Annotated in this window: 214 protein-coding genes, 21 pseudogenes and 1 riboswitch (2 of these 236 only partly in view); of the genes and pseudogenes, 42 read left to right on the plus strand and 193 right to left on the minus strand. The window is 48.9% G+C overall.

Annotated elements, in window-relative coordinates; translation table 11 throughout:
* The 3 genes and pseudogenes from PVOR_RS19950 to uxaC form a co-directional block, all read right to left on the minus strand.
* A protein-coding gene (locus PVOR_RS19950; protein ID WP_006211266.1) for a UxaA family hydrolase crosses the window boundary here: on the minus strand, positions 1–1,082 show its 5' portion. The gene continues 433 nt to the left of window position 1, outside the view; 1,082 of the gene's 1,515 nt are visible here — the first part of the coding sequence; its start codon is at positions 1,080–1,082; the stop codon falls past the left edge of the window.
* The gene (locus PVOR_RS19955) at positions 1,079–2,596 is read right to left on the minus strand and encodes a tagaturonate reductase (RefSeq protein ID WP_006211267.1); all 1,518 of its coding nucleotides are present in this window, start codon (positions 2,594–2,596) and stop codon (positions 1,079–1,081) included. The genes PVOR_RS19950 and PVOR_RS19955 overlap by 4 nt, the downstream gene beginning before the upstream one ends.
* A gap of 4 nt (positions 2,597–2,600) precedes the next feature.
* Positions 2,601–4,026 (minus strand): annotated as a pseudogene (uxaC, locus tag PVOR_RS19960) (glucuronate isomerase).
* A gap of 194 nt (positions 4,027–4,220) precedes the next feature.
* Between uxaC and PVOR_RS19965 the strand changes: the two are divergent.
* Positions 4,221–5,084 (plus strand): helix-turn-helix transcriptional regulator, encoded by an 864-nt coding sequence (locus PVOR_RS19965; RefSeq protein WP_100086516.1) that lies wholly within the window; start codon positions 4,221–4,223, stop codon positions 5,082–5,084.
* A gap of 85 nt (positions 5,085–5,169) precedes the next feature.
* On the opposite strand, the gene PVOR_RS19970 is transcribed toward PVOR_RS19965, so the two are convergent.
* The 83 genes and pseudogenes from PVOR_RS19970 to PVOR_RS30740 all read right to left on the minus strand — a co-directional run bounded on the left by PVOR_RS19970 (position 5,170) and on the right by PVOR_RS30740 (position 87,572).
* On the minus strand, positions 5,170–7,512 hold the full coding sequence (locus PVOR_RS19970; protein ID WP_419144518.1) for an FtsK/SpoIIIE family DNA translocase: 2,343 nt from the start codon (positions 7,510–7,512) through the stop codon (positions 5,170–5,172).
* Positions 7,448–7,816 (minus strand): hypothetical protein, encoded by a 369-nt coding sequence (locus tag PVOR_RS33090; protein ID WP_234973027.1) that lies wholly within the window; start codon positions 7,814–7,816, stop codon positions 7,448–7,450. The genes PVOR_RS19970 and PVOR_RS33090 overlap by 65 nt, the downstream gene beginning before the upstream one ends.
* Positions 7,817–7,877: 61 nt before the next feature.
* Positions 7,878–8,120, minus strand: coding sequence for a YlzJ-like family protein (locus PVOR_RS19975; RefSeq protein ID WP_006211269.1), 243 nt, complete (start codon positions 8,118–8,120; stop codon positions 7,878–7,880).
* Positions 8,117–8,893: a ClpP family protease gene (locus tag PVOR_RS19980; protein ID WP_006211270.1), complete on the minus strand. Its 777-nt coding sequence runs from the start codon at positions 8,891–8,893 to the stop codon at positions 8,117–8,119. The genes PVOR_RS19975 and PVOR_RS19980 overlap by 4 nt, the downstream gene beginning before the upstream one ends.
* A 275-nt stretch (positions 8,894–9,168) precedes the next feature.
* Positions 9,169–10,848, minus strand: coding sequence for a ribonuclease J (locus PVOR_RS19985; RefSeq protein WP_006211271.1), 1,680 nt, complete (start codon positions 10,846–10,848; stop codon positions 9,169–9,171).
* Between the two features lie 222 nt (positions 10,849–11,070).
* Positions 11,071–11,952, minus strand: a complete 882-nt coding sequence (gene dapA, locus PVOR_RS19990) for a 4-hydroxy-tetrahydrodipicolinate synthase (protein WP_006211272.1) — start codon at positions 11,950–11,952, stop codon at positions 11,071–11,073.
* A gap of 110 nt (positions 11,953–12,062) precedes the next feature.
* Entirely contained in the window at positions 12,063–13,277 is a 1,215-nt protein-coding gene (dapG, locus tag PVOR_RS19995; protein ID WP_006211273.1) for an aspartate kinase, read from the minus strand.
* A gap of 70 nt (positions 13,278–13,347) precedes the next feature.
* Positions 13,348–13,861, minus strand: a pseudogene (locus PVOR_RS31085) (aspartate-semialdehyde dehydrogenase); the annotation flags it as partial.
* 111 nt (positions 13,862–13,972) lie between these two features.
* Complete coding sequence (locus tag PVOR_RS20005) at positions 13,973–14,560, minus strand: dipicolinate synthase subunit B (protein WP_006211276.1); 588 nt, start codon at positions 14,558–14,560, stop codon at positions 13,973–13,975.
* Positions 14,561–15,457, minus strand: coding sequence for a dipicolinate synthase subunit DpsA (dpsA, locus tag PVOR_RS20010; RefSeq protein ID WP_006211277.1), 897 nt, complete (start codon positions 15,455–15,457; stop codon positions 14,561–14,563).
* Positions 15,458–15,706: 249 nt separating this feature from the next.
* The gene (gene dut, locus PVOR_RS20015) at positions 15,707–16,153 is read right to left on the minus strand and encodes a dUTP diphosphatase (protein WP_200860838.1); all 447 of its coding nucleotides are present in this window, start codon (positions 16,151–16,153) and stop codon (positions 15,707–15,709) included.
* Positions 16,128–17,396, minus strand: coding sequence for a M16 family metallopeptidase (locus tag PVOR_RS20020; RefSeq protein ID WP_006211279.1), 1,269 nt, complete (start codon positions 17,394–17,396; stop codon positions 16,128–16,130). The genes dut and PVOR_RS20020 overlap by 26 nt, the downstream gene beginning before the upstream one ends.
* 91 nt (positions 17,397–17,487) lie before the next feature.
* Positions 17,488–18,476: pseudogene (locus PVOR_RS20025) on the minus strand (polysaccharide deacetylase family protein).
* 285 nt (positions 18,477–18,761) lie between these two features.
* Positions 18,762–20,867, minus strand: a complete 2,106-nt coding sequence (gene pnp, locus PVOR_RS20030; RefSeq protein WP_006211280.1) for a polyribonucleotide nucleotidyltransferase — start codon at positions 20,865–20,867, stop codon at positions 18,762–18,764.
* A 405-nt stretch (positions 20,868–21,272) separates the two neighbouring features.
* Complete coding sequence (rpsO, locus tag PVOR_RS20035) at positions 21,273–21,542, minus strand: 30S ribosomal protein S15 (protein WP_006211281.1); 270 nt, start codon at positions 21,540–21,542, stop codon at positions 21,273–21,275.
* Between the two features lie 164 nt (positions 21,543–21,706).
* A complete protein-coding gene (locus PVOR_RS20040) occupies positions 21,707–22,660 on the minus strand; it encodes a bifunctional riboflavin kinase/FAD synthetase (RefSeq protein ID WP_006211282.1) in 954 nt (317 codons plus the stop codon).
* Positions 22,661–22,695: 35 nt separating this feature from the next.
* On the minus strand, positions 22,696–23,607 hold the full coding sequence (gene truB, locus PVOR_RS20045; protein ID WP_006211283.1) for a tRNA pseudouridine(55) synthase TruB: 912 nt from the start codon (positions 23,605–23,607) through the stop codon (positions 22,696–22,698).
* Positions 23,604–24,581, minus strand: a complete 978-nt coding sequence (locus PVOR_RS20050; RefSeq protein ID WP_006211284.1) for a DHH family phosphoesterase — start codon at positions 24,579–24,581, stop codon at positions 23,604–23,606. The genes truB and PVOR_RS20050 overlap by 4 nt, the downstream gene beginning before the upstream one ends.
* An 83-nt stretch (positions 24,582–24,664) precedes the next feature.
* Entirely contained in the window at positions 24,665–25,018 is a 354-nt protein-coding gene (gene rbfA, locus PVOR_RS20055; protein ID WP_006211285.1) for a 30S ribosome-binding factor RbfA, read from the minus strand.
* Between the two features lie 18 nt (positions 25,019–25,036).
* Complete coding sequence (locus PVOR_RS33095) at positions 25,037–25,312, minus strand: EF-Tu/IF-2/RF-3 family GTPase (protein ID WP_419144519.1); 276 nt, start codon at positions 25,310–25,312, stop codon at positions 25,037–25,039.
* Positions 25,287–27,707 carry a translation initiation factor IF-2 gene (infB, locus tag PVOR_RS20060; RefSeq protein WP_006211287.1) on the minus strand — a complete coding sequence of 807 codons (2,421 nt, stop codon included), beginning with the start codon at positions 27,705–27,707 and terminating at the stop codon, positions 25,287–25,289. The genes PVOR_RS33095 and infB overlap by 26 nt, the downstream gene beginning before the upstream one ends.
* Complete coding sequence (locus PVOR_RS20065) at positions 27,700–28,023, minus strand: L7Ae/L30e/S12e/Gadd45 family ribosomal protein (RefSeq protein WP_172964039.1); 324 nt, start codon at positions 28,021–28,023, stop codon at positions 27,700–27,702. The genes infB and PVOR_RS20065 overlap by 8 nt, the downstream gene beginning before the upstream one ends.
* Positions 28,016–28,327 (minus strand): RNase P modulator RnpM, encoded by a 312-nt coding sequence (gene rnpM / locus PVOR_RS20070; RefSeq protein WP_006211289.1) that lies wholly within the window; start codon positions 28,325–28,327, stop codon positions 28,016–28,018. The genes PVOR_RS20065 and rnpM overlap by 8 nt, the downstream gene beginning before the upstream one ends.
* A gap of 25 nt (positions 28,328–28,352) precedes the next feature.
* Positions 28,353–29,450 (minus strand): transcription termination factor NusA, encoded by a 1,098-nt coding sequence (nusA, locus tag PVOR_RS20075; RefSeq protein ID WP_006211290.1) that lies wholly within the window; start codon positions 29,448–29,450, stop codon positions 28,353–28,355.
* A gap of 32 nt (positions 29,451–29,482) precedes the next feature.
* Positions 29,483–29,944, minus strand: coding sequence for a ribosome maturation factor RimP (rimP, locus tag PVOR_RS20080; RefSeq protein WP_006211291.1), 462 nt, complete (start codon positions 29,942–29,944; stop codon positions 29,483–29,485).
* A 179-nt stretch (positions 29,945–30,123) separates the two neighbouring features.
* Positions 30,124–34,444, minus strand: a pseudogene (locus PVOR_RS20085) (PolC-type DNA polymerase III).
* Positions 34,445–34,673: 229 nt separating this feature from the next.
* Complete coding sequence (gene proS / locus PVOR_RS20090) at positions 34,674–36,131, minus strand: proline--tRNA ligase (protein ID WP_006211292.1); 1,458 nt, start codon at positions 36,129–36,131, stop codon at positions 34,674–34,676.
* Between the two features lie 210 nt (positions 36,132–36,341).
* Positions 36,342–37,610 (minus strand): RIP metalloprotease RseP, encoded by a 1,269-nt coding sequence (gene rseP, locus PVOR_RS20095; RefSeq protein WP_370511098.1) that lies wholly within the window; start codon positions 37,608–37,610, stop codon positions 36,342–36,344.
* 137 nt (positions 37,611–37,747) lie between these two features.
* The gene (locus tag PVOR_RS20100; RefSeq protein WP_006211294.1) at positions 37,748–38,887 is read right to left on the minus strand and encodes a 1-deoxy-D-xylulose-5-phosphate reductoisomerase; all 1,140 of its coding nucleotides are present in this window, start codon (positions 38,885–38,887) and stop codon (positions 37,748–37,750) included.
* A 17-nt stretch (positions 38,888–38,904) separates the two neighbouring features.
* Complete coding sequence (locus PVOR_RS20105) at positions 38,905–39,705, minus strand: phosphatidate cytidylyltransferase (RefSeq protein ID WP_006211295.1); 801 nt, start codon at positions 39,703–39,705, stop codon at positions 38,905–38,907.
* A gap of 20 nt (positions 39,706–39,725) precedes the next feature.
* A pseudogene (locus tag PVOR_RS20110) lies at positions 39,726–40,494 on the minus strand (isoprenyl transferase).
* Between the two features lie 74 nt (positions 40,495–40,568).
* Positions 40,569–41,123 (minus strand): ribosome recycling factor, encoded by a 555-nt coding sequence (gene frr / locus PVOR_RS20115; protein WP_006211296.1) that lies wholly within the window; start codon positions 41,121–41,123, stop codon positions 40,569–40,571.
* Complete coding sequence (pyrH, locus tag PVOR_RS20120) at positions 41,123–41,851, minus strand: UMP kinase (RefSeq protein ID WP_006211297.1); 729 nt, start codon at positions 41,849–41,851, stop codon at positions 41,123–41,125. The genes frr and pyrH overlap by 1 nt, the downstream gene beginning before the upstream one ends.
* Positions 41,852–42,148: 297 nt before the next feature.
* A complete protein-coding gene (gene tsf / locus PVOR_RS20125; RefSeq protein WP_006211298.1) occupies positions 42,149–42,799 on the minus strand; it encodes a translation elongation factor Ts in 651 nt (216 codons plus the stop codon).
* A gap of 234 nt (positions 42,800–43,033) precedes the next feature.
* Positions 43,034–43,733 (minus strand): annotated as a pseudogene (gene rpsB, locus PVOR_RS20130) (30S ribosomal protein S2).
* A 237-nt stretch (positions 43,734–43,970) separates the two neighbouring features.
* Positions 43,971–44,570 carry an endolytic transglycosylase MltG gene (locus tag PVOR_RS20135; RefSeq protein WP_006211299.1) on the minus strand — a complete coding sequence of 200 codons (600 nt, stop codon included), beginning with the start codon at positions 44,568–44,570 and terminating at the stop codon, positions 43,971–43,973.
* Positions 44,567–45,103, minus strand: a complete 537-nt coding sequence (locus tag PVOR_RS20140; protein WP_040680748.1) for a hypothetical protein — start codon at positions 45,101–45,103, stop codon at positions 44,567–44,569. Before PVOR_RS20140 ends, PVOR_RS20135 begins: the two co-directional genes overlap by 4 nt.
* A 25-nt stretch (positions 45,104–45,128) precedes the next feature.
* Positions 45,129–45,437: a hypothetical protein gene (locus tag PVOR_RS20145; protein ID WP_006211301.1), complete on the minus strand. Its 309-nt coding sequence runs from the start codon at positions 45,435–45,437 to the stop codon at positions 45,129–45,131.
* 57 nt (positions 45,438–45,494) lie between these two features.
* Positions 45,495–46,904 (minus strand): DUF342 domain-containing protein, encoded by a 1,410-nt coding sequence (locus tag PVOR_RS20150; protein ID WP_006211302.1) that lies wholly within the window; start codon positions 46,902–46,904, stop codon positions 45,495–45,497.
* A 30-nt stretch (positions 46,905–46,934) separates the two neighbouring features.
* A complete protein-coding gene (locus PVOR_RS20155) occupies positions 46,935–47,723 on the minus strand; it encodes a FliA/WhiG family RNA polymerase sigma factor (RefSeq protein WP_006211303.1) in 789 nt (262 codons plus the stop codon).
* A 15-nt stretch (positions 47,724–47,738) separates the two neighbouring features.
* Positions 47,739–48,149, minus strand: a complete 411-nt coding sequence (locus PVOR_RS20160; protein WP_040680750.1) for a hypothetical protein — start codon at positions 48,147–48,149, stop codon at positions 47,739–47,741.
* Between the two features lie 2 nt (positions 48,150–48,151).
* The gene (locus PVOR_RS20165; RefSeq protein ID WP_006211305.1) at positions 48,152–48,649 is read right to left on the minus strand and encodes a chemotaxis protein CheD; all 498 of its coding nucleotides are present in this window, start codon (positions 48,647–48,649) and stop codon (positions 48,152–48,154) included.
* The gene (locus tag PVOR_RS20170; protein WP_152826462.1) at positions 48,642–49,235 is read right to left on the minus strand and encodes a chemotaxis protein CheC; all 594 of its coding nucleotides are present in this window, start codon (positions 49,233–49,235) and stop codon (positions 48,642–48,644) included. The genes PVOR_RS20165 and PVOR_RS20170 overlap by 8 nt, the downstream gene beginning before the upstream one ends.
* 36 nt (positions 49,236–49,271) lie before the next feature.
* A complete protein-coding gene (locus PVOR_RS20175; protein ID WP_006211307.1) occupies positions 49,272–49,733 on the minus strand; it encodes a chemotaxis protein CheW in 462 nt (153 codons plus the stop codon).
* Between the two features lie 51 nt (positions 49,734–49,784).
* Positions 49,785–51,855: pseudogene (locus tag PVOR_RS20180) on the minus strand (chemotaxis protein CheW).
* A gap of 23 nt (positions 51,856–51,878) precedes the next feature.
* Positions 51,879–53,214, minus strand: a pseudogene (locus PVOR_RS20185) (protein-glutamate methylesterase/protein-glutamine glutaminase).
* A 37-nt stretch (positions 53,215–53,251) separates the two neighbouring features.
* Positions 53,252–54,142: a MinD/ParA family protein gene (locus PVOR_RS20190; RefSeq protein WP_006211309.1), complete on the minus strand. Its 891-nt coding sequence runs from the start codon at positions 54,140–54,142 to the stop codon at positions 53,252–53,254.
* The gene (gene flhF / locus PVOR_RS20195) at positions 54,139–55,578 is read right to left on the minus strand and encodes a flagellar biosynthesis protein FlhF (protein WP_006211310.1); all 1,440 of its coding nucleotides are present in this window, start codon (positions 55,576–55,578) and stop codon (positions 54,139–54,141) included. Before flhF ends, PVOR_RS20190 begins: the two co-directional genes overlap by 4 nt.
* Positions 55,575–57,608 (minus strand): flagellar biosynthesis protein FlhA, encoded by a 2,034-nt coding sequence (gene flhA, locus PVOR_RS20200; protein WP_006211311.1) that lies wholly within the window; start codon positions 57,606–57,608, stop codon positions 55,575–55,577. Before flhA ends, flhF begins: the two co-directional genes overlap by 4 nt.
* A 24-nt stretch (positions 57,609–57,632) precedes the next feature.
* Positions 57,633–58,725, minus strand: a pseudogene (flhB, locus tag PVOR_RS20205) (flagellar biosynthesis protein FlhB).
* A 20-nt stretch (positions 58,726–58,745) separates the two neighbouring features.
* Positions 58,746–59,534 (minus strand): flagellar biosynthetic protein FliR, encoded by a 789-nt coding sequence (fliR, locus tag PVOR_RS20210; protein ID WP_006211313.1) that lies wholly within the window; start codon positions 59,532–59,534, stop codon positions 58,746–58,748.
* Positions 59,535–59,545: 11 nt separating this feature from the next.
* Positions 59,546–59,815 (minus strand): flagellar biosynthesis protein FliQ, encoded by a 270-nt coding sequence (gene fliQ, locus PVOR_RS20215; RefSeq protein WP_006211314.1) that lies wholly within the window; start codon positions 59,813–59,815, stop codon positions 59,546–59,548.
* Positions 59,816–59,855: 40 nt separating this feature from the next.
* Positions 59,856–60,608, minus strand: a complete 753-nt coding sequence (gene fliP, locus PVOR_RS20220; protein ID WP_006211315.1) for a flagellar type III secretion system pore protein FliP — start codon at positions 60,606–60,608, stop codon at positions 59,856–59,858.
* Positions 60,605–61,129, minus strand: a complete 525-nt coding sequence (locus tag PVOR_RS20225; protein WP_006211316.1) for a FliO/MopB family protein — start codon at positions 61,127–61,129, stop codon at positions 60,605–60,607. The genes fliP and PVOR_RS20225 overlap by 4 nt, the downstream gene beginning before the upstream one ends.
* 11 nt (positions 61,130–61,140) lie before the next feature.
* Complete coding sequence (locus PVOR_RS20230) at positions 61,141–61,506, minus strand: response regulator (protein ID WP_006211317.1); 366 nt, start codon at positions 61,504–61,506, stop codon at positions 61,141–61,143.
* A gap of 29 nt (positions 61,507–61,535) precedes the next feature.
* The gene (gene fliY / locus PVOR_RS20235) at positions 61,536–62,795 is read right to left on the minus strand and encodes a flagellar motor switch phosphatase FliY (protein WP_006211318.1); all 1,260 of its coding nucleotides are present in this window, start codon (positions 62,793–62,795) and stop codon (positions 61,536–61,538) included.
* Positions 62,785–63,785: pseudogene (gene fliM, locus PVOR_RS20240) on the minus strand (flagellar motor switch protein FliM). Before fliM ends, fliY begins: the two are co-directional and overlap by 11 nt.
* Positions 63,786–63,820: 35 nt before the next feature.
* A complete protein-coding gene (locus PVOR_RS20245) occupies positions 63,821–64,285 on the minus strand; it encodes a flagellar basal body-associated FliL family protein (protein ID WP_006211319.1) in 465 nt (154 codons plus the stop codon).
* Complete coding sequence (locus PVOR_RS20250) at positions 64,282–64,506, minus strand: flagellar FlbD family protein (RefSeq protein ID WP_006211320.1); 225 nt, start codon at positions 64,504–64,506, stop codon at positions 64,282–64,284. Before PVOR_RS20250 ends, PVOR_RS20245 begins: the two co-directional genes overlap by 4 nt.
* Positions 64,507–64,557: 51 nt before the next feature.
* Complete coding sequence (locus PVOR_RS20255) at positions 64,558–65,382, minus strand: flagellar hook-basal body complex protein (protein ID WP_006211321.1); 825 nt, start codon at positions 65,380–65,382, stop codon at positions 64,558–64,560.
* A gap of 78 nt (positions 65,383–65,460) precedes the next feature.
* Positions 65,461–65,850, minus strand: a complete 390-nt coding sequence (locus tag PVOR_RS20260) for a TIGR02530 family flagellar biosynthesis protein (protein WP_006211322.1) — start codon at positions 65,848–65,850, stop codon at positions 65,461–65,463.
* The gene (locus PVOR_RS20265) at positions 65,847–66,413 is read right to left on the minus strand and encodes a flagellar hook capping FlgD N-terminal domain-containing protein (protein ID WP_006211323.1); all 567 of its coding nucleotides are present in this window, start codon (positions 66,411–66,413) and stop codon (positions 65,847–65,849) included. Before PVOR_RS20265 ends, PVOR_RS20260 begins: the two co-directional genes overlap by 4 nt.
* A gap of 20 nt (positions 66,414–66,433) precedes the next feature.
* Positions 66,434–67,777, minus strand: coding sequence for a flagellar hook-length control protein FliK (locus PVOR_RS20270; RefSeq protein ID WP_006211324.1), 1,344 nt, complete (start codon positions 67,775–67,777; stop codon positions 66,434–66,436).
* Between the two features lie 47 nt (positions 67,778–67,824).
* Entirely contained in the window at positions 67,825–68,757 is a 933-nt protein-coding gene (locus PVOR_RS20275) for a kinesin (RefSeq protein ID WP_040680752.1), read from the minus strand.
* 39 nt (positions 68,758–68,796) lie between these two features.
* Positions 68,797–69,240 carry a flagellar export protein FliJ gene (gene fliJ, locus PVOR_RS20280; RefSeq protein WP_006211326.1) on the minus strand — a complete coding sequence of 148 codons (444 nt, stop codon included), beginning with the start codon at positions 69,238–69,240 and terminating at the stop codon, positions 68,797–68,799.
* A gap of 9 nt (positions 69,241–69,249) precedes the next feature.
* Positions 69,250–70,569 (minus strand): flagellar protein export ATPase FliI, encoded by a 1,320-nt coding sequence (gene fliI / locus PVOR_RS20285; RefSeq protein ID WP_006211327.1) that lies wholly within the window; start codon positions 70,567–70,569, stop codon positions 69,250–69,252.
* A complete protein-coding gene (locus PVOR_RS20290; protein ID WP_006211328.1) occupies positions 70,553–71,407 on the minus strand; it encodes a FliH/SctL family protein in 855 nt (284 codons plus the stop codon). The genes fliI and PVOR_RS20290 overlap by 17 nt, the downstream gene beginning before the upstream one ends.
* The gene (gene fliG / locus PVOR_RS20295; RefSeq protein ID WP_036642439.1) at positions 71,400–72,416 is read right to left on the minus strand and encodes a flagellar motor switch protein FliG; all 1,017 of its coding nucleotides are present in this window, start codon (positions 72,414–72,416) and stop codon (positions 71,400–71,402) included. Before fliG ends, PVOR_RS20290 begins: the two co-directional genes overlap by 8 nt.
* 11 nt (positions 72,417–72,427) lie before the next feature.
* Positions 72,428–74,009, minus strand: a pseudogene (gene fliF, locus PVOR_RS20300) (flagellar basal-body MS-ring/collar protein FliF).
* A gap of 34 nt (positions 74,010–74,043) precedes the next feature.
* Positions 74,044–74,352: a flagellar hook-basal body complex protein FliE gene (fliE, locus tag PVOR_RS20305; RefSeq protein ID WP_006211330.1), complete on the minus strand. Its 309-nt coding sequence runs from the start codon at positions 74,350–74,352 to the stop codon at positions 74,044–74,046.
* A gap of 42 nt (positions 74,353–74,394) precedes the next feature.
* On the minus strand, positions 74,395–74,844 hold the full coding sequence (gene flgC, locus PVOR_RS20310; RefSeq protein ID WP_006211331.1) for a flagellar basal body rod protein FlgC: 450 nt from the start codon (positions 74,842–74,844) through the stop codon (positions 74,395–74,397).
* A 5-nt stretch (positions 74,845–74,849) separates the two neighbouring features.
* A complete protein-coding gene (flgB, locus tag PVOR_RS20315) occupies positions 74,850–75,257 on the minus strand; it encodes a flagellar basal body rod protein FlgB (RefSeq protein WP_006211332.1) in 408 nt (135 codons plus the stop codon).
* A 458-nt stretch (positions 75,258–75,715) separates the two neighbouring features.
* Entirely contained in the window at positions 75,716–77,122 is a 1,407-nt protein-coding gene (gene hslU, locus PVOR_RS20320) for an ATP-dependent protease ATPase subunit HslU (protein ID WP_006211333.1), read from the minus strand.
* A gap of 48 nt (positions 77,123–77,170) precedes the next feature.
* Positions 77,171–77,713: an ATP-dependent protease subunit HslV gene (gene hslV, locus PVOR_RS20325; protein ID WP_006211334.1), complete on the minus strand. Its 543-nt coding sequence runs from the start codon at positions 77,711–77,713 to the stop codon at positions 77,171–77,173.
* A gap of 27 nt (positions 77,714–77,740) precedes the next feature.
* Positions 77,741–79,075 (minus strand): FADH(2)-oxidizing methylenetetrahydrofolate--tRNA-(uracil(54)-C(5))-methyltransferase TrmFO, encoded by a 1,335-nt coding sequence (trmFO, locus tag PVOR_RS20330; RefSeq protein WP_370511096.1) that lies wholly within the window; start codon positions 79,073–79,075, stop codon positions 77,741–77,743.
* Between the two features lie 15 nt (positions 79,076–79,090).
* A pseudogene (gene topA / locus PVOR_RS20335) lies at positions 79,091–81,192 on the minus strand (type I DNA topoisomerase).
* Positions 81,193–81,228: 36 nt separating this feature from the next.
* A complete protein-coding gene (dprA, locus tag PVOR_RS20340; RefSeq protein ID WP_006211337.1) occupies positions 81,229–82,404 on the minus strand; it encodes a DNA-processing protein DprA in 1,176 nt (391 codons plus the stop codon).
* Positions 82,405–82,534: 130 nt separating this feature from the next.
* Positions 82,535–83,464 carry a succinate--CoA ligase subunit alpha gene (gene sucD, locus PVOR_RS20345; protein ID WP_006211338.1) on the minus strand — a complete coding sequence of 310 codons (930 nt, stop codon included), beginning with the start codon at positions 83,462–83,464 and terminating at the stop codon, positions 82,535–82,537.
* A 96-nt stretch (positions 83,465–83,560) separates the two neighbouring features.
* Positions 83,561–84,721 (minus strand): ADP-forming succinate--CoA ligase subunit beta, encoded by a 1,161-nt coding sequence (gene sucC / locus PVOR_RS20350; protein WP_006211339.1) that lies wholly within the window; start codon positions 84,719–84,721, stop codon positions 83,561–83,563.
* A gap of 1,343 nt (positions 84,722–86,064) precedes the next feature.
* The gene (locus tag PVOR_RS20360; RefSeq protein ID WP_006211342.1) at positions 86,065–86,571 is read right to left on the minus strand and encodes an SMI1/KNR4 family protein; all 507 of its coding nucleotides are present in this window, start codon (positions 86,569–86,571) and stop codon (positions 86,065–86,067) included.
* Between the two features lie 7 nt (positions 86,572–86,578).
* Positions 86,579–86,881: an HNH endonuclease signature motif containing protein gene (locus PVOR_RS30735; RefSeq protein WP_160164019.1), complete on the minus strand. Its 303-nt coding sequence runs from the start codon at positions 86,879–86,881 to the stop codon at positions 86,579–86,581.
* A 165-nt stretch (positions 86,882–87,046) separates the two neighbouring features.
* Entirely contained in the window at positions 87,047–87,391 is a 345-nt protein-coding gene (locus PVOR_RS20365; protein WP_006211343.1) for a hypothetical protein, read from the minus strand.
* Positions 87,378–87,572 carry a hypothetical protein gene (locus PVOR_RS30740; RefSeq protein WP_040680754.1) on the minus strand — a complete coding sequence of 65 codons (195 nt, stop codon included), beginning with the start codon at positions 87,570–87,572 and terminating at the stop codon, positions 87,378–87,380. Before PVOR_RS30740 ends, PVOR_RS20365 begins: the two co-directional genes overlap by 14 nt.
* A gap of 587 nt (positions 87,573–88,159) precedes the next feature.
* Here PVOR_RS30740 and PVOR_RS20375 point away from each other — a divergent pair.
* The 3 genes from PVOR_RS20375 to PVOR_RS20385 are packed head-to-tail and all read left to right on the plus strand — an operon-like array spanning position 88,160 to position 90,593.
* Positions 88,160–89,758 carry a YifB family Mg chelatase-like AAA ATPase gene (locus tag PVOR_RS20375; RefSeq protein ID WP_006211345.1) on the plus strand — a complete coding sequence of 533 codons (1,599 nt, stop codon included), beginning with the start codon at positions 88,160–88,162 and terminating at the stop codon, positions 89,756–89,758.
* A 26-nt stretch (positions 89,759–89,784) separates the two neighbouring features.
* Entirely contained in the window at positions 89,785–90,219 is a 435-nt protein-coding gene (locus PVOR_RS20380; RefSeq protein WP_006211346.1) for a GNAT family N-acetyltransferase, read from the plus strand.
* A gap of 17 nt (positions 90,220–90,236) precedes the next feature.
* Positions 90,237–90,593: a VOC family protein gene (locus tag PVOR_RS20385; RefSeq protein ID WP_006211347.1), complete on the plus strand. Its 357-nt coding sequence runs from the start codon at positions 90,237–90,239 to the stop codon at positions 90,591–90,593.
* Positions 90,594–90,692: 99 nt separating this feature from the next.
* On the opposite strand, the gene PVOR_RS20390 is transcribed toward PVOR_RS20385, so the two are convergent.
* The 18 genes from PVOR_RS20390 to wecB all read right to left on the minus strand — a co-directional run bounded on the left by PVOR_RS20390 (position 90,693) and on the right by wecB (position 104,862).
* Positions 90,693–91,076, minus strand: coding sequence for a YraN family protein (locus tag PVOR_RS20390; RefSeq protein WP_006211348.1), 384 nt, complete (start codon positions 91,074–91,076; stop codon positions 90,693–90,695).
* Complete coding sequence (locus tag PVOR_RS20395; RefSeq protein WP_006211349.1) at positions 91,076–91,387, minus strand: EscU/YscU/HrcU family type III secretion system export apparatus switch protein; 312 nt, start codon at positions 91,385–91,387, stop codon at positions 91,076–91,078. Before PVOR_RS20395 ends, PVOR_RS20390 begins: the two co-directional genes overlap by 1 nt.
* Complete coding sequence (locus PVOR_RS20400; RefSeq protein ID WP_006211350.1) at positions 91,384–93,390, minus strand: hypothetical protein; 2,007 nt, start codon at positions 93,388–93,390, stop codon at positions 91,384–91,386. The genes PVOR_RS20395 and PVOR_RS20400 overlap by 4 nt, the downstream gene beginning before the upstream one ends.
* Before the next feature lie 80 nt (positions 93,391–93,470).
* Entirely contained in the window at positions 93,471–94,088 is a 618-nt protein-coding gene (locus tag PVOR_RS20405; RefSeq protein ID WP_006211351.1) for a ribonuclease HII, read from the minus strand.
* Between the two features lie 309 nt (positions 94,089–94,397).
* The gene (ylqF, locus tag PVOR_RS20410) at positions 94,398–95,264 is read right to left on the minus strand and encodes a ribosome biogenesis GTPase YlqF (protein WP_006211352.1); all 867 of its coding nucleotides are present in this window, start codon (positions 95,262–95,264) and stop codon (positions 94,398–94,400) included.
* 54 nt (positions 95,265–95,318) lie between these two features.
* Positions 95,319–95,933, minus strand: a complete 615-nt coding sequence (gene lepB, locus PVOR_RS20415; protein WP_006211353.1) for a signal peptidase I — start codon at positions 95,931–95,933, stop codon at positions 95,319–95,321.
* Positions 95,934–96,035: 102 nt separating this feature from the next.
* On the minus strand, positions 96,036–96,380 hold the full coding sequence (rplS, locus tag PVOR_RS20420; RefSeq protein ID WP_036642425.1) for a 50S ribosomal protein L19: 345 nt from the start codon (positions 96,378–96,380) through the stop codon (positions 96,036–96,038).
* Between the two features lie 241 nt (positions 96,381–96,621).
* Complete coding sequence (locus PVOR_RS30745) at positions 96,622–96,762, minus strand: hypothetical protein (RefSeq protein WP_006211355.1); 141 nt, start codon at positions 96,760–96,762, stop codon at positions 96,622–96,624.
* A 101-nt stretch (positions 96,763–96,863) separates the two neighbouring features.
* Positions 96,864–97,916 (minus strand): collagen-like protein, encoded by a 1,053-nt coding sequence (locus tag PVOR_RS29340; RefSeq protein WP_160164020.1) that lies wholly within the window; start codon positions 97,914–97,916, stop codon positions 96,864–96,866.
* On the minus strand, positions 97,822–98,844 hold the full coding sequence (locus tag PVOR_RS29345) for a collagen-like repeat preface domain-containing protein (protein ID WP_160164021.1): 1,023 nt from the start codon (positions 98,842–98,844) through the stop codon (positions 97,822–97,824). Before PVOR_RS29345 ends, PVOR_RS29340 begins: the two co-directional genes overlap by 95 nt.
* Before the next feature lie 252 nt (positions 98,845–99,096).
* Entirely contained in the window at positions 99,097–99,912 is an 816-nt protein-coding gene (trmD, locus tag PVOR_RS20435; protein WP_006211358.1) for a tRNA (guanosine(37)-N1)-methyltransferase TrmD, read from the minus strand.
* Between the two features lie 3 nt (positions 99,913–99,915).
* Positions 99,916–100,437: a ribosome maturation factor RimM gene (gene rimM / locus PVOR_RS20440; RefSeq protein ID WP_006211359.1), complete on the minus strand. Its 522-nt coding sequence runs from the start codon at positions 100,435–100,437 to the stop codon at positions 99,916–99,918.
* A gap of 111 nt (positions 100,438–100,548) precedes the next feature.
* Entirely contained in the window at positions 100,549–100,779 is a 231-nt protein-coding gene (locus PVOR_RS20445) for a KH domain-containing protein (protein WP_006211360.1), read from the minus strand.
* A gap of 21 nt (positions 100,780–100,800) precedes the next feature.
* Positions 100,801–101,073 (minus strand): 30S ribosomal protein S16, encoded by a 273-nt coding sequence (gene rpsP / locus PVOR_RS20450; RefSeq protein WP_006211361.1) that lies wholly within the window; start codon positions 101,071–101,073, stop codon positions 100,801–100,803.
* Between the two features lie 48 nt (positions 101,074–101,121).
* On the minus strand, positions 101,122–102,504 hold the full coding sequence (ffh, locus tag PVOR_RS20455; protein ID WP_006211362.1) for a signal recognition particle protein: 1,383 nt from the start codon (positions 102,502–102,504) through the stop codon (positions 101,122–101,124).
* 21 nt (positions 102,505–102,525) lie between these two features.
* Positions 102,526–102,882, minus strand: coding sequence for a putative DNA-binding protein (locus PVOR_RS20460; RefSeq protein ID WP_006211363.1), 357 nt, complete (start codon positions 102,880–102,882; stop codon positions 102,526–102,528).
* Between the two features lie 139 nt (positions 102,883–103,021).
* Entirely contained in the window at positions 103,022–103,669 is a 648-nt protein-coding gene (gene trhA, locus PVOR_RS20465) for a PAQR family membrane homeostasis protein TrhA (RefSeq protein WP_036642034.1), read from the minus strand.
* A 77-nt stretch (positions 103,670–103,746) separates the two neighbouring features.
* Entirely contained in the window at positions 103,747–104,862 is a 1,116-nt protein-coding gene (wecB, locus tag PVOR_RS20470) for a non-hydrolyzing UDP-N-acetylglucosamine 2-epimerase (protein ID WP_040680800.1), read from the minus strand.
* 213 nt (positions 104,863–105,075) lie between these two features.
* Between wecB and PVOR_RS20475 the strand changes: the two genes are divergently transcribed.
* From PVOR_RS20475 to PVOR_RS20495, 5 genes are all read left to right on the plus strand, one after another.
* Positions 105,076–106,104, plus strand: a complete 1,029-nt coding sequence (locus PVOR_RS20475; RefSeq protein WP_006211366.1) for a hypothetical protein — start codon at positions 105,076–105,078, stop codon at positions 106,102–106,104.
* 137 nt (positions 106,105–106,241) lie between these two features.
* Positions 106,242–107,276 (plus strand): glycosyltransferase family 2 protein, encoded by a 1,035-nt coding sequence (locus tag PVOR_RS20480; RefSeq protein WP_006211367.1) that lies wholly within the window; start codon positions 106,242–106,244, stop codon positions 107,274–107,276.
* A 27-nt stretch (positions 107,277–107,303) separates the two neighbouring features.
* Entirely contained in the window at positions 107,304–108,314 is a 1,011-nt protein-coding gene (locus tag PVOR_RS20485) for a polysaccharide pyruvyl transferase family protein (protein ID WP_006211368.1), read from the plus strand.
* A 64-nt stretch (positions 108,315–108,378) separates the two neighbouring features.
* The gene (locus PVOR_RS20490) at positions 108,379–108,654 is read left to right on the plus strand and encodes a hypothetical protein (RefSeq protein WP_228030025.1); all 276 of its coding nucleotides are present in this window, start codon (positions 108,379–108,381) and stop codon (positions 108,652–108,654) included.
* A gap of 64 nt (positions 108,655–108,718) precedes the next feature.
* Positions 108,719–108,922, plus strand: a complete 204-nt coding sequence (locus PVOR_RS20495; RefSeq protein ID WP_006211370.1) for a hypothetical protein — start codon at positions 108,719–108,721, stop codon at positions 108,920–108,922.
* 90 nt (positions 108,923–109,012) lie between these two features.
* Here the strand turns inward: PVOR_RS20495 and ftsY are convergent, their stop codons facing one another.
* From ftsY to PVOR_RS20555, 12 genes are all read right to left on the minus strand, one after another.
* A complete protein-coding gene (ftsY, locus tag PVOR_RS20500; RefSeq protein WP_006211371.1) occupies positions 109,013–110,014 on the minus strand; it encodes a signal recognition particle-docking protein FtsY in 1,002 nt (333 codons plus the stop codon).
* Positions 110,015–110,045: 31 nt separating this feature from the next.
* Positions 110,046–113,615: a chromosome segregation protein SMC gene (gene smc, locus PVOR_RS20505; RefSeq protein ID WP_006211372.1), complete on the minus strand. Its 3,570-nt coding sequence runs from the start codon at positions 113,613–113,615 to the stop codon at positions 110,046–110,048.
* Positions 113,616–113,813: 198 nt separating this feature from the next.
* Positions 113,814–114,512 carry a ribonuclease III gene (gene rnc, locus PVOR_RS20510; protein WP_006211373.1) on the minus strand — a complete coding sequence of 233 codons (699 nt, stop codon included), beginning with the start codon at positions 114,510–114,512 and terminating at the stop codon, positions 113,814–113,816.
* A gap of 12 nt (positions 114,513–114,524) precedes the next feature.
* Positions 114,525–115,763: a beta-ketoacyl-ACP synthase II gene (gene fabF, locus PVOR_RS20515; RefSeq protein WP_006211374.1), complete on the minus strand. Its 1,239-nt coding sequence runs from the start codon at positions 115,761–115,763 to the stop codon at positions 114,525–114,527.
* A gap of 162 nt (positions 115,764–115,925) precedes the next feature.
* Positions 115,926–116,159, minus strand: coding sequence for an acyl carrier protein (gene acpP, locus PVOR_RS20520; RefSeq protein WP_006211375.1), 234 nt, complete (start codon positions 116,157–116,159; stop codon positions 115,926–115,928).
* 109 nt (positions 116,160–116,268) lie between these two features.
* Complete coding sequence (fabG, locus tag PVOR_RS20525) at positions 116,269–117,018, minus strand: 3-oxoacyl-[acyl-carrier-protein] reductase (protein WP_006211376.1); 750 nt, start codon at positions 117,016–117,018, stop codon at positions 116,269–116,271.
* Positions 117,019–117,065: 47 nt separating this feature from the next.
* A complete protein-coding gene (fabD, locus tag PVOR_RS20530) occupies positions 117,066–117,998 on the minus strand; it encodes an ACP S-malonyltransferase (protein ID WP_006211377.1) in 933 nt (310 codons plus the stop codon).
* 49 nt (positions 117,999–118,047) lie between these two features.
* Positions 118,048–119,037, minus strand: a complete 990-nt coding sequence (locus PVOR_RS20535; protein WP_006211378.1) for a beta-ketoacyl-ACP synthase III — start codon at positions 119,035–119,037, stop codon at positions 118,048–118,050.
* A gap of 8 nt (positions 119,038–119,045) precedes the next feature.
* A complete protein-coding gene (gene plsX / locus PVOR_RS20540; protein WP_006211379.1) occupies positions 119,046–120,032 on the minus strand; it encodes a phosphate acyltransferase PlsX in 987 nt (328 codons plus the stop codon).
* 25 nt (positions 120,033–120,057) lie between these two features.
* Entirely contained in the window at positions 120,058–120,624 is a 567-nt protein-coding gene (gene fapR / locus PVOR_RS20545; RefSeq protein WP_036642423.1) for a transcription factor FapR, read from the minus strand.
* A gap of 183 nt (positions 120,625–120,807) precedes the next feature.
* Entirely contained in the window at positions 120,808–120,981 is a 174-nt protein-coding gene (rpmF, locus tag PVOR_RS20550) for a 50S ribosomal protein L32 (RefSeq protein ID WP_006211382.1), read from the minus strand.
* Positions 120,982–121,034: 53 nt separating this feature from the next.
* The gene (locus PVOR_RS20555; RefSeq protein WP_006211383.1) at positions 121,035–121,544 is read right to left on the minus strand and encodes a YceD family protein; all 510 of its coding nucleotides are present in this window, start codon (positions 121,542–121,544) and stop codon (positions 121,035–121,037) included.
* Positions 121,545–121,742: 198 nt separating this feature from the next.
* Here PVOR_RS20555 and PVOR_RS20560 point away from each other — a divergent pair, with 198 nt between their 5' ends.
* Positions 121,743–122,978, plus strand: a complete 1,236-nt coding sequence (locus tag PVOR_RS20560) for a nucleotidyltransferase (protein ID WP_006211384.1) — start codon at positions 121,743–121,745, stop codon at positions 122,976–122,978.
* On the opposite strand, the pseudogene PVOR_RS20565 reads toward PVOR_RS20560, so the two are convergent.
* Positions 122,968–124,009: pseudogene (locus tag PVOR_RS20565) on the minus strand (SepM family pheromone-processing serine protease). The gene PVOR_RS20560 and the pseudogene PVOR_RS20565 overlap by 11 nt on opposite strands.
* Before the next feature lie 113 nt (positions 124,010–124,122).
* Here PVOR_RS20565 and PVOR_RS20570 point away from each other — a divergent pair.
* Positions 124,123–125,355, plus strand: a complete 1,233-nt coding sequence (locus PVOR_RS20570; protein ID WP_006211387.1) for a nucleoside recognition domain-containing protein — start codon at positions 124,123–124,125, stop codon at positions 125,353–125,355.
* Here the strand turns inward: PVOR_RS20570 and coaD are convergent.
* The 3 genes from coaD to PVOR_RS20590 all read right to left on the minus strand — a co-directional run bounded on the left by coaD (position 125,333) and on the right by PVOR_RS20590 (position 128,749).
* Entirely contained in the window at positions 125,333–125,848 is a 516-nt protein-coding gene (gene coaD / locus PVOR_RS20575; protein WP_006211388.1) for a pantetheine-phosphate adenylyltransferase, read from the minus strand. The two genes, PVOR_RS20570 and coaD, sit on opposite strands and share 23 nt — an antisense overlap.
* On the minus strand, positions 125,838–126,443 hold the full coding sequence (gene rsmD, locus PVOR_RS20580) for a 16S rRNA (guanine(966)-N(2))-methyltransferase RsmD (RefSeq protein ID WP_040680801.1): 606 nt from the start codon (positions 126,441–126,443) through the stop codon (positions 125,838–125,840). The genes coaD and rsmD overlap by 11 nt, the downstream gene beginning before the upstream one ends.
* A gap of 1,049 nt (positions 126,444–127,492) precedes the next feature.
* The gene (locus tag PVOR_RS20590; protein WP_006211390.1) at positions 127,493–128,749 is read right to left on the minus strand and encodes a Kelch repeat-containing protein; all 1,257 of its coding nucleotides are present in this window, start codon (positions 128,747–128,749) and stop codon (positions 127,493–127,495) included.
* A gap of 570 nt (positions 128,750–129,319) precedes the next feature.
* Here PVOR_RS20590 and PVOR_RS32090 point away from each other — a divergent pair.
* Entirely contained in the window at positions 129,320–130,099 is a 780-nt protein-coding gene (locus PVOR_RS32090; RefSeq protein ID WP_234973028.1) for a hypothetical protein, read from the plus strand.
* Complete coding sequence (locus tag PVOR_RS32095) at positions 130,050–131,291, plus strand: stalk domain-containing protein (RefSeq protein ID WP_234973029.1); 1,242 nt, start codon at positions 130,050–130,052, stop codon at positions 131,289–131,291. Before PVOR_RS32090 ends, PVOR_RS32095 begins: the two co-directional genes overlap by 50 nt.
* Before the next feature lie 114 nt (positions 131,292–131,405).
* Here the strand turns inward: PVOR_RS32095 and PVOR_RS32640 are convergent, their stop codons facing one another.
* The 5 genes from PVOR_RS32640 to PVOR_RS20610 all read right to left on the minus strand — a co-directional run bounded on the left by PVOR_RS32640 (position 131,406) and on the right by PVOR_RS20610 (position 133,558).
* Positions 131,406–131,534, minus strand: a complete 129-nt coding sequence (locus tag PVOR_RS32640) for a hypothetical protein (protein ID WP_006211391.1) — start codon at positions 131,532–131,534, stop codon at positions 131,406–131,408.
* A complete protein-coding gene (locus PVOR_RS20600) occupies positions 131,531–132,064 on the minus strand; it encodes an accessory gene regulator B family protein (RefSeq protein ID WP_006211392.1) in 534 nt (177 codons plus the stop codon). The genes PVOR_RS32640 and PVOR_RS20600 overlap by 4 nt, the downstream gene beginning before the upstream one ends.
* On the minus strand, positions 132,012–132,722 hold the full coding sequence (locus PVOR_RS20605) for a hypothetical protein (RefSeq protein ID WP_006211393.1): 711 nt from the start codon (positions 132,720–132,722) through the stop codon (positions 132,012–132,014). Before PVOR_RS20605 ends, PVOR_RS20600 begins: the two co-directional genes overlap by 53 nt.
* Positions 132,723–132,983: 261 nt before the next feature.
* Positions 132,984–133,091 (minus strand): YjcZ family sporulation protein, encoded by a 108-nt coding sequence (locus PVOR_RS29805; RefSeq protein ID WP_006211394.1) that lies wholly within the window; start codon positions 133,089–133,091, stop codon positions 132,984–132,986.
* A gap of 212 nt (positions 133,092–133,303) precedes the next feature.
* A complete protein-coding gene (locus tag PVOR_RS20610) occupies positions 133,304–133,558 on the minus strand; it encodes a helix-turn-helix domain-containing protein (protein WP_006211395.1) in 255 nt (84 codons plus the stop codon).
* Positions 133,559–133,735: 177 nt separating this feature from the next.
* Between PVOR_RS20610 and PVOR_RS20615 the strand changes: the two genes are divergently transcribed.
* A complete protein-coding gene (locus PVOR_RS20615) occupies positions 133,736–134,407 on the plus strand; it encodes a tetratricopeptide repeat protein (RefSeq protein WP_006211396.1) in 672 nt (223 codons plus the stop codon).
* Between the two features lie 70 nt (positions 134,408–134,477).
* On the opposite strand, the gene PVOR_RS20620 is transcribed toward PVOR_RS20615, so the two are convergent.
* The 4 genes from PVOR_RS20620 to rpiA all read right to left on the minus strand — a co-directional run bounded on the left by PVOR_RS20620 (position 134,478) and on the right by rpiA (position 136,919).
* Complete coding sequence (locus PVOR_RS20620; protein WP_006211397.1) at positions 134,478–135,056, minus strand: GDSL-type esterase/lipase family protein; 579 nt, start codon at positions 135,054–135,056, stop codon at positions 134,478–134,480.
* 187 nt (positions 135,057–135,243) lie between these two features.
* A complete protein-coding gene (locus tag PVOR_RS20625) occupies positions 135,244–135,675 on the minus strand; it encodes a GNAT family N-acetyltransferase (RefSeq protein WP_006211398.1) in 432 nt (143 codons plus the stop codon).
* A 28-nt stretch (positions 135,676–135,703) separates the two neighbouring features.
* Entirely contained in the window at positions 135,704–136,153 is a 450-nt protein-coding gene (locus tag PVOR_RS20630; protein ID WP_006211399.1) for a MarR family winged helix-turn-helix transcriptional regulator, read from the minus strand.
* 49 nt (positions 136,154–136,202) lie between these two features.
* Positions 136,203–136,919, minus strand: coding sequence for a ribose-5-phosphate isomerase RpiA (gene rpiA, locus PVOR_RS20635; RefSeq protein ID WP_006211400.1), 717 nt, complete (start codon positions 136,917–136,919; stop codon positions 136,203–136,205).
* 90 nt (positions 136,920–137,009) lie between these two features.
* Between rpiA and PVOR_RS20640 the strand changes: the two genes are divergently transcribed.
* The gene (locus PVOR_RS20640) at positions 137,010–137,207 is read left to right on the plus strand and encodes a hypothetical protein (RefSeq protein WP_006211401.1); all 198 of its coding nucleotides are present in this window, start codon (positions 137,010–137,012) and stop codon (positions 137,205–137,207) included.
* Between the two features lie 45 nt (positions 137,208–137,252).
* Here the strand turns inward: PVOR_RS20640 and PVOR_RS20645 are convergent, their stop codons facing one another.
* The 3 genes from PVOR_RS20645 to PVOR_RS20655 all read right to left on the minus strand — a co-directional run bounded on the left by PVOR_RS20645 (position 137,253) and on the right by PVOR_RS20655 (position 139,010).
* Positions 137,253–137,828: an O-acetyl-ADP-ribose deacetylase gene (locus tag PVOR_RS20645; RefSeq protein ID WP_006211402.1), complete on the minus strand. Its 576-nt coding sequence runs from the start codon at positions 137,826–137,828 to the stop codon at positions 137,253–137,255.
* A gap of 69 nt (positions 137,829–137,897) precedes the next feature.
* Positions 137,898–138,329: a hypothetical protein gene (locus tag PVOR_RS20650; RefSeq protein WP_006211403.1), complete on the minus strand. Its 432-nt coding sequence runs from the start codon at positions 138,327–138,329 to the stop codon at positions 137,898–137,900.
* Positions 138,330–138,386: 57 nt separating this feature from the next.
* Positions 138,387–139,010: a TraX family protein gene (locus PVOR_RS20655; protein ID WP_006211404.1), complete on the minus strand. Its 624-nt coding sequence runs from the start codon at positions 139,008–139,010 to the stop codon at positions 138,387–138,389.
* Between the two features lie 217 nt (positions 139,011–139,227).
* Here PVOR_RS20655 and PVOR_RS31090 point away from each other — a divergent pair, with 217 nt between their 5' ends.
* Positions 139,228–139,401, plus strand: coding sequence for a hypothetical protein (locus PVOR_RS31090; RefSeq protein WP_006211405.1), 174 nt, complete (start codon positions 139,228–139,230; stop codon positions 139,399–139,401).
* A gap of 71 nt (positions 139,402–139,472) precedes the next feature.
* Here the strand turns inward: PVOR_RS31090 and PVOR_RS20660 are convergent, their stop codons facing one another.
* The 5 genes from PVOR_RS20660 to PVOR_RS20675 form a co-directional block, all read right to left on the minus strand.
* A complete protein-coding gene (locus PVOR_RS20660) occupies positions 139,473–141,701 on the minus strand; it encodes a hypothetical protein (protein WP_327196571.1) in 2,229 nt (742 codons plus the stop codon).
* Positions 141,664–142,698, minus strand: a complete 1,035-nt coding sequence (locus PVOR_RS32865; RefSeq protein WP_327196572.1) for a hypothetical protein — start codon at positions 142,696–142,698, stop codon at positions 141,664–141,666. The genes PVOR_RS20660 and PVOR_RS32865 overlap by 38 nt, the downstream gene beginning before the upstream one ends.
* A 76-nt stretch (positions 142,699–142,774) precedes the next feature.
* A complete protein-coding gene (locus tag PVOR_RS20665; RefSeq protein WP_006211406.1) occupies positions 142,775–143,785 on the minus strand; it encodes a LacI family DNA-binding transcriptional regulator in 1,011 nt (336 codons plus the stop codon).
* A 147-nt stretch (positions 143,786–143,932) separates the two neighbouring features.
* Positions 143,933–145,141: an SLC45 family MFS transporter gene (locus tag PVOR_RS20670; RefSeq protein WP_006211407.1), complete on the minus strand. Its 1,209-nt coding sequence runs from the start codon at positions 145,139–145,141 to the stop codon at positions 143,933–143,935.
* 4 nt (positions 145,142–145,145) lie between these two features.
* Positions 145,146–145,883, minus strand: coding sequence for a glycerophosphodiester phosphodiesterase (locus PVOR_RS20675; RefSeq protein WP_006211408.1), 738 nt, complete (start codon positions 145,881–145,883; stop codon positions 145,146–145,148).
* Between the two features lie 227 nt (positions 145,884–146,110).
* Between PVOR_RS20675 and PVOR_RS20680 the strand changes: the two genes are divergently transcribed.
* The 5 genes from PVOR_RS20680 to PVOR_RS20700 all read left to right on the plus strand — a co-directional run bounded on the left by PVOR_RS20680 (position 146,111) and on the right by PVOR_RS20700 (position 150,724).
* On the plus strand, positions 146,111–146,575 hold the full coding sequence (locus PVOR_RS20680) for a MarR family winged helix-turn-helix transcriptional regulator (RefSeq protein ID WP_006211409.1): 465 nt from the start codon (positions 146,111–146,113) through the stop codon (positions 146,573–146,575).
* Entirely contained in the window at positions 146,568–147,812 is a 1,245-nt protein-coding gene (locus PVOR_RS20685; protein WP_006211410.1) for an MFS transporter, read from the plus strand. The genes PVOR_RS20680 and PVOR_RS20685 overlap by 8 nt, the downstream gene beginning before the upstream one ends.
* 215 nt (positions 147,813–148,027) lie before the next feature.
* Positions 148,028–149,158: an ABC transporter ATP-binding protein gene (locus PVOR_RS20690; protein ID WP_006211411.1), complete on the plus strand. Its 1,131-nt coding sequence runs from the start codon at positions 148,028–148,030 to the stop codon at positions 149,156–149,158.
* A complete protein-coding gene (locus PVOR_RS20695; RefSeq protein WP_006211412.1) occupies positions 149,155–149,811 on the plus strand; it encodes an ABC transporter permease in 657 nt (218 codons plus the stop codon). The genes PVOR_RS20690 and PVOR_RS20695 overlap by 4 nt, the downstream gene beginning before the upstream one ends.
* 22 nt (positions 149,812–149,833) lie before the next feature.
* Complete coding sequence (locus PVOR_RS20700) at positions 149,834–150,724, plus strand: glycine betaine ABC transporter substrate-binding protein (protein WP_006211413.1); 891 nt, start codon at positions 149,834–149,836, stop codon at positions 150,722–150,724.
* Between the two features lie 189 nt (positions 150,725–150,913).
* On the opposite strand, the gene PVOR_RS20705 is transcribed toward PVOR_RS20700, so the two are convergent.
* From PVOR_RS20705 to PVOR_RS32100, 6 genes are all read right to left on the minus strand, one after another.
* The gene (locus tag PVOR_RS20705) at positions 150,914–152,203 is read right to left on the minus strand and encodes an MFS transporter (RefSeq protein ID WP_006211414.1); all 1,290 of its coding nucleotides are present in this window, start codon (positions 152,201–152,203) and stop codon (positions 150,914–150,916) included.
* Positions 152,204–152,310: 107 nt separating this feature from the next.
* On the minus strand, positions 152,311–154,014 hold the full coding sequence (locus PVOR_RS20710) for a methyl-accepting chemotaxis protein (protein ID WP_006211415.1): 1,704 nt from the start codon (positions 154,012–154,014) through the stop codon (positions 152,311–152,313).
* Between the two features lie 308 nt (positions 154,015–154,322).
* Entirely contained in the window at positions 154,323–156,650 is a 2,328-nt protein-coding gene (gene helD, locus PVOR_RS20715; protein ID WP_006211417.1) for an RNA polymerase recycling motor HelD, read from the minus strand.
* A gap of 311 nt (positions 156,651–156,961) precedes the next feature.
* A complete protein-coding gene (locus PVOR_RS20720) occupies positions 156,962–158,020 on the minus strand; it encodes an FUSC family protein (RefSeq protein ID WP_006211418.1) in 1,059 nt (352 codons plus the stop codon).
* 128 nt (positions 158,021–158,148) lie between these two features.
* Positions 158,149–158,592 (minus strand): phosphatase PAP2 family protein, encoded by a 444-nt coding sequence (locus tag PVOR_RS20725; RefSeq protein WP_234973030.1) that lies wholly within the window; start codon positions 158,590–158,592, stop codon positions 158,149–158,151.
* Positions 158,549–158,818 carry a hypothetical protein gene (locus PVOR_RS32100; protein ID WP_006211420.1) on the minus strand — a complete coding sequence of 90 codons (270 nt, stop codon included), beginning with the start codon at positions 158,816–158,818 and terminating at the stop codon, positions 158,549–158,551. The genes PVOR_RS20725 and PVOR_RS32100 overlap by 44 nt, the downstream gene beginning before the upstream one ends.
* Positions 158,819–158,999: 181 nt before the next feature.
* Between PVOR_RS32100 and PVOR_RS20730 the strand changes: the two are divergent.
* Positions 159,000–159,643: pseudogene (locus PVOR_RS20730) on the plus strand (SDR family oxidoreductase).
* 86 nt (positions 159,644–159,729) lie between these two features.
* Here PVOR_RS20730 and PVOR_RS20735 read toward each other — a convergent pair.
* From PVOR_RS20735 to selD, 3 genes and pseudogenes are all read right to left on the minus strand, one after another.
* Positions 159,730–159,924, minus strand: coding sequence for a hypothetical protein (locus tag PVOR_RS20735; protein WP_006211422.1), 195 nt, complete (start codon positions 159,922–159,924; stop codon positions 159,730–159,732).
* A gap of 37 nt (positions 159,925–159,961) precedes the next feature.
* A complete protein-coding gene (gene mnmH, locus PVOR_RS20740) occupies positions 159,962–161,014 on the minus strand; it encodes a tRNA 2-selenouridine(34) synthase MnmH (RefSeq protein ID WP_006211423.1) in 1,053 nt (350 codons plus the stop codon).
* A 40-nt stretch (positions 161,015–161,054) separates the two neighbouring features.
* Positions 161,055–162,108, minus strand: a pseudogene (gene selD, locus PVOR_RS20745) (selenide, water dikinase SelD).
* Positions 162,109–162,407: 299 nt separating this feature from the next.
* On the opposite strand from selD, the gene PVOR_RS20750 reads away from it, so the two are divergent.
* From PVOR_RS20750 to PVOR_RS20760, 3 genes are all read left to right on the plus strand, one after another.
* Complete coding sequence (locus tag PVOR_RS20750; protein WP_006211425.1) at positions 162,408–163,475, plus strand: permease; 1,068 nt, start codon at positions 162,408–162,410, stop codon at positions 163,473–163,475.
* 179 nt (positions 163,476–163,654) lie between these two features.
* Positions 163,655–164,854 (plus strand): peptidylprolyl isomerase, encoded by a 1,200-nt coding sequence (locus tag PVOR_RS20755; RefSeq protein WP_006211426.1) that lies wholly within the window; start codon positions 163,655–163,657, stop codon positions 164,852–164,854.
* 134 nt (positions 164,855–164,988) lie between these two features.
* The gene (locus PVOR_RS20760) at positions 164,989–165,333 is read left to right on the plus strand and encodes a hypothetical protein (RefSeq protein ID WP_006211427.1); all 345 of its coding nucleotides are present in this window, start codon (positions 164,989–164,991) and stop codon (positions 165,331–165,333) included.
* Positions 165,334–165,430: 97 nt separating this feature from the next.
* On the opposite strand, the gene PVOR_RS20765 is transcribed toward PVOR_RS20760, so the two are convergent.
* On the minus strand, positions 165,431–166,345 hold the full coding sequence (locus tag PVOR_RS20765; RefSeq protein WP_197477164.1) for a hypothetical protein: 915 nt from the start codon (positions 166,343–166,345) through the stop codon (positions 165,431–165,433).
* Positions 166,346–166,666: 321 nt separating this feature from the next.
* Here PVOR_RS20765 and PVOR_RS20770 point away from each other — a divergent pair, with 321 nt between their 5' ends.
* On the plus strand, positions 166,667–167,317 hold the full coding sequence (locus PVOR_RS20770; RefSeq protein WP_234973039.1) for a YwaF family protein: 651 nt from the start codon (positions 166,667–166,669) through the stop codon (positions 167,315–167,317).
* 103 nt (positions 167,318–167,420) lie between these two features.
* On the opposite strand, the pseudogene PVOR_RS20775 reads toward PVOR_RS20770, so the two are convergent.
* The 4 genes and pseudogenes from PVOR_RS20775 to PVOR_RS20790 form a co-directional block, all read right to left on the minus strand.
* Positions 167,421–168,416: pseudogene (locus tag PVOR_RS20775) on the minus strand (aldose 1-epimerase).
* A 135-nt stretch (positions 168,417–168,551) separates the two neighbouring features.
* Positions 168,552–170,279 carry a glycerol-3-phosphate dehydrogenase/oxidase gene (locus tag PVOR_RS20780; RefSeq protein ID WP_006211434.1) on the minus strand — a complete coding sequence of 576 codons (1,728 nt, stop codon included), beginning with the start codon at positions 170,277–170,279 and terminating at the stop codon, positions 168,552–168,554.
* A gap of 188 nt (positions 170,280–170,467) precedes the next feature.
* Positions 170,468–171,958 (minus strand): glycerol kinase GlpK, encoded by a 1,491-nt coding sequence (gene glpK / locus PVOR_RS20785; protein ID WP_006211435.1) that lies wholly within the window; start codon positions 171,956–171,958, stop codon positions 170,468–170,470.
* A 70-nt stretch (positions 171,959–172,028) separates the two neighbouring features.
* Positions 172,029–172,925, minus strand: a complete 897-nt coding sequence (locus PVOR_RS20790; protein WP_006211436.1) for an ROK family protein — start codon at positions 172,923–172,925, stop codon at positions 172,029–172,031.
* Between the two features lie 748 nt (positions 172,926–173,673).
* Between PVOR_RS20790 and PVOR_RS20795 the strand changes: the two genes are divergently transcribed.
* The 4 genes from PVOR_RS20795 to PVOR_RS20810 all read left to right on the plus strand — a co-directional run bounded on the left by PVOR_RS20795 (position 173,674) and on the right by PVOR_RS20810 (position 178,048).
* Positions 173,674–174,933: an ABC transporter substrate-binding protein gene (locus PVOR_RS20795; RefSeq protein ID WP_006211438.1), complete on the plus strand. Its 1,260-nt coding sequence runs from the start codon at positions 173,674–173,676 to the stop codon at positions 174,931–174,933.
* A gap of 48 nt (positions 174,934–174,981) precedes the next feature.
* Positions 174,982–175,920, plus strand: coding sequence for a carbohydrate ABC transporter permease (locus PVOR_RS20800; RefSeq protein ID WP_006211439.1), 939 nt, complete (start codon positions 174,982–174,984; stop codon positions 175,918–175,920).
* 16 nt (positions 175,921–175,936) lie between these two features.
* Positions 175,937–176,773: a carbohydrate ABC transporter permease gene (locus PVOR_RS20805; RefSeq protein WP_006211440.1), complete on the plus strand. Its 837-nt coding sequence runs from the start codon at positions 175,937–175,939 to the stop codon at positions 176,771–176,773.
* Positions 176,774–177,085: 312 nt separating this feature from the next.
* On the plus strand, positions 177,086–178,048 hold the full coding sequence (locus PVOR_RS20810; protein WP_006211441.1) for a Gfo/Idh/MocA family protein: 963 nt from the start codon (positions 177,086–177,088) through the stop codon (positions 178,046–178,048).
* Positions 178,049–178,186: 138 nt separating this feature from the next.
* Here PVOR_RS20810 and PVOR_RS20815 read toward each other — a convergent pair whose 3' ends face one another.
* The 5 genes from PVOR_RS20815 to PVOR_RS20835 all read right to left on the minus strand — a co-directional run bounded on the left by PVOR_RS20815 (position 178,187) and on the right by PVOR_RS20835 (position 183,639).
* A complete protein-coding gene (locus PVOR_RS20815; RefSeq protein ID WP_006211442.1) occupies positions 178,187–179,611 on the minus strand; it encodes an NAD-dependent succinate-semialdehyde dehydrogenase in 1,425 nt (474 codons plus the stop codon).
* A gap of 198 nt (positions 179,612–179,809) precedes the next feature.
* The gene (locus PVOR_RS20820) at positions 179,810–180,784 is read right to left on the minus strand and encodes a siderophore ABC transporter substrate-binding protein (RefSeq protein ID WP_006211443.1); all 975 of its coding nucleotides are present in this window, start codon (positions 180,782–180,784) and stop codon (positions 179,810–179,812) included.
* A gap of 209 nt (positions 180,785–180,993) precedes the next feature.
* Positions 180,994–181,752, minus strand: a complete 759-nt coding sequence (locus PVOR_RS20825) for an iron ABC transporter ATP-binding protein (protein WP_006211444.1) — start codon at positions 181,750–181,752, stop codon at positions 180,994–180,996.
* The gene (locus PVOR_RS20830) at positions 181,749–182,696 is read right to left on the minus strand and encodes an iron chelate uptake ABC transporter family permease subunit (protein ID WP_006211445.1); all 948 of its coding nucleotides are present in this window, start codon (positions 182,694–182,696) and stop codon (positions 181,749–181,751) included. The genes PVOR_RS20825 and PVOR_RS20830 overlap by 4 nt, the downstream gene beginning before the upstream one ends.
* Positions 182,686–183,639, minus strand: coding sequence for an ABC transporter permease (locus PVOR_RS20835; protein WP_006211446.1), 954 nt, complete (start codon positions 183,637–183,639; stop codon positions 182,686–182,688). The genes PVOR_RS20830 and PVOR_RS20835 overlap by 11 nt, the downstream gene beginning before the upstream one ends.
* Before the next feature lie 493 nt (positions 183,640–184,132).
* On the opposite strand from PVOR_RS20835, the gene PVOR_RS20840 reads away from it, so the two are divergent.
* Positions 184,133–184,735 carry a nitroreductase family protein gene (locus tag PVOR_RS20840; protein WP_006211447.1) on the plus strand — a complete coding sequence of 201 codons (603 nt, stop codon included), beginning with the start codon at positions 184,133–184,135 and terminating at the stop codon, positions 184,733–184,735.
* A 246-nt stretch (positions 184,736–184,981) separates the two neighbouring features.
* On the opposite strand, the gene PVOR_RS20845 is transcribed toward PVOR_RS20840, so the two are convergent.
* Genes PVOR_RS20845 through PVOR_RS20855 form a run of 3 tightly spaced genes read right to left on the minus strand, consistent with a single transcriptional unit; the run spans position 184,982 to position 187,950 of the window.
* Positions 184,982–187,084 (minus strand): carboxypeptidase-like regulatory domain-containing protein, encoded by a 2,103-nt coding sequence (locus tag PVOR_RS20845; protein ID WP_006211449.1) that lies wholly within the window; start codon positions 187,082–187,084, stop codon positions 184,982–184,984.
* Complete coding sequence (locus PVOR_RS20850; RefSeq protein WP_006211450.1) at positions 187,062–187,415, minus strand: hypothetical protein; 354 nt, start codon at positions 187,413–187,415, stop codon at positions 187,062–187,064. The genes PVOR_RS20845 and PVOR_RS20850 overlap by 23 nt, the downstream gene beginning before the upstream one ends.
* Positions 187,408–187,950, minus strand: coding sequence for an RNA polymerase sigma factor (locus PVOR_RS20855; RefSeq protein ID WP_040680759.1), 543 nt, complete (start codon positions 187,948–187,950; stop codon positions 187,408–187,410). Before PVOR_RS20855 ends, PVOR_RS20850 begins: the two co-directional genes overlap by 8 nt.
* A gap of 183 nt (positions 187,951–188,133) precedes the next feature.
* Positions 188,134–188,236, plus strand: a riboswitch (TPP riboswitch).
* An 88-nt stretch (positions 188,237–188,324) separates the two neighbouring features.
* Here PVOR_RS20855 and PVOR_RS20860 point away from each other — a divergent pair.
* A complete protein-coding gene (locus tag PVOR_RS20860) occupies positions 188,325–188,927 on the plus strand; it encodes a YkoF family thiamine/hydroxymethylpyrimidine-binding protein (protein WP_006211452.1) in 603 nt (200 codons plus the stop codon).
* 71 nt (positions 188,928–188,998) lie between these two features.
* Here PVOR_RS20860 and PVOR_RS29810 read toward each other — a convergent pair whose 3' ends face one another.
* Positions 188,999–189,094, minus strand: coding sequence for a YjcZ family sporulation protein (locus PVOR_RS29810; protein ID WP_006211454.1), 96 nt, complete (start codon positions 189,092–189,094; stop codon positions 188,999–189,001).
* Positions 189,095–189,209: 115 nt separating this feature from the next.
* A complete protein-coding gene (locus tag PVOR_RS20865) occupies positions 189,210–189,908 on the minus strand; it encodes a nucleotidyltransferase domain-containing protein (protein WP_006211455.1) in 699 nt (232 codons plus the stop codon).
* 143 nt (positions 189,909–190,051) lie between these two features.
* On the opposite strand from PVOR_RS20865, the gene PVOR_RS20870 reads away from it, so the two are divergent.
* Positions 190,052–190,774: a class I SAM-dependent methyltransferase gene (locus PVOR_RS20870; protein WP_006211456.1), complete on the plus strand. Its 723-nt coding sequence runs from the start codon at positions 190,052–190,054 to the stop codon at positions 190,772–190,774.
* A 192-nt stretch (positions 190,775–190,966) separates the two neighbouring features.
* A pseudogene (locus PVOR_RS20875) lies at positions 190,967–192,221 on the plus strand (methyl-accepting chemotaxis protein).
* Between the two features lie 286 nt (positions 192,222–192,507).
* On the opposite strand, the gene PVOR_RS20880 reads toward PVOR_RS20875, so the two are convergent.
* The 20 genes and pseudogenes from PVOR_RS20880 to PVOR_RS32110 all read right to left on the minus strand — a co-directional run bounded on the left by PVOR_RS20880 (position 192,508) and on the right by PVOR_RS32110 (position 209,711).
* A complete protein-coding gene (locus PVOR_RS20880) occupies positions 192,508–193,068 on the minus strand; it encodes a histidine phosphatase family protein (protein WP_006211459.1) in 561 nt (186 codons plus the stop codon).
* Positions 193,065–193,517, minus strand: coding sequence for an NUDIX hydrolase (locus PVOR_RS20885; RefSeq protein ID WP_006211460.1), 453 nt, complete (start codon positions 193,515–193,517; stop codon positions 193,065–193,067). The genes PVOR_RS20880 and PVOR_RS20885 overlap by 4 nt, the downstream gene beginning before the upstream one ends.
* A gap of 2 nt (positions 193,518–193,519) precedes the next feature.
* A complete protein-coding gene (locus PVOR_RS20890; protein ID WP_006211461.1) occupies positions 193,520–194,227 on the minus strand; it encodes a class I SAM-dependent methyltransferase in 708 nt (235 codons plus the stop codon).
* A 35-nt stretch (positions 194,228–194,262) separates the two neighbouring features.
* A pseudogene (locus PVOR_RS29815) lies at positions 194,263–194,421 on the minus strand (GNAT family N-acetyltransferase); the annotation flags it as partial.
* A gap of 55 nt (positions 194,422–194,476) precedes the next feature.
* Positions 194,477–194,683: a hypothetical protein gene (locus tag PVOR_RS20895; protein ID WP_006211463.1), complete on the minus strand. Its 207-nt coding sequence runs from the start codon at positions 194,681–194,683 to the stop codon at positions 194,477–194,479.
* A gap of 15 nt (positions 194,684–194,698) precedes the next feature.
* Entirely contained in the window at positions 194,699–195,247 is a 549-nt protein-coding gene (locus tag PVOR_RS20900; protein WP_006211464.1) for a nucleotidyltransferase family protein, read from the minus strand.
* A 365-nt stretch (positions 195,248–195,612) separates the two neighbouring features.
* A complete protein-coding gene (locus tag PVOR_RS32105) occupies positions 195,613–195,798 on the minus strand; it encodes a hypothetical protein (RefSeq protein WP_076150397.1) in 186 nt (61 codons plus the stop codon).
* A 301-nt stretch (positions 195,799–196,099) separates the two neighbouring features.
* A complete protein-coding gene (rbsK, locus tag PVOR_RS20905; RefSeq protein ID WP_006211465.1) occupies positions 196,100–197,011 on the minus strand; it encodes a ribokinase in 912 nt (303 codons plus the stop codon).
* Between the two features lie 20 nt (positions 197,012–197,031).
* Positions 197,032–199,157, minus strand: a pseudogene (locus PVOR_RS20910) (ADP-ribosylglycohydrolase family protein).
* A gap of 207 nt (positions 199,158–199,364) precedes the next feature.
* Positions 199,365–200,525, minus strand: a complete 1,161-nt coding sequence (locus PVOR_RS20915) for an ADP-ribosylglycohydrolase family protein (protein ID WP_006211468.1) — start codon at positions 200,523–200,525, stop codon at positions 199,365–199,367.
* Positions 200,526–200,538: 13 nt separating this feature from the next.
* Positions 200,539–202,032, minus strand: coding sequence for an extracellular solute-binding protein (locus PVOR_RS20920; RefSeq protein ID WP_006211469.1), 1,494 nt, complete (start codon positions 202,030–202,032; stop codon positions 200,539–200,541).
* Positions 202,033–202,096: 64 nt separating this feature from the next.
* Positions 202,097–202,969, minus strand: coding sequence for a carbohydrate ABC transporter permease (locus tag PVOR_RS20925; RefSeq protein WP_006211470.1), 873 nt, complete (start codon positions 202,967–202,969; stop codon positions 202,097–202,099).
* Between the two features lie 14 nt (positions 202,970–202,983).
* Positions 202,984–203,877, minus strand: coding sequence for an ABC transporter permease (locus PVOR_RS20930; protein WP_006211471.1), 894 nt, complete (start codon positions 203,875–203,877; stop codon positions 202,984–202,986).
* Positions 203,878–203,880: 3 nt separating this feature from the next.
* Positions 203,881–204,207, minus strand: coding sequence for a DUF4387 domain-containing protein (locus tag PVOR_RS20935; RefSeq protein ID WP_006211472.1), 327 nt, complete (start codon positions 204,205–204,207; stop codon positions 203,881–203,883).
* A gap of 13 nt (positions 204,208–204,220) precedes the next feature.
* On the minus strand, positions 204,221–205,570 hold the full coding sequence (locus PVOR_RS20940) for an acyclic terpene utilization AtuA family protein (protein ID WP_036641907.1): 1,350 nt from the start codon (positions 205,568–205,570) through the stop codon (positions 204,221–204,223).
* A gap of 91 nt (positions 205,571–205,661) precedes the next feature.
* Positions 205,662–206,360, minus strand: coding sequence for a FadR/GntR family transcriptional regulator (locus PVOR_RS20945; protein ID WP_006211474.1), 699 nt, complete (start codon positions 206,358–206,360; stop codon positions 205,662–205,664).
* A 352-nt stretch (positions 206,361–206,712) separates the two neighbouring features.
* Positions 206,713–207,003 (minus strand): hypothetical protein, encoded by a 291-nt coding sequence (locus PVOR_RS20955; protein ID WP_006211476.1) that lies wholly within the window; start codon positions 207,001–207,003, stop codon positions 206,713–206,715.
* A 40-nt stretch (positions 207,004–207,043) separates the two neighbouring features.
* Positions 207,044–207,835, minus strand: a complete 792-nt coding sequence (locus tag PVOR_RS20960; protein WP_006211477.1) for a lipid II flippase Amj family protein — start codon at positions 207,833–207,835, stop codon at positions 207,044–207,046.
* A gap of 248 nt (positions 207,836–208,083) precedes the next feature.
* On the minus strand, positions 208,084–209,151 hold the full coding sequence (locus PVOR_RS20965) for a Gfo/Idh/MocA family protein (protein ID WP_006211478.1): 1,068 nt from the start codon (positions 209,149–209,151) through the stop codon (positions 208,084–208,086).
* Positions 209,152–209,567: 416 nt separating this feature from the next.
* Positions 209,568–209,711 (minus strand): hypothetical protein, encoded by a 144-nt coding sequence (locus PVOR_RS32110; protein ID WP_197477166.1) that lies wholly within the window; start codon positions 209,709–209,711, stop codon positions 209,568–209,570.
* A 184-nt stretch (positions 209,712–209,895) separates the two neighbouring features.
* On the opposite strand from PVOR_RS32110, the gene PVOR_RS20970 reads away from it, so the two are divergent.
* Positions 209,896–210,189, plus strand: coding sequence for a hypothetical protein (locus PVOR_RS20970; protein ID WP_040680761.1), 294 nt, complete (start codon positions 209,896–209,898; stop codon positions 210,187–210,189).
* Positions 210,190–210,285: 96 nt separating this feature from the next.
* Here PVOR_RS20970 and PVOR_RS20975 read toward each other — a convergent pair whose 3' ends face one another.
* Complete coding sequence (locus PVOR_RS20975; protein ID WP_006211480.1) at positions 210,286–210,660, minus strand: sensory rhodopsin transducer; 375 nt, start codon at positions 210,658–210,660, stop codon at positions 210,286–210,288.
* 95 nt (positions 210,661–210,755) lie between these two features.
* A complete protein-coding gene (locus PVOR_RS20980) occupies positions 210,756–211,853 on the minus strand; it encodes a rhamnogalacturonan acetylesterase (RefSeq protein WP_006211481.1) in 1,098 nt (365 codons plus the stop codon).
* Between the two features lie 220 nt (positions 211,854–212,073).
* On the opposite strand from PVOR_RS20980, the gene PVOR_RS20985 reads away from it, so the two are divergent.
* The 6 genes from PVOR_RS20985 to PVOR_RS21010 all read left to right on the plus strand — a co-directional run bounded on the left by PVOR_RS20985 (position 212,074) and on the right by PVOR_RS21010 (position 219,818).
* Entirely contained in the window at positions 212,074–213,807 is a 1,734-nt protein-coding gene (locus PVOR_RS20985) for a cache domain-containing sensor histidine kinase (protein WP_006211482.1), read from the plus strand.
* Between the two features lie 15 nt (positions 213,808–213,822).
* Positions 213,823–215,361 (plus strand): response regulator transcription factor, encoded by a 1,539-nt coding sequence (locus PVOR_RS20990; RefSeq protein WP_006211483.1) that lies wholly within the window; start codon positions 213,823–213,825, stop codon positions 215,359–215,361.
* A gap of 146 nt (positions 215,362–215,507) precedes the next feature.
* Positions 215,508–216,848, plus strand: a complete 1,341-nt coding sequence (locus PVOR_RS20995) for an ABC transporter substrate-binding protein (RefSeq protein WP_006211484.1) — start codon at positions 215,508–215,510, stop codon at positions 216,846–216,848.
* 123 nt (positions 216,849–216,971) lie between these two features.
* A complete protein-coding gene (locus PVOR_RS21000) occupies positions 216,972–217,871 on the plus strand; it encodes a carbohydrate ABC transporter permease (RefSeq protein WP_006211485.1) in 900 nt (299 codons plus the stop codon).
* A 5-nt stretch (positions 217,872–217,876) separates the two neighbouring features.
* Positions 217,877–218,710, plus strand: coding sequence for a carbohydrate ABC transporter permease (locus tag PVOR_RS21005; protein WP_006211486.1), 834 nt, complete (start codon positions 217,877–217,879; stop codon positions 218,708–218,710).
* Positions 218,711–218,786: 76 nt separating this feature from the next.
* Positions 218,787–219,818, plus strand: coding sequence for a glycoside hydrolase family 88/105 protein (locus PVOR_RS21010; RefSeq protein ID WP_040680805.1), 1,032 nt, complete (start codon positions 218,787–218,789; stop codon positions 219,816–219,818).
* 110 nt (positions 219,819–219,928) lie between these two features.
* Here the strand turns inward: PVOR_RS21010 and PVOR_RS21015 are convergent.
* A pseudogene (locus PVOR_RS21015) lies at positions 219,929–221,996 on the minus strand (peptidoglycan D,D-transpeptidase FtsI family protein).
* A gap of 27 nt (positions 221,997–222,023) precedes the next feature.
* Positions 222,024–222,641, minus strand: a complete 618-nt coding sequence (locus PVOR_RS21020) for an NUDIX hydrolase (RefSeq protein ID WP_006211488.1) — start codon at positions 222,639–222,641, stop codon at positions 222,024–222,026.
* A 188-nt stretch (positions 222,642–222,829) separates the two neighbouring features.
* Here PVOR_RS21020 and PVOR_RS29825 point away from each other — a divergent pair, with 188 nt between their 5' ends.
* On the plus strand, positions 222,830–223,132 hold the full coding sequence (locus PVOR_RS29825) for a hypothetical protein (protein ID WP_234973031.1): 303 nt from the start codon (positions 222,830–222,832) through the stop codon (positions 223,130–223,132).
* A 133-nt stretch (positions 223,133–223,265) separates the two neighbouring features.
* Here the strand turns inward: PVOR_RS29825 and PVOR_RS21025 are convergent, their stop codons facing one another.
* The 8 genes and pseudogenes from PVOR_RS21025 to PVOR_RS21050 form a co-directional block, all read right to left on the minus strand.
* Complete coding sequence (locus tag PVOR_RS21025; protein ID WP_006211489.1) at positions 223,266–223,616, minus strand: potassium channel family protein; 351 nt, start codon at positions 223,614–223,616, stop codon at positions 223,266–223,268.
* Between the two features lie 90 nt (positions 223,617–223,706).
* Positions 223,707–224,282, minus strand: a complete 576-nt coding sequence (locus PVOR_RS21030) for a hypothetical protein (protein ID WP_234973032.1) — start codon at positions 224,280–224,282, stop codon at positions 223,707–223,709.
* A 48-nt stretch (positions 224,283–224,330) separates the two neighbouring features.
* Entirely contained in the window at positions 224,331–227,660 is a 3,330-nt protein-coding gene (locus PVOR_RS21035; RefSeq protein ID WP_006211491.1) for a DEAD/DEAH box helicase, read from the minus strand.
* A gap of 355 nt (positions 227,661–228,015) precedes the next feature.
* A pseudogene (locus PVOR_RS21040) lies at positions 228,016–228,904 on the minus strand (TIGR01777 family oxidoreductase).
* A gap of 163 nt (positions 228,905–229,067) precedes the next feature.
* Positions 229,068–229,442, minus strand: a complete 375-nt coding sequence (locus PVOR_RS21045; protein ID WP_234973033.1) for a hypothetical protein — start codon at positions 229,440–229,442, stop codon at positions 229,068–229,070.
* 24 nt (positions 229,443–229,466) lie between these two features.
* The gene (locus PVOR_RS32115; RefSeq protein ID WP_234973034.1) at positions 229,467–229,637 is read right to left on the minus strand and encodes a hypothetical protein; all 171 of its coding nucleotides are present in this window, start codon (positions 229,635–229,637) and stop codon (positions 229,467–229,469) included.
* A 24-nt stretch (positions 229,638–229,661) separates the two neighbouring features.
* On the minus strand, positions 229,662–229,835 hold the full coding sequence (locus PVOR_RS30750) for a hypothetical protein (RefSeq protein ID WP_006211492.1): 174 nt from the start codon (positions 229,833–229,835) through the stop codon (positions 229,662–229,664).
* 25 nt (positions 229,836–229,860) lie between these two features.
* Positions 229,861–230,686, minus strand: partial view of a glycosyltransferase family 4 protein gene (locus PVOR_RS21050; RefSeq protein WP_138917805.1) — the 3' portion only. It continues 395 nt past the right edge of the window; 826 of the gene's 1,221 nt are visible here — the last part of the coding sequence; its start codon lies off the right edge, out of view; it ends in the stop codon at positions 229,861–229,863.

Consider the following 230,686-nt stretch of genomic DNA (forward strand, 5'->3'; position numbering starts at 1 on the left):
GTGATGCCCCCTTCTTTATTCCCGGGTGAAGGATTTTCATAGATTTCCTGTCCATGCGATACAAAATATTGCTTGAAATTGTTAATAAGTTTCGTCATTTCGTGAAATACCTGTTCGTTGGCCGCCCGTTCCATCAGGATTGTTTCCGCCCCGAACATTTCCGGCACCTCCGTAAGCAGCGCGGTTCCGCCATGGTCCGTAATGGTGTCCGCGATGCGTCCTGCGAGCGGATTGGCGGTGATACCCGAAAGACCGTCCGATCCCCCGCATTTCAGTCCGACTTTCAGCTTGGATAGCGGAACTTCCGTCCGCTTGAAGCCTTCGGCATAATCCACAAGCTCCGATATGAGGGAAAGGCCTTCCTCCAATTCGTCCTCCATATCCTGAGCCCGCATATATTTAATGCGATCCCTATTCTTATCCCCAATCATGGCCTGCATCTGATCGATCTGATTGTTCTCGCAGCCAAGCCCTATAACAAGCACGCCTGCCGCATTGCCATGCTGTGCCAGCGATGAGAGCAGGCGCTGAGTGTGGTTCAAGTCGTCTCCCAGCTGCGAGCAGCCGTAAGGGTGCGGGAAGTGGTACACCCCATCAATGCCTCTTCCTTGAAACTGCTGATCTGCCAGACGCGCCAACAACTCGCAGGTTTTGTTAATGCAACCGACGGTATTGATAATCCAGATTTCGTTACGAATCCCAACCTCGCCATTTGCTCTGATATAACCTTGAAATGTTGGTGAATCAAGCACAGCGGAAGAAACTTCCGCCGAAGATTTAGCGTTGGGTTTATATTCATACTGGACTTCACCGGCAAGACCCGTCTTTAAGTTGTGGGTATGAATCCATGTCCCCGGCAAAATAACTTTCTTGGCAACCCCGATCGAATACCCGAATTTGTGTACATGGCTGCCCGGCTCAATCATGCGAAGAGCAACCTTATGGCCTTTGGGCACATCCTCAGTCAACTCAATTGCGTGTTCCTTCCCGTTCAGCAGGCCGATAGCATGTTCCCCAGCCGTCAGAGGACGAAGCGCGATACCGACATCATCCTTGGTGTGAAGTATAACGATATCGCTCATGTCACTTTCAACTCCATTTCCTCTATATATCTGCTCACTGATTCATGAAGATTTGGCACCTCGTTCAAGTCAGCTTCCCATAATTCCGGGTTACCAAGTATGGAGGTTACAAGGTCAGGTATCGTCCATTCCTTGCCATCCACCTTACGCCATGCCTGGTGGAACAGCTCAAGGCTGGCAGGATCATCTCTTAACACAACCTGCTCGCCGTGAAGTCGCTTTCCATACCACTGACCGTTTATTTTCTCAGCATCATACAGCATGATTAAGGAAGCCAATCCCACTGTCATGACTTCGGGCAGTTGGTTGTACGTGCGAACGTATCCCATTAAACTCGGTAGAAGTCTTACCTTAAACTTGGAAATACTGTTCATGGCAATATCCTGGAGCTTGTGCTGAATATAAGGATTGCGGAATCGCTCCCACACCGTTTCCGCATACGCACCGACTTCCTCTAGCGGGAGAGGCACCAGGGGGACGATCTCCTGCAGCATGGCGCTGTGGATTCGCTCTCCCCATTCCTTGTTCTCTGCCATCTCCCTGACTTCATGAAAGCCCTGCAGCAGACCTATGGAAGCCATCAAGGTATGCGTACCATTCAGAATCCGTACTTTTCTTACCTGATACGGGGTCAGATCGGGGACCCAGCTTACCTGAAGTCCCGCCTTCTGCAAGGGCAGCCTGGACTCCAATGCCGGATCCCCCTCGATGGCCCAGAAGTAATAGGGCTCTGCCGTGTTCAGCAATCGATCCTCGCAGCCCCATTTGTCAAAATACGTCTGTGCCTCGGCCGGATATCCGGTTACGATACGATCCACAAGCGAGTTCAGGAACACATTATGCTCCACGACCCAGCTGCGAAAAGCCGACGGCAGCCCCCAGTCCTGCGCATGTCGGAGGACAATGGACTTCAATATGTCCCCGTTGCGCTCCAGAAGCTCACAAGGCAGCAACATCAATCCCTTGTCCGGCGAGCCCTCAAAATGCGCATAGCGGCGATATAACAGCATAGTCAACTTACCGGGATAGGACATGACAGGTTCGAACGGATTCCAGTCACTCTGCTGGTAGTCGAGACCTGCTTCCGTTGTGTTGGAGACTACGATATCCAGGGAATCCAGCTCCGCTAATTTCAGAAAATCCGCCCATTCGGTATAGGGGTCAATCAGTTCCGAGAATACAGGAATCCATTGTTCCTTCTCGATCTTCCGGCCATTCTGCAAACCTCGGGTCAGCAATCCGTAGATGCCTTCCTGTTCACGAAGCTGCTCCAGCTTGTGCCGCCCTCCCGGTCTTGGCTGACTCACGGCAATACTCCCCTGGAACAAGCCCTGGCGATTGCACTCATATATCATCCAGTCGAAAAAACCGCGCAGAAAGTTGCCTTCCCCGATCTGAAGCACTTTCACAGGATAGTTCATCATTGCCATATCTTGATGTACCCTTTCTTGATGTTTGAAGGAATCCCGTCCAATCCGTTTCCAAGAACGGTTTTCTCCTGTTTTTGTTTCCATCGCTCTAGCCCCCTTCCGGCTGCTCAAATCGGAAATAACTCTCTGCGTTGTTATAGCAAATATCCTGAACAATGCTTCCGAGCCAAGGAATATCCTGCGGTGCTTCGCCCCGCGTAACCCAATCGCCAAGAAGATTACAGAGAATCCGCCGGAAATACTCATGACGGGTGTAGGACAGGAAGCTTCGGGAATCGGTCAACATGCCGACAAATCGACTTAACAGGCCCATATTGGCGAGTTTGCTCATCTGATCCATCATGCCGTCTTTGGTATCATTGAACCACCATGCCGAACCAAACTGGATTTTTCCAGGGATACCGTCACCTTGAAAGCTGCCGATCAGAGCGGCAAGAATGTCGTTATCTCGCGGATTGAGCGAATACAGAATCGTTCGGGGAAGCGACCGCTCCTGGTCAAGCCGATCCAGCAGCTTCACGAGAGGTACAGCAATAAGACTGTCATGAATCGAATCATATCCGGTATCCGGACCCAACTCACGGAACATCCGGGTATTGTTATTGCGATGGGCATTAATGTGAAATTGCATGACCCAGCCCAGTCTGGAATAGATGCGTCCCAGATGCAGCAGCGTATACGTCTTGAATTGTTCTTCTTCTGCACGAGAGACACCGTCTCCCTTAAGCGCTTTACAGGAATATTTCGGATGCATCGGATTCCGTAACCTCATGATAAGGCACATAATCCAGCGCGTGATCGGATACCCGTCCGCCAACCGAATGGAAGAATTCTGCACGCTGCTCAAGCGCAGCCAGGAATGCCGAATAATCTTCAATCTCCATCCCGCTTCGCTCGGCCAATAATCTAACCCAAGGCACAAACGTCTCTCGATTGATCTCCAGTCCCTTATCCGGCCGGAAGGATGGCAGCATTTGAAATCCCGTATTCTCTTCCTCTGCCAGCTTGATATGATATTCCAGCGTATCGACCGGATCATCGGTGGTACAAACGACCTTAACCTGGCTACCCGTTATCAATCCCCGGGTTGTAAAATCAGGCTCCAGCAAACGCTTATTCGCCGCCTCCCAGATGCGTGGTGCATTCGTTTCATTAATCATGTCATGGATGCCGAACAATCTTTGAAGCTCCAGGTGAGACCAATGGTATAACGGATTGCCAATTGTCATCGGAACCGTGCGCGACCAAGCCAAGAAGCGGTCATAGTCTTTAACACCCTGGGCTCCCGTAATGTAAGCCTCTTCCACCCCACCGGCACGCATAGCCCGCCATTTATAGTGATCTCCGTTAATCCAGGCTTCAGTCAAGTTCTCAAACCGATGATTGTCGTATATCATTTGTGGACTCAAATGACAGTGATAGTCAATGATTGGCATGTCTTTTGCATAGTCGTGATATAAAGCACGAGCCGTCTCGTTATGAAGCAAAAAGTGTTCATCCATAAAAGCTCTCATGATCTCACCGTCCATTTCTGTATATTCATCTACTATGTTACGGCATCATCAGTTGGATTTCTTCACTTTTATTGCGCTATTAACAGATAATTCAACATATCTTGCTTTGTTTTCTGAAGGAGAAGTTGATACAATATAAGCTGATCCATTCGAGGATTGTTTCATCCTATATGATATGAACGAAGCGGGGGCAAATGATGATGTCCAGTGATACCCGTACCGTCGCCTACGGAGAAGAAGAAGGGGAATTTTACTACCACCGCATTCATCGCACCAAACCCTTTGAACGAAATAACCATTACCATGGAACCTACGAAATTTACTATTTGGTATCAGGCGAACGCCATTATTTTATAAAAGAAAAGCTGTACTCCATTCGAGCCGGCGATTTAATTCTCATCAACAAATTTGACGTACATAAAACCTCCGGGCAAGGAGACCCGGAGCATGAACGTATCGTCATTAATTTTAGCGATTCTTTTCTGGGAAAAGGCCATCCGTTGCTGGCATCCGGATTGCTTGGCATGTTCAGCCAGGATACACCTTTGCTGCGGTTAACCATTCCAGAGCAGGACACCGTTCTGCAAATTTTGAACAAAATGGCTGATGAAATTACAGAACGCTCGGATTCCTATGAGTACATGCTTCGTGTATTACTCATGGAATTATTGATCAAGACCCATCGGCTAATCCGATCAGCTTCCTTGCCTGCACCCGCCTCCATGAACCCGCTCCATCAGAAAATCACCGACGTGGTAAAACATATCCACGCCCATCATGCTGAAAAAATAACGCTGCAGCAATTATCCGAGACCTTCTTCATCAGTCCGTTCTATCTGTCCCGGATATTCAAAGAAATCACGGGTTTTACCATCATCAACTACCTGAATCTCACCCGCATTCGCGAAGCGCAGCGACTTCTGACGGATACGGATCTGAAGATCGTGGATATCGCTGAAGCGATTGGATTTGAGAGTTTAACCCATTTTGATCGGACCTTTAAGAAAATTATGAAAATGACCGCAAGCAAATACCGTAAATTCAACAGCATCTCTTGAAAAATCCAAAAAGGAAACGAGCCAGACCAAGCACCTCTTGGTTCGACTCGTTTCCTTTTATTCTAGCGTGATGAATTCATTCAGCTCAACTGATACGATTCTGCTGCTGTTGGTACTGCTCCATCGACATGAGTACTTCCCGTGGCTTGCTGCCCTCATAAGGACCGATCACGCCTCGAGCTTCCATCGAGTCAATGAGACGGGCTGCACGGGTGTAGCCCACTCGCATTCTCCGTTGAAGCAGCGATACCGATGCCTGTTTCGCTTCCAGCACAATCGTCACCGCCTGCTCATACAGCTCATCCAATTCTTCATCATCGGAATTCGAAGATTCATCAATTTCAGGAACCAACGATTCGTCATACTCTGCCTGTGCTTGATCACGGACAAAATCCACAATGTTCTCTACTTCCTGATCAGTCATAAAAGCACCCTGCACCCGAATTGGCTTGGAAGAGCCCATCGGCATAAACAGCATATCCCCGCGGCCAAGCAGCTTCTCAGCCCCCGCCATATCCAGAATGGTCCGGGAATCGACTTGAGAAGATACTCCAAAGGCAATACGGGACGGAATATTCGCTTTAATGACCCCGGTAATCACGTCCACCGATGGACGCTGGGTGGCGATAATCAGATGAATTCCGGCAGCACGTGCCATCTGGGCAAGACGGGTAATCGCGTCTTCTACGTCGTTTGCGGCAACCATCATCAGATCGGCCAACTCGTCCACAATCACGACGATGTAGGGCAGTACCGCGGGCAAATTATCCTTCATCAGATTATTGTAACCCTCAATATTCCGTGTTCCGGACTTTGAGAATAACTCGTAACGCTTCTCCATCTCAACAACGATTTTCTTAAGCGCCAGCGAAGCCCGCTTCGGATCGGTTACGACCGGTGCCATCAAATGCGGAATCCCGTTGTAAACGTTAAGCTCAACCATTTTCGGATCGACCATCAGGAATTTAACCTCATCCGGCTTCGCTTTATACAGAATGCTGGTAATAATGCCGTTGATACATACCGACTTCCCTGAGCCGGTTGCACCTGCTACCAGAAGATGGGGCATTCGCGCCAGATTCCCAACAATCGTCTGACCGGATATATCGCGACCGAACGCGATCGACAGCTTCGATTCCGCTTCTTGGAAGGTCGGTGTCTCCATGACCTCCCTCATCGTAACGAGAGAGACTTCATTGTTCGGCACCTCAATGCCGATGGCCGATTTGCCTGGGATCGGTGCCTCCATGCGGATATCCTTGGCTGCAAGCGCCAATGCAATATCATCGGTCAGATTTACGATGCGGCTTACCTTGACCCCGATGTCAGGCTGAATTTCGTAACGGGTGACAGAGGGTCCTCTTACAACCTCCAATACCTTAGCCCGTACGCCGAAGCTTTCCAAGGTTGCCTCCAGCTTGCGAGCCGTTTGCATATAATCATTCTGGTCGCCACCCTTACCGCCATTGTTCGGTTTGGATAGCAGGCGGAATGGCGGCAGCTTGTACGGCTTGGGTGGTGGTGCAGGAGGTGCTGACGGTGCCGTACCAGCTTGGACGCCATCGCCCGCAACAGCTGTTGCATCCAGATCACCGCCGCCCGGCAGCTCATTGCCATCAATCGAGTTGGTACCGGCCGCTTTCCCTCCCGGCTCATCCTGAGCCAGAGGAGGCATCACGGCTTCCTGATCATCGTACTCGTCATCCAATCGTTCTTCTTGTTTCACCTGCTCGAAGAAATCACGAATAATCGGAGATGACGGAACCGAATCGACAGGAGGAGTCGCAGCATCCATAACTCCTTCAGGCTGATCCGAACTGTTAAACAGGACAACCTCGCCTTTCTCGTTAGTACCGTGCCCATTCCCCACTGTAAATACCGGCGCACTGTCATCAACAGCTTCCACTGCCTCTTCCGGTACTTCATTCCGCTTGTTGCCTTTGGAACTAAACAGCTGGAAGAACTGCGGCGCTTTGCGGCGCGGCAGCCTCATGCTCTCCATATCATCCAGATCATCATCATCCAGATCTTCCGGAAGCTGCATCCGTTGTTCCTTGGCATTTGATTTCGCTGCTGCTCTCGATTTCGTCTGCTGGCTGTTCACTTTCTTCTGAATCCGTTCTCCAGCTTTCACTACCCTCACACGGAACATGCGCATCAGATCAACATAGGACAAATTCGTTATCAGCATGAAGCTGATAAATAACATGACAATCATAATAAGTCTTGCCCCTATGCTGCCAAACAGCATCAACAAAAAAGCAAACTGCAGGGCTCCAACGTAGCCCCCGCTGATATCTCTGCCCATCACGGGATGATGTCCATCATCGACCCCGCCATCAAGCAGTTCGCCTTGCAAATCACTATGTATCTGGCTCATCGCATTCGATGCATTCAATTGTCCGATTGGGGCCAACTTGGACTCCAAGCCTGCGATGCTGCTCATTAAAGTGAGCGACAATATCAGAAGAAGGACTACCGGTACGTCTGCTGTTCCACCGCTTGGGCCATTTCCGGTGAATCATTACCATTAACCCGTAATAAATGCCGATCAAGGGGATGATAAAGTAGTACTTGCCCAGCAAATATCCCGACATCTTGGATAGGGAGCGCCCGACCGGTGCTTCTCCGGATAAAGCGATGACCGAGAGTGTCATCAATACAATTCCATATATTTCATATTTCAATACTGCTGCAAAGGCTGCCTTCTTCTTCCTTTTCCGTTTTGCCAAAAGTGTCACCCCCGAATCCATATTATAGCATAATATTCGGTGGCGTACCTATGTTCTGTTTTTAGCCTTTTGCCTCATTTTTTACCGTCGGAATATAGCGAATGATAGACCCCGGAGTGTAGCGAGGGTTCAGATAATCCTGAAGTCCGCATTCCAGTAAACGGACAATCTTCGCTTGATCCTCCGCCAGAGGTTCAACTTCCATCAGTATTCCCTCAACACGGATCTCCCTGGATGTGACAGCAGTCTGATCCTCTTGGAACATTCCGATCGGGTCGAACGGCATTACACTGTACCATATCATTGCGTAATCCCCCCGGGACTGATCGGTTTACGCTCTGCGATCATGCTGTTTAAACGACTCAATGCCTGTCCGATCCCGCCTACTTCGTCCATTAACCCGTATTTGACCGCATCAACTCCCGACACTGCGGTTCCGATATCCCGGTTCAGCTCACCTGTTGCAAACATGAGATTCTTAAACCGCTCCTCCGTGATGCCGGAATGGCTCGTCACGAAGCGCACAACGCGTTCCTGCATCTTTTCCATGTATTCAAAAGTTTGCGGGACACCAATGACCAGCCCACTCATGCGAATCGGGTGAATGGTCATGGTTGCACTCTCCGCAATAATGGAATGGTCCGCTGCTACGGCAATCGGTACGCCGATACTGTGCCCTCCCCCTATAACCACCGTCACCGTCGGCTTGCTTAGCGAAGCAATCATCTCTGCAATGGCAAGACCTGCTTCAACATCTCCTCCTACTGTATTTAGAATGATCAAGAGTCCTTCGATCCGGGGATTTTGCTCAGCGGCGACAAGCTGTGGAATCATATGCTCGTATTTCGTTGTCTTGTTCTGTGGGGGAAGCACGAGATGGCCCTCGATTTGACCAATAATGGTCATGCAAAATACGTTGGATTCCCCACCATTCGGAAGTCCTGTCTGCCCCAGCTGCTGTATGGCTTCCGTAACAGCCGCCTTCTTGCCATCCTCCGTGGGAATGGTCGGAGGAGCTTCTGTCTCACCCGTTAAACCTGTTCTTCTCTTGCCCGTGGTCCATTGATCCTTGTCCATCGTGCATCCCTGCCTTTATCTTAATGTCTAGCTGCAGCAGCAATCACACAGCTAACGTTTAGTATGGCAAATGACGGGACTCTTTTATGCTTGCAGTGACAAAAGGACATCCTCATTACTCATACAGGCCAAGTCGAATAAACTCCTATCGAATTGCAAGTCCGAAAGCAGTTTCAAGGAAAAGAATATAAAAAGCCCCTCTTTCGCGGGAACCGTCCAATTATTACCTGCGAAAGAGGGGCGACTGTGTGCCTGATTTATTTTATTGTCTTGTATCAGACTTCCATAATGATCGGCAAGATCATCGGTCTGCGACGTGTTTGCTCATACAAGAAGCGTCCCAAAGCGTCTTTTACGCTGGTCTTAAGTGACGCCCATTCATTCACGTTTTCACTCATCAGCTTCTGAAGGGTGCTGGAAACGATACGGTTGGCTTCATCCAGAAGCCCTTCGGACTCCCGAACGTATACGAATCCACGCGAAATAATATCAGGACCGGATACGATGGAACCGTTTTGCTTGCTCAAGGTAACAACGACGACCAAGATACCGTCCTGAGACAGCAGCTTGCGATCACGCAGTACGATGTTACCCACGTCACCGACACCAAGTCCATCAATCAGAACGTTGCCTGCTGTCACTTTGCCGGCCTTGCGGGCCGAGCCACCTTGAATTTCAACAATTTCACCGATATCGGTAATAAAAATGTTGTCCGGATCGACACCAACGGACTCTGCAAGCAGAGCATGACGGCGCTGCATCCGATACTCGCCATGGACAGGGATGAAAAATTGCGGTTTCATCAGATTCAGCATAAGCTTGAGCTCTTCCTGACTGCCGTGTCCCGAAACGTGGACACCGGAATTGGATCCGCTATAGATAACGTCTGCTCCAAGACGGAACAACTCGTCAATCGTACGTCCTACATATTTTTCATTCCCTGGTACCGGAGTTGCTGCGATGATGACCGTATCTCCCGGCAGGATGTCCACCTTACGGTGAGTAGACCGGGCCATACGTGTCAGCGCTGACATCGGTTCACCCTGACTGCCTGTACACAGAACAACTACACGGTCCGCTGCCATTTTGTTAACCTCTTCAGGTTCAATCAGCATACCCTCGGGAATGTGCAGATATCCAAGCTCTGCTGCAATGGATACCACATTCACCATACTTCTGCCGATTACGGTTATTTTACGGCCTGTGGATTCAGCTGCGTTGACCACCTGCTGAATACGATGCACATTGGATGCAAACGTTGCAACAACCACGCGCTGCTCCGCTTTACGGAAGATATCTTCCAGAACGATGCCCACATTTTTCTCAGAAGGCGTGAAGCCTGGTCTTTCTGCGTTCGTACTGTCCGACAGCAGAGCCAAAACTCCCTTGCTTCCGATCTCAGCCATACGCTGCAGATCTGCATATTGGTCATTTACCGGAGTATGGTCAAACTTAAAGTCCCCCGTATGCACGACATTGCCTTCAGGTGTTTCAATGGAGATTCCCACGGAATCCGGAATGCTGTGATTCGTCTTGAAGAAGGTTGCTTTCAACGTGTTTCCGAGTTGAACTTCAGAATCTGCGTTGATCAGAATCCGTTTCGTCTCACCAAGCAAATTCGCTTCTCTGAGCTTGTTCTCAACCAATCCGAGCGTCAATTTCGTTCCATATACTGGAACATTCAAGTGTTTCAATACGTAAGGGAGGCCGCCGATATGGTCCTCGTGACCGTGAGTCAGCAAAATCCCTCTCACTTTGTCGCGATTTTCCGTTAAATAGCTAATATCAGGAATAACAATATCAATCCCAAGCATATCTTCTTCTGGGAACTTCAATCCCGCATCCACGACAACGATGTCATTGGCATACTGGATGACATACATGTTTTTCCCGATCTCACCGACGCCGCCCAAGGCAAAAATCGATAGTTTATCGCTGCTTATTTTCTTAGACAAATGTATCTAACCCTCCTATAGTTTTGGACGTCGTACCATTGTTATATTAAATTTCAAAAAAATACCGCACCCAGTCACTTGAATTCATTATACATGATGAAAAAGTGAAAACACAAGTCAACCACCTTCGTGAGCCTTAGGATGCCCCGAAACAGAGGGGTTTAAAACGAAGAAGCCACTGCCTTCAATGAAGGCAGTGGCTGTTCTGTATCAGCAATTATGTTACAGGGAAGAGAGTATACGGCGGATAAAAGCAGCCTCATTCTCGCTTGGAGAAACAAGCGGCAGACGAACATCGCCGACCTGATATCCGCGCTCCGTCAAGGCGAATTTGACCGCCGAGGGATTCGGAAGCGGCTCAGGGCATTCAAATAGACCTTTAAACAGCGGGAACAGTGATTGATGAAGCTTTGCGGCTTCCTTCACATCGCCCTCCACATAAGCATGAATCATATCCTTCATTTGGGCTCCGGCAATATGGCTGGCCACACTTACGATCCCATAGGCACCAACCGACAGCGCAGGCAGCGCAGCAGAGTCGTCACCGGAATATACGATAAACCCGTCCGGAGCTCCTGCCACAATGCTGGTGACCTGGTCGATCGAAGCGCATTCCTTGGTTGCCACGATGTTCGGAAGTTGAGCCAGGCGCAAGGTCGTAGCCGTACTCAGGCTAATGCCCGTGCGTCCAGGCACATTGTACAGCATGACAGGCAGTGATGTCGCCGCGGCAATGGCCTCGAAGTGCCTGTAGAGTCCTTCCTGGTTCGGCTTATTATAGTACGGAGCGACAAGTAAAATGCCGTCGACACCGCAGTCCTCTGCTTTTTTCGTCAATTCTGCAGAATGTACCGTATCGTTGCTGCCGGTACCCGCGATAATCTTGCTTCTTCCAGCTGCCTGCTTCACAGCAAAAGAAAACAATTCGAGCTTCTCGGTTTCACTTAGCGTAGGTGATTCACCCGTTGTTCCTGCGATGACTAACGAGTCCGACTTCTGATCAACAATCAGATGCTCAATAAGCCTCGCAGTCTCGTCCCAATTGATCTGACCATTCCGATCAAAAGGGGTAACCATGGCAGTAATCAATCTTCCGAAATCCACAATGACTCCTCCTTAAAGCTCTCTCGAGCGGAGAGCTTCCTTCGTAAGTAATCTATATTTGATGTTTCCTTTCAACATACCTCAGCCCTTCGCGCGCTCTGAAATACAGCTTATACATGTAGTTCGAATTTATGATGCAGTGCGCGCAGCGCTTGAGCCATATCTTCCTTCTTCACGAGTACCCATATCGTTGTGTTCGAATCGGCCGATTGCAGAATCGATATATCATGCTCACTTAAGGATTCTACGATTTTGGCCATAATGCCCGGAACGCCATTTATACCGCCGCCGATAACGGATACCTTCGCACAGCCGGACAAGCTTTTGGGTTTCAAATCCAGACCCTGCAGCACTTCGATCGCTTTCTCCGAATCGCTGTCAAATACGGTATAAAGGACTCCCGTAGGGGTAACATTAATAAAATCTACACTGATGGAATGTTCAGCCATCGATTTGAACACCTTCAGTTGAAGACCTTCCGTACGGTCACATTCCACTGAAATTTGCGTGATATTACTTACATATGCAACTCCCGTCACAAAGCGGTCTACAATGCCAGACTGAATATCTCTGAAACCTTCCGGCTGGGTAACCAGCGTTCCCTCATTATCCGAGAAGGTTGACCGCACTCTGACCGGAATTTGGGATTGCATGGCAATCTCAACCGCTCTGGGATGTATGACCTTAGCACCCTGATGAGCCATATTACAGATCTCTGTATAACTCACATAACTGAGCGGCTTCGCATCCTCAACAATTCGGGGATCCGCTGTAAGGATACCGTTAACATCCGTATAGATGTCCACCATCTCCGCACGAAGTGCCGCACCGAGTGCAGTAGCCGAAGTATCACTGCCTCCCCTACCCAGCGTTGTAAAGTCTCCAGAATCCGTCTGGCCCTGGAAGCCTGTCACAATAACCACTTGATGATACTCCAATTCCTTTAATACTCGTTCAGGTTTTACGTCCTTAATGCGTGCATTTCCGAAGTGATCGTCTGTAAGAAATCCGGCTTGAGCACCTGTCAGCACCGTTGCGGTTATCCCTTCATGCTGAAGCAGACTGCACAGTGTCGTTGCTGAGATAATCTCTCCGCAGCAGAGAAGCAAATCCCGCTCTCTGCTAGGCAGGGCGTTGCCATTATGCCCGATCCAATCCAGAAGGGTATCTGTAGCATAAGGCTCTCCGCGGCGTCCCATAGCCGATACAACCACCACTAATTGGTATTGGTTGGCCAGTTCGCGCTGAATGTGCCCGATAACATGGGTTCTTGCTTGCGGTGTAGACAATGATGTTCCGCCGAATTTTTGAACTAAGATGCGCATTGAATATTCCTCCGTTTATATATGCCCAGGAGACGTAAATTGCGGGCCTACCGACTGAAACGGCCGGCTGTTAAGCCTGGCCGTTCCGTTTGTTCACAATGAGTTCTGCGATTTCCACGGCATTCCATGCCGCACCCTTTAGAAGGTTATCTGAAACGATCCACATGTTGAGCCTGCGCTTATGCGCCAGACCGCGGCGAAGCCGACCTACGAATACATCCGGTTTCCCTTGGCATCCGTATCCAGCGGGTCCGATTGAAAGCTTGGATCCTCAACCAGCGTAACTCCGGGTGCATTCGACAGAAGCCGTTGAACATCTTCCAGATCATCGTCATTCTTGAATTCCCACATACACGGATTCATAATGCCTTCACAACCGGGATACGTACACAGATAGCCGTCACTTCGATGGATTCGTCGCCCTTAATTTTTCTGGTCTCGTGGACCATCTTCATTTCTTCTAATGGATAACCATTCTCTGTACATTTATCGATCTGCGGAATCGCATTAAAGGCAGTTTGATGTTTCACGGGCAGCGATCCGACAGGTAAAATGTCAAGCCTCATCTCTTGACCAGCAAGAACTTCTGGCTCTAGCACAGTATGCTTGCTGATCTGCCTGATCTCTCCGTCAAGAATAAAACGATGGCTGCAGTTGTTTCTAGAGTGCGTATCGGGCTACAAGACCTTAACGCATTAAGAATATTCCACAATCATCGGCTGCAGCTGTTTCCCTTCAAGAGCCGCATAACACGCTTCCGGAATGAGATTCATTTTGGCGACAAGCGAGTTTGGTTTCTGCTGGGGATTATCCTGCCCATACGGAACAAAATAGATGTTCTTCGTAATCAGCAGTTTAGCGATATTCGCCGCATTTAGCCCAAGGCCATCGTTCGTTGAGATCGCCAGCACAAGCGGCCTTCCATTTCTCATCTGCGCCTTGGCTGCCATTAAGACAGGACTGTCAGTCATCGCATTGGCCAGCTTGCTGGTCGTATTTCCCGTGCAAGGAGCAATGACCAAAACGTCAAGAAGCTTCGATGGGCCTAGTGGTTCCGCGTCAACAATTGTAGAAATAATATCATTACCCGTAATATCTTTCAACTGTTTCTGCCAATTTTCCGACGTGCCGAATCGGGTATCCGTTGTCATGATCGTGCTGGATACAATCGGCACCACGTTGGCTCCCCCGTCCTTAAACCGCTGGATCTGCGGCATCACTTCTTCAAGCGTGCAGTGTGATCCTGTCAGGGCATAACCCACTGTCTTTCCATTCCAATTCATCTACGCATCCCCCCGAATCTTGATTTCTTCAGAAATCAGCTCCACCAGCGTATTGGCCATAATGATGCCAGCTGTTTTTGGAGCCACGATTCCGGGTAGTCCGGGTGCGAGCATGGCTTTGATACCCCGTTTCTCGGCATAGCGAAAATCGCATCCGCCGGGTGCGGAGGCGAGATCAATGATAACTGCCTCCCGAGGCATTTTCGAGATGATTTGTGCTGTGACTATCATAGTTGGAATCGTGTTAAAAAGCAAGTCAATAGAAGGCACATAAGACCCTAAATCCCTTACCAGGAAAGGTTTCCAGCCCATTTCCTCAGCTCTGGCATAATGCTCCGATTTGCGTACGCCCATCAGAATTTTGGCACCCAAACCTTGCAAGCTGCGAGCCATTGTAAAGCCTGTTCGTCCCATGCCAAGCACCATGCTGGTTGAACCGTGAATCGTAAAATCCGTATTCTGGATCGCCATCATCAGCGCACCTTCCGCTGTCGGAATTGAATTATAGATGGCAACATCGTCCCTCTCCAATATCTCTACCAGCTTGATCTTATATTTGTCACATAGCGAGCGCAAATACGGTTTCGCCATGCCTGTATAGATCACTCCATGACCGGGCATTGCTGCGATATGCTCCTCCTGCAGTCGCAATGGCCCTTCTGAGAACAGCGCACTGACACGTCCCTCATCATCACATCCAACCACAGGCAGGATCAGAGCATCTGCGTCCGATAACAGCTCCGGTGTGAACTGCTCACGAGTCACTCCCTGAAACGAATCCTGCAGCTTCTCAAACCCGGCGATCATGACGGAGGCATCCATCTCAGCGCATTTGCGAATCACTTCAATTTGCCTTGCGTCTCCTCCAACAAAGACGGTCCGGACTCCTGTTAGCATGGAAGGCCTCGCTCCTTTCTTCAAACCAACGTATAAACCATCTTATGCTGCCGCCTATGGGGTGGTGAGCGCATTTCAATTAAACTACCGCCTTAACGCATTAAATAAAGCCGCAAACCCGACATGGCCCGTTCAGGTCGTTTGCTGCAGTACATCAGCAAATTGAAAAAACACCGCCCGGTACAAACCCTGGCGGTGTTAGCGTGTGCTGTATGATGTTGATGATATCAGAAGCATTCTTGCTTGAATTTACTTGCCGGTATGTCCGAATCCACCCGCACCCCGTACGGTGTCGGACAATTCCTCTACCTCTATGAATTCCACGGTAGGGACGGTTTTAAACACCATTTGAGCGATGCGCTCATGACGTTCTATCGCAAAAGGCTCCTGCCCCAGATTGACCAGCAGCACCTTAACCTCCCCGCGATAATCGGCATCAATGGTGCCGGGGGAGTTCAGGCAGGTGATGCCGTGTTTGAATGCAAGTCCACTGCGAGGGCGGATCTGCGCTTCAAGCTCAGCCGGCATCGCGATTGCAAAGCCGGTCGGGATTAATTTGCGCTCGCCCGGATTTAAAACCACGGGCTCCGCAACCGCTGCATGCAGGTCGAAGCCTGCAGCAAGCTCGGACATTTTCACGGGCAATTTAACATCTTCATTACCAGGCAATCTATTGATTTGAACGTAGTGCAACAAATTCATTCCTCCTAAGTACATTCAATGCTTTATCTGAAGTTCCTACCATCGCTAGTGCATATGGAGTCCCAAACATGCGGTCAAGAACCGCATCTACATCCTTCATGCTGACCTGCTCGATCCGCTTAATGATTTCGTTGAGGCTGAAATGATGGCCCAGCATCAATTCGTTCTTGCCCAAGCGATTCATGCGGCTGCTCGTGCTCTCCAGACCAAGAATGAGGCTGCCCTTAAGTTGTTCCTTCCCCTTGCGTAGCTCCTCCTCGGTCATCCCATTGGTCGCCACATCATGCAGCATTTCCGTGGTCAGTTGAAGTACTTCCTTCGTCTGCTTGGGAGCTGTACCCGCATAAATGGTAAACATGCCATTGTCGGCGTGGGAACTGTGGTAGGAATATACCGAATACGCCAATCCACGCTTTTCCCTGATCTCCTGGAACAGCCGTGAACTCATGCCGCCACCTATAGCATTATTAAGCAGCACCATCGCGTACTGAAGCTCGTCGCCGATGGAGCAGCCTGGAAACGACAGGCAGATATGATTTTGCTCTGTTTTTTTCTTGCGGAATTGCACGCCGTCCAGAAAAGCAGGCACAGCCAGCGGCTCGGCAGTTCCATGGTTTGTAAAACCGCCAAAATGGCGCTCCAACAGCTCGATCACTTCATCATTGATGTTGCCTGCAAGGGCAATCACCGTATTCTCAATCGTATAGTGTGTGTCCATGTAGGATTTAAGCGCCTGTGAATCCATCGATTCAAGCCGTTCCTTCGTGCCGAGAATCGGATAGGCGAGCGGATGATCCCCATAAACGGATAACGACATCAGATCATGAACCAAGTCATCGGGCGTATCCTCATACATCGCGATTTCTTCCAAAATCACATTTTTCTCTTTCGCCAGCTCACCCGCATCCAGCTTCGAGTTGAAGAACATGTCGGACAATACATCAACCGCAATCGGAAAATGCTCATCCAGCACCTTGGCGTAATAACAAGTGTATTCCTTGGAAGTGAAGGCATTAACGTTGCCGCCTATAGCATCAAATTCCTCTGCGATAGCCCTGGCATCAAAACGCTCCGTCCCTTTGAACATCATATGCTCTATAAAATGCGTAATCCCGTTGATCTCAAGCGATTCATTGCGGGATCCAGTCTTTACCCAAATGCCGAATGAAACCGAGCGACTCGTCGGGATTTGCTCCATTACCACTCTCAGGCCGTTAGACAATTGTATTTTTTTCACGATAGGGCCCCCTAACTGTTCCATCCAGGTTCACTTTAGCTGATCAACAGCCTCATGCCATCCATCATTCTATCAAACTTTACCATCCGGCTCAACTTTCCTTAGGCATGATTCGTTCAGGGGAAAGCGTCTGACTGACCGTCCCAATCTCCAGCCCTTTGGCCCTTATTCCGTCAATCATTCCTTTTAACGCTTGTGACGAGGAATCCGTAGGGTGCATCAGAATCAGGAAGCCCGGCTCCACCTTCGTGGATATCTTTTGAACGACCGCTTCCGGTGCAGGATGCTTCCAATCGATCGTATCGAGTGTCCACAGTACTGTTTTTAGCCCCCGTGCATGGGCGATGGATACAGTCTGCTGATTAAAGTCGCCGGAAGGCGGGGCAAACCATTTGTTCTCCACACCCAAACTTTCTTTCTAGCAGATCCTGAGTTTTCGCGATTTCCATCTCTGCCCGCTCCCTGCTGAGACGACTCATGTTAGGATGCGTATACGCGTGATTTTCCACCTCATGACCTCTCTTCAAAATTTCGCCGGCCAGCTCCGGGTTCTTCTTCAGCCAGCTCCCATCCAGAAAAAAGGTCGTCTTCACGTTTTCCTTATCCAGCGTATTCAGCATCGGCACCAGGAATTCATTCCCCCACGCCACATTAATCATGAGCGACACCATCGGCTTATTCGGGTTCCCTCGATAGATCGGCTGTTCACCCAGATCATTAAGAGTTACTTTAGCCGGTATTTGCCGGTAAACGTAAGGTATGGCATCCCCGGGTTTTCGCTTTTTGGTAAGATGCCGCTTTATATGTAGCTTCTACGTCAATCTCGATCCCGTTATAACCGGGAACCGCTTTCCATACCGAGTCAACCCTTGCATCAACGGGCTCGATTCGTGATTTCGCTGATGCGGCTTCAATCTGATTCAATAGATCCAGATCTACTGCCGTCTGTGTTCCATTTACGAAGTGCGCTTCCGGTTTCACCTGCAGCCCCGACACATATTCCCAAGCCCCGCTGAACACAGCGACAGCCGACACCATCGCGGCACCGGTTAGCAGCACGGCCATTTTTTTACCATTCATGGGCAATCCACCCTCCCCTTGAGAAGCTTTGTCCCATTTTATGAGAGGATAGGCGGAATTATGTGCTGCTAGAAACGACACCGCATATTCAAGGCAGGATACGCCTACGTATCTATTCATAAAACAACCCCACAACGTGGGGCATATGCTGCAAAGCTTATCTAATATAGGTACGGGACCGAGAGAAACCGTGTTTCTTATGATCAAAAAAGAGCCAGAATGATAGGTTCTGCCTCTTTTTTCTTCATCCATATCCTGTTCACAAACCAACAAGCGCGAAAGCGCTTAAGAGCCGCTCTTGCTCGCTTCTGTAGTTAAAACCGCTTTGCGAGACAGGTTAATCCGTCCCTGCTGGTCGATTTCGGTAACCTTCACCGTAATGACATCACCAATCGCAACCACGTCCTCCACCTTCGCTACGCGCTCTGTAGAGAGCTGCGAGATGTGAACAAGCCCGTCTTTGTTCGGCAGAATTTCAACAAAAGCACCGAATTTCTCGATCCGTTTTACCGTACCTGTGTAAATTTCACCTACAGCTACTTCACGCACAATGCCTTCGATAATCGAAAGTGCTTTTTTGTTCATCTCATCATTGGCAGAAGCGATAAACACACGACCGTCTTGCTCGATATCGATCTTCACGCCGGTTTCCTCAATGATTTTGTTGATGATTTTGCCGCCAGCACCGATTACATCGCGAATTTTGTCCGGATTGATCTGCATGGTAATAATTTTAGGCGCATATTGGGACAAGCTCGTTCTTGGCTGCTGAATGGCTTCTGCCATTTTCCCAAGAATGTGCATGCGTCCTTCTTTTGCCTGCTGCAGAGCTTCCTGCAAAATCGCACGGTCGATTCCATCGATTTTGATATCCATTTGAATGGCGGTAACCCCTTCAGGCGTACCTGCAACTTTAAAGTCCATATCGCCAAGATGGTCTTCCATGCCTTGAATATCCGTTAGAATGGAGACATGATCCCCGTCCTTGATCAAGCCCATCGCTACGCCGGCTACAGGAGCTTTGATGGGTACCCCTGCATCCATCATAGCCAGTGTGCTTGCGCATATGCTGGCTTGGGAAGTCGAACCGTTCGATTCAATAACTTCTGACACCAGGCGAATCGTGTACGGGAACTCAACTTCGTTCGGAATGACTTTGGACAAGGCACGCTCGCCGAGCGCTCCATGCCCGATTTCACGACGGCCTGGAGCACGAAGTGGACGAGCTTCCCCTACGCTGAATGGCGGGAAGTTGTAGTGATGCATGAAACGCTTAGTCTCTTCCAGATCGATACCATCGAGAATCTGCACATCGCCAAGGGCACCTAGAGTACATACGCTGAGAGCTTGGGTTTGTCCACGCGTAAACAGACCGGAACCATGCGTTCTAGGAAGCAGGCTAGTATCACAATCGATAGGACGGATCTCAGACAGACCACGGCCATCCGGACGAACCTTGTCATGCGTAATCAGACGTCGGACTTCTTCCTTCACGATATCGTGAAGCACCTCTTTAACATCCTTCAACAATTCAGGAGTCTCGATATACTTCTCTTCAAACACGGTATACGCTTCTTCGTTGATGGCGTCAATTGCATCCTGGCGGGCATGTTTCTCCTCGATGCGAACGGCTTCAACCAGACGAGCTGCGGCGAAATCACGCACTTCACGATTCACCGCTTCATTGACAGCATGGAGCTTAACTGCCATTTTCTCTTTACCGCAAGCAGCCACGAGCTCTTCGATCTTAGCTACAATTTTCTTGATTTCCTCATGTCCGAACATGATGGCTTCCAGCATGACTTCCTCAGGAACTTCGTTTGCTTCAGCTTCAACCATCATGATGGCGTCTTTAGTACCTGATACAACTAGATAGATATCACTTGCTTCCTGCTGTGCAATATCCGGATTCACGACAAAATTGCCATCCACACGACCTACGGCTACGCCGCCAATCGGACCGTTGAAAGGCACATCCGAGATACTCAGAGCTGCGGAAGTACCGATCATAGCCGCGATTTCCGGCTCACAATCCTGATCCACACTCATAACCAGGTTCAGAACCTGAACATCATTACGGAATCCTTCCGGGAACAGCGGACGAATCGGACGGTCTGTCAGACGGCTGGCAAGAATCGCTTTCTCGCTCGGTCTGCCTTCCCGTTTAATAAATCCACCCGGAATTTTACCGACTGCGTACAATCTCTCCTCGTAGTTGACCGTTAATGGAAAGAAATCCAAATCCTTCGGTTCACTGGAAGCTGTCACTGTACACAGGACTGCTGTTTCGCCGTAACGAACCATAACAGCCGCATTTGCCTGCTTCGCAAGGCGCCCTGTTTCGAACACGAGGGGTCTTCCGCCAAGCTGCATTTCAACACGTGTTTCCATATATTCCCTCCTCATGGGGATAAATTTTTTGAAATCTTCTAACATCAATGTTTTTTTGCAAAACGCTGTCCACATTTCCAAACCAGAGCCATCCATCGGTCCAACATCACTAACCTATGTACAGGAACAACCCGAACCGTATAGAACATTCTCCGCATAGACCATCCCTGGTTATAACCGTCAAACGAAACTCAAGCGAACAGACACGCCTACAATCTAAAAAAAGAATATATATTAAGATAACCCCACAAAGTGGAGTTTAGGCTATGAAGCGTACGCAGTACTTTGTGGGGGAGCACGAAAACAGTAAATTGTACAATACTTAGAAAAGAGCCCGGCTGCGCCGCTGTCGTTCCAAGAAGGACAGTGGACAACCAGGCTGTTTTCGGCACATCTTATGGATGATTAGCGACGCAATCCAAGCTTCTCGATCAAAGCACTGTAACGTTTAACATCCTTGTTTTTCAAGTATGCAAGCAACTTACGGCGTTGACCGACCATTTTCAACAATCCACGACGGGAATGATGATCCTTCTTGTGCGTACGCAAGTGGTCAGTCAAGTTCGTAATGTTTTCCGTTAGGATAGCGATTTGCACTTCTGGGGATCCTGTATCGGACTCATGAGTTTTGTGCTCGTCAATCAGTTGTTGTTTACGTTCTTGAGTCAATGCCATCCTGTTCACCTCCCTCATTATAATCGCCATTGGCCCAGGTACCGACGGTGAGATCGAACATCCAAGCCAAGGTTAATATTGCCCACACTCCGGGCAACCTCTAAGAGTATAGCATACTTTACCTGAAAAAGAAAATCAGTTCAGTACAATTTGTCCCAAATCGTTTATTCGCTGACATTCAATATTCTTCGGGCTTCAACCGCATCCCTCTGAATCCATTCTACAAGCTCTTGAACCGATTCGAATTTATGCTCCTTGCGGATATATTGAACAATATCCACCGTCATGATTTGATCATATAGATCCCCTTCAAAATCAAACAGATGCACCTCGAAGATGGGCTCCGTGATTCCTTCATGGAAGGTTGGCTTCACACCGATGTTCATCACGCCCGGAATCCAGTTGTCATGCTTATTGGTCCGCGCCCGGACTGCGTAAACGCCTAACGCCGGTACAACGTAAGGATCCGTCAATTCCAGGTTAGCAGTTGGAAAACCGATCTTTCTTCCCCGCTTTTCCCCATGAATGACACTGCCCCGGATCCGGTAATTCCGTCCGAACCAACGGTTAGCATCCGACAGCTGTCCCGTTTTCAGTGCGATCCGAATAGATGAACTTCCGACCTTCTCCCCATCGACCAAAAATGGCGGAACCGTAACGACAGTCATTCTGCCTTCACCAAGCTCCTGAAGTTTGACTGCGTCGCCAGCGCCTTTATGACCAAAACGGAAATCAAATCCGACAACCGCCGTTTGAAGATTTAAGGGCAATAACATCTCTTCAACAAAGGTTTCCGGACTCACTTGGGAAAATTCTTTATTGAACTCAACAATGTACAGAATATCAATGCCCATCTCTTCAAGCAGCTGCTGCTTATCGGGCTGGGGCGTAAGATACCCCTCGTAGCTCCCCTTACCAATCACGTCTTTTGGATGAGGGTAAAAGGTAATGAGTGCAGCTGGTACTCCATTGTCCCGCGCAATATTCACAGCGGTTGAAAGCACGCTGGCATGCCCCAGATGAAGACCGTCAAACTGACCAATTGCGGCAACCTTCGGCTCGGCTGCTTCATGCGCTATTTCAGCAGATACAGGATAAGATAAAGAAACAATTCTCATGATTTCTCACCTCCACTCACTAAATCCAGTCATACTTAGGAGAATACTTTCACCGGAACGATAGCCCCTGTTTCCTCCTGGCGCTTATAGATTCCCAGAAAGTTTCCCTTTATATCGTACAAGCGAATAGGCTCCGAACTGTCGACAGCCGGCTCCACCGCTCTCGAAGACAATCGTTGTCCCTGCAATGCAGCTTCCGTTTTCTCTTCAGACACGGTATGCTCCGGCAGATTGTGAATCGCTTGGTCCACGGGAATAAGCCTCGTATGCAGCGTTCCTTCCTTCATGAACTGCTCAATCTGCTCCAGAGTCAAGCACTGCTGCTCCGTGATTCCTGCCGATACCGTACGTTCCAGCTTGACCATGACCGAAGGCAGGCCGAGCTTTCGTCCAATATCTACGCAAAGCGTACGGATGTATGTACCTTTGGAGCACAGCACTCGAAATGAAATGTCCGTGTACTCGCCCTCAGCATCAAAATCCGTCATTTCGATTTCATGAATCGTTACGGTACGACTCTTGCGTTCCACGGTCTTTCCTTCTCTGGCAAGTTCGTATAACCGTTTGCCATTGATCTTGACAGCCGAATACATAGGGGGGACTTGAGAGATCGGGCCCATAAAAGATTGCAGCGCTTCAATGGCTTCATTCTTCGTTACATGAACTTCATCTGCCGTTTCTGTCACACTGCCGGTAATATCCTCTGTGTCCGTCGAATATCCCAGCCGGAGAACCGCATGGTACTCCTTAGGCAGTTCCTGCAAGTATTCCACAACCCGTGTTGCTCTGCCAAGACATAACGGAAGCACCCCCGTTACTTCGGGGTCCAGCGTACCTGTATGTCCAATCCGCTTCATCCGGAGGATTCCCCGGACTTTGGCTACCACATCATGAGATGTCCAGCCTGCGGGTTTATGAACGGCCAAAATGCCTTCTAATTGCGTCATAACTTTAATTTCACCTGCTCTACCACTCTTGGAATGATGTCATGAAGTTCGCCCTCGATGCTGCAGCCTGCTGCCCGTACGTGGCCGCCTCCGCCGAAAACCTGCGCCAATGCAGCTACATCAACTTTTCCGGCTGAACGCAAGCTTACCTTGACCACTCCGGACTTCAGAGATTTAAACAGGATTCCAACTTCGACTCCCTGAATGTTTCGGGGATAATTGACGATGCCCTCAAGGTCTTCGCTGACAGCACCGCATATTTCCATATGCTCAGGGGTTACGTTTACCCATGCTATTTTGCCATCATCCGATAAACTTAACGTATTTAACGCCTGAACCAAAACCTTCATCTGCGGAAGCGTCATTTCTTCCAATAAAGTTTTCGCAATTTCCGGTCCATTCACCCCATAGGACAACAGATCAGACGCAATACTCATTACCTTGGGCGATGTATTGGAATAACGGAACCCGCCTGTATCCGTCAACAAACCCGTATAAATGGCCGTTGCAATCTCGGCATCCCAATTCACATCAAACAAATTCAGCAGATCATACAGGATTTCCGCGGTTGCAGCAGCCTCTGGCGCCACAAGGTTGATTGCCCCATAACGATCATTGGTTGGATGATGGTCGATATTTACGATGCTTGCATGATCAGCAAATACCTTTTGAGTATAGCCTACTCTAGCAAAATCCGCACAGTCCACACAAATGACATGCGAGAATGTTCTTCCTGGCTGTTGTTCGGACAGATTCAGGATGTCTTCCGCGTGCCACAGGGCTCTCATGCGCTTCGGAATGGGTCCCTCGTTGATCATGGTGAATTTCTTGCCCAGACATGAGAGAAGCCAGCCCACCGCAAGGGTGGAACTGACTGCATCTCCGTCGGGCTGAACATGCGACACAACCAAATAATCATCGTGCTCCAGCAGGTATGACTTCACCTGCTGCAGCTCTTGTTCATAGGTCTGCATTCGCCCTCTCCTTTATAAAAACCACGTGTATCGACGAACTTTCCATAACCAGACCGCGATTAGTGATCGTAAATCAAATCACTCTATTTCTCTTCACGATCAACAATTTCGGTAAGCAGCTTCTCAATGTGGCTGCCATACGCGATGGAATCATCGAATTTGAAGATCAGCTCTGGCACATGCCGGAGACGAATTCGCTTGCCTAGCTCTGAACGGAGAAAGCCGCTTGCCTTCTCCAGACCTTTCAAGGAAGCTGCCTTCTGTTCATCGTCGCCGAGTACGCTCAGGTAGATCTTCGCTTGAGACAGGTCATTTGTTACATCAACACCGGTCACTGTGATAAAACCGATTCTTGGGTCTTTCATTTCCGTTTGGATCAGTTGGCTGAGCTCTTTTTTAATCTGCTCGCCTACGCGCCCAGTTCTGATTTTTGCCATCTCTGATCACCTCATTCGTTAGCGCTCTACCGTCTCCATGATGAAGGCTTCGATGATGTCCCCTTCTTTGACGTCGCTATAGCTTACCAAGGTAATACCACACTCATAACCCTGTGCCACTTCTTTAGCGTCATCTTTAAAACGCTTGAGGGAATCGATCTTGCCTTCATGAACGACAATACCGTCACGGATCAAGCGAGCTTCTGCATTACGTGCAATTTTACCGGATGTCACCATACATCCAGCAATCGTACCCACTTTACTCACTTTAAACGGTGCTGCGGACTTCCGCATGACCGATCACGGTTTCTTTGTACTCCGGATCGAGCATCCCCTTCATAGCTTGCTCAATTTCCTCGATTACATTATATATTACACGGTGCAGACGAATATCAACCTTCTCCTGCTCTGCGGTTTGCTTCGCTTGAACGTCCGGACGAACGTTGAAGCCGATAACAATCGCATTGGAGGCAGCTGCCAAAATAATATCGGATTCCGTGATCGCACCGGCACCGCTGTGGAGGATTTTGACGCGAACGCCTTCCACTTCGATTTTGTTCAAGGAACCTTTCAGTGCCTCAACAGAGCCTTGTACGTCACCTTTGATGATCACGTTAAGATCTTTGATCTCGCCGTCTTTAATGTGCTGGAATAGATCATCCAGCGTAACGCGGGTGTTCGTGTTCAGCTCGGATTGACGATGGGTAATCGAACGTTTATCAGCGATGTTACGAGCTTTACGCTCATCTTCAAACACCATAAACGGATCGCCGGCACCCGGAACTTCAGTCAAACCGGTAATTTCAACCGGCGTTGAAGGACCCGCTTCTTTTAAGCGACGGCCTTTGTCATTAACCATTGCACGAATACGTCCGAAGCAGTTGCCCGCTACAAACGCGTCTCCCACTTTAAGCGTACCATGCTGAACGAGAATACGTGCTACCGGGCCTCTGCCTTTATCCAGCTCAGCTTCAATAACGGTACCGCGCGCACGCTTGTCAGGATTTGCTTTGTATTCATTGACTTCCGCTACCAGAAGGATCATTTCAAGCAAGTCTTCCATACCCATGCGCTGTTTCGCCGAGACGTTAACAAAGATGGTATCTCCGCCCCACTCTTCAGGCACTAACTCATATTCCGTCAGCTCTTGTTTCACTTTATCCGGGTTGGCATCCGGCTTATCAATTTTGTTCACGGCAACGATGATTGGCAGTCCAGCTGCTTTCGCATGGTTAATAGCTTCCACCGTTTGAGGCATTACGCCGTCGTCCGCTGCCACCACAATAATGGTCATATCCGTTACTTGCGCACCACGTGCACGCATAGCTGTAAAGGCTTCGTGACCCGGTGTATCCAGGAACGTAATCTTCTTGTTGTTAATTTCAACTTGATAAGCACCGATATGCTGGGTAATGCCGCCAGCTTCGCCACCCGTTACGTTAGTTGAGCGGATTGCATCAAGCAGCGTTGTTTTACCGTGATCGACGTGACCCATGATCGTAACGACCGGTGGACGCTCTTTCAATTCTTCAGGAGTATCATTTTCTTCAACGGTCTCAAAACGATCTTCCTCAACCGGAATTTTCACTTCGACTTCAACACCAAACTCCCCAGCAAGCAGCAGAATGGTATCGATATCCAGCTCCTGGTTGATGGTGGCCATCACGCCGAGGAAAATCAGCTTCTTGATGACTTCGGAAGCGTCCTTATGAAGCAGCTTCGCCGTTTCACCGACGGTCATGTTGCCACGGACGATAATTTTCTTCGGCGTGTTGTCGATTTTTTCACGAGGCGGCTGCTGATTATACTGATTCCGGCCACGGTTGTTCTTCCCACCGCGATTGTTGCCACGGAATCCTCCCTGACGATTGTTGTCATCAAATCGCTTGGAATCTTGACGGTTGTTATTGTTGTTGTTGTTGGTTCTGGAACCGCGGTTCTGGCTGTTATTGCTATTGTTGTTGGAGCTGGAAAAACCGCCACCGGTTCCACCCGGTTTGCTCTGTGGACGTGCTCCGCCTTGGTTGTTGCTTCCCTGCGGACGCGATCCAGTCTGATTACTGCCTTGCGGACGTGCACCCCCCTGACCTCCGCCCTGTGGACGTGAACCGGTCTGTGTACTGCCTGCCGGTCTGGATGCTTGGCTACGATTGTTTTGCTGGACTCCTTGAGTGGAGCCAGACTGACTTCTTCGGGTATCCTGTCCTCCTTGGGGACGCTGGGAACCTGAAGCACTCTGGTTGTTTTGATTAGTTCTACTATTCATACCTACCTGCTTTTCCTGTTGTTTTTTGGGCTGGCTTTGACCTTGTTGTCCTGGTGCTCGCTGTCCTGAATTACGCATACCGTCCTGCCCATTACGGCTGCCTTCGGTACTTACATTAGAGATGGTACCCTCTGATTTAATATTGGATACCGCTGCAGCCGGACTGGCTCCGGAAACCGAAGGTTTACGGTTCTCGTTTCGGGAAGATTCTGAACTATCCCGCTTGGCAGCAGCGTTGGATTTGATATCTTTGAAGAATTGTTCAACCTTGGACACCGTATCGTTCTCCATTACGCTCATATGATTATTGACCGGAATGTTTAAACGCTTAAGTATCGTAATAATTTCTTTACTGCTCATGTTTAACGATTTAGCATATTCGTACACTCGAAGTTTATTGTCTTTGTTTTCTTGTTTACTCAATATACTCCACCTCCGACATTGTCTCCATTTTCTTGGAGATCATTTCTGCGAATCCTTGATCCGTAACTGCCAGCACAACCCGCTCGGGTTTACCTACACTTGTGCCCAGACTTTCCCGGTCAAATCCGATTACCAGAGGGATTTTATAAGAACCGCATTTATCGCGGAACTTCTTTTTTGTATTATCTGAGGCGTCACCCGCCAGAATAACCAATTTTGCTTCAGAAGACCGGATGCCTTTGAGCACGATCTCATCTCCGGTAACCACCTTACCTGCCCTCATGGCCAGGCCGAGCTGAGAAAGCGCCCTATTCATCATCGGCAGCACTCTCTTTTGCAGCCAGGAATTCATCTTCAACCTTGATAAAATCCTGTGCCAACTGTTCATAGATCTCAGGTTTCACATGCTGTTTCAACGCTCGATCTAACGACTTATTTTTGTGTGCCAGCTTGAAGCAGGAAACTTTACCGCATAAATAAGCTCCCCGTCCCGACTTTTTGCCGGTGAGATCGATCAGGACGGCATCCTCAGGTGTCCTTACAATCCGGATAAGCTCTTTCTTCGGCATCATTTCCTGGCACGCTACACATTTGCGCAGTGGTATCTTTCTCTGTTTCAAGACGACAACCCCCCGTCACTTGGAATTAATCGACAGAGACGGAATCCTGGTGCATTTCACCAGATTGGGATTTCGGTCTGCCAAATTCCTGTTCCGCTTGACTTTCACTCTTAATGTCAATCTTCCAGCCTGTCAGTTTCGCCGCAAGACGAGCATTCTGACCTTTGATTCCAATTGCAAGCGAAAGCTGATAATCCGGAACGATTACGCGTGCCATCTTCTCATCTTCAAATACCTGGACTTCAAGTACTTTGGATGGGCTGAGTGCATTGGCCACGTACTCTTCAACTTCTTCGGAATAGCGTACGATGTCAATTTTTTCGCCGCGAAGCTCATTAACAATCGTCTGTACGCGCATACCTTTCGGTCCTACGCATGAGCCTACCGGATCGACTTCGTCGTTACGGGAATACACCGCAATTTTGGATCGGAATCCAGCTTCACGTGCAACCGAGCGAATTTCAACCACGCCATCAAAGATTTCAGGCACTTCAAGCTCAAACAGGCGCTTCAACAGACCTGGATGCGTACGGGACAGCATAATCTGCGGACCCTTCGTTGTGTTCTCAACCTTGGTAATGTACGCCTTGATCCGGTCGCCATGCTTAAACTTCTCGTTCGGCATGAGCTCGGTCAGCGGCAGCGCAGCTTCAATCTTGCCAAGATCAATGTAGATGTTGCGCATATCCTGACGCTGCAGCGTACCGGTTACAATGTCGTCTTCCTTGTCAATAAAAGCGCTGTAGATCAGGCCGCGTTCGGCTTCTCTAATGCGCTGGGTGACAACTTGCTTTGCCGTTTGAGCTGCGATCCGTCCGAAATCGCGAGGCGTAACCTCGATTTCCGCTATATCTTCAATCTGAAAATGCGGATTGATTTCCCGGGCTGCATGCAGTGAAATTTCTGTCCGCGGATCCAGAACCTCGTCCACAATCAGCTTCCGTGCAAACACCTTGATGACGCCCGTGTTACGATTCATGTCAACGCGGACATTCTGTGCTGTGTTGAAATTGCGTTTGTAACTTGAGATCAGTGCCGCTTCAATGGCTTCAAACAGCACATCTTTGCTGATGCCCTTTTCTCTCTCCAACTCGTTCATCGCTTCAATAAAATCCATACTCATTGAAAATCGGTTCCCCCTTTCAAAACTTCCGTTTAAAAAATGATGGCCAATCTGGCACTGGCTACTTTTGCATATGGAATGACGTACTGCTTCTTGACGGTTTGAATGACAAGCTCCTCGTTATCAAAGGATTCCAGTTTGCCTTCAAACTCTTTCAATCCGTTAATCGGCTCGTATACGGTAACAAACACGTTCTTGCCAACAGACTTCGCAACATCCTCTTTCTTCTTCAGAGGACGTTCCGCGCCAGGAGAAGAGACTTCAAGAAAATAAGCTGTCGGAATCGGATCGTTCTCGTCCAGCTTCTGGCTCAAGTATTCACTGATCAAACCGCAATCGTCAATGTCAATGCCGCCGTCTTTGTCAACAAACACGCGCAGGAACCAGTTGCTTCCTTCCTTAACGTATTCCACATCTACCAGTTCAAAGCCGTGTTCATTCAAATACGGCTGCACCATTTCTTCCACAGTCGTTTTAATCTTTGATGTGCTCAAAGAACATAACCTCCAACTTCATTTCCTATATACCAAAGAGTAAAGAGTGGGTTGCCCCACTCTTTACACAACGGTTTTATCTCCATGATTACCAAAAAAATTATAACATAGTCTGGTAATAGTGACAAGTATGACTCCTTGACTGTCAAGGCGTCATGGCAATTAAAGAATGACAAGAATTAGAACAATGATAACTGATTACTCTCCGGCAGACCACGGAAGCAGCCCATCTGGGTTAACAGCTCCACCGCGGTTTTACTCGCCTTCGATTTTTGCTGGAAATCCTCAATGGAGAGGAACTCGCCGAATTCCCTCGCGGCGGCAATGTTGCGGGCCGCGTTATCCCCGATCCCCTGCAAGGCCGAGAATGGCGGAATGAGTGAATTTCCATCCACCTTGAATCTTAGCGCATCCGACTGATAGAGGTCGATATTCTTAAAGCTGAATCCCCTTGCGGTCATTTCCAGCGCCATCTCCAAAATCGGCAGCATTCCTTTTTCCTTCGGACTCGCTCCAAAACCCAGCTGCTCGATCTCTTCAATGCGCCGGTATATCGCTTCATAGCCCTGACAGCATAATTCAATGTCAAAATCCTCGGCACGTACCGAGAAGTACGTTGCGTAATATTCAATCGGATAATACAGCTTGAAGTAAGCCGTTCGCACCGCTGAAATAACATATGCGGCGGCGTGGGCTTTGGGGAACATGTACTGGATTTTGAGACAGGAATCAATGTACCACTGCGGCACTTTACATCTCTTCATCTCGTCGATCCATTCCTGCGACAGCCCCCGACCTTTACGCACGCTTTCCGTGATCTTAAATGCGAGGCTTGCGTCCATACCGGCCTTATAGATCAGAAATAACATGATATCGTCACGACAGCCGATTACGGTTTTGATGTTGCATGTGCCATTCTTGATTAACTCCTGGGCATTGCCAAGCCAAACGCCGGTCCCGTGGGACAGGCCCGAAATTTGCAATAAGTCGGCAAAACTCGATGGCTGGGATTCAACCAGCATCTGGCGAACGAATTTTGTCCCCATCTCCGGAACACCGAATGTAGCCACAGGCGAGCGTATTTGCTCTGGCCTTACACCCAGGGATTCCGTGGAGTTGAACATACTCATGACCTTCGGATCATTCATCGGAATGGTGGTTGGATCCACCCCGGTCAAATCCTGAAGCATTCTCATCATGGTCGGATCATCGTGACCGAGTATATCCAGCTTGAGAAGATTCGCCTCAAAGGCATGATAGTCAAAATGCGTTGTTTTCCACTCGGCGTTGACGTCATCCGCCGGAAACTGCACAGGCGTTATCTCTTCCACCTCGATATAATCCGGTACAACAACAATCCCGCCGGGATGCTGACCTGTGCTCCGCTTAACGCCGGTACAGCCTGACGCAAGCCGGTTCAATTCCGCACCGCGCCAGCGCTTGTTGTTGTGCTCCTCATACTTCTTGGCAAAACCAAAAGCCGTCTTTTCTGCCACGGTACCGATGGTGCCGGCACGGAATACATTCTTCTCACCAAACATCTCCTTGGTGAAATTATGGGCAAGCGGCTGATATTCACCGGAGAAGTTCAAGTCAATATCGGGAACCTTGTCCCCTTTGAAACCGAGGAACGTTTCGAAAGGTATATCCTGTCCCTCGCCTTTCATCATGTTTCCGCACTCCGGACATGCTTTGTCGGGCAAATCGAAACCGCTCGGCACGCTGCCGTCCAGGAACCATTCGCTATGCTTGCAATCACTATTGATGCAAATATAATGAGCAGGGAGCGGGTTAACCTCGGATATGCCAAGGAATGTGGCAACAACGGAAGAGCCTACCGATCCCCGCGAGCCTACCAAATAGCCGTCCCGGTTCGATTTTTTAACCAGTTTCTCGGAAATCAGATAGTTCGCTGAGAAACCGTATTTGATAATCGGCTCCAGTTCTTTCTCCAGCCGCGCGACCACGACTTCAGGCAAGTTCTCCCCATAGATCGACTTGGCCGTATCGTAGCAAGTGTTACGAATCTCTTCATCCGCACCCTCAAGGATTGGAGTAAACAGTTTATCCGGGAATAACTCTAATTCTTCAAAGCGGTCCGCGAGCTCGTTCGTGTTAGTCACAACAACCTCATAACATTTGCTCTGACCCAAGAACTCGAATTCCTCCAGCATCTCTTCCGTGGTCCGGAAATGGGCATCCGGCTTGCGCAAATCCTTGAGCGGGCTGAAACCGGTAATGCCATGAATGGTAATATCCCGAAACAGCTTGTCCCGTGGTTCGAGATAATGCACATTCCCTGTAGCAATGACCGGCTTGTTCAGCTTCTCCCCGATGCGTACGATTTTGGAAATCGCCGTTTTAATCTCTTCGGGGCTGCCGACCAGTCCCTTATCCACGAGGTGCATGTACATCGTCAAAGGCTGAATCTCCAGAACATCGTAGAAATCTGCGATTTCTTCGGCCTCCTCCTCCGTCTTGTTCAGCACCGTTTCGAAGAACTCTCCCTTTTCACAGCCGGACAGCACGAGCAACCCATCCCGCATCTCTTGAAGTTTGGATTTAGGGATGCAGGGCACGCGCTTGAAATATTGGGTATGGGACATGGAGACCAGCTTGTACAGGTTTTTCTTGCCAGTCATGTTCAGTGCATAAATACCGCAGTGGAATGGACGCGTGTTGGACAGATCTGTCCCAACATAATCGTTAAGGCGGTCCAGCATTTTGACGCCTTTTGTTTTTTCCACATCGCCAAGCAGTCCGTTCAGAATTCCTGCCAGCGCAACTGTATCATCAATCGCACGGTGATGGCTCTCCAGTAGAACCTTATACTTGTCAGCCATGGTGTTAAGACGGTGATTCTTGAGTCCCGGATGCACAAGACGGGCCAGCTCCAGCGTATCCAGATACGGATTGTCCAGGGTATCCATGCCTGCATTCTTCAATGCAGCCTGAATGAAGCCCATATCAAATCGCGCATTATGCGCCACGAGCACGGCATCGCCTACGAAATCCACAAACTCTTTGAGCACCGGCTCCAGCTCGGGGGCATTCTTAACCATATCGTCATTGATGTTGGTCAATTGCTGGATGTGATACGGAATTCTCTCGTGCGGGTTCACAAAGGTAGCGTACCGGTCAATCTCTTTACCTTCGTTCATTTTAACGGCTGCAAGCTCGATGATTTTATTTGCGGTGATGGACAAACCAGTAGTCTCAATATCAAACACCACATAAGTCGCACTGCTGAGCTCAATCGGCTGTGCCTGTTCCACGATGTTGACGGCATCATTCACGACATTGGCCTCGATGCCGTACATCATTTTGATCCCGTGTTTCTTGGCATTCTTGGCTGCATCGGGATAACACTGAACACCGCCGTGATCGCTTACGGCAATGGCTTTATGGCCCCAACTGGCCGCTGTCTTGATATACCGGTCGATCGGCGTGACGGCATCCATGGTGCTCATCGTTGTGTGAAGGTGGAATTCCACCCGCTTCTCGGCTGCATTATCCTTCCGGCTCGGGGGAGAAGGCACCTCTCCCAGATCCGACGGAATCATAACAAGTTCCGGTACCTGCATGAAGCGGTCATATTCCACACGTCCGCGCGCCTTCACCCACTTGCCGTTTTCAAGCAGGCTCAATACCTTAAGTTCGTCCTTCGTCTTGCCAAACATTTTCATCTGCAAGGAATCGCTGAAATCTGTCAGATAGAATAGTGAATAACGTACTGCCGTTGACGAAGCTCCTTACGATCCAATCCGAAGATGGTCCCCTGAATCGTAATTTTCTTCTCTTCGTTACTTGGATCTCCTGGAGCGGAACCGGTTGATCCTTGATATCATACCCGACCTGCAGCCGAACCGCGCCCTCTTCCTCATCCTCCGCATCCAGCTCAGCTTCCATGCTGCTCATGATCTGCTCGATGACCTCGCGCTCTTCCTCACGCTTCTTCTGCTCGAACTCCTCATAAGCCGCCTGTCCATTATCTCCAACCTGCATTTTCACACGCAGCGTCAGATCAAAGTATTGTCCGAAGAAACGGGTAATGGCTGAATCGATCTGCTTCTTGCGGGCAAGCTCAAGTGACATGCCGTCCGACATGGAGAGAAGGACTTGTCCATCCTCCACCTCATGTTTGGCCCTTGTCATCCATCCATTCACCGAAGGGATTTCCCGATGGGCCCATTCCAAAAACAAACTCCAGTATTCTTGCACGATATCTGCTTCAGGAACGCTGCTCCCATACCGGAATACAAATTTGATCTTGGCGATATGGCTCATCTTCTCCTGAATCCTCAGACAGAATGTACGGTAGACCTCGGACGGAACCAAGGTGTCCTTAAGAACGGTTATTCTCCAGTCCTTGCTCGCCCGGCTTGTCTCTACTTGCTCAATCACGCCATCCAAAAAATAGGGTTCCACCAGATTGGCCGGAACTTCTCCCTGCTTCATCAGCAGTTCAAATCGCTTCCTTTTATCTTCTGTTGTGCCCATGGTTCCCTCCCCCTGCAATGCACAAAACTATAAAAATTCTTCTCCCAGCATACATTCTCAGAAAAAACAGAATAAAGCCTCCGCCGGCAGCACCCATTCGTCCTGCTCCAATAAAGAGAGCGTCCGCCATACTGCCATCCGGAAGCTTACTCCAGATGATGAACTCCGGGACTTGACGAAGGCCCTGCCTTCGCCGAACCTATCCCGCTGAATTCATAATATCGATATACTAGTACGCTCTGGCAAACAAAACAGTATGCTTCGCAGCTTCACCACATACGAGGCACTTGGTTTTCTTCTCAGCCGGTTCAAAAGGAATATTTCGGCTTGTAGCACCGGTTTCTTGTTTCACCGTATCTTCACAAGCTTCCGATCCGCACCAACCTGCCAATGTAAAGCCGCGTTTCTCTTCCATGCTGTCTTTCATTTCATCCAGTGTCTCTACCGAATAGAAATGGTCTTCACGGAACTGCTTCGCACGCTCAAACATTTCTTGGTGCACCTGCTCCAGCATGTTCTGCACTTCCTGTGTCAGGTTTGCCTGCTCTACTATTTTCTTCTCACCCGTAATGCGTGAGACCAGCACGCAGACACCATTCTCCATGTCACGCGGTCCAATCTCCAAACGTACCGGTACTCCGCGCATTTCATATTCATTAAATTTCCAGCCTGGACGCACATCCGGATTGTCATCAACCCGCACACGAATACCGGCAGACTTCAGTTCACGGAACAGCTCGTCCGTACGTCCTACAACAGCCTCTCTTGTCTTCGGAGGACCAATCGGGATCATGATCACTTGAGTCGGTGCGACTTTAGGAGGAAGCACCAAGCCCCGGTCATCCCCATGGACCATAATGAGGGAACCGATCAGACGTGTGCTGACACCCCAGGAAGTGGTATGTGCATATTCCAATGTATTTTCACGGTTCAAATATTGAATTTCAAAGGCTTGCGAGAAATTGGTGCCCATGTAGTGAGAGGTACCCGCTTGAACAGCCCGTCCGTCCTTCATCATCGCTTCGATGGAGAACGTATCAACAGCTCCTGCAAATTTCTCCGAAGGAGTCTTCTGCCCTTTAATGACCGGAATCGCAAGATAATCCTCCACAAACTGCTGGTAGATATCGAGCATTTGCATAGTTTCCCCTCTAGCTTCCACTTCCGTCTCGTGAGCGGTGTGGCCTTCCTGCCATAAAAACTCACTTGTACGCAGGAACGGCAATGTGCGTTTTTCCCAGCGTACCACGTTCGCCCACTGGTTAATCAGCACAGGGAGATCACGATAGGATTGAATCCATTTGGAGTACATATGCCCAAACATCGTCTCCGAAGTCGGACGGATAGCCAGACGTTCTTCAAGCTTCTCGCCAGCTGCTTCCGTTACCCAAGGCAGCTCAGGGTTAAAGCCTTCGACATGCTCCTTTTCCTTCTGGAAAAAGCTCTCGGGAATAAAAAGAGGGAAGTAGGCGTTCCGGTGTCCCGTTGCCTTAAAGCGACGGTCCAACTCTGCTTGAATATGCTCCCAAATTTCATAACCGTCCGGTTTGAAAACGATACATCCTCTGACTGGAGAATAATCCATCAAGTCGGCTTTTTTGATGACATCGATATACCAGCGCGAGAAATCTTCCCCTTGCGGCGTGATCTCTGTCACGAATTGTTTATCCTTCGATTCCTTAGACATATAAATCGTGTTCCTCCCATTAATAAAAACGCGTGGTCTTTCGCTCCTGATTCAGGGGCTTGACTTACGTTATTTTGGCAATATGTGTGAGCAAGCCGACATTGAAGTCAGCCTTGTTTAATTGTAAAAATATGTCCTGCACTAGGATTCTCCCCGAAATAGAAAAGGTACGGCTCTGATGCGGCTGGCGCACCGAGCCGTACCTGGGGTCTATCCGTTAATCAATCGTAGTATATCATTATAGGTTACTGCAATCATGAGCAGGAACAGCATTGCAAACCCGACAAAGTGAACCATGCCTTCCCTGTTCGGATCAACAGGTTTACCCCGTAAAGCTTCGATGCCTAAGAATACAAGCCGGCTTCCATCCAGTGCCGGAATCGGCAGCAGGTTGAATATACCTAGATACAAGCTTAATATTGCCGCCCAGTAGGTCAGCTGTTCAATGCCCTGTTTTGCAATTTGGCCTGTGACCTCAAACGTTCGTACAGGACCGCCAAGGTCGTCCATCGAGAACTTCTGAATCAACTGCCTGAATCCTTGGAAGATGATATTGGTTGTGTCTACCATCGCTGTCCCGGAGCCGGTAATCGTCTCACCTAGACCGGCGGATCGAGTAGGAAGTTCAGGAACAATCCCGACCTTACCGCCTTCCTGTCCCTCCATCGTGCGAGGGGTTAACGTCAGATCGAAGGATTCCTCTCCCCGTCGTACCGTCCATTCCATCGGCTTGTCCTGGGAAGCCGCAATCAATTCGATCATCTTCTGATAATCGGCACCAATGGCGGTTCCGTTAATACTCTCGATGATGTCGCCTTCCTTGAGGTCGGCTTCGTCTGCAGGCATGCCTTTGGTGATCTCGCCAATCTGCACATAAGTTGGATTATCCACCGGAATTCCGGCCATTTGAATGTGCAGGGCAAAGAGGATGAAGGCCAGGATGAAGTTCATGACAGGGCCTGCAAATATCGCAAGCGCTCTTTGACCAACGGTCTTGCTGCCGAACTGACGGTCTCTTGGTGCGATCTGCGTCTCAACACCTTTGGCAACCGTCAGCGCCTGTGGATGGATTTCATATTGCTGGAATTCACCATCGACATCAAGCCTTACCGATAAACGATCGACCATATCCATGAACTGAACTTCACCGCGAATGACATTTTTACGGTTGTCGAGTTGATCCAGGTAAATCTTCTTCACTTGATTCTCTGCATTCAATCGAACCGCAATCGTCTGACCAGCCTGAATCTCGACAAGTTCCGGATCTTCTCCCGCCATGCGGGCATATCCCCCGAATGGAAGAAGACGAAGCGTGAACTGGGTTTCATGGCGTTTATATGAGAACAGCTTTGGACCAAATCCAATCGCGAACTCCCGAACCAATATTCCGGCACGCCGGGCAAAATAATAGTGCCCCCATTCGTGCACGGTAACAATAACAAAAAACATGAGCACCGTTAAAAAAACGACCCGAACCATTTCCAATTCTTTACATCCCCCTTTTCCTCTGAGAACGCAGTATGTCCCTATAGATTATCATTATTCTCCTATCGTCCACAAGAGAATCACAAATCGTCAGCTTTTTTCAAGGGAGATTTCAAAAACAGCTTCAATTCCTATAGTCGGGAAGCTAATTCACGTGCTAGCCGATCACTCTCTTCAATCGTCTCCAGTGCCGGCTCCGGTGTGTTGTCATGACCATGCAGCACTTCTTCTATAATCTCTTCGATCCGCAGAAAAGAGATTTCACTGCGCAGAAACCGGGCAACGGCGATTTCATTGGCTGCATTAAATACCGTTGGTGCTGTCCCACCCATTTTACCACATTCATAAGCAAGCCTTAAACAAGGAAAACGTTCAAGGTCCATTTCCCGGAAGTGAAGCTTGCCCGCCTCCGCCAGAGATAGCCTTGGAGCAGGCGAAGACCAACGTTCCGGATAGGTCAGCGCGTATTGAATCGGTACCCGCATATCCGGATTGCCAAGCTGTGCGATGATGCTGGAATCGCGGAATTCTACAAAGGAATGGATAATGCTCTCCGGATGAAGAAGAACGGAAATGTTGTCATAAGGAATCTGATAAAGCCAATGGGCTTCCATCACCTCTAACCCCTTGTTCACCATGGTGGCTGAATCTATCGTGATTTTCGCCCCCATAGACCAGTTGGGATGTTTAAGCGCGTCCTCCACTGTGACATGGACCAGCTGCTCACGCGTATAATCCCGAAAAGAGCCTCCGGATGCCGTCAAGGTAATCCTTTCAATATCCTCCTGCCGTTCTCCATTCAAGCATTGGAAGATAGCGGAATGCTCACTGTCGATAGGCAGGAGTTTTACCCCTTTGGCCGCCGCACGAGCAGTAACCAGGTGACCTGCAGTCACGAGGGTTTCCTTATTGGCAAGTCCGATCGTTTTCCCCTCTTCAATCGCTGCAAGCGTAGAAGGGAGGCCCATGCTTCCAACAACGGCTGTAACGACCAACTCCGCGTCCGTCCCTGCCGCTATCTCTACCAGCCCTTCACGGCCGTAGTAGATTTCTGTTCCAGCGGGAAGCTCGTGTCTGATTTTGTCGGCAAGCTCTTTCGAAGCAACCGACACTTTTCGCGGAGCAAATTCCTTAACCTGCTGAAGCAGCAAATCCGAATTGCTTCCTGCAGCCAGACCCTCCACCTGAAATTCTTCCCGATGCATTCTCACCACGTCCAAGGTCTGCGTACCAATGGAACCGGTGGAGCCGAGTATGCTGATTTTCTTCATGCACATCTTTCCTTTCATCAGTAAGGCAGGAGACTCAATATATGTACGAACGGAAATACAACGATCCAACTGTCACATCGGTCCAGTATTCCTCCATGTCCGGGCAGCAATTTGCCTGAATCCTTGATGCCATACACCCGTTTATATGCGGATTGTACCAAATCTCCAAGCTGACCGATTACGGCGCAGGACAACCCGATTAGAATCGCTTGTCCAGCTGCCAGGAATCCGTCAGAGAAGAATGAAAAGAGCAAAGAAGTGAACACGGCGATGACAACTCCGCCTACCGCACCTTCAATGGTTTTGTTCGGACTGATAGAAGGCCATAATTTGTGGCGACCCATTGCACGGCCGACAAAATAGGCTCCTGCATCACTTGCCCAGATGGAGGCCAACAGCAGGAAAGTCCAGAATATTCCATGACCGTCAGGAGCATGTCGCGATTCGGCAATGAAGGAAAAACCGATTCCGATATAAGCTGACGCCAAAAACAATAATGAGACCCGCTTAATATCAATCACATTTTTTGTGAACACTGTCGCCAGCAGAAACAAGAGCAGCAGGAGCCACAGAACATGCTCCCACGGGATCTGAAAATCCAACTTAAGCGGACCCCATGGGAATACAAACAACAGCACCCCCGCGTACCCTATCCATGCCGTTCCTCCGAACGGTGCCGTATTGGTCATGCGCAGAAACTCATAATAACCGATTAGTGCCATCGCCAGAATAAGAAGATGGTACCACAGACCGCCTATGAAACATAATCCTAAAAAGACCGCTCCCGCTATAATTCCGGTAATCAATCGCTGTTTCAAAACGTTCCATCCTCCATCGGCTACGACAGTCCACCGTAGCGTCTTGTTCTTTGTTGGTATTCGGCTATTGCCTCCACCAAGTGATCCTTGGTGAATTCCGGCCAATATGCGTCAGTAAACCATAACTCACTATACGCCAGCTGCCATAACATAAAATTGCTCAGACGCAGCTCGCCGCTTGTACGGATCAGTAAATCCGGATCTGGCAATTCGCCTGTGAGGAGCCGCCTGCCAATCAGTTCCTCTGTAATATCCTCAGGACGAAGGATTCCGTCACTTATTTCTTGTCCAAGCGCTTTAAAACTTTCCGTGATCTCTTTACGGCTGCCGTAATTGAGCGCAAAGTTAAGCACAAGACCGTTATTGCCGGCTGTCTTCGCAACAGCTTCTTCCATCGCGGACACGGTATGGGACGGAAGTTCTTCCGGATGCCCCATCATTCTGACCTGAACATTTTTCTCAATCAGCTCTTCAAGCTCAATAGCCAGGAACTCTTGCGGAAGCTTCATAAGAAAATCGACCTCATCCTTCGGACGTGTCCAGTTTTCTGTAGAAAAAGCATACATCGTCAATATTTTAATTCCCAAATCATCTGCAGCAATGGCTGCTCTTTTAACAGCCTTCATGCCGTTCTGTATGGCCAACGATCCGCGGCATACCGCGCCGTTTCGCCCAACGTCCATTACCATCCATGATGATAGCTACATGATGAGGGATGTTGTCCGGAGAGAGCTGATGCGTCTGCTGACTGTCCTCCTGATTCAACCACGATCGAACCCGTTTGATCATTCCATTTCCTCCAGGCATCTTTCTGACAAAAAAAGAGACAAACCCCACCATAAACCGGAGGGGCCACAAGTCTCTTAAACTTCCATGATTTCTTTTTCTTTGGCAACGAGGACTTTGTCGACTTCTGCGATAAATTTATCCGTCGCTTTTTGGATATCTTCCTGATGTCTCCGGGACTCGTCCTCGGAAATATCCGTTTTCTCCAATTTTTTGATGTCATCATTGGCATCGCGGCGAATGTTGCGGATGGCCACTTTCGCTTCTTCGCCGAATTTCTTCGTCATTTTTACCAGTTCGGTTCTGCGCTCTTCCGTCAGAGCAGGAACGACGAGACGAATTTGATTGCCATCGTTCGCCGGTGTCAATCCAATATCCGATTTCATGATCGCTTTCTCGATATCGGCCAAGGACGACTTGTCCCAGGGCTGAATCATAAGCGTTCTGGAATCCGGCGTACTGATGTTCGCCAACTGATTGAGCGGAGTTGGTGCTCCGTAGTATTCAACCGTGATCCGGTCCAGCAGCGCCGGCGCTGCCCGCCCTGCGCGCAGAGTTGCCAGGTCACGTTTCAAAGACAGGATCGCTTTTTCCATGCGTTCTTCTGCATTCTTTTTCACCGATTGCGGCATTAATCTACACTCCCTTTAACGATCGTTCCGATCTTCTCGCCCAGAACGACGCGCTTGATATTACCTTGCTCCGTGATAGCGAAGACGATGAGCGGGATGTTGTTGTCCATACATAACGATGAAGCTGTAGAGTCCATTACCCCAAGGTTTTTGTTCAATACGTCTAGATACGTCAGCTGCTCGTACTTCTCGGCAGTTTCATCCTTAAATGGATCAGCAGAGTACACTCCGTCCACCTTATTCTTCGCCATGAGAATCACTTCTGCTTCGATTTCCGCTGCGCGAAGCGCTGCAGTCGTATCGGTGGAGAAGTAAGGGTTACCTGTTCCTGCCGCAAAAATGACGACACGGCCTTTTTCCAAATGCCGAATGGCTCTGCGGCGGATATATGGCTCGGCAATTTGCTGCATTGAGATAGAGGTTTGTACCCGAGTCGGCACATCGATCTGCTCCAGGGCATCCTGAAGAGCCAAAGAGTTCATCACCGTGGCGAGCATTCCCATATAATCCGCCGTTGCACGGTCAATTCCGTTCGCGCTGCCGGCGATACCGCGCCAGATGTTTCCGCCGCCGCATACGATAGCGACCTCAACACCAAGCTCGACCACCTCTCGAACCTGCTCAGCGATCGATGAGATCGTCTCAGCATCAATACCATATCCATTCTGCCCTGAAAGGGATTCCCCACTGACTTTCAATATCACTCGTTTATATACAGGCTGTTCCAAATGATAACCCTCCACTTTAAGACGGCGCCTAAGAATACGACGCCCGTTTGAAAAACGACAGACAGACACACCGGCACTGCTTGACGGTTTATAAAAATCGGGTAAAAACATCCGTCTCAAGTAGAAACTTCTGGTCGTCTAATTAAGACTTGATTCCATTCTTTCTAGTGAGATAAGGGTAGCCTTCACTCCGAGTTTATAACAATCTTATCTCTCTTTATGCCTTTTATATCTCTTAAAAAAGAAGGAACACAGGTGTGTTCCACTCTTTTCTATACTTATATTAGCCTATTCGGCTTATTTATTCACCTGGGCCATAACTTCCTCAACGAAGTTGTCTTGTTTCTTCTCTAGGCCCTCGCCCAGCTCAAAGCGAGCAAAACGACGAATGGAGATGTTCTCACCGATCGTGCTGATTTTTTCGTTAAGCAGCGTGTTGATCGTTTTGTCCGGATCCTTGATGAAGGATTGCTCAAGCAAGCAATACTCTTCATAGTACTTGTTGATACGGCCTTCAACCATTTTTTCAACGATTTTCTCAGGCTTGCCTTCGTTCAAAGCTTGGTTCTTCAAGATTTCTTTTTCTTTCTCAAGCTCTTCCGTTGGAACTTCTTCACGACGAACAAATTTAGGATTTGCAGCAGCAATATGCATTGCGATATCGCGAGCAAACTCTTTAAATTGATCTGTTTTGCCTACGAAGTCGGTTTCACAGTTGATTTCAACGAGAACGCCAATACGTCCGCCGCCGTGAATATAGGATTCTACAACGCCTTCAGTTGCAACGCGTCCAGCTTTGTTAGCTGCTGCTGACAAGCCTTTCTCACGAAGTACCGCGATCGCTTTGTCGATATCACCATTTGTTTCATCCAGCGCTTTTTTACAATCCAGCATGCCTGCGCCTGTTCTTTCGCGAAGTTCTTTTACCGCACTAGCTGATACTGCCATTAGAATTCCCTCCAAATTGGTATGATGAAGTGTGCTTTCTGACCTGAAGACAAAATGTCTGCACACCTGCTCTTCAAGAAGCCAGACTGCTTTAAGTATTCGTTTCCTTGCGAAATCAGGAGCGCAACTGATGAGCGTTGTTGGCTCTGACATCTTAAAAAAAGGGCAGTGAGAGGTTATCCACCTACCAACCACCCTTTTCATTTAATTCATTCTTTATACGTTTAATCCCGATTAAGCTGTTGTTTCTTCACCTTGGTGAGCTTCAACAACGGCATCAGCCATCTTACCAGTCAACAATTTAACCGCGCGAATCGCGTCATCGTTACCTGGGATTACATAGTCGATTTCATCCGGATCACAGTTCGTATCAACGATACCTACGATTGGGATACCCAATTTGCGAGCTTCCGCTACTGCGATGCGCTCTTTACGAGGATCGATAACGAACAATGCGCTTGGAAGACCCTTCATGTTCTTGATACCGCCCAGGAATTTCTCAAGACGATCTTTCTCTTTGCGGAGAAGGATGACTTCTTTCTTAGGCAATACTTGGAACGTGCCGTCTTCTTCCCAAGCTTCGAGTTGCTTCAAGCGATTGATACGCTTTTGGATCGTTTCGAAGTTGGTCAAAGTTCCGCCGAGCCAACGTTGGTTGATGTAGTACATACCGCAACGCTCTGCTTCTTCTTTCACGGAATCTTGAGCTTGTTTTTTCGTGCCGACGAACAGGATTGTACCGTTCTCTCCAGCTACGTTTTTCACGAAGTTGAATGCCTCTTCAACTTTCTTGACCGTTTTTTGTCAGGTCAATAATGTAGATACCGTTTCTTTCAGTGAAGATAAATTTATCCATTTTCGGGTTCCAGCGACGAGTCTGGTGACCGAAGTGAACGCCAGCTTCCAAAAGCTGTTTCATGGAGATTACTGCCATCTTCACGCACCTCCTAAGTTTGGTTTTTGTGTGTCCCTCCGCCAAGATCATTTTTCATTAAGACTCCCAATCCTGGAAGCACCCTCAACGAAATCACTCTGGCGTGTGTTTTAACACCGTCAATTACTATAACATAACCATGGGCAGGTTGCAATTCTTTTGTGTTCTAAACGAGGTTCAGAGGATCAACGGTCGGACAGGGCCCTATAAAGAAAAAAACCACTCTCAACCAGGATGCTAGTTGGAGGGTTTTGCTGTGATTTTTGTAATAATCGAATTGTAACTCTCACCTGCTGTAAACGAATAGGTCCCGCTCTGGATCGATGTGTTGATTTTTTTCTCCGTTGCTTTATTGATGAATGCCTGTTTGTTGTCAATCACGCCGGCGCTCAAAAGGTGACTTGCCACATCACTAAGGTTATTTCCAGCTCGAATATTGACTTTGATGGGGGCACTTGCCTTAACAGGTGTCTTCGGCTCCGCCGGCTTGTTTATCTCTTTGGGTTTCTGGTCTTTGCCATCCGCTTCAGGTTTTTCCGGCTGTTCCGGTATATCCGGCTGCTTCGTTCCTATTTCCTTGGCCTTATCCGATCCTTCGGTGTCTGAAGAACGCTCACTGAGCTTTTTCTCTTCCCACTGGTCCGCGGTCAACAGTTCTTCCGAGGGTTCAATCACTTGCATGTCCAGAGCTTCCGCAGCAGCCATCAGCTGCTCCTTCGTTAAATCCTTTGTATCCGATGCGGTTGATCCTTGACCGATCCACATCAGCTGGAGCAGTATCGCGCCGACAACAAGACCGCTGCCAAGGCCCATCATAAATGTACGGTTCTTGATCACGCGGACTCCTCCTGTTTGGCTAATTGAATAATAAGCTGAACCTCGCCTCGCTGAAGCCCCGTCGCCTTGGCAATCATATCGATAGATTTCCCTTGCCCATGCAGATCAAACAGCTCCGCGTACCTGGATTTGATGGAGTCGACCGGAGGAGACACCTCTGCCTCTGAAGAAGCGGCAGCCCGATCTGCAGACAAGGAAGCGGCATGAACCAACTTGTCCTCCGTCGTTCGAAGACGGGTTTCGGATTCAATCATTTTCTGCTCCATTACAAGCATGCGTTGACGCAAATCACTCACCTGCTCTTGCTGTTCCTGTTGCTTTGCACGAAGCTCTTGCTTCATTTGACTTACCAGCTCTACAAGCTGCTCGTTCTCGTTCTGGATTTCCGCCATGTACCCTTCAAGCGTGTTCTCCACTTCTTTTACAACCCGCTCGCTGGATACACTCTCTTCACGGCGTTTCGGCAGCATAAAAGCATACAGCACCGCCGCTACGCCAAGCAGCACGATATATATCCACGGTCCCAAATCCATTAACTCCTTTGTGCCAATAAATTATCTAGAGAGAAACATCAAAATTCCTGCCTTTATAGGGATGCTCCGCCGGCTGCTCCACAGATTCGCCCGACTCGGATGATCCCCGTTCTTGCTGTCCTGGAGACTGACGGCTCCCGTCATCACGAACAGCTGTCTCCGCTGTCTCGCTAACTTCCGTGCTTCGCTGTGCTTCCGCGCGGCTGTTCTTGATCTGTTCCCCGGCAAGCAATGTCTGATCGTTCATGGGGCGCTGCTGGAACTCATTATGGATTTTGCCCGCTTCGTTGGTTCTTGGTACTGCGATTTGCATTTCTACCGATTTTAAACTCAATGGAATCACCTCATAGCCAGGATCATATCCACAAGCATTTAATATGTCTGTTCTACCCTACAATAACGGCACCATGGTGATATCTCCTTCATGATAGTAAAAAGAAACCCGCTGTGTGGGGTCCTTAACAAATCGGGTATACCTCCCGATGACAATTTTGGCGCCGCCGTAGATCGTCTTTACCACATTAACTCTCGCTTTGCCAGTATCCTCAAGCATCTTCTCGATTTCGAGCATACGGTCTTTAATATCCGCTTGTTCGGCCACATTCGATTTCTTGGTAGCATTCAGCTTAATGCGCAGCGCGAGTTTGTCTGGCGACAACTGGCCTGACGAAGCCAACTGATTCAGTAGATAAAGTGCTTTATCCGTTTTATCCATACTCTCAATCGACAGCTTCAGCTGCGCTCTCAGATCCGCCAGTTCATTCCGCAGTTCGGGAAGAACCCCAACCTCGATGACGGTAGCAGTCGACATGGTATTTCCGATCGTCCGGGCTACTACTTTCTCCCCGGCCTGCAGGACGCCGCCTACGACGAGACCCTTCATGCCGTTGCACTCGATGTTCTGAACCGCACGGATATTGGAGTGCATAATGCTCTGCGAGACAAATACGCTAGCACCGGCTATAACATTTCCATCCTGGATAAACGAGCTCTTGACATCCTGTCCAGCCTTTACAAACCCCTTATTATATCCGATTATTCCCCCGGAAATATCGATGGAGCCCTCTGCGTCGAGCTCTGCGCCTTCCACAAAGCCGGTAACACGAATGTCCCCTGCTGCCTTGATTCTGAATCCGGTAAGAACGTTCCCGCGAATGACCACCGTACCGACAAAGTCAATGTTGCCAATACTGTAGTCAACATCGCCATTGATTTCATATACCGGAAACACATTGATTTTTCCCTTTTCCGTTTTGGTCAGCAGCCCGTCCAGCGCCGCATACATTGCGCTTTTCTCAGCATTGACCACAACGTTCTTCCCCACTTTGAAATGAGCTTCCTTGCCTGGTTTACTCGGTATTTCCTCACCGGTAACCGCAGTGCCAGGAACTCCTTTCGTTGGCGGGATTCGTGTTGCAATCAATTGGCCCTTCTTCACATTATTTAAACGAATCACTTCTTTATAATCGACTTTGCCATCTTCGATCTCCAGCGGCTTCAGATTCGTCTGATTCCCCAAATTAACGGTGAACTCTATTTTGCCGTTCTGTCCGTGCATAGGCTCCGTTCCCATTGCAATCGGCGTTCTACTATATTGATATTCCTCCGAATGATCTGCGATTCGTCGCAACGTATCATGTTGAAGTCCATATCGTACCTGGTGGCTTCTCAGAAATTGTTCAAGAGCTTCTACAGAGCAGGAGAAATCCTTCTCCCAGTTGGTGAACTGTATATAGGCGACGACTTTGTCATCCGATAGCGTAACGCTAAAGTACTGATCCAATGCATAATCTACAGACAATCCAGGAACCCCCTTCATAAATGGCAAGCGTCAGTCGTTTTGCATCAGCAAATCCCGATCTTTATCGAGCGCGCCCCGAAGTCTCAAAATCGCCTTGGAATGAAGCTGTGATATTCGTGAAGGTGATAGCGACATCACTTCAGCAATTTCACTGAGTGATAAATCCTCATAATATAATAAGGAAACTACAGTTCGCTCTTTCGGGGTCAATTTACCGATTCCCTTCATCAGGGCTTCTCGCAGATAAAATTCATGGACCTTGTGATCCGGATTCTTCGCTTTCTCATCAACCAGGAGCGACATTCGGGTCTCAGACTCCTCCTCGCGGATCGGATCCTCCAAAGATGTCAGTGTCATGACCGCCACTTCCTGCAGCATGTGCCGGAACTCCTTCTCGGTCACGTCAAGGTAATCACTCATCTCAGAGTCACTGACGCTGCGTAAATACTTCTGTTCCAACTGCTGATATGCAGTTTCAATTCTCTTCGCCTTCTCACGAACCGAACGCGGCACCCAGTCCCCTTGGCGCAGCGAATCCAGAATAGCACCTCGCACACGCCAGGAGGCATAGGTTTCGAATTGCAAGCCTCGTTTATAATCAAACTTCTCAATGGCGTCAATCAAACCCATTACCCCATTGCTGGCCAAATCTCCCTTGGAAACGTTCTTCGGAAGACCGATGGCCAAACGGCTTGAAACATAATCAACGATGTGCAGATGATATTCGATAAGTTTCTTCTTCGCTTCATGGTCTCCGTCTTCCTTCCATGCGCTCCATAATTCCATATGGTTCAGCACAGAAGCTTTTCGTTCGTCCAATTGCCTTCACCCTCCTTATTTATCCGTAAGGTGACGAACGGCCTTGGCCAGTTCTTCAGGATCTTTCGTTGAAACCAGCTTGGGAGGATTCAGCGGAACAAAGTCACCGTTCTCTTTGCTGCCGGATTCGGAATGAATAAGATCCATCAATTCCCGATCCTCATCAGGTGTGGATAAATCAAGAACGGTTCCTCTCTCCTGCTCGCTCTGCGCCTTTGAGTTCCCAGATCCATTCTTATCAGCTCTCGGTGCAATGATGACAGCAAATATCCATTTCAGCGCGAACGCCAGAAGAAACCAGATCGCAAATGCAAGGAGAGCCCGATACATGCTGGTCATCCACAGATTGTTACGTATGGTAAAAATAAAAGTAAACACAAAACCGGCAATTCCAGTCATTATATAAAAACCGAGTTTTCCCATCATGGCTACAATTCCTTTATGCCCTTTTGTACACTGCGTATTGTAAATTTACCCGTTGCACAGTCCAGTTCAACGGTTCTTCCATAATTTCCTCCGGTATCCTCCGCGATCAGCGTAATGCCCATCTGCTCCAGGCCTGCTTTGCACGACTCCACATTGCGAGGTCCGATGCGCATGGTATCACCGGAACCGGCAAAAGCAAACATCTGGGCTCCGCCGGCCATTTTGGCTACCATGCGTGCTGGCGAAGCTCCCAAATTCCTCATCTTGTTCAGCAGAATAGGAAGAGCCGTATCCGCGTACTTCGCCAGGTTTAGCTGCCCTTCTCTGGCAATCGCTGAAGAGGGGAGCATCACATGCGCCATGCCACCGATCTTCGTCACCGGATCATACAACGTAAGTCCGACACATGACCCCAGACCGGTTGTACGCAAAATACCGTTTGGACCTGCGACGTTCAGATCCGCCATCGCTACTTTCACTATGCTTTGTTCTTCAATCATGCTCTAAAGGCACTCCTAAAGCTTCGAATATTTGAGCAAATGATTGTGGATCGGGAATCAGGAAGAATTGACCTTCCACCTCGTTCTGCCCTTCTAGAAACGTCGTGTTGATTAAGAGGGCATCGTCTCCCATCTCACCAAACTGTATCAATCCATAACTTAAGATCGCACCCGCCATGTCCATCGCTAACGCAGGAACGGTAGGCGTCATGGACAGATTGGTGAAATCGGCCAGCGAGGATAAATACGATCCCGACAAAATATTTCCGATCTCGCACAGCGCAGACTGCTCCATCTCAGAGAATTGTTCCTCCTCCGACACTTCGATGCCTGCCAGATTCTGCAGCAGGTTCTTCCCCGCTTCCGGACTCATGATAAAAAAGAGATTTCCCGGCGCGCTTCCCTCCACCCGCAAGAATACGGCAAGAACAAGTTGTTCACTACCGCCTACACTTTCCGCGATCTGTTCAAACGGCAGCAGCTGAACTTGGGGAACTGCCATATCAATAGGTTTGTTAAGCAAGCGGGAGAGGGCAGTTGCCGCATTGCCCGCTCCGATGTTTCCGACTTCCTTCAGAACATCCATTTTAATTTCCTTGCTATGCTTAAACAGCTCCACTGTCTATTCCTCAAGACCTTCCAGCTGAATGATCTCCGTTTTGTTTAACACTTCGGACAAATTCAGCATAACGAGAAGGCGCTCCTCTCCTACCTTCGCGACACCCCGAAGATATTTCGCTTTGATTCCGCCCACAACCTCAGGCGGCGAATCAATGCTGTCCGTATTCAAATCGATAACATCGCTTGCCGAATCTACAATAAAACCGACCTGCATGTCATTGACCGCTACGATAATAACCCGTGTCTGATCGGTAGCCTCGATTTCCCCCAGACCAAATCTGCCACGCAGATTGATAACCGGAATGACGACGCCGCGCAGATTGATAACCCCTTTTACAAAAGCATAGGTTTTGGGAACACGCGTAATCGGCATCATGCGTTCAATGGTCTGAACCTTGTCCACCTCAATGCCGTATTCTTCCTCGCCAAGTTTAAAGACGATAACCTTGATTTCTTCTCCCATGAGTAAGTCCTCCTTCAAAATGTGTGGCCTGCCGAGTTAGATGACATCCCGTTATTTGATAAATGCATTTGCATCAATGATGAGCGCGACTTGTCCATCTCCAAGGATGGTTGCGCCGGATATCCCTTGAATGGCGGGAAGATATTTGCCCAGATTTTTAATGACGATTTCGCTCTGACCGATAAAGTCATCAATGGTGAGTGCCGCCAGTCGGTCTCCTTTGCGGATCACCACAATTTCAGTTTCTTCTTCCAGCTCTTCATCAAAATCCGGAACTTCAAACAATCGGCTGAGCGAGATGACCGGAATCAGCGATTCGCGGAACTGGATCATCCGGCTGCCGTGTACTTGCTTGATCTGCCCTCGTTTGATAATGGCCGTTTCAACTATTGAGGATAACGGAATCGCATATTTTTCGGATCCCATCCGAATCAGCATGGCGGCGATGATCGACAGCGTTAATGGAAGCTGTACGGAAAAATTAGTGCCTTTTCCTGGCGTCGAATAGATTGTGACGTTTCCGCCCAAGGCAACGATTTTGGATTTAACGACATCCAATCCTACCCCACGGCCGGATACATCGGATATTTTCTCAGCCGTACTGAATCCTGGTGCGAACAGCAGCTGATTGACCTCATCATCCGACATGGACGCAGCTTCGGCTTCGGTGACAACCCCTTTTTTCAGCGCGTTCTTCAGAATGTTCTCCCGATAGATTCCGCGACCGTCATCCTCGATCTCGATGAAGACATTGTTGCCGCTATGGAATGCTCGCAGATGAACGGTACCGGTTTCCGGCTTGCCCGCCGCGATGCGGTCTGCTACAGGTTCGACACCATGGTCAGCCGAGTTGCGCAGCAAATGAACCAGTGGATCTCCGATTTCATCAATGACCGTTCGATCCAGCTCCGTGTCGGCTCCCGTAATAATCAGGTCAATCTTCTTATCCAATGTTTTGGCAAGGTCGCGAACCATCCTTGGAAAACGGTTGAACACCGTATCTACGGGTACCATGCGAAGTTTCAGAACAATATTCTGCAAGTCGCTGCTGACTCGGCTCATATGCTCAACCGTATCCGTCAGCTCCTGATTCTTCGATTCGGTGGCCAGCTGTTCCAGCCGAACCCGGTCGATAAGGAGTTCGCTGAACAGGTTCATTAATACGTCCAGCCGCTCGATATCAACCCTTATCGTTCTGGACGGGTTCGCCCCCCCCAGCATTTCGGGTGGATGCCTTGGACTCTTTGGCCGGAGACGGGGCACTCTTGGTTTCCGCTAGCTTTGTTGCCGCCGGAGCCGTTTCCGCATCTACGGATTTAACAGCTTCCGCTGTAGCGGCACTTTCCTGAACCATCTGCTGCAAGGTTTCATGATCCAGCGCAACAACGGAGGTTATCTCAATCTCTGAAACGCCCAGAATCTGGCTTTCAATTTCTTCTGTATCTCTTTGCGTTATGTAATACAACGAAAATACGCGATCGAATTCACCCTGTTCAATCTCTTGAACATCCGGATAGGTCTTAACGATTTCCCCGGATCTTTCAAGCGTTTCGAATACCATATAGGCCCGAACCGCCTTGAGCTGGCAATCCTCTCGCAATGTCACTTGTATATAGAGAACCTTATGTCCTTCTGAAATCGACTGATCGAGAACGGAAAATTGAAACTCATCCAATTCAATCCCCTGCACAGCTGCTGCGGAATGGCTCTCATCAGCAATTCCACCGTTAGGCAATGCTCCTTCTCCACGTACAATCGATTGCAAGGAAGCCACAATAGCGGATACGTCCGCCTTGCCGTCTCCGCCTTCTGTAATATCCTGCACCATCGATTCCAGGGCGTCCAAGCTTTTGAAGAGCGTGTCAAAGATAAAATCCTGCATTTTCAACTTTTCGTTCCGGACAAGATCCAGCACATTTTCCATCTGATGGGTGAGGGAAGCCAGATCTTCGTATCCCATCGTTGCCGCCATGCCCTTCAACGTATGCGCTGATCGGAAAATAATCTGTACGATCCCGATATCGTCCGGGTTACTTTCTAATTGAAGCATGTTTTCATTTAATGATTGCAGATGATCATTTGACTCATCAATAAACATTGTCAAATATTGATTCATGTCCATTGAGAGACACCTCCTCCTCAAGTTCACTTTCCGTTATTTACAGCTCGAACCAATCTAGGTGCAATATCATGGAGTGGCAGTACATGGTTTACGCATCCAAGCTCAACAGCCGATCTCGGCATACCGTATACGACACAGGTTTGCTCACTCTCTGCAAAGGTGGAATTCACCCCCGTATCGTACAGTTTCTTCATCATTCTCGCTCCATCGCTCCCCATACCGGTCATCAGCACCGCATGACGCTTAACCATGGTGAGCGGCAGCAGAGATTCGAACAACACATCAACGGATGGACGATGACCATTGCGGGTTTCATCCTGACTTACCCTGATCTGGAACGCACCGCTTTCCGAGCGAAACACCCTCATGTGGCTGCCACCCGGGGCAATATAGGCTTTGCCGGGTTCCAGTACCATGCCTTGTTCTGCTTCCATCACCTCCAGCGGACTGAATGAATTCAGACGCTGCGCAAGCGACTTGGTAAAATTCGGCGGCATATGTTGAACGATGACAATCGGAGCGCAGAAGTCACCGGGAATTTGCTCGAGAAATGCTTTTAATGCCCTCGGACCGCCCGTTGAGCAGCCAACCGCAACCAGATCCGTCAGTTCGTTGGACGGCTGAAGCTTCACTTCGCGCGGTGGGTGAATCTCGTGTTCCGGCAGTGCTGCTGAAGAACTGTCCGCCACAGGTTTACGATCAACCTTTTTGCGTCTCGGTTTGGAAGCATCCGATGCCTCCGCACGTGCCAGTTTATCCTCCTCAGGGCGAGGAACCCGGGTTCGGGGCAGCTCCGCAAGCTTAACGCGCTCCTCGGCTCCGCCGATCGTTTGTCTCGTTTCCTTCATCTGCGGCTTCTTATTCAGCGTTTTGTCAGAAGGCTTTGGCGAAAGAGGAACCGATATGTCCGCACCCTGTCGTCTCTGCTCTTCTTCTTCCCACAATGCCCTCCGCTGTTTTGCCTGCATCGCCGCATTCAGTTGCTTCATTAATTCTGAACGCACCTGTTCAATGTCAAGCGCATTAGAAATGGAAGGCTTTCGTATAAAATCAAATGCACCCGCCTCAAGGGCAAGAATGGTTTCCCTCATGCCTTGCTCATTAATGCCGGATAGCATGATTACCGGACGAGGACCTGTCTCCATAATCAGCCTCAAAGCATCAAGCCCGTTCATTTCCGGCATTTCTACATCCAGCGTGATGACATCCGGATCCAATGCCTTTACTTTCGTCAACGGCATCCCGCCCATTGTCGGCTGTTCCGACAACCTGAAAGGATGGGTCTCGTTCGATGAAATCGGAGAAGATTCTCCTCATAAATGCGGAATCGTCCACCACCAGCACACGAAAGGGCTTCATAGATGTCCACCTCAGTTTCCATTATTCCAAATAAGAATCATTTCGTACGTTTGAGCCAACGATGCATAAATCCTTTGATTCCCTTCGGAGCTTCAGGCTCCGTGGCAGCAGGAGCGGTCATGTAACGAAGTGCGATGCGCCTGATATCACTGGAGGCGTTGCATCGTGGATATGCTGCTGTAAAAGGGATCTGCCGCTTAACAGCCTGCACAACATGCGTGTCGTCTGCTATCGAACCAAGCAGCTTGATATCCAGATCCAGAAATCGCTGGGCAGTCAAAATGATTTTGCCCGCTGCTTCACGAGCCTCAATCTCATCCCCCGCCCGATTGACTATCAGGCTGAACGGAACCTTGGATTCCGTTCCGTGCACCACCTTGATCAGCGCGTAAGCATCGGTGATTGAAGTAGGTTCCGGCGTTGTTACGACGAGGCATTGATCCGCCGAGGTTATAAATTTCATATTTTCCTTCGACAATCCGGCTCCGGTATCAAAGATGATGTAATCCATCTCTGATGAAATACGCTCAATCTGGGAAATAAAATAATCCATTTCCTCTTCGGACAGCGAGAGCATGTCCGCAAGACCGGATCCGCCCGCTATGTAAGGAAGTTTGTTCGGCCCGTACTGAATCACTTCCTCGATGCTCTTCTCCCGGCGTATGAGATGATACAGACTATACCGCGAGCTGACACCCATCAGAACATCGATATTCGCCATCCCGATATCGGCATCAAACACCAATACTTTTTTGCCCATGGATTGCAAAGTCAGAGCGAAATTCAACGTGAAATTGGATTTTCCTACCCCGCCTTTACCACTGCTGACCGTAATAATATTGGCGGTTCTTGTTGATGGTACCTTGGAGCTGTCCCCCGTCTGCTGGGCCGAAACGAGCTGTCTAAGCGAATGAGCCTGATCCGTCATGTACGAATCTCTCCCAGCAGGAGATTGCATAATCGTTCACTGTCGGCCATAAGCAGATCGTCCGGTACGTTTTGACCATTGGTCATATAGGACAATCGAAGGTCATGAGCATCGATGAGATTAAACATGGAACCATAACTTCCGGTTTCATCCATCTTCGTGAAGATCACCTTATCCAGTGCATATTTGTTGAAATGATCCGCAATTTCAATCATATCGCTGCTCTTGGAGGTCAAGCTGAGAACAAGATAGGTTTCACTTTGATCGGAATGGGAGAACAGGCTCTGAAGCTCCGAGACGAGCAATTCATTCCGATAGTTACGGCCGGCTGTATCCATTAATATCAAATCGCAGTCCTGCAGCTTCTGAAGCGCACGCTGCATGTCCCCGGGAGATTGCACAACTTCCATCGGCACATTAAGAATCGATGCGTAAGTTCGGAGCTGTTCAACGGCAGAGATTCGATACGTATCCGAAGTAATGAAGCCAACCTTGCGCTGATGACGAAACAGCTGCTCCGCTGCAATCTTCGCAATCGTTGTTGTCTTGCCAACACCGGTCGGGCCGGCAATGTATACAATCCTGGTCTCAGGCTGCACGCCGCCGCCGATGCGTCCCTCAATGAACGCCGCCGCCTGCTTGTAGATCACATCCTGGAGCTCGGCATCACTTAACTGCATATGGTTCGCTGTCCATGCCTCTTCTGCAGCCATAAGCCACTCTTCCGTCAGCTTGGCCGAGAGATCCTGCTTCAGCAGCAGATCGCGTAAGGAATGCAAAGGTTCCGGGAGATGCTGCGCCTCGAGATTTTGCCTCGACAATCTCGCAATCCATTCTTTCATTTCCTTAAGCTCCTCAAGGACTCTTTGCTCCGATTCGCTTATACCGAGGCGGGAGCTTAAGGATTCCTTGTGCTCTGGGCGGGATGAATCAGTGCTCTGAACAGAGTCAGCGATTATCACCGTATCATCGTTTCGAACGCTCACCGGTGCAGCTGTCAGCTGCTGCCCCAAACTGTCCTCGCTCTTTGGCTGAGCGGCAATTTCCTGTGAAGCCGCAGCTTGGCTTAGCAATTCGGCGAAACGATTAGAGTCAGCCTGTTGTGATACAACGGAATCTACGGTCGTATTGTTCACCTGAAGAGATTCAGTCTGCGAACCGGATCTCGAAATTTCGGCTGTTCGCTGATAGGCCTTAGGTACAGCTGCTGTCGGTAGAGAATGCTTCATTTTGTATTCGGCCGGGGCAGAGCCTTTGGATTTCTCCGCCTGCTCTACCGCAGCGATAACCTCAATTTTCTTTCGGGTAAACATTCCCAGGAATCCGCCTACTTTTGTCTCTTTAGTGCTCAGTATGACGGCATCCGCACCCAAATCAGTGCGAATATGCTGCATCGCCTCAGGCATCGTGTCGACGATATACCTTTTTACTCTCATAAGTTCACCACTCCGACACTTTGAATTTCGACGTTTGGCTCGAGCTCACTGTAGGACAATACCGGGATATCCTGCATGCTGCGTTCAATGACCTGACGCAAATACATCCTTATGGCTGGAGATGTAAGCAGCACAGGCTGCTGTCCCATCTGGATGATCCGGTTCACCTGTTCACTGAGCTTCTGAAATACGCTCTGCGTTGATACCGGGTCCATCGCGAGATAACTCCCCTGGTCGCTTTGCTGAACGCTTTCGGCAATCTTCTTCTCCAGCTGAGGTCCAACCGTAATGACCCGCATGGCCTCGCCTTCCTGAGCGTACTGCTGAGTAATCTGCCGCGAGAGGGCCTGCCTTACATATTCAGTCAGAACATCAGGATCTTTGGAATAATGACCGTAATCCGCAAGGGTTTCGAGAATTGTGACCATGTCCCGGATTGAAATTTTCTCGCGAAGGAGTTTCGCCAATACTTTCTGCACCTCCCCAATCGTCAGAACGGAAGGAATGAGCTCGTCCACAAGCACCGGATAGCTTTCTCGGATGTTGTCCACCAGCGCCTTGGTTTCCTGGCGTCCAATCAGCTCATGGGCATGTCTCTTAATCAATTCGGTAAGGTGTGTTGCAACAACGGAAGGTGGATCCACTACGGTGTAGCCAGCGAGATCCGCCCGTTCTTTCATGGCCTCGTCTATCCAGAGTGCAGGCAGTCCAAATGCCGGTTCCGTTGTTTCGATTCCCGTCACAGAATCGTCTTCGTATCCAGGACTCATCGCGAGATAGTGATTTAATAATAATTCACCGCCGCCGACAGCATTCCCTTTTATTTTTATGACATATTCGTTCGGTTTTAGTTGAATATTGTCGCGAATTCGGATAACCGGCACCACAAGACCCAGCTCCAGTGCGCATTGTCTCCGAATCATAATGATTCGATCCAGTAAATCCCCGCCTTGCTGCGCATCGGCGAGCGGGATCAATCCATAACCGAATTCGAATTCGATCGGATCGACCTGAAGCAGGTTGATCACACTTTCCGGACTTCGAACTTCTTCGATCTGCTGTTCCTCCTCAAGCTGCTCCACTTCGACCTGCTTGCGGTCCAGATTGTTTTGCATCGTTCTGGCTGCAATAAACAATATAATGGCGATCGGAGCGGTTGTAATCAGATGAATCGGAGTGAAGAGCCCCAGAAACATCACGGTTCCCGCTACGATATATAGCAGATGTGGATAGGAGAAGAGCTGTCCTGTGAGATCCTCGGCCAAATTCCCTTCCGATGATGCTCTTGTTACAATCAGACCGGCTGCAGTCGAGATGAGAAGCGCCGGAATCTGACTGACCAGTCCATCCCCAATCGTCAGGATCGAGTAAGTACTCATCGCATCACCGAAGGACATGCCGTGAATCGAGATCCCGATGATAAAGCCACCAATCAGGTTGATCAGCATGATGACAATCGTTGCAATCGCATCACCTTTGACGAATTTGCTCGCACCATCCATGGCTCCGTAGAAATCCGCCTCGCGCTCGATTTTACTTCTTCGCTCCCTGGCTTGCTGCTCATTGATTAAACCTGCATTCAGATCCGCGTCAATGCTCATCTGTTTACCTGGCATCGCATCGAGTGTAAACCTTGCCGCAACCTCAGCCACCCGCTCCGAACCTTTGGTAATGACGATGAACTGTACAACGACGAGGATCAGGAAGACGATAAATCCAATCGCGATTTCGCCGTTTGCTATCCATTTACCGAATGTGGCAACAACTTCCCCTGCATTTGCTTCCGACAGAATCAGCTTGGTTGTCGAAATGTTCAGCGCTACTCGGAAGAGTGTCGTGATGAGCAATAAGGAAGGAAAAATCGAAAAGTCCAGTGCTTCCTTGGTATTCATGGCCACCAGCAGAATAATAAGCGCCAGCGAAATATTGATGATAAGCAGTACATCGAGCAGCCATATCGGGATCGGAAGAATCATCATGAGTACGATGCCAATGACACCCGCAAGGACAGATAGATCTTTTATTTTCACTGCACTGACGCCTCCGGTCCCTAGTTATTTCGCTTTACCTTTTAGTTTATATACATAGGCCAGCACTTCAGCTACGGCCTGGAACAGGTCTCCCGGAATCGAATCCCCGATTTCCGACCGTTGGTACAAAGCTCGTGCCAGCGGCTTATTTTCCATCGTTATAATTCCGTGTTCCTTCGCTATCTCTTTAATCCGCAAGGCCATGAAATCCTGGCCCTTCGCAATGATCTGCGGAGCTTCCATCATGGAACCGTCATACTTGATAGCCACTGCAAAGTGGGTCGGGTTCGTGATGATAACGTCGGCATTCGGAACTTCCTGCATCATCCGCTGAAGTGCCATCCGACGCTGGCGCTCCCTGATCTTTCCTTTAATGAGCGGATCGCCTTCCATTTTTTTGTACTCATCTTTAATATCTTGCTTGGACATTCGAATGTTTTTTTCATAATCATACCTTTGGTACATGTAATCCAGAACGGCCAGGATTATGAGGCCAATCGCAATCTTAAATCCCAGAGACATGGTGATATCCGCAACGAAATGAAATATGGCATCGGGACCCATGGTTGACAAGGAGGATAATCCCTCTCTGGCAGCCCATAAGGTGCTGTAAACCAGATAACCGATGATGGTCAATTTAATGACCGACTTCAAAAATTCAACCAAAGAACGCATGGAGAATATGTTTTTGAAGCCTTTGATTGGGTCTAATTTTTCAAACTTCATTTTCAGAGGCTCACCGGTCAACATAAATCCGACTTGCAAATAATTGGAGATCAGCGCAATCACAAAAATCGAAATAAATAATGGAGCCAGCAGAAGCAAGATTTGAATGCCATATTCTCCAAACAGCTGCATCACATTGTCTTTTGTAACGTCCATGGAGAGCCGATTAATATAGACATCGGTGAATAATCGAACGGTATGGTCTCTCATATAACCGCCGAAGATTAACAGGACAAAAAAAAGCCGCAAGCAAAACCGATGCACCCGATACCTCCATGCTCTTGGCAACTTGGCCTTTCTTACGCGTATCCTGACGTTTCTTCGGTGTCGCTTTCTCCGTCTTTTCGTCCACGCGAACAATTAGTAAGTCGACCGGATACCGGTATGACATCCGCTTCATCTCCATCCTCCTTATGTCGGCCCGTCGCCAACAACACCGAGCAGCTGCCGGAGCGCTTCAAACATTTTGGCAAACAGATGATCAAACAGTGATACAAGCATGGGCATGAGCAGCATCAACAGCACGAGTCCAACGATGATTTTGATAATGATGCCGATAACAAAAACATTGAACTGCGGAGCCGTTCTTGCCAGAAAGCCAAGTCCTACATCGGTCAGGAACAGGGCTGCTACCAGCGGAGCTGCCATTTGAAGTGCCAGCACAAAAGAGTGCGAGAACGTTCGAACGAGAAAATCCGTTACATTGCCGTCATGAATCTTTCCAAACACATCGCCTGTAATCGGAATCCAGTCATAACTGTACATGATGGCGTCGAGCAGATAATGGTGGCCGTTCATGCTTAAGAACACCAATAAAGCCAGATAGTACTTGAAGTTACCGATCAAAGGTGTTGAGGCACCTGTGAATGGATCAATGACATTCGCCATACTGAATCCGATCTGAATATCAATTAATGCCCCAGCTGTCTGAACAACGGCCATAATTAGATAAGCAGTAAAACCAAGAAGCAGTCCCACCAATACTTCCTGGACAATCAATATGACGTAGGACAGATCCTGCGGAACCACTTCGCCAAGCCCGAATGAAAAATAGACGATCAGGGCGATGATAGCCGAAAGGGCTATCTTGTACGAAGTAGGAACACTCCGAGAAGTAAACACAGGCGAAATTACAAAAAAAGATGTTATTCGACAAAAAATAAGCATAAAAACAGGTAAACTTTGCTGCAACCATTCCATGGACACTCAGCCTATCCGATATATTTGTAGAGATTGTCCAAAATACCGTGGGTAAAATCCACTAACGTCGTTAATATCCAAGGACCAAACAGCAATAATGATACGAGAACGATAACAATTTTCGGCACAAAAGCCAGCGTCTGTTCCTGGATTTGCGTTGTTGCTTGAAAAATACTGATGATAAGTCCGACAACAAGTGCGAGAACCATCATCGGTGCGCTCACCTGGAGCACAATATAGACCGCTTGTCCTGCCAGACCGATAATAAATTCAGAGCTCACGGCTTAGTCCCCCTGTATTCGAATTACTTGCCGCTTATTGCTATGGGTTAAAGCTCATCAGCATGGATTTAACCACCAGATACCAGCCGTCTACCAGAACAAAGAGCAAAATCTTGAATGGCAGCGAGATCATGACCGGCGGCAGCATCATCATCCCCATCGCCATCAGCACGCTGGCAACAACGATATCGATGACCAAAAAAGGGATAAATATCATAAAGCCCATTTGAAAGCCTGTCTTCAGCTCACTAATGGCAAATGCCGGTACCAAAACCGTTAATGGGATATCCTCGTAGGTTTCGGGCTTCTCCGCACCTGTGTAATTCATAAACAAAAGAAGATCCTTTTCCCGCGTATGGGAGAACATAAACTTCTTCATTGGATCCTGAGCCTTATCCAGTGCCTCCGTCTGGCTAATCTCACCTTTAAGATAAGGCTGCAGCGCAACGTCATTTATGGATGACAACGTCGGTGCCATAACAAATAAGGTAAGGAAGAGCGCCAGGCCGATCAACACTTGGTTCGGCGGGGTTTGCATGGTTCCGAGTGAAGTACGGACAAAACCAAGCACGATCACAATCCGTGTGAAACTTGTCATCAGAACCAGAATTGCTGGTGCAATACTAAGAATCGTGATCAGGAGTATCAAAGACAAGGAGCTTGTCCCCGGCGTGTCTCCTTCATTGCCGATTTGAATATCAATGTTCGGAATGGGATCCGCAAATGCCGTATGAGAAAACAAAAATCCAAACAATATAAAAATCGCGATAGTGTAAGAGATCTTTTTATTCATGAATCCTTATGATCCTCCCGCAGCAATTCTTCGACCTTTTCTTTCCGGTTCGGTACGCTGCGCAGCTTGGATTCAAACACTTCATGAAATGAAGATGTATCGTCCAATTCAATTTCTTCCGGTGGTTTTTCTTTACGGAGTTTTGCCGCCAGTTTCGAAATAAAAGGCGGCAGCGCCCCATTATGTATTCCAGAATCCTGTTCAAATGCTGCTAGGATAAGAGCAACCTCTGCTGGATCAGAAATTTTGTCCACCAACCGGACGTCTTCGCCAACTCCGATCACATAGATGCTGCCCCCAATCTCAACGATCTGAAGGGATTTGTTAGGGCCCATCCCAACCGCACCCAATGTGCGAATAGAACGGCCCTGCATCCAGCTCTGATTCTTTTTACTCAGAAAGCGAATCAGGAACACGATCAACGCAACGATGATGGCAAGAACGATAAAGACATAAAACAACTGTAAATAATACCCGGTAGTACTACTTGAGCTTAATCCATCAGAAGCTGCCATCATCATAAGAGATACCCTTATACGCCAAGCGTCTTATTGATGGCTTCAATTACTCTATCCGATTGGAACGGTTTAACGATAAAGTCTTTCGCTCCTGCCTGAATCGCATCGATCACCATTGCCTGCTGACCCATGGCGGAGCACATAATCACTTTTGCGTTCGCATCAACTTTTTTAATTTCTTTAAGTGCCGCGATACCATCCATTTCAGGCATCGTAATATCCATCGTGATCAGATCTGGACGGAGTTCTTTAAATTTCTCGATTGCTTGTGCACCGTCCTGTGCTTCCCCCACAACCTCGAATCCGTTCTTGACCAATATGTCACGGATCATCATTCTCATAAATGCAGCGTCGTCCACAATCAGAATTCGGTTAGCCATTGATAAAAATCCTCCCTAAAATGTTTGTGCTATTGTAATTTTTGAATCCGGTCCCATTGGCTTACGATATCCGTCACACGCACACCAAAGTTCTCATCGATAACGACGACCTCACCTTTGGCAATCAATTTATGATTGACAAGGATGTCTACAGGCTCACCGGCCAGCTTGTCCAGCTCGATAATCGAACCTTGCGACATTTCCAAGATATCCTTAATTTGCTTTTGAGTCCTTCCTAATTCTACGGTGACTTTAAGGGGAATGTCCATCAGTAAGTTCAGATTGTTTTCATCCACCTGGGTGTACGGTGCAGATTGCAGGTTAGCGAACTGCACAGGCTGCACATTTACATTACGATTTGGCATTCCGCCATACTGCTGTGGATGCCCTTGATAAGGCATCTGAGGCTGGCCATACGGCATGGATTGCGGAATGGGTCCTCCATGACCTTGTGCAGGCTGCTGGTAGCCTTGTCCATAATCATATCCATGCCCCGTTTCATTCGCATACCCTGGATCGACTGGTGATTGAGCCGGTTCCTGCGTGTTAACCGGTGCTTCCACTGTTGGTGCGGCTTCTTGCTTCGCCGGCTGAGGCTCTTCTGTTCCGTTGATAAGCATATGGACCATGTCCTTGGAAAAATGAACGGGAAGCAGCTGCATGATGGTTGAATCAATAAGTTCACCGATAATTAATCGGAATGAAATCTTAATCAGTGTTTCATCCTGCGGAAGGTTATTTACTCCTTCCCCATTCGCCATATCCAGAATGTCAATGCCCGGTGGAGATATATTGACAAACCGGTTGAAAATCGTCGACATGCTCGTTGCGGAAGACCCCATCATCTGGTTCATGGCTTCCTGAACGGCACTGATATGAATTTCGTTCAGTTCCTCTTCCACGGGGTTTCCTTCCCCGCCTAACATCAGGTCTGCAATGACTTGAGCATCGCGTGTTTTAATGACAAGGGAATTAATCCCTTCGAATCCATCTACATAAGTAACATGTACTGCTACATGTGGCTTCGGAAATTCTTCTTCGAACTGGCTTCGTTTAATGATCGACACTTTAGGTGTCGTGATATCTACTTTTTTGCCCAGCAGGGTGGACAGAGCCGTTGCAGCACTGCCGAAGGTAATATTGCCTATCTCACCCAGTGCATCCTGCTCTAGAGGTGTTAATACATCATCGACAGTCGCCGCCGAAGGAATTGATGCTGGTGATGCCATTTCCGACTGTTTTAACAAAGCGTCGATTTCTTCCTGGGATAAATAATCTTTACTCGTCAAATTCTTCAGCTCCTTCGATGACAATTTCATCGATTTGTACAGCAACCCGATCTTTTATCGTTCCGGGACTGCCAATATACTTTAATTTGTCGCCAACCTTGATGGATAGTCCATCATGCATCGGTTTGTTCAATGAAATGACATCTCCGACACTCAGACCCAAAAATTCGGATACCGTCAGCTGTGACACGCCTAAGCTCGGCAACAATGGAAAGCTGGGCTTTGTCTTACACGCTGTTTGAGAGCATCCACTTCCTCCGGCACACTCGCCTTTTTCTCCGAGATGAACCATTGGTGCGCGGATAACTTCGACATAATCGGCTCCAGTACAACATGCGGAATACACAGATTAATCATTCCCGTGGTGTCGCCGATTTTGGTACTAAGCGATATCAGTGCAATGGTTTCGTTCGGAGAAACGATCTGCATAAACTGCGGGTTCGTTTCCAGCGCTTCAAGACGCGGCGATATGTCCAGCACCGTTTTCCACGCTTCTTGCAGGCTGTCAAATGCCCGGCTGAATATCCGCTCCATAATAATCGTTTCGATCTCGGTCATCGAGCTGATCGAAGACGGAGCAATTCCCGTTCCTCCCAGCAAGCGGTCCAACATCGCGTAGGCAATGTTCGGATGTACTTCGAGCACCATGCGGCCTACCAGAGGTTCTGCCTCAAATATATTAAGAACTGTCATTTTAGGTATAGAACGGATAAATTCATCATATGGTAGCTGTTCAACCTGTACCACATTGATTTGCACAAAAGTACGTAACTGCGCCGAGAAGTAGGTTGTTAAATATCGTGCAAAATTCTCGTGAATCCGGGTCAAACTTCGAATATGATCCTTCGAAAACCGGAGAGCCCTCTTAAAGTCATAAGAGCGAATCTTCTTCTGTGTTTCCTCTTTTTTCAGTTCTTCAGCATCCATTTCCCCTGAAGAGAGAGCGGCCAATAAGGCATCGATCTCATTCTGCGATAAAACATCAACCATCTACTCACCCCCTTACAGGTTGTCCGACGAACCGATTAGATTTCAACGATCATTACATCTGTCATTTCGATTTGAATTAAGCGCCCGGATGTTAACGACTTATTGATCAGATTCTGCAGCTTAGCGATAAACTGCTCTCGTCCCTTGGAATCGTTAAGCAATTCGGGTTTCGTGTCGACTAACGTCTTGATAATAATCGGTTTGATCTTGATTTCCTTGATTTTGTCGAATTCTTCCTTTGCTTTCTTGTCACTCAGCTGAAAAGCAAAGGCCATCTGAGCAATATATCCAGGATCAGCGATATTTGTCTTGATGCCGGTAATTTCCGATGTCATCTTCACGATCTCATCAGCCGACATTTTCGACAGGGCAGATCCGTTCCCGGAGGCAGTATCCTTTTCGTTATCTCCAACCAGCTTGTTCGACAACAAGAATATCGCCAGAACAATCAACGTGATGGACAACAGAATCGTAATTAACCAGGGGAGCATCTTTTTCATGAAGGTTCCTCCAATTGCTGCACTTTAATGGTGGCTTGGTGAATGCCTACCTCGTGATGGTACGCTTTAATGGAAGAGATGATTTCATTTGCACTTTCAAGCACAATCATTCGCTTTCCATTAATTAATGTAATGTAGGTGTCCGGAGTCTCCTCAACCATTTCTATCAACAGAGCGTTAAGCCACAACTGCGAACCGTTTAACCTCGTTACCGATATCATGGACAGCCTCCTTGTTTAATTAGGGAGGGGGTTGCCCCTCCCTACCCATCCTTATCGTTTCAGATTGACAACCTCTTGAAGCACTTCATCCGAGGTTGTAATAATCCGGGAGTTGGCTTGGAAACCACGCTGAGCGACAATCATTTCTGAGAATTCACTTGTCAGATCAACGTTGGACATTTCAAGCTGGCCGGCAATAATCGCACCCGTTCCTTCTTCAGCGTCGTTCCCTTCAAACATAACGGCAGCCACATCGCCATCAGGTACTGCATTCAGGGTCACGCGATACATATTGCCTCCGATTTTCTCCAGACCTTCCGGATTCGGAATTTTTGCAACGCCGATAATAGCTCCCGCTTCAGTAGTCCCGTCACTCAGCTTCTGTATAATAGCGCCATTCTGAGCAATCGTGAATGCCGTAACGTCATCACCCAGCTGAATAGGATCACCCGCTGAATCGAGAACGAGCATTCCGTCTGAAGTAACCAGGTTACGCGCTACATCGACATGGAAGTCGCCTGCACGAGTCAAGAAAGGTACTTCTTGATCCTCGCTAAGCTTCACCATGAAAAATCCGTCTCCGTCAATTCTCAGGTCCGTCGGGTTATGGGTTGTCATGGCACTGCCTGGCGTATGCATGGTATCGATCGATCCGATCGACACACCAAGACCGATCTGCTTCGCATTTACACCACCGGATGGATCGTCGGTTCCCGGTGTAACACCGGACATCGTTTGGCTAAGGATATCTTTAAACATTACACGTCCCGCTTTAAACCCAACCGTGTTTACGTTGGCAATGTTATTACCAATGACATCAAGCTTGGTTTGGAAACCTCTCATTCCGGAAATGCCGGAATACATGGATCTTAACATCGATTTTCCTCCTTCTGTTGTGGACCGCCTCTGTCGATCAGCGGCCGCCTGGCTTCCTCACGGGCCAGCCAGATTTATTTATGAAATAATGACCGCGCTATCGATTTTCGTGAACACATTATCCTTCATCGCCTTACCATCCATCGCAGTGACCACGGTCCGATTCGGAATATTTACAATAAGTGCCATATCCTTCATGAGGATGAGTGATTCCTTGCTGCCCTTGGCTGCAGCTTTTTCCACTGCGCTCTGGATCTGTTCGAGCTGATCTCCCTTTAATTCAATTCCGCGCTGCTCAAGCCTCTTGGCAGCATGGTTACTGATTTTAAGAAGGTTCTCATTCAGCAGCTCCTGAAACGTACCCGCTGGTGGACTGGACTGAGCCTGCACTTGCTTTCGATCATTATGAAGCGCGGCGGGATGTATCTTCCCAGGATATAGCTGTCCAATCATCATACGGTCGCTCATGGCGTTGTCCCCCCGGACTCAATCTCATCTTGTGCGGGTGACTCGGCTTCAGGTTCTGTCGGATCAGGATTGCTTGTTCCCGGTTCCGATGGACCTGGATTCGGCATTTCCGGATCATTCCCGGCTGGAGCGTTCTCGATTTTCAAAATCTGATCAAGGGCTACTTCGCTTTCCCCGATCTTTGCATAATGAATACCGTCACGAACAATGATCGAATCAACGATACCGCTCTTCATGACCGTATTCTCCGATCCATCCTCCGGTTTAAACATCCAGCTGATCTGTTTGCCGATCAAACTTGAAGCTGCGCCCAAAGACTGGCTCATTGCAGTCAATTGCGTATTGATATTCATCAATTGCTCCAGGGAAGTAAACTGGGCCATTTGGGCGATAAACTCCCGGTCCTGCATCGGTTGAAGCGGGTCCTGATGCCGCAGCTGTGTAATCAAAATGCTCAAGAACTGATCTTTTCCAAGCTCCTGACCATTTCCGTTTTTGTTACTGACATTCCCTTTGGCGTAGTTAGGCCACATATTTTTAGTAGATACCGGCTCTGTTGCCATCCAAGCTCACCTCCTCACTGTTAGGCTTTAGCGGTAAATGTTCCCGTTTGCACGCCTTCTACTTCCGCTTGATGCTCTGCTATCCATTCGTTCAGTTCTTCCGTCAGGTTTGCTGCTAATACGGCATCATCGGAAGGCCCGTCCTTCTCCTTCGAGCGATGCTGTGACTGCTGCTGTCCTGATCCAGGCTGGCGGCCGTCCTGATAAAGATTCGACGTCGAAGGCTGGCTGCTCTGTGTGACTTCTATTTTTTCTACCTGAAGTCCCTGTGCCAGCAACGCGCTCCGAAGCTGTGCCATTTGCTGGTCAATCAACTCCTTCGCATCCGTTGATTTGGTCATGAACTGTGCAATCAATTGCCCGTTCTGCATCGTAAGCTTAATATCGACTTGTCCCAGATGCTCTGGATTCAAGGAGATCCTTGCTTCCGTGAACCCGGTTTGCTTCACGATTTCCATCTTATTAATGATGAAGGAGGTCATTTCGCTCGAGAAATGCTCTACAGGCACCGGCGGTGCTGCAGGTTTCACTGCAACTTGTGTTCCGGAACGCAGGGCTAGTTGACCCGCAGTAACCGGTCCTTGCTCCAACAGTGAATCTCCTTCGGTCATAACGAACTCCGTTCCTGTGCCGTCAGAGCTGGCCTTGGTTGTCAAGGAAGCCCAATTGGCATTAGCTGACCCTGTCGTTTGGGACAAAGTCGACTGACCGGCTGTGTTCGTGGATGCATTAGGTAAAATTGCATCCGGCTGCTTCTGGTTTAAAATGCTGTTAAAATTCCCGTTGGCCTTGCTCTCTGCCGTTCCCGTTCCTTGACCCAGTAGACTATGGAAGGATTGGACCAGCTGTTTTACGGCTGCCTCGGTGTTCAAATCCAGCTTGCCGGATTTAGAGAGCATGGATGCCAGCTGGCTAATCGTATCCTGTACAACAAATCGAATCGTATCCGGACTCGAAGCCAATGGGGACATTTCATTTCCATCCGTGTTTCCTTGTGCTTGAGAAGCAGCTCCGCTTAACAACTGATTAGCTTGTGTCAGCCAGTTCTGAAGCTCCTGGAGCAAGGAAGGGTCCTCGTTTAATGCCTGGTCCATGGAGTCAAGCTCCTGAAGCAGGCCTTGAAGCAGTTCCATCAAGCCTTCCAGCGATTCATCCGTTTCCGATGAATAATTCGCGAGCAGGGATTCCAGCTTTGCAGCGACTTCAGTTGAAGCGGTCGAAGCGCTGTTACCACTGCTGTTCATCTGGTAAGCCAGGGTTGAATCGAAGGAAACGCCCGCTGCCGCTTGGCCAGCCGCACTTGCCTTCCCGCTGCCAGAAGAGCTGCTTACGGATGTAGACATGTTCTGTACCATGATTGTCATCGTCTTATTTCACCTCCTTTCCCAAGGATGGAGATTCATTTCAGAGCTTATTTAGAGCCCATCAGGCGATTCAATATCTTAGCTGCCAGCTCCGCGTCTTTTGAAGACATTGCATTTAAAATTCGTGAACGTGTAGCATCATCCACCGTATTCAGAATGGTCATTGTCTTGGCGGGGCTGATCTTGTACGTTTGCATCAACAGCTCGGCAGCATTGGCAGGTGTCATTCCGGCAAACGTCTGATTCAACTGGTTTTTGTCCAGATTATCGGATGTCTTCTTCTGCGCAGCTTCCGTTTCATTCTTCTTGACCCTGGATTGCAGAGCCGCAATGGCCATATCCTCGGATGTCTCTGCGTCTTTCAGCATCATGGTTGCATCCGCTGCTGTTTTTGGATCCATCTTTTGAAGAATAGCGACCCGGTTGCTGCTCTTCATCTGGCTGAGCATCAGCACCATTTCTTCCAGCGTTAAGTTCTGCATGATCGGTGCCGCTTTGCTCGGGCTCATATCGGCGTAAAGCTTGGACAACTCGCGAATCTGCATCGTGTACGCATCTTCCTCTGGCGCCTCGCCGCTAGCCGCCGTGCTTTGCATTGAATCAATCTGGGTTTCCAGCTCTTTTACCTTGTTTTCCTGTGTTGCTTTTTGCTCGGTTACTTCATTTAATGTCTCTTCGCGTTCAGCAAGCTGCTTCTTAAGCTCTACAATCGTTGCTTCCGCACTTTCTTCCTGCTGCTTCGCTTCCTTAAGTTTCTGTTCTTCCGGAGTAAGTACCGGATCAGGAACCCAATTCTTCACAATTGGAATTTTGTTAGCTACATCAATGAGTCCATCCCGGACATCGGCTCTGAAAAATACCGCAAGAGCCCCCAGCAGGACGATTGTGAATATAGCCGGCACTAAAATCAATAATATCCGTTCAAATCCTCCACTTGATTCTTCTTTGTCAAGCGGCATATCTTTTCGTGACACTCTCATTCCTCCTTCGCGGTCATTACCCAGCGGTATTTGCAGACCTTAACGGGCTTTGATCGCAAAACGTACCGTCGCCATTTCGTCCAGCTCGTTTTGTTCCCGAAGGAGACTTTCATGCCGGAACTTTTCTTGGGATTTGTCTCTTGCCTTCAGCCACACTTTCTCATCAAGCATCTTGTCGGATAACACCTTCTGTTTCTTCGTTACATTGACATGAGCGAGCCGTATATCATCCCGTTTCCGCTCAATGCATTCTTCCAGATGCTCTGCATAAACCTGAATATTTCGAATTTCAGCTACAGGTACGCAGCGCGATGCTGCTTCTTGTTGAGCGTGATACATTTGATCCCGCATCGCATACAGCTCATTCAGACTATTCTCTTCCGCCTGAAGTTTTCCGATGGCACTTGACAGCATCCATTCGGCTTGTGTTTTCTCGTTGCTTTTCAGGTCTACGATTTTCTGGAATGCATAATGAAATTTCATTCTTCAAAGTCATCTCCTTGAAAACTCGGAAATCAAACGTTCCTGAACCTCATTCAATGTTGTTTTCTCATTCACTTTTTGCTTCGTAAAATCCCATATTCGCCCGATATATTCGATGGACTCATCGATATCGGCATTCGAGCCTTCTTGATAGGCTCCGATATTGATCAAATCCTCGGAATCCTTGTACACCGCCATCAGTCGTTTTACATTCTCGGAAGCGTCAATTTGCTCCTCAGGCGAGATATCTTTCATCACCCGGCTGATACTTGCCAACACGTCGATAGCCGGAAAATGTCCTTTATTTGCTATATTCCGGTTTAACACGATATGGCCGTCCAATATGCCCCTAACCGCATCAGCAATCGGTTCGTTCATATCGTCGCCATCTACAAGCACCGTGTAAAAGGCAGTAATGGAGCCTGTCGGCCCAGTTCCTGCACGTTCCAGCAGCTTAGGCAGACTTGCAAATACCGAGGGAGTGTAACCACGCATCGCGGGCGGTTCCCCTACGGCAAGCCCCACTTCGCGCTGTGCCATTGCATACCGGGTAACGGAATCCATCATCAGCATCACATTCAGCCCACGATCCCTGAAATATTCGGCAATCGTTGTGGCGATTAAAGCTCCTTTAATGCGGATGAGGGCTGGCTGATCTGAAGTCGCAACGATCACGACGGATCGCTTTAGCCCCTCAGGTCCCAGGTCCCGCTCGATGAAGTCAAGCACCTCTCGACCGCGTTCTCCGATCAAGGCAATGACATTAACATCGGCAGAGGTGTTTCTTGCAATCATCCCCATCAAGGTACTCTTCCCGACACCCGACCCGGCAAAAATACCGACCCGCTGCCCTTTGCCGATGGAGAGCAGTCCGTCAATCGCTCGAACACCGATGCTGATCGGTTCCTGAACTCTCGGCCGATTGAGCGGATTCTGTGGAACGTTATGGGTTGAATAATGAGGCATGCGAGCTGGAATGATGGAACCGTCCAGCGGCTGTCCTAATCCATCCAGCACCTTGCCAAGCAGTTCAGAGCCTACCTGCACACTCAGTGGCTTCCCGGTGCCGACCACATCACAGCCAGGTCCGATGGAATGAAGCTCGCCCAGCGGCATCAGCAGCACTTTATTATCCCTGAAGCCAACGACCTCAGCCTTGAGCGGCTTGGATTGCTTCGTGGGATAGATGTAGCACACATCGCCAATGCTTGCGTCCGGGCCTTCGGATTCCACCATCAGTCCGATAACCTGAGTTACTTTGCCGTTGATTCGAACGGGATCTAAATGCCTTAAATGATCCATATATCGTGCGCTATTCAGCTTCTTCATCTTGATTTCTCCGTTCCTCGTCATCAAGAGCGAACCGCACCAGTTCTTTTTTAATCTCGGACAGCTGCGTATCGATGCGGGCATCCACACTTCCGAATGAGGAGCGGATCACACAGCCGCGATCCTTCACCGTAGAATCCGGCAGAATTTGAAGCTCTGCCTGGGAATCGATTGATAATCCGAGTTCTTCCCGTGCCGCATAGACAAATTCAAACTGTTCGGGAGCCACACAGAGCGAGATGATTCCTTTTTCCCGTTTGCGGGCCAGATTCTTCCGAATGAGCTCCAGGGTAAAGTCAGGCTCGATTGTTAACTGATGATCCAGCACCTTCTCGGCAATGCTGCAGCTGAGCTCCACCAGGAACGGCTCCGCCTCCTGAATTAAATCGTCCTTGGCCTGGTGAGCCAGTTGGAGCAATTCGCTAGCTTGAACCGTCGCCTGCTCCATCAGTTCCTTCATCTCAAGCTCTGCCTTGGCGGAGCCCTCAGCATATCCCTGATTAAAGCCTTCCATCTTCAGCGTCTCAGACAAATCATCATCCTGAAGCCTGCGTTCAGTCCACCATGCTTCAATCTGCTGCTGCGCTTCGGTCAATAACCGTTCCGCTTCTTCCGAAGCCTCCCGTATTTGCCTTTCGGCAAACTCTTGGGCATCCTTCAGCATCTCATGCTTCAAACGTTCGGCTTCAGCCAGCGTCTGCACAACTGCCGGCTCGGCAGTCGGAGGAGCATACTCCTCGACCGTTTCCTCGGTTGGTGAAGCGTAACGACGAGCAAGATCCAACTCTTTCAACACATCCATCGGTTTATAGTGGGACGATTTGATCAAGTTAGACAATGATGTCATCTCCTCCGCCACGGGCTATAATGACCTCGCCCGCCTCTTCGAGTCTTCGGATCGTGCTTACAATCCGAGTTTGAGCTTCCTCAACATCACGCAGCCGCACCGGACCCATGTATTCCATTTCTTCGCGGAAGGTTTCGGCCATACGCTTGGACATGTTCCGGAAAATAACATCGCGCACCTCTTCGCTTGCCACCTTGAGCGCAAGCTGCAAATCCGCATTCTCGACATCGCGGATAATACGCTGTATAGAGCGATTGTCCACATTGACGATATCCTCGAAAACAAACATCCGCTTCTTGATTTCTTCTGCAAGCTCGGGATCCTGGATTTCCAAGGAATCGAGGATCGTTCTTTCCGTTCCGCGGTCAACCCCGTTCAGGATTTGAACGATGGACTCAATGCCGCCGGCACTTGTATAATCCTGAGTCACCGTCGCTGAAAGTTTCTGTTCAAGCACACGCTCGACCTGGGAGATGACTTCAGGAGAAGTACTGTCCATCACAGCTACCCTGCGGGCAACTTCTGCCTGCTTCTCTTGCGGAAGCGAGGACAAAATCGCAGAGGCCTGCTCGTACTGGAGATAAGACAATACGAGAGCAATCGTTTGTGCATTTTCGTTCTGGATAAAGTTCAGGATTTGGCTTGGGTCCGCTTTGCGGGCGAAGTCAAACGGTCTTACCTGAAGCGTTGCGGTCAACCTGTTGATCACTTCCATCGCTTTTTGTTGACCAAGCGCCTTCTCCAAAATTTCTTTAGCGTAATTAATGCCGCCTTGGGAAATGTACTCCTGGGCCAAACAAATCTGATGGAATTCTTGAATGATGCTATCTTTCTCGACACTGTCGACTTTGCGAACGTTCGCGATCTCTAGTGTTAATTGTTCAATTTCATCATCTCGAAGATGCTTAAATATTTGAGCAGACACTTCCGGGCCAAGTGTAATGAGCAGTATAGCTGCTTTTTGACGTCCGCTTAACATTTGGTTATTTCCCTTAGCCAATGCTTCCACCTCTATTCCTCAGCTAGCCATGTGCGAAGTAAATTCACGAATTCATCTGGCTTCTTCTTCGCCAAGGTTTCGAGCTGCTTACGAACCTGGCTTTCATTGGTTATACTTTCGAGATTTATTGATGGGAATTCTGTAACTGGCGGAAGCTGAACGTCATCTTCAAGCTCTTCCTGCTGTTGTCTGCGTCGGCGGATAAAGAAGTAGGCTCCCCCCGCAATCAATGCTAACGCAGCAATACCAATTCCCCATAATACAGGCTGAGAAAAAACAGTTTTCGTATTTTCATCCGGATTTACATTAAATACCTGTGAATTAACCGAAACTTTTTTGGACAGATCAGCGTCTGTATAAGTAGAACCCGAATCTGCAAGCGATGCTCTTACAATGTTGACCAGAATGTTTTGAATAGCCGTTCTTGTAGGATCGTCTAAAGCTTGTTGTCCCGCAGGTGGTTCAACCGAGACATTAATGGTTAAATCTTTAACAGTATATGGGCTTGCAATGATATCCTTGGTAATCCGGTTAACTTCGTAGTTAACCGTTTTGGAGAGCTCTTCCGAGTTCGTTTCACCGCTTCCAGAGTCGCTTGGATATCCTGGAACAGCCTCTTGGCCTACACCGGCCACTCCGCCGGTCGGACTGCTGGTTCCCGAATAGTTCTTCTGGATTTCCTGAACACTGAGCTCAATCCCCTTCATTTCTTCTTCATCCACAGGGGTTACGATGTTTTCCTTGCTCTGCACCTGATCGAAATTCAGTTTGGAAGCGACGAGAACATTCACTTTATTCGAACCCATGTACTGCGATAGAAATTGCTGGACATTTTGCCTAACTTCGCTTTCGAATTTTTTCTGAAGAGCAAAGTTCTCTTCCACCTTGCCAATCAATCCGCCTTGACCGCCCTTAGCTGTTGCGAGCAGCTCGACTTCGTCATTGGTGATTGTAATATTCTCAACCGGCAAGTTTGGAATCGCAGTCTTCACGAGGTTGTAATAGCCGTCGATGACTTCCTGATTAGGACGATAGCCCGGCTTAAATTGCACAACTACGGAAGCACTGGCTTTATCTTCGTTCCCGTTTTTCGCAAATACACTTTCCTTGGGAAGGTTTAATAGCACGGTTGCATCTTGAACGCCCTGCATCTTCTCAAGCAACCGTTCTACTTCGCCGTTCAGTGCATTTACATATTTCACTTCGAACTCGTTATCGGTCATTCCGATGGCTGACGCATTCTTCTCGAAGGTTTCGAATCCGATCGTACCATTCTGCACAAGTCCGTTGTGAGCCTACATCAATCTGGACTTTAGCTGCACTCGTGCTAGGTACCAGGATGCTTCTGCCATCCTCACTCAGCTTATAAGAAATTCCTTGGGTCTCCAGGTGGCTGATGATTCCCGCGGCATCGCTGGAATTCAAATCCCGGAATGCTACTTCGTATTTCGTCTTAGAGAACTGCATCGTTAGTACGATCAGAGCAATCAGAACAAATGCTATTGTAGCGATTAACATTATTTTTTGTTTGTTGCTGAATTGGTTCCAATATTGGGTCATTCTTTCCCGATACTGGGCGATTCTCTCGTTCACATTGTCACCCCATCCGAAACTTTGCTAGAAACATTTAGATTTGCGTGCGCATGATCTCTTGATAGGCTTCTACCACTTTGTTTCGGACCTGTGTTGTGAGCTGAATGCTCAACAGAGCCTGTTGGGCGGATATCATCGCCTGATCTACGTTTACTTGTCCAATCATTAATTTATCGGTCATCATATGTGCATTCTGTTCCTGTGCTGACACAGAGTTCAGTGCTTCATTCAGGTAAGAACCAAAATCGCGGATCGATTCAGAAGGAGTCGCTCCATTTTTCACTTGCTCTTGTAGTTGAAGTGGCTGTACGCCCTGAACACTGAACATTGCGTTTTGAATCATAATTCTGTCCTCCTACTATGTGTGCTTATGTATTTTATCTTCTTATCTTCCAATCTCTAATGCCTTCATGATCATGGCTTTCGAAGCATTTATCGCTGTTACGTTAGCTTCGTAAGAACGGGTGGCTGCAAGCATATCCACCATCTCCTTCGTTATATCCACGTTAGGCATAAAGACATAACCTTCTGTATTTGCATCGGGATGAGTAGGGTTATATACCCGTTTCAGCGGCGCTTGATCTTCCTGCACTGCCGCAACCTTTACTCCTTGTCCCGCGTCCTGACCACTCATCTGAGCTCTGAGAAGTCCTTCAAACGATTCTTGCTGCGGCTGAAACACAACAGTCTTTCGGCGATACGGAACGGCTTGTCCATTCTCGATTCGCGCGCGAGTGGTTTCCGCATTGGCTATGTTGGAGGAGATGACATCCATTCGAAGCCGTTGTGCTGTAAGAGCTGATGCATTAATCCCAAAGCTATTGCTAATATTCATGAACCCTATCTCCCTTCAATAGCTGTACGCATCATTCGAATCTGCTCATTTACAGCTTGTATGTATGAATTATAACGAAGCTGATTCTCTGCAAGCAGCGACATTTCTCTGTCTGCATCGACATTATTCTGGTTGTTGTTCATAGAGCTGCTTCCATCCTTCATGACTGAAGCGTCGGGAATCCCCCCTGTAGGACCAATAACAAAATGTCGGGGATCCGTTCTTCTGCCCTGAAGCGATAAATCGGCTCCATCCATTTCCTTTTTCAGAAGACTCTCAAAGGATACCTCGGATCGCTTAAAATGAGGAGTATCCACGTTCGCGATGTTGTTCGCAATCACATTGTTTCTGAGATTTGCCGCATCCAAACCGCTTTGAAGCCGTTGAAAAGAACTATTGTTCAACAGTTTCACTAGCTCATTCCTCCTGACTGGACTTTGCAAGAAGATATTCCACTCTTCCCAGCTAAATCCTCTTTTTTCGACAAAGAATATAATCCGTACGCACTAACCTAGGTCTTAAGTAGAAAAAGACAACATGATGTCACATAAACTAAGTTTCTTAAAGATTGGGACTTTTTACAATAAGAAAAAAGCCCTATCTTTTACCAAAAAGAAGGGCTTTGTATTCATTTTTATTCGGTTTTTTTCTATATTATTGCAAATCGTACCACTAATTCTGTAAATTTTAATCGTTTTTCCCCAAACGATAGGTCCCGGAACATTTAGAGAAATTCACAAAAAATTGCGAAAACCGTCCCGGCACCTTCCAACATGCGAAAGCTCTTCGACAACTTGCTGCGAGGTTTCACGATGAATATCGACAATTATCTCCGTGCGTTTACTCGGCTAATAGGCCTATATGGCTGCAACTACAGGATATATTGGCTTAAATCCCGATCCTGGGCGATACCTGCGAGCTTTTCCCGGACATATTCCGGCGTAATCACCATACGGTCCAGCGTAAGCTCAGGTGCCTCAAACGAGAGGTCTTCAAGCAGTTTCTCCAATATGGTATGAAGTCTGCGTGCACCGATATTCTCCGTGTTCTGATTCACTGATGCAGCAATCTGGGCAATTTCCCGAATCGCCTCAGGAGAAAACTCCACTTCAAGATCCTCCGTTCGCAGCAGATTGACATATTGTTTCGTTAACGCATTTTTCGGTTCTGTCAAAATCGACACAAAATCGTCCAAAGTCAAACTGCTCAGCTCTACCCGGATCGGAAAACGTCCCTGTAGCTCCGGAATCAAATCCGATGGTTTGGCAATGTGAAATGCGCCTGCAGCGATAAACAGCACGAAATCCGTTTTTACCGGACCGTACTTCGTCATGATCGTTGAACCCTCTACAATCGGCAAAATATCGCGCTGAACGCCTTCTCTGGAGACATCCGGTCCCGATTGTCTGCCTTGACTCGCAACCTTATCGATCTCATCAATAAAGATAATACCCGATTGTTCAGCCCGGCGTATTGATTCCTGGATAACGTCATCCATATCAATCAATTTACCTGCTTCCTCTTGTGTGAGTACTTTCCTTGCTTCCTTGACGGATAGTTTGCGTCGCTTGGTCCGCTTCGGCATGAGGTTGCCAAACATCTCCTGCATGTTCATGCCCATCTGGTCATTCCCTTGGCCGGCAAACATATCAAACATGTTGGGAGCAGCATCCTCCACATCAATCTCTACCGTGTCATCCTCAAGTTTGCCCGACAGGAGATTAAACCGGACCTGCCTGCGTTTCTCCTTGAGACTTACGTCCTTATCTGCCGAATCCTCTTCTTCCGCCTGTGTATCATTATTGTTTCCGCCAAACAGCATTTCGAATGGATTACGCTGACTCTTCTGCCCCTTGGTTGATGGCGCCAGCAGCTCTACGATTCGCTCATTTGCCAATTCTTCGGCTTTGTCCTTCACCTGCTCCGTGCGCTCCAGCTTCACCATGCGTATGGCAGTTTCCACAAGGTCCCGTACCATTGACTCCACGTCACGGCCAACATAGCCAACCTCCGTGAACTTTGTGGCCTCGACCTTCACAAAAGGCGCATGGACGAGCTTCGCGAGTCTTCTCGCAATCTCCGTTTTACCCACGCCGGTAGGTCCGATCATCAGAATGTTTTTCGGTACGATCTCGTCCCGCTCGTCATCGGTAAGCAAACTGCGGCGATAACGATTGCGAAGTGCAACGGCGACTGATTTTTTAGCTTCCTTCTGGCCTACGATGTATTTATCCAGTTCGGATACAATCTGTCTAGGCGTCATCGATTCTTTACTCATCGCGAATACCTCCACCCTGATATGGCTATTTGTTGCTATATGGCATTCTTACAGCTCTTCGACAATAATATTGCTGTTAGTATAGACACACACCTCTGAAGCGATTTGAAGCGCTTCTCTGGCTATGTCTTTTGCTTCCATATGCCCCGCATGGCGCTTAAGCGCACGTCCCGCCGACAATGCAAAATTGCCCCCTGAGCCAATGGCCAGCACATCATCATCCGGCTCGATAATTTCTCCGCCGCCAGAGATCAGCAGCATCCCCGTTTTATCCATAACAATCATCAAAGCTTCAAGCTTGCGAAGCACTCGGTCTTGACGCCAATCCTTCGCAAGTTCGACAGCGGCACGCTGCAAGTTGCCATGATGCTCCTCCAGCTTGCCCTCGAATTTCTCAAACAACGTAATAGCATCCGCCACAGAACCGGCAAAACCGGCGACAACTTGTCCCCGGTAAAGACGGCGCACTTTCTTGGCGGTCTGCTTCATGACTACACTTTCACCAAATGTGACTTGACCATCGCCGGCAATGGCAGCTGTGCCATTATGCCGAACAGCACAAATCGTTGTGGCGTGAAAAGTCATTTCCATGATGGCAGGACCTCCCTAAGAAATAAGTTACATCGTATTTAGTTCTTTAGCATTAATAAACACACGAATTCCGTCAAGAGCACGGTTAGCAAGAGCGTCATTTTTTTCCTTTTTGTTACGTATGCGTTTCTCTAGATTCGGAAGAAGACCGAAGTTCGCATTCATCGGTTGGAAATTATCAGGATCTGCATGGGTTATGTAGTATGCCATGCTGCCGATAGCTGATTCCTGAGGGAAAACGACACCCTCCTGCCCCTGTGCTGCTCTTGCTGCATTAATTCCTGCAATCAAGCCGGATGCTGCTGATTCCACATAGCCCTCAACGCCTGTCATTTGCCCTGCCAGATACAGATTAGGTCTGGTCTTTACCTGATAGGTCTGTTCGAGCAGCTTAGGCGAATTAACAAACGTATTCCGGTGCATAACGCCATATCGTACGATTTCAGCGTTCTCTAGTCCCGGAATCATGGAAAGGACCCGCTTCTGCTCGCCCCACTTCAGATGGGTCTGGAAGCCAACAAGATTATACAGAGTTCCCGCTGCATTATCCTGACGCAGCTGCACAACCGCGTGCGGCAGCTCGCCCGTATGCGGGTTTACCAGTCCCACGGGCTTCATCGGGCCGAATAAGGCCGTTTGTTTGCCGCGTTTCATCATAACCTCGATCGGCATACAGCCCTCAAAATAAATCTCCTTCTCAAACTCTTTCAATTGGGCAACCTCGGCATTGATAAGGGCATCATAGAAGGCATCAAACTCTTCTTCCGTCATCGGGCAATTGAGATAAGCTGCCTCACCTTTATCATAGCGGGATGCCAGATACACTTTGCTCATATCGATGGAATCCTTCTCCACAATCGGAGCAGCCGCATCGTAAAAATAGAAATAGTCTTCGCCCATCAGCTCTCGGATTTGCGATGACAGTGCGGGAGAAGTGAGCGGTCCTGTTGCGATAACAACAATGCCTTCTTCAGGTATATGCTGAATTTCTTCATTTACGACCTCAATCAACGGATGGTTATGCAGCGTTTCCGTAATTTCGCCTGAGAATCCATCACGGTCAACGGCCAGTGCGCCGCCTGCCGGTACGGAATTGCGATCTGCCGAGCCGATAACAAGCGAGTTCAGCATCCGCATTTCTTCCTTCAGTACGCCTACCGCATTAGTCAAGCCGTTCGCCCGAAGTGAATTGCTGCACACAAGCTCAGCGAACTTGTCCGTATGATGCGCCGGTGTCTTTACGACCGGCCGCATCTCATATAGTGTAACGGGTACGCCACGGCTCGCGATCTGCCAGGCAGCCTCACTGCCTGCAAGTCCCGCACCGATAACCGTAACCCTCTGTGAATCTGTCAACGTCATTACCCCCTGTATGCCTTACAAATCTGCCGCTTCATCCGGTTCCTCAACCATTTCGGAATAATCACAAGAGGTACACTGAAGCTTGACCCCTTGCTTGCTCTTCTTCTCCACCATTAAACTGCTGCAGCTCGGACACGGCTTCGTTGAAGGTTTATCCCAGGATACAAAATCACATTCAGGATAACGATCACATCCAAAGAAGACGCGCCCCTTCTTGCTTCGCCGTTCCACCACGTGACCTTCCTTGCATTTCGGACACGCCACACCGATATCTTTCACAATCGGCTTCGTGTTACGGCAATCCGGAAAGCCCGAACACGCAAGAAACTTGCCGAAACGGCCAAGCTTATAAACCAGGGGCTTGCCGCACTTCTCGCATATTTCATCGGAAACCTCATCTTCGATTTCGATTTCCTTCATTTCTTCCTCTGCTACTTCAAGACGCTTTTCGAAGGATTCGTAGAACTCAGCCAACACCTTTACCCAGTCCTCGGAACCTTCCTCCACATGGTCAAGGTCCTCCTCCATGTTCGCGGTAAACTCCACATTGAGGATTTCAGGGAAGAACTGCTCCATCTGTTCGATGACAAGCTCACCGAGCTCGGTTGGCATGAATTTTTTCTCTTCGATTGCAACGTAGCCCCTCTTCTGGATCGTCTCCAGTGTCGGCGCATACGTACTAGGACGCCCTATGCCGAGTTCCTCAAGCGTCTTGACCAGCCTTGCCTCTGTATAGCGTGGCGGCGGCTGTGTGAAATGCTGCTTCGGCTCAATATCCTGTTTCTCCAGCACGTCACCCGTGTGAAGCTCCGGCAAATACTTATCTTCCTCTGTCGTCCCGTCGTCGTTACCTTCGACGTAGACCTTCATGAATCCAGGGAAACGAACCTTGGAACCGGTCGCGCGGAAGACCGTATTGTTTGCAGCGATATCTACAGAAAGCGTATCCAGTACTGCTGAAGCCATTTGACTCGCCACAAAACGCTCCCAAACGAGTTTATACAAGCGAAGCTGATCCCGGCTCATAAACGGTTTCATGGATTCCGGATCCCGAAGTATGGAAGTGGGACGTATCGCTTCATGCGCATCCTGAGCGTTGGCTGCTTTTTTCGAATATTGTCTCGGGCTCTCCGGTACGAACGAATCACCATACTTCTCGGTGATATATTCCTTCGCTTCTTCTTGAGCTGTCCCGGAAATACGGGTCGAGTCTGTACGCATATAGGTAATCAAACCGACAGTGCCTTCTTTGCCCAGCTCGACACCCTCGTAAAGCTGCTGGGCAACCGACATCGTCTTGGCAGCCCGGAAACCAAGTTTGCGTGCAGCTTCCTGCTGCAGTGAACTGGTCGTAAATGGTGGTGACGGGTGACGCTGGCGCTCCCGCTCTTTCACTTCACCCACTTGGAAGGAAGCATCCCGAATGGCTTCGAGAATTTCATTCACTTCCTGTTCGTTGGTCAATTCCTTCTTCGCACCGTTAAGCTGTGTAAATTTCGCTTCGAATGCAGATCCGTTCACGGCCAGCTTGGCCGTAATGGTCCAGTATTCTTCCGGAACGAATGCACTGATTTCGTTCTCGCGATCCAGGATGATTTTGACGGCTACGGATTGAACACGACCAGCCGAGAGACCCTTTTTCACTTTCTTCCATAGAATAGGGCTGATCTTATAACCAACCAAACGATCCAGGATGCGTCTTGCCTGCTGCGCGTTAACCAAATCCATGTTAATTTTGCGCGGCGTCTTAAAGGCATCCTTCACGGCCGTTTTCGTTATTTCATTAAATACAACCCGCAGGCTTTGGGTATCATCCAGCTCCAATGCATGCGCAAGATGCCATGCAATGGCTTCCCCTTCGCGATCGGGGTCAGCTGCGAGGTATACTTTCTTCACCTTTTTGCTAGCATCCTTAAGTTCCTTTAAGACAGAACCTTTTCCGCGGATCGTAATGTATTTCGGATTGAAGTCATTTTCCACCTCAACCCCGATCTGGCTCTTCGGCAAATCGCGAACATGACCCATTGAAGCCTTCACGATATACTTGCTGCCGAGTATATTTGCCAACTCGTTTTCGCCTTAGCAGGCGACTCTACGATGACGAGTGAATCCGCCACAGGTTCATCCTCCTCTCCAACATTCAAACTTTCCCATTATATGATCTTATATATAGCACCGGGTAATTGGGTAATCTGCTTTTTTATGATTAAAGATAACAGAACTGAATGCAAATGTCCAAAATCCCACTGGGTTCGCTCGATCATCTCATCCAGCGACCCGGGCCCCTGTTCGAGCATATGGTATATGTGTCGTTCATCATTTGTCAACCCGGCTTGTAAATCCGGCTGCTCCTGACGATGGGCCTGCCGCTCCTTATTGTATGTATCCGAAGCCTCTTTTGGCAACCAGGAATCATATTCTTCTATTATATCCCGGGCATCCGTGACCATCTTGGCCCCTTGCTTGATCAAATCCAGCGTCCCTCTGCTCTTAGATGAAGTAAGAGGTCCCGGAACGGAAAACACATCCCTTCCTGCCTCCAGCGCATAATCTGCCGTAATTAATGACCCGCTGCGAGCATCCGCCTCAACAACCACGGTACCCAGCGTTAATCCGGCGATAATCCGGTTTCTCTGCGGGAAAAATCCTGGTAACGCCTTCGTTCCCGGCGGATATTCAGAAATGACAAGTCCCTTGGCCGCAATCTCTTCGTAAAGCGAACGGTTCTCCGGTGGATAGATGACGTCAATGCCCGCTCCTAGAACCGCCACCGTCATTCCGCCGCTTCTCAATGCGGTTTCGTGGACAACGCTATCGATGCCTCTGGCCATACCGCTAACAACCATTAATCCCGCCCTTGTCAGCTCTTCGGATAGCATCGATGCAATCTTGCGCCCATAGGCTGTCGGCATTCTTGTACCCACCATAGCGATCCCCGGTTTAGACAGCAGACGATAATCACCCATGCAATACAATACCCACGGGGCCTGGGGTGAAGATTTCAATGATTCCGGATAAAAGTCATCAAGGGCTGTTATAATACGTATTTTTGAGCGGTTTGTCAAATTCCATACCTCAGCTTGATTCTGTCGAAATTCGCCGTCGCCAACATTCGACATGTCGCTGCGTTTTCTTTCGACGGTGAGTGGGAATTCCTTAGTCAATTTATTCGCTCTTTCGACAGATAGCCCGCATGCTCTCCAATCGTTTGCATCGTAGGATAGCATCCCTTCATGCAGTTCCCCTCTAGTTATAATCCGGTTAATCGTCTTCCATCCAATACCGTCACTTTCATGCAACGCGACCAGCAGCACGCTTTCCAGCTTCATTATGTGACCTCCTTAAAATATAAAATCGAAAACAAAAAAGCAACCCTTCATTTCCTGTTCAGGAAATAAAAGGTTGCTTACCTTACATTATGAACACAGACTTAACCTGTTATCTGGAAAAAATCATGCCTTAGTGAGTCTTGCAAGACTCCAAAAGGCCTTGCTCCTCAAGAACGCTAACCAGAGTTGAGCCCATTTCGGCAGGCGTTGGAGCTACCTTGACACCACAAGCTTCAAGCACGGCAATTTTCTCCTTAGCCGTTCCTTTACCGCCAGAAATAATCGCGCCAGCATGGCCCATGCGTTTTCCTGGAGGCGCTGTGGCTCCACCGATGAAGCCAACAACAGGTTTGTTCATGTTCGCTTTGATCCATTCAGCCGCTTCTTCTTCAGCTGTACCACCGATCTCACCGATCATAATTACCGCTTTGGTGTTAGGATCTTCATTAAACAGTCTCAAGACATCGATAAACTCAGTTCCTTTAACCGGGTCACCACCGATACCAACGGCTGAGGATTGTCCAATGCCGCGAGCGGTCAGCTGATGAACAGCTTCATAAGTCAGGGTACCACTGCGCGATACAACCCCTACATGTCCCGGCGTGTGGATGTAGCCCGGCATAATACCGATCTTACATTCGCCCGGTGTAATGACACCTGGACAGTTAGGTCCGATCAGACGAGTCTTCTTGCCTTCCAGATAGCGGGATACTTTCACCATATCGAGCACTGGAATACCTTCCGTGATACAGATAACCAGGTCCATCTCAGCATCAACAGCTTCCAGAATGGAATCTGCTGCAAAAGCTGGCGGTACATAGATTACGCTTGCGGTCGCGCCAGTTTTGGCTTTGGCTTCCTCAACGGTGTTGTAAACCGGCAATTTGACGGTTTCACCGTTCTCCAGCGTGATTTCGACTTCAGTTCCACCTTTACCAGGTGAAGTTCCGCCGACCATCTGGGTACCGTAATCCAGGGCACCTTTTGCATGGAAAAGGGCCGTCTTGCCTGTAATCCCTTGTGTGATAACTTTTGTATTTTTATCGATCAAAATACTCACGATTGATTCACATCCCCTATTGTTATTTGAAAATGAAAGCAACCGCACGGCAGAGCCCTAAAGCTCATCGTGCCATGCCCCTTCAGGAATGAATTATTACTGAACGAGGGAGACGATCTTCTGTGCTCCGTCGGCCATGGAATCAGCAGGCACGATGTTCAGACCGGACTCAGCCAAAATTTGCTTGCCGAGGTCAACATTCGTTCCTTCCAAGCGGACAACAAGCGGACGAGTTAAGCCCAGCTGTTTCGCTGCTTCAACAACACCGGTAGCGATAACGTCGCAACGCATAATACCACCGAAAATGTTGACAAAGATTCCTTTTACTTGAGGATCGGACAAAATAATCTTGAAGGCTTCCGTTACCTTCTCCGTTGTTGCACCGCCCCCAACATCAAGGAAGTTAGCAGGGTCGCCGCCATAATACTTGATGATGTCCATAGTAGCCATCGCAAGACCGGCTCCGTTAACCATGCAGCCGATATTGCCATCAAGAGCTATGTAACTCAAGTCGTATTTGGATGCTTCGATTTCCTTCTCGTCTTCTTCGTCCAGGTCGCGCAGTTCAAGAATGTCCTTATGACGGAACAGCGCATTGGAGTCAAAATTGAGTTTGGCATCAAGAGCCATGACGTTTCCGTCACCTGTTACGACAAGCGGATTGATCTCAGCGATAGAGCAATCCTTCTCAACAAATGCCTTATACAGGGCCAGCATGAACTGAACGGCTTTACCAACCAGTTCATTCGGGATATTAATGGAATACGCTAATTTCCGTGCTTGGAACGTTTGAAGTCCGATCGCTGGATCCACGACTTCTTTAAAAATCTTCTCAGGAGTTGCTGCTGCAACCTCTTCGATTTCAGTACCGCCTTCTTCAGACGCCATCAAGACGACACGGCCAGTAGCACGGTCAACTACAACACCGATATAATACTCTTTGCGAATATCGCAGCCCTCTTCAATGAGGAGACGCTTAACTTCCTTGCCTTCTGGACCCGTTTGGTGAGTTACCAACACCTTGCCCAGAATTTCTTCAGCATAAGCACGAACCTCATCCAGGTTCTTCGCCACTTTAACGCCGCCGGCTTTACCCCGGCCACCTGCGTGGATCTGTGCTTTGACAACGGTTACGGGACTGCCCAAAGACTGTGCAGCTTCCACTGCTTCTTCCACCGTAAACGCTACCTTGCCGTTCGGAACAGCTACTCCATATTGCTTCAGTACTTGTTTTCCTTGATATTCATGGATATTCATTCTCGAATCCTCCTATCAACATGACTGGAACAAGGCTGGTTAACATGAGACTAATCTATGAAAGAAAGTTATTCTCGTGTCAACCTTTATATATTAAACCCAAGCTATTGTAACATGTTTTTAAAACGCTTACCTTAAAAAGTTCACCGTTTATCCACTCTATTTAGCATGGGTTTGATTCCTTCCAGATATAAATTGGAAAAGTATGTAAAATAAAATCTACTTTTTCTTCACATAGTGCAATAATCCGACAATCCCTAAAACCACGACGGCAACTCCGATGAATCCCGCAACGAGCGTAATGATGATATTCCCCCATAATATTGTCATTTCGTCCCCTCCCCAACCTGTTTTAATTAGCATATACTGTAATATTATACCATTAAATCCCTTATTCAATATACTAAACTATGGCATAAATTAAAACTTTTTATCCTTTTTATGCTATTCACTAGAATGGTACTGGTTTATTTTCTCATCGTGATGTCGTATTATTTTCCTACAATATTAGGGTCGTTCTGCATCAGCATGATGAGTTTGTGGATATCAGCTGGCAGGCGGATGGTATTAGCAAAATGGACGATCGCTTGTTAAAAAAATGACCGGCCGACACCTGTCGATTACTTAAAGACTCACTGGCTCCGGAAATAACAGGTGTGCGGCCTGCCGCTTTAACCTTTAATGGAGCCATTCAAGGCTCCTTTTTAATCCTACCGAGGATGTAAATCCACATCCCTTTTTCAAATGATCTTTATTTGTATTCAGATAAATCATAGTAAATTTTACCCACTTTTGATATACTAAAATCATTACTTTAGTCATAGGTGCGTGATCAATCAAATGTGGGAAAAAGAACTGAAGATAGCCATACAGAAGAAGCAAAGCGTGACGATATATCTTATCGATGGCGCAGTATTACAAGGCATCCCTGATGCTTGTACAGATTGTTTAAAGATGCGGAGCGTTTATGGACCCGTTTGGGTACCATTAGAGGAAATAAAGCATGTGAGTCGATTAATACGACTAGACGCAAAAAAGAACCTGCTGGCATATAGCTAGTAGGTTCTTTGCTTAAAGAACTGAGAATCCCATGGGATGAACAACCAAAAATGAATCCACATCCCTTTCCTTTTTATGAGCCTTTAAAAGCCGGAAACAAGTGGCCCATATCTCGACGATTGTGCAAGGTTTGACAAATGGAAAAGCGAGAAAAGGTACGCCGCACTCATGCAGCCGTGCGTGTCTTTCCCCTTTTTCATGCTTACTATTCTATTACGAGAAAAAATTCTTGAATAATGTAAATAACCCGCAGGAAAATCCCGCGGGTTATTTACTTGGCAATATTAATTTTTCCATTCCCAGAAAGGTGAGCCTTGGGCAATTATTAATCTTTCAAGCCAAGTATTAAAATCAATTTCAAACCTGATAGTTGGTGGATCCTCAAAATATTGTTCGTGGTTGTGCCACATCAAATATCCTTTTCCAGTATCCACTCTATCTGAGTCGATGAATAAATAATCTCCAACATAATAACAAATAGGAATCCAGTTTTTAGGCATGTAATTTAAGTGGTATTCATCCATTTGTTTATGGCTTAACAAGTCAAAACCTGTCCCGAACTGGTCTCTAAACAAATAGCATCCGTTACAATACAACAAAAATTCAACATACTGATCTGGAAGTGTCCAGCCTTTTTTCTGGCATAAATTTTGAATGTCACTTAGTGATGCAGGGGAATTAAATGCTGATTTAGTCTCATTCAGATTACCGCTGCTGTAATGTTGAATATATTTATCATTATTTAAACATTTTCTATATGCTTCTAAGTTGTTAACTACATCTGATGCCAATTTTTAATCACCCTTTATTGTAGCTGTTCCACCAAGCTGTTATAAGTTGTTGATGAATTGATCGAGGAACAGGTATTAAATTAGATTTTTCGTTTCCACCACCATATTCACGTGGTTTTATATGATGTATATCGTATGATGCCCAATCCCATCCAGGATTTCCATAAGTATTAATGTAATAAGTAATGTATGCACCTCTATCCTTACTGCTATCCCACGGAGTTGGATTTGGAACCTTTTTCCATGTTGTAGAAGACGGCTCATAATTGACCAATCCAGAGCGTGAATCTACATATTTAAAATAAGTCATTGCCGCGTTGTTATACAGTATTCGATCAGTGTCACCGGTTTGAAGTCCGACCGGTACTCCTTTTTCAAAGACTTTTACTTCAGTCGATCCAATCCAATACTTCGTTTGATATCTTAAAGTTGAAGTAAATGATTGATTTCTTGTTAAGTGTTTTGAATCTCTTCCTTACTCTGCGTAGTATCCTTTGTTACTGGTTTGTACATCACTGGCAAGAAATTTATTGGTAAAACTTACACTGTCGGGTTTACTTCCTACATAACTAACGTATTTTGTTGTGATTTCGATATTTCTAGTATTTAAATTACCATTAATTGAGTTTACCCAAACAATTCCACCAGTAGCAAGTGGTTTAATCTCTTCGTCTTTAAGACTTGTTTTAAAGGAGGCTTGCTCTTCGAGTTCTTCAATATAATTGTCGAGCGATAAAGTCGCTCCACTATCATTGAACAGTAAAACATTTACACTGAAATCACTGATGATTTGCCCATCAGAAAGTTCAGGTTTTTTCATTCAAGTATTGTTTTACTTCCTGTAATACTTCATCTTCTGGAAACTTGTTAAGTGTATCTACAATCTCGTTTTTTTTCGCTTCTAATGAATGTATAAAGGATTCATTATGTTCTGTTATGGCGTCTTGTAACTCAGCAACATTCAAATCACTTGCTTCGGAAGCATAAACTCCAGATACCATGGAAAGTGTCAAAATGGGCGGAGGACATGAGACCCTCACTATTTTTTAAAGACTCGACGCCTGCACTTCTTCCTTCTTTCTTTCGGAGGACAAACCACTTCGGTTTTCTTTTTACGGTTAATTCCATGTTCAAGGCAACTCAATCATGACACCTCCCCATAAAGATGGTTTAGGGTACTTGAGTGTTTTGCTTTAAGGTTGGACTAATATCCAGATTGGGCTAGATTAGAACCCATCTTTATAAAAAATGGGTTCATGCGCTTACTTATTGTCTTGGTTTTACTAATAATGTTCATACTCTTTCAAATGCAGACAACTCATATTTCTCTCGAGCCTCTCCTAATATGATTTGATTTTCTAACCAGTTACGCCGTGGTGGGGTGTGATTAAAATCGAGGGCAACCCATTTGCTGTCGATATCGAGGAAACTGTAAAACAGAGAGAACGCATATGAATTGACATAAGCTGGATAAGCTTTTACAATACGGACTATAATCACCAGCGAAAGGAGGAAGCACCCTTTTCGAAATCACGGATGTTCTATAACGAATACAATCCACTGATATCTGAAAAAGAGGTGCTTTTTTATGTATGGAAAACTTCATAGCGCGTGCTTGCACGGCATTGATGGCGTTGTCATTCAGGTAGAGGTGGACCTTGCCAATGGTCTGCCGCAAACCGCCATTATCGGGCTGCCCGATTCCTCTATCCGGGAATCCGTGGAGCGGGTACGGGCAGCGATCAAAAACTGCGGATTTACCTACCCGCTTAAACGGGTAACCATCAATCTCGCCCCGGCAGATCTTCGCAAGGTGGGATCCTCCTTCGATCTGGCGATCGCTGTTGGCATATTGCTGACAAGCGAGCAATGGACCTTTACGGATGCAGGACGAATGCTAATCGTTGGCGAACTTGCACTGGATGGTGCGCTCAGACCCGTAACGGGTGTTCTGCCCATGGTGGAGCAAGCCAAAAAAGAGGGTTTTACTGGGGTTGTCCTGCCGCTCGAGAATGCTCCTGAAGCAGCATTAATTGGGGGAATCGAGGTTTACGGGCTGCAGCACCTGAAAGAGCTCGTTCAGGATGGGAATGATCCCAATGGAGCCATGGGAAATTTAATGGCTGACGTTTCGCTGTCAAAGCTCCGCTATGATAAATCATCGCAGTCTGGTGGAACACAACATGAAAGCCCGCAGGACACACAGCTTGAAGATTATCAAGATGTGATCGGACAGCAGCATATCAAGCGGGCCCTCACGATTGCTGCTGCCGGGATGCACAACATCTTGCTTATCGGCCCTCCCGGTACCGGAAAAACGATGCTCATGAAGCGTCTTCCCACCATCCTTCCGCCGCTGGCAGACCAAGAAGCGTTGACAACTACGAAAATATTCAGCGCTGCCGGCAAATTAAAATCGTCCGACGGCTTGATGACCAAACGCCCCTTCAGGTCTCCGCATCATACCATCTCGGCCGGCGGGCTCATCGGAGGGGGAACCATTCCGAAGCCGGGGGAGGTCAGCCTGGCCCACAAGGGCATTCTGTTCCTTGATGAACTCCCTGAGTTCTCCAGGCATGTGCTTGAGGTGCTGCGCCAGCCCCTGGAGGACCGCGAAGTAACCATCAGCCGGGCACGGGCGGTATTTACCTTCCCGGCGCATTTCATGCTGGCTTGTTCGATGAACCCTTGTCCGTGCGGTTATTACGGCAGCGATCATCCCCATCAGCGATGCACTTGCAGCGTTACTCGAATTGCTCAATACCGCGCTAAGATCTCGGGTCCCTTAATGGACCGGATCGACCTGCAGGTGGACGTGCCCAGGCCTAAGGAATGGCCGGGAAGCTCCACGCCTATATCCTCACAGCAAATGCGGGATCAAGTCTACGCGGCGCAAGCCATTCAGTTAGAGCGCTACCACAGGCTTCCATTTTGCTGGAACAGTGAACTCTTTGGAAGCTTCCTGAGGAAACATGTGCTGCTGGACAAGGACTCGGCAGAACTTCTGCAAGCGACAATCGACACACTTGGTCTCAGCATGCGCGCCTATGACAGGATTCTGAAGCTGGCTAGAACCATTGCAGACTTGGAAGCATCCCAAGAGATTCATAGCCGTCACGTTGCTGAAGCGATTCAATACCGGCAGCTGGATCGACAGCATATCGCGACCGAAGAAACATCCCGCTAAATGACAGCGATTGGAGTGAATACATCATGGAAATCAGACCGATGACCCCTGCTGATATGGATGATCTCATCAAAATCTGGCTTGATGCATCCAAGGAAGCCCATCATTTTGTCCCAGCCGATTATTGGGAGTCCCGGCAAGCGGAAATGCGGAATGTCTATCTCCCGATGTCAGAAACCTACTTGCTTGAAGACGCAGGACGCATTCAAGGGTTCGTCTCCATGGTTGAAAATGATCTTGCCGCATTATTTGTTAACACAGGCCAACAAAATCAGGGATACGGAAAAGCACTTCTTCACTGCGCGATGAACCTTAGAGATGTTTTGAAGCTCCGGGTGTATGAGGAGAACCAGAGGGCATTCCGCTTTTATATAAAAAACGGTTTTGAAGTTCTTGATGTTTCGGTGGACAGCGACACGGGGCAGAAAGAACAAGTCTTGATCTGGAGCAGCAGCAAATAAAACCAAGGAGTGATACCATGACTACTTCTATTTTTCAGCATATTGACACTGTCTTTGTACCCACCCGGAATATGAAAGCTGCAAAGGAGTGGTACACAAATGTTTTGGGAGGCCGAGTCGGTTGGGAGAGCGAGCAAGGCGAATACCAATGCATCCTGTTCGGGCAGACATCCCTCACCCTGTTCTCTACAGAAGAGGGTAAGTATTTTGAGCCCCGTCACGCTATGTTTAATTTTTTTGTCTCCAATGCCGAGGAGGCTTATCAACACCTGAAGGACCATGGCGTACGCGTCGATACCATTCTGGAATACGGCGCAACCTACTTTACCTTCTATGATCTGGATGACAACTGTCTGGAAGTCTGCCAATACTAATGGAAACTCACCGTTTAAGTAAAAGAAGGTGAAGGAGTTTATCACTCCGCCACCTTCTTTTTTTAATTCGAGTTATGCGGGGTAGCATTCACTTTCAATCTAAAAAGCATTCTCGATATGCTCCATCGAGACAGCCGACAGATCAGCGCCAAGAATTATCGAGATGACATCGAAGCGAATCGACCGTTCATGGTAACGCTTATGATGCACGTACTGCTGTGCCGTATTCCGAACCTGTATCATTTTGCGGGCATTGACGGATTCCGAAGGCGTACCGAAGCTAGTCGTCCCGCTCCGGCTTCTTACTTCAATGATCACGAGGGTCGCCCCGATCTCGGCAACGATATCCAGTTCTCCAAAGCGGCAGCGCCAATTGCGGTCCAGTATGCGGTAACCTTTCTCAACCAAGGCTGCTGCCGCCAATTCCTCAGCAGCCGCACCTTTTTGCTTGCGGCTGTCTTTCTTCCCGAATCGAGAGGGCATTACGGCATCATTCCCTCCTGCTTCGCCTGACCATCCGCGCGATAAACGTATGTCAGCACTTCGGCTACGAGCTGATAAAGCTCTGCAGGGATCTGCTGGTCCAGGTCCAGCTTGGAGAGAATCTCCACCAATGCGGCGTCCTCCTGAACAGGAACCCCATGCTCTTTGGCTTTATCCAGAATAGATTCCGCCAGCTTGCCCTGTCCTTTGGCAACAACCATCGGCGCTTCACTCTCGCCAGGCGTATATTTAAGAGCAACGGCCTTTTTCATGGCCGTCATCGATCCTTGTTCTTGCTCTTGCTTGGTCATATCCGCATATCCACCCCTTTATAGGTCTGAGGGGCGTATTCTGCGGCCGTTCCCTGCACCGACATATCCGAAGACGGCTGTGGATCAACGGGCAGCGGTTCTGTTTTTACGCTTAACAACTGATAACCAATGGACGCAACAGCCGTCGCCAGCTCTTGCTTTTTTCCTTCAAACAGTTCCGCGGCAAAGCTCTGGTCATTCCGGAAGCTGAGGCTGACAATCCGGTCGACGACCTGCACATCAATGAGGGTCGGTCCCAGAAATCTCATATCCAGATCAAACAACAGCCGGCAGTTGGTGGCATCGAGCTCGCCTTTGCGCCCTCTGCGCGACTGAATATGTACGGAGGCGGTCTGTTCTCCGTCCGCGCCATGCAGAGGGATAAACATGGTAACCTGGGCGAACGGTGCTGTTCTATCCGTGTTCAGCAGGAGCTGCTGCCCCGTTAAATGCTGCACGATTTGCTGAGCGGCTTCCTTCAGTGCCGACGGTGTTTCCTGGCTGGACAGAACTTGAAGGAGCACCCCCTTCAAGGTGTCCTGAAGGGCTTGTGACGAGTCGCCTGCCTGCGTTGAGGCGATGACTGAATGCTGCTGCATGCCCTGGGCCATACTCTGCAGTGCAGAAGGCACAGAGGGTTGTGCCACGCCCGGCTGATTCGTTGTGCCCGCTTGGGCAACCGGAGCTTGATGATTTATGCTTGCTGCGTTACCAGTCGTAACAGGGGCGCTCGCTACGGCCCCTGAGCCGGTACCGGCAGCATTGGCGGCTGGCGGCTGGGAAGCGGCGACTCCCCCAGCTGCCGCCTGCTGCTGTGCCGCAGCAGCAGGCGATAAAGCAGCACCCGCTGTCGGAGCGGGTGCTGGAGCAGGAGCAGGTGCGGGCACTGCCGCACTCGCTCCTGCCGCGCCGCCGCCGGGCAGCGCGGTCGCCTGCTGCCCGCCCGGCAAAGCGGCGCTACCCGTGCGCGCCGCTTCACCCGCGGGGCCGCTGACGGCCCCGCGCAGGCTTTGCTGCTCGTGCTCTGCACCGAGCAGCTTCAAGAGCCGCCCCACCCACGGCTCCGCGCCGCCAGGGGTGGGCGGCTTTGGCGAAGGGCCTGCGGCCCCTTCGCCCGGGGCTGCCGCCGGCCCAGCGGGCACGGCGGCTTGTCCGGCGGCAGGCGTTGCCGTGCCGCCGCCAGCCCATGGCTGCGCGAGCTCGCCGCGCAGCTGCTGCAGCAGGCCTTGCAGCTTGGTCAGCAGTGCCTGCTGACCTGTCGCGGCCTGCGCTGCGCTGCCAGCGCCTCCTGCTGGAGGGCTGGCCTGCTGCGGTACGGTTTCAGCTGCTGCGCCGCTCGCAGCACCGGCTAGAGGAGAAGATGCAGGCGCGGCGCCTTTTCCCCCATCTACAGCAGTTCCGGCGCCGACACTTATAACAGAAGCCAGCTGCTGCTCAAGAGACTGCAGTAATTGATGGAGCTGAGGTCCGAATACTGCCTGATGCAGCCCCTTCACACTTTCGGGAGTAATCGGCAGTCCGCGATGAAACGCGATAGCAGCCGACTCCGCCCATTCTGCCGCAGGAACCATTGGTGGTTTCACAGCCAACGCCTCACGAAACATAGCTATATTTTCCTTCGTTAACGAAACTCCTGCCGTCTGCATGCCCTTAATCATTTCCCGGTTTTCCTTCGTATCCGGGAGACCGGCAAAATCCAGCACCTCCGCCATGGAGGATGGGGACAACGGCTGGCCCGGCGTTGGACTAAGCGGCTTGAGTACGGCTGTCCCTCCCTCTCCCGGTGGCTGAACCTGCAGAAGCGCGGTTTCTCCGGCTCGAAGCGGCGTTTCCAGTTTTGCCTTCACTTGAACGCCCTGGATCTGCACTAACGCTTCCTGCCCATCTTCCGATACGTTCATAACCACACCGCGAACGACCTGACCCGGCTTTAATTCCAACGTCTTGGCGTCTCCCGGCTTTTGCTCTCCCAGGAGTCCGCGAATCAACGATCCGATGTTCACGATTTATCCTCCCACGCCTTCTATTTACCTTATATATCGGCAGCAGCCCGCCTTTTGACGAGGGCGGGCTGCATCGAATTCTAGAATAAGGACAATTGCTCAATCTCCATGTTTTTCAAAAAACTTCTCCGGTGCATGGACGTAGGTCCGTGCAATTGCAGCTGTTCCCGGTGAAATTTGGTTGCGTAGCCTTTATGTACTGCAATTCCGTATTCCGGATATCGCGCCTCCCATTCCCTTTCACACAATCTGTCACGGGTGACCTTCGCAATAATGGAAGCCGCGGCAATGGACTGGCTGTTGGCATCGCCTTTGATAATCGCACGCTGCGGGATATCGCAATCCACCTTCTCAGCATCAACAAGCAGAAATTGAGGGGTGACCGCCAATTGCTCAACAGCCATCTTCATCGCAAGCCTTGCCGCTTGTTTAATGTTGATCCTGTCGATCGTTTCCGCATCCACCAACCCCACACCGACAGCGAGCGCATCTTCCATGATGAGATCATATAGTGTCTCCCGCTTCTTGGCACTGAGTTTCTTCGAATCATCAATCCCTTCGATTACTAACCCTTCCGGTAAAATAACCGCCGCCGCAACCACATCTCCGAACAAACAGCCCCGGCCAACTTCGTCAATGCCTGCAATATGTATATAATGATTCCAATAGTCACGCTCGTACATTAATAAATCCGTCATAGCTTTAACCCCTTTGGTTCCGAATTACCGCTTGTTTCAAGTCCGTACATACGGTCTGTCAACTACACTCTCAATCTAGTAACTCTTCTAGATTATCATACAAGACACAGGGCGTCACCCTCTCGCAGCAAACGCCGATTCCAGAACAGGTAGGATCATACCATTTCAACAAAAAGAGCTGCCATCACCGGCAGCTCTTACCTTGTCTTACATTCACTTTTTTATCACGTGCCAAAAACAAAACCTTTATGCTGTATCATCCTCATGGCGGACATGAGCAGAGATGTTATCGCATTATCCCCAAGCTAATCAATAAGGGGACTCCATCGAATAGCGGCCCAGCTTGCCTGCACGGAGCTCACGCAGGAATATGCTCGAGGCTTTTTCCAGATCGACTCTGCCGCCGCTTACGATACAGCCGCGTTTTCTTCCGACCGCTTCCATGACGGCAACGATTTCATCCGGATTGTCCAGATCCGTCGGACGTTCCTTGAGATCAAATCGCTCACTCATCGTCTCCCAATAATAGTTGGAGAAATATTTGATCGCAAAATAGGCAATATCCTCTACGTTCAATATTTCTTCCTTGATCGCGCCGGTTACCGCAAGTCGATACCCTACATTCTGATCCTCAAACTTCGGCCACAAGATACCTGGTGTATCCAGCAGCTCCATCTCCCCGCCAGCAACCTTAATCCACTGCTGCCCTTTCGTTACACCTGGACGATCCCCCGTCTCCGCGATGTTACGGCCAGCAAGCCGGTTAATCAGAGTGGACTTGCCCACATTCGGTATACCTACAATCAACACACGCATCGCACGCGGATTCATTCCCTTGGCGATTTGTTTGTCGATTTTTTCCTTCAACAGCAATTTAATCTGGTTTGGAATATCCTTGATGCCTGTTCCTGTTGATGCATCTACAGGAAAGGCCGTTAGGCTATTTTCTTTAAAATAAGCCTGCCATTGCCTTGTAACCTCAGGATCGGCCAAATCGGCTTTATTCATGATGATCAGCCGCGGCTTGCCCTGCAAAATCTCGTCAATCATCGGATTTCGGCTTGAGAGCGGAAGCCTCGCATCGATCAGCTCAATTACAGCATCGATCAGCTTCAGCTTCTCCTGAATTTGGCGGCGCGCTTTGGTCATATGTCCAGGAAACCATTGTATTGTCAAACGTCGTCACCTCTACTTTGCTCTGCAAACTTTCATCGTTCTATAGCGTCGTGGCTAATGGTTGATGAGCCCTACGTCTTTAATCGGCCAGAAAATCAAGTCTGCTCGACCGATAATATCCCCCAAAGGAACATATCCTATCATTCGGCTGTCTGTGCTGTTGGAACGGTTATCCCCCATCACAAACACATGGCCTTCTGGAACAACGCCTTCCGGAACGAAGGAGTTCGGAAAATCTGTGTTATTGTATAATCTGTCCTCAGCATGGGCCTTATCAATTGCTTCCTGTATGTAGGTTTCATTCACAGGCTCTCCGTTGACAAGCACTTTATCGCCTTCAACTTTAACCGTATCACCAGCAACAGCGATCACGCGTTTAATGAAATCCCTACCCTCATCAGGAACATGGAATACGATGACTTCTCCACGCTCTGGCTTGCGGATATCATATAGAATCTCGTTAACAATCAACTTTTGATTGGATACAAAATTAGGTTCCATAGACGGACCTTGCACAATAAACGGTTTAAAGAGAAGCCAGCGAATGAGAACGACGAGAACCAGAGCAATAAGAAGAGCCTTTAGCCATTCTACCAGCTCGTTTTTGGCCTTCTTGGCCGGTTTCCCCACGTTTGTGTCCAATGCCTCATGTTGTTGATCTTTCTCCATAACCCACCGTCCTTCTCTATAGATCGCTTTCCATAATAGCGATTTTTGGATATACAAAAGGGGCTTGTATATACGCACAAGCCCCTTTTTACCGCCTTGTAATTAACGACGAATTTCTTTAATTCTCGCTGCTTTACCGCGCAGTTCACGAAGATAATAAAGCTTCGCACGACGCACTTTACCACGGCGAGCCACTTCGATTTTATCGATTTTAGGCGAGTTGATTGGGAAAGTTCTTTCCACACCAACACCGTAAGAAATTTTACGAACGGTAAAAGTCTCACTGATTCCGCCACCGCGACGTTTAATTACAACACCTTCGAACAACTGGATACGCTCACGAGTTCCCTCGATAACCTTTACGTGTACTTTCAAAGTATCACCAGGACGAAAGCTCGGAATATCCTTGCGAAGTTGTTCTTCAGTAATCGCTTGAACGATATTCATCATCTATGACTCCCTCCTCTCACACAGGCGTTCTTGCATCTTCCGGAAATTCTATGTATTTCCTTCATTATCCGCAGCGGACCACCGTATTCACAACAAAAGAAATAGTATCACATTTTGCGGTTAGAATCAAGTATTTCATCTTTACACCCATCCAGATGATCCATAATTATAGTACACTCACCTTTAAAAAACCACTTTTGGCATGTAAGATAACATGTCAAAAGTGGTTAGACTAAGATTAATTTACGGATTCTTTCGAATCGCTTGCCTCTTTATGGCGCTTGCCGTAATATTCCAGAATATCATCGACGGTTTGAAAGGATACTTCTGTATGATCTTTTTCCATTTGATTGTTATACGTTACATTATTATCTGACACGATTAAGGGCCTCCTCAACAATGCTTATGTCTTGTTTCCAATAATGTATTAACCACAAACATTTCGGCTGTAACATGTAAAATCTTGCAGCTGTTCTTATTTTAATAACCCATTCTGGTGATATTGAGCCTGGCGGCGGTCTGTGTAGATGTAACGGTTTGGGTCTGTGCAGACAAATTATATAGCTGTACGGTATCGCCAACCTTCATGTTGATAACGGCAGAGCCGGATACCCGATCGTCATTTGCACTAGATGCCATGTTGGCCGGAGAAGTCGTATTGCTATTAACCACAATTCCGAAGATGCCTGGTGAATTTTGCTGGTTGGAAAGTGCAACTTGCCAGTTGATGAAATAAAAACCTGCGGTGTTGATCGCGAGTGTCGTGGTTCCATTAAAAGTCACGCCTTGCAGTTCATTTTGCGAGAAGATGATGGGCGACATCGCTGGAACCGATTGAGTCCTTCCCGCCGCGTTATAAAGTACAGCTCCCCCAACCCATGGCCCGGCCCCCGTTGAACCAGCAGCATCGGTTACTTCAGACGCTCCTGCGGCTCCTGCTGTTCCCGTACGGCGAATTACCGCTGTAACCTCAACTCCGCCCGTTGGCCCCGTAGAACCGATTACTCCAGTCACTCCTGTGGTCTCTATTGGGCCTGTTAACCCCGTGATGGTTACTGCACCTGTCACTCCTGCGGCTCCTGTAACACCCGTAAATCCTATGGAGACAGTTGTTCCCGCCATGCCTGCTGGACTTGCCGCTTCGGTTGCGGTTGCTTCAGCTGAACCCGCGATTCCTGCTTCGCCCGTAGTTCCCGTAACCCCAACCACACGCGCTGCTCCGCTTGGAACGGTTACTGCCCTTCCACTTACAGCACCCTTCGGTCTCGTCATCCCAGTTCCCCCGGTGGTACCCGTAACTCCATTACATCCGGGCGCTCCCAATAGACCTCTATCACCCGTGACCCCAACTACACCTGTTGGCGCGGTCGGACCCGCTGTTCTAGCTGTGCCTGCTGGACTTGCCGCTCCCATTCTACCTGTCGGCCCTCTCGATCCCTTAAGGCTCGCTCTGCCTGTCGCTCCGATGGATCCAAACGCTCCTGTTGCTCCCGTATTTCCTGTCGCCCCGGTTGAACCTCTTACTCCTGTCATTCCAGTAATGCCCCCCGGAGTCATTACTCTTGTCAGTACCTGTAGCCCGATTCTTTCCCGTCGCACCTGCAGCCACCGTCAGGCCCGTTAGTCCCGCGACCCTGATTCGACCTGATTCCAAGGAATCTCCTGCTTCAGCAGTTTCTCTTGAGCTCGGAGAACCGTGTCCTTGAGCGGTTTTAGCTTCTACATGATGCTGAACATGATCAGCACTGGAGTTCTTTAAGATAGACAATAATGACTGCAATGCAGCTTCCCGGACCGCTTTCGGAAGGTTCAGACCCGAAACAACACCTGACAGGGCATTGGTATAGTTGGCCAGTTGAACGCTCAAGTCACCTGAAGATGCACCGTTCCCCAAGAGCCTATCCATTCCTTCTGTAAGAGCTTGCATCCCGTCAAGCTCCTGCTTCGAAACACCCAATACACTGCTCTGCTGATGGATACCTTGAAGAACATCTCCAAGGCGCTGTCTGGATCGTTCACCCGGGTTCTTGACAGCATCCATAACATATCGCGGCAAATTGATCACCAGATTTGCTAACGGAATCGGATCAGAACGCTGTGCCGGATCATTCATCACGGTTTGAATGCCATTCTGAACTTCCGCAAGCACTGGATTAATGACACTGCCTACGCCAATGCGTTCCCCAAACGTTTGCAGCAAGGTTACGACCCCATTCAGTCTTGAGGCAATATTCTGCAGGTAATCTGCATTCGGAATCGTCACAACTTGCTGGACCGCTTCCTTCATACTGCGGCGTTCTCTTCGTGCAAACCTCATGCCGGACACCAGCTCGTTCAGACTCTGTAATTGTATTTTGATTCGAGTGAAGTTATCATTCTCTGGCAACTCCACAAATGCACTTGTCAGCGAAGCCAATTGGGAAATCCGCGCAACAAACCTCGCGGCTTCGGTCCTCCTCACTCGTATTCGTCCAGAAGCCAGCCCACGGATCACGGCTTTATTGCCCTTACGCCTCCTCTTCTCTTGCATCTAACCTACTCACCCCTAACAATTCTCATTCATCCGCAAACGCCTATGTAGGCACATTATTCAATGGATATGGATTATGTTCTCGTCAGCCTCTCTTATTATTGTTATTGATTTTGGCAGTAATCTATACGAAAAAAAGGAAAGATCGGCATACGCAGATCTTTCCTTTGTCTATGGCATTCATTATGAACGTTTCGATTCTTGCTGAAGCTTTGCGATATAAATCCGATCCTGTTTGGACAATTCCAGCTTGTCCAACAATTCAGGGCGACGCTCCCAAGTCCGTCTGAGCGCTTGTTCACGGCGCCACACTTCGATGTTCGCGTGATGTCCGCTGAGCAGAATATCCGGCACCTTCCATCCCCTGAATTCAGCCGGACGGGTATAGTGAGGGTATTCCAGCAGCCCTGTACTGAATGAATCCGTCACCGCCGATGTCTCATTGCCAAGAACACCCGGCAGCAATCGAACCACGGAGTCAATAACAACCATTGCGGGCAGCTCTCCGCCTGTAAGCACATAATCCCCGATGGATAATTCATCAGTAACCAAATACTCGCGGATGCGTTCATCATAGCCCTCGTAATGACCGCATATGAACACAAGATGCTCTTCCTGAGACAGTTCTTCCGCTTTCTTCTGTGTAAACGTCTCGCCTTGCGGGCACATCAGAATAACGCGTGGAGGCTTAACGCCTTCTGATGATTCCGATGAGCCCTCCGCCAGCCCAGCCTCTTCCTCGTTGTTCGAAATCTGATCATAAGAACGTGGAGTTAGAATATCCTCCACTGCGGCAAATATCGGATCCGGCTTCAGCACCATCCCGCCCCCACCGCCATATGGCGTATCATCCACCTGACTATGCTTGTTTCCGGCGTACTGGCGGAAGTTGATAGCATTTAAATGCACAATTTGTTTCTCGGCCGCTTTACCTAAAATGCTCGAATGGAACACACCGTCGAACATTTCCGGGAACAGCGTCAGCACATCAATCCGCATGGACTATAACAACCCTTCCATAAGATGCACGCGGACAAGCTTGGCTTCCTTATCTACGTCAAGAACGACATCCGGGATGGCTGGCAGCAGAACTTCCTTGCCTTGAGGGGTCTTCACAACCCATACATCATTAGCTCCGGGCGTTAAAATTTCTGAAATCGTGCCAAGCTCCTCTGCCGGTTCATCATCTGTCAGCACCTTGCAGCCAATGATCTCATGGAAGTAATACTCGTTGTCCGGAAGCTCCTCCTGAAGGTCCGCTTTGATCTTCAGCAGAGAGCCTTTATACTTCTCAGCATCGTTAATTCCATGCAGCTCTTTGAATTTAAGGACATACATATTTTTATGAAAACGGGATGTATCCACCGTTGCTTCAATCATGCTCCCTTTGTCCGGGACAATAAACAGCTTGCTCTTAACAGCAAATCGCTGGTCAGCAAAATCCGTATGCGGCATCACTTTGACTTCTCCGCGGATTCCATGCGTATTCACGATTTTGCCTACGGTAAACAACTTTTCAGACATGGTCTTCCTCCTGCATCACTTAATGAACGTTCGCTCATGTATGACCGACTGATTTCTTCAGCATGTACGAAAAAGGGCTAGGACATGCATCCTAACCCCCTTTCGTATATTTTAAGAAATGATATCAACGGTCACCCGTTTATCCATTTTAACTGCCGCCGATGTTACGACTGTACGCAATGATTTGGCGATACGCCCCTGTTTGCCTATGACCTTCCCGACATCGTCAGGATGCACGTACAGCTCATATACAATCAAGTGCTCCTTCTCAACGGTCTTCACAGTCACATCTTCTGGATGATCCACTAAAGCCTTAGCAATAACGCGAACTAATTCTTCCATAGATAACCCTCGCGATCAGTCTTATTTCTGATGCTTCAGCTCATGAAACTTCTTCATTACGCCCGCTTTGCTCAGCAAGTTGCGAACAGTATCAGATGCTTGCGCACCATTTTGAAGCCAGTTCAGTGCTTTCTCTTCATCGATCTTAACTTCAGCCGGTTGAGCAACCGGATTGTAATAACCGATTTCCTCGATAAAGCGGCCGTCACGTGGGGAACGGGAATCAGAAACCACCACGCGGTAGAAAGGAGCCTTGTGAGCACCCATGCGTTTCAGACGAATACGTACTGCCATTTTGAAAATTCACCTCCTTCAAAAAATGTCCATGCTTTATGTCCAAACTTAACGGAATGGGAACTTCATGCCTTTTCCACCAGTCAAGCCTTTTAACTGTTTCATTGCTTTATTTTTACCGCCTTTGGGACCCATCATATCCGAGAATTGTTTCATGACGCGGCGCATTTCATCAAACTGCTTGATCAGCCGGTTCACTTCAGCCAGCGAGGTTCCGCTGCCGGCCGCAATCCGTTTGCGGCGGTTGTGATTGATAATATCAGGCTGCTGCTTCTCCGCTGTAGTCATGGAGTGGACAATGGCCTCAATGCGTCCCATCTGCTTCTCGTCAACTTTGAGATCCTTGGTCTGCTTCATCTTGCCCATGCCGGGAATCATATCCATCAGCTGATCCAACGGACCGAGCTTCTTCACTTGGTCCATCTGTTCCAGGAAATCCTCAAACGTAAATTCAGCATTACGCATTTTACGTTCCATTTCCTTGGCTTTGTCTGCATCAATATTCGATTGGGCTTTCTCAATTAGGGACAGCATATCGCCCATACCGAGAATCCGGGATGCCATCCGTTCCGGATGGAACGGCTCCAGGGCATCAATCTTCTCACCCAGCGCCGCGAACTTAATCGGGCATCCGGTAACAGCTTTGACCGAAAGGGCAGCACCGCCTCGGGTATCACCGTCCAGCTTGGTCAATACAACGCCTGTAAGCGTCAATTGCTGATTGAAGCTTTCCGCAACATTCACCGCATCCTGACCTGTCATCGCATCAACAACAAGCAGCACTTCATCGGGATTTACAACACTGTGGATTTGCTTCAGTTCTTCCATCAGTTCTTCATCGACATGCAAACGGCCCGCAGTATCGATAATAACATAATCGTGACCGTTATCCTTGGCATGCTGCAAGCCTTGCTTCGCAATCTCAACCGGGCTTGTCTTGTCTCCAAGAGAGAATACAGGCACATTAATCTGTTCTCCAAGGACCTCAAGCTGTTTGATCGCTGCCGGACGATAAATGTCACCGGCTACGAGCAGCGGTCGGCTGTTCTGCTTCTGCAGCAGCTTGGCCAGCTTACCGGATGTCGTCGTCTTACCTGCACCTTGCAGACCGGCCATCATAATGACCGTAGGCGGTTTATTGCTCTTAACCAGTTTGGCCTGGCTGCCACCCATCAGCTCCGTCATTTCTTTATTAACGATGTCGATGATCACCATGCCGGGCGTAAAGCTGTCCATCACTTCCTTGCCGATGGCCTTCTCTTTCACTTTGGATACAAAATCCTTAACCACTTTGAAGTTAACGTCGGCTTCAAGAAGCGCGAGTCTTACTTCACGCATGGCGGCTGTTACATCTTCTTCGGACACCTTGCCTTTACCACGAAGCTTGCTGAACACATTCTGTAGTCTGCTGGTCAATCCTTCAAAAGCCATATCCGCCACCTCCGTTCATACTTAATCCCATACCTTTAATCGTTCAACCATATCGGTCATTACATTCTTATCATGTTCATCCAGGTCGCTAATCTCCACCCATTTCCGAAACTTATCCAGCTCACGGACACGCGTTTCATGCTTGCTCAGCAGCCCAAGCTTCTCTTCGTAAGACTCAAGCACCTGCTCTGCACGCTTAATATGTTCATAGACGGCCTGACGACTAATCTCAAATTCACCAGCGATTTCTCCCAAGGAAAAATCGTCATGGAAATAATATTTCAAAAAGGTCTGCTGCTTCTCTGTCAGCAGCTGCTCATAAAAATCGAACAGCAGATTGATCCGGTTCGTCTTCTCGAGCCGATTCTCCTGACTCATTTAAGGGCACCCCCCTCGTCAAGGAAAAACACTTTACAGTTCGCTTAACGAACCTTATCATACATAAAACAAAGAAGGATGTCAAGCAATTTCCCTTGTCATCCTTCTTCATGTGCAGCAAGCCTTTTTCCTACCCTGTTTACCCGACAGGAAGAAGGTAGATCAGTATCGCAAAAAAGTGAAGAATCGATCCCGCAAGTACAAACAAATGCCAGATCGCATGATGGTACGGGAAGCCCCGCCATACGTAAAAGATGGTGCCTAGGGTGTACAGCACGCCGCCAAGAGCGAGCAAATTCATACCCTGCGGTGCCACAACGGCGGTTAAAGGGTTCCAGGCAATAACGATCAGCCAGCCCATCGCAATGTAGAATATCGTGGAGAGAAACAGAAACTTCTTCACGAAGAAGGCTTTGAAGATGACGCCGAACAGTGCAACTCCCCAGACGATTCCGAAGAGGCTCCATCCAAGCGTTCCACGAATAGCCACCAGCAGGAAGGGAGTGTACGTTCCTGCGATAAACAAGTAAATGGAGGAATGATCCATAAACTCAAAGAAATCCTTGGCTTTACCGTCCCTCAAGCCGTGAACCAGCGTTGAACTCAAATACAGCAGCAGCATCGTCGAGCCGTAGATCGTAAAGCTGACAATATGCCATGCAGTGCCCTTCAAACTTGAAAATACAATCAAGAGCACCAGCGCAGCAACACTTAGCGCCGCTCCTATGCCATGTGTTATTGCATTCGCTATCTCTTCTCGGCGTGGATAAGTGTAAGTATTGGCCATAACAGGTATCCTTTCGCTTGAAATCTTATACTTCATTATAAGCCCTGCCAGCATACAAAATCCAGCAAGCATCCAGATCAACGCCCTTTTGAACGGAAAAATTGCAAAATGGCGTTGACGATTTGACGCGAGGCAGTGCCATCACCAAAGGGATTGCTGGCTCTTGCCATGTTGCGGTAGGTCTCCTCATCCGTTAACAGCTTCTCTATTCCTGCCACTACCTCATCGCAATTCGTGCCAACACACTTTAAGGTGCCCGCTGTAACCCCTTCAGGACGCTCTGTCTTGTCTCTCAATACCAGAACCGGTTTCCCCAGCGACGGCGCTTCCTCCTGAATACCCCCGGAATCCGTCAAGACGAGATATGCGCGCTGCATGATATGGTGAAGATCAACAACACCCAGCGGTCCTGTCAGATGAATTCGCTCATGTCCCTCCAGAGCTTGCGCTACCGCCTGCTGCAGAACGGGGTTCGGATGAACCGGATACACCACTTCGACATCCGGGTGGTTCTGGACGGTTCGCTTTACAGCCTCAAGCACGCCCTTCATAGGTTCACCCCAATTCTCCCGGCGATGCATCGTCATGAGAATTAAGCGGGCATTTTCCCGTAACTTGCTCTGTATAGGGTGCTTAAAGGGAGCCTGCAGCGTCCATTTCATGGCATCGATCCCCGTATTCCCCGTTACATACACATGATCCGTACGATGCTCGGCTCTGAGATTGGAAGCTGACAGCGCTGTAGGAGCGAAATGCATATCGGCTATTCGGCCAATCCATTCCCGGTTCATCTCCTCCGGAAATGGCGCGTATTTGTCATAGGTCCGCAATCCCGCCTCCACATGCCCAACCGGCACTTTCGCATAATAGGCCGCCAAGGCGCCTATGAATGCCGTTGTTGTATCCCCGTGAACCAGGACCAGATCGTACCTTGTCGACTGGAATACATTTTCCATCCCTTTTAACAGGTCGGCACTCAGGCTGTACAGCGACTGTCCTTCCTTCATCATATTTAAATCCATCTGAGCCTCGATCTCAAAAAATTGGAGAACCTGATCCAGCATTTCCCGATGCTGGGCGGTGACACAGACGATTGGGGTCAATCCCGGAGTACGTTCCAATTCCTTGACCAACGGTGCCATTTTGATCGCTTCTGGACGCGTTCCGAAGATAACAAGAACATTTTTTTGTATCCACGAATCTTCACACTCCCCCTCGCTTTTATATGAAAAGATATATCTGGGATGACACATCTTAAGCATTATATGGAAATTTGATAGATTCGTTCTGGTCATACGCACGCTTGAGAAAAACCATCCATTTTTCAATCACTCGGCTCATTCGTCCAATTCTATAAAGCTAGCATTGCATATATTATTGCGAGAACAAAGAAAGGAGGAAACCTCTTGGCTGTCATCATTTATCCCAGAACAATGAACTGGTCGTACATGAAACAGAGACCTCAGCAGCTAATGACACAATTGGGCTCGCTTGGTCATCAGGTTTTCTTCGAAAACCTGGCACCGCTGGATAAGGAGTTTAAAGAGATTGAACCGAATGTGTATCTGTTTACGGATACCAAGGCATTTCTGCACAAAAAGCTGCCTGCATTGCGAAAGGAGCATCCCGTTGCCGTCTGGACGACCTGGTCCAAGCTCCGGACGCGCATTTCCACGCTCTTTGACCCTGATATTACAATCTACGACTGCTGTGATGAATTCCCGCATTGGGCTAAATACGAACCCAAAATGATTGACGAGGCGGATCATGTCGTATGTACGGCAGAGGTCATTCGCACCCGATTGTCACTGGCATACCCCGACAAACCACTGACCTTGATTCCGAATGGCGCTGATGCTTCGTTTTTTCATATTCCATCCAGTGATAGACCCGCTGATCTGCCTCCGGGTCCTGTTGTTGCTTATATCGGTGCTTGGGCCTATTGGGTAGATCATGAACTGTTCGCTAAAGCCGCCATTCAATTTCCGAACGTCCAGTTTGTATCCATTGGAGCTCCTTACGGCAGCTCAGGCGACTATTCGAAGCTGCCTAACGTGCTTATACTCGGGGAAAAGCCGCACCACGAGCTCAAGCGTTACCTCACTCATATCGACGTTGCGTTGATTCCATTCCAATACCATCCGATTACGCTCGCAACCAATCCCGTTAAAGCCTATGAATACTTGGCATCGGGTGTCCGGGTGCTATCAACAGCCTTGCCGGAATGCATCGCCATGGAGCCGCATGTAACCACTGCGACAACCCATGACGATTTCCTTGTTAAGCTGGCCTCCATGCTTCATCACCCTGACACTGCAGAGCATAAGCTGGCCCGGATTGCGTACGCCCGAGAGAACCGCTGGATTGAGCGCGGACTGAAAGCCGATCAGATCATCCGGCAAGTCCTCCATGATAAAGGCTTGACATCGAATTGATCCCGTACAACTTACTTCGCACGCAAGCATTCGGCTATGGATTGACCAATACGTCAGCGTACCGCGATCGTATCCTTCAGGAAGTCACACATGCGGACAGAGAATGGGTTCTCTGGAGCCTCAGCAGGTCTTTTCCCATGAGAAGAACACTCATTTCCTTCCCTATGCCTGCACATATCCCGGACGCTGTAGTCTGTATATGTGTTCATGGTCTTCCTCTCTATTGGAAAAAAACCTGGCTGCTCGCAAGGCTCACCCATTGGAACGCCAGGCTCCCCGCTGCCCGATTTCTGCCTTATGATCTGCTGCCAACGGACTCAAGACTTGTTCTGCATCTGGATGCATCACAGAACGATTCGTTTCAAAAGGAACTGCCGTATATTCTCCCGATACTTGCATCCACACAGATGCAAGAGAAACATACTGGAGACAAAGGGGACTTATCTCCTGTGGTCCCTGCTCAACCTGCAGTTTCCATATTGATGAGCATTCATAATATGAAAGACACTCTGGGCTGGAGCATCCGTTCTGTGCTGGCACAAACCAACGAAAACTGGGAGCTGCTGATTGGGGATGACGGCTCTGGGGACGAGAGTCTTGAGGAAGCATGCGCTTATCAAGACAGCAGAATACGTGTTCTTTCGCAAGCGCGTAACCGCGGGAAAGCCATGATGATGAACCGGCTGCTCTTTGAAGCAAGGGGGCGTTACATTCTGGAACTGGATGGGGATGACTGGCTGGCACCGAACGCAGTAGCACTCCTGACCGAAGCGCTTGACCTGAATCCGGATGGCGGTATCGCCACGGGATGGTATGGCTGCTGGGAACGAACCAGGCAGTTCGGTCCGCTGTGGAGAAGGGATGTGGTCTCCGGCAGGCTTCATTCAGAATCATCCGCTCCGTTGCCCAATCCATCGAATGACCGCAGTCACCCGATCGTGCCCAGAATGTATCGCAAATCTTCTCTGATCGCCATCGGCGGCTGGTGGAATCGTGAGGATCGCCTCGGACGTATCTTCGAAGATATGGACGTTACCTCCCGTCTCCTGAAACACAGCTCTCTAGCTCATGTCACGGCTGTCCTCTATCATCGTGTCATCGACGGCACCAGTATCAGCCAACGTAATCGTAATCTGTTCAAAAGCTGGAATCAGCAGTCAGACAAGATCTAGAACGCATTCGCAAAGGAGGTGAACGTAATGCATATTGGCGCTTCCGGATACTATGGCATGGGAAACTTCGGAGATGACTTGTTTCTTCACACCCTTAGGCAAGTATTCCACGAACATCACGTCTACCCTTGGAACTCCCGCTTGGATCCGCGCCGAACGGATGCTTTCATTATCGGAGGAGGCGATTTAATCACACCCTACTCGTTCAACCGTTATTACTTCCCGCCACAATTAAATGGACAGCCCACATGGGTGTATGGCGTAGGTATCGTTGATGCCTACCCCGAACACACTTGGCCCGAAGAACAGGTAGCCGCGTATCGCGACATGATTTCCAAAGCGAACCGGGCCGTCTTCCGGGATGAACGTTCCTCGGCTATAGCCAAGCGGGCGCGATTTCATCCTAACGTGGAGACGGCTCCTGACATGGTGTTCGGCTATCGTCAGCCCGACATCCCGGTACAGCGATTTTCCAGACGTCCAACCATTGGGGTTGTTGTATTCGCCTATGAATCATTCCCTATGGACAATATGACAAAACTTCTGGGACATCTTACGGCAAAAGACTACCATGTCGTGCTTATACCGGTCATTCATCATCCGGGGAATGCGTACTCGGACTACAACACCTGTTTACAACTGCAGCGAAACATCAAGGAATGCACGCCTGCAGCTTCCGTTGAAACACTGCCGTTTCTTATGGACATTGAGCTGACTTACCGTTTCATTCAATCCGTTGACTATTTAATCTCCTTCAAACTTCATCCGTCGCTGGCCGCCTTGCGTGGGGGTAAGCCTGTACTGGCGCTCAGCACCATGAGCAAAGTGCATAGCCTCCTAAGCTCCTTTGGTCTAGGTCAGTATTTTACCGACTATCGTCAACCGCTTGAGGCCCTGATCGATAAAGCCGAAACCTTCCTTAAGTACGGTCCTGGTCATGTGCAGCAAGTTATGCCTATGATCCGGGCAGCAGAGAACGAAAGCACGGCCTCGCTTCAGGATTTAAAGAATCATATTGAAGGGCACACCCGATGGTAATACAGAAAGGAGAATGACTATGTGTTGCTTCCTGTTCTGCAGACGACTTGCTGCACGAGTAAAGATGTTAACACGGCAGGTTGAGTTTCTAAGCCAGCAGACCGGACAATTGACCGAACGCGTAGAGTCACTGGAGAGTCAGGTGCTCACGGGCTTAACCATCATTCCGGAACTGATTCACTATTTCGAAGTCCGCACAGGGCAGCAAGTACGGGTCAGCACCACCTTTGTCACCTTGGAAGGCGTTGTTCTTGCAACTGCCGAGGACGGGGTACAGCTCCGTGAAGCTTCCGGAGATCTGGTGCTGATTCCGTTCGCGAATATTACTTCCGTTCAATAAATCCCCTCAATGGCTGCTGATCTTCCGTTTCAAACTTTCATTACAGCAAGGAGGGAATTTCGATATGCGCTACGTGGATTGGCTGCAAGGATTTATCGGATCCGAAACCGAAGTAACGGTGTCGGGAGATGTGATCATTGGCACCCTGACCGAAGTGGGAGAAGGGACCATCTCTTTAAAAATCCCGCCCATCATCTATGGCCCGCCAACCGATACAGCTATCATCCCGCTTCGTGCGATTGAATTCGTTCGAATCGTCTCTTCTTAATCACATCCGGTTATCACTCGAATCGAACATGAAAAAGGACCGAAAGTACAACTTTCGGTCCTTTTGTATTTGATTTAACTTCAGAAGCGTCTAATCTTCTTGTTCTGCTTCATTCTCTTCTTCCTTAATCAATCCGGCAAACAAGGCATGGACAAATTGCTCCGAATCAAAAGTCTGGAGATCCCCCATCTTCTCTCCAAGCCCTACCAGCTTCACTGGCAAATTCAACTCTTGACGAATCGCAATGACAATTCCGCCTTTAGCCGTACCATCCAGCTTGGTTAATACAAGCCCGGTCACGCCGCTCTTCTCACCGAACAGTTTGGCCTGACTTAGCGCATTCTGACCTGTTGTAGCATCGAGTACCATCAATACCTCATGCGGCGCACTTGGGATTTCGCGTTGAATGACACGGAATATCTTATTCAGCTCTTCCATCAGATTCGTTTTGTTCTGAAGACGCCCCGCGGTATCACAGATCAGAATATCTGCCTGCCGCTGTTTGGCTGCTTGAACCGCGTCGAACATGACCGCTGCCGGATCAGAGCCAGGCTGCTGCTTAATGACCTCCACACCAACCCGTTCGCCCCATACTTCGAGCTGTTCAATAGCACCTGCGCGGAACGTATCGCCCGCTGCAAGCATAACTTTTTTGCCCTCCTGCTTGTAACGGTGCGCAAGCTTACCAATTGTAGTTGTCTTACCAACTCCGTTTACGCCAACAAAGAGAATGACCGTAATTCCATCCGGATTCTCGCGCAGTTCATTGCTGCTGTCATCACGAAGGAGACCCATCAGTTTCTCGGACAATACCGGCTGCAAATCGGCAGCATCCTCGATCCGCCGTTTTTTCACTTCGGCACGAAGATCATCCATCAGGTCCATGACCGTATTGACGCCAACATCAGCGCCAATCAGAATCTCTTCCAATTCCTCGTAGAACTCCTCATCGATCTTTTTGCGGCGAATGACCAGGTCCGACACTTTCTCGATAAAGCCCTTCCGGGTTTTCTCCAGTCCGTCCCTGAACTGTTTCGTTACGTTTTCTGTCTTGCTGGAAATGCTCTCTTTTAACTTCTTAAAAAAGCTCATACGTTCCCTCCATGTGATGGTTTATGTTAAATTAGGCGATCTCCGCTTCCTCATCCTCAAGTCTAACCGACACCAGCTTCGACACGCCGCCCTCTTCCATCGTGACGCCGTACAGTACATCCGCCTCTTCCATCGTTCCCTTGCGGTGTGTGACCACAATAAACTGTGTTTGCTCGGAGAACTCCCGCAAATACTGGGCAAAGCGTACCACGTTCGCTTCATCAAGCGCCGCTTCGACTTCATCAAGCACACAGAACGGAACCGGCTTCACCTGTAAAATGGCGAACAGCAGCGCCATAGCGGTTAATGCACGCTCTCCCCCGGACAGCAGCTGCAGGTTTTGCAGCTTCTTGCCGGGAGGCTGGGCAACGATATCAATCCCCGTCTCAAGCAATCGATCCGGATCAATCAGGACCAGATCAGCCCGTCCGCCTCCGAACAGCTTCGTAAACACCGTACCGAACTCGCGCCGGATCGCATCAAACGTCAGCTTGAAGCGCTTGGACATTTCATCGTCCATTTCTTTAATCACCTGATACAGCGTAGTTTTCGCTTCGACCAAATCCGCCTTCTGCTCGCTCAAAAACAGATACCTCTCATTGACGCGCTGGTACTCTTCAATGGCCCCCAGATTCACATCACCAAGAGAAGTTATAGACCGTTTCAGATCACGAACTTCATTCTGCGCTGCCGGAATGTCTTCGGGAATCGGATACCGCTGCTTGGCAAGCTCGTAACTCAGCTCATAGTCCTCGCTTAATTTTTTCAATATATTCTCAAGCTCAACATCGAGCCGGTTTACTCCAATTTCGGTCTGGCGAAGCTGATCGTCCACAGCCCGCAGCTGAGTCCGCTGCTCCTTCGTTTCACTCTCTTCGAGCTCCAGTTTCCGGCTTAATGCGCTGCGCGCTGCCCGTTTGAATTCCAGCTGCTGCGTAGCTTCTTCCTTCTTCAGCTTGTACTGATTCAGATCCTCGATCTGCTTCACGCTCTCGCTTTGGTTCTGATTGAGGTCTGCTTGAACGGAGGCCAGCATCGTGCGGTTCTGCTTCTGTTCCTTCTCATGGTTGTCCACATCCGATTGAAGGCGTTTGAGCTGCTCCTCCAGCGAGAAGGTTTCCTGATCCAGTTTACCTTCGCGAACCTTAAGATTCGTCAGTTGACTCTGAAGTTCTTCCTTCGCCGATTCGTTTGCTTTACGGGCAAATTCAGCAGCCTGGATCGCTAGATGTGTCGACTTCTCCTCGTCTTCAAGCTCAGACAATAACTTCTGTGCCCGAACACGGTTTTCCTGAATTTCTTTTGCTTCCTTCTCGTGGCTGCTCTTCTCCTCACCGGCTAGCTCTGCTTGCTCAAGGACGTGGCGCAGCTCATGATCGAGCTGCTTACGGTCTCCAGCTGCCTGCTGTTCCTCGACACGCTTGTCGTCCCCGGCTCTTCGAAGCTCGTCCAGTTTATCCTGAGATTCAACCATTTGATTCCGGACGCTTTCAATGCCCTGCTGGAGCTTCTCCAGCTGCTTCTCGGTTTCCGAAATTTCCTGATCCAGCTGTTCCAGCTGACGCTTACGGCCCAGCAGACTGTTCGTTTTCTTATGCTGACTGCCGCCTGTCATGGAACCGCCGGCATTAACCACGTCCCCTTCGAGGGTGACCACGCGGAAGCGATAGGAGAATCTGGCTGCAATCTTGTTCGCCTGCTCCAAAGTCTCCGCAATGACAACATTGCCAAGAAGACTTCCGACAATGTTGCTGTATCTTGAATCGTATTGAACCAGCTCGGAGCCGAAGCCCACAAATCCGGCTTCCCCTTCTGCCAGCGTTCGATCCGACGTGGATACATTCCGCGGACGAATGACGTCCAAAGGAAGAAATGTCGCCCGTCCTAACTGACGCTGCTTCAAGAAGGCAATCGCCTGCCTGGATACGGACTCGTTCTCCATGACGATATGCTGAACAGATGCCCCGAGAGCTGTCTCCATCGCAAGCTCCAGCTTTTCCGGTACGCGAATAAGCTCTGCTACTGCGCCGTGAACACCTTGAAGCACGGATTTGCGAGAAGCCTTCAATACTTCCTTAACACCCAGCATAAATCCGTCGAAGTCGTCCTGAAGCTCCTTCATGGTATCACGGCGCGAAATTTGCGCTTCCCGCTTCTGCTCCCATTTCCGAAGCGCTCCCTGCGTCTCCTCCTGCAGCTTCTGCAGGGATTGATACCGCTCGCTCTCACTGATATAACCGCTGCGGAGATCCGCGATCTCTTTGCCGAAACGTTCGATGCTGCGATCAATGCTCTCTTTGCGCTTCAGTAAATCTTCTTTCAGCGCTTCCCATTTGCCGGACTCCTCTTGTGCCCGGTTCATCCGGCGATCCAGCGCTTCTTGCTGCTGGTCCGCATAGCGGATTTCATTCCGCGCTTGAGCCATTTGGTTCATCAGCTCCAGCAGGTTCCCTTTCAAGCTCTCTTCCTGTTGCTGGCTGATTCCACCGGTTACGCCAACCAGCTTCGCTTCTTCCGCTGACAGCTGATCCCGCACATGAGTTAACTCCTGCTGCAGCTCCTGCAGCTTGTTCTTCATTCTAGCCAGCTCGCCCACGCGCTCACCTAATCGATGATCGCCGGAGTGCAGACTCTCCTCCAGCTGCTCGCGTGTCCGTTCCAGGTTGCGGCGGCGCTCCTTAAGCACCTCACCGTAGCCCTCGCTCTTCTCAAACAGCTCGCTGAATTGAAGCAGCTGGCTCTGCAGCTCTTCCACTTCCTCTTCCAGCCGGCGAAGAGCCGATCTGTCGCTCTCCAGCTTGGCATCATGGGCGGACACCACAGTAGACAGGGCAAGCTGCTCTTCCTTCAGCTGCTCCAGCTTCGCATTGGCTTCACTCCATGAGGTATGTATCTGCTCAATTTGATATACATACAGCGAAATTTCCTTGTGTTTCAGCTCCTCGCGGAGTTCCTTATAACGAAGCGCCTTCTCAGACTGCTCTTTAAGCGGCCCGATCTGATCTTCAAGCTCTGTAACCAGATCGTGAATACGGAGCAAATTTTGTTCCGTTTCATCCAGCTTGCGCACAGACTCTTTTTTACGCGATTTATATTTAACGATCCCGGATGCTTCCTCAAAAATTCCCCGGCGATCTTCTGATCGTGTGCTCAGAATTTCCTCAATGCGCCCTTGTCCAATGATAGAATAGGCTTCTTTACCAATCCCGGTATCCATGAACAGCTCCGTTATATCCTTCAGCCGACAAGACTGCCTGTTGATGAAATACTCACTGTCACCGCTGCGGTGTACCCGTCTTGTTACGGTCACCTCATTAAAATCCAGCGGCAGTACATGATCCTCATTGTCCAGCGTAAGGGAAACCTCACCGAAATTGACCGCTTTACGCGCGTCGCTTCCGGCAAAAATAATGTCTTCCATCTTGCCACCGCGAAGCGATTTGGCGCTTTGTTCACCAAGTACCCAGCGGATCCCATCCGAAATGTTGCTCTTGCCGCTGCCATTCGGACCAACAACGGCTGTAATTCCCCGGACAAATTCCATCTCTGTCTTGTCGGCAAATGATTTAAATCCTGCTAACTCGATCCGTTTCAAAAACATATTCGACCTATCACCTCTCCTGCTATTGTAACACAAGTAGAATCGGCTTCACCGCCGTCTTTGGACGAGGTCCACTAACGTCATAAACAGCTGTCCCTAAGGCAAATGCCAGACAACGAAAAGAGCAAAAAACAGTCATCCTATCCGGTTCCGCTTGACTGCTCTTTGCTCTTTGTTTGTCATCACATCAGCGAAGCTTTAGGCATCCGCACGTTTCAGCTGCTTTAAGGCTACTGCCGCTGCTTGCTGCTCGGCTTCTTTCTTGGATCTGCCGCTTCCGCGTCCAAGACATTCGCTTCCCATGTATACCTCCGAGACAAACTCCCGCTCATGTGCCGGTCCTCGCTCTTCTACGATACGATATTCCAGTGCGCCCATGCCGTGATGCTGGGTCAGTTCCTGAAGCTCGGTCTTATAGTCGCTCATCTGCGGACGACCATTGACGGTCACCGAGGGAAAAACATGGTCGCTCAAAAACCGGCGAACCGCTTCCAATCCCTGATCCAGATAAAGCGCCCCCACAAATGATTCAAATACATCAGCAAGAAGAGCAGGGCGGGTTCGACCGCCCGTCATTTCCTCTCCTTTGCCTAACAGAACGTAACGACCAAAGTCCAGACCTACAGCGAATTGTACCAACGAAGGCTCGCATACGATCGCGGCCCGCAGCTTGGTTAATTCGCCTTCCGGACGGTCCGGAAAAAGGTTGTATAGGAATTCGCTGACCGTCAGTTCCAGAACGGCATCTCCTAGAAATTCAAGGCGCTCATTGTCCTGGCTCTGACTGAAGCGATGTTCGTTAACATAAGATGCGTGGGTAAAGGCCTGCTTCAGCAGCATTGCATTGCGAAACTGGATTTGAAGTTTATGCTGTAACTGCTTCAGATCTCCACTCAACACACTGTCCCCTTACTCGGCGTATTTTTTCAGGATAATCGTAGCATTATGCCCGCCAAATCCGAACGAATTGGACATGACGATATCCAAATCGGCTTTACGCGGGTGATTAGGAACGTAATCCAGATCACATTCCGGATCCTGATCCTCCAGATTAATTGTTGGTGCAATAATTTGGTTCTTCAGGCTCAGCCCGCAGATAACGGCCTCAACGCCGCCAGCTGCTCCAAGCAAGTGACCTGTCATCGACTTGGTTGAGCTTACGGCAACTTTGTAGGCATGGTCACCCAGTGCCATTTTAACCGCCTTCGTCTCCGAACGGTCGCCGACCGGTGTTGAAGTTCCGTGAGCATTAATGTAATCTACTTCCTCCGGCTCAATGCCCGCATCGCGAATGGCCATCTTCATGCAGCGTGCTGCTCCGTCCGGATCCGGCTCGGTAATATGATGAGCATCGGCACTTAAACCATAACCGATCACCTCGGCATAGATTTTAGCTCCGCGTTTTGTTGCATGCTCTAAAGATTCGATCACGAGCACACCCGCACCTTCACCCATGACAAAACCGTCACGACCGGTATCGAATGGCCGGCTGGCCTTCTCCGGTTCGTCATTGCGGGTTGACATTGCACGCATAGCGCAGAAACCAGCCATTCCTGTCGGACGAATCGTTGCCTCCGCTCCGCCGCAGATCATCACATCTGCATCACCGCGCTGGATCAGACGGTATGAATCACCAATAGAATGCGTTCCGGTAGCGCAAGCTGTAACTTGCGTTGTGTTCGGACCCTTGGCTCCGAGATTGATCGACATTTGGCCGGAAGCCATATTCGCGATCATCATCGGAATAAAGAATGGGCTTACACGTTTCGGGCCCTTCTCCAGCAGGATGTTATGTTGATCCTCCCAGGTTCCCAAACCGCCGATACCCGATCCAATCGATACGCCAACCCGTTCAGCGTCGGCATTCACTCCAATTTCAAGACCGCTGTCCTCAAGTGCCTTCGAACCGGCTGCAACAGCAAGCTGCACGAAACGGTCCATTCTGCGCGCTTCCTTGCGATCCATATAATCTTCCGGGTTAAACTCTTTCATGGAAGCTGCGATCTGGGTTGTGTATTCGCTGACATCAAATGCTTCGATGCGGGATACGCCAGACCTGCCTTCCATTAAACTATTCCAGAATGTATCAAGATCTTGACCGATCGAGGTCATGACTCCCATTCCTGTTACAACGACTCTTTGTTTCAAACAAACTCACCTCTATATGGACTGCCCGTCCAGCCATGAAGTCCGAACCTCCGGCTCAAGCTGAACAAAGGCAGTAATAATCTATCACTTGTTGCCACTGAAGCTAGGATTGAATGTGGAGAAGTCCCGCCTTGCTAAAGAACGGGACTTAACTGTAATGACTTAGGTATGAGATTGTATGTAATTTACAACTTCACCTACGGTCGTAATTTTCTCCGCATCTTCATCAGAGATCTCCATATCAAACTCATCTTCCAACTCCATCACCAATTCAACTACATCGAGAGAATCAGCTCCAAGGTCGTCTTTGAAAGATGCTTCTAATGTTACGTCGGCTTCGTCAACACCCAGGCGGTCGATAACGATGCGTTTCACGCGTTCCAATACATCGGACATCCGGCTCACCTCCTCTTGGTAATTATACGAGATATGACTTCAAATTGCCATAGAAGGCATTTGAAAACGATTTAATGTCCAGCGGCCAGCGCCAGATCATCGGCGGCGTCTACATATACATACCGCCATCCACATGCAGCACCTGTCCAGTCATATAGGATGCGCTGGAAGATGCTAGAAAGGCAACCACCCCGGCAATCTCCTCTGGCTGACCGAGACGGGCGAGCGGAATACCGCCGAGCAGACCTTCCCGCATGTCCTCGGAAAGTTCCCGGGTCATATCGGTATCGATAAAACCGGGAGCCACGGCGTTTACCGTAATTCCGCGGGAAGCCAGCTCCCGTGCGGCGGATTTGGTCAGGCCGATGACACCGGCTTTGGCCGCAACATAGTTGGCCTGCCCCGGATTGCCAAGGGCCCCGACAACAGAAGATATATTGATAATCCGTCCATAACGCTGTTTCATCATAGGACGTGTTACCGCTTTAAGACAGTTGAATACCCCTTTAAGATTCGTTTCGATCACCTGATCGAACTCTTCTTCCTTCATACGCATGATTAAATTATCTCTAGTAATCCCTGCGTTATTCACCAGGATATCAATTCGACCAAAAGCCTCCATTACCTGCTTTACCATGGCTTCGGCTTCTTCGGTTCGTCCAACATTGGATTTTATCGCGATTGCCGATACGCCCTTTGCGCGAATTGCTTCCACAACCTCGGCTGCGGCAGCTTCGCTCCCTGCATAGTTGACCGCTACGTTAGCGCCCAGATCAGCAAGTCCGAGAGCAATGCTCCGGCCAATGCCGCGGGAAGCACCCGTAACAAGCGCAGTCTGTCCTTTTAGAGCTTCACTCATACCTGTTCCTCCTTTCTAGAGTGATCCGACATGGATCAGCAGTTATTTTATACGACAGTCTCCAAGCTGTTGACGCTGTCCAGGCTATTCACGTTAATGACTTTAACCGATTTGTCAATCTTTTTAATTAAACCGCTAAGTACGCTGCCGGGACCAATCTCGACAAAGGTATCCACACCCTGACTGATCATCCATTCCACACTGTCTTGCCACAGCACAGGGGAATATACCTGTTCCACCAGCAAACCGCGGATTGCAGCGGCATCGTCCACCGGGCGTGCCGTTACATTGGCAACCACCGGCACGGAAGGTGTATGGAAGGAGGCCTGCTCCAGCTTATCTGCAAGCCGGTTTGCCGCTTCCTTCATCAAGGAAGAGTGGAAAGGCCCGCTGACTTCCAGCGGTATTGCACGCTTGCCGCCCGCTTCCTTAATTCTTTCTGCAGCAGCTGCAACGCCCTGGGCTGAGCCCGAAATGACAATCTGACCCGGACAGTTCATGTTGGCTAACTCCACGACGTGCCCCTCTGCTGTAATGCCACTGCACAGCGTGGTCAAAGCGTCCCGGTCTGCACCAAGCACAGCAGCCATAGCTCCCTGGCCTCCTGGAACCGCTGCTTCCATGTATTCCCCGCGGGCTCTTACGATGGATACCGCTTCTTCAAACGACAGCACGCCTGCGCATACAAGCGCACTGTACTCGCCCAGGGAATGGCCTGCAACGTAATCCGGCTCGATTCCCTTACCGCGAATGGCTTCCAGATAGGCCAGGCTTGTTGCCAACAGAGCAGGCTGCGTATTTACTGTTTGTTTAAGTTCTGCATCAGGACCATTAAAAATAATGGAGCTCAGCGAGAATCCAAGTTTATCATCCGCTGTTTGAAACATATCCTGCACGGAGGGAAGCGCGTCATATGCATCCTTCCCCATCCCGACGGACTGAGCGCCCTGACCAGGAAATATAAATGCTGTTTTACCCAAAATCGTTGGCTCCCTTCTATCTCTATCAAAAGGATCTAAATAAATGCTGTTACCAGATGAGTACCGAGGATCCCCAGGTTAAGCCACCGCCAAAACCAACCATTAATACCTTGTCCCCTTCTTTCAAGCGGCCCGACTCCTGCGCCTCGACAAGAGCTAACGGCACGGAAGCAGCCGATGTGTTGGCGTATTTATCAACATTGATAACAACCTTCTCCTCCGGAAGCTCCAGACGCTCCATAGCCGACTTGATAATCCGGATGTTCGCTTGATGAGGGACAAATAAATCAATATCCTTTTTGTCGATGCCTGCTTTGGACAATACGGCTTCCGTCGCAGAACCCATAACCCGTACCGCAAATTTAAACACTTCGCGGCCATTCATATAAATATAATGTTTATTCGTATTGATCGTTTCGGCAGAAGCCGGCAATCTGGAACCGCCTGCCTCGATATACAAGTGGGCTCCGCCCGCGCCTTCCGCGCCCAGATCGAACGCTTGGAATCCCCTGCCCTCCGGCACTTCACCGACAATCGCAGCTCCGGCACCGTCACCAAACAGGACGCATGTGTTCCGGTCGGTATAGTCCGTAATGCGGGACAAGCAGTCCACACCGATAACAAGAGCATTGTTGTACATGCCCGTCTTCACAAAATTCGTGGCTGTAGCAAGGCCATATACAAACCCCGAGCAAGCTGCCGACAGGTCAAATGCCGCCGCTTTCTTGGCTCCCAATCGATCCTGAAGCAGACATGCTGTGGACGGAAAGAACATATCCGGCGTAATGGTTGCCACAATGATCAATTCCAGATCCTCAGCCTGCATTCCAGCGGATTTGAGCGCATTTACCGCTGCATGATAAGCCAAATCCGAGGTCGCTTCATTCGGTGCGGCAATATGCCGCTCACGGATGCCCGTCATCGAGACAATCCATTCATCGCTAGTATCTACCATTTTCTCCAAATCACGATTCGACAGTATCTTCTCGGGCACATATTTGCCTGTTCCAATAATACCGACCGGACGCAAATTGTTCATGTCCTCACTCACTTCCCGCTGATTTCATTCGAAATACTCTCTACCAACCGATTCTGAAGCGCCGTCCGCGCCTGGCGAATCCCATTCTTGATGGCATTCGCATCCGATGAACCATGGCTCTTAACAACCAAGCCGCTGAGACCGAGGAGAGGCGCTCCGCCATGCTCCTTATAATCCAGCGTGGACTTCAGGCTGCGTAATTCCGGCATCATCAAGGCAGCAGCCATCTTGGTCTTAAGCGACTTGCTGAACTGTTCTTTCAACAGTGAAAAGAGAGCACCGGCTGTTCCTTCAATCGATTTCAATAGGATGTTGCCTGAAAATCCATCACACACAAGCACATCGCAAACCCCATTCATCACATCACGCGACTCCACATTGCCAACAAAATGAATCGGCAGCTCCTCCAGTAATGGATATGCATGCTTGGTCAATTCATTGCCTTTGCCCGGCTCGGTGCCGACATTTAACAGCCCGACCCGCGGTTTGGCGATACCATGCACCTTCTCGCGATACAGACTGCCCATTAAGGCATACTGCTGCAAATGCTCCGGCTTCGAGTCCATATTTGCACCCAGATCCAGGGCAAGCATCCCTTTGCCGTCAAGCGTAGGAATCATAGGCGCAAGCGCAGGGCGTTCTATGCCTTTCATCCTCCCCACAACGAGGAGCCCGGTTGTCATCAGGGCTCCTGTGTTGCCTGCCGAGATCATGGCATCCGCTTCGCCTTCGCGAATCATTCGCCCCGCCACAACCATCGAAGCATCTTTCTTCCGGCGGACGGCCTTCACCGGCTCATCCTCCGCTTCAATGACCTCGCTTGCATGAACAACCTTCAGATTAGCTGGCTTGTCCTTAAGGAAAGCTCCCATCTGCGCCTCATCCCCAACGAGGATGATCTCTGTATCCTTCCATTCCTGTGCGGCAATCAGCGCGCCCTCAACATTGCTCTTGGGGGCGTTGTCACCGCCCATCGCATCAACCACAATTCTCATGGCCAAAGTTCCTCCCTTACTTATGTCATTCTCCTGTAGATCGGTAAATTACGAAATTCCCCTGAAACACCATTTCATCAGCGACATAAGTAAACACTTCCACCTTGGCCTTTCCCTTCTGGCCGGCAATGGACCTAACGTAGGCTTTGGCAATGCATTTCTCCCCGAGGCGCACTTGTCTCAGGAACCGTATATCCGCTGAAGAGGTCAATGCGATTTCGTCATTGATAACGGCAATTGCAAGTGAATTGGCTTGTGCGAACACGTAATGTCCACGGGCAATCCGCGTTTTGCTAAATACGTGGTCCTCACGAATTTCAAATATCGATATTCCGCTCTTGTCCAATTGCAAGTCAACAACGTCCCCGATCACTTCTTCAAGCGACAGGGAACGAACCTGGTCATAGGAATGCTCCGCCATTTGCTTCATCCGCTCACGAAGCTCCGGTATGCCCAGTTCCATGCGGTCAAGGCGAATCGTCTGAATGCTAACTTTAAGCTGGCGAGTCAACTCGCGGTCTGTAACAAAGGGATTCTCGTCGATCAGCTGAATCAGCCGCTGGTGACGGTCTTTCTTGGATAAACGATCGATGACGAAACAACTCCTTCTGCCGCTATTAAAGCCGCCATACTTCAATCATATATGTAAATTAGTCGCAAATATTAGAACCTGGTACTAATGTAAAGTATAAATCAAGTCACGTTAAAAAGAAAGGGGGACTTCGGACAAAAAAAATAGCACCTCACCAAAGATGAAGTACTACTTATTTAAAAACTATTGTTTGATGATCTCTCTTGCCTTATACGTTCCGCATACTTTACATACGCGATGAGCAAGTTTCAATTCTCCACATTGCTCGCATTTCACCATGCCTGGCACAGCCAGCTTAAAATGAGTACGACGCTTGTCACGACGTGTTTTGGACGTTCTACGTTGAGGTACTGCCATGTTCCCACCTCCTTATCAGTTCAACCCGCTGAACACGGGTGCCATATCCATCATCATTTAAAGAAGTCCTTGAGTCCGGCCAGCCTTGGATCGATCACTTCCGTATCGCAGCTGCATGTGTCTTCATTCAAGTCCTTGCCACAGTTCGGGCAAAGTCCCTTGCAGTCGGCACTACAAACCGGAGCTAGCGGCAGGTGGAGCAAAAATGTTTCTTCTACATAGGGAGTGAGATCCACACTCTCACCTTGTACGTATGTAGTATCATCATTCTCATCCTGAAGGGTTTCAGGATCTTCCACCGGCTGGAATACTTCATGAAAAGGGATGTGCACATGTTCGTTTATCAGCTTCAGGCAGCGGGAGCAATGCATCTCCAGCTCGCCCTGCAGACTTCCACGAACATCAACCGTACCGGAAATCGAAGGTGTTGCTTTCAAATCCACGTCTAGTGGTTGAACAGCAACAATATCTTTTCGGCCCTTAACGGCGTTGCTTACATCCACGGTTTGATGGAACTGTAACGGTTGATCGCTGGTTGTCAATTTACGAAATTGAATTAGCATATCCATCACTCCAAACAAACAAAGATTATTATACCGATTCCGCAAGAGTTTTGTCAACAGGATAACCTTGAAGAACCATTATTGTTTCCCGATATTTCTCATGTTACCCCAAGAACATCACTCGCTAGGGCGACACGTTTATTGTTACAGGAACGTCATGTAATTATGATATATTCTTATCAAGGAGTTGAAAAGCAAATGAAAACGGTTGGTATTGTGGTTGAATATAACCCCTTACATCATGGTCATGTCCTGCATTATCATAAATCCAAGGAAGTAACCGGCGCAGACGCCGTGGTTGCAGTCATGAGCGGCCCTTTCCTGCAGCGAGGCGAGCCCGCAATTGCAGGCAAGCGCGCCCGTGCCGAAATGGCGCTCGCCATGGGAGTTGACCTATGTATCGAGCTCCCGGTCACCTATGCCGTTCAGCCAGCGGAATGGTTCGCGTACGGTGCGGTATCCATTCTGGAGGCTACCGGGGTCGTCGACTGTTTATCCTTCGGTTCGGAGAGCGGCTCGCTGGAGCAGATTCTGCCGCTCTCCCGTTTACTTGCGAACGAACCCGGCGAATTCCGGTCGAAAATTGAACAGCATCTCCAGGAAGGAATGAACTTCCCGTCCGCTTATGGTGCTGCAGCTGCGGCCGTGTTCGGCCAATCCGGACCCGCTGTTAACCCATTGCAGGAACTGCTGACACAACCGAACAATTCACTTGGGCTGCACTATCTGATCGCACTCAACCGGCTAAACAGCCGTATTATACCTTATACCATTCCAAGAGAACAGGCACAATATCACGATCCGCTCCCAGGATCATCTTCCATTGCCAGCGCAACCGCTATCCGGAATATCATCCTTTCGGAAGGATTGAATGCTGCCAGACCTTACATACCGGAGTTCACTCTGGAGATCATGAACCGGGAAATCCAGGCCGGACAAGCTCCGATCCATTGGGAACGATTTCGCCAGCCCTTGTTTCAAACCTTGCTCACACACACACCCGCCCAGCTTGAAGACTACCTCGAAGTCACCGAGGGTCTGGAGCATCGCGTACAGCGCATGCTCTCACAGTTGGAGAACCCGACGGTTGAAGGACTCCTTGGAGCGCTGAAGACCAAACGTTATACGCGTACCAAGCTTCAGCGCATGCTGCTGCACATCATGCTGAACCATGACAAGGGCTCTATGAGCCCTGAAGAGCTCGCCAAAGGTCCCGGGTATATTCGGGTACTCGGATTCAACGAGACCGGACGCGGGCTGCTGAAACGGATGAAGAAGAGCGCTACGCTTCCCGTGATCCAAAAGCCCACGCTACTTCAGCATCCTCAACTGGAACGGGACCTGATGGCTGCCGCCGTTTACGCGAACGGTCACCCCGTGCCGGATATCCGCCATTTCTACAGCGACTACCTGCTGCCGCCGCTCACCCCTTAGGCGGCAGCTCCTCTAGGTAATCCACGGCATCCTGCAGATCCTCAACCGGCACAAGCTTCATATCCGTGTTGATTCGGTCCGCCCGCTTCTTGGCCTCGTCATAATTTTTTTTGTGGCACAAAAAAGATATCGGCTTCCTTCCGGTCCGCAGCAACAATCTTGTGCTTCACTCCCCCGATGGGGCCTACAGCACCTGATTTATCAATGGTGCCTGTTCCAGCTACCCGGTAACCTTTACTTAAATCTCCAGCGGTGAGCTGATTGTAAATCTCCAGGGTAAAAATAAGCCCGGCCGACGGCCCCCCGATATTCGTATCCGCGAAGTGGATCGTGTGGTCCGGATCAGCCGGCTCCACCTTCTGCATCGTGGCGATCATAACGCCCAGACCTGGACGCTCCGCGCCTGTCTTATCATCCTTGATGCTAACCAGCTTCACCTGTTCCTTAACGGTTTTCCCTTTGCGGTCAAGCTCTACGGACACCACATCACCTATGCTTTTTCCACTTAACAGGCTGGCAATTTTCTCATTATCCTCCGCCGGCTGCCCATCCACCTTAATCAGTTTGTCCCCTGGCCGGAAATGCTCGGCATTGGCTGAATTCTCAGAGATCGACATGACAAATACATAGGCAGGCTCAATACTGTAATCCACCTCGGCTTCCTGGTAGGCAGCTTCCATTGCGGCAGACTGGGAGGAATTCATGTAATACACCTGTGTGGCTGCATATTCATCCTTGCTCTGCTCGCCCATCTTTTCCGCCTTCTTTACAACCTCTGCATTGGGATTAAACGCAGACAGCATTAACAGCGCAATATTCGCATAACTTGCCGACACGGTTGTCATCATAAATGTTCCCTCTTCCGCCGGATCGCCCTTCTCTATGCTAATCATCGGGCGAACCTCCTCAGCGCTTCCCGGCTGGTATACGAGATAAGGGGTTGGCATATAAACGACAACGTACAGCATAACCCCGACCAACAATAAATACAGCGCGATTTTTAAGCCATTCGGTTTTACGGACTTCTTCATGTATTTCCCTTCCCTCCGCCTTATATGTCCAGCCTTCCACCAAGTTTGGTCTGACGGTTGTCTCCCTTGCATAAAGTTGTACTAGCCATGTTTACGCAGAAAGGAGATTCCTTATGAATAAAGGCAACGCCGTCAAGTCATCAAACGGGCTGTGGAACACCATCCTCCTGGGGGCCGCTGCTTTCCTGCTTGTACTGGCTGTCGTCAGCGCACCCGAGCCTGCCTTCCAAGCCACCCTGCAGGCACTCAAGCTATGGTGGAACATCGTATTCCCCGCTTTGCTTCCTTTTCTCGTCTTGGTGGAAATACTCATTGCCTATGGCTGGGCCCATGGAGTTGGCGTTCTGCTAGACCCTCTGATGAGGAAAATATTCAAACTTCCCGGTACTGGCGGCTGGGTTCTCATAACAGGAATGACAGCCGGGTTCCCGGCAGGAGCACAGGCTGCCTCCGGTATGTACAAACAGGGCGAGCTCCATGCCAGCGATGCCGGCAAGCTCGCCGCTATATCCCATTTCTGCAATCCGATGACCATTCTCGTTGTCATCGGAACCGGGCTGCTGCATAAACCTGAAGCAGGCTACCTGCTGCTGATCATTCACTGGATTTCCGGACTGCTTGCCGCTTGGACATTCGGTCTATTCAGTAAAAATTCCCATACAGCAAACAGGCAGATCGCTGCACTGCCCCTGAACCATACACACATGAACGACTTAGCCAAACACCCCATCCTGAAACGCGCCTCCGCCGCAGCGCTGGATGCTCATCAACGGGATGGCCGGGGCTTCGGTAAATTGCTGGGTGATTCCGTTACCCGTTCGGTCCAGACCTTAATGATGACAGGCGGCTTTATATTGTTCTTCGCCGTCATTATAAGAGTATTGAGCAGCCATCTGCTGCCGCAGCTTCCGTCATATTTCACATCAGGATTACTGGAAATCCATCTCGCAGCCCAGTCTATCAGCACCTCAGCATTCTCAACAGGAACCCTGCAGCTGGCCGTTCTGTCCGCCACACTGGCATGGAGCGGGATAAGCGCCCAGCTGCAAAGCCTGTCCCTGATGCGGGAAACCGGTCTCTCCTGGCGTTTCTTTATGATGAAGCGCGCCCTGCATTCCGTGTTCGCTTTTCTGATTACAATCGCATTATGGAAACCCGCCAGTGCTCTTTCGGCAGGCATTGTACCGGCGTTCCGAACGGAGCCTCTAGAGCATGCAGCCACAGAACAGCTTTTTAATTTTTGGAGCGGTTTTCCTTCATTTTTGCAGTTCCAGGCCGTGATTTGTTTGTTGTTGATAGCTGTTTTCGGGTTGTGCTCCCGCTTTATTGAGCGTTATCGCCGCTGAATTTACGGCGTAGGGCTGCATCAACCTCGCGGCTCACCAGATCCGTAGTATCTCCATTAAAGTGGGCAATCTCTTTAACAAGACTTGAGCTTAAGAACGAATATTTCGGATGGGTCATCATGAAGATGGTCTCCGCATCCGGGTTCAGCTTGTGATTGGTGGAAGCCAGCTGAAGTTCATATTCAAAATCGGTGACCGTGCGAATACCACGTACGATGACTTGGGCATTCTTCTGGCGGATATAGTTCGCCAGAAGGTCGCGGAAGCTGTCGATTTCGACATTAGGCAGGTGTTTTGTGGCCTGTCTCAACAGTTCCGTCCGCTCCTCCACCGTAAACAGCGGATTTTTGCTTAAATTATTCAACACGCCTACGATCAGCAGATCAAACTGCTTCGAAGCACGTGTAATGATGTCCATGTGACCCATTGTGACCGGATCAAAGCTGCCCGGGTATACGGCAACGCGATATGTACTAGTATTCTCATTTGTCATCCTGTAATTCCTCCTCGTCAAGCTTGCCCGCTTGATCTTGCGCAATTTCATAACGGTATATCGATATGGCGGTCTCTCCATACTTCACGGTCCGGAGACAACAAAAATCACCAAATTTCTCAGGATAATTGTAACTCGATTCGTATTCCAATACCACCACAGCCAGGTCTTGCAGCAAACTTCGCTCGGCCATATCCACCATCAGCTCATCACCGTTCTTGAATCTGTATGGCGGGTCCAAAAAGACCAGATCGAATTTGAAGCTGCGCTTCTCGAGTGCTTTAAGTGCTCTTGCCGCATCGTTGCGGTATATCTCGGCTCTTTCCTCAAGCCGGGCAGCCTTCAAATTATCCTTGATCGTACTGATACTTTTCGGCTCCACATCAATAAAAACAGCACGATCAATTCCCCGGCTTAACGCCTCAATACCAAGGCCTCCCGTACCTGCAAACAGGTCAAGCGCGGTTCCCCCCTCAAAGTAAGGGCCGATCATACTGAATATGGATTCTTTCACTTTATCCGTCGTCGGACGGGTGCTTGTACCTGGCACACTTTTGAGCGGCCGGCCTTTAGCACTTCCGGATACTACTCTCACTGCTTCATTCACCCGTTTCATTATCCAAAAATTTAATGCCATGACAACGCCATGGACAGTGATTATCGTAACACAATCGTCCCATATATGAAAAATGAAACCTCATGGCTCCCAAGTTTTTTTCTAAGTAAGGTATATTTAGGCAGCAGCCGGGCATCCTTGAAATATCGACATCAATGAATGTCGTAGACAACCGCGGAGAAGACTTACGTTTCCCCATAAGCTCTTCGTCCGGTTTCTCCTCTCCCATGAGGGAGTCTCTCCGGAGGCTCCCGAACAAAAGCCCTGTAATGGCAGCATGGATTACGGGGCTTTTGTTCTTTTTTATGCCTGCTTTATCAACTGGGTACGGAATGGGATCCACTTCGTAATCTGTCTCAAAAGCACGACTATAAAACAAAGCAACTCAGCAATTGTTTATTTCAATCCTCTTCTTTCACCTTCATAAGGCTGCGGCTCAATATTCATGAACTCATAGTCACTGAACCGAAAAATCCACGTCTCCATTTCGTCATGTATCCCACGTGTTAATTCCCCATAGCCAAATCAATTTGGACGTTTAGTCAACAACGCTCTCACCTAGAACTATCAACCATTGTCAGTTATGTTTTTTTGTCAACACGTGATACTCATCTCTCCTATTCGTATCATATTTGAGTAGCACCTCCAATTAATTATACGCACAATTAATTCACCGGACGAAAGAAACCATCAGCGAATCCCTTCCGCTTTCTTTCCGACAATTATCCTATCTCAATATACGGTTTTTCTTGGTATATGGATCATCCTCAATTCAGATGCATTAATTTCGAAGCGAAAAATAAAAAAGCTTCCATTTCGCAAATATTGAAACGGAAGTTTTTTTTGAAATAAAATCTGGAGCTTAGCGGGGTCCTCCGCACCAGTACTCATTCCGTGGCCTTAGAAGGACCCGCGATCAGCCTTAGAGCCCCATGATGCTTTTTTTAGTGGAATTTTGGTTTTACCCCGAAATGAATTATGAAATCTTATAATCGTTCTAGTAACATATTCGGAGTTTGAACTACTTTCTAATATTCATTCACTTCAAAATTAATGATCTTATCAAAGATAATATAATCCTTTCTTGCTTTAAATGGACCTTTGTTATTGTCATGTTTATCGATAGCGAATGTTATTGAACCTTGTCCCTCAGCCTTTAATTCGTACCAATTAATAAATGACACTACTTCAGCCATTGATAGATCGAATTCTTTAACCACTCCGTTTTGTAACATGATTTCAAGAATAGCACTATCACCATCTGGTTCTGGATTAGGAACTTCTGGATCTACTGGTGGAGTCTCTGGATCAGTTGGAACATCAGCTAACGAGTATTCTTCGACCATTGCTACTCCACCATACCAAGGTGTTACCGCAGTGCCTCCAACGGCATAAAGTTTTCCGTTTGCCACAGCTGTTCCATGTACAGTTCTTGCTGTATTGAGTGATGCTATTGGTTTAAACGAATTAGTAATCGTGTCAAATTCCAACGCATTTGCTATAGCTTTTTCACTCCCAGACTTTCCTCCTCCCACAACATAAATCTTTCCGTTGTAGATACTTGAGCTGATTCCATCTGCTGGATAAGGCATGTTAGCAATTACTTCCCATGTATCCGTTTCTGGATAATAAAGTTTTACTGTATTTGTGGTAGCAGTAGCTGGTCCACCACCGCCAAATGCATATATCCCTAAATCAGTTGCTACAAGGGACATAGCATGGTAGCCAATACTCATATTTGCTTTAGTTGTCCATGTGTTTGTTGCTGGATCATATTCCTCTACAACACTCAATCTGTCTGAAGAAGAATTAACTCCCCCCATTGTGTAAATCTTACCGTTATATGCTGCAGATGATAGCCACATTCTAGGAGTCGTCATTGACTGCACGGTCTCCCAGGTATCCGTAACAGGATCATAAGCCTCAACAACTGCCGAATAGCTTCCGCCCGATACACTTTGAACATTACCCGTATAGCCTCCGATAACATATATTTTCCCATTCACAACAGCTGCAGAGGTTGCTCCACGCTTTGTTGGCATACTTGTTTTAGTAGTCCATGTATTAGTTATTGGATCGTATTCTTCTACATCTGCATAAGAAGTCGTACCCTTCGCCCCACCAATTACATAGATTTTATCATTTACTGATACTACTGCTGCCCCTACTCTTGGATTCGGAGCATCATTCTTAATAATCCATTGATTGTCGGCTGCTCCCACAGAATAAGTTCCTAAGAATAGCATCATTACTAGTAAGATAGGTAACACAACTCTTTTCTTCATGCTATATATCCCCCTTAAAGTTTATACCTTTATATCGGTAGTCTGGTATTACTTATTAACTTAAAAAACGGAAAACTATCACTACGAGTGACCCATGTCCTGATTAACATGGAAGCTCCTATAAGTAGTATGCAGGAATACAATGATATTCCCGTTATTGCTCCTTAAGTAGCTCCTTGAATGATCTTTGACCGCAATTCGTGATGAGTAGTGCCATAGGATTGTATTCCTCGATCTGGCCATGGATCGGCCATGGATCATTTGATGTTGTTCTTCCGTTACCCTCAAATGCTGTTTGTTCTTCTTTATCCTGAAGTGTTTCAGATAGGTTTCTACTGATGAATTCTCATTGCTTGTAAAAGTGATGTATTTAATAAATCTTTATAATTGGTGGCGTAACCTCATCTGCTTATAAATAAGTTAAGCGCTCCTCATATTCGGGGAGCGTTTTTTTGATTCTCTTTTTATGCTATCAAGCCATTCGCTCATGCAGGAATAACAGCTATTTTGTCGAAATCAATTAAGCTGTTTGAAAAATATTCCTGTTTGTACAGAGGAGAGGTCATGTAAGTGAAAAGAATGTTGTATATTCTCGTCTTGTTCAGCATGCTGGCAGGGCTTGGGTTTGCTGGGACAACGCAAGGCATTGCTTTTGCGGAGGAGTCCGAGCTCCAGATCAAAGACATTGCGGGAAGGAACACCTATCTGATGAGTGATGGCTCGATGTGGTCTTTGATTGACGGGCGCCATGCTATCCGGACACCCGGTACAGTCGCTGCCATCAGTGGTTATGAGTATAGGGGCATCGGCATGACGAAGGATGGCCGATTAGCGGAATGGGACATCGGCAAGGGTCCCCAGGTCGTTCCGGGAACAAGCGGTGTGAAGCAGATCGCGGGTTCCTACTGGCTGAAGTCAGACGGGACGGTATGGTTCGGCAATGAAAAAGCAAAGAGCCTCAGTGGCATTATGCTGATCGCCAATGCGGATCAGGAATTTGCCGCATTGTCCTCGAACGGAGAGCTGCTGTTGGAGGATAACTACAAAAGGGGTCAATTCAAAAAGCTGGGCATCGTGGAAAGCCCGGTCACGGTTAAATCCATGACGGTTCATAGCGGGCGTGTTGCCCTCCTGCATGACAACGGTGATGTCGTTGTGTACGAGACGTCCAACTTCGATGATAACGGGCGCATCATACCGGTTACCGTGGCCCAGAATGCAGTTCATATCGTGTATGTCTCGAATGAGCCAACGGATCTTCTGATTGTGACACTGAAGGACGGAACTGTTTGGACAACGGGTGTGTATAAAGACCGCTGGAAGCTCAAAGAGACAGGTCTCCGGACTTAGCGGGATCATTAGGACATCCATAGATGGGAATGCAACGGATCTGTCGGAGGGGTTCTATGCACAGCGTGCGGATGGAAGCTGGATACATCATAAGGGTGGACAGAACAAGCCTGTTGATGTGCCTGTCGTTAAGAGCTTATCGATCTCGATTTCCGATGCCAAGCCTTTTGTAGGGGACACACTGGAAATGAGTATCCAGGAAACCTACACCAATGGGGCCAAGATCAAGGTACCTGTTAAAGATGCCCGGATCGACATCGAGAAGCCATATTTAATGAACATGCAAAAGAACGGCACGCTAAAACCTGCGGGCGTTGGCAAGACACAGATTACGGTAACCTCTGGCGGCCTGTCTAAGTCGGTAACGGTATCGTCCAGTCTTCGCAGCAATTTGAAATATGCCAAACAGGTCAATGGGAATGTCATGGTTCCAGCGAGAACCATCATTCAGGCACTCGGCGGCACGTATTCGGCTAAAAACGGAGGCATCGAAGCGAAGTTTGGCGAGAACGTGCTTTCGTTCAAAGCTGGCAGCAGCCAAGCCATCCTGAATGGTAATCCTATACGTCTGAAGGCAGCCCCACTTACGGATAAAGGCGAGTTACTGATTCCGGCTGCTGTGTTCTCCGATGCGCTGGGAGCCAAAATCAGCTGGGATGCCAAGTGGAAACAAGCGGATATCTCCTTCGGAGATGCAACCCTGACCGTTGTCTCCAGCGAAACGGCTGGATTGATCAAAAAAGCGATGCAGGGCAGCTTGGTTAAATTTATCGGCCGAACGTATTGGGTGAACGATTTTGAAGGCTTGGAACGCTTCTCCAAATTAAAGGTAAGCGATATTTTGCCGGACGACAAAGGTGAATTCAACGTTATCTTCACATCAACATCAGGAAAAACAGTGAAAAGCTATCCCATGCGGTCATCCGAAGTAATGCAGCTGTTTGCAGATCGTTCTTCATTATTAAATTACGATCCCTATCAAAAATATAAATGGTCCGCATCGGTGTGGAAACAGATTAAAGCAGGCCAGGTATCCCTCGGCATGACCAAAGAGCAGGTACAGCTTTCATGGGGGAATCCGGCAGCCAAGGACATTACCACTGGTGGTGGAAAAACCATTGAAACTTGGGGGTACTCCAATTTCGATATCGTATCTTTTGTGAACGGAAAAGTAATATTGATTATGATGTAATGATTAACGCCTCCAAGTAGTTTGCTTGGAGGCGTTATTGTATACAGATATCCATTATGTTATGAACCGCACCATCATGTGTCGACTCCATCCAGTAAGAATAGTTATAATTGCTTATTTCTGGTTGTTCTTCAGTTCATCAGGAAGCGGCAACGTGCCGACAATGCTCTTGGGCTGCGTGGCGGATTTTAGTGCAGACGACGTTATAAGTTTGGCAAGTATACGTGCTATTGATGGCTTCAATTCCAATTCACCTCCTCTCGTCCTTTCCATAGGGGCACGATTAATACAGCCTGCAAGCAAAACGCCAATGCCAAAATATTGGATACTAAAACAAAATTGCTGCCTACGATGCAGGCGGCAATCCACTTGTACCATGGTTCCCACCGGCTACGACGAACGGCTTCATAATATTGCGGGGCATAAATCAGCATCAGCACAAAACTGATCGTTGTCACACACAGGATTGCCGATGGCGACATGGTGATCAAGGGAATAATCGATGCAGCCATTGCTGTGACGATCGAACATAGTGTAATGGGCAGATGAACTCCTCCCGAAAACCTTCGAAGAGCCATAAAGGAAAACAATGCGAAAAAAGAACCTGCCAACGTATCCAGTATGGTTCCGAACAGCGCTGTCAACACCAGACAGGTGAACAGGTTCAATTTCAATCCAATTCCATAGGTCAGCACCTCAATGGAACCGGGTCCTTCCGGGTCAGCCTCCTTTATTTGGGTTGCCAGGCATTTCGACAGGCTTTCGAGAATCATGATCCTCCCTCCGTTTAGAGAAGTAATAGAGCATCGCATAATTCATAATGGCCAACACCAATAATCCAAGTGGATTTGCACGATACAATAACACTAACGTCAAACAAATCGTAATAACAGAAATCACATTGCCGATCACCAAAACATAGTTATGGTCAGAGAGGTAGTCCTCCTTGGAATAGAAATCATGAGGAGGGCTGGGGATGAAGGAAAACCCGAGATTAAAACGATATAGGCCATATGAGATTAAATACGCGGACAGAATGGAGGTCGCTTGCAGCAAATAGACCAGCCAGCCCATAGATTGCTGTACAACTGTGACCGACATAATACCCGTGTATTGAAAAATAAAATAGAGTACCATTTGCAGCACGGCATAGGCTGTGATTCCCGCTCCGCACATGAACGCTGCCAGATGCAATTTTATTTTCACGGCCAACCGTAAAAACAACGCTAACAAAATATACTGCAAGGGCAAATCGATTTGCGGGACTTCCAAAACAATCCTTATTATGTAAGAGAAAACGGCAATAAAAAGAACAAATCCACCTATTTTGTAGCGGTACGTCCAAATCGGAAGTTTAAATAATTTCATGATCAGCAGCAGCATTGCCAATGCATCTAAAATCCCCAAACCAATGTATAATACAATATCCACGTGACACCGTCCTATCGGTAATATACTAAAATTATATAGGACAAACATTACTAATAAACAGACAATTTTCGACAAATCCTCAATTTAATATTGAATCCGCGATGAATAACTTTATTTTTCACAGACAGTTCTCTCCAAAAAAAACAGGACCGTCCAAAGGAGTCGGTCCTTCCCTTGGAACGGTCTGTCGTTGTGACTGCTCATGCTGCCTGATTGGTATTCACCTATTGATTCATTTGAATTGTTCATTCAAAAGATGGATTAGATAAATGCGCGAGTAATGATCACCAACAAGATGAATAACACCAAAATAGCACCAACAGAAGAACCATATCCATAACCGCCATAACCTTCTACTACTCCGCTCACATGAATCCCTCCTTTTTTGAACATACCACATGTTATGTCAGTGGCTTATAAGTGGACTAGGCTGTCGCCTGTTCGAAATAAGAATAGTGATTTGGCCCAGATGTGTCTGGAGAGGGGTTTGTTGAACGCCATTCCTTCTCCTTGATCCCATATCAAAAAGGCGTAATGAAACGATCCGTCGTTCATCACGCCTTCATGTAACTGTTAACTTCTTAAACCTGTGCAAGCTGCTCTTGTTCATCCCGCTCATTGTCATGGTCTGGAGTTGAATTTCGTCTGCGACGATCGACCAAACCTTCCTCGCCAAATTCACGGTATTTACGCATCCATACTTTCAGCCGTCCGATATCTGATATTTGCAAGGCGGATGCTACTTCTTTCTTAGTCATTCCTTCCAGCCGCATGGCGACTGCCTTCTTCTTCGTTTCGAAACTGTAATGATGGAATATCTGTCCCTTTTTCGCCATGATTATCACCTCTTTACTACACTATATCGGTTATCTTCGACCGTCTTTCAATACCTATGACCTATTCCGACATGCGCATGCCATCAAGGTCTATAGAACCGAAGACATTTCATCCTAAAAAAATTCATGATATGGTATAATTTGTGCTATACATTCTATAGAAATCGAGGGATCTGTTTGATTAAATTAATACTGTTTGGATTTCTGTTTTACATTTTCGGCAATCCGTTTACAGCCATCCTGGTTCTGCTTCTCATTGTCTATGTGCTGGATCGCCGTTTTGTCGGTATATTCCCAAGCTTTACGAAGCCGATCAAACGTGCAAGAAATATCTCCAAGCTGCGCAGACAGATTACAGTCAGCCCAAGCGATGTCTCATCCCGGCATGAGCTTGCCAGGTTGCTTCTGGAGCGGCGCAAGCATGGGGAAGCATTGCAGCTTCTCGAATCCATTCAATCAAGCTCGGAGGATTCCGCCGAGTTCTGGGACGATCTGGGCAGCGCTCGCTTACATACCGGCAGCATCGCTCAAGGCGAGGCTGATATTCTTCATGCACTGGAGATCAACCCAAGGGTCAAATATGGCCGGCCTTATCTGCGCCTCGCTGATACGTTCCGAGATACTGACCGCGAGAAAGCGTTGCAATATTTGGAGCAGTTCCACTCCATTCACTCCTCCTCAAGCGAGGCCTACTATTTACTTGGTTATATGTATCAATCGCTCGGAAGGACCGAGGATGCCAAGAAATCTTATCAGGAATCGCTGGACGTTTATCGATCACTGCCTAAATATAAAAAACGGCAGGAACGCAAATGGGCTGTACGGAGTTTTTTTCGGAAATTATTGTAGAACATACAACAAAGGCGTCCTCACTGGTCAAATGACCAATGGACGCCCTTTTTGTCTGATGAAACATTTTTCAACCCAGAGGCTTGTACCCAAGCCGGTTTAGCTGTTCTGCAATGACTCGGTACCCTCGGCTGTTTGGATGAATGCCATCCACCGACAGCAGTTCCTTCTCTCTGCCTGAGAATTGCGAGTACACATCAGCAATACGAAAATAGCCATCACTTAACCCCAACAAATGCCGATTGAACCGAACTACGTATTCCGTAGCTTCTGTCCAGACCGGATAAGGATTATACAAACCGATAGCACGAATATAATACGGCTTGCTAACAGGTGACTTTATTTTCCGGATATGTCCGACGATGTTTGCTACATGATTCTGACAGCGATACAATGCAGCATCCAGCACTTCCCGGCTCGGACGCCCCCCGGTGGACTTCACGGCACGTATCAGATCATTGCCCCCGATGGATATCGTTATAATCTGGGCCTGCTGCAGATGATAACGATAAGCCGGAGACTGAACCACCCGATCGTATAACTCATCCGAGGTTAATCCGTTGACTCCCAGATTTTCGTGGGCTACGAACTGGCGAAGCTTCTCCTCCGCCATCCGGCGGTATAACGGAACAAAACCGCTGCCTGGCATCGGCCCCAAACCCGAAGGTCAAGGAATCGCCGACAGCGGTATAATGGTACACCAACATGTTCACCCCCTGCCCGCTCGTTACGACATTATATGAATCATGCCTTGAACGGGAAACGGTATATTGTCTCGAATGGCAATTTTAATTCCACTTCACAACGATGAACATGCTTTCTATGTCAAAAACAGCTTATTCTTCTGATTCCTCGACCTCATAAATGCAACGGAATCTCTCTACACCCGGATATTTCTCCCCTTGGCTGTAAACCTCAAATCCGATATTGCGGTAAAAGTCCACGGTCTCTTCGTCCGTCTCCGCAATGACACGATCCGGTTTGGGCTGAAGCTCAAGCAGCAGTTCCAGAATCATGCCCCGTCCGTACCCCTTACCCCGATTCTCGGGAAGAACCGCGATATGTCTTATCGTAAGCTCGTCCTGCTCAACGTCAAAACCGATGACTCCCACTAGAAGCCCGTCTTCTTCATATCCGAATAGCCGGCTTTCACCGGTCTGATAAGATGAGGCCGCGCGTTCCACCGCCTCTGGATCCGGAAAGACCGAGTATTCCAGCAATTCCTTCACTTCTTGCTGCATAGCCTGCGTAGTTATATCTTTAAGCATACTAATCTCCAATCTGTTTTAACTAGGACTATAACATCTTCTCAGCACTGATACCCAGCTTCCGCAGCAAAACGGCCGCCTGCGCTCTCTCGTCTTCCGACAAACCACTGAGCACCTTCACCATCAGCTCCTGATGAACCGGGAAGATGGTTTCAAAGAATTCTTTCCCCTCCGCGGTTAACTCAGCGTAAATAACGCGGCGATCCTCAGCGGAAGCCCGGCGGACGAGCAGGTTTTTCTTCTGGAGCTTGTCCACCACGTATGTAATGTTACCGCTGGAAATTAGTACCTTCTCACCGATTTTCTGCAGCGGCTGCGGCCCCTTGTGGTATAACACATCCAGCACACCAAATTCCGTGGAATTCAGTCCGTGACTGTTGATGCTCCGATTCGAATGCGTCATGACTGCGTTATAAGCTCTAGCCAGCACCACCAGCAAATATAATGGGTAGTCCTCTTGTTCTTGAATATCCGACATACTTCACCCTCCGAAAGATATCATGTAATTAAGGTTAATGAACGCCGGATCAACTGTCAAATATATTCTTAGCCTCAGAGCTGCCGGAATGCAATATCCGAACGGTTCCATCCTGACAGCCAATAATTGCTTGATCCGCCATACCGATAAACAGCCCGTGTTCCACTACGCCCGGAATGGAGCCAAGGCGCATACTCAATTCCTCGGGGTGGGTAATGAGCTGGAATTTGCAATCCGCAATATAGTTCCCATTATCCGTGACATAAAACCCTTCGGACAGGTTGCGGCGTATCTGCACCGAACACCCAAGCCGGGCCAGTGACTGAACCGTCCACTCATAAGCAAACGGTACAATTTCAACAGGCAGTGGAAAAGCTCCTAGCTGAGTTACTTGCTTGACCTCATCGGCGACAATCACGAGCCGGTCACTTTGATAGGCGGTAATCTTCTCCCGAAGAAGCGCTCCGCCTCCGCCCTTAATTAACCGCAGACGATCATCCAGTTCATCCGCTCCGTCAATGGTCAAATCCAGACGATCCATATGTTGTACGGGTGTCAGGGATATCCCCTGTTCAACAGCAAGCCTCTCGGATGCTTCAGAGGTAGCCACTGCCTGAATGTTAAGTCCTCCTCTGACCATCTCTCCAATTTTTAAAATGGCGTAATAAGCAGTAGACCCTGTACCGAGGCCTATCCTCATTCCATCCTGCACATACTTCGCTGCATGCTCTGCCGCGATTTTCTTCATATTCTTTTCATTTGTCATATCGGCCCCGCTCCTTCGTCATGAGCAGCATCAAATGCTATAATATTGGGTAAAGTGGTGGATTTCATACCAAACGAAAGGATTTATACCATGCGAACAGAAAATCAAATCAAATCCAAGATCAATGAACTTACAATGCAAAAGAAAATGCTGCAGACCCGACTAACGTCTCTTGAAGAGAACAGTCCTCAGCGCAGTTCCCTTCTCCATCAGGAAACTCGTCTTGACGATATGATCACCATGCTGGAATGGGTATTGTTTGAGCCAAACGGCTCTTATCATATGTAAGGACATCCAAACAAACGGCAGGGGCGCAATTTGCGCCCCTGCTTTTTATATTTGCGCCTCCTTCTCCTGGATGAATTGCTCAAGCCAATGAGCATAGAGCTCTTCATTCTCGGGAGAAAAACAAATGAAGTCTATCCGCTCCAGACGGTTATCCGGAAGATCCTCCTCCAGCAGTTTGGTAACCGCCTTTAACGCAACATCACAAGCAGGAGCTTTAGGGTACCCATAGATACCTGTGCTTATATTAGGAAAGGCAATGCTTCTCGCACCGACCTCTATTGCAAGCAGTAAGCTATTGCGGTAGCATTCGGCCAGAGTATGCTCCTCACGCCGTCCACCACCCTCCCATATCGGGCCAACGGTGTGAATGATGTGCTGGGCAGGCAAATTGCCCGCTCCCGTAATAACAGCGTTGCCTGGCGGGCATCCGCCTTGCTGTTTGCGAATTTCCATACACTGCTCCATAATCTCCGGTCCTCCGGCGCTATGAATTGCGCCATCCACACCTTTTCCGCCCAGCAGTCCCGAATTGGCAGCGTTGACGATAATGTCGCCCGTCCATGTCGTAATATCGCCTATAAAGACGGAGACCGATGTCCTTCCGATTTTAAATGTTTTCATTTCGGAAAATCTCCTTTCGGTCTTTTAATTCTTTATTACCCCGCAAGTAGGTGGATTGACCCGGAAAGCCTATTCTGTTCTCGCCTTTTTTTTCGCGACCGCAGAGATTCGATCCGTCAAGCTTTTCTCCTCCGGTCCCTGCAGCGCTTCCTCCACTGTACGGTAAAACATGAGTGCGCCGGTATCTCTGGCCTTGGTCAGGTGATGAAGAAACACGTTACCGGCCTGCTCCAGCTGCAAGTCATCCTTCTCATTTTTAACCCGGCACAGATAAACCTTCATCATCCCTTGCGCATCACGGAATTCCATCACGCCGATGGGAGCAAGTGATCTTTTGTCCTCCTCGGAGAATTGAGGTGTCATATAAACGGTATATTCCGAAGGGGGCGGAGGAATGTATGCTTCCCGTTTTTTATCCGCAATTATTCTGGAATTCATGAACGCAATGTAACCCGCTGCAGCAAACAAAAGGACGCATGCAGCAATTGCTATATTCAACATGTATGTCTCTCCTTGTAAAGGATTCCATTCATTAGGTATGACCTAATCAGGACCTCTCTATATAAATACCCTTAATAATGCAATCGCAAGTAAATGCAGAGGATAAAATGAACGCCATACCCACTGGCTTACCCGGATGGACTCAAGTTTTTTCCATAGATGCGGACCATAAGCTATCATCGCCGTCGGAATCACACTCCACATCTGAAGTTCCCAGTTATTAAGAAACCAGAACATCACGTTTAATAAAATATGAAGAAAAACAAGCCAGCTGGCTTGCGCATAACGGAAAATCAAGATCAGCAGCAAACCGTAAGCCCCGTAATCAAACGGAAATTCACTCATCAAGGCGCAGGCGGCAACGACCAGCATCGTTGATAGCAACAAAGACTCCGAGCGTTCCAGCACATACAGCACCAATGCTCCGGCAACCAGCGTTACGACCACATTCAGTCCCCTGGGATCCAGAGCAAGCTGATACGGGATTTGGGAAATCGCTGCAATGATAGCCAGCCGCATGATATACTTGGGCCTGGAAGAAGTATAATGATGTCCTTGAACCAGAGCGTATACATAAATCGGAAAAGCAATGCGGCCGATAATTCTCCAAATCTCCTGGCCTGGAAAAAACACGAGCCCCACATGATCAATCAGCATCGTCAGCATTGCAATCCACTGCATGCAGCCCCCTCCTAACCCTCTAAGATGATGTTTCATTTATGTATGCAAATCGATATACCTATTATGGGTTGCAGCAAGAGGACTTGCAAGTGAAAGAATACGAAGCAGCCGTATTTCTATGGCTGTGATCAACATCCTCCAGCACAAGGACAAGGATGATTGGAGACCCGGCGAAGTAACGGTATAGCAGCATCATGAAGACGGAGGTGACAGCAATATGGAAAAGAAAAAGAACAATACGGCATTAGGCGTAAGTATAGGAATTGGCGTCGGCATTGCGATTGGCGTCGCCATGAATAACATCGCCATCGGGATAGCGATTGGTGTTGCCATAGGCATTTCGTTTAGCTCCATCTTAACAACCAAACATAAAAAGCCGCCCGAGGAATAAAGGGCAGCTTCAGGAAAACTAACAGACCGCCCGGCTGCTGCCTGGCGGTCTGTTGGTTTGGGGATACTATTTTACCCCATATCAGCTTGAATCGATTGGATATTCCCGTTACGAACCTCATGTGCCCATTTCCCTGAAAGAATCGGCCCATCTACCTCAACCTGATCTCCATCCACTGTCGTCAGGGTCAAACGCTGGATACGAACCCCATCTTGTCCATACGTATTGGCGGTGCGCTTACTACGATACGTAATCTTGACGGAACCGAGGAGAGTAAAAGATACCTCATGGTTCTCATCGAACAACCAAGCCGGGAGCACGGGGTTCAAATGCAGCTGAAGCTGATGGTCTTCGTAACGGAATACCTGCTTCCCTGCCATCATCGTAATCCACATGCTGAGGAATTCGGCCGTCGATCCGCTAAGTCTAGCCACAAAACCGCGTCCATGGACATGGGGATCCGGGTTGACGCTGCTTGCAATAAAGGAGGAGTTCTCCAGTGTACTTCGTCCATACACTGCCGGGTCCAGAAATGGAATAAGAGATAACCTGATCTCCGAGAAGAACTCGTCATACAAGCCGGCTTTTAATAAAGAAAGCAAATATTTATACGTCATATGCAAGAATACCGATTCTCGCTCCAGCCATCCGGCTGTAAAAGCACGAATGCGCCCGATTTCGTCGCTTTCTTCCTCAAGGCTGACGGAAGTTTTGTACATCCCAAGTTCCGGATCATACAGCTCGGAAGCCTTGATTCGCTCATACATCGCTCTAGCCTGTTCCTCACCGGCGAGTTTCATTCCCCGGGCTGGCGCCTCCAGAAAGTGCGGAAGCGCATAGGGTTTGAACCCGAGTACTTTAGCGGCAGGCAGGCCGTATCCGGTTATCACCGGATTCCCCTCCGCATCCCGTATCTCCTCAAATTGCTCCACTTCAAACCGGAAATAGGTCGGCACGATTCCGCCTCCCATCTGCTCCGCACGCTCAATCCCTTCATTAATTTTGCTGAGGAATGCAGCATATATGATCTTCACGTCCTTCACCGGCAACTCGACTTCGCGGCCTGTAATGCCAAACCTTACGGAAGCGCGGTAGGCTTCGCGTAATCCCGCCACCTGATCCCAGTAACGGAAAGAATCCAATGCCCCGGAATGATATTGCTGCACGGCAGCAAATACACCTTCTAAATAGGAAGCAATCTCTTCCGGTACTTGAATGGTATGCCGGCTGAACTGCTCAGCAGCATCCACAATAAAAGCCACCATGCGCTTCAATTCCATCGTCTCGCTCATGCCTGAACCAAACAAGCCCGGCAAGCCGTTCATTGCATCGTTCCAGCCCGGCTTGTTGGCCTCCATCTCGACCCCCATTCCGTACGGATCGAGTGTAGCCATTTTGCTGAGTGATAATGAGATCATTTTGACAAACAGATGGGTACGGTATATGCTGCCCTTCCCGCCGTCAACCCGCAGCCATTCCGCCGCGTTCCGTTTTCTGCCCAGCTTCATCAGCTTCTCCTCATCCTCCAGCAGGGCACCATATTGACGAACCTTGCCACGGCTGATCACAACCTTCTCGTGCCGCGGAAGCACATAAACCGGACTGTCAAAAAACGAATACGTTTTCTCGCCAAACAGCAGTTCCTCACAACGGTCAGGATAAATATTAAGATAGGCATCAACCAAATCCATGTTATATGTCCAGTGATCCGACCAGAATCCCTCACCAAAAGATGCTGCAAAATGTTGCTCGGAGATGGTGAGCAGCTTGGATAAGAAGGGTTCCTCGCCGATGGACAATTCAATGCCCTGATCCGCAATCGCGTTTATGATGTTCCCTGGCGTATAATCGCCGCCACAGACCGCCTTCAGCTTATCGTAATCCCCATCCCCGGACACCGAGGCGCGCAGCAGCTTCTCCAGCTGCTCCTCCATACCTTCAGTCACGCGGAATTTGGTCCCTTCCACGCTTAAGGGGTTATACCCGTCAGCTTGGATCAAACTGAAAAACATCCGGATATTGAATGTGCCCACCTTGGGATTAAAGAACACATCATTCCGTCGATTCTGATTCATATCCCGGAAGTTGCCATTCCCTTGCGAATAATACTCCGGGGCGAGCGAGAAGAAGTTGTAATCTCTCTCCAAATCCCCGTGTTTACGGGAGTACAGATGGACAACGGCGCCTTCCTTCCCGTTATCGAATATAAACGGATACCCGCCTCTCAAGAAATTGTCCAAATAGGATTGACGGCTGTATTCATCAAATATCGGACAACCCCGTATTCGTCGCAACATCATCGGTTAATTCGCGCGTCAATGCGGCTGCCTCCATTCGCTTACTGAGGATATAAGCAGGCGAGGACAAATCATTTGAGCGTTTATTGATTCTGGTAATGTCATTCACATGACCAACCAGAGTGTAGATGGTTATCGACTCCCCGGGCCCAAGCTCAGCCGGCAAGCCGCTAAAGCCGCAGGGTACTTTGTTCACAGCATAGGGTATCGTCTGTGCCAGCGATTCGATGGACGCTGTGGCAAAGCGATCGGGATAGATTAGTGATGTATTCCCACCAAATATCAGCTCGAAGTCTACGAGTGGCTTGATTAACTTCCCGTGCTGATCAAATGACAGATAAAAGTGACCGTTCGTAACCTCGCTCACTTCCGCCTCGTCATGCGTGCTGGAGCGCACTTTATAAAACGGGATGCCTTGATCCAGATTCTCCACTTCCATCCAGCTGCGAAGCAGGTTGCCGATCTCCTTGTAGCCGCTGTTCGCAACACCGTAAGGCAAAATCTCCGGCAAACCGTCCAGCAGCTCAAACGATACGTTCCGAGTTCCAGCATTCGTTATCTTAACCTCACGGACCAGCGCGGCAAAGTCTTCTCCAGGCAGCTGGAAATACGATACCGAGGTGCGAAGTCCGTTTCCGGCATGATCTTCTTCGATCACCAGCTCATTCTGACGAATAAACATCGTTCGCTGCGCCTGCGGGTCGGGTTGAAAGGATTGAAACGGCTCGTAGACGGACGGGGTCCCGGCAAGCTTGATAAACGTCCTAAATCCTGTAGCAGACACATTCTTGTATGCAATATTAGCTGGCGAAAACTCCATAATCGGCGAGTTCTTGTCGCGTATCCCGAAGCTGCATATCCCTTGACCCCGATTCACGTAAAAAGTCCACATCGGAATTCCCTTCAAACCTGCAATGCCCGGCAGAAAGCTGGAAAAGGTCTTGGCTTGATCATATTGCTCGATAACAAAGGTATCCTTCTCAAAACGGTAATTTGCCATGTTCGTATCCCCCTTAAATAAATTTCGAAACCGGTTTCGAAATGGTGTAAAAATAGGCCTGCTCTTTCAGGTTCACCTAAGTGACCGGGCGGCAGGAATCCCGAATAATTAATTCAACAGGCAGCATAACCGACTTCACCGCGGTATCTTGCTCTTCAATCGAAGACGTTAATATCTCGGCGGCAACAGCGCCCAGCTGTTCTGTATGCTGACGTATGGTCGTGAGCGCAGGGGTTATGTAACGGGACATCTCAATATCATCAAACCCGACAATCGACACATCCCCAGGCACATTCAGGCCGCGATCCTGCACGGCGCGAATAGCTCCAAGCGCAAGTAAATCCCCAGCGGCAAAAACAGCTGTCGGAGGATCCGGCAGTGCAAGCAACCCGTTCATCGCGTCATATCCGCTCTCCATGGAGAAGAAGTCGCTGCTTGTTATGTATTCTTTCCTGAATGTCAAACCCAGCTCGCGAAGAGCTTGCTCATAGCCCTGCTGACGCTGCTCGCCTGCAAACGTATTCAATCCGCCGGAGATATGGGCGATGCTGCGATGTCCGAGTGAATGCAGATACCGAAGTGCCTGCAAGCTTCCTTCGATGTTATCGGAGCAGACGGAATGGGCCTTCTCTGGCGAGGAATCCAGAATAACGCAAGGGATGCCGCTGTCCAGCAGCTCCTGGAAATCAGGATCATCGCTGCTCGAGAGAATGACAACTACACCGTCGACCCCGCGGATTTTACAATGCTCCACGTAGCTGCTTCTCCGTCCGCCAACATCCTTGGAAATAAACATCAGATCATACCCTTTGGAGACGGCGATTTTCTTGAAGCTTTCGATAACAGCCCCAAAGTAAGGGTGACGAATCCCCGCTCCTGTTGCTTCTACGAACAGTATACCGATGGTCCATGAACGCTTGGTCGTTAGAGACCTGGCATTCGCGTTCGGAAGATAGCCCATTTCCTTCGCGGTCTCCAGTATCTTGACCCTCGTCTTCTCCCTGACATCCGGATAGTTGTTGAAGACTTTGGACACCGTCGTAGGCGAATAGCCTGTTTTCTTCGCAATATCATAAATAGTAGTCAACCTAAGAATCAGCTCCTGCACCTTCGCCGGCATATTTCGATACGGGTGTATCTGATATAAGATTCTACCTGCGCTAACCGACTCTCGTCAATGTTATTCCGCACTAACAAGCAGGAGCCAAAACTTCGGTCACGACATATTCATCCGCTAGGATAAGCCGGCAGTCGCTCCCTTCGGTGTGGAGGGGCTTGCCGTTTCCGGATAACGAATCATCAGCACACAGATCAAGGCGAGCAGCATGCTGCCCGCGGCACAATAGAACAGAATCCAATACCCCATTCCATCAATGAGCTTGCCCAGAAGAGGAGGTGAGGAGATCGCCGCGAGCGATGACACCAAATAGTACATCCCTGTCCGTGTTCCGATGCTGTCCTCCGATCCTGTTGATACGATGAATGGATAGGAATTGATATTGATGCATGCCCAGAACAACCCACCCACCGTCAGCAATATGCGGAGCAATAACAGCGAATCGACCAGCGGTACCATCGAGAAAACAATCAGCAGACCGCTGACACCGATGAGAATCATCCGCTTTTTGCCGAATTTGCCGCCAAGCCATCCGCTTGGAATAGCAAACAGCACAAAAGCAAGTGAAAAAAACGTTAAGGAGAAGGAAGCCTGCGATTCGGTCAGCCCTACCTCATTCTTGCCATACAATGTGAACAGCGTCTCTACGCCTTGATAGGCTACAAACCAGAAGAAGATCGCCGCCAAGAGCAGCACTGTCGTCCGATCGAGCTGGCTCCTGAAGGAAACTTTGGGCTTGGCGGCAGTCTGGGCCTGATAGCCGGGTGCGTCACGCTTCTCCTTGATAAATGTCATTAGGATAAATAAAGATACAAGCGTTATGCCGGCAGCGGCTATAAACGGCAAGGACTGATGGGCTTTGTAAAGCACCGAGCCCACGCCAAAAGCCAGTATCGATCCGATGCCACCCATAAAATTAATAACGCCGTTGGCTCTTGTCCGCCGCTTCTCTTCTGTAATGTCCGGCATTAAAGAGACGGTCGGTGAACGATACAAGCTCATCGCCAGATTCATAAGAACCATGAACAGAATGAGTGTTGCCATTCCGGTATGAAACGGTATGATCGCCGTAAACAGGGCGCCCAGCGGCATTCCGATAAGCAGATAAGGCATTCTTCTCCCAAACCGGGTATGTGTCCGGTCGCTTCGACTTCCAATCCATGGCTGCAAGAATAGAGCAAAGTAGTTATCAATTGTCATAAAAAAACCGATCAATGCGACACTGGATATGTAATCCTCCAGAAAATAGGGCACAAAAGCATTATATAGCGCCCATGTTATGCTAATGCTGAAAAAACCAAAGCCCAGCAGCCATGTTTTCTTCACAGGGTCACACTCCCTTGGTTTGAAGCAATCCGCTGAGCACATCCGGGTAATCGGTAATAATTCCCGCTACGCCTGCATCGATCAAAGCCTTCATCTGTTCCTCGTCATTCACCGTCCATGGATGATAAACAACGCCGTGCAGCTTCGCTTCCGTTACCCACTCCGGGAGAACCGCTCGATGATATGCATGAATGGCATCGGCCTTTGCCAGCTTGGCATACTCCCACGGTTTGTATAAGCCTTCCCCATACAGCAGGCCCGTGCGGATTTCAGGATCAATTAACTTGCACTCTACCAGCGAATAGTGATTGAAGCTTGAGATTACGATTTGCTCCGACATGCCGTAATGTCTTACTGCCTCGATTACACGCTTCTCCAGCTCCGGATATTGAATCGCCCCGTTCTTCAGCTCAATATTCACGATTGTGCCCGGATTCTTTGTTAATTCCAGCAATTCCTCCAGCAGCGGAATGCGCTCGCCTTGAAATGCAGCTCCAAACCATGAACCCGCATCCAATGAAGAGAGCTCCTCATAAGTGTAATCCTTGACAAGTCCTTCGGCTCCCGTCGTACGTGCTACGCTCTCATCATGGATTAGAACCAGCTTTCCGTCCTTGGTCATCTGAACATCGGTTTCAATCCCGGTAGCTCCCAGTTCAAGCCCCTTTGCAAAAGCTGCCATCGTATTCTCCGGGCATACGGCCGATGCGCCGCGGTGGGCAAAATTAATCAATTGTGACATTCCTTATTCCTCCTGAGTATTGGGATATTGGTTTTGTAATATAAATATAGCTCCCAATTGTTAGAACTATGTTATCGTCAATTTTCATATTCCACATCGGCCTGTGAAACCCTGTCATGTAAACGATTTAAATTTTATGAGGATTTGACGTATTTAATTGTTGAACATATAATTGTTAAGACAACTATTATTTCGATATCCTAAAAATGAAAGGTGTGACTTGTTTCTTGAAAGAACCTACACACAATCCCTCCATCGGCTTTCACCTGGGTTACACCTATCGCCGTGCATCCCAATTGTTTGCCAATGCCCTAAAACCCTTTGACATCACCCCTGAACAATGGCTGGTCCTGTTTCATATTGGCGAACATGAAGGGTTAAACCAAAAGGAAGTTGCCGTAAAAGCGGACAAAGACCAACCTACGACAACCCGCATACTGGATCTGCTCGAGAAAAAAGGCTACACGCGCAAATCCGTATCGGTTAACGACCGCCGAGCTTTCCAGCTCTATTTGACGGACACCGGTAAAGAATTGATCGAGGCTACCACCGCAATCGAAAGCGAATGCGGACGCCAAATAATAGAAGGAATTGACGGTCGTCAATTGGAGATGTTCCGGGACACTCTCTCACGCATCAACAACAACATGAATCATATACACAACAACAGGAGAGATGTTTCACATGAATGAAATGAAAGCCAAACAACCATTATGGACAAAAGAATTTATCACCTTGATGGTCAGCAACCTCTTTCTGTTTCTGACCTTGCAGATGATGCTGACCACGCTGCCCGCTTATGCCAAGGAAACTTTTATGGCAAGCCCCCTGCAGGTCAGCCTCATTACCAGCCTCTTCGCCTTCAGTGCAATTGCTTCCCGCTTTGTCTCAAGCAGAGCACTTGAAAAAGGAAAGCTCCGGCTGCTTCTCTATGTCGGACTCCTGATATCTCTGGCAGCCACGCTCGGATACTATTGGGCATCCGGCATCGTATTTCTGCTGCTGATGCGCATCTTGTTCGGCATCGGATTCGGTATGACAAGCACCTCGTTTCCGACGATGGCATCCGATGTCATTCCCATCAAACGATTGGGTGAAGGTATGGGATACTTCGGATTATCCACCACCCTTGCCATGTCGATCGGACCTATGATCGGTTTAACATTGCTCCAAGGCGGCGGCTTCACCCCCTTAGTGATCATCACCGTTATCATCAATGTCCTCATCTTCCCGCTCGCTTACATTCTTACGTCCAGGGCGCCTGCACGACGAATACCTGAGCGCCCCGTAACCGAGCCAGTCCACCTGGAAGATAAACCACGGAGTTCCTTTAACAGCAAGCTGATCCTCCCCAGCGTCCTTAACTTTTTAATGTCCATTACTTACGGAGGTCTGCTGAGTTTCATGGCGCTGTACGGAGCCGAGGCTCACCTTCGGAATCCCCAGTATTTCTTCTTATTTAATGCGATCGCCATTATTCTGGTCAGACCCTTCTCCGGCAGAATTTATGATCGTTATGGACATAAAGCGCTCGTTGTGCCCGCAGCGGCGCTGATGGTTTCGGGTCTGCTGCTCCTGACCTTCGCATCCTCAACCGGAACCATGCTGTTATCGGCATTATGTTACGGTCTTGGCTTTGGTGCCATTCAGCCGTCCATCCAGACCTGGATGATTCAGGAGGTTCATCCCCTGCAGCGTGGCATGGCAAACGGCATGTTCTTTAACTCCCTCGATTTCGGTGTTGCCATAGGCTCCATCGTGCTCGGTTCCATCGCCAAATCCACATCGTATGCCATCATGTACCGTTATTCAGCCCTCGCGCTTGCACTGTTAATTCTGATCTATATCCTAGCGCACATCATCGGCAAATCTCGCTCCAAAGCCCGAACAAGACTTGAGGAGACCAAGTCTGCGGCAGCAGGATCATAACAGGCAGAGCTGCCCTCATGTAAACATCCATTCACAGATCATTCACGCATAAAGCTTCCACCTCCCGGACACAATGACGATAATTGGATTTCATATTTACGCCAAAATGAAAATCATGTGCAAACCGTCTTCAGCCTTACGCTGAAGACTTTTGCGCTTTATTTGAATTTTTCGTTACAGCCATATGAAACACCCATGTTCAAGGGAGGATGTTTATGATTACATTCGATAACGTCAGCAAAACCTATTCCGACGGCTTTCATGCTGTTAAAGAACTGAATTTCGAGATTCAGTCGGGGGAATTTCTCGTTCTGATCGGACCAAGCGGCTGCGGAAAAACAACCACCATGAAAATGATCAATCGTCTGATTCCCCATACTGGCGGAACGATTACGATTCATGGCAAGGATATCCGTTCCACCAATCCCGTTGAGCTCCGCCGCAGCATCGGTTATGTTATCCAGCAGACGGGGCTGTTCCCGCACTATACATTGGAACAGAATATCGGACTGGTCCCGGATTTGAAGGGATGGGACAAGGCTAAGAAAAAGCAGCGGGTCTATGAGCTGCTTGAATTGGTCGGACTCGATCCCGACACCTATGCTTCAAGATACCCAAAAGAGCTCTCAGGTGGGCAGCAGCAGCGCGTCGGCGTTGCACGGGCCCTGGCTGCAGATCCCGAAATCATACTGATGGACGAGCCATTTGGTGCACTCGATCCGATCACGCGCGAACAGCTGCAGGATGAGGTGCTTCGGCTGCAGCAGGATATGAAGAAAACGATTGTATTTGTTACCCATGATATGGATGAAGCCCTTAAGATGGGAGATCGGATCGGCGTGATGAAATCCGGAACGATGGTTCAGCTGGATTCACCTGAGACGCTGCTCCGGGAGCCGGGACATGGATTCGTTGAAGAATTCATCGGCAAGAATCGGGTTTATCAAAATCCTACTTTCATACCGGTTACGGAAGTGATGCGCAGAAACCCGGCGACAGTTAGCCTGAACCGATCTCCGCTGCGAGCCATCACATTTATGCGCCAGCGGAAGACGGATACCTTGCTTGTGCTAACGGAAGATGGCGTTCTCGCGGGTCTGGTATCGGCCTATGATCTGCAATCCAACATCGATACCGCGGCGACTGTGCAGCAAATTATGAAACCCGTGAAGCTGACGCTGCCTGATACGGCAACGGCCAAAGATGCCTTAATCGCTGTAAATGATGCCCCATTCGGCATCATTCCCGTTATCGACCAGCGGGAGCGGCTCATTGGCGTTGTCACACGCGGGACTCTAATCTCCACCTTTGCAAGCCACTGGGCCGGAGGGGGTGATGAAGCATGAATTCCTCATCCATCTGGGAGCAAATCGGCCGTCAGTTCTCTTTGCGGTGGGGCGAGCTTCTGGTATCCGTTGGAGAACATATTCAGCTCGTTCTCATCTCGATGGTCATCGCCATCATCATTGGAGTTCCTGCCGGAATCCTGGTATCCAGGTATAGCTTCCTGCGAACCTGGATCATAGGCGGAGCCAGCATTCTTCAGACTATTCCAAGCTTGGCTCTGCTCGGCTTTATGATCCCGCTCCTCGGGATCGGCATGAAAACTGCGATAGCCGCACTGTTCCTCTATTCACTGCTGCCGATTATCCGCAATACCTTCACCGGTATCAAGGATGTGGACCCCTCAGTTATCGAAGCGGCACGCGGCATGGGAATGACGGGAACCCAAATCCTGTTACGGGTTCAGCTGCCTCTCGCCATGTCGGTCATCCTTGCAGGAATCCGGACGGCAACGGTTATTAATGTCGGTACCGCGACACTGGCGGCTTTTATCGGGGCTGGCGGCCTGGGGGATTTTATCTTTCTCGGGATCACCCGCAATATCGATGCACTGATTCTCCTGGGTGCGCTGCCGGCAGCCATTATGGCCCTGCTGCTGGATTATTTGCTCGGACTCCTCGAGAAGTGGACAACACCGCGTGGATTGAAAATATAACGTGCAGCGAAAGGGAAACCGCATGAAAAACACAAAAAAATCTGCCGCTTCTAGAATCCTTACTTTACTGCTACTTGTTTCGTTGACCGTCAGCCTTAACGGCTGTACCAATCCGCAATCCCCCGGCGTAAGTTCCAGCGGTCCTGCCGATCTGGTCATCGGCTCCAAAAACTTCACAGAAAACATTATCCTGGCTCATATGATGGCAGACCTGATCGAAGACCGTACGGGGCTGAGCGTCAAGCGAACGCTAAATCTCGGGGGATCCAGCGTAACCTGGAAGGCACTGCAGAACAATGACATACAGCTCTATCCCGACTATACCGGTACCATTGTGGCTAACTATTATCTGGAGGAAACCGGCAGTGCGGAAGAGACTCTTAAGCGCACAAGAGAGCTCGTTGCACAAGACGGCTTGGAATTCCTGGAGCCCATCGGATTCAACAACTCCTATGCTCTTGCGGTTACTCAGGATACCGCCGCGAAATACGGCCTCAGGACCTACAGTGATCTTGCCAAGGTTTCTGAGAATATGGAGCTTGGCGCCGAGTTTGAATTCACGGACCGGCCAGATACGTATCCAGGTCTGAAGGAGCTGTACCATATGAACTTCAAGCGTGTCAAAGGAATGGATCAGGGGATCAAATATCGCTTGATTGCCCAAAATGACCTTGACGTTGCCAGTGCCTATACAACAGACGGACAGGTCAAGGTGAACAATCTCTTTGTTCTGGAGGATGACAAGGGCTTCTTCCCTCCGTACGATGCGGGTGCCATTGTGCGGAGCGATCTGCTGAAAAAGTATCCGGAAGTGCGCGAAGCGCTGAATGCGCTTGGCGGACAGATCAACGAAGAGAACATGCAGGAGTTGAATGCGCTGGTGGGATGTAAGGATACCGCGAGGATCTGGTAGACGACGGGAAGTACCTCGTCAAAACGGGACTGCTCAATAAGTAGATCTCGATAAGTAGAATCGCCCTAGGGGAGGAAACACCATCCGGGCATCGTATGATCAAAGAAATTGACCCGTATACGGAGTAGAATGCAGCGATTCAATTTGGAGTGAACGGCTTTCGCCCATACAAAAAAAGGGTCTTGTCCATTATTTATGGACAAGACCCTTTTTCTTGAATTCCTGCGGCTTCTTGAAATCCGCTCGGTATGCATTTCCTCCCGACGAGTCGTCTTCTTCTTTGGCCTCCGGCTTCACGGCGAATAATGTGAGGAGCCCGCCCACTGCTGCAACAGCGGCCAAGGTGCCAAACATCACCCAATGATTCGCGCCAAGCAGTAGTGAGACAACAGGCGGTCCAAGAGATACGCCGATAAAACGCATGCTGCTGTACAATGAAGTGATGGTGCCGCGCTGTTCCTTCTCAACGCCTTCAGTAAGCAGCGTATCCATGCATGGCAGGACCATGCCGATCCCGATGCCGCCCAGCGTCATCATACCAACCACAAAATAAATCTGTGAACTGAAGCCGGTCACAATCAAGGAAGCGGTTAAGAGGGTCATACCTGCAAAACCTGTCCATTTTTTGGCCGCCTTGTTCTTGCCCGTGAATTTACCTGCCAGATACGAAGCGAGACACAGCAATGCAAGCGGAATCGCAAGCACAAGGCCTTTTACCACGCCGTGCAGTTTGTAAGTGCTCTCCAGTGTCTCTGATAAATAAAAAAGCACACCGAACACGCCGAACATAGCGATACCGCCGATGGCAAAAATCGCGTACAGCCATCGGCCCTTCTCGTGCAAAACCTGCTTTGTCTTTTTCAAAAATTCACGGAGGGACTGTTTATTATTGTTGCTGTTCGTTTTTGGTGTCTTCACAAGAAATATGACTAGAACGAGTGAAATCAGACACAGAATCGGAATCGCTGTAAAGGGCAGGAACCAAATAAAACTCCCTAACAAAGCACCCAATATCGGACTGATTACCTTACCGAATGTATTGGAGGTTTCTATAATACCTAAACTCTTGCTGACCTCTTCTTCACCCTTAAACATATCTCCCACAAGCGGAATAACGATGGGAAATGCACCGGCGGCCCCTATACCCTGCAGAAATCTCCCCGCCAAAATAACATAATACGCCGTCGTCCCACTCAGCATCCATGCGGCCACGGCGGATACCGCTCCGCCTAATGCGGCAATGATTAAGCTTGGGATGATGATCTTCTTTCGTCCATACCGATCCGATAAATAGCCGGCAATCGGAATTAACAAGATAGCCACAACAGCATAAACCGTAATGAGCATACTGACCTTAAAGGAGCTGATTCCCAGGACTTTGGAAATCTGCGGCAAAATGGGAATGAGCATGGAATTGCCCAGCGTCATGATGAGTGGTATGGATGCCAAGGCAACCAGATCCCATTTCTTGTTTTCCATGAGAAGACCACCTTTGCGTTATCTGTCATCCATATTGTAGGTTCTTTCGCCTAGAATATGCATGACTGCAAGGTGGTCAATTTTTCCCTTATGCAATTTTTCCTTATTTATACTTTAAAACCGGACATCAACTGTCGCAGCTTGCCGGACATTACGTTCAGATCTTCTACGGAATTGGTAATTTCCTCCATGGAAGCCAACTGTTCTTCCGTTGCAGCGCTGACACTTTGTGTTCCACCGGCTGTGGTTTCTGTAACTTCCTGAATTCTGCGAATGGCATGAACGAGATCATCAGCCCCGGAGTTCATCTGTTCGGTTGCAACGGTTACGCCTTGAATCTGTTCATTCAATTCCACAACGGACTGCTCGATGTCCTTAAAGGCTCTCTCGGCTCCCTGTGCCACGGACATGCCTTCTGTAACCTCGCGTGTACCCTGTTCCATGACCCCGGCCAAATCATAAATATCCTGTTGAAGCTCGTGCACAAACTGCCTGATTTCAACAGAGGAATTGGAAGCCTGGTCTGCCAATTTCCGCACCTCAGCAGCAACGACTGCAAAACCTCTTCCGTGCTCACCCGCGCGAGCAGCCTCAATCGAAGCATTCAAAGCCAGAAGGGAAGTCTGCTCCGCAATTTCAATAATAATTTGTCCCATCGCCCCGATGTTTGAGGCTTTTTCACCAAGAGCTCTTACCGACTGTGCGGATTGATCTACACTGGTGCGGATGCCTTCCATTTGGTTCAACGTATGTATAATCGCCTGTTCGCCTTCGGATGCTAACTTGTTCGCAGTGGCTGCCAATCCGGACACGTCTTTTGCGGCGAGCGTGATATGCTTCATTCCTTCCGCCATATCCGTTACCGTTGCTGTCGTTTCCTCCGTATCCTGAAGCTGGTTCTCAACCCCGGCTGCCAATTCTTCCATGATGCCCGAGGTTTGCTGAGATGCCTGACGAATTTCCTCCGTGGTCGAGTGCAGTGTCGACGCTGCGGTACCGACTTGTCCAGCGGTATCCTGCACCTGTACAACCAATGCCCGGAACCCCTCGACCAGCTTGTTATACGCATCGGCAACCGCCCTGATCTCGTCTTTCGTGGTTATGTTCAGGCGGGTAACAAGATCACCGCCGCCATCGGCGATTCTTAATAGCTGATCGCTCATCTGGTTCAATGGACGAATGGAACGGGTAAGAAGATATCCCTGGATCGCAAAATAAACGACGGCTGCCATACCAATCAGCATAATCATCATATTCTGAAGTTCGCTGTTGCTGGCAATCTCATCGGCCTGCTTGGCCAAAGCTTCATTTTTATTGATCGTGAACTCCGCTATAAGCGTACTGAAAGATTTGCGAATCTCACGTTCCTGGTTAAACGCGGCTTCGTATACCCGAAACGGTACCGCCTTGTAAAACCCCGTATCGTACCCCAATTTGTTTAAGACCTGTGTCACAGCTTCCGTGTAAATTACATATCCGGTTTCAATCTGGTTGAAGACCTTTACATCTTCCTCAGTCGTCATTAGGACTTTGGTTTCTTTCATAACTTTACTAACGGATTCCTGTCTCGATTTTAACGAATCTACAAAGGTCGAATCCCCGGTCAACAAGTAGCCGCGCTCGTCATTTGAAATCCCTGTCAATAAAGTTTCAAGTTGGGTCAGGTTGTAAATGACCTTTTGATCCTCTTCAATAATCTTGCTGAACCTCTTCTCCGTCATGTTCGAAGTGATAAATGCAATGATTACGATAACCGCCGTAACCGTCGCAAGAATCGTAGACGATAGAATTAATTTTGTTTTTATCTTCATCCGCAAGCACCCGACCTTTGATAAGTAATATACCCCCATTCTATTTTCGTCAAAATTGTGTCTAAAATGAATAGTTATGGAGGCCGTGAAACCGCTTAATCCAAAAATATTTCAAAAAATTTATTAATCAACGGTCAAATAATGCTTTAAATTGGATAACACCCTCCATAAGACATAAGAAATTACCCTGATTCATCCACAAAATAATTTCCGATTTTTTCCTTGCATGAAACAGAACAAGTTTTTTCATGAATCACTCCTCAAAAAAAAGATCTGCCTGAACCCAGAGCTCAGACAGATCTTCCTATTCAAGTTTCCGGGATAAAATGGCTTTTTTCCCCGATATGATAAACATGCAGTTTATGCATCGCACGTGTGCAGGCGGTATAGAACAGCTTCCGGTCGCTTTCCCGGTGATACACGGCCTCGGAACCGTTGTAAATGATAACCGCATCGAATTCGACACCCTTTGCCAAATAGGCGGGAACAACAAGGGTTCCTTTCTCGAATGCCGGGGTCGTCTTGGTGATCAATCTCGTATGAATATCAGCTGACAGCTGCTTGTGCACACGCCGGCTCTCTTCTTCCGTTCGACAGATGACCGCAACGTACTGGAATCCCTGCTCATGAAGCTCACGTATATCGGAAATAATCGTTCCGTTCAGCGCTTCTTCATCCTGAACCTGAATCACCCGCGGCGCTTCACCCGGACGGTTAAAGGGAACGATCCGCTCTCCTCCTGGAATCATTTGCCGAGTGAAATCAACGATTTCATGCGTGGAGCGGTAACTTTGCGTCAGGGTGATAACTTCCGTATCCTCTTTACCGTACAAACTGACCAAGTTCTCCAAGCTTCCCAGAGCTTCCCCATGCGCATAAATCGCTTGATTAAGATCACCGAGTACCGTCATTTTGGCCCGAGGGAACAATCGCTTCAGGAATTCCAGCTGGAAACCCGAATAGTCCTGAACCTCATCGACAATCACATGACGAATGGCGGTGTTCGTACGGAAACCCTGGAGCAGCTCCTTCAGGTACAGGAACGGGGTAGCATCTTCGTACATCAACGATTTATCGTCCAGGGAGGCTGTGGTGAGCTTACAGATATCCTCCCAATGTGCCGGAAGATTCTCAGGATCGCCCGCAGCCCGGCGGAACAAGGATTCGTCTGTGAACAGTTTACGGTACATCCCCTTGACATCCACGTAGCGGAATCGCTTGATCCAGCGTCTGACCGGTTTGAGACGTTGGCTGATCACCATTTTTGCAAGGACGTCCTTTTCCTTATCAAAATCGTCAAACGTCTCTTCCTTCCGTTTCTGCTTCCGCTTCATCGTTTGGAAGGCGCGCTGGTAATCATCCGAATCCAGCAGCTCGATTTGCTCCTCGACCCATGGAGCGTCTTTTTCACTTTGGGCAAACTCCGACAGACGTTTCAGCATCCATTCCTTCATAAGATCAATCCGGCCGGCGAGTTTAACCGCTGAATCATAACCATAGAACTGGGCGGTCATTTCATCCGAGCTGACGATGACCTTGCCTTGGAAAACAACCGGTTTAAAGAGCATGCCATTCTTCTCTAGCAGCTCTTTATATCGTCGGATGGTATCCAGATAAGCGCCGGAGGATTTATAGGATATGCTCTCCAGATGCGCGCGGTAGCGGAGCGAATCATCTGCATTCAGCAAAGTTTCCGTCTGTGTGAATACATCTTCGAGATCAAATTCCTTGCCCAAACGGTGCTCCAAATAGGACTGGAAGGTCGTTTGCTGCATGTTGTCCTCGCCAAGCTCGGGAAGCACGGTGGACACATAACTGTTAAACAGCGGGTTCGGGGAGAACAGAATCATCTGATCGGCCCGGAGTGTCTCCCGGTATTTGTACAGTAGATAAGCCACCCGCTGCAGTGCGGCTGAGGTTTTTCCGCTGCCAGCAGCTCCCTGAACGATCAGCATGCGTGTTTTGTCGTTTCGTATGACCGCATTCTGCTCCTTCTGAATGGTAGCTACAATGCTCTTCATCCGGTCATCCGCGCTGTGGCTGAGTACCTGCTGGAGCAGTTCATCACCAATCGTCACGCCAGTATCAAACAATACCTTGATCTGGCCGCTATGGATTACAAACTGGCGCTTCAGCAGCATTTCACCTTTCACCAGGCCGGAGGGCGTCTCATACTGGGCCGGACCCGGGGCTCCGTCATAATACAGGCTGGATATCGGTGCACGCCAGTCATACACGAGGAACGTCTCCATATTTTCATCCAGAAAAGAGCCGGTTCCCAGATAAATAGTCTCCGTCTCCGAGGTTCCTTCCTCTTTAAAATCAATGCGACCAAAGTAAGGAGATTCCACGAGTTTTCTGTACTTTTTAAGCAGCTTGCTTGACTGCAGATGAGCATGCTCACGTTCTGCCAGTACCTGTGACTGCTGTCTCAGATTGGTCGATGTTTCACCTAAATCATCCGGGTTGCTGAAGTTAACCGTAACTTCGTCCCAGAAGTCCTTCCGCATATCGATAACGACATCACGGATATCTCCGACACTCGCTTCCAACTGAGATATTTTATTGCTGATTTTCGTTGATACTTCCGTTACCCGTGTCTGTTCTTCTTGCCAATCCTGTTCGCTGATAGCCATTGTTCATCCCCCTAATTTACTGGTTGACAGCGCAAAATGTCTGTGATATAATACAGTTGTGGTATTCTAACCACATTAGTTGTTTTTAATGACAAACCATTGCTAATTATAACAGCATGCTACAGTTAATACAACATTTGAATTTAGTAACCGGCCGGAATGGCCGGTTTTTTTTGCATTCATATCGTATGGTTCATCTACCATACCATGTCCGATTGGGCTTGCCAAGAAAGCTCCTGCCATCCGCATGTTGGTCATAACGGCTGATCAAAAGCGAGTCTTGATCGGCCCCTTCATATCGTTTGATATGCTTATTTTCTCAACCAGGAGAACAAGGCTTCTTCCTGTTCCTTGTCCTCCACGACACGGCTGATTTGATCCGCCACCCGATTCAACCGGTCAAGTTGATAACCGTAATCATACATGGAGGCAGCCACAACCGACAGCCGAAGCCCACCAGGATCTGCGCCCGGTCCGCACATCACTTGCTCCATAAACGCTTCATTGTTCTCGGCCATGGTCTCCGCCTCGTCCTCATTCGGCTTCAGCTTTCCTTCGAACTTCCATAGAATATGCTCATGGTACTTCATCAGCCGCTCCAGATTGCTATCAAATTGCTCGTCGATCAGTTCCGACCGTTCCGCCTGGAAGTAATGATTCTCCACGGCGTCCAGCACTTCATATCCTTTACGAAGGGATTGGAGCAGCTGCTTATACACAACAAGCTGTCTAGCTTGACTATACTTGGCCCGCTTCAGCTTTTTCTGCTCCTCCTCAAACAAATTGTATTTGTCCGACAACGATTTGATTGCTGTTTCAAGTTCCTTCTTCTCCGCACGGTAGACCGAATCCTTCATCTCGTGGGAAATGGCCGTCCGCAGCAGCAGCGACATTTTGCCGAAGACAATATGAATCCGTTTAATGTACTGCTCCTTCGGCTTTGGAGGAAATACGAGAATATTAATAAGGAAAGCAGATACGATGCCGATGATCGTGAGAATAAACCGGTTGAGTGCAAAGTCCCATTGACCGGAAGCTTCCATTACGGATATAACCGTAACCAGGGTGAGACCGATCGTCTCTCCCATTTTTAATTTCATGCAGATCATGATCACTAAAATACATACCAGACCGACCGAAATCGGTTGATTGGATAAAAAATATCCTCCGAGCATCGCCAGTATCGCCCCAAGCGTACTCGTCTGCAGCTGGTCCAGGAAATATCTCCACGACCGATAGATAGACGGCTGCATCGCAAAAATCGCGGCTATGGCTGCTACAACAGGGGATTGAAAATCAAACAGCATAGCCAAATAAAGAGCCAGCGTTACGGCTAGGCCGGTTTTGAACATTCTTGCTCCAAATGCCATAGACAGCCCTCCTTACATAACCCAAATTCAAATCTATGCTTACACACCATGATACATACTCCTCCGCTTAAACCGCTATTCCATGAATTACCCTTACTTTTCCAAAGTGATGCAGGCCGACATGACGTTCACGCATCCGGGAAGGCCCGCTTCCCCATTCTTCTCTCATAATATCGGACCATAAAACTAACCCATGCGCAGGAAGCCAAATAGCCCCCGAGGATGTCGCTTGGATAGTGAACACCCAGATATATCCGGCTAAGCCCAATGCTTACAATCATGATGATTGCAAAAGCGATTAATACTCCTCTTCCTGTCCTGCTGTCTATATGTCTCCACAACAAATATGCCAGCACGCTATAGAAGGAAAAAGCACCCATCGAATGCCCGCTGGGAAAGCTGTATCCCGTAATTTCAACCAGGCGGTGGATATCCGGCCTCACCCGTTGAAAAATTAATTTTAATAATAGATTAAGAATAGATGAACCGAATACGACTACAATAAGTAGAAGAATCTCCGTGCGACGCCTACAATACCCGAATATAGCACGGCGACTTACGATAAGACACAATACTAGTAACCGGACCGATTGAGCCTATAAATGAGAGGCCTATTGCGATATCCGTAATGAATGGATGCTCCAGGTTCTGTATTGAGGTTATGATGGCCAGATCGAGTGGAGCCAAGAGCTGAAACTTAACCAATGCGGCCATTATGATAAATCCTACGAAGCTGATGAGTGATATAAAGAAAATCCGGCGTTGTCTTCCTGAAGCCCAATTCATCTGTCCGCTCAAACTCTCTTTTCTCCTTTGCGTTGTTTCAAATCTATATGACTTGGGTGAAAACAAGATAATATCATTTTCCAGAGATAAAGAAAAGTCCAGCGCTGATTCCCAAGAAATTTCCCTTAGGTTATGCTAAATTTGGTATTATTACTCTAATATGAGAAATTTTAACGATAAAGGAGTTTGTCCTATGAAGGTTCTAGTAGTCGGTGCGAATGGTCAAATCGGAAAACACCTTACACACCTGCTTCAAGATCATGAAGCCTACACCGTAAAAGCGATGGTTCGAAAAGAGGAGCAGGCACGATATTTCGAAAATGGCGGAATCGAAACCGTCCTTGCTAATCTGGAAGGAGCGGTTGATGAGCTTGCACAGGCGGCACAGGATTGCCAAGCCATTGTATTTGCCGCCGGTTCAGGCGGTGCAACCGGTTATGATAAAACTCTCTTAATTGATCTGGATGGGGCTGCAAAAATGATCGAGGCTGCCGAGCAGGCACATGTCTCACGCTTCATTATGGTAGCGCCATACAGGCCCACAACCGGGAGTCCTGGAATGAAAAAATCAAGCCCTATTATGCAGCCAAGCATTATGCGGATCAGTTCCTGCGCAGCAGCAGCCTCTCCTATACGATTATTCGTCCAGGAGGACTTCTGAATGAACCCGGTACAGGCCGTATAACCGCTGCCGAGGACATCCATAGCGGCTCCATTCCGCGGGAGGATGTAGCGAGCACGATTCTGTTATCCCTGGATGAAGAGAACACCTTCCGGCGTTCCTTCGATCTGATCGCAGGCGATTCGCCCATATCCGAAGCCCTTTCGTCTATTTAAAGAAAGCCTTTCATCTCAAAGAAATCGCCCCTGCCAAAAGCGATACGTCAGGTATCCAGCTCTTGGTCAGGGGCGATCTGTTTTTTCTAATCGAATAGTGACCAAATCACAATAAATGCGATCAAGGCCAACACATAGATGACGATCAGCTTGGTAATATTAGCTTTGGTTTTACTTTCATACGCTGGATTCGACTTGCGGTTTTCCTGGGAAAAACCAACAAGCAGCGTCGCAATGCCGCCGATCAAAGCCAAAGTAATCACGATTAAATACAGAACCACAATGGATCCTCCTTATCCTCTCGGATTATACGAATGATTACGTGCCGGTCTTCTGCAGCATCTGATTCCGCAATATTTCTTTTACGGCTTTCACGGCTTCCACTACTTTATCCACTGAGACAACGATAGGCGAGGCATCTTCATATTGACTGGAGGTATGGTTATACTTGGGATCATAATAATGCTCAAGCAGCATCCGGATTCCCTGTGCAAACCGTCCCTCCTCCAGCGACCTCCCGATCTCAGCAGCAACAGGAGTATGGATCCTGTTTTTAATCAATTGGAAAGCCGCCAAATACTGTTCTTTGTATGCAGCGGGATTGTAGTCCTCCATGATCTGGCGAACACGCTCTTCCATCGGCAGTTCAAGTACGATAGCTACGCCGGACTCCTTCTTCTCCATAAGGAAGTCGGGTACAACGATTTTGCCAATCCGCTTGCTCTCGGCTTCGAATAACACGTAGGGGGCCGACTCCACTTGCTTCAGTCGTTCAACCAATTCCGAATCAAAGGTCTTTTGATTGCTGGCCTGTAAACCGATATGGCCAAATATCGAGCCGCGATGACCTGCCAGCCCTTCCAGGTCCACGACAGGATACCCCTCCTGCTGAAGCTGCCTGAGCACGGCCGTCTTGCCCGTTCCCGTCAAACCATGCAGAACAAACGCTTCGGCCTCTAATGTCTTATGTTCAAGCGTATCCAGCACATACTTTCGATAAGCCTTAATCCCGCCAGTAATCCGGCTGACATGGATATCCATCAGGGAGAGCACGGTTGCCGCTGTCCGGCTGCGCATCCCCCCACGCCAGCAATAAACTGCTTTATCACCGTCAATTTCCTTGAATTGCTTAACGAAGGCGGGAAGCTTGGCCGACATAATGGCAAGTCCGCGCTCTTTAGCCGCATCTACGCCTACCTGCTTATAGATGGTGCCAATCTCCGCCCGTTCCTCATCATTAAAGACCGGAATGTTCAGGCTTCCCGGGATCGTTGAATCCCTGTATTCCGACGGGGAACGGACATCGATTAATGTCATCTTCTTTTTATTCTGAAGCTCCAATAACTCGTTAACGCTGATGTCTTGAAACATGGTCTGCTCGCTCCTTTATTGATCCAAAAAAAAGGCTCACTTACAACTCAACGACAATGCGGGACGGATGATCGTTTACGACCTTGCCGACACTTCCCGCTTCCAGCCCGGCTTGCCGAAGCTCCATTAGAAGCTGATCCGCCTGCGAGCCGTCAACGGCGATAAGAAGTCCACCCGAAGTTACCGCATCACACAGTATCCACTTGTCGATCTGATCCATGTCGTCCGGAAAATCAACATCGTCCTTCACGTGATCATAGTTGTTTTTTGTCCCACCCGGAATGACGCCACCCTCGGCCATTTCTCTAACTCGCTCCAGGACAGGTACAGAGGACTTGGAAATGCGTATCCCCGTCCCGCTTCCTTTTGCCATTTCGAGTGTATGGCCAAGCAGCCCGAATCCGGTCACATCGGTGCACGCGTGAACGTTATACGATTCCATCATTTCGGCAGCGGTCTTGTTGAGTGCTGCCATTACGGCGGTAACCCGGCGGATCTCCTCATCACTTAACAGGTCTTTCTTAATGGAGCTCGTAAGGATACCGACACCTATGGGCTTTGTAAGAATCAGCACATCGCCCGGCTTGGCTCCTGCATTCGTTCTCACTTTGTCAGGATGTACGGTACCTGTTACGGCAAGGCCGAATTTCGGCTCTTTATCATCAATGGAGTGTCCACCAACCAGTGTTACACCCGCTTCTTTCAGTTTATCCCCAGCACCTCTCAAAATATCGGTCAACACCTGCTTATCGAGGGTTGAGATCGGAAATGCCACAATATTCAGTGCCGTTAGCGGCTTGCCTCCCATCGCATAGATATCGCTGATTGCATTGGCCGCTGCCACTTGACCGAAATCATAAGGGTCATCCACGATCGGTGTAAAGAAATCAACCGTCTGGACCATAGCCAAATCATCGGTAAGACGGTATACACCTGCATCATCGCTCGTATCCAGACCAACCAGCAGATTCGGATTGGGTTCCGCTTGGGGGGAGCTTACGAATGACCTGAGCCAGATCCGCAGGACCAATTTTGCAGCCGCATCCTCCTTTAGAGGAATAGGAAGTTAATTTTATTTTCTCCGATTGAGTCATCACAGATCGTCCCTTCATCATCTAAGTTTTGATATATTGCAAGAGCACGTGCAACAACCCCGGCGCGGATGCTCGAAATACGTCTCATCTACTCCGGGGATCATCTAATATTAATCTTTGCCAATCACTTCATTTATGCACACAATACTTATATTATATGAAATCAGCTGCCGCAAGTCTAATGATCTTCCTATTTCTTGCAATTCCCGGGAAAATCTCTCTACGACAAGTCCACATTGTGATATACTATTAGATTGGATATGTAAATAATTTCACGATATATCGGGGGAGTACGAATTATGAATCACTCAAGCGACGGCAGAATGGCCTTTGATCATTCGAATCGCAGAAAAACCATCTGGTTCATCACAATCTTCATTATAATTGCAGCAACCGGTCTGACCTATGTGAAGTGGTGGCCTTATTACGATAAAGCACTCAAGGCGATTGTCGAGCACAGCATCGGCTCTTCCATACTAGGCATGGATAGCAGTGCCACACCTTCATGGCAAGCAGCCTGGGATTATGCCATCACTTATTTCAAAGCCGTCTGGAAAGCAGCCGTGCTGGGTATTCTGCTTGGCACATTAGTCCAGTCCCTGCTGCCCTCCCAGTGGCTCCTTCGCGTTCTCGGCAAATCGACCTTTGGCAGTACGGCGATAGGAGGGATTGCATCCATTCCAGGCATGATGTGCTCCTGCTGTGCCGCACCTATCGCCATCGGTCTACGCAAGAAAAAGGTATCTGTAGGGTCTGCACTTGCGTTCTGGATCGGTAATCCAACCATTAATCCGGCAACACTCGTCTTTATGACGTTTGTTCTATCCTGGAAATTCACCTTGCTGCGACTGGTCTTTGGCATCCTTCTAACCTTTGGCGTCAGCTACTTGGCAAACCGCTTTGCCAAAGAATCGGAGCCGGTGGAGATCGACACACCGCCGAGCACCGATCAGCAAGACGATCGCCCACTGTGGAAACGCTGGCTCGCCAGCATCGGCAATATGCTCATTCGCGTGGTTCCGGCTTATTTTATCGCAGTCCTGCTGCTTGGCGCGCTGCAAGTCTGGATGTTCCCTCACCTGGGAACAGCAGCCGGGAACAGCCTGCTGGCTGTCATTTTCTTTGCCGTCATGGGGATGCTCTTTGTCATTCCGACTGCCGCCGAAATCCCGATCATTCAAGCCTTCATGGCAGCAGGTCTTGGAGCCGGCCCCGCAGCAGCGCTGCTCCTTACTTTGCCGGCCATCAGCCTTCCCTCCCTTCTCATGGTAAGACGTTCGTTCCCGAGAAAGGTCATATGGTTTGTAGTTTCGTCTGTAGTCTTGCTTGGTATTGCATGCGGCATAGCGGGAATGCTTATACTGTAACCAGCACATGGGTGCATTTTTTTCAAAGAGTTATAATCAGTTATCATCAAATCAAGGGCTTTTCAATTATATTTTCAATTTTTATTTTTTCTTAAGGTAAACCAAAAGCTTATCTGGTAAAGTGATTAAAGAATGAACCAACTCATTATTATATGCAGTCGAAGGGAGTCAATCATTAAATGAAAGATAACGATTTGCAGCCAAACCACCCGGGGCAACCCGAGGATGAACAGGGACAAGCCCAAGAGAAAGAGAATATCCCCCAAGAACCGGGCGACTTGTCTAATGAAGAGGAAAGAATAGATTCGGATTCAACCTATCCTGAATCCAGTGAACCTTATAAGGAAGAGAGCGATCAGCCCCTGTCTCCGGTTGCTGTCATGCATTCAGAGGATCAGCCCGAGCAGCCCCTGCACGATGAGCAGCCTCCGGCTGGTGATGGCGGTAATGGAAGCAAAGGCTGGATGATCGCTTCACTGGTACTCGCGGCAGCGTTGATCGTCGTCCTGATTGTACCTCCATTTGCCAAGGGATCCGGTAACGAAGCAGTGGCCAAAGTCAATGACGTCAAGATTACGAAGGATACCCTGTACAATGAGCTTGTTGAAGCGGGCGGGAAACAAACCGTAAATTCCATGATCACGGAAGAGCTGATTAAGCAGGAACTGGCCAAGCAGTCCATTACCGTGACGGACGCGGAAGTGAATGAAGAAGTTGACGCTCTCAAGGCATCCTTCCCATCCGAAGATCAATTCAATATGGCCCTGCAGCAATCGGGAATGACACTTGAGGATCTGAAAGGGCAGACCAAAACCCAAGTCGAACTCAAAAAACTGATGGGCGACAAAATCAAAGTAACGGACGAAGAGATCAAAACCATTTATGATCAGAACAAAGAATCCTTTGCTACACCTGAACAGGTTCGCGCTTCTCACATCCTGGTTGAAACCAAGGAAGAAGCCGATGAGATTGTGAAGCAGCTTAAGGATGGCGCTGATTTCGCGGCAATTGCCAAAGAGAAAAATCAAGACGCTACCAAGGACACAGGCGGTGACCTGGACTTCTTCGGACGCGGCGAGATGGATCCTGCTTTTGAAGAAGCAGCCTTCAAATTGAAGAAGGATGAAATCAGCGACCCGGTGAAGAGCTCCTTCGGTTATCATATCATCAAGCTTACCGATCGCAAGGAAGCTACGAATCCTACTCTGGAAGACAAGAAGGTTGAAATCCGTAAACAGCTTGAGAATCAAAAAGTTTACCAGGAATCTTCCGCTTATATTCAAGAGTTAAAAGACAAAGCAACCATCACCAACACGCTGGAGGAAGTAGCGCCGGCAGATCCTGCTACAGAGACACCGGAAGCACCTGCTGCACCTTAAAGATTGACCAAGCCCTGCACCCTCGTGGTGTGGGGCTTTTATCATGCCAAAATAAAAAGTTCTTTAAACCCTGCGGAAAACATGTTAGAATGTAAGCGTTATCAATTGTTGATCTTGACAAAGGGGGAAGCAGAATGATGAAGCACGTATCGGAATCCCGCAACATGTATGAGGACTTCGTGGTGGAGACAGACATTCTGTTCTTTAAAACCGGATCGCACGGTTTGGTCAGCTTTCACGGCAGGAACTATAATATTAAAAAGAGAATGACTGCCGACAAAATCGCATCCCTGCTCTCCGGTAAACAGTTCTATCATGTCGGCGGCAACTGCTATGTGAATGTAGACAAAGTCACTACGGTAGAGCAAGGCATCGTTTACTTTGGAGAAAAGGCGCCCTCTGCCAAGCATCTGCGTATTCCGAGATGGAAGCAGGAGTCGCTGAAGCGCCTGATCACGGAAGCCAAACAGCCTGTTTGAGCAGTGCCGCAACATGTATATGGTTCTGTTTTTTCGAATCACAAGCAAAAGATCCCTTATCCGTTGAGCGGAGTCGGGATCTTTTGCTTGTTCAGTATTAAATCTTCAGTTTCTTGGCATTCACAATGTAAAGGTTCTTCAGCGGCAATGCGCCGTTTCTGTACTTCCGGGCACCGGATTCAAACAGAACATACAGATCATTGCCACGTATCGCAATATTCTCGGACATGGGCGGCATGGTCAAAGGGGTAGCTGCGGCCTTGCCGGATGCCCCACGTGTATAAATAAGCAGCTTGCTTGCATTGTTGCGGCCGCAGGACTGACTGTATAATACGCGGGATTTCGTCACAACCGCACCCTGGATACGATCAGGCGTGCTCCATGTATAATCCGCCTTACGGTTCGACGACAGGTCATCGCCGGAAGTCAATTTATAACCTCGAAGCTTGCCCTTCGGTCCGGGGGCACACTGCTTGCTGCCCTTATCCTCTCCATCCATATATTCACCTACCCAGAGAATCCCGTCGGAATAAGTGGCATAAGATGCCTTATGACCGAGCGCATATCGGGTCATGACAACATGGCTGTAATCTTTTTTGCCCTCGATGGTGCTTAGCGGAATTTTGTACACATTTTTGCCAGACGCCACCCACAGATGATTTTTGCTGACGGCGAGTCCGCCAACATGACCGGTATGCTTTTTGCTTCCGCTCTCATATAAATAGAGCGTTTTGATTCGCTTGTTGGTTTTGCTGCTGGTGATCGAGATGCTGCTGGCCTGCTTGCTCTTTGTATTGCCCCAATAATGAGACATAATAATCCACTTCTTGCTCGGCACAAGGGCGAGTCCCTGCGGTATCCATTCTTTGTTTCCGGATAAGCCGGGAACCACGGCTCCCTTTCTGCTAATATCAAAAAACTTTTTGTACTTGGAGGAAGCAGCCTCCGCCTCACCAGGGTAAGCAAAACCGATGAGGGTGAAGATCAAAACCAAGCTTAATCCTATACTCAAATACCGTTTGAGCCCATACAATCTATTCACAATAATGCACCCACTTACCTTAATAAGCGATGATGACGGTATGCTTCTCGGGTTCTCGATCCGACATAAATTCAATGTATTCCGGCATAAAAATGATATTCATTCTACATCCACTTCATGGTAATATCGATCATAATGGGCTTGCGAACTACAGAGAGGATGATACAACATCGAATCCTTATTTGATCCGAGTTATCCGAAGGCATTTGCCGCCTTCTCCACCGAGCACTTGGATAGCCATACGTTATCCTGATCGCCCTTGCCTCGCTCCTGTATCTGTTCAGGTCTGTAATCGTCTCAACGACTGCCCTTCAAAAGACCGTGAAATGGAGCCTGCTTGCCGCACTCTCGTTGCCGGAGGCGTCCCTTCATCTCTGGTATGTGTTAACCGGCATCTGGGATCCTGCCACGTCATTGCCGCTGGAATTGTGCAGTCTGACCCTGTTTCTCTCCATAGCCATCCTGCTTACGGATGAACGCCGCTTATATCCGTTAGTTTATTTTGCAGGCATCGGAGGGGCACTTCAGGCCATACTGACACCCAATCTGGATTATCCTATCCCTCACTTCCGCTTCTTTCATTTCTTTACCGTCCATACCGCCATTATATTAACAGCGCTGTACATGACATGGGTAAGAGGATACCGGCCAACCTGGAAATCCATTGGCTGGACGATGGTATTTCTTAACGTGTCCGCCGTGCTTGTCGGTCTTGTTAATTGGGCTGTTGGTTCCAATTACATGTTCCTGATGCGCAAGCCGGAAACCGCGTCGCTGCTGGATCTGCTGGGTCCACATCCCCTATACATTATGGTTGAGGAATTCATTGCACTTGTATTATTTATCCTTATGTATGTTGTCTTTTTTGTCATTCCGGACCACATCAAGCGCAGTCGCAGGCATGGGCGTGAAGAGATTCCCGGCTCTTCCGCAGGGAGCTGAAGCATGAAATCATATGTCTTATAGCAAAAACGTATGGACTGTAAACGCCCTGAGTAACAGGTGTTGCGATCCATACGCTTTTTTATGGGGGAGGAATTAAGGATCAGCCTTTAAGATACAGCCGAGAGGTGGCTTCCCAAATATCACCCGGTGCCAAACCGAACAAACCGATATCATCCGCCGGCAAATTCACGTTTGGAGCATTCACCAGATTGATCTGAGGCTCGGGACAGAAAAACTTCCGGGATGCCTTGTTATTCCATACCATCCACTGCTTATATGAGTTGCCGACATCATAGACCAAGGTTTTTCCCAGCCTGGTATCCGTCAATTCCATACGGTTTCTGCCGTTCTGCGGTACAGCCGTGTAATGGTTGTCCTATGGGGGGCAAAATAGGGGTTGACCCCGCTTGTCCGCAGCCGTTCTTCTTCCGCCGTCAGGGACTGGAATTCCCCGGTCGGCAGCATGCGGTCACTCATTTCCCACCGCTCTCCGATCGTTATTCTTGCAACGCAATCATCCGCTGTGCTCTCAGGTGCAAACGGAGCATTGATCGCCGTATGGAAGGCAAGCAGGCAAGGCATGCTGCTCGTTCCCCCGGTTGCGTATCAACACATGCTGGGCTAATCCATCCCGATTCAGCGTATAGCGGAGCCGAAACGTGAACGTGTGCGGAAGCATGGCGTACACCGGGTGATCCTCATCGATCGTTACGGAAACGACCACATAACTTTCAGCCTCACTGCTGCCATAATCCTCGACCGTCCACGGTATCGTATGTAAAAAGCCATGGAGGTGATTAGCTGTCTCAACCTCATTCACCGGGAATTGATAGGTCTGTCCATTCCATGGAAACCTCCCGTCTTCATATCGATTCGGCGGAAACAGGACAGGAATGCCGTGAACGCCTGGATTGGACTTGAATGCTTCCATCTCGTGTGCTTCAGGTTCGCGAAGGAAACGGTAACCGCTTTCGTTATCCCTGAAAGCGATGAGATTGCCTCCGATCCCAGGCAATATCGCCGCTTCGTAAGGGCCATGCTGGAGCCAAACCGCGCTCTCTCCGTGATATAATTCTTCATACGCTTTGTGGTTCATCGGGTCATCTCTCCTCTCAATGTGAACGTATATAGATTATCATACCGTTGCCCTTACGACTAGATTGTCGAGCTTGAATAAGCCGTTATGGCTCTAACCAAACCCTCTTCCTTGCATCTTGGTTAGGCACATCGTTTAAGAAGATAGTTTTTCTTGTGTGGAGTCTTGTGAGAGGGACACTGCCTCCGATTGCTCCTGTGCTATTGGCTGTGTGGCAGATGCCAGTTCCTCATCCAGTTCCCTTGCGTATTCCGTTCTCTGCTGCTCGCTCCATGCCAGAACGGAAGCCATATAATCCATTACGGGCTCCTTCCATTTTCTTGTCCACTGGATGTTAAATAACAGGGAACCCGTACGGCGGATGAAAAAGTCCGTCGGCTTCGACGCCAACTCATACTGGATCGCATACATCAGCGGTACCAGAACCGATACGGGAAGCGCGGATGCTTCCGCTTGATCGGATCCTGCGCTGGCCAAGCGAAACAACTCCGTTACGTTGGAGCCGTACATCTGCGCCCATTGCTCGGCGAGCTTACGGTCGATTCCTTGTGCCGCTCCGATATCCGCCTGCTTGCGAACAAATTCAGGAAATTGACGGGAGCCGCCTATATGCCCGCCGGATATCGGCAGATTCTTCGTTATCCCGGGACCAAACGTTTGGCCGCCCTGCTCCTGAATTCGTTTGGCAACCAGATCCACAACCGTATCCGCCATTTTGCGGTAACCGGTCAGTTTGCCACCCGCAATGGTGATCAGACCGGACGGGGATTCCCATATCTCATCCTTGCGTGAAATTTCGGACGGGCTCTTGCCCTCCTCCAAGATCAGCGGCCGGACTCCGGCCCACCCAGATTCAACGTCAGCCGCGGACAGCTTCACATCGGGAAACATATAGTGAATAGCTTTCAATATATAATCCCGGTCTTCCACCGTAATCAGGGGACGCACGGGATTGGCCTTGTACACCGTATCGGTTGTTCCCACGTAGGTCTTTCCGTCACGAGGAATAGCAAACACCATTCTGCCGTCAGGTGTATCGAAGTACACCGCTTGACGGAGCGGGAATTTGGACTGGTCAATGACCAGATGGACCCCTTTGGTCAACTGAAGCATTTTTCCCTTCTTGGACTTATCCATCTCTCGCACCTGATCCACCCAAGGGCCAGCGGCGTTCACGATTTTGGTTCCGGTTACGGTCCTGACCTCGCCGTCCAGCATATCTCTCACCGTAATGCCGGTAATCCGTCCATTCGTATCATAGTTCAAAGACTCGGCCTTCGCGTAATTGAACAGCACAGCCCCTCTGGCCGCTGCCTCTTTCATGACCTCAAGCGTGAGTCTGGCATCATCCGTCCGGTACTCTACATAGTAACCGCCGCCCTTCAGGCCTTCCTGCTTCAGAAGCGGCTCCCGCTTCAGCGTCTCGGAGACAGACAGCATGGAGCGCCGTTCTCCCCGCTTCACGCCAGCCAGGAAATCGTATACCAGCAAGCCGACAGAAGTGCTGAACTTCCCGAAGGTGCCTCCTTGATGTATGGGCAGCAGCATCCACTCCGGCGTAGTAACATGCGGTCCGTTCTCGTAGACTACCGCCCGTTCCTTGCCGACTTCAGCCACCATCCCCACTTCCAACTGCTTCAAATACCGCAGTCCGCCATGCACCAGCTTGGTCGAGCGGCTGCTGGTTCCTGCGGCAAAATCCTGCATCTCCACCAGCAGGACCGACATGCCGCGCGTGACCGCATCTAGTGCAATCCCCGCACCGGTGATCCCGCCGCCAATCACGATCAGCTCATAAGTGCTCTCTGCAATTCCTTCAAAACGACGCTTGCGATCCAAGCTTGAAAACGACTGTGGCAACATCAAACAAATCCCTCCCAGTATGTTTTACCCTTTTTTTATCTATTGTTACCTCTTATAGAAACAGCAACAAAAAAGAGACCACGAAACACGCAGTAACAAACCTCGTTCCATGAGGTCTTCCGCGCCTAGTGGTCTCTCCAAGTCTCCAGACAAATATTCACTTGTGAATTATTATAACATATAAAATGCTAATGAAAAGCCATTGCCGCATAAACGGCTTTTTTCCACCCCGCATATAATTGTTCCCTTACTTCTTCCTGCATGGTTGGCGTAAAGCTCCGCCCCATGCTCCATTTGCTGCATATCTCATCCTGGTCCTTCCAAAAGCCAACTGCAAGACCCGCCAAGAATGCGGCTCCAAGAGCCGTCGTCTCCGTGATGTCCGGGCGTTCCACGGGAACGTTCAGAATATCGCTCTGGAATTCCATAAGAAAGGTGTTGGCCACCGCGCCTCCATCCACTCGCAGGGATGTGATGTTATACCCTGAATCCTCCTCCATGACGGACAGTACATCCCGGGTCTGGTAGGCAAGCGACTCCAGGGTTGCACGGATGAAATGCTCCTTCGACGTACCTCTGGTCAGACCAAAAACAGCGCCCCGTACGTCGCTGTTCCAGTACGGACTGCCAAGTCCGACAAAAGCGGGCACAACGTACACGCCTTCCGTTGAATCAACCCTGCGCGCATAAGGCTCGCTGTCCTTCGCCTCACGGAACATCCGCAGACCGTCGCGCAGCCACTGTATAGCTGATCCGGCCACAAATACGCTGCCCTCCAGCGCATACTGCACCTTGCCATCGAGTCCCCAGGCAATCGTCGTAATCAGCCCATGTTCGGATTTGACCGGCTTGTCGCCAGTGTTCATCAGCATGAAGCTGCCTGTTCCGTACGTTGTCTTCACCATGCCCTCGGAGAAGCAGGTCTGACCAAACAGCGCTGCCTGTTGATCTCCCGCAGCCCCGGCAATCGGCACTTCACGCCCGAAGAAGTGATAGGTCACCGTATTGGCGTATATCTCGGAAGAAGGCCTTACCTCAGGCAGCATGACCTTCGGAATATCCAGCAGCTGCAGCAGCTCATCATCCCATTTCAGGTCATGGATGTTATAGAGCATCGTGCGTGAAGCATTGGAATAGTCGGTCACATGCGCTTGGCCTCCGGACAGCTTCCAGATCAGCCAGGTATCAATGGTGCCGAATATAATCTCTCCACCCCGGGCGCGTTCCCGCGCACCCTCCACATGGTCGAGAATCCATTTGATTTTGGTACCAGAGAAATACGGATCGATCAAAAGCCCGGTCTTCTCTCTTACCTTTCCGTCATGCCCTGCAGCGATCAGCTCCTCGCATAGGCCGGCTGTCTGCCTGGACTGCCATACAATCGCATGATATATCGGTTCACCCGTGTTGCGGTCCCACAGTACTGCGGTCTCCCGCTGATTCGTGATCCCGATGCCCGCTATCTGATCCACCTTCACACCCGATTCGGATAAACAGGTCGCAATAACCGCAAGAATGGAGCCCCATATTTCATTGGCATTCTGCTCCACCCACCCCGGTTGAGGAAAATACTGAGGGAACTCCTTTTGCGCTGAGTGTACAATTTCTCCTTCCCTGTTAAACAAGATTGCCCGAGAGCTTGTTGTTCCCTGGTCAAGCGACAGAATGTACTGCTCCAATCATCTTCTCCCCTTCCGTTAAGTGCATTTAACCAAAGATAACGTGCAGGTGGAAACGTTGTCAAATTCATTATTCCGTCAGGGTGAAACCAAATAAGTCCTGCAGAAGGACAGAAGCCGCACCGATTAACTTATCATCTTCGCCAAGGGATGCCAATCCAAACACCATATCATCCTTCAGGATCGGCATCGCATGCCGGTCCATATATTTTCGAACCATTGCCAAAAGCTCCGGATTCCCATGCGCCATCTCCCCGCCCAGAACGAGTGCTTCGGGATTAAACATATTGACCAGATTAACAATGGCTGCGCCGAGGTGTTCCGCTACTTCTTCATTCAGATCCATGGCCAGCTTGTCCCCTCTGCACAGGGCTTCCTTGTACACGGACGGAACGATTTTGCTGTAATCCCCTCCGCTCAGCTCCTGAATTAGAGTCGGTCGTCCTGTGGCTATTGCTGTAATGATTCGTGAATACACGGCGATCCAGCTGATATAACTGTCCAAGCAGCCTACATTGCCGCATTCACACCGAATTCCGCTGCGATTCACGCTGGTGTGTCCAAACTCGCCGGCACCCCCATGCTTGCCTCTCAGGAGGCTATCGTTTATTAATATACCGGAGCCGAGTCCGTCACCGATGGAAATATAGATCAAATTCCCGAATGCATAATCACCAAATCGCCGCTCTGCGAGCACAACGGAATTCATATCGTTTTCAACCCAGGTCCGCATTCCATAGCGGTCTTCGAGGATCTGCCTTAGCGGAACATCGGTCATCCGCAGCTTGGTGTTATAGTGCAGCACTCCCTGACTATCACTCACAATACCTGGAACGGTGAGGGAAATGCCGACACAACGTTCCAAGTCCTCCGCTCCTGCAGTGAAATCATCCATGAGCTCGAGCAGCCGCTCGATAACCGCATTACCCTGAAGTCCTTCGATCGGATAGGTTTCCTTTCTCAGCACCCTTGCCTCCAGGTTCATCTGGGCCAGATTTAGGAATGAATTCGTTATGGCTACAGCAAATAAATAATGATTATCCGGATTGAATTGGAGCAGAATGGGTTTTCTCCCTCCGCTGGAAGAACCCGTGCCGATTTCAGAGACGTAGCCCTCCTTAATCAGCTCCTGAACGGCGGAAGCGACTGTGGAGGGGCTCAGCTTTATTTTTTTTTGGCCAGCTCAATTCTCGATATGGGACCATCCGTACGAATCTTGTTCAGCACCTTGGATCGGTTTAACGCCTGGATCAGCTTGTGATCCCCTTTTTTCATATTGTTCAAGCAAGCTCAACCTTTCTATAGGTTCATCAATTAGTGCGACTTTCTGTATCGGAAAAATGAGGTTAGCTACACTATAACATTTTCAATAAGCGAAATTAACTTATTCCATCAATCAAAATAATGTTATATGTAAGAATTCATCCCAACCTCACATTATGTGAAAAAAATAATTTAAAAGTAATTGAAATCGCTATCTTGAAAAATAATCGAGGGGATTATATAATCTTTCGCAATAGAAGCTAGTTATTCTGTCACAAAAGATAGCATGATGATGTTAACTTTTTTCGACGATTGGAATAACTAATGCTTTTTACTCCAGCTATACAAAGGGGGCGCTCCCATCCAAGGAGACTGGTTTTCACGTCGAACAAGCTTTATGACCCCATCATGCTTGATCAAAACCATGCCAACATTTTAAGGAGGGTTATGTAATGAAAAAAGGAATGTCTGTCCTGATTGCGATGCTATTCGTGTTTACTGCCTTACTGTCCGCTTGTGGTGGCAATGCCTCCGGTGGAGACAATGGGAAAAAGGTAATCAACGTCGCCCTCTGGGACGAAAACGTACGGGACACGCTGGACAAGTCCATCAAAATTTTCAATGAGAAGCACCCGAATGTTCAAGTGAAAGTAACGTATACGCCATGGGCGGATTATTGGACCAAGCTGAGAACAAGCCTCGCCGGCAATAGTGGTCCTGATGTTTACTGGATGAACGGACCCAACTTTCACTCCTACGCCTCCTCCGGTCTGATCAAAGACCTCTCTCCCCTCATTGAGCAAAGCGGACTGGACACCTCGGTTTATACCGAAGCACTCGTCGATATGTATACCTATCAAGGCAAGCTTCACGGTCTTCCTTACTTCCAGGATTCCATCGGACTCTATTACAACAAAGAGTTGTTTGACAGCGCGGGCTTATCCTATCCCGACGATACCTGGACCTGGGAAACCGTAGAGGAGAATGCGGCCAAGCTGACCGATAAAACAAACGGTATTTACGGTTACATAGCGCCGATCGACAATCAAATCGGTTACTACAACTTTATTGCCCAAGCAGGAGGATTTGTAATCTCGGACGATAAGAAGTCATCCGGCTTTAATACGCCTGAAGCTCTGTCGGCCTTTAAGTGGGAACAAGGCTTGATTGACAAAGGCTACTCGCCGAATGCGCAGCAGCAGCTTGAAACGAAGTCCCGCCAATTGTTCGGCTCCGGCAAGGCCGCCATGTTTCCGGGGATTTCGGTCAACTCGCCTGAGCTGCACAAGCTTCTCGGCGATAAACTCGGCGTTGCTGTTCTTCCTGCCGGTAAACAGAAAGCTTCCATCGTTCACGGACTGAGCTGGGCAATCAACGGCAAGACAAAAGTAGAGCAGGAATCCTGGGAATTGCTGCAGATACTATCGGGCAAGGAAGGACAGGAACTGCTGGCCGATTCCGGCTTCTCGATGCCTGCCTACAAAGGCACGGAAGGTGGCTGGCTGAAATCCATTCCTTCTCTCGATCTGCAGGTATTTGTGGACAGTCTGGAATTTGCCGTGCCTTATCCGGTATCCCAGAAAACAGCGGAATGGCAGGATGCGGAAGTGAAGGAAATCCAGGCAGCCTTTCTTGGCAAAAAAACCTTTGAAGAAGCGCTAAAAAACGCCGGTGAACAAATGGATGCAATCCTTGCAACTGAAACCAAATGACAACCATCCGCTCCCAAGTAGGAATTCCAAGAAAGGACGGTGCAGCCTGTGAGCTCTCCCATAACTGTGATCACGAAACCTCCTGAGATACCCAAGCGAAAGGTCGGGAAACTTGCCCGGCACGAAGCCCTGTGGGGATATATCTTCATCCTGCCGGTCGTGCTGGGGCTTGGTTTGTTCTACATGGCCCCTTCCGCCGCATCCCTGTTCCTGTCGTTTACATCGTGGGACGGGTTAACCTCTCCCCAGTTCGTCGGAATAGATAATTTCACGAATCTGATGAAGGACGACAAATTCACCGGCTCTCTGCTGAACACGATGCTGTATACCGTCGGCACCGTTCCGTTGTCCGTTGCAATCGCAACGGTTCTGGCCGTACTGCTGAATCAGAAGATCAGAGGCATGGTCTTCTACCGCACACTGTATTTCATCCCGGTAATCACGATGCCGATTGCGGTCGGCATGGTCTGGAAATGGCTGTACAACTCCGAATTCGGGTTGATCAACCATGTGCTGGGAGTGCTGAATCTGCCTCAGCCGAATTGGCTGTTTGATGAAAAATTCGCTTTGTTTTCCATCGTGCTTGTCAGCGTCTGGAGCAGTATCGGGTATAACGCCGTCATTCTGCTCTCCGGTCTCCAGGGCATCTCCAGCAGCTATTATGAAGCCGCTTCGCTGGACGGTGCCGGAACGATGTACAAGTTCTTTCGGATCACGCTGCCGCTGCTGACGCCCAGCCTGTTCTTTGTATTGGTCATGTCCTTTATCAATTCATTCCAGGTGTTTGACCTGATTTTCATTATGATGGATCAGCAGACTACGATGCTGGAATCCACCCGGACCGTCGTTTACAGCATTTGGGAAGACGGGTTCAAATATTTCAATATGGGTTACGCTTCAGCGCAGGCCTTCATTCTATTCGTTGTGATTCTAGTCATCACCATGGTTCAAATGTATATTCAAAAGCGCTGGGTTCACTACCAATAACAGGAGGAATGAAGACGTGAATACTTCAACCCGATCGGGAAAAGCAAGCCGTCTGGCAGTCCACGTTCTGTTAGCTGCCGGGGCGCTGCTCATGATTATGCCGTTTCTGTGGATGATATCCACATCCTTCAAGTCCTTTGCCGATTCCATGTCGATTCCGCCCAAATGGCTCCCTGTCGAATGGCACTTGGACAACTACCTCCGTGTCATTCAAACCATTGATTTTGGCACGTATTACTTGAATACCGTTATCGTCACACTCGGACGCACAGTGGGCCAGCTTGTCCTGTGCTCACTTGCAGCCTATTCTTTTGCAAGTCTGAGATTTCCTTTCAAGAATGCTATCTTCCTCGCGCTCCTTGCGGTATTGATGGTACCGTCACAGGTTGTGATGATCCCGAGCTTTGTCATTATGCGTGAGTTCAATTGGCTGGATACGTTCTATGTGCTCATTGTACCGGGTATTTTCAGTGCCTTCGGTACGTTCTTGTTAAGACAATTCTTCATGACATTGCCGAAGGATCTGGAGGAGGCAGCCAAAATCGATGGCTGCAGTTATTTCCGGATCTACTGGAATATTTACTTACCGTTATCCAAAGCTGTGCTTGTCTCCCTGGCCATCTTCACCATACTCGCCTCGTGGAACGATTTACTGTGGCCGCTCATTATGACAAGCTCAGAGGACATGCGGGTGCTATCCATTGGAATCTCCAGCTTTCAGGGACAGCATTCCACCGACTATCCTCTCCTGATGGCCGGTGCGCTTATGGCAACCCTTCCGATCATCATCCTGTTTATATTCCTTCAGCGCTACTTCATTGAGGGCATTGCCATGAACGGGATTAAAGGATAACACATCCCGCAGCAATATACACGATAAAGGAGTCTGCCGGATGATACCGATGTCAGAGTTGGTGTTGGCGCTATGGGAAACATCGTCCCTATGGCGCTGCCGACGCACCTATGCCGGGTATGAGGGTTATTAGCAGCAAGCACCTAGTATGTATTCAGGAAGGTTTGCTGTACTTTTTTCCAGGTGAATCCTCTGTACCGGCATACAAAGGAAAGCTTGAATAATATGGATAGCGGGGCTATAATCACGTGTGAGTCCTAGAATTGGGGAATATTTATCCATCATCATTATACGATCAGGAGTGAGCAACCTATGATTAAAGCAGGTGTAATTGGAGCCGGAGGTATGGGCGCTGTCCATATTAAAAACCTTCACCAGAATGAACATGTTCAACTGGCTGCAATATGCGATACGAATGAAGCATTAGCCAAACAGCAGGCCGAATTGTATGGCTCCGCTTATTATACGGACGGCAGCACGATGCTGGAACAGGAACCGCTGGATGTTCTGTACGTATGCATCCCGCCATTCTGCCATGGAGATATTGAAGAACAGGCAGCAACCAAAGGCATTCACTTGATGGTCGAGAAGCCGCTGGGTCTGGACGTGGAGTCCGTCCGTCACAAAGTCAAAGTCATCAATGAAAGCGGAATCATAGCAGCTTCCGGATACTGTCTGCGGTACCTGGACACCGTTGCAATCGCCAAGGATTTTCTTAAAGACAAAAAAATCGGCATGGTCCGTGCCCACTACATAACGACACCTGTACCTACTCCTTGGTGGCGCAAAAAAGAATTGTCCGGCGGACAGCTGGTTGAGCAGTCTACTCATACCATGGACCTTGTACGCTACCTGTGCGGCGACATCACCCGTTTGTATGCCGATATGAGTCTCTTGCTTATGCAGGATATTCCGGATCTGGACATTCCCGATGTAGGCGCGATTCAATTCGTGCTGGACTCTGGAGCAGTCGGCCATATGCAGACGGGATTTATCCAATTCGATCATCGGAGCGGAATTGAGATCATGGGACGCGATTTCCGGGTCGTTCTGGATGGAACCACGCTTTCCATCGCAGATGAGGAGAAAGAAGTGGTATACCGCAGCAAAACCGACTTCTACAAGGATCTTACTACGGCCTTGATCGACGCCATTCGAAACCAGGATCCAAGCCTTGTGCTTGCCTCCTACGAAGACGGGTTCAAGACACTCGAGGTGACGCTGGCCGCGAATGAATCCGCGGAAACCGGTAAGCCGGTATTGATTCAGCAATAGCTCAAAAGGGGGCGTTCTCCAGGTCTGAACCTGGAGAACGCCCCTGAATTTTTGTTGCCCTGATGCAGTACGGCTTAAATTCGTTTGGACAGCTCAGCTTGTCCATGTTCATTGAATATCGCAATACTCATTCCGCTCTTACAAACCAAGTGAAATGTACTTTACCTCCAGGAATTCCTCCATTCCGTAATGGCCGCCTTCCCGGCCCAGTCCGCTCTCTTTAAATCCGCCAAACGGAGCTTGAGCGGTGGAAGGTACAGGGTCATTCACTCCTACGATGCCATAATCGAGAGATTCCGCGATTTTGACCGCTTCGCCCAAATTCTGCGTAAACACATAGGCAGCCAATCCGTAAGGACTGTTATTGGCTCGCTTGACCGCTTCGTCTATGGTTTTGAAGGTGGTAATGGGTGCAAGGGGACCGAAGGTCTCCTCATTCATGCACTCCATGTCATCCGTGGCATTCATGATCACGGTTGGCTCGACATAGTTGCCTCCCAGATCAGGGAGAGCTTGACCGCCAGCCAATATAACGCCGCCCTTCTCTTCCGCATCCTTGATCTGTCGAACGACTTTATCCACAGCCTCCTCGTTAATCAAGGGTCCGATATCGATTCCGTTCTCCAGTCCATTCCCCACCCTCAATTGTTTGACAAGCTCCGTAAACTTCGCTGCGAACTTCTCCGCAACTGATTCTTGAACATAAATCCGGTTGGCACATACACAGGTCTGTCCCCCATTGCGGAACTTGGAAGAGATTAATCCCGCTGCCGCTTGATCCAGGTCTGCCTGATCTGTCACGATAAATGGAGCATGACCACCAAGCTCCAGCGATATTTTCTTCACATTGGCCGCAGCGCCAGCCATCAGTTGTTTCCCCACTTCGGTTGAACCCGTGAATGACAGTTTTCTCACCCGACTGTCCTTCTGCCACACGTCAGCGATATCACCTGAAGGTCCAGTTACGATGTTGATTACCCCGGCAGGAATGCCCGCCTCATCTGCTAGCTCCACCAGCTTGATCGCCGTGAATGGCGTCTCACCGGACGGCTTGATAACTACGGTGCAGCCAGCTGCCAGCGCAGGGGCTACCTTGCGTGTAATCATCGAAGCCGGGAAGTTCCAAGGCGTAATGGCAGCTACAACACCCACTGGTTGCTTGGTCACGATGATACGTTGACGACTGGAAGAACCGGGTATGGTCTCGCCATATATTCGTTTACCTTCTTCCGCATACCAATCAACAAAGCTGTTGGCATATCGAATCTCGCCTGCTGCTTCCTTCAGCGGTTTCCCCTGCTCCGTGGTCATGATTCGGGCCAATTCATCCGTATGATCTGCAATTAACTGATGCCACCGGCGAAGCAGTTCCCCGCGATCATTCGCGGTTCTGCCGGACCAATCCGAAAAAGCTGGCGCTGCAGCATCCACCGCTTGCTGGGCTTCTCTCTTGCCGCCTTTAGGCACGGTGCCTATAACCTTCCCGTTCGCCGGATTATATACGTCCATTTGCTCCTCGGTCTGAACCCATTGTCCATCTATATAGATTTGATTCCGATACATATAAAGACCTCCTCCTAATCGACTATTCCAGGTTGAGCGAGCCTGATGATCATCATCTTATTACGTCAACATCTGCCTTATCTTATTATCCGTTAACCACTTACCCTAATGCAAAAAAATAAAACACCGGAGCGCCTGGTAAAAGCTGCTCCGGTGTCTTCTATGTTCATTACCGTTCCCTTCGAAAAGGGTTTTGGATTATTTAATAGCTGCGTCAACTTCAGTAATCATTTCAGATACGGAAGTCAACCCGCCGCCGGAAAGATACCAGAAATCCGGGTTCAAGTAAACGATGTTTCCGTCTTTAGCGGCATTGGTTGTTTTTACAAGCTCATTCTCAACTACCGCTTTAGCGCCTGATTCCCCTTCGCCAGTGGCAACAGCAGCACCGCGGTCAACTACAAACAGATAGTCAGGGTTCATCTTTACAATGTACTCGTTCGAAATATCTTTACCATGTGTGCTGACTTCGATGTTAGGATCTATTGCTCCGAAACCAAACACATCATGCAGAATACCAAAACGGGAACCTGGACCGTATGCACTGATTTTGCCTTCGTTAGCAAGAATGATCAATGCCTTTTTGCCTGTTGCCGTTGCTTTTTCATTCAGCGCTTTGATGTTCTCATCGATGGCAGCCATTTCTTTCTCAACTTCTGCTTCTTTACCAAAGATTTGACCAAGCGTGTTCATGTTGGATTTGAAGGATTCCATGTATTTGCTTGTATCCACTCCCAAGAAGATCGTTGGAGCAATTTTGCTCAGTTCCTCATAGGCATCTTGCTGTCTGCCGGAAATGATGATCAGATCGGGATCAATGCTGTTGATTTTCTCAAAGTCCGGCTCTTTCAGGCTCCCTACATTCTCGTACTTCTTATCTTCAAATTTGGACAAGTAAGCAGGAATATTCGCTTGCGGAACGCCTAATACTTCAACGCCCAATTTATCTACGGAATCCAGAATACCAAAATCGAATACAACCAGACGTGAAGGGTTCTTCGGTACATCGGTTTCCCCAAGCTGGTGGGTGATCTTAATTGTTTCTGCTTCGGCTGGAGGCGTATCCCCTGCAGCGTCTCCGCCACCGGCACCTGTTGTTTTATCGTCTTGACCACAAGCTGCGAGTACAATCGTAAACATTACTACCATGAATAAAGTTAACCATTTTTTCATTACGTACACCCCATCTTTTATATTTGTATTTTCCTGCTTCATATTGATCTTCAACATATATTTGAATGTATGGTTGAATTAGTAATTAAATAAGGACAGATTGAATCATGCCGTCCCTTCGCAAGGCAGCCCCAGCTATTTTAGCAGAGATAAGGAACCTGCCGATGGCAGTTGAACCGTTCCTTATCCCTTACAAACGTTGTTATAGATTAGGCGTAGTACACACATACTCTATTGTCGTTAATCTCTTCAATCTCAATGTCCATGTCGTAGATTCCGCGCAGAACATTGCTCTGAATGATGCTCTCGGTCTTCCCTTCGCTCTCAATAGCGCCATCCTTCAAGGCAACGATGTAATCCGAGTAGAAGGAAGCGAAGTTGATGTCGTGAATCACGATAACAATCGTTTTATTCATGTCGGCGACAAGCTTTCGAAGAATCTTCATGATCTGCACGGAGTGTTTCATATCCAGGTTGTTCAGTGGCTCATCCAGCAAAATATACTCTGTATTCTGGGCGATAACCATAGCGATGTAAGCACGCTGGGTTTGACCGCCGCTGAGCTGATGAAGAAATTTATGCTGCATATCTCCGAGCTCCATATACGAGATCGCTTCATCCACGAACTTCTCATCTTCCGCATTCAACCTGCCTTGAGAGTAAGGGAATCGGCCAAAAGATACGAGTTCCCGCACGGTCAAACGAAGACTGATATGGTTAGATTGCTTCAGAATCGAAACCTTCTTCGCAAGGTCGCTGCTTTTCCACTGGCTGACCTCTTTGCCATCCACCGTAATTTGACCGCTGTCCTTGCCCGTTAATCTGCTTATCATGGACAGCAAAGTACTTTTACCGGCACCGTTAGGGCCGATAAAGGAAGTGATTTGCCCCTTCGGGATCGTAACCGACACGTTATCAACGACTTTTTTGCCGCTATAGACTTTCGATACCTTCGTAACCTGGATCATGCTTTACTCTCCTTTAGTAGCAGGTATATGAAGTAGACACCGCCGATGAAGTTGATGATAACACTGAGCGTTGTGGAGAACGTAAACACCCGTTCGACAACCAGTTGACCGCCCACTAACGCGATGATGCTAATAAGTATAGAAGCTGTGATTAAGTATGAATGCCGATATGTCTTCATAACCTCATAGGCAACATTGACAACAAGAAGTCCCAGGAATGTAATCGGCCCGACCAGCGCAGTTGCTACAGAGATCAGAACAGCGACAATAATCAGGAGCCGCTTCACCACGTAATCATAATTCACACCGAGGTTGATCGCCTGCTCACGTCCAAGTGAAAGCACGTTTAGATACTTGGCGAATCGAGCAAAATAGAGAAGTGACAAAGCAACCACAATCATGGCAAGAATGAGCAGCTCCGTCTTTACGTTGTTGAAGCTGGCAAACATTTTGTCCGCCACATACTGGAACTCATTCGGATCAATCAGCACCTCCATGAAGGAGGACATGCTGGAGAACAGCGTACCGAATATCATACCGATGAGCAGCAGGAAGTAAATATTATTCCCTTCCCTTTTGAACAGTATTTTGTATAAAACTCCAGCAAACAATATCATGGCTCCGACATTAATCAGGAAGTTCACATTGCTGCCCAGTTTGTACAGCGTAAACGATCCAAAGACGAAGATTACCGTTGTCTGGATAAGAATATATAAGGAATCCAATCCCATAACACTCGGCGTTAGTATCCGGTTATTCGTGACCGTTTGAAACACCGTGGTAGACAGAGCAATGGCTCCGCCGGTCAGAATAATAGCAAGCACCTTTTTGATCCTTCTCGGAAGCGCGTAGTCCCAATTGCTGCCAAGATCAATGAACAGAAAGACTGCCACCAGGATGATTGCCGCCGCGGCCAACAGGCCGATTTTGGCTTTATAAGTCATAAGCCTTTCTCCTCATCAGTAAGAAAATGAATATACCGCTTCCAAGGACGCCCACGGTCAGGCTGATTGGAATCTCATAGGGATAAATGATGATCCTGCCAAGGATGTCACAGAACAATACGAATCCGGCCCCCAGCAGCGCGGTATGCGAAAGGCTTTTTTTCAAGTGGTCTCCCAGATACAGGCTAACGATATTAGGTATGATCAGACCGAGAAAAGGAATCACGCCGACGGTTAGAACGACGGATGCGGTGACCAGCGCTACAATGACCAATCCCAGGTTCACAACTCTCCGGTACTTGAGACCAAGGTTCGTTGCAAACTCCTCTCCCATCCCGGCTACCGTAAACTTGTTAGCGAACAGGTAGGCCAGAATGACAAGCGGGATACTAATATATAGCATTTCATATTGTCCCTTGATGATCATGGAGAAATCACCCTGGAGCCATGCGGACATATTCTGAATAAGATCATATTTGTAAGCAAAGAAGGTTGCTATCGAACTAACAATATTACCGAACATCAGTCCAACGAGGGGAATAAAGATGGCGTCCTTGAACTTGATCCGGTCCAGGATCTTCATAAAGATGAAGGTTCCCGCTAGTGCGAATACAAATGCCACAAGCATCTTGATTAGTGGACCGCTTGTTGTGAAGACCAGCATGGCAACCAAAATTCCAAGTCTCGCGGAATCCATCGTACCCGCTGTTGTCGGTGACACGAATTTGTTGCGACTTAACTGCTGCATGATCAATCCGCAGATACTCATGCTGACCCCTGCCAGTATAAGACTGACAAGCCTCGGGATCCGGCTGACAAGCATAATATGTTGTTGTTGTTCTGACATGGAGAACAGTTCCAGTGGTGAAATGTCCTTAACTCCAATAAATAATGAGATTATGGAGAGTACCACAACGGCTGCAAATAAGTATCTAATCTTCATGGCTCTTCCTTCTATGCGTATGTCTCTGAATATCCGACAGTCCGCAATCTCATCAGCTTCTCACTGAGATTGATTATCAATTGCGTTCTGATATGCATTATATCACTCTCATTATCACTCGACAACCCTAATTGAGAATCAAAATCATTTAATTTTTCTCATCTGCGTATCATTTGTTCACGATTTGTTCATGATATGAAGTTTCGACATATCGTGTAAAGCTATCAGAGGACTGACCTTAAATAAGTGTTTTAATTCTCAGTAAGCGGGTATTAAAGATAAACTTTTAGTTCTGAGTTTCGTTCTGAATTGTTGACATTTGCAACTCATTATATTAACATGCTAACATAAATATCTATTTCTAACAAATTGTTAGTTGATATGGAATAATGATTATGAGCAAAATGCTTCACTAAAATGCATATTTACCTGAATTAAAGGACATCTTCTTATCAGGCTTATGCAACACCATTACATCAGGAGGTTTTTTCTTATGTCTAAAGATTTTTCAACTGCACTCAAAAATCGTCGCTCCCACTATGCTATCAGCAAGGACCCTGTCATTTCGGACGAGCGTATCCAGGAAATTGTGAACGAAGCTGTTAAGTACACTCCGTCTTCCTTCAACTCCCAAAGCGCACGTGTCGTTGTACTGCTCGGCGAACAGCATGACAAGCTGTGGAACCTGACCGAGGGCATCTTGAAAGAAGTTGTCGGTAACGAAGAAGCATTCAAATCCACGGCTGAAAAAATGGGCGCATTCCGCGCTGGATACGGTACAGTACTGTTCTTCGAGGACAATGACGTCGTTACAGGCCTGCAGCAAAACTTTGCGCTGTATGCAGACAACTTCCCGGTATGGTCCAACCAATCCAACGGCATGCTGCAATTCGTGGTATGGACTTCCCTGGAGGCAGAGGGCCTGGGTGCATCACTGCAGCACTATAACCCATTGATCGACGAAAAGGTGAAATCCGAATGGAACATTCCAGAGAGCTGGAAACTGATCGCTCAAATGCCTTTCGGTAAACCGGTTGCTGAACCAGGCGAAAAAGAATTTGCGCCGATTGAAGATCGCGTGAAAGTATACAGCTAAGTCCTTAGCGGAAAAGGCCGTCCACCCAAGTTTTTGATAACTTGGATAGGCGGCCTTTTTTCATACAGACACTTTATCCAGCAGTGAAACTGCGACTCTACTTAATCAACATGTAATAAGGCCTGAAGGAATGGCTTGATCTCTTGGAAGTCCTCTCCCGGCGTCCACAACTGAATGGCATCCCGCTCTCCGCTCATGCCCCATTGCAATTTCTCTTTCAGTATCTCGGTATAGCCTGAGTTTCCCTCAGATTCGATCGAGCATTCGCTCCACCAGAACAGCCCAATCCGTATCGCTTGACATCATGCGCTCCGGATATTTCCGGGCCAATTGCAGCGTGCTTTCCAGCGAACCGCTGTGCAGCATATGAACGGCGAGGTAATTGCCGATAAAACGGTGGGATTTATCCTGTCGGATCACCCGCGCAAACCATCTCTCCGCCTCCTCCAGCCTGCCCTGCTTCATAAGCGCTGTTGCGTGGAGAGAATCGGTATAGGAATGATCCTCGCTTTCGCTCCGTACAGAGGAGTACCGATCGAATGCCGGATTGTAACTGTCCCAATCTTCATTATTATAGAAGTAATTCGTCAAATCCATCAGGTAGCTTGGTGCCGGATGCCGTTCGATCATCTCCTGCAGGGTGGATAAGGTTTCCTCTGAACTTCTGTTATCTACATCCTTGGACAACTGATCCTTGATCTGTTGCAATCGGAGTTTCATCCTTAAGCTGTGAATATCTTCTGGATGCGAGCTCACATTATCGTTATAGGCCGCGAGCGCTTCATCATATTTACGTTCGAGTACCAGCTGGTCCTCCGGCGTCAATTCACGACCTTTTAACAAGAAATACGGTAAATAACCCATGGTGCTCTCATTGAGCCGGTAGCCGCTGCTGCTTGTTAACTTCGTGCCGTCTTCCTTGTAAGCATCCACCGACCAGAAATAGGGAGCCTCTGGGTTGGAGTAACCAAGCACACTCTCAGGTGCAACGGTCGTCCAATCATACGGATCCTCGTAGGAAAGTCCGATTCTGAGATCATACAGATCCTGAACAGCAACCCGCAGCGAATTCCCTTCAATATAGTTATCCATCGCCGTCATCATCGATCCGCTGCCAAATTCGATACCAACACTCAGTTTATAGTAGGCGGCTTCGGGTATAGCCTCCCATTCAAAATAGATCATGTCGCCGCGTATCTCATCATGGTTTACTGGAGTTGTCAATTGAATCAATGGCTGCAGCGTGACATCAATCCGTCGTGTCGATTCCGGGGCGACCTCCACCCAATCCCCCGATTCTACAGGCCACGTTCTGCCATTGATTTGTTCATAATTCAAACCAATGCCGAGTTGATACCTGCCGGGCTCTACACCCTCGAAATGATAGCGACCGTTCGCGTCTGTCAGCATTTGGTACGGTTCGCTTAACAGCAGACTGTGATTCAGATCGTTGTTTTTACGTAAAAATACACCTGCGAATGGAATCGGATCCCCCTCACGATTTCGCAAGGTTCCGCTTACCGTTGACAAGGTCTCTCCGTCTAAAATCCTCTTCAGCCGTCCTTTCAGCTGATTCGCCCGTTTTGAGATATCCGAATTTGCAAAGTTCCCGCCGGACCCTTCTGATATCCGATTCAACACGTCCATAGCGGCTTGGGGGCTCCCCCGACGCAGGAGCATTTCCGAGTGATATAAAAGGGCCTTACTATGGATGTCCTTCCAATCTCCAGAAAGGACTTTCGCTAATCGCTCATATTGCAGCGCCGCCTGATCAGGCTGGTCCAGCCTGTCATAGAGGCTCGCAAGCTCCAGCACCAATTCATGCTGATAGGAATAAAGAACAGGCTCCGGAGAATATCCGCTGCTCAGATCCCCGAACTTTTGGATAGCGGTTTCCAATATATCCGCTGCTCCCTCCACATCACCATTCATCGAATAATGCTCCGCAAGGTCTATTGCGGCATATTTCATATATTCTCCGGCTGGCGCTCCCAGCACATATTGATTCAGCAGCGGCAAACGTTCATCCTCAGTAAAACGAATCTGCTGATCGGCGCTTCCTCCTGTGCTGGTGAACCCCGGACTAATAAACACATCAAACCGATGAGCTAGCTCTGTTGCTCTAGGCACAATCACATACTTCTCGATCATCTCCCATTTCCGGTTGCTGCTGCTTTCTTCATGAATAAGGTCAATGACTTTGGCTATCCCCTCAGCTTGGCCTTGTTCAATCTGCTTCTCCGCAATCAGCAGCCCTATTCGAGGGGTGAGCATAGATACCATCATAACAAAGAGGATTAAACCCGAAACCCCAAACACCAGGTGTTTAATCTTGACCCGAATTTTCAAGTCTGGCCACCATCCTCTCGTACTGATCCTTCCAGTAATAATTCCCCCCGGCTTCAAGCAGTTCATTGCTCACCTGCAAGGGCACGGAAACAGCAGGTTTCACAATTGCTTCCCTCCATAACAAACCTCCGAGCAGCAGAACGGCCGCTGCTGCGCCAAAATAACCAATTGCGGCAGCAGAAATTTCTACTTCCTTATTCCACAAGGAAGACAAACGTTCGCGGCTGGATTTTGGAAATGTGCGAGAAATCACCTTCTCTGCGCCTAGGAATCGAATTTCCTCCAGCTCCTGCTTTAGTTGTTCGGCCATTTCCTGTTCTTCGCTACGCATCGCTCTCCCCCTTCTCGACAACAATCTGCCGGAGTTTATGCCGCCCTCTCATTAAACGTGCCTTAACCGTGTTTATATTCAGCTGCAATTGCGCTGCAATTTCTTGAACACCCAACTCATTATAATAATAGAGCGTCATCACTTCTCGGTATGTATAGGGCAGCTGCTGCACTGATTTGATCATTTCAGCCTCACGCCAATGGACGCCCAGCATTTCATCCACGGCAGGTACACTTTCGTTTACATGCTGGTCCATCCTCGGCATGGGAAAAATATGACGCCAATCCCATTTTCGCTGCCGCATCCGGCATCGATTCACTGCAATTCGGGTCAACCAGCTACGAAGTTTGTCGCCGTCACGAAGCTGAGCGATATTCTCGAACGCCTGGATAAAGGTATCTTGAACGGCCTCTTCAGCCGCTTGACGGTCACGCAGCAGCAATACCGCCGTGCGAAGCAGATAATCTCCATACTGTTCCATCAATTCCCGGAGAGCCGCCTCTTCTTTTTGTTTTAAACGCTGTATGACATCCAGGCCATCTCCCCCCCTCTATAACTATGATGCGTCTGGTCTTTCATCGGTTGCATCAATTTGGATCAATGTCGAAAAAAAAATCGAATGATTGAAAATCTTCCGGCAAAACGATACAATAACACAAGCAAGAAACCTTTGTCTTCCTGAACTGGCAATAGTTCCGGAACCAACTGCATATCATGTTGGCTGTACTAGGGGTGCCATGTGCTGAGAGACGGCGTGCTGCCGTTAACCCTTATCACCCGATCTAGGTCATACTAGCGTGGGGAAGTGTAGCATTTATGTTTATACTTTTTCACGTAGGCATAACTGCACTTTCTTCACGGGGTGCGGTTTTTTTGCGTGGATTTATATCATAGGGGAGGATAACAACAATGAGTGAGCTAACATGTGGAACCAGTCGCATCGTCGGATGCCGATTCTCGGTGTTTCCGATGACTGACCGATTTGTGGAAGTCATTATGGACGCGCTGAAATCCGTCAACACGGGGAAGGTATGGATTCAGACGGATGATGTGAGCACCTGTATTCGTGGACGGGCGGAGCATGTATTTGATGTAACGAGGGCGATTTTTGCTTATGCGGCAGCAAGCGGTGTGCACACCATCTTTAACGGAACTTATTCTATTGGCTGCCCTGGTGATACGGAAGCCGATGTATATATGTCAGAGGATTCGGAGCGTTTGAATCGCGAGATTGGGAAGAATGCCGATATAGATACAGCCAGCCAATTTGCCCTTTATCCACTGGGTACAGACCATTACATGGATGTTATCTATAAAGAGGTGCATCGGGCTAAGGAAAAAGGAACGTTCGCCGGAAGCGTTCACTATGCCAGCCGGTTGGACGGCTCCATCTCCAAGGTGTTTGAATCCCTCGAAGATGCGTTTTTGCATGCGATCCAATCGGACAGCAGTCACCTTGTCATGACCGCAGTCGTGTCTGCACACAGTCCATCAGCCAAGCCAAGACCGTGATCACTTCTATATAACAGGCAAAAGCCCGGCGCATGCCGGGCTTTTGCGATTTGCTCCAAGAGCTTGACGAATTAAACCCAAGCACTCGAGATAATTACGAGCAGGATGAAGAGAACCAAAATAATACCTACTGAATTACCCCATCCACCACCATATACTCCGCTCATGAAGATCCCTCCTGGATTTAAAGAATGACGTGACCGAATCACATGATTATTGTATTGGTCGTGGAAGGCGAACGTCACGGCTAATGTACCTCTCTTATTGCTCACCCGTCAAAATCTATTCCTCATAACCCACAAGAAGCATGCCCCCGAACGGGTTCAGCACTTGCTCTGTGAATGCCAGAAGGAGGGAGGGATCGTCCTGTCGATACATCGCTGAAAGCGAAACCTCCAATTGATCTCCCAATGCCGTGCTGAATCGGTGGAACAGCCGAAACAGCATCTTGCCTTCCCCTGTCCATTCCCCATTCACTCTAAGTACAAATTCGCAAAGTACCGTCATGATCTTTTGCACCGTAAACCATTTCTCGCCATCCCGCTTAGGATTCTTCAAATCCTGCACATATTCCGTAATCATGTAACGGTATTCATCAATATCGGTTTGCATCCATGGCATCGGTCCGTAATTCAAATCATGCTGGGCCTCTGCGCGGACTGCTTCTCCTTCCGGCAACGAGCGCAGCACCTTACCCTCCGCTGTGATCCGCTGCAATGTCGGATTGGCTGCCATCACGCCCTCGTCGAAGTATTCACGATAGGATGACAAAGACAATATAAACAATTCCACAATCCATCCATCCGCTTCCAGGGTCTTTCTCCGCATCTCATCTCCGTCCCGCTCAAGGATGACGATGTCCAAATCAGATTGCTCGTTATGTTCTCCTCTGCTTGCGCTGCCGCCAAGCACAGCTAGCAAACAGTCGGGATAATGACGGTGGATAACACGCTCTGCTGCCTCCATCGGTTCCTTCTTCATGGCTATTTCCCCCAGTAGTTCTCATAGCTCCCGAAAAAAAGGGCTCAAAATATTTAATTCAGCAAAAACCCCAAACGTACCTTAATCATATGGTAAATAAACGATTACCCTCATGTTGACTACAAGGAAGAAGGGAAGATGAAATGAACTACATTCAAATGCTATCCAGATTAGGTATGGGCAGTGCGCATCCGGGCGGATTCGAGGCTACCTTAAGAATGCTGAAGAATTATCCGATTGAGCCAAACAGTCGTATTCTGGAGGTTGGCTGCGGAACAGGCAGGACAGCATGCCATCTTTCGGAGATGGGCTATCAAGTCACGGCCATAGATCTCAATGAGAATATGATTAAAAAAGCACGCACCAGAGCCGAAGCCATGAAAATGGACGTGCAATTTTTGCAGGCTGATGTGTGCGAGCTGCCTTTTGAAGACAACCAGTTTGATCTGATTATGGCCGAATCAGTCACCGTATTCACGAATACGTCGAGATCACTCCCTGAATATTATCGCGTTCTGGATCAAGGAGGCGTTCTGCTGGACAGAGAATTGCTGCTGAATAAGCCAATGCCTGAGCCAAAGCTCAAGGAGCTGCTGGAATTCTTCGGGATTCCGAATCTGATGCTGCGGGAAGAATGGGCACAATCCTTGCTGGCTTGCGGTTTTAAGCAGGAGGAAATTCTGGAGTATAACCACTTCAACGAACAATTGAAGGAAGAGCAAACACGTCATCTGGATACATTTGAGCAGCGCGATAAAGGACTTCTGTTTGATGTAACGTTATGGGAAACGTTATTCAAGCATGACCGGATGATCCTGGATAACACCGATTATCTCGCTTCCGCCTTATTCCGTGCCGTAAAATAATATTGCTGCGTATCTATGCAACGAGAGGGGATTTGTCTGTTGGCTAGTTAGCTGCGCTTCCCCTCCCCTTCCAAAACATCAGTTCTTTCGACCCATTTCAACACTTTTTGTCAATTCGTTATATCTAGTTCAGCCCGGCGATGCTATAATCATGGTAAATATATCCTATGTTGTCGAGGAGGACTCATTCTTATGGCATGGTTCAACAGACTCCCAATCTCACAAAAAATTACTGCAGCCTGTTATCTTATTGCCGCTTTATTTGCGGTTCCAATGCTGCTTGCGTTTATTCTAATGGGCAAAGCAATCATTGGCGTGGTACTTGTCTTGGCTTTAATTGGACTTACCCTTCCTCTTTCTCGCGTTATTGAGAAAACGCTTACGAATTCATTCGCCGAAATTTCCAGCGTTTCTGCCAAAATCGCCAAAGGCGACTTTACCTTCCAGGTAGAAGAGGTTGGAGGCATGAACGATCTAAGCCGAACCTTCAACAGCATGGTGGACAAGCTTCGCAAAATTTTACAGGAAACCTCGGACATTACCCGCAAGGTAATGACATCAAGCCGAAGCATTTCGAATAAAAATCAGGAGCTTATTCAAGTGATGAATCAAGTATCCCTCTCCTCCAACGAGCTGGCCGTCGGTGCGAACGAAATCTCGGAGGACGTATCGGAGATGACGCATTCCATCCGCGAAATCGAAGAGAAGGTCAGCAATTATACGCACTCCACCCATGAAATGAACGCCCGTTCTATCGAAACGCTGGGACTCGTTGAGCAAGGAAGAGATTCCGTAGCCAAACAATCCGCGGGGATGCAGCGAAATATCGACGCCACCGGAAAAGTCTCGGAATCCATCGATGCACTGGCCAAGAGCGCCAGAGGGATTACCAAAATCACCGAAACCATATCCGAGCTTGCCGATCAGACCAACTTGCTGTCCTTGAACGCCTCCATTGAAGCGGCCAGAGCCGGCGAGCATGGTGCAGGCTTTGCCGTTGTTGCCCAAGAGGTCCGTAAATTGGCCGAGGAATCCACTTCCTCCACCCGCGAGGTATTTAATCTGGTACGGAGCATTGAATCGGATGTCAAACATGCAGCACAGAATATTAAGATCAATGAAGAAGTCGTACGGCAGCAAACCGAGATGATCCGTGAGGCGGAGCTGGTGTTCATGCAGATTGTAAACAGCGTGCAGTATATTTCGGAGCAGATCGCAGCTTTCTCCAAGGAGAGCGAGTCCATGCTGGAGAGTGCGCAGAACATCTCTTCGGCCATTCAGAACATATACTGCGATTACGCTAGCAATCCGCTGCAGGAACAGTAGCTAGGTATCTGCTTCCATGAACGAAGGGATTTCGTCTATCCAGAAGATGGCTGAGGAAGCCGAAGCGATGAATAATGCCGTCTTCCAACTGCAGAAGACCATCAATATTTTCAAATTCTAAAAAGTATAACGTCTATTTTTTATTCGTCTATTCTACATAAGGAATTTAGTTAAGCTGTTATTTTTATAAAAGCAGAGGGGGTATCCCAAAAGTCACTTGACCTGAGGGAGGCCCCTTTGTCTGTTATGAGTACGCTGCCGCTGCGGAACGAAGCATTCCTCTAATCGCTGTTGCCCTCCAATATCCTGAATTCATCTTATGGTAAAATGGAATTCCGACCCACTATTTACGAAAGAAACGGTTTCTTTGTACATTCAATATACTATGGACCAACTTGAGCTTCTTGTTAGACTTCACACCATAGCCGCGATATGTTCACGAGTTTTCCCTCTTCAAATTCGGCTCGGTATATGTCCGGCATACTCGTTCCCTGCCAGAATTCATAATCGAACCGCTGATCGTAATGGTGCAGCATTAATGTCATAATGTCCCCATGAGTACCCATCACGACATTCTTGCCTTTGTACGTATCCAGAATTCCCTCCATTGCCTGGACTGCACGCCTTTGCGCATCTTTACTGGATTCTCCCTCCGGGAAGCAGGCATCGGGTTCGTTAAACAGTTTCCTTTTGGCATCCGTAAATGAGTTCCCTTGGAAATCCCCGATCTTCCGTTCTCTCAGATCCTCCAGCACCGTAATCGGTAAACCCAGGGCATCCGCCAATGGCTGTACCGTATCCTTCGCTCTCTGATAAGGGCTGGATACGATAACCCCAATACCCTCTCCCAGCAGCAAACCCTTAACTCGCTCGGCATCGCTTGCACCCTGTACGGACAATCCGCGGGACCGCTCCTTCCCTTCGCTATACGGGGATTCTGCGTGTCTCACAAAATATAAGGTTGTCATGCTTCCCCCTCGGCTTCTTCAATCAATACCGACTCCATCATCATCTCAACAAATGGCGTTAACGGTAACAGACTCAGCGACTCAAGCGGAACCCATCTGGCTCCTAAGGAATCCTGTCCATCCCCTTCTGCCTTAATAACAGCTTGATCATCAGGCAGCTCCACATCATATATGATGCCGATGTGATGCAGCTCTTCCATCTGATTCTCGGCATACTGATACACAATGGTATAGGATATGGCTGTGCGAATACTGCCTTTTATCGGAGACAGTCCGGTTTCCTCCATAAATTCACGCTTCAGCGTAAACTCCGGCTCCTCTCCAAATTCAATGGAACCTCCAGGTAAATCCCACTTCCCTTTGTGAGGCCCTCTTGCTTTTTGGATCAGCAGAATATGATCATCCTGGATCAGAACACCATAAACGCCGAGATGCGTATATTTCTCCATGGTCACGACACTCCTTTTCTGGCAATGAACGTAATCCACTGGCTTCGAAAGAGGACGTCCCTTCCGTCCTTCACCTCTTGAATGTCCTGCTGTACTTGGCGCTTCATTAAAATCTCCCATTCTGGATACAGCTCGTAAAAGATAGAGAAGGCTTGGTCAGCGGATAAATTCAACTCGATTAACCCCTCTTCCTCCACACCGGTCTCCAGATCGATTTCCTTCACTTCCGTACTCATTAATATGCAATGAATTCCCCGATCCATGGTTCCTGCTTGCATTTGTTTGACCTTGGATACAAAGGCGGCCTCCGAGCTCATATGCTCAAGACAAGAGCAGGCAATGATGTAATGATAGGTATCCTTCGCGATGTCATAATGCTGCACATCCGCTGCCAGTGCCTCAATGCTGGAACTTACGCCATAGGAGGCAGCATACTGCCGGAGCTTGTCCACTGCCGAGGGCAGCAAATCCACGCATAGAACCTTACCGCCTGAAGGTTGGATTCGCTGTGCAATCGGAATGCTGTTACGACCGACACCACTGCCCAGATCCAGCACTCGCATATTTTGAAAAGGCAACAACTCCAGATGATCCATAACCGTCTGGACGGGGCGTGCTAACCAGCTGCCCGGCTCAAACAAGGCGGCCGCTTCATAAAACTTCTCGTGATACAATATTTCCTTCTCACGCGCGTGATTGAATGTTTCCATGCTACAGACCCCTCAATCATGTTGTTATAATGTCTTCACAAACCGGAGTCCCGATGGAGAAACCCCATTTTCTCATAAAACGTATGGGCACGCTTGCGCTCGGGTTTGTTCCCGCTGGTCAGCAGCACATTGTCGCCCCTCTCCAGAGCCCACCTCTTTACAAATTCCACAAGCGTTCTCCCAATTCCTTGCCCTTGCCGCTCTTTCTATGTAAACAGTGCACTGAAGTGCGTGGCAACTCCGTTATTCTCATAACTTAAAAATTCCCGGCAGCGGATCATCTCCGCTACCCGCTTCGCTTGGTCGGCTGGCTACAAAGGTATGATAAAGGAGTGCCGCTTCCGTGTTCTCATCCGATCCGGACACTAAATTCGCTCCTTCAATACCGGATATCCTATATTGCTCATTAAGGGGTTTTTGACTCCAGATCCCCAGATGGATAGGGACGGGATCCATAGAACTTCTCCCCCTCTAAACTTCGAGTATTGTTAACCGTGCCCACTGATTCTTCCATTGTTTCTTCCGGACACGCTCCAAATAATAGCTTCGCTTATGAAAATTCGGGCATCTTCGAACCTTTAAAGCGAATAAATCCTCCAATCCGTAAGGGCAGCAGAGCTCAAGCTCCCCTTCGCGGTTCAGTCTTGCACCAATCGCTGTAGCTGTCTCCGGCCATTGGGTTAACGCTGCATGGGTTGAGCTGTACGGCTCATCTCCATTCTTGACATGCATTCTGGCCTGATTCTTGACTGACCATTTCGGATTCTTTGTCGCTGCTCTTAACTTCTGTTCCAAATCGATATCCCGTGTTTCCGACACATCATCGGGATCGAAATATACAACATCGATATCCGTATGACGGTCGGTTCTCTCAAAACCATGCAGGATATCCCACACGTAATTTCGAATATAGCCTGCCGCAATGTAGCATTGCGACAGCTCCAGATCTCGAACGATAGCCAAATCATCCATCAGCTGCTTATGCTCCCTTATGTACTCCTTCAACCGCAACTCCAACATTAAATTCACCGCCATTGGTTTAATATGGTGTTACTTGTTCACGCTCACGTTCACATGTTCATCTATCTCCCACATATCCCATGATCTGGCCGAATGCGAAAAACAGAGCACGCTTCAATCCGTGTAAAAAGGCATAGACCGCCTCACGTGGAAACGGTCTATGCTCTCATATTGTAAAACTATTATATTCCAAATAATCCCTGAGCCGCAAGGAAAGCAGAGTTATTCAACGAGAGGGGAGGCTTGCCCGTTACACGTGAATAAGCCTCCGGGTTGAGCTGGACTCGAGCTTCCAAGTCCCCTAAAAGGGACTTGCAGCTATCAGCGGAGCCGGGCTCCCTCAAAGGGACTTGCAGCTCTTAGCGCTACACTGCTGCATCCACTCGCTCCTGGGATGCGCCATCACAGCGCTTGCATACTTTCAGCGCAGTGCCGTCCGATTTGGTACGAGGATACAACAGTTTAATCCGAGTGCTTTTACATACGGGACATGTACCGCGAGCGCGAGTAGGTAAGTGCCAAAGTGATTTGCCTCTTTTTTGTTTTGCCATGAGTCAGATACCCCATTTCATAGATTCATTATCGTCACTCTTACATATATGAAAGGGTTCAGCAGAACATGTCGGGCAGTTTCATTAGCTTCCCTGCAACACAGATGCCTTGACAACAGCCATGCGTTAACCGTTATTTTATACGTATGGCGATACACCGAGCGATCGTCACCATATCTTTTATTATAGTGATCAGGCGCCGCCGACATTTGACACCTTCTCGTGCTTCAGGCACCAAAGAGGTGAAAAAAACAAAAGAGAGAAGGCATCCAACCGCCCTCTCTCTTACACAGCATGAACATTACTTATCCATAAAAGCCAGTATCTCGTCCTTGGTCGGAATGGAAGATTGCGCCCCAGGACGGGTCACCGTCAGGGCTGCCGCCGCGGTTGCAAACTTTAGTGCCTCCTCTGTGTCCATACCATCGGTGCAAGCAGCAGCATAAGCGCCGATGAAGGTATCTCCTGCTGCCGTGGTATCGACGGGCTTCACGCGATAAGCCGGAACGGCAACGCGCTCCCCGCGTGCGTTTCCATAGAAGCAGCCTTGTTCGCCAAGCGTAATGATGACGCTTGAGGTACCCTTGGCTATGATCCAATCGGCTGCCATCTCGGCAGAAGCCGCGTCATCTACTCTCAAGCTGCTAACCACTCCTGCTTCCGTCTCGTTCACGATCAGCGTATCCAGCAGCGGAAATACCTCTTCGGGGATACTTCTCGCAGGTGCCGGATTCAGCCAGACGCGGACACCGGCCTTACTGGCCGAGTGAATGACGTACCGCGTCGTCTGCCACGGAATTTCATTCTGCAGCAGCACCGCGTATACTCCATCCCAATTCACCTCAGACGCAACATCCTCTTCGGTCAGACGCCCATTGGCTCCCTCGGACAGGACGATGTAATTCTCACCCTCTTTGTTGACGGTAATCATCGCAATGCCTGAGGTGCCTTCCTTGGAGAGCACGGACTTAACCCGGACCTGGCGATCCTCCAGCGAAGCAATCAAGGTATCACCAAAAGGATCAAGACCAACCGCACCCAACATGGCACAATCTGCACCTGCCGACGCAGCCGCCACCGCTTGGTTCGCACCTTTGCCTCCAGGAAAAAACGACGTTCCGCTGCTATGAATGGTCTCCCCCGGCTGAGGGAACTGATTCACATTACTTACAACATCCATATTAATGCTTCCAATGACAACCAGCTTACGCAAAGATACCCCGCTCCTCTCTTCTAAACCGACTTCTGCCCTGATGTACGGACGTGAACATCCTTAATCTCGTTCTCGCCATCCTCCAGACAGCCAAAGCCAAACATACCATGAGCATAGGCCGTTTCCTTGCATTCCAGTACATTATCTCCATTAATATACAAGATGAAGCGATCCTTCTCAGACACCAGTTTTAAACGATATTCCTCGCCCAGCTCCCAATCATATCTGGCCGTAATCAAGCGCTTGGTCCCGAAGTCCTGTTTAATAAACGAGACAGAATTCGGACCGTCAAAACCGGCCAAATAATGCCGCATCACGCCTTGCGCTCTTGTAATCAGGCAATGGCTGGTGCCGGAAATCGGTTTTATTGTCGCTTCAACCACGGTATCACCGGCATAATAATTGCCGGAATAGGATGAAGTGTCTCCTTCTGCTGTACAATGCAGCGCTCCATCACGCAGCTCCCACTTGCCTCTATGGTGAGAGAATGGTGTGATGGAAGCGAATTCTTTGGCCTGTTTAGCAAAATCAATTTTGTATTCCGCCGAGCCGGTAACACGGACCTGTCCGATGAACAGACTTCCGATGGCACGATTCAAGAGCGGCGAAGGGCTCTCCAGTATCCATCCGATCTCATCGATCATAGCGCCTTCGGTATCCGGAATAACGAATTGAATATCATTCCATTCTCCGCCCACCGGGGTAACCGCCTGCAGAATCTGGTCCTCCTGTGTATAGGTGTTCCGAACATAAGGGGTCAAGGTCACTGGCGCGCCTTCCCACTGGTCCACGTAGATTCGCGCAGATACGGTCTGACCGCTATAGGCAAGCGGCGCAAAGGTAAGGCGTTATACTTCTCACTCATTAAATTACGAGCCCGGCGGTAGAACGGTTTATAGTAGATTTTACTGCTGTCGCCTTCAACCAGTCTGTCGAAAACAACTTCAAGCGACCCTCTTCCATCGCATCCGCGTTGATTGGAATGGCGCACAACCGGCGTTTTGAACGGGTTGCTTGTCCGAAAGCCATGGGTTGATCCAGGCAGATCAAAATCGAAGTACACTTCACCTTGCTTCACGCTCTGCACTAATTCCTGCGGTGCCTTCTCCCCATTCAGGCGATAACCCAGCAATGCGAGCTCTTTGGCGAAAGTGGGGAAATCCACCAGGTTCAAGTACCCGGAAACGCTGGAAGCGACAATGAAGTCATTGATGGGTTTGCGATAATGATCCGGAATTCCGGCTAAGCCGCCGTACACACCCAGAATGCTTCCCACATTCCCTGCATTGCAATCGGTGTCCCAGCCGCACATGGACGCGATTTCTACCGTGCGCGCAAAATCCCCCTCGCCATACAGCAGAGCAAGCACGCATATGCCTGCATTGGGGATAATATGGCATACACCCGTATATTTATCGTATCCCCAGTGATCCTCCAAGTATTGACGGCAAGCCTGAAAATCGGATGGATGCTCCCGATGAAAATCCATAACCGCATGCACCACACGTGCATAGGTTGAGTCATCCGGGATCATACGGAGTCCCTCAGCGATGATCTCATCCATCGATGAAGCATCAAATGCTTTGGCAATGCATGCTGCCATGAAACGTGCGCCATACAGCCCGTTGCCATCATGCGAGACGCTGGCTGCTTTTTCCGCATAATCTGCCGCTTTCTCCGCCCGACCCGGGAACAGAAGCCCCCATGAATCAATGAAGATCTGGCCGCCGATCTGCTCAGCCATCTCCGTCCCGTTCACCTCGATGGAGCCCGAGCGCGGGGCCGAAATGCCTTTGCGCAGATTTACATAAGCCCGGTGCTCGGTGCTGATATCCTCGCCGCCCCACCAGAACATGCCGATGCCTTCCCTTGCATAATTGAGCCAAGCTTTTCCCACATCCTCCGGTTCAAGCTCGCGGTCCGTCGCATCGTCATACAGCGCACGAATGAAAAACACCGGACCATTCGCATCATCGTCTGCTGCAAAGGTTTTGTACGGCTTCACGTAATCCCGAATATCACCGTAAACATCCCGGATGCGCTCATATGTCCAAGCAACCGGTTCGATGGGGGCACCGAGCCTTATGCCGATGTTCATCCCGATAAATCCTGCATATACCGTCTCTACATACTGTTTAGGTATCATTAACTCTCCCTCCTAGCCTCTGCGCATTCAAAGTTGAAACATGAATTTTTTGTGTGTTCCACCGCATTCTTTCGTTCTCTACTGCCCCCGAGTTTCCTTGAGTCCAAATTTTTATCGCAGAAATCCGGGAGCGGAAGAAGAACACTGCATTTCTCCAAAACAAATGGTTAATTCAAAAAAATGTCAGCCTCGCATGATTTCTTATTGCTACAGCTCGTGTTGAACAACGTTCTTCCTCATCTCATGGATTCGAAGGTCATCCTCAATGATTTTGGCGGCAACCATGCTGAATTCGTCAGCAACGGCGCACAGATCAAGACGGTTCACCTTGTTCAGCTGCTCGATATCTTCCTTGCGGATGACCTCGCTGCCATGCATCGCCCCAAGGATCACCCCGGCCATGACGCCGATCGAGTCCGTGTCACGCCCGGAGTTAACGCCGTCCAGGATCGTACGATAGTACTCCCCCTCATTCAGAACCATGAACGCAAGCGCCATGGGCAGCTCTTCGATCGACCACAGGCGGCTTGGCGTATAATGATTGCTCGGAACGCCAACCTTGTCGATATGACGGCTAACGTCATCGCCCATCGGGGAATATTTGAGCATGATCGCCTGCAGCACCTCGATCACCTTGTCCATATTGTCCCGCTCCGGCCGCAGTTCTCGGGCAGCCTGGGTCAGCTCCTGTATGGCAGCTTTCGTACCGTCCTTCGCCAGGCTGATGGCCGTGCCGATAATATCATCCACGCTCACCCCAGGCTCAAAAGCCTTCGCGACGCATGCCGCGAGGACGCCAGCCGCTTCCAGGCCATAGCTGCTCTGATGACCCATCGCAAAGAGGATGGCTTCATCATAGGCCGCCTTCGGATGGCCCGCATTGACAATCCCGATCGGGGCGATGTACATCGCCGCCCCGCAGTTCACCATATTCCCGATGCCGCCCTCTCTCGGGTCGCAATTCGCCAGCACATGACGCATGAAGATGTATTTTTCCGGATAAAACAATCGGTCTATAATGAGCGTTTCCTCATTCAGTTCAGGGACAAACGTCTTGCGGAACGCAATCTCCTTCACGAATTCATTGCTCATATCATAGGCGTCCAGATGTCGGCCCTCGGTAAGATACACATTCATGAGCGCAATCGTCATCAGGGTATCATCCGTGACAATCCCGTCCCCTCTTACCCGGCCAAGCCGGACCTCGGCAGGAAGATCCATCTTATGCCATCTTGTCATCAAGGATTCCACGCGTCCGTATTTCGACTTGATTTCTTCGTACGTCAATTTCTCAATGGGAGCTCCCATTGCGTCTCCAAGCGCGGTGGATATCACCACGCCTCTTACTCGGTCACGAAACGAAGTCATAGTTATAAGCTCCTTACTTGATGTTTTCGTTAGCGTATTTCGTAATCTCTGCTCCGCCAGCAGCGTTCCAGGCCTCAACAAATTGATCGAATTGGGACAAGTCCTTCTTGCCTGTAATAAAGTCGGTTGAATATTCCTTGTACAGATTGTTCATGGCATCCCAGTTCGCAATGAACTGCTCAGGAATAATGAAGTTGTTGTCTTCCGTGTAGTAATCCGAAGCCATTTTCAGCGATTCGGTGCCCGGCTCGCCCAAGAGCGGCGTTTTCAAAGGAGTTTCCGATTGGATCTCGGTTGGCTCCCAGAAACGTGCATACCATTCACTGTAATATTTCTCGTTCAGCTCAATCTCACCGTCTACCACCTTGTAGTGCTCATCTTCGAATCCGAGCCGGTCCAGCATTTGGCCCTTTGGACTTGCCAGGTAATCAAAGACTTTGAATGCAACATCTTTATGCGGGGACTGCGAAGAGATCGCAAGTCCTCTTGCTTCCTTCGTGACGTCGGTGGCGCCGAATCCTTGCGCTTCGCCTTTTGCAGGCGGCAGCACGATCAGGCTGGCGTCATCTCCACCCAGTTCCTGCATTCTTCCATCATACAAATCGATGATTTTGCCGGCTGTCCCCGTAATCACCGCGGCTTCCCCTTTATAAAAGGCATCTTCCTTCGTATCCCACTGCTTCGTAATGAATTGCGGATCAAGCAGTCCTTCCTTATAAAGCTTGTTATAGAAAGTCAGTTTTTCTTTCTCGTTTTGAGAGACTTTGGAGTATTCATAAGTTCCATCGTCCTTTTTAAGCCAAGTGGTATCCAGACCGAATGCCGTGTTGAAAATGAAGTTGATCTCGGCGATATCGCCTGCTGCCGTCAGCGCGTAACTCGGCTTGCCTTCACCCGGCTTCTTCTCCACCAGTTCCTTGAAGAAGGCGTAATAATTGTCCACTGTCGGATTCTCCATCAAGGCCTTGGAGCTCTCCATGGCATTAAACCAATCGGCACGAACAACCGGTGCCTTAGGTGCAAGAGGTTTAATCCACAGCAGATACGGATAACTTGCCATCCGTGTTTGGTTGTGCGGTTCCATGATCTCTTTAATGTAGGTAGATTTCTCAATATACGGCGTCAGATCCTCCAGCAGACCTTGATCGGCAATCTGCTGGTCTCCGCCCTGGAAGTAGATGATATCCGGAATGGTTCCGCCCAAGAGCAGGAGGTTCAGGTTTTCCGCATAACTGCCCTGCGCGAGGTCTACAAGCTCAAACTTCACGTTCAAGCCTTCATCTTCAGCGAGGGATTTCTCCAAGGTTTCGAAAAATTTAACGGAAACGGGGTTAGCCGTTCCTTCATCCTTGTACACAATCTTCAGCGTAACCGGATCGCCGCTTCCATCAGGCTGGGTGGTCCCAGGCTCTGTTTGACCCGCTCCCGGCGAGTTCGAGTTTGAGGTACATGCAGACATGACCATGGCCAGCATGGCAACGATTAATAACAGGCTTAATTTTTTCATGTTCATCTTTCTCCCCTTTTTTGAATTTGAACATCAATGCCTTCAATAAGCTGCCCTTCCCCGCTTAATCCTTGACCCCTCCCTCCAGTTCGCCTTTTGCGTAGTATTTCAAAATGAACGGATATAGGAACAACAGCGGTACAATCGCAATCATGATCGTACCCGCCTGCAGGGAAGCAAAATCAAAATTGATCGAGCTGTCAAACATGTTCTGGTTGCCGATCAGCGACGTATTGTCCTTGCGTACAACAAACTGTCTGAGCACGACCTGCAGCGGCCATTTACTCGGGTCTGAAATGTAGAGTGTGGCTCTGAAATATTCATTCCAGTGATACACGCCGTAGAACAAGCCCAATGTCGCCAGCCCCGGCTTGGACAGCGGCAGGATAATCCGGCTGTACAACCGGAAGTGACCTGCACCGTCAATGCGGGAGGCCTCCAGAATTTCCTCCGGAATGTCCTGAATGAACCGCATGAGTATAAAGAGATAGTAAACGTTGATCGCTTTGTACAGGATCAGTGAAGTTAGCGTATTCATCAGTCCAAGATCCTTCACCAGCAGGTATTCCGGAATCATGCCCGGCTCGAATACCATAATGACGATAAGGAAGAACAACACGAATTTTTTGCCGATGAATTCGGTTCTAGCCAGCACATAAGCTGCCATGGAGGTCAGCAGCAGATTGAGAAACGTACCTGCAACGGTGATCCAGACCGAGTTCAGAATACTGCCCGTGATCAAAGGATTGGACAATAGCAGTTGGTAGTTTATTGTAGAGAATCCCTTGGGGATGATATCCAGTCCACCCATCAGATGGGCTTTGCCAGGGTCTGTTAAAGACAGCGCCAGCAGATGCAGGAGAGGAACCAATACCATGAGCGTGAACGCAAACAACATCAGATAAATGACAATTTTAGAAATCTCCAGCCGTCTCATCGTAAATCCCTCCTTTACCAGACGCCCTTACCCGAGAAGCGCTTCGATATGAAATGCGTACCCAGGATAAGGACGATACCGATGACGCCTTTGAACAGACTGGCTGCGGTTGCATAAGCAAACTGTCCGTTCCCAATACCGATTCGGTATACATAAGTGTCCAGAATGTCCACGACACTAATGACGGAATCGTTCATAAAGTTAAATACTTGATCGAAACCAGCATTCATGAAGAAGCCCAGATTCAGAATGAAGACGGTTACAACTGTGCTGTATAAATGAGGAAGCGTGATGAACCTCATCTGCTGCAGCCGTGTTGCTCCGTCGATCTTGGCTGCTTCATACAATCCTGGGCTGATCTTCATAATAGCTGCCAGATAGATGATGGAATCCCAGCCGGCGCTTCGCCAGATTTCGGAGAATACCAGCACCCAGCGGATATGCTCCTTACTTGTCATGTAATCGATGGATGGCAGTTGAAAGAAGTTCGCAATCAGATTGACTCCGCCGTCTGCAGGATTCAGGAGGCTGATCCAGATCCCGGCAATCACGACCCAGGACAGAAAATGGGGCAGATAGACAACGGATTGTACATATTTGCGGTATTTGGAGCTTCGTACTTCATTAATAAGAAGTGATAGCATGATCGGAATCGGAAAGACAAAAATGATCTTCATCAAACTGATGATAATGGTATTCTGCAGTACGCTTGTGAAGGCAGGCGAACTGAAGAGTGTCTTGAAATGCTTCCATCCTACCCATACATGATCTCCCAGAATCCGATAGTCCTGAAAGGCGAGTTTCATGCCGTATAACGGAATGATGTGGAAGATAAAAAAGTAGAGAAGAGGTAACGACAGCATCGCGTACAGCACCCAATCCTGCCTTAAGCGTCTTAACACCTTCATGGCTTATCCCTCCTCCAGATAATCGATGGATAGCTTCATGAGAGGTGCATGCTGCTGGGCTCCATACACATCGCGGTCGCCAACGCTGCCAGACGATATATCCCGCGACATCGTAATTTTGAAGCCCAGCGCCTGATCGAAAAATACCAGGTGATGAATCTGCTCCTCCCGAATCTGATACAACTCACATATCGTCCGTTTTGTAATGCGGCCGGACTGTTTTACTTGGTCATATTGCTCCTTGGAATCAAACAACACGTCTAATGTAATTTCGAAGGGGCCAGAGTTTTTACTTCGCAGCACCTTCGCCAAATCGCCGAGTTGAGTCACAGTTTGATCCTCCTTATCGATGCTCTATCCGAAAAGCATTATTTTTCATTTCCATCAGGTGGTACACGGAGAATTCATAGACAGGACCGAACTCGATATCGCTTGGCGCGAATGGAAATGCCAGGTTCCCCGCCGTTGATTTGCGGCCATCGTATCCGTAATGGAGGAACGTAGAGCGAACCGTTGCACAGATGCTGTTCGCCAGCTCCTGCGTCTTGGCCACCACTTCAAACATGACGCCAATCTCGTGTCCGGTGAACGACTCGGGCTCCTTGCTTCCGAGAACGCCGTTCTTGCCGTAATTATAGAATTGAATCTGGTAATCCGATTCCGGAATTTCCCGGTAATATTCCCTGGCCTGATTGCGGACATAGTCCTCAACCTCTTCGAGCTTTCCAATGAGAATCGGGTCTCGGATCCCCGCAACAACGAACGTCCGGTAAGCTACTCGTCTTGCTCCTTCCAGCTTAATAAAGTATTTCTCAGCCGGAAGGAAGCGGCTGCCCGTTACGCGAACGACGCCCTTCTCCACTTCCTCGAATCGGCAATGCTCCAGGTCGAGCGTAAATCCGGGCCCGTGCAGAATGTAGGGATGCTCCTTCTCATAAAAGGTATGTGCTGCAACACTCGTCGGGCTGCAGTTCCGGTCAGGATTAAGTGATTGAACGGTGAACGAATCGTCGCTTATCGTGCCGAGAATGCTATCCTTCGTTGTTCCCGGTTCCGCGCATAAAGCGCCGCATTCCAATATTTTGCCCAGGTGATAGGAAAGCCCCGGGTCCTTGCCATGATAAATCCCAATCGCGGCAAACGGAGAAGGATCATAAGCACGGCCGCAAACGATGATATCCACACCTTGTTTAAGCGCTTCCACAATAGGTTCGTGTCCCATCTGTGCAACGATGCTGTTCGTCGAATCAATTAACTCGCTCGTCAGAGGCGGAATATTCGGACTCAGTGCCTTAATGCGTCCTTCCTCCTTCGCCTGATGGATCTCCTGCTGAGTAAAATCTGCCCATATGACAGAGACCTTGGCCTGCAGGCCCCGTTCATCCAAGATTTCATCAATGATATCGAGCGTCCAGTTCACATGGGTCTGAGCTCCCGAGCCGCCTGCCGAGCCGATGATGATGGGAATCTTCCGGGACAATCCATTCGTGATCATAATGTCCAGGTCTTTCTTCACCGCACGCTTGCTGACGATCGATACACCGGCGCCCAGCTTATGCGGTCCCCCATCCGTAGATCCCGCATCAACAACGATGCCGTGCAGCTCAAACTCCATCCCGTTCATGAAGGATTGTTCAGGAAATCCGTACCCCAGCATGCCGCAGGGTGATAGAATTCGAATGTCTGTATTCATCTGCAGTCCCTCTTTACCAAAATATTCACTCATGCCCATTGGATAATTGGATTATCCAATTTGTGTTAAAAAGGGGCGAGTTTCTCCCCTCTTATACATGAATGTAGTTTTTCTGTATGTTTTCTTTGACTCTGCTCAAATGGTTCAGCAAAGCCAGCTTCGCTTTCACCGGATCACGTTCCTTAATAGCTTGCATAATAAGTAAATGTTCCTCATAAACCTCGCTCTTGCGCCCTGGAATTTGGGCCGTCTTGCTCAGAGTCCGCTGGAGCAAATCCATATGCAGTTCAATCATATTGACGAGAACCACGTTATGCGTTGCTTTGGCAATCGACAAGTGAAAGGCCTGGTCAGGCTTCGAGCGATCCTCCGCCTCCTGATCGATCTGTCCCCACTTCTCGAAGGCAGCCTCGATCTCGGCAATATCCTCATCGGTTGCACGCTTAGCCGCCAGCTCCACAATCCCTGTCTCAAACAATTCCCGCGCCTCTAATAACTCAATAATGGTAGCGCGTTCGATATTGTCCAGAATGCGGCTGCGATCCTCGGCTACATCCAGTGCCTTGCTCAGAAAGCGCCCGCCACCAGGTCTTGCTTCAATGAGTCCTTCGCGCTCCAGAATACGAAATGCTTCCCGCAAAGTTCCGCGGCTGATGCCAAAAGATTGGGCCAGCTCCCGCTCCGTCGGAAGAACATCGCCCGGAGTCAGATTTCCTTCCAGAATCAGATTCTTGATCTGCTCAATAACATCCTCGTACACCCGATGATATTTAATCTTCTTAATGGTCATATGACTACCCTTTCTATCACTTCTTGCGCAAACGATAATTGGGTCATCCAATTAACCGCATGTTTAGCATAAACGCAACTGAAAAGGCTGTCAAGAATCAAAATAGCGCTTTCAAACACTTTATTCAGGTAGTTTTTCCCTTTTATCGCAATATTCCGGGTAATTGGGTCATCCAATTAACTCTTTTAAATTCACATTTTTTAATGACGGTTTGGATATTACTCTTCATTCCATGAGCAAGCTATGGGTAAAAGCTAGAATCCATTTCCCTACCCAAACAGCCCTGATCATGAACGTTTGTCCATGAACAGGGCTGATCTGAATCTGTAGGCTTTTGTTTATGAGGTCGGCATCATGAACGCCATTTTGCCCATATATATCTTATGCTTCCATACAACCCGCACAATAGGATAAATCCTCCGACGGCTGTAACTGCGAGCCATTCGCTGTTCCGCTCGATCATGCCAAAAGCCACCTCCGTCTGGAGGTATTCAGCCTGCTCGTACCCTCGGATTTCATCCAGATTCGGTACATATCTTTGGGTTTGAATCATCCCCTGCAGTACCATGAACAATAAATAACCGCCATATATCGCTGCTGCAAACAGTACGGATTCCAGCATAATTCGTTTACGGGTGATCATGTTTTATCGTGTCTCCTTCTTACTCTCGGGCAATTTATTCTTAGATCCACATTACAATCACGCTTAACACATAAGCGGCGGGAATAATGAGAAGCTGGGCCAGCATCGTTCCGAAAAATCTTGAAACCATCAGCATCGTATACACTTTGCCCAGCTGATCTCTGGCTTCTTCATTCCGCGTAGCCTTGTCTGTGATCAAGCCAAGCTGCGGATCTATGAATATTGTCAAAATAATAGTGGCAATCCCGTTGATCAAACCGGAGGCTTGAGACGCCGTTGTGCTGTACTGCGGAACAAGATGGGCAGCATACAAAGATGACAGGACGCCCACGGTATAAATAGCCGTCACCACGACATTCATGAATATAAATCGCTTAGGTATCCCTAAGTACCGGAACTGGCTCCACTTCAGATTCGGCTTCCGGACGTAATGCCTTGTATTCTTGAGCTGTCCGATGGTTACGCTGGAGACCAGTTTCGGAATCGATCCGGCAACCTCCAGCTTACTGATAATTCTGCTGAACAAGTTCACGAAGGTCGGAAACAGCGCAATGGCCATGATCGTTCCGATTGAAGCGGCTAACAGAATCGCCCTGAAATAAGAGAGCACGTCAAATGTGGGATGGTCTCGTGCATAATCAACAAACTTGGCTGTAAGCGGGGCCTGGATCAGGTTGGACGTTCTGGACACCAGCACGATAATCCCTGTCAGCGACAGCGCCACAGCAATCTTGTTCAGCTTCACGCCCGCATACCTGACGGAGTAAGACAAGGTCTCAGCCGTATGAATAACCATCGTAAGCAGAAATACAACGATCAAACTCTGAATCATCGAGGATTCCTCCTCCCCCTAATAAGCGAATGATCCCACCGGTTCATCATAGCGTTACTCTTCACTCCATTCGATCAAAAAACACCGAAATCAACTATTAATATATGTATCCCTGTCATCATCGGAATAGTACGTGCCCTCCCAGTTCTCTTCCGTCCATTGACTTCACATTCCCACTTGAAGACGTCGTTGGCTCATATCCACGCCTCCCTGCTGTTTACCGTTTAATCCATGCCGAATCTCTTATCTTAGGTATAATCAACGTTTATTCGGGTGTTCGTCTCTGACGAGAGACGTATCGCATCTAGAACGGCTTGTGCCTTGTGGCCATCCAGGAAAGTCGGAATATCCGGGAAGGTTTGATTTCCAGCCAGGGTGCTATAGATGCCATCGACCATCTGATAAAAACCATTATAGTAATGCACCGCCGGAGCTTCCAGGCTAGCCGGGGCATGAACCGGCTCAAGATCGATTCTCTCAAATGAACCGCCGAAGCTGCATTCAAGAGTATCATCATTACGCATCATCAGCGTCCCCTTGGTCCCGTGGATCTCCAGCTTCCAGCCCGCTCCGCGGATTCCGGGAAAAAACACATTCGCAACAAGTGAGGCCCCGCTTCTGAAGCGCCCAATGAAGGTAAACGCATCGTCCGTTTCCCTGACTTCAAGCCCGTCGTCTCCGCTATATGTCGGTATCTGTGTTCTCAAATCGCCGTACACGTCCGTAATCTCCTCGTCCATCCACCATAGAAGGGAATCGACCATATGGGACCCGATTGCAAACAAGAATCCCCCTCCCTCCTCACGCCGCGCTTCCCAGCCACGATAGGAATTCGCAAGCACGGCATGTCCAGAGAAGCTCCCTGTATATTGAATATGCTGGATATCTCCAAGCTCTTTGCCTTGCATCATACGCTTGATGCGTTGTCGGATTGGTGTCCATCTCCATTGAAAATTAACGAAGGCTTTACGCTTGACCCGTTCTGACTCCGTCAGCATGTGCAATGTTTGCTCCGCATTCATGCCGAGAGGTTTCTCTGTCAGGACATGATGACCGGATTGCAGCGCAAGCATCGTCATTTCATAATGCTGGCTGGGAGAGGATGCAATGGATACGAGATCCAGCTGTTCTTTCTCCAGCATGTCGCGCCAATTTCTGTAATGCTGAATTCCCTTCCACGTATGCTCTTCAGCCTTCTGCTGCCGATAGACACTCGCAATCGATTTGACCTCGAATCCCGGATGCAACGAGAAGATGGGGGCATGAACATGGCCACCAAACCCCGTCCCGATAATTCCTACTGACAATGGCTTCATGATTATCACCTCGTGTTCTCTCGTATTCTCGTATGAAGTAGGGTCGTGCTACGCCAGCTCTTCGACTGATGGGGAAAGCTGTCCTATGATCTTTGTTGGATAACTAAATTGCTGGATAACTAGATTGCTAAAGATTACTGGATTACTAGATTCTGACCTGCATCAAATATGCTCCCGTCCCACCCAGGAAATCATGGCCGGAAAAAACGTTCTTCTCTTCCAAGTATGGCGGTAAGCGGTTATATGGGACTCATCATCAATCATCCAAAATCACCTTACCGTGGTTGTTATATGTATTAATTTATTCTCATTTCGCAACATCAGGGCAGCATACAAATAAACGTCAAGCTAACTGCCTGATGTTTATTTTAACATTTTTCCCCTCGTTCGTATCTAGAGGCTAGTGACCGGAATACTCACCCTTCAATTGTCATCTGATGCAAGTCGTTTGCCATGCTCTCCCCCATTATCGTCCTGTATTCGCTAAAATCCCGGGCATAGATAATGCCGTCCCCGCTTGTCCCTGCATAACGCCGTTGGTTCATTCGGTAATGAAGCATTCAATTAGAAAAGTGGATGCACCCACAACTTTTTCCAGACTTGTTGCGTTCATTATAGAAAGGAGCGATGCCCATGAGAAAATATCTTATCACCTTCATGTTGTTACCCTTATTCCTGCTGGCCCATCGGATGTACCCCTAAATATGAGGAGCCTGTACGACGGGTACACAACCTCTTCCATTCATGGCGATTTACCCCATCCCGGAAAGTTCGGCACTATTGGAGACCATATCCTCATCCGAAAATCCCAACATTGACAACGGCGTTAAATATGAAGTAAAGGGCATCGGCGGGGAGCAGGGCTTGTCCACGCCAGAGCGATACATCCAAGAGATACAGGATTCAGGATGGACGGAACTGAAGGATAACCGGCTGGGTCATGTCTACTTTTTCAAAAAAGAGGATACGGTGATTTCACTGGAAATACGCCAGGATTCCATTACGCTCTACGAAATGACGAAAGACGCCATTATTTAAACTGAATTCATATCAACGTAAAGAGAAGGACCGTGTGTACTCGGTCCTTCTTTCGTTTTATCGCTGTAAATCCTTCGCAGTATATCCTTTTTCACATTAAATTGTTGATATCGGATACGCCATGACACTCATCAAGGCATTCTCTGCCTGAGTCGAATCCAGACGGCTGTACTGAACAAACACAGGCGCACTGCTGGTTACTTCCATCGCATAGGGAACACCCGAAGGTATGCCTTCTCCATCCTCCGCTGCAAGCGAACTGGTCCGTATGTGCTTGGTTCTTTGGGCTGGAACGATTGTTTCCATTCCGAGCAGGGGGTCACGATCCTCGAAGTAAGCGTGAACCGTAATCACCACATCCTGATCGCTTAAGTTCAAGACACAGACCGACTCATGACTGGTAAGCTCTCCACTGCTCACAGGAGGAATGTAAGCGTCCGGGATGATCCATTGTTTCTCGCCTTTTGACATGCCGTAATCTCTCCTCGTGTATAAGGTATTAGAACCAATTCGCTGTTCACAACCAAAGTTCCTTGTATGACGAATCATCCCCCGCAAAATAAAGGCTATCGCAAATAGAGAGACAACGGCTGAAGACCAAGCCCTTTCAAAGCGCCAATCACCAGCTCCGCCACATTGACTGCACCGCGCTGCTGAAAATGGGTATTATCCATCACCCCTTGCGGGAACAACAGAAATTCACCGGGTGCTCCCCACATAAACACCGATTTTGTCCCATCCGGCCCGAGTCGGTTAAAATAATCCAAACTCAGCGCAGCAAGATCCACCAAGGGAACCTGCTCCTCCACCGCCAATTCCCGAACAGCTGTAATATAATCTCCGTGCGTGTCCTTCAGCCTGCCATTGCAATCAAAATAACGCCGATGGACAGGTGTTAGCAGGATCGGAGTGGCCTGCTTCTCCCGGCAAACGTCAATGTATATTTTCAGAAACTCCTTGTATGTGGTAAAGGGTTCCGTATATCTCTCCTCGTCCCGCTTCTGATCGTTATGACCAAACTGAATCAGCATATAATCATGCGGCTTCAGCTTTTCCCGAATCGGATCCAGAAGCCCCTCAGCTATAAAGCTCTTGGAACTTCGGCCCGAACGCGCGTAATTGCTAACAGCAGCATCGGCCTTGATATGGGAAGGCAGCATTTGCCCCCAACCGGTGTAGGGAAATCCGCCCGCTGGCTGGTTGGTCACCGTCGAATCTCCCGCCAGAAACAAATGGCAGGCATGCGGGGAAGCTGCTACCTCCATGGCATTAATCCGGGGAGCGCGGCCGGAAAAGGACAGCATGATTGCGCCTTGGACAGCCGGCACCGTAACGCTGTATCGTTCAAAGTGACCTCCCTGTGTCCGCAAACCATCCAGCAGCATCTGCCCTTCCGTTCCCCGGATGGAGGTTTCGGTATCAAACCAGGCATCACCGATCAGCAGGTGCAAGGTGTACAGACCATCCGGCACATCGATTTGAAATGTCGCATTCAGCGGGATTACAAAATCTCCCGATAACGTCTGCTCCCCCAATCGGTTCACAGCGGATAACGGAGACAGGGAATGGAAGCCGTAGCCAAGCTCTGGACTATATAAGGTCTCTGCCGTTATTTTGATATGATCATGACACGGTGTTTCTGTTCCAAAATCAAACTTGTACATAGTACTTTACACCTCCCCAAGGCTGCTGTTACCCTCTGAACCATTATGTACCGCACGCCTCCCGAAATAAATCCAAATAACCGTCCATCTTGTTTAAATAACCGACTGTATCTTGAAACCTTGCACTGGTTTACTGCCCAATAACAATATTGACAGCGTTTACAACCCGGTACATAATGTGTACACAACATTTCAAGGTCAAGCACAAGGAGACGTTGCCGTGCAAAAATGGAGTGCCATCTATAAAAATATGAAAATCAAAAACAAACTCTCACTTCTTATCAGCCTGATCGTTGCGATGGCATTTACCTTCGCCGTCATCGTCCAGCAGTATGCGTTCTCCATCTACGACGAGCAGCTGTACCTCAAATCATCCCAGGTTCTGCACCTGTCCTCATCTGCCATTGAGTCAGAGCTCGAGCGGATCGAACAGCTCTCCTTCAACATCATAACCGATACCCAGATCCAAAACCTGTTGCGCTCCATCTCGGGGAGCGACTCTGATTATGACCGGCTCATACTGAGGCAGCATCTTGTGGACCGCCTTCTGAATTATGTCGGCTCCGAGCCCATGCTTTATTCCATCCACTTGATTGACTCCTACGATAAACAGCATGATGTCGGCAGCATCGTTCCAATTGATCCGGCTAAGAAAGAACATATCCTTCAGCTTGCCGGGGATGCCGATGGCGAGGAACGCTGGATCTACCCTGACGAACAGGACTCGGCCCTGTTACTTTCCCGGGAAATACGTTCCTATACCGGTACGCTGTTCGACCTGCATTACTTGGGGACCATCATTATCCGAATCAATATGGATAAAATCGTTCGCAAGTCCGCTGGCGGGGAAGGGGATCTGATCATGACTGCGGGTACGGATCTAATCTATCCGCAAACACCGCACTTTGATCCGGCAGCTATTCAATCCTCCCTGTCATCGGGAAACGGATACCTCACGCGTGAAATGGACGGCCATACCTATTTCATCGCACATAACCGCTCCGCCAATACGGGCTGGACTTATATGAACGTCACGCCATTCAACCAAGCCTTCAAGCAAATCATATTCATTAAAGAGCTCGTCATTATCGTGTTCACGATGATATTCGCTGTTGCGATCCTGCTCGGTATACGGTTCAGCCGAGGGCTGACACGTCCCATCGAAAGTCTTATTACCCGGATGAAACTCGCGGAAAAAGGAAACTTTGCAGAAGCCAATGTTCTGCCCCAGGATGCGACGCCTGTAGCCATGAATGAGCTGGGCCTGCTGCACCGGACATTCCGACTCATGATCGAGAGAATCAATGCCCTCATTACCGAGAACTATTCGAACCGGCTGTTAATTAAAGAAACCGAGTTCAAAGCACTGCAAGCCCAGATCAATCCCCACTTTCTGTATAACACCCTGGAATCCGTGAACTGGCTGGCGAAGATGAACAAGCAGTCTCAAATCTCCGATATGGTGCAGGCCCTGGCTTTCCTTCTCCGCAACTCGGTCAGCCTGAAAGAACCGATTCTGACGCTGGGCGAGGAGCTGGAGATTGTCCGGAATTACATCCTCATTCAGAGGTTCCGGTTTGAAGACCGCCTCCAATTTACAATGGATGTACAGGAGCAGGACTGGCAGCGCCCCATTCCCAAGCTGACCCTTCAGCCCCTGCTTGAGAATGCCATCCATTATGCACTGGAGCCTTCAATTGAGCCTTGCCGAATCATCTTGTTCTGCAAGGAGACCCCCTCCGCTTTCTGCGTTGTGGTGGAGGATGATGGCCCGGGCATGGGGCCGGATACGCTTATGCAACTGCGAAGCGGCAATTTGACAACCAGTGGTAACGGAATCGGACTGTTAAACATCGATGAACGAATCAAGCTTGCTTTTGGCGAACATTATGGCTTAACCATTGACAGCGGGCCGGGGCTTGGAACCCGGGTGATTCTGTCGTTACCTAAATAACGGAGGGATTGTTCGATGTATAAGGTTCTGCTTGTGGACGATGAACGAATTATTCTGGACGGCATATCCCAGATGGTAGACTGGCCAGCATATCAGACCATACTTGCAGGCACTGCCCAGAACGGGATCCAGGCATATGAAAAAATCATGAGAGAGGCACCGGATATCGTTGTTTGCGATATTCGCATGCCCGGACTGGATGGGCTGGAGCTCGTAGCCAAAACCTACGCCTCCCATCCCCATATCAAATTCGTGCTGCTGTCTGGCTTCGGCGAATTTGAGTATGCCAACCGTGCCATGCAGTACGGCGTGAAGCATTACCTGCTGAAGCCTACCGACGAGATCAAAATCGGCGAAGCCCTGAAGGAGGTCATTGGCGAACTGACGGCATTGCAGCATAAGGAGTCATTCATTCAAGAGATGAAGGGCCGCCTCCGCAAGGTGCTGCCTCACGTCAAAGAGCAGGTTCTCAAGGAGTTTGTCACCAACAAAACCTATGGACGTCATGACCTGGAGGAATACCGCAGCTTGTTTCAATACAGCTTCGATCAACCCGTGCGCCTGCTGTTGTTCCAGCTGGAGGGCAACGTGGAATTTGAGCATCAATTCGCCGTAAAGAATATTGCCGAAGACCTCCTAGACTCCACCCTGCTGAGCACTACCATTGGGCAGCAGGTTCTGGTGCTTATCGAGAATCGAGACGATGAACAGCTCCATCAACAGCTTCAGGATATCCGCTGTACCTTTAAACAGTATTACAAGATGGATGTAACGATCGCCATTAGCGATCCCGGGCCTGTTACTCTGGCGCGGAAGCTCTACCGGGATACATTGCAGTGCCTCAACTACCGCTTCTACTTGGATGAAAGCGGGATGATCACCACAGAGGATACCCTTCATAGTGGCAGCCTGGAGGGAGGTTTTGTTCTCGATGAGGAACGACTGTGCATGCCTGTCCGATCCGGTCACCGCAAAGAAGCGGAGCTTGCCCTGGCAGAATTCGTTCAAGAGCTGAAGCGGGCGCAGCTCAGCATTGAACTGACCAAATCCTACGTGATCCAGCAATATGTGTCCCTCATCCGTCTAACCGACCCTGAACAGATGCAGCAGCGATATGCGCGGATTCCGGAAATCGCCGAAATGAGCACCTTGCAAGCCATTCAAGCATTTCTCGAAGACACGGTAAGGGAAATTACGCAGCGAAACTTCGAGCAGAACAAAGTCAAATACAATGCCATCGTTCGCAAGGTCGTTGAGATCATCGAACAGCAGCTTGGGAACTCGGAGCTTACGCTCAATCTGGTAGCCAATGACATGCTGTATATGAACGCAGACTATCTCGGCAAACTCTTCAAGAAGGAGACAGGCGAGAAATTCTCCAACTACGTGATGAAATTACGGATGAAGCGTGCAACCGAAATGATGCAGAGCGACCCGGATATCAAAATATTCGAGATGGCCGAGCTGCTTGGTTTCGGTGACAATCCTCAATATTTCAGTCAGGTATTCAAGAAGCAGATCGGCTGTACACCCTCCGAATTTATGAAAAAATAGAGGTTAACTTGTACGTACATCTCTGCTTTTTAAACAAACTGCACGGTTTTTTTCCTTACTCTTTCCCCTCTAACACAAGATAATTGGGAATGTAAGCACTAACATTTATGGTCGATATGGTTTATTAACAAAGGGGAGGAAATGGAATGAAAAAAGTATTAACCGCAGTTCTGATGTTTTCCCTGATTGGAAGTTTGATCGGCTGTTCGGGCGGCGGTGCTGCAGAGACGCCAGCAAGCAATGGGACCGGAACCGAGACACCGCCAGCTGCTGCGAGCGATAGCAAGGATCCGGTCAAACTCCGCATTGCATGGTGGGGCGGACAATCCCGGCATGATTACACCCTGAAGGTCATTGAGATGTATGAAGCTCAGAATCCACACGTCACAATTGAGCCTGAGTACGCCCCGTTCGATGATTACTGGAAGAAGCTCGCTCCCCAAGCGGTGGCCGGCGGACTCCCGGACATTATTCAGATGGACATCTCCTATCTGAATCAATACGCAGGCCGGAATCAGCTGGCTGATCTGAAGCCGTTCACCGAGAGCGGCGAGCTGGATGTGGCCGACGTCAGCGAGAATGCGCTGAGCGGAGGCGAGGTCAACGGCAAGCTGGTTGCCTTGAATCTCGGCGTGAATGCACTCCAAACAACGTTCGACATCGAGACAATGAAGAAGAATGGCATTGACATTCCATCCAAGGAATGGACTTGGGACGACATGGACAAAATGGGGGCCCAAGCCAAGGAAAAAGGACTGCAAATCGGGGGCTTTGCTTACCGGCATGACGTCTTCTTCCCCTACTATCTAAGAACCATCGGCCAGAAAATGTACAGTGCCGACGGCAAGACGATCGGATACGGCGATGACCAGGCGTTCATCGATTATTTCACCCGCTACCAGAAATGGTACGACAACGGATATATCCTGTCTCTGGATAAGGAAGCCCAGAAGAAAGGCGTAGCCGAAGAAGATGAAATCGTTCTTGGCAACTCCATATCGGGTACCGGCTGGTCCAACCAGTTCCTCGCCGTGGCCAATCTGGTGACTGATCGTCCGTTGGAGCTGAATCCCATGCCGGGTCCCGGAACGAAGGACGGTCTCTTCCTGAAACCTTCCATGTATTTCTCGGTCACCGAAACCTCGAAGCATAAAGAAGAAGCCGCCAAATTCATCAGTTTCTTCATCAATGATATCGAAGCCAACAAGCTGATCAAGGGCGAACGCGGGGTGCCGGTATCCGCCAAGGTGAAGGAAGCGCTCAAACCGCTGCTGTCAGAGAACGAAGCCAAGATCTTTGACTATGTCACTTGGGCGGAAGCCAACAGCACGCAAGGAGATCCTCCGAATCCAATCGGAGCAGTTGAGATTGAGAAGCTCCTGCGCGATCTCAGCGAACGCATCCTGTTCAAGAAAATCTCGATCGAAGATGCCGCGGCTGAGTTCCGCAAGGAAGCCAACGCCATTTTGGCCAGATCTCAGCAGTAACCAGAACATGGTTAGACAAGGCATCTCCCGCACGTCTTACCTGTGTGCGCAAGAGATGCCTTTTTTACATCAATGACCCCAACACGGGGCGTTATCAAATCTGAATTGTAGGGGTTGAAGATCATGAAGAGACTCCGTGAGAACGAGCATATTACGGGTTATGTATTCTCTGCTCCGTTCGTTCTTGGCTTTCTCATCTTTACGTTATATCCCATCCTGTCATCCCTGTATTATTCGTTTACGAATTACAACCTGATGGAAGCGCCCAGGTGGCTCGGTCTGGCCAATTATGAACGATTGTTTCTGGAGGATGACAAAATCGGCAAGTCGTTTCAGGTCACCTTCACCTATGTATTTGCAAGTGTCCCCCTTCGCCTCATCTTCGCCCTCTTCGTTGCCATGATTCTGAATACCGCTACCAAGGCGGTAGGACTGTACCGTTCTGCCTTCTACCTGCCATCGCTCATCGGCGGCAGTGTGGCTGTAGCCATCATGTGGCAGCAAATCTTCGGTGACAAGGGGCTCGTGAACTCTGCCCTGTCCCTATTCGGGATTCATTCCACCACGTCTTGGATCGGGAATCCCAGCACGGCACTCTGGACACTGATCGCTTTATCGATCTGGCAGTTCGGTTCTTCGATGATTATATTTCTGGCCGGGCTCAAAAATATCCCGAGGGATTACTATGAAGCCGCCAGCGTGGACGGCGCCAACGCGGTCCATCGCTTTTTCAAGATTACGCTGCCCATGTTAAGCCCCATCATTTTATTTAACCTGACACTTCAGACCATATCGGCGTTCCTCACTTTCACCCCCGCCTATATCATATCGCGCGGAGAAGGCGGACCGCTGGATCAGACGCTGCTCTATTCACTTTACTTATACCGTAAGGCGTTCTCGCATTTTGAAATGGGTTACGCATCAGCGCTTGCCTGGATCATGCTTCTTATCGTCGGTGTCCTGACCTTGCTCATCTTCAGATCATCTACCCGCTGGGTTCACTACGAGTCGAAAGGAGATTGACGGTTATGACCAAATCCAGACGCATCCTCTACCACACCCTGGTCGGATTGTTCGCCCTCGGCATGACCTATCCGATTCTGTGGCTGGTGGCAAGCTCGCTTAAGCCCAATCATGAAATATTTACGACCGCCTACAGCCTGATTCCAAGCCGGCTTGAATTCTCGAACTATGCCACAGGCTGGAAGGGCTTTGCAGGGACCACGTTTGCTACCTTCTTTACAAACTCGTTCATCATTGTCATCATCTCCACGATCGGGGCCGTGGCTTCCTCCGCCCTTGTTGCCTTCGGTTTGGCTCGAACCCGGTTCTTCGGACAGCAGTTCTGGTTTGCCTGCATGATGATTACGATGATGCTGCCGCATGATGTGGTGATCGTCCCGCAGTACGTGATGTTTGCCAAGTTCGGCTGGCTATCATCCTTCAAGCCGTTGATTGTACCCCAATTCTTCGGCATTCCGTTCTTCATCTTCCTCATCATGCAGTTCATCCGCACCATTCCGAAGGAGCTGGATGAAGCGGCTAAAATAGATGGCTGCAGCAAATACGGGATATTCTTCAGGGTGGTCGTGCCTCTGATCGTGCCTGCTCTGATTACTTGCTCGATCTTCTCCTTCTACTGGAGATGGGATGATTTCATCAATCCGCTCATCTACTTGAACAACCCGGAGAAATATCCGGTGTCTCTTGCCTTGAAGCTGTTCCTCGATGGAGAGTCGCTTAACAACTGGGGCGGGATGTTCGCTATGGCTACGCTATCGCTGCTGCCGGTCGTCATCGTTTTCTTCATCTTCCAGAAATACATTGTGGAAGGGATCAGCACGACCGGACTGAAAGGATAATCAGCTTATTTTGATTCCCATGACACGATAACCTTCCCTTCTGATCAGGAGGCCCATTATGAAAGGAGTAACTGTTATGCCAACACTCGTCTTTGATGAACAGCGTATTGAGCAAGTGATCGACCAGGTGGTTGACCGAACCTTCCGCATGGATTTTAGCTGGGATTGGCCGGGCGGAGTCGCTTTTTATGGAGTATGTGAAGCCTACGCTGCAACCGGAAAGAAGAACTATATGGAGCAATTAAAAGCTTGGGTGGACGAAAATATGGAGGAGGGCCTGCCCAAGCTGTCGGTGAACGGCGTCTCCATCGGCCACTCGCTGCTTTCCCTGTACGAAGTTTATGGGGATGAGCGTTATATAGAAACGGCCAAGGAAATGGCCGAATTTCTTACGCAGGATGCACAGCGTTTCGGCAACGGCATCTTTCAGCATACGGTGAACTCCGAAACGTATAACTTTCCGGAGCAGGCGTGGGTCGATACGATGTTTATGGCAGGATACTTCCTGCTTCGGATCGGCGTAATGCTGGACCGTGAGGATTACTTCGAGGATGGCTTGAAGCAGTATCACGGCCATGAGGATTGTCTGCAGGACCCTGTCACGAATCTGTATTACCACGGCTGGGACAACATCGCCGGCAATCATATGTCCGGCGTCTTCTGGTGCCGGGGCAATGCTTGGGCCGCCATCACGATGGCACGTGCCCTGGAGCTTGTGCCGGTCACGCATCCATCCTTCATGATCATCGAAGGCTCGCTGCGCGACCAGCTCAGCGCCCTGGTCCGGCTGCAGCATGAATCCGGCCTGTGGCATACGATTACGACCGATCCGCAATCCCCGCTGGAAACGTCCGGCTCGGCCGGCATCGCCGCCGCCCTTCTGACCAAAGGACGCATCTATAATAAATACACGCAGAAATCGATTGACGGGATCTTGTCTAAAATTACAGAGGACGGCACCGTCAGCGGCGTGTCCGCGGGAACAGCCGTTATGAAGGACACCGCGGGATACAAAGGCGTGCCGGATAAACGCATTCAAGGCTGGGGTCAGGGATTGGCCTTGACCTTCCTGGCGGAAGTGCTGAAGATCAGGAAGAATCCTTATTGATCATCGGGAGCACAACAAAGGCAGGTTGAAGAGGATAAGGCTCACTCTTCAACCTGCCTTTAACTATATGCATTATGCACAAGCAATTGATTATGGAGAAAAAACCTGAATCAGTTATCCCCTGACTCGTCCGGGCTGCCATCCTCTGCCTGCTCGTCAGCCTTCTTCGGATACGGCGTTCCATCAAGGCCATATACTTCTTCATAAGCATCGAATATTTTCCGTGCGATTGGCGCGGCGCTTTGCGAGCCGAAACCGCCTTCCGGCACAACAACGGCGACCGCCAGCTTCGGGTTATCGCGCGGAGCAAAGGCGATGAAGACGCCGTTATCAAGGTTAACACCTTTATATGATTGCTCGGATGTACCTGTTTTGCGGGCAAAATCATATTTAAAATCTTCGAAACCCGCGATACCTTGTGTATTCATCCCCTGTTTAATGATTTGCCAGTATTGCTTGGGAAAATGAACTTCATTAAGGACCTCGCGCCCGAATTCCTTGACCACTTTTCCATTCTGATCCGTTATTTTGCTGACCAGCTGCGGCTTGATTCGCTTGCCTTCATTTGCCAGCATCACCGTGTATTGAGCAAGCTGTAGAGGGGTGTATTTCCCCTGCTGACCGAAGGAAGCGTAGGCTAACGCCGCCAGATTACTTCCCGCTGCTTTTGTATCCGTATAATTTTTCAGTCCTTTATGCTCCTTAGGCAAACCACTCCCCGTTACTACTCCAAGACCAAACTGCTCCATATACTGATCCCAGACCGTAACTCCCTTCTCGCCGCCATACTTGTTGACTAACCTTTTGCCAACCCAATCGATCATGAAGGCATTCGATGATTGCTGAATCGCTTGCTGAGGTTTAATGGGTCCGATTCTATGGCCGCTGGAGTTACGAATTTTCGTTTCGCTTCCTTCCCGACCTATCGAAGCGTACCCTTGATCAGGATACGTATCATTAGGGCCAAATAATCCTTCATTCAACCCGATCAGTACCGTCAACGGCTTGATAACGGAACCGAGAAAGATCATGGATTCGAACCCGTGTCCCGATCTGCCTGATCCGTATATCGTGATCGTGCCATTACCCGACGAGTCCACGACATCCTGCGTAATTTTGCCTCCGCTTCCCCACACATTCGAGTCGTAATCCGGCATGCTGGCCATCGCTACCACATGGCCAGTATCAATTTCCATGGCGACGGCATAGCCGGTGACAGCATCCTTATGAAGTTTGCCCGACACAGGGTTGGTATGAAGATATTGAAGCCGATCCATAATGGCCTGCTCAGTTGCGACCTGAATGTCCTTATGGATCGTGGTGTGGATATTCAGGCCTTTTTCGGGGGCAACCATCGTCGGTACGCCATCCACCATATTCTGCGGATTAATCGGAATACTGAGATACCCGCTCTTGCCGCGCAGCTCCTCCTGGTACATCCGCTCTAATCCGTCATAACCGATCCACTCTTCTTCCGTATAAATTAATCCCGGATTATCCTGATCCTTGTTGCTCTGATCAATAGCCTGATAATCCTTAAGGTCTTTAGAACCTTTGAACTTCTTTAGATATACCGATCGTCTGAACCGCCACCGTATCCGGATCATAATGTCTCACATTTTCTTCCACAATCTGGATGCCGGGGAATTTGGCACGGTTCTCCATGAAATAAGCGATTTCTTCCTTGGTCAAATCTGACTTGATAAGTCTGGGTTCATAGCCATGCTGCTTGATATATTCCAGATCCAGGTCATCCATCACATTCTTTACAGTCTTCTGTTCGATGTTCGGATCCCCATACTTGTTAAAGACCTGAACGATCCGCTTAGCCATCTCCTCCGCTTCCGGCCGATTGGCTTTCCCTTTGTCCGTCTTCTCGCTGTAATCCTTCATGAGTGTGATATACAGGGAATTCGAAGCTGTAGAGTAGGCAAGTTTCTCGCCAGAGGCGTCGATGATGCTGCCCCGGATCGGCTGCAGCGGAAAGTGCTTCTGCTCTCCCCCGGATTCCTGGCTAGCCAGCTCCGGGCCTTCAACGAACTGCAAGATGGCCAAGCGCACGATAATGATACAAAAGATTAAAAAGGCACTGAAAAAGAAAATGTTGATCCGTCCATGGAATCTGCTCTTCGTTTCCTCTTCATCCGGTACGTTTTTGTAAGGTCTAAAGCCCATCACATTGTCTACGCTCCTTTGTTATATGTATTAATCCAGCCATATCGGCAGATGCGGGTTGTTCTCGAATTCGAAGATTCGCTGCAGCTGCTCCTTGGTATTCCGTTCTTCGGACAGCGGCGGCAGCTCGTCCTTATGGAAAAAACCGACCGCAGAGGTCTCGGTTCCCACTCCTGCCGATCCACCCGTAATGTCGCACTGAATGAACATTTTGTACACATGGAAGGCAGAAGGCGGATGGTTATGAAATTTCTTGTCCAACACGGCAAGCAGCCTGGCTGCACGTACTTCATACCCCGCTTCTTCCTTCACTTCTTTCACAACAACTTCGGACGGAGACAGACCAACATCCGCCCAGCCTCCCGGCAGCGCCCAAGCGCCGTCTGCCTTCTCCTTCACCAGCAGCAGCTTCCCGTCTTGAAAAACAACCCCTCGGACATCGACCTTCGGCGTCTGATACCCGGTTTCACTAGCAAACAGCGTTCGAATCATCTCGTTGCCTGCGCCCGTATACTCCTGCATGATCGTGATGCTAAGCTCCCTCAGCTGCTCAAACCGCTCTTTGTCATAGACGTCCTTCGTATATTCCAATCCGGCTTGACTGATCGCCTGCATCTCTTTTGCCCACTCTAACCATTTCAATGTCATGTGCTTCATCCTCTTTATAAGAATCTCATATTATATAACGCCTGCTGCTTATGATTGGTTTATAATGGAAGTGTTTGATTTCAAAATTATAACATATTTACTAGCCCATGTAGGAAGATCGTGATAGATAAGGGGGATTTCCATCAAAACGAAAAGCAAACGCGCGATACTATACGTGCTCCTGCTCATTGTCATATTCGGAAATCAAGCTGCTTCGAAGCGGATATTCATGGTGCAACGAAGATCATTGCTCCACGACGGATTCAGCCATGCCCAGGCTTGAAGATATGACGCCGGTTATAGCCACAGGCGGGGAGCGGTCATACAAAACGACACCGCCCGAAGGCATTAACGGTTTCACCCTTACAAAACCTGACGGAGCCCGGCAACGACGGGTACACCCTACCGTACCACCCCCGGTTCCTACCTATACGAAATTCAGTGTACATGGCCTCTGGACCAGGGACGCGCCAATTTTTATTTTGCCGTGACAGTGGAGTAGAACTGCCATATGTGGGTATAAACATGTTGGTGTTCCTATGGACTCAGTTGAACCCTTCAATTTTCAATGGCCCATAAAAAAAACAGCCCCGGTTGAATCCTGGGCTGCTTTTCGTTTGATCTCTATGACGGCGTCGATTTCTTCTCTTCTTTTTGATTGGTTCGGATTAGGGCATACGCCAATTGTCCAACCATTCCGAGGAACAGGCCTGTTCCGACAACAATGTAAACCATCGTGAAGGTTTTTCCAAGCGGTGTCTGCGGTACGAATTCCGGATGGCCTATCGTGCTCAATGTCACAACGCAGAAATAAAGAGCGTCCAGCACCGATAACCCCTCTTGTTTAGTGTAAAACATCGTACCGGATATCAGCATGATGACAATCAGGACGAACAGCGCCAGAAAATACCGCTGCTTAAACGCTCGAAACAATCCGCTTAAGAGACGCTTTAATGTTAATACAAAAGATAGCATACCGATAACCGTCCTATTCTATGACTGGAGTATACGTTATAAATACCACATTCTTCTATTATATCAGTGTTTGCAGCTGATCGACTATACTCAGGGATGAACGGAGATAATATTTCCTTCCGCGTCTATACTGCGGAATATGAAACCCCCGGTCTGTCCGTAGGGTAATGATTCATATTCCACGGCATACCCTTGTTCCACATCCATTTCGATATATATCCCGGACGAAGCTTTAATTTGATCCAGATTATCGATCAGCTTATCTTCCCATGGCTCATTGGTGACCAGAATTTTCTTACTGTGGGGCTCAAGCGTTTCAACCGCCAGCAGCGTGTCGTACATCCCGTCACCATTCCGGCTGGCGGACCAAATGCGTGTGAAGGGTCCCTCTTCCTTCCTGTGTTCCAGAACGACGGCATTCTTGACCCTGTGCAGCAGTCCCCATTTACTCTCTACGGCTGTTACGATCTTCACATGACCATCATGCCAGACGATCAGTTTGTGCTGATCCCCGATCTTCTCGTAGAGCTTATCCCCCGTATAGGCGGGATGGAAGCGGCGCATGGCCTGCTCTTCATTGTAGACATAACCGCCGAAGAACAGCGGCATGTAACTGATGACAACCACTACAGCGGCCAGTATGAAAAAGATTGTTTTTTTCATCATCACATCTCCTGCCATCTCTTAAAAACTTCCGCAACCTGATCAGATCCGTTAGCCCTGAAGTGTCAGCAGCTCCCGAATTTCCGCCTCGGTCCAGCTAGGCAGCGACTCTTCCCCTGGCTGAACCAGCTCCTCAATCAGGTTTTTCTTCTTCTGCTGCAGTGCATACATTTTATCCTCGATCGTATCCTGAGCCACTAGGCGAATCACCTGCACAACCTTCTTCTGACCGATGCGATGCGCCCGGTCTGTGGCCTGCTGCTCAACGGCCGGATTCCACCACAAATCGTACAGGATAACCGTATCGGCCCCCGTCAGGTTCAGGCCCGTTCCACCGGCCTTCAGCGATATCAGGAATACCTCGCGTTCCCCCTCGTTAAAGCGCTCGCAGAGCTCCACCCGTTCGGCAGACGGGGTCTGCCCATCCAGATAAAAACTCGGAATCCCCCGATACCCAAGCTCTCCGGCAATCAGTTTCAGCATCCCCGTAAATTGGGAGAATACCAGCATCCGCCGTCCTGCAAGACGACATTCCTCGATGGTCTCCAAGAGCTGCTCAAACTTGGCCGAACTTCCCTCGTAGCCTTCAACAAAAAGGGCCGGATGACAGCAGATCTGCCTCAGGCGGGTAATGCCTGCCAAGATGCGAATCCGACTCTTCTGGAAGCCGTCCTGCGCCAGATGCTTGAGCGTCTCTTGTCTTAATTTTGCAAGATAGGCGGTATACAGCTTCTTCTGCTCCATGAGCAGACCCGATGCCTGAATCGATTCGATTTTCTCCGGCAGTTCCTTCAGCACATCCGACTTCAACCTGCGCAGCAGGAAGGGACGCACCCGCCTTGCCACGGTTTCTTTCGACAATTCATGGAAGGCCTTTCGGTCACCGAAGAGAGCCGGGAAGACGGCATCATAAATGGACCACAATTCCTCCAGACGGTTCTCTACAGGCGTGCCTGTGAGTGCAAACCGATAGCGCGCATGAAGTGTTTTTACGACCTGAGCCGTTTGGGTTGCATAATTTTTGAAGGCTTGGGCTTCATCTAATATTAACGCTGCAAACGACAGCTTTGCATATCGTTCCACATCTCTGCGAAGCAGCGGGTAAGAGGTAATGATAACATCCGCGCTGCCCGCGCTTTTGATAAGCTGCCTCCGCTCGGTCTGCACCCCGTCAGCAATGACAGCCTTGATCTCCGGCGCGAACTTCTTGAGTTCGTTATGCCAGTTGTAGAGCAGTGAAGCCGGCGCAACGATGAGCGCAGGTTCTTTATGTTCTCTGATCTCAGGAAGCACCGACAGAATGAAAGCGATGCTCTGAATGGTTTTTCCCAACCCCATATCATCTGCCAAGATGCCGCCGAATCGATAGTGGGCCAAGGTCTTCATCCACTGAAAGCCTAATTTTTGATAATCCCGAAGGATGGGTTCAAGACTGGGTGGAACCGCAAAATCCAGATGATCCGGATTCTTCATATTCTGAAGCATTCGGCGCAAGGATCGGCCAAGCTGAACCGTTGACCCGGAATCCTCCCAATCCATCAGCTGCAACCCTTGGACCGCCGGTAATTTAAACGCTGTACCATCCGTCGATAGCCAAGGGCCAATCCGATTCATCAACGCAACCACCGCCTGGAATTCATCACTTTCAAGCGGTAGAAGTGCTCCGTTAGGCAATCGGTGATATTTACGCTTCTCCTCGAGCGATTTGACGATTTCCCGGATTTCGGCTTCCCGAATTCCCTCCATATCGAACTTCAATTCAAGCCAGTCCGTCCGTTCATCAATATCCACTCGAACTTTGGCACCCATAGGTTCTGTAAGAACACGTTCCTTCACGGCCGTTGTTGCATAAACCACCAGCAGTTTCTCCAGCTGCGGGACTGTATGATACAGAAACTCATATTCGGCAGCTTCATCGGTCATAAAAAAGCCGTCATCGGTCTTGGCGAAGGAGGCGTCCTCCATAAGCGTAAGAATCCGCTGCTCCGCCTCACCATCGCGAACCAGGATCGAGCTGCTGTCCCGTGCTGCGCGGTGTCCTCCCAGCGGATTGATGGTGATGTCGCCGTATTGAAAATCCAGTCCCGCTAACAGCCGTCCACGAACCCGATCCAGATACAGCTTCGCTTTTAAGGGTGTTTTCACGATCCGGTCTGATACGGTCTGTGCCACATGAACGCTGCCAAGCTTCATTAGTCCCGGAACCACCCGCTCCATAATGGACTCCATCATCTCCGGCTGAATCCGGATCTGCGGTTTAAACGATGTTTCCAGCAGCAACTTCATCTCGGCCAGCCTCCGGCAAGCATCCAGCTCTATGTCAATCAGCTTCCCGTCCGCAATGACTAGCCCGTATTCCTCGAGAACGGTCATGCGATCCAATCCCTCTATCTTCATAAGATAGTGATCATCCCCATCTTCATCAAATTCGAATTGGAGGGGGATTGGATCTTGACTAAACTCCAGCTTATCCGTGAGGACCCCATCCAGGGACAAGAGGGAATCAACGGAACGATCCAGCATTGCCCTGACTTCGGGCCAAAACGTCGGAGGTATGATCAGCATCCGGTCGCTGCCCCCGTTTCTGCCATGGTTAGGCATGGCCAGCGTCTGCTGCAGCATCCGTTCATGATCGTAAATGCGGATCAGCGCTTGAAGGATATCGTCGTCCTCTTTCTTAAAGCTGTGCCGCTCCGGATCATAGACGAAATTCTTCGTGAACACACAGGATTGTCCGTGCTTCAGGCACATCAGGAACTCTCTGATCCGATGGACGATATATAAGCGTTTCTGACCTATTCGCAGCTCAATGCCAAACAGATGTTGTTGATATCCGTAAGGGAATAATTTAAAAATGCATTCCAGTTCCAATACCTCACGCGTATCAAAACGGGAGGCTGCCGTGGACCTTTGGCTCCCGGAATAAGAGAACAGACCGAGCAGCTGGCTGCTCAACACCGCATCATCCTCGCTACCGCCGGAACCTCTGCGCAGCTCCGCTGAGAACCTGGGGGTCATGCCTCCATCCTCGCTATGCTTGCGAGCAGAAGTATGCAATAACGACGGATAAGGACGTTTTGGCGCTTCTGCCGTCTGTTCAATATCCCGGATGTTCAGGAGCACCGCTGCAATATGTCTGCATCGCTTACGGGATAATCCATAGTCGGTGCAGCTGCATTCGGCGAGTACATCTCCGTTCGAGTCAATCTCTGCATAGACGATGCCGGACTCCCTGTCCCTCACTTCCGCCTCGTACTTCCGGCTGTCGGGATCTTGAATCCGCATCGTTACCTGCCCATCTCTATATAAGACCCCACCGCGATCGTAGGAGCTTTTTCCGCACAATAGCTTGATCACCCGTTCGGTCAGCTGGTAACCCATAACCACTATCCTTTCTCTCAATACTGCTAAAAAACAGTATACCACTTTGTGGCGAGTGGCTAATAATACACTTCCATTGATTTATTCGCTGAGCTTTAGGCATCAAAAAAAGAACCTGCGCTATGGCAAGTTCTTCTTCGGTTTCTCCTAGATCCACGCCCAATTGCGATTCTCTTATTCACGTTCTACTTTATAACCATATCCAAAAATTCCGATTGAGAAAGGGTATATCATTCTCTTTCGCCCATTCCTGAAGCTCATGTATGGATCGGTCTTCATTCTCCAAGAATTGAAAATGGATTCTAGATGGAACAATCCGGCTGGAAGAGAGCCTTCAGAAGAAGTGCTCCTCTCTTTACTTCTTCACGATCTCCGTCAATGCCTTATCCAGTGTATCGTACTTAAAATCAAACCCCGACTTCATCAGTCTGTCGGGAATAACCCATCGGCTTTTAAGTATAAGCTCCGTTTCGGTCTGGATCATTCGGGCCCCGAGCTCGAGCAGCCACTTGGGTGACGGCAGTCCGAACCTTCGGTTTAACGCCTGCCGAAGCAGCTTCATCAGCTCCCTATTTGGTACCGGATGCGGGGATGCACAATTGAAGATACCACTCAGCTCTTTATTCTCCTGCAGGAACAGAACAATCCGGTACAAATCCTCGACATGAATCCAACTGAACCTCTGGTTGCCTGTACCCTGCTCTCCACCCAGCCCGTACTTTACCAGATTCATATAGGGTGTCATAACGCCGCCGTCAGGACCTAACACAATGGCAATACGCAGCGCAATTTGCCTTGTGCGGTCAAGCGGGAATGAGAAAAATGCCCGTTCCCATTCTTCCGCTACCTTAACGGAAAAACCGGAGCCAATCTCTCCCGATTCCTCCGTCATCGGCCTATCCTCGGCATGTCTGTAGATAGTAGCGGTACTGGAATTAAACCACGTGAGGGGGAGGATTCTCACAGGCTTGAATGGCCCTTCCCAATCGTTTCGTTGTATCGATTCTTGATTTCAGGATCAGCTCTTTATTCCGTTCATGATATCGACAGTTTACGGATTTGCCCGCCAGATTAATGAGCATATCGGCTCCCTCCAGCGCTGCAACCATGCCTTCATGATCGTCCCACGAAATATGCCCTTCCTGGCGGGATATCATATATACTTGTGCTTGTTCACTCGTGAATTTTTTCTCAAAATAACTTCCTATAAAACCTGTTCCACCGGCCAGAACGATCTTTTTCATAGAATAGAATCAGCTCTCTTTTCTAAGTTATATCTGAACTACCTCTTTCCATTTATCGAAAGTCCATTACACTATACCATGAATCAAGTACGGGTTAAACGCAAAAACATCTTCTTCACAGAAGATGTTTCAACAGAAAGGGATTCAAGATCGGCGTAGCTTCCTACATGCCTTTCATGGAATACAAATACGTGGAGAAATCACGATCGATGTAATCTTTAAAATGCCGCTTGTCGGCCACCGGGAACTGATCCAGTTCCTCCGTTGTCCATGTGCTTAGATGAGCTTCAAATTCATTGCCATATGCCGCGCCCTGCGGCCAGTTCGTTCCAATGGGGATATTCAAGAGAACAAATCGGGATTTCTGAATACAGGTCTGCAGCAGTGCAAGACCACGCTCTTTTGTAAAGTGCTCCAGAACGTCACCCAGAATAATCAAATCGAACTGCCCCGGCTCCACTACCGCATGAAGATGGTCAAATGCATCCGCAACATGAATCTTGTTATAGAAACACGAATGATAAGAATCGACGTTCACCGGATAGATCTCTATCCCTTCGATTCATGTGTTCCAATACGCGCGAAATACCCGCCCTTCCCATACATCCAAATACTCACGGCAAATCATCCCCCAACGGCCGAACCCAACGCCAACGTCCAGCACGGACTTAGGAGATACATACCGAATCAGATCTACACAATAAGATAAATTCTGCCAGTTCGATGTTCCCATTCCACCCACCTCCGTTCTATTCTCCTACACCATGTTCATCATCATATTAATAATCCGATAATCGGGTATGAAATAATCCTTGGGAAGCCGGCTTATCGTCAGCTCCCATACTTCTTGATTGACCATTATAAAAGGGTGGGTATGCTGGGATAAAAACAGGTCCCGATACTGATCTCCAGGTACCTCTGTCGAATTCATGGTCCACTCCCCCTTCTTTGCAACATCATTTCTTGCTTATCTCTTTCCGGTAGACTTCAAGCACACGCGTCACCATAGTATCCAAACCTCGATGGGCCAAAGCCCATTGCCGTGCTTGTTCCCCCAGCCATTGCCGGTATGTTTCATCTTCGAGCAATCGATCCAGGTGCGCCATCAGCATATCCTCATCCCCCGCCGGAAAAAGAAGACCGTTCACCTCATGCTGAACCGCTTCCTTCAAACCGCCTGCGTCCGATGAGACTACCGGTAATCCTGCAAGCTGTGCTTCCATCACGGAATAGGACAAGGTCTCCATCAAACTCGGCATAACAAAAATATCCGCTATGCCAAGCAATACTGGAACATCATCGCGCGAGCCCCAAAAATGCACAGCTTCCCCTATACCCAGCTGATCCACACGTTCTTCGTACATGGAACGCTGATCCCCGTCCCCAACCAGCCAGCACACCCAGTCCTGACGGATGTTAAACAGCTTGCCGAGGGCTTCCAGCAGCACATGAATGCCTTTTTCAGAGCTTAGTCTGGAGGTGCTAATCATTACTTTCTTACTCTCTGGCCGGGACAGATCATGCTCCATCTTCATTCGATTGTCAAAGCTCGATATGTCCATTGCATAGGGGATCAGTGATATCTTTGACTCCGGCAGTGCAAAATGAGACACCATCACTTCCTGCAGCCACTTCGAAGCTAACATGACATGATCACTGAAAGAACCGCCTATATTCTCAATCGACCTGTAATAATTCCATACGAGGGGAGCGCTGGAAGGTTTAATGCCCTGATCCGTCTGAAGCATATCTCGTATCGTGAAAGCCACGGAGGCATGGATG

It is taken from the genome of Paenibacillus vortex V453, assembly GCF_000193415.1.
Taxonomy (GTDB): Bacteria; Bacillota; Bacilli; order Paenibacillales; family Paenibacillaceae; genus Paenibacillus_AQ; species Paenibacillus_AQ glucanolyticus.

Excerpts from the sequence above, each read along its gene's own strand:
- PVOR_RS19955 (WP_006211267.1), bottom strand. The coding sequence starts at position 2,596 with ATGGAAACAAAAACAGGAGAAAACCGTTCTTGGAAACGGATTGGACGG.
- PVOR_RS19965 (WP_100086516.1), top strand. The coding sequence starts at position 4,221 with ATGATGATGTCCAGTGATACCCGTACCGTCGCCTACGGAGAAGAAGAA.
- PVOR_RS19975 (WP_006211269.1), bottom strand. The coding sequence starts at position 8,120 with ATGATATGGTACAGTGTAATGCCGTTCGACCCGATCGGAATGTTCCAA.
- PVOR_RS19980 (WP_006211270.1), bottom strand. The coding sequence starts at position 8,893 with ATGGACAAGGATCAATGGACCACGGGCAAGAGAAGAACAGGTTTAACG.
- dapG (WP_006211273.1), bottom strand. The coding sequence starts at position 13,277 with ATGCGCATCTTAGTTCAAAAATTCGGCGGAACATCATTGTCTACACCG.
- PVOR_RS20005 (WP_006211276.1), bottom strand. The coding sequence starts at position 14,560 with ATGAATTGGAATGGAAAGACAGTGGGTTATGCCCTGACAGGATCACAC.
- dpsA (WP_006211277.1), bottom strand. The coding sequence starts at position 15,457 with ATGCTAACAGGAGTCCGGACCGTCTTTGTTGGAGGAGACGCAAGGCAA.
- pnp (WP_006211280.1), bottom strand. The coding sequence starts at position 20,867 with ATGGAAACACGTGTTGAAATGCAGCTTGGCGGAAGACCCCTCGTGTTC.
- rpsO (WP_006211281.1), bottom strand. The coding sequence starts at position 21,542 with ATGGCATTGACTCAAGAACGTAAACAACAACTGATTGACGAGCACAAA.
- PVOR_RS20040 (WP_006211282.1), bottom strand. The coding sequence starts at position 22,660 with ATGAGAATTGTTTCTTTATCTTATCCTGTATCTGCTGAAATAGCGCAT.
- truB (WP_006211283.1), bottom strand. The coding sequence starts at position 23,607 with ATGACGCAATTAGAAGGCATTTTGGCCGTTCATAAACCCGCAGGCTGG.
- PVOR_RS20050 (WP_006211284.1), bottom strand. The coding sequence starts at position 24,581 with ATGCAGACCTATGAACAAGAGCTGCAGCAGGTGAAGTCATACCTGCTG.
- rbfA (WP_006211285.1), bottom strand. The coding sequence starts at position 25,018 with ATGGCAAAAATCAGAACTGGGCGCGTAGGCGAGCAGATTAAAAAAGAG.
- PVOR_RS33095 (WP_419144519.1), bottom strand. The coding sequence starts at position 25,312 with ATGCGGAAGTCCGCAGCACCGTTTAAAGTGAGTAAAGTGGGTACGATT.
- PVOR_RS20065 (WP_172964039.1), bottom strand. The coding sequence starts at position 28,023 with ATGAATAGGGCGCTTTCTCAGCTCGGCCTGGCCATGAGGGCAGGTAAG.
- nusA (WP_006211290.1), bottom strand. The coding sequence starts at position 29,450 with ATGAGTATGGATTTTATTGAAGCGATGAACGAGTTGGAGAGAGAAAAG.
- proS (WP_006211292.1), bottom strand. The coding sequence starts at position 36,131 with ATGTCTAAGGAATCGAAGGATAAACAATTCGTGACAGAGATCACGCCG.
- rseP (WP_370511098.1), bottom strand. The coding sequence starts at position 37,610 with ATGGTTCGGGTCGTTTTTTTAACGGTGCTCATGTTTTTTGTTATTGTT.
- PVOR_RS20100 (WP_006211294.1), bottom strand. The coding sequence starts at position 38,887 with ATGAAGAAAATCAGCATACTCGGCTCCACCGGTTCCATTGGTACGCAG.
- frr (WP_006211296.1), bottom strand. The coding sequence starts at position 41,123 with ATGCCGCAATCGGTGAAAAAGAATGCAGAAGAACGCATGGAAAAAGCG.
- tsf (WP_006211298.1), bottom strand. The coding sequence starts at position 42,799 with ATGGCAGTATCAGCTAGTGCGGTAAAAGAACTTCGCGAAAGAACAGGC.
- PVOR_RS20140 (WP_040680748.1), bottom strand. The coding sequence starts at position 45,103 with ATGGATTTGGGACCGTGGATATATATCGTGCTGCTTGGCGTAGCGGCG.
- PVOR_RS20160 (WP_040680750.1), bottom strand. The coding sequence starts at position 48,149 with ATGATGGGAAAACTCGGTTTTTATATAATGACTGGAATTGCCGGTTTT.
- PVOR_RS20165 (WP_006211305.1), bottom strand. The coding sequence starts at position 48,649 with ATGATTGAAGAACAAAGCATAGTGAAAGTAGCGATGGCGGATCTGAAC.
- PVOR_RS20170 (WP_152826462.1), bottom strand. The coding sequence starts at position 49,235 with ATGGATGTTCTGAAGGAAGTCGGAAACATCGGAGCGGGCAATGCGGCA.
- PVOR_RS20175 (WP_006211307.1), bottom strand. The coding sequence starts at position 49,733 with ATGGGAGAAGAAATCAAGGTTATCGTCTTTAAACTTGGCGAGGAAGAA.
- PVOR_RS20190 (WP_006211309.1), bottom strand. The coding sequence starts at position 54,142 with ATGACGGATCAGGCTCATTCGCTTAGACAGCTCGTTTCGGCCCAGCAG.
- flhF (WP_006211310.1), bottom strand. The coding sequence starts at position 55,578 with ATGAGAGTAAAAAGGTATATCGTCGACACGATGCCTGAGGCGATGCAG.
- fliR (WP_006211313.1), bottom strand. The coding sequence starts at position 59,534 with ATGGAATGGTTGCAGCAAAGTTTACCTGTTTTTATGCTTATTTTTTGT.
- fliP (WP_006211315.1), bottom strand. The coding sequence starts at position 60,608 with ATGAATAAAAAGATCTCTTACACTATCGCGATTTTTATATTGTTTGGA.
- PVOR_RS20225 (WP_006211316.1), bottom strand. The coding sequence starts at position 61,129 with ATGATGATGGCAGCTTCTGATGGATTAAGCTCAAGTAGTACTACCGGG.
- PVOR_RS20230 (WP_006211317.1), bottom strand. The coding sequence starts at position 61,506 with ATGGCTAACCGAATTCTGATTGTGGACGACGCTGCATTTATGAGAATG.
- PVOR_RS20245 (WP_006211319.1), bottom strand. The coding sequence starts at position 64,285 with ATGAAAAAGATGCTCCCCTGGTTAATTACGATTCTGTTGTCCATCACG.
- PVOR_RS20250 (WP_006211320.1), bottom strand. The coding sequence starts at position 64,506 with ATGATATCGGTAACGAGGTTAAACGGTTCGCAGTTGTGGCTTAACGCT.
- PVOR_RS20255 (WP_006211321.1), bottom strand. The coding sequence starts at position 65,382 with ATGTTAAGATCCATGTATTCCGGCATTTCCGGAATGAGAGGTTTCCAA.
- PVOR_RS20260 (WP_006211322.1), bottom strand. The coding sequence starts at position 65,850 with ATGAGCGACCGTATGATGATTGGACAGCTATATCCTGGGAAGATACAT.
- PVOR_RS20265 (WP_006211323.1), bottom strand. The coding sequence starts at position 66,413 with ATGGCAACAGAGCCGGTATCTACTAAAAATATGTGGCCTAACTACGCC.
- PVOR_RS20270 (WP_006211324.1), bottom strand. The coding sequence starts at position 67,777 with ATGACAATCATGGTACAGAACATGTCTACATCCGTAAGCAGCTCTTCT.
- PVOR_RS20275 (WP_040680752.1), bottom strand. The coding sequence starts at position 68,757 with ATGAGAGTGTCACGAAAAGATATGCCGCTTGACAAAGAAGAATCAAGT.
- fliJ (WP_006211326.1), bottom strand. The coding sequence starts at position 69,240 with ATGAAATTTCATTATGCATTCCAGAAAATCGTAGACCTGAAAAGCAAC.
- fliI (WP_006211327.1), bottom strand. The coding sequence starts at position 70,569 with ATGAAGAAGCTGAATAGCGCACGATATATGGATCATTTAAGGCATTTA.
- fliE (WP_006211330.1), bottom strand. The coding sequence starts at position 74,352 with ATGATTCAAAACGCAATGTTCAGTGTTCAGGGCGTACAGCCACTTCAA.
- flgC (WP_006211331.1), bottom strand. The coding sequence starts at position 74,844 with ATGAATATTAGCAATAGCTTTGGGATTAATGCATCAGCTCTTACAGCA.
- hslU (WP_006211333.1), bottom strand. The coding sequence starts at position 77,122 with ATGAGTAAAGAATCGATGACGCCTAGACAGATTGTATCCGAACTGGAT.
- hslV (WP_006211334.1), bottom strand. The coding sequence starts at position 77,713 with ATGGAAATGACTTTTCACGCCACAACGATTTGTGCTGTTCGGCATAAT.
- trmFO (WP_370511096.1), bottom strand. The coding sequence starts at position 79,075 with ATGACGTTGACAGATTCACAGAGGGTTACGGTTATCGGTGCGGGACTT.
- dprA (WP_006211337.1), bottom strand. The coding sequence starts at position 82,404 with ATGAAGCTGGAAAGCGTGCTGCTGGTCGCGTTGCATGAAAGTGACGGT.
- sucC (WP_006211339.1), bottom strand. The coding sequence starts at position 84,721 with ATGAATATCCATGAATATCAAGGAAAACAAGTACTGAAGCAATATGGA.
- PVOR_RS30735 (WP_160164019.1), bottom strand. The coding sequence starts at position 86,881 with ATGACTTATTTTAAATATGTAGATTCACGCTCTGGATTGGTCAATTAT.
- PVOR_RS20365 (WP_006211343.1), bottom strand. The coding sequence starts at position 87,391 with ATGAAAAAACCTGAACTTTCTGATGGGCAAATCATCAGTGATTTCAGT.
- PVOR_RS30740 (WP_040680754.1), bottom strand. The coding sequence starts at position 87,572 with ATGGTATCTGGAGTTTATGCTTCCGAAGCAAGTGATTTGAATGTTGCT.
- PVOR_RS20375 (WP_006211345.1), top strand. The coding sequence starts at position 88,160 with ATGTATGGAAAACTTCATAGCGCGTGCTTGCACGGCATTGATGGCGTT.
- PVOR_RS20380 (WP_006211346.1), top strand. The coding sequence starts at position 89,785 with ATGGAAATCAGACCGATGACCCCTGCTGATATGGATGATCTCATCAAA.
- PVOR_RS20385 (WP_006211347.1), top strand. The coding sequence starts at position 90,237 with ATGACTACTTCTATTTTTCAGCATATTGACACTGTCTTTGTACCCACC.
- PVOR_RS20390 (WP_006211348.1), bottom strand. The coding sequence starts at position 91,076 with ATGCCCTCTCGATTCGGGAAGAAAGACAGCCGCAAGCAAAAAGGTGCG.
- PVOR_RS20395 (WP_006211349.1), bottom strand. The coding sequence starts at position 91,387 with ATGACCAAGCAAGAGCAAGAACAAGGATCGATGACGGCCATGAAAAAG.
- PVOR_RS20405 (WP_006211351.1), bottom strand. The coding sequence starts at position 94,088 with ATGACGGATTTATTAATGTACGAGCGTGACTATTGGAATCATTATATA.
- lepB (WP_006211353.1), bottom strand. The coding sequence starts at position 95,933 with ATGGAGAAAGATCAACAACATGAGGCATTGGACACAAACGTGGGGAAA.
- rplS (WP_036642425.1), bottom strand. The coding sequence starts at position 96,380 with ATGAATATCGTTCAAGCGATTACTGAAGAACAACTTCGCAAGGATATT.
- PVOR_RS29340 (WP_160164020.1), bottom strand. The coding sequence starts at position 97,916 with ATGACAGGAGTAAGAGGTTCAACCGGGGCGACAGGAAATACGGGAGCA.
- trmD (WP_006211358.1), bottom strand. The coding sequence starts at position 99,912 with ATGCGGATTGATGTGCTGACGCTGTTCCCGGAAATGTTCGACGGTGTG.
- rimM (WP_006211359.1), bottom strand. The coding sequence starts at position 100,437 with ATGTCTGAAAAGTTGTTTACCGTAGGCAAAATCGTGAATACGCATGGA.
- PVOR_RS20445 (WP_006211360.1), bottom strand. The coding sequence starts at position 100,779 with ATGGAAGAATTAGTTCGCGTTATTGCTAAGGCTTTAGTGGATCATCCA.
- rpsP (WP_006211361.1), bottom strand. The coding sequence starts at position 101,073 with ATGGCAGTACGTATTCGTCTGAAACGCATGGGTGCTCACAAGGCTCCT.
- ffh (WP_006211362.1), bottom strand. The coding sequence starts at position 102,504 with ATGGCTTTTGAAGGATTGACCAGCAGACTACAGAATGTGTTCAGCAAG.
- PVOR_RS20460 (WP_006211363.1), bottom strand. The coding sequence starts at position 102,882 with ATGAGTCAGGAGAATCGGCTCGAGAAGACGAACCGGATCAATCTGCTG.
- trhA (WP_036642034.1), bottom strand. The coding sequence starts at position 103,669 with ATGGCCAATACTTACACTTATCCACGCCGAGAAGAGATAGCGAATGCA.
- PVOR_RS20480 (WP_006211367.1), top strand. The coding sequence starts at position 106,242 with ATGAGAAGAACACTCATTTCCTTCCCTATGCCTGCACATATCCCGGAC.
- PVOR_RS20485 (WP_006211368.1), top strand. The coding sequence starts at position 107,304 with ATGCATATTGGCGCTTCCGGATACTATGGCATGGGAAACTTCGGAGAT.
- PVOR_RS20490 (WP_228030025.1), top strand. The coding sequence starts at position 108,379 with ATGTTAACACGGCAGGTTGAGTTTCTAAGCCAGCAGACCGGACAATTG.
- PVOR_RS20495 (WP_006211370.1), top strand. The coding sequence starts at position 108,719 with ATGCGCTACGTGGATTGGCTGCAAGGATTTATCGGATCCGAAACCGAA.
- ftsY (WP_006211371.1), bottom strand. The coding sequence starts at position 110,014 with ATGAGCTTTTTTAAGAAGTTAAAAGAGAGCATTTCCAGCAAGACAGAA.
- smc (WP_006211372.1), bottom strand. The coding sequence starts at position 113,615 with ATGTTTTTGAAACGGATCGAGTTAGCAGGATTTAAATCATTTGCCGAC.
- acpP (WP_006211375.1), bottom strand. The coding sequence starts at position 116,159 with ATGTCCGATGTATTGGAACGCGTGAAACGCATCGTTATCGACCGCCTG.
- fabG (WP_006211376.1), bottom strand. The coding sequence starts at position 117,018 with ATGAGTGAAGCTCTAAAAGGACAGACTGCGCTTGTTACGGGTGCTTCC.
- PVOR_RS20535 (WP_006211378.1), bottom strand. The coding sequence starts at position 119,037 with ATGAACAATTTGCGTCCGGTCGGTATTATTGGAACAGGCAAATATGTG.
- plsX (WP_006211379.1), bottom strand. The coding sequence starts at position 120,032 with ATGAGAATTGTGGTTGATGCGATGGGCGGTGACAACGCCCCCAAGAGC.
- rpmF (WP_006211382.1), bottom strand. The coding sequence starts at position 120,981 with ATGGCAGTACCTCAACGTAGAACGTCCAAAACACGTCGTGACAAGCGT.
- PVOR_RS20555 (WP_006211383.1), bottom strand. The coding sequence starts at position 121,544 with ATGCTAATTCAATTTCGTAAATTGACAACCAGCGATCAACCGTTACAG.
- PVOR_RS20560 (WP_006211384.1), top strand. The coding sequence starts at position 121,743 with ATGAAAACGGTTGGTATTGTGGTTGAATATAACCCCTTACATCATGGT.
- PVOR_RS20570 (WP_006211387.1), top strand. The coding sequence starts at position 124,123 with ATGAATAAAGGCAACGCCGTCAAGTCATCAAACGGGCTGTGGAACACC.
- coaD (WP_006211388.1), bottom strand. The coding sequence starts at position 125,848 with ATGACAAATGAGAATACTAGTACATATCGCGTTGCCGTATACCCGGGC.
- PVOR_RS20590 (WP_006211390.1), bottom strand. The coding sequence starts at position 128,749 with ATGAAGAAAAGAGTTGTGTTACCTATCTTACTAGTAATGATGCTATTC.
- PVOR_RS20600 (WP_006211392.1), bottom strand. The coding sequence starts at position 132,064 with ATGATTCTCGAAAGCCTGTCGAAATGCCTGGCAACCCAAATAAAGGAG.
- PVOR_RS20610 (WP_006211395.1), bottom strand. The coding sequence starts at position 133,558 with ATGGCGAAAAAGGGACAGATATTCCATCATTACAGTTTCGAAACGAAG.
- PVOR_RS20620 (WP_006211397.1), bottom strand. The coding sequence starts at position 135,056 with ATGCCAGGCAGCGGTTTTGTTCCGTTATACCGCCGGATGGCGGAGGAG.
- PVOR_RS20625 (WP_006211398.1), bottom strand. The coding sequence starts at position 135,675 with ATGCTTAAAGATATAACTACGCAGGCTATGCAGCAAGAAGTGAAGGAA.
- PVOR_RS20630 (WP_006211399.1), bottom strand. The coding sequence starts at position 136,153 with ATGTCGGATATTCAAGAACAAGAGGACTACCCATTATATTTGCTGGTG.
- rpiA (WP_006211400.1), bottom strand. The coding sequence starts at position 136,919 with ATGACAAATGAAAAGAATATGAAGAAAATCGCGGCAGAGCATGCAGCG.
- PVOR_RS20640 (WP_006211401.1), top strand. The coding sequence starts at position 137,010 with ATGCGAACAGAAAATCAAATCAAATCCAAGATCAATGAACTTACAATG.
- PVOR_RS20645 (WP_006211402.1), bottom strand. The coding sequence starts at position 137,828 with ATGAAAACATTTAAAATCGGAAGGACATCGGTCTCCGTCTTTATAGGC.
- PVOR_RS20650 (WP_006211403.1), bottom strand. The coding sequence starts at position 138,329 with ATGTTGAATATAGCAATTGCTGCATGCGTCCTTTTGTTTGCTGCAGCG.
- PVOR_RS20655 (WP_006211404.1), bottom strand. The coding sequence starts at position 139,010 with ATGCAGTGGATTGCAATGCTGACGATGCTGATTGATCATGTGGGGCTC.
- PVOR_RS31090 (WP_006211405.1), top strand. The coding sequence starts at position 139,228 with ATGGAAAAGAAAAAGAACAATACGGCATTAGGCGTAAGTATAGGAATT.
- PVOR_RS20660 (WP_327196571.1), bottom strand. The coding sequence starts at position 141,701 with ATGATGTTGCGACGAATACGGGGTTGTCCGATATTTGATGAATACAGC.
- PVOR_RS32865 (WP_327196572.1), bottom strand. The coding sequence starts at position 142,698 with ATGGCAAATTACCGTTTTGAGAAGGATACCTTTGTTATCGAGCAATAT.
- PVOR_RS20675 (WP_006211408.1), bottom strand. The coding sequence starts at position 145,883 with ATGTCACAATTGATTAATTTTGCCCACCGCGGCGCATCGGCCGTATGC.
- PVOR_RS20685 (WP_006211410.1), top strand. The coding sequence starts at position 146,568 with ATGAATGAAATGAAAGCCAAACAACCATTATGGACAAAAGAATTTATC.
- PVOR_RS20690 (WP_006211411.1), top strand. The coding sequence starts at position 148,028 with ATGATTACATTCGATAACGTCAGCAAAACCTATTCCGACGGCTTTCAT.
- PVOR_RS20695 (WP_006211412.1), top strand. The coding sequence starts at position 149,155 with ATGAATTCCTCATCCATCTGGGAGCAAATCGGCCGTCAGTTCTCTTTG.
- PVOR_RS20700 (WP_006211413.1), top strand. The coding sequence starts at position 149,834 with ATGAAAAACACAAAAAAATCTGCCGCTTCTAGAATCCTTACTTTACTG.
- PVOR_RS20705 (WP_006211414.1), bottom strand. The coding sequence starts at position 152,203 with ATGGAAAACAAGAAATGGGATCTGGTTGCCTTGGCATCCATACCACTC.
- PVOR_RS20710 (WP_006211415.1), bottom strand. The coding sequence starts at position 154,014 with ATGAAGATAAAAACAAAATTAATTCTATCGTCTACGATTCTTGCGACG.
- helD (WP_006211417.1), bottom strand. The coding sequence starts at position 156,650 with ATGGCTATCAGCGAACAGGATTGGCAAGAAGAACAGACACGGGTAACG.
- PVOR_RS20720 (WP_006211418.1), bottom strand. The coding sequence starts at position 158,020 with ATGGCATTTGGAGCAAGAATGTTCAAAACCGGCCTAGCCGTAACGCTG.
- mnmH (WP_006211423.1), bottom strand. The coding sequence starts at position 161,014 with ATGTTTCAAGACATCAGCGTTAACGAGTTATTGGAGCTTCAGAATAAA.
- PVOR_RS20750 (WP_006211425.1), top strand. The coding sequence starts at position 162,408 with ATGAATCACTCAAGCGACGGCAGAATGGCCTTTGATCATTCGAATCGC.
- PVOR_RS20755 (WP_006211426.1), top strand. The coding sequence starts at position 163,655 with ATGAAAGATAACGATTTGCAGCCAAACCACCCGGGGCAACCCGAGGAT.
- PVOR_RS20760 (WP_006211427.1), top strand. The coding sequence starts at position 164,989 with ATGATGAAGCACGTATCGGAATCCCGCAACATGTATGAGGACTTCGTG.
- PVOR_RS20780 (WP_006211434.1), bottom strand. The coding sequence starts at position 170,279 with ATGTTGCCACAGTCGTTTTCAAGCTTGGATCGCAAGCGTCGTTTTGAA.
- PVOR_RS20795 (WP_006211438.1), top strand. The coding sequence starts at position 173,674 with ATGAAAAAAGGAATGTCTGTCCTGATTGCGATGCTATTCGTGTTTACT.
- PVOR_RS20810 (WP_006211441.1), top strand. The coding sequence starts at position 177,086 with ATGATTAAAGCAGGTGTAATTGGAGCCGGAGGTATGGGCGCTGTCCAT.
- PVOR_RS20815 (WP_006211442.1), bottom strand. The coding sequence starts at position 179,611 with ATGTATCGGAATCAAATCTATATAGATGGACAATGGGTTCAGACCGAG.
- PVOR_RS20820 (WP_006211443.1), bottom strand. The coding sequence starts at position 180,784 with ATGAAAAAATGGTTAACTTTATTCATGGTAGTAATGTTTACGATTGTA.
- PVOR_RS20825 (WP_006211444.1), bottom strand. The coding sequence starts at position 181,752 with ATGATCCAGGTTACGAAGGTATCGAAAGTCTATAGCGGCAAAAAAGTC.
- PVOR_RS20830 (WP_006211445.1), bottom strand. The coding sequence starts at position 182,696 with ATGACTTATAAAGCCAAAATCGGCCTGTTGGCCGCGGCGGCAATCATC.
- PVOR_RS20835 (WP_006211446.1), bottom strand. The coding sequence starts at position 183,639 with ATGAAGATTAGATACTTATTTGCAGCCGTTGTGGTACTCTCCATAATC.
- PVOR_RS20840 (WP_006211447.1), top strand. The coding sequence starts at position 184,133 with ATGTCTAAAGATTTTTCAACTGCACTCAAAAATCGTCGCTCCCACTAT.
- PVOR_RS20850 (WP_006211450.1), bottom strand. The coding sequence starts at position 187,415 with ATGCGTAGCGAAGAACAGGAAATGGCCGAACAACTAAAGCAGGAGCTG.
- PVOR_RS20860 (WP_006211452.1), top strand. The coding sequence starts at position 188,325 with ATGAGTGAGCTAACATGTGGAACCAGTCGCATCGTCGGATGCCGATTC.
- PVOR_RS29810 (WP_006211454.1), bottom strand. The coding sequence starts at position 189,094 with ATGAGCGGAGTATATGGTGGTGGATGGGGTAATTCAGTAGGTATTATT.
- PVOR_RS20865 (WP_006211455.1), bottom strand. The coding sequence starts at position 189,908 with ATGAAGAAGGAACCGATGGAGGCAGCAGAGCGTGTTATCCACCGTCAT.
- PVOR_RS20870 (WP_006211456.1), top strand. The coding sequence starts at position 190,052 with ATGAACTACATTCAAATGCTATCCAGATTAGGTATGGGCAGTGCGCAT.
- PVOR_RS20880 (WP_006211459.1), bottom strand. The coding sequence starts at position 193,068 with ATGACAACCTTATATTTTGTGAGACACGCAGAATCCCCGTATAGCGAA.
- PVOR_RS20885 (WP_006211460.1), bottom strand. The coding sequence starts at position 193,517 with ATGGAGAAATATACGCATCTCGGCGTTTATGGTGTTCTGATCCAGGAT.
- PVOR_RS20890 (WP_006211461.1), bottom strand. The coding sequence starts at position 194,227 with ATGGAAACATTCAATCACGCGCGTGAGAAGGAAATATTGTATCACGAG.
- PVOR_RS20895 (WP_006211463.1), bottom strand. The coding sequence starts at position 194,683 with ATGGATCCCGTCCCTATCCATCTGGGGATCTGGAGTCAAAAACCCCTT.
- PVOR_RS20900 (WP_006211464.1), bottom strand. The coding sequence starts at position 195,247 with ATGTTGGAGTTGCGGTTGAAGGAGTACATAAGGGAGCATAAGCAGCTG.
- PVOR_RS32105 (WP_076150397.1), bottom strand. The coding sequence starts at position 195,798 with ATGGCAAAACAAAAAAGAGGCAAATCACTTTGGCACTTACCTACTCGC.
- PVOR_RS20915 (WP_006211468.1), bottom strand. The coding sequence starts at position 200,525 with ATGACTTCGTTTCGTGACCGAGTAAGAGGCGTGGTGATATCCACCGCG.
- PVOR_RS20920 (WP_006211469.1), bottom strand. The coding sequence starts at position 202,032 with ATGAAAAAATTAAGCCTGTTATTAATCGTTGCCATGCTGGCCATGGTC.
- PVOR_RS20925 (WP_006211470.1), bottom strand. The coding sequence starts at position 202,969 with ATGAGACGGCTGGAGATTTCTAAAATTGTCATTTATCTGATGTTGTTT.
- PVOR_RS20930 (WP_006211471.1), bottom strand. The coding sequence starts at position 203,877 with ATGAAGGTGTTAAGACGCTTAAGGCAGGATTGGGTGCTGTACGCGATG.
- PVOR_RS20940 (WP_036641907.1), bottom strand. The coding sequence starts at position 205,570 with ATGAATACAGACATTCGAATTCTATCACCCTGCGGCATGCTGGGGTAC.
- PVOR_RS20945 (WP_006211474.1), bottom strand. The coding sequence starts at position 206,360 with ATGACCATTAAGAAGATTAAATATCATCGGGTGTACGAGGATGTTATT.
- PVOR_RS20955 (WP_006211476.1), bottom strand. The coding sequence starts at position 207,003 with ATGATCACCCGTAAACGAATTATGCTGGAATCCGTACTGTTTGCAGCA.
- PVOR_RS20960 (WP_006211477.1), bottom strand. The coding sequence starts at position 207,835 with ATGATTCAGAGTTTGATCGTTGTATTTCTGCTTACGATGGTTATTCAT.
- PVOR_RS20965 (WP_006211478.1), bottom strand. The coding sequence starts at position 209,151 with ATGAAGCCATTGTCAGTAGGAATTATCGGGACGGGGTTTGGTGGCCAT.
- PVOR_RS32110 (WP_197477166.1), bottom strand. The coding sequence starts at position 209,711 with ATGCTTCATTACCGAATGAACCAACGGCGTTATGCAGGGACAAGCGGG.
- PVOR_RS20970 (WP_040680761.1), top strand. The coding sequence starts at position 209,896 with ATGGCGATTTACCCCATCCCGGAAAGTTCGGCACTATTGGAGACCATA.
- PVOR_RS20975 (WP_006211480.1), bottom strand. The coding sequence starts at position 210,660 with ATGTCAAAAGGCGAGAAACAATGGATCATCCCGGACGCTTACATTCCT.
- PVOR_RS20980 (WP_006211481.1), bottom strand. The coding sequence starts at position 211,853 with ATGTACAAGTTTGATTTTGGAACAGAAACACCGTGTCATGATCATATC.
- PVOR_RS20990 (WP_006211483.1), top strand. The coding sequence starts at position 213,823 with ATGTATAAGGTTCTGCTTGTGGACGATGAACGAATTATTCTGGACGGC.
- PVOR_RS20995 (WP_006211484.1), top strand. The coding sequence starts at position 215,508 with ATGAAAAAAGTATTAACCGCAGTTCTGATGTTTTCCCTGATTGGAAGT.
- PVOR_RS21000 (WP_006211485.1), top strand. The coding sequence starts at position 216,972 with ATGAAGAGACTCCGTGAGAACGAGCATATTACGGGTTATGTATTCTCT.
- PVOR_RS21005 (WP_006211486.1), top strand. The coding sequence starts at position 217,877 with ATGACCAAATCCAGACGCATCCTCTACCACACCCTGGTCGGATTGTTC.
- PVOR_RS21010 (WP_040680805.1), top strand. The coding sequence starts at position 218,787 with ATGCCAACACTCGTCTTTGATGAACAGCGTATTGAGCAAGTGATCGAC.
- PVOR_RS21020 (WP_006211488.1), bottom strand. The coding sequence starts at position 222,641 with ATGACATTGAAATGGTTAGAGTGGGCAAAAGAGATGCAGGCGATCAGT.
- PVOR_RS21025 (WP_006211489.1), bottom strand. The coding sequence starts at position 223,616 with ATGCTATCTTTTGTATTAACATTAAAGCGTCTCTTAAGCGGATTGTTT.
- PVOR_RS21030 (WP_234973032.1), bottom strand. The coding sequence starts at position 224,282 with ATGATGAAAAAAACAATCTTTTTCATACTGGCCGCTGTAGTGGTTGTC.
- PVOR_RS21035 (WP_006211491.1), bottom strand. The coding sequence starts at position 227,660 with ATGGGTTACCAGCTGACCGAACGGGTGATCAAGCTATTGTGCGGAAAA.
- PVOR_RS32115 (WP_234973034.1), bottom strand. The coding sequence starts at position 229,637 with ATGGGAACATCGAACTGGCAGAATTTATCTTATTGTGTAGATCTGATT.
- PVOR_RS30750 (WP_006211492.1), bottom strand. The coding sequence starts at position 229,835 with ATGAATTCGACAGAGGTACCTGGAGATCAGTATCGGGACCTGTTTTTA.